This window comes from Agromyces italicus DSM 16388 (assembly GCF_000421545.1).
GTDB classification, from domain to species: Bacteria; Actinomycetota; Actinomycetes; order Actinomycetales; family Microbacteriaceae; genus Agromyces; species Agromyces italicus.
The window spans coordinates 1-230,686 of the sequence record NZ_ATXF01000006.1 but is presented as its reverse complement, the minus strand read 5'-3'; the positions used below and the strand labels follow the sequence as shown (position 1 = coordinate 230,686).

At 70.4% G+C, this 230,686-nt stretch carries 206 protein-coding genes, 4 tRNA genes and 2 pseudogenes (1 of these 212 cut by a window edge); 131 read left to right on the top strand and 81 right to left on the bottom strand.

The genetic code is table 11. The features are described from left to right. From H516_RS0109075 to H516_RS0109060, 4 genes are all read right to left on the bottom strand, one after another. Positions 1–1,221, bottom strand: the 5' portion of a protein-coding gene (locus H516_RS0109075) for an ABC transporter permease (RefSeq protein ID WP_022889405.1). 402 nt of this gene lie to the left of the window's left edge; 1,221 of the gene's 1,623 nt are visible here — the first part of the coding sequence; its start codon is at positions 1,219–1,221; its stop codon lies beyond the left edge, outside the window. Next, positions 1,218–2,174, bottom strand: coding sequence for an ABC transporter ATP-binding protein (locus H516_RS19345; RefSeq protein WP_022889404.1), 957 nt, complete (start codon positions 2,172–2,174; stop codon positions 1,218–1,220). The genes H516_RS0109075 and H516_RS19345 overlap by 4 nt, the downstream gene beginning before the upstream one ends. A gap of 240 nt (positions 2,175–2,414) precedes the next feature. Next, the gene (locus H516_RS0109065; RefSeq protein WP_026378612.1) at positions 2,415–3,083 is read right to left on the bottom strand and encodes a potassium channel family protein; all 669 of its coding nucleotides are present in this window, start codon (positions 3,081–3,083) and stop codon (positions 2,415–2,417) included. Beyond that, positions 3,076–4,521 carry a TrkH family potassium uptake protein gene (locus H516_RS0109060; protein WP_033196995.1) on the bottom strand — a complete coding sequence of 482 codons (1,446 nt, stop codon included), beginning with the start codon at positions 4,519–4,521 and terminating at the stop codon, positions 3,076–3,078. Before H516_RS0109060 ends, H516_RS0109065 begins: the two co-directional genes overlap by 8 nt. A gap of 73 nt (positions 4,522–4,594) precedes the next feature. Between H516_RS0109060 and H516_RS0109055 the strand changes: the two genes are divergently transcribed. Both H516_RS0109055 and H516_RS0109050 read left to right on the top strand, forming a co-directional pair. Continuing rightward, positions 4,595–5,023, top strand: a complete 429-nt coding sequence (locus tag H516_RS0109055; RefSeq protein ID WP_026378611.1) for an ArsR/SmtB family transcription factor — start codon at positions 4,595–4,597, stop codon at positions 5,021–5,023. 83 nt (positions 5,024–5,106) lie between these two features. Further along, positions 5,107–5,598 carry an anthrone oxygenase family protein gene (locus H516_RS0109050; protein ID WP_022889400.1) on the top strand — a complete coding sequence of 164 codons (492 nt, stop codon included), beginning with the start codon at positions 5,107–5,109 and terminating at the stop codon, positions 5,596–5,598. A gap of 131 nt (positions 5,599–5,729) precedes the next feature. On the opposite strand, the gene H516_RS0109045 is transcribed toward H516_RS0109050, so the two are convergent. Beyond that, entirely contained in the window at positions 5,730–6,239 is a 510-nt protein-coding gene (locus H516_RS0109045) for a GNAT family N-acetyltransferase (RefSeq protein WP_022889399.1), read from the bottom strand. A 140-nt stretch (positions 6,240–6,379) separates the two neighbouring features. Between H516_RS0109045 and H516_RS21730 the strand changes: the two genes are divergently transcribed. Continuing rightward, the gene (locus H516_RS21730; protein WP_003792170.1) at positions 6,380–6,478 is read left to right on the top strand and encodes a 30S ribosomal protein bS22; all 99 of its coding nucleotides are present in this window, start codon (positions 6,380–6,382) and stop codon (positions 6,476–6,478) included. A gap of 101 nt (positions 6,479–6,579) precedes the next feature. Here H516_RS21730 and H516_RS0109035 read toward each other — a convergent pair whose 3' ends face one another. Genes H516_RS0109035 through H516_RS0109025 form a run of 3 tightly spaced genes read right to left on the bottom strand, consistent with a single transcriptional unit; the run spans position 6,580 to position 8,658 of the window. Beyond that, positions 6,580–7,353, bottom strand: coding sequence for an ABC transporter permease (locus H516_RS0109035; protein WP_022889398.1), 774 nt, complete (start codon positions 7,351–7,353; stop codon positions 6,580–6,582). Next, entirely contained in the window at positions 7,350–8,063 is a 714-nt protein-coding gene (locus H516_RS0109030; protein ID WP_245561771.1) for an ABC transporter ATP-binding protein, read from the bottom strand. Before H516_RS0109030 ends, H516_RS0109035 begins: the two co-directional genes overlap by 4 nt. Before the next feature lie 19 nt (positions 8,064–8,082). Next, positions 8,083–8,658, bottom strand: coding sequence for a TetR/AcrR family transcriptional regulator (locus tag H516_RS0109025; RefSeq protein ID WP_022889396.1), 576 nt, complete (start codon positions 8,656–8,658; stop codon positions 8,083–8,085). 68 nt (positions 8,659–8,726) lie between these two features. On the opposite strand from H516_RS0109025, the gene H516_RS0109020 reads away from it, so the two are divergent. From H516_RS0109020 to H516_RS0109005, 4 genes are all read left to right on the top strand, one after another. After that, on the top strand, positions 8,727–8,996 hold the full coding sequence (locus H516_RS0109020) for a glutaredoxin family protein (RefSeq protein ID WP_022889395.1): 270 nt from the start codon (positions 8,727–8,729) through the stop codon (positions 8,994–8,996). 143 nt (positions 8,997–9,139) lie between these two features. Beyond that, positions 9,140–11,479, top strand: a complete 2,340-nt coding sequence (locus H516_RS0109015) for an arylsulfatase (protein ID WP_022889394.1) — start codon at positions 9,140–9,142, stop codon at positions 11,477–11,479. A gap of 89 nt (positions 11,480–11,568) precedes the next feature. Continuing rightward, positions 11,569–12,492, top strand: a complete 924-nt coding sequence (locus H516_RS0109010) for an HAD family hydrolase (RefSeq protein ID WP_022889393.1) — start codon at positions 11,569–11,571, stop codon at positions 12,490–12,492. A gap of 4 nt (positions 12,493–12,496) precedes the next feature. Further along, a complete protein-coding gene (locus H516_RS0109005) occupies positions 12,497–14,137 on the top strand; it encodes a SulP family inorganic anion transporter (RefSeq protein ID WP_022889392.1) in 1,641 nt (546 codons plus the stop codon). 63 nt (positions 14,138–14,200) lie between these two features. Here the strand turns inward: H516_RS0109005 and H516_RS0109000 are convergent, their stop codons facing one another. Both H516_RS0109000 and H516_RS0108995 read right to left on the bottom strand, forming a co-directional pair. Further along, positions 14,201–14,938, bottom strand: coding sequence for a GAP family protein (locus tag H516_RS0109000; RefSeq protein WP_022889391.1), 738 nt, complete (start codon positions 14,936–14,938; stop codon positions 14,201–14,203). A 37-nt stretch (positions 14,939–14,975) separates the two neighbouring features. Continuing rightward, positions 14,976–15,902, bottom strand: coding sequence for a formylglycine-generating enzyme family protein (locus H516_RS0108995; protein WP_022889390.1), 927 nt, complete (start codon positions 15,900–15,902; stop codon positions 14,976–14,978). Between the two features lie 347 nt (positions 15,903–16,249). Here H516_RS0108995 and H516_RS0108990 point away from each other — a divergent pair, with 347 nt between their 5' ends. Further along, entirely contained in the window at positions 16,250–17,176 is a 927-nt protein-coding gene (locus tag H516_RS0108990; protein WP_022889389.1) for an endonuclease domain-containing protein, read from the top strand. 99 nt (positions 17,177–17,275) lie between these two features. Here the strand turns inward: H516_RS0108990 and aspS are convergent, their stop codons facing one another. Next, positions 17,276–18,625 (bottom strand): aspartate--tRNA(Asn) ligase, encoded by a 1,350-nt coding sequence (gene aspS, locus H516_RS0108985; RefSeq protein ID WP_022889388.1) that lies wholly within the window; start codon positions 18,623–18,625, stop codon positions 17,276–17,278. Positions 18,626–19,177: 552 nt separating this feature from the next. Here aspS and H516_RS0108975 point away from each other — a divergent pair. From H516_RS0108975 to H516_RS22935, 7 genes and pseudogenes are all read left to right on the top strand, one after another. After that, positions 19,178–19,843: a histidine phosphatase family protein gene (locus H516_RS0108975; RefSeq protein ID WP_022889386.1), complete on the top strand. Its 666-nt coding sequence runs from the start codon at positions 19,178–19,180 to the stop codon at positions 19,841–19,843. Beyond that, positions 19,840–20,433, top strand: a complete 594-nt coding sequence (locus H516_RS0108970) for a TlpA family protein disulfide reductase (RefSeq protein WP_022889385.1) — start codon at positions 19,840–19,842, stop codon at positions 20,431–20,433. The genes H516_RS0108975 and H516_RS0108970 overlap by 4 nt, the downstream gene beginning before the upstream one ends. A gap of 1 nt (position 20,434) precedes the next feature. Beyond that, on the top strand, positions 20,435–21,190 hold the full coding sequence (locus tag H516_RS0108965; RefSeq protein ID WP_022889384.1) for a cytochrome c biogenesis CcdA family protein: 756 nt from the start codon (positions 20,435–20,437) through the stop codon (positions 21,188–21,190). Then, on the top strand, positions 21,174–22,850 hold the full coding sequence (gene resB, locus H516_RS0108960) for a cytochrome c biogenesis protein ResB (RefSeq protein ID WP_022889383.1): 1,677 nt from the start codon (positions 21,174–21,176) through the stop codon (positions 22,848–22,850). Before H516_RS0108965 ends, resB begins: the two co-directional genes overlap by 17 nt. An 80-nt stretch (positions 22,851–22,930) precedes the next feature. Next, on the top strand, positions 22,931–23,962 hold the full coding sequence (gene ccsB / locus H516_RS0108955; RefSeq protein ID WP_051138773.1) for a c-type cytochrome biogenesis protein CcsB: 1,032 nt from the start codon (positions 22,931–22,933) through the stop codon (positions 23,960–23,962). Between the two features lie 530 nt (positions 23,963–24,492). Continuing rightward, positions 24,493–29,876: pseudogene (locus tag H516_RS20930) on the top strand (alpha-1,6-glucosidase domain-containing protein); the annotation flags it as partial. Then, positions 29,859–30,182 carry an Ig-like domain-containing protein gene (locus H516_RS22935; protein WP_245561788.1) on the top strand — a complete coding sequence of 108 codons (324 nt, stop codon included), beginning with the start codon at positions 29,859–29,861 and terminating at the stop codon, positions 30,180–30,182. The pseudogene H516_RS20930 and the gene H516_RS22935, both read left to right, overlap by 18 nt. A gap of 129 nt (positions 30,183–30,311) precedes the next feature. On the opposite strand, the gene H516_RS0108945 is transcribed toward H516_RS22935, so the two are convergent. The 4 genes from H516_RS0108945 to H516_RS0108930 all read right to left on the bottom strand — a co-directional run bounded on the left by H516_RS0108945 (position 30,312) and on the right by H516_RS0108930 (position 33,703). Further along, positions 30,312–30,737, bottom strand: coding sequence for a hypothetical protein (locus H516_RS0108945; RefSeq protein WP_022889381.1), 426 nt, complete (start codon positions 30,735–30,737; stop codon positions 30,312–30,314). 215 nt (positions 30,738–30,952) lie between these two features. After that, positions 30,953–31,960 (bottom strand): cell wall-binding repeat-containing protein, encoded by a 1,008-nt coding sequence (locus tag H516_RS19335; RefSeq protein ID WP_169513512.1) that lies wholly within the window; start codon positions 31,958–31,960, stop codon positions 30,953–30,955. Positions 31,961–32,031: 71 nt separating this feature from the next. Beyond that, on the bottom strand, positions 32,032–33,066 hold the full coding sequence (locus H516_RS0108935; RefSeq protein WP_022889379.1) for an o-succinylbenzoate synthase: 1,035 nt from the start codon (positions 33,064–33,066) through the stop codon (positions 32,032–32,034). A gap of 46 nt (positions 33,067–33,112) precedes the next feature. Next, on the bottom strand, positions 33,113–33,703 hold the full coding sequence (locus tag H516_RS0108930) for a carboxymuconolactone decarboxylase family protein (protein ID WP_022889378.1): 591 nt from the start codon (positions 33,701–33,703) through the stop codon (positions 33,113–33,115). A 97-nt stretch (positions 33,704–33,800) separates the two neighbouring features. On the opposite strand from H516_RS0108930, the gene H516_RS0108925 reads away from it, so the two are divergent. Beyond that, complete coding sequence (locus H516_RS0108925; protein WP_022889377.1) at positions 33,801–34,781, top strand: 1,4-dihydroxy-2-naphthoyl-CoA synthase; 981 nt, start codon at positions 33,801–33,803, stop codon at positions 34,779–34,781. 43 nt (positions 34,782–34,824) lie between these two features. Continuing rightward, complete coding sequence (locus H516_RS0108920) at positions 34,825–36,024, top strand: AMP-binding protein (RefSeq protein ID WP_245561770.1); 1,200 nt, start codon at positions 34,825–34,827, stop codon at positions 36,022–36,024. On the opposite strand, the gene H516_RS0108915 is transcribed toward H516_RS0108920, so the two are convergent. Continuing rightward, positions 36,021–37,508, bottom strand: a complete 1,488-nt coding sequence (locus H516_RS0108915; protein ID WP_022889375.1) for an MFS transporter — start codon at positions 37,506–37,508, stop codon at positions 36,021–36,023. The two genes, H516_RS0108920 and H516_RS0108915, sit on opposite strands and share 4 nt — an antisense overlap. Before the next feature lie 112 nt (positions 37,509–37,620). On the opposite strand from H516_RS0108915, the gene H516_RS0108910 reads away from it, so the two are divergent. Both H516_RS0108910 and H516_RS0108905 read left to right on the top strand, forming a co-directional pair. Further along, positions 37,621–38,067 (top strand): MarR family winged helix-turn-helix transcriptional regulator, encoded by a 447-nt coding sequence (locus tag H516_RS0108910; protein ID WP_022889374.1) that lies wholly within the window; start codon positions 37,621–37,623, stop codon positions 38,065–38,067. Positions 38,068–38,183: 116 nt separating this feature from the next. Next, on the top strand, positions 38,184–39,161 hold the full coding sequence (locus H516_RS0108905) for a 1,4-dihydroxy-2-naphthoate polyprenyltransferase (RefSeq protein WP_022889373.1): 978 nt from the start codon (positions 38,184–38,186) through the stop codon (positions 39,159–39,161). 19 nt (positions 39,162–39,180) lie between these two features. Here H516_RS0108905 and H516_RS0108900 read toward each other — a convergent pair whose 3' ends face one another. Next, on the bottom strand, positions 39,181–39,480 hold the full coding sequence (locus tag H516_RS0108900) for a DUF4229 domain-containing protein (protein ID WP_022889372.1): 300 nt from the start codon (positions 39,478–39,480) through the stop codon (positions 39,181–39,183). A 72-nt stretch (positions 39,481–39,552) separates the two neighbouring features. Here H516_RS0108900 and H516_RS19330 point away from each other — a divergent pair, with 72 nt between their 5' ends. The 20 genes from H516_RS19330 to H516_RS0108800 all read left to right on the top strand — a co-directional run bounded on the left by H516_RS19330 (position 39,553) and on the right by H516_RS0108800 (position 59,785). Further along, the gene (locus H516_RS19330) at positions 39,553–39,999 is read left to right on the top strand and encodes a PLDc N-terminal domain-containing protein (RefSeq protein WP_022889371.1); all 447 of its coding nucleotides are present in this window, start codon (positions 39,553–39,555) and stop codon (positions 39,997–39,999) included. Next, entirely contained in the window at positions 39,992–41,971 is a 1,980-nt protein-coding gene (gene menD, locus H516_RS0108890; RefSeq protein ID WP_026378603.1) for a 2-succinyl-5-enolpyruvyl-6-hydroxy-3-cyclohexene-1-carboxylic-acid synthase, read from the top strand. The genes H516_RS19330 and menD overlap by 8 nt, the downstream gene beginning before the upstream one ends. Positions 41,972–42,051: 80 nt before the next feature. Continuing rightward, positions 42,052–42,909, top strand: coding sequence for a polyphosphate kinase 2 family protein (locus H516_RS0108885; protein WP_022889369.1), 858 nt, complete (start codon positions 42,052–42,054; stop codon positions 42,907–42,909). 179 nt (positions 42,910–43,088) lie between these two features. After that, positions 43,089–44,333, top strand: coding sequence for an isochorismate synthase (locus H516_RS0108880; RefSeq protein WP_022889368.1), 1,245 nt, complete (start codon positions 43,089–43,091; stop codon positions 44,331–44,333). A 229-nt stretch (positions 44,334–44,562) separates the two neighbouring features. Continuing rightward, a complete protein-coding gene (locus H516_RS0108875) occupies positions 44,563–45,267 on the top strand; it encodes a class I SAM-dependent methyltransferase (RefSeq protein WP_022889367.1) in 705 nt (234 codons plus the stop codon). Positions 45,268–45,407: 140 nt separating this feature from the next. Then, on the top strand, positions 45,408–46,535 hold the full coding sequence (locus tag H516_RS0108870; protein ID WP_026378602.1) for a polyprenyl synthetase family protein: 1,128 nt from the start codon (positions 45,408–45,410) through the stop codon (positions 46,533–46,535). A 66-nt stretch (positions 46,536–46,601) separates the two neighbouring features. After that, positions 46,602–47,984 carry an FAD-dependent oxidoreductase gene (locus tag H516_RS0108865; RefSeq protein WP_022889365.1) on the top strand — a complete coding sequence of 461 codons (1,383 nt, stop codon included), beginning with the start codon at positions 46,602–46,604 and terminating at the stop codon, positions 47,982–47,984. Between the two features lie 160 nt (positions 47,985–48,144). Continuing rightward, positions 48,145–48,633, top strand: a complete 489-nt coding sequence (locus H516_RS0108860; protein ID WP_022889364.1) for a nucleotidyltransferase domain-containing protein — start codon at positions 48,145–48,147, stop codon at positions 48,631–48,633. After that, the gene (locus H516_RS0108855) at positions 48,630–48,947 is read left to right on the top strand and encodes a HepT-like ribonuclease domain-containing protein (protein WP_022889363.1); all 318 of its coding nucleotides are present in this window, start codon (positions 48,630–48,632) and stop codon (positions 48,945–48,947) included. The genes H516_RS0108860 and H516_RS0108855 overlap by 4 nt, the downstream gene beginning before the upstream one ends. A gap of 73 nt (positions 48,948–49,020) precedes the next feature. Then, on the top strand, positions 49,021–49,671 hold the full coding sequence (locus tag H516_RS19325; protein ID WP_022889362.1) for a prepilin peptidase: 651 nt from the start codon (positions 49,021–49,023) through the stop codon (positions 49,669–49,671). A gap of 502 nt (positions 49,672–50,173) precedes the next feature. Further along, on the top strand, positions 50,174–50,359 hold the full coding sequence (locus H516_RS0108845; RefSeq protein ID WP_026378598.1) for a Flp family type IVb pilin: 186 nt from the start codon (positions 50,174–50,176) through the stop codon (positions 50,357–50,359). Positions 50,360–50,445: 86 nt separating this feature from the next. Further along, on the top strand, positions 50,446–50,859 hold the full coding sequence (locus H516_RS19320; protein ID WP_026378597.1) for a TadE/TadG family type IV pilus assembly protein: 414 nt from the start codon (positions 50,446–50,448) through the stop codon (positions 50,857–50,859). Beyond that, positions 50,859–51,878 carry a pilus assembly protein TadG-related protein gene (locus H516_RS0108835; RefSeq protein WP_022889359.1) on the top strand — a complete coding sequence of 340 codons (1,020 nt, stop codon included), beginning with the start codon at positions 50,859–50,861 and terminating at the stop codon, positions 51,876–51,878. Before H516_RS19320 ends, H516_RS0108835 begins: the two co-directional genes overlap by 1 nt. Before the next feature lie 40 nt (positions 51,879–51,918). After that, positions 51,919–52,695 carry a Flp pilus assembly protein CpaB gene (gene cpaB / locus H516_RS0108830; RefSeq protein WP_022889358.1) on the top strand — a complete coding sequence of 259 codons (777 nt, stop codon included), beginning with the start codon at positions 51,919–51,921 and terminating at the stop codon, positions 52,693–52,695. After that, complete coding sequence (locus tag H516_RS21310) at positions 52,695–54,029, top strand: CpaE/TadZ family protein (protein ID WP_022889357.1); 1,335 nt, start codon at positions 52,695–52,697, stop codon at positions 54,027–54,029. The genes cpaB and H516_RS21310 overlap by 1 nt, the downstream gene beginning before the upstream one ends. After that, positions 54,016–55,524, top strand: a complete 1,509-nt coding sequence (locus tag H516_RS19310) for a TadA family conjugal transfer-associated ATPase (protein ID WP_051138753.1) — start codon at positions 54,016–54,018, stop codon at positions 55,522–55,524. The genes H516_RS21310 and H516_RS19310 overlap by 14 nt, the downstream gene beginning before the upstream one ends. Further along, positions 55,521–56,477 (top strand): type II secretion system F family protein, encoded by a 957-nt coding sequence (locus H516_RS0108815; RefSeq protein ID WP_022889355.1) that lies wholly within the window; start codon positions 55,521–55,523, stop codon positions 56,475–56,477. Before H516_RS19310 ends, H516_RS0108815 begins: the two co-directional genes overlap by 4 nt. A gap of 1 nt (position 56,478) precedes the next feature. Beyond that, positions 56,479–57,351: a type II secretion system F family protein gene (locus tag H516_RS19305; protein ID WP_022889354.1), complete on the top strand. Its 873-nt coding sequence runs from the start codon at positions 56,479–56,481 to the stop codon at positions 57,349–57,351. Positions 57,352–57,436: 85 nt separating this feature from the next. After that, entirely contained in the window at positions 57,437–58,474 is a 1,038-nt protein-coding gene (locus tag H516_RS0108805) for an alpha/beta hydrolase (RefSeq protein ID WP_022889353.1), read from the top strand. A 333-nt stretch (positions 58,475–58,807) separates the two neighbouring features. Beyond that, on the top strand, positions 58,808–59,785 hold the full coding sequence (locus tag H516_RS0108800) for a hypothetical protein (RefSeq protein WP_022889352.1): 978 nt from the start codon (positions 58,808–58,810) through the stop codon (positions 59,783–59,785). Positions 59,786–60,152: 367 nt separating this feature from the next. Here H516_RS0108800 and H516_RS0108795 read toward each other — a convergent pair whose 3' ends face one another. Together H516_RS0108795 and H516_RS0108790 are read right to left on the bottom strand one after the other, a co-directional pair. Further along, positions 60,153–60,641 carry a YajQ family cyclic di-GMP-binding protein gene (locus H516_RS0108795; protein WP_022889351.1) on the bottom strand — a complete coding sequence of 163 codons (489 nt, stop codon included), beginning with the start codon at positions 60,639–60,641 and terminating at the stop codon, positions 60,153–60,155. A 130-nt stretch (positions 60,642–60,771) separates the two neighbouring features. Then, positions 60,772–61,791 carry a LacI family DNA-binding transcriptional regulator gene (locus H516_RS0108790; protein ID WP_022889350.1) on the bottom strand — a complete coding sequence of 340 codons (1,020 nt, stop codon included), beginning with the start codon at positions 61,789–61,791 and terminating at the stop codon, positions 60,772–60,774. A gap of 131 nt (positions 61,792–61,922) precedes the next feature. Between H516_RS0108790 and H516_RS19300 the strand changes: the two genes are divergently transcribed. The 6 genes from H516_RS19300 (at position 61,923) to H516_RS21300 (ending at position 67,574) form a co-directional block, all read left to right on the top strand. After that, entirely contained in the window at positions 61,923–62,123 is a 201-nt protein-coding gene (locus H516_RS19300; RefSeq protein WP_051138772.1) for a hypothetical protein, read from the top strand. 18 nt (positions 62,124–62,141) lie between these two features. Continuing rightward, positions 62,142–63,020, top strand: a complete 879-nt coding sequence (locus H516_RS21720) for a PH domain-containing protein (RefSeq protein ID WP_022889348.1) — start codon at positions 62,142–62,144, stop codon at positions 63,018–63,020. Positions 63,021–63,117: 97 nt separating this feature from the next. After that, positions 63,118–63,202 (top strand) — tRNA-Tyr (locus tag H516_RS0108770). Positions 63,203–63,346: 144 nt separating this feature from the next. Further along, positions 63,347–64,261, top strand: coding sequence for an inositol monophosphatase family protein (locus H516_RS0108765; RefSeq protein WP_022889347.1), 915 nt, complete (start codon positions 63,347–63,349; stop codon positions 64,259–64,261). 180 nt (positions 64,262–64,441) lie between these two features. Continuing rightward, positions 64,442–66,364, top strand: coding sequence for a peptidoglycan DD-metalloendopeptidase family protein (locus H516_RS22830; protein WP_157432206.1), 1,923 nt, complete (start codon positions 64,442–64,444; stop codon positions 66,362–66,364). A 181-nt stretch (positions 66,365–66,545) separates the two neighbouring features. After that, a complete protein-coding gene (locus H516_RS21300) occupies positions 66,546–67,574 on the top strand; it encodes an endonuclease domain-containing protein (protein ID WP_022889345.1) in 1,029 nt (342 codons plus the stop codon). Positions 67,575–67,737: 163 nt separating this feature from the next. Here H516_RS21300 and H516_RS19270 read toward each other — a convergent pair whose 3' ends face one another. Continuing rightward, a complete protein-coding gene (locus tag H516_RS19270; protein ID WP_022889344.1) occupies positions 67,738–69,432 on the bottom strand; it encodes a glycoside hydrolase family 13 protein in 1,695 nt (564 codons plus the stop codon). A gap of 242 nt (positions 69,433–69,674) precedes the next feature. Between H516_RS19270 and H516_RS0108745 the strand changes: the two genes are divergently transcribed. From H516_RS0108745 to H516_RS0108735, 3 genes are all read left to right on the top strand, one after another. Continuing rightward, positions 69,675–70,910 carry a sugar ABC transporter substrate-binding protein gene (locus H516_RS0108745; RefSeq protein WP_022889343.1) on the top strand — a complete coding sequence of 412 codons (1,236 nt, stop codon included), beginning with the start codon at positions 69,675–69,677 and terminating at the stop codon, positions 70,908–70,910. Positions 70,911–71,032: 122 nt separating this feature from the next. After that, entirely contained in the window at positions 71,033–72,655 is a 1,623-nt protein-coding gene (locus tag H516_RS0108740) for an ABC transporter permease subunit (RefSeq protein WP_022889342.1), read from the top strand. A gap of 62 nt (positions 72,656–72,717) precedes the next feature. After that, on the top strand, positions 72,718–73,641 hold the full coding sequence (locus tag H516_RS0108735; protein ID WP_026378594.1) for a sugar ABC transporter permease: 924 nt from the start codon (positions 72,718–72,720) through the stop codon (positions 73,639–73,641). A 97-nt stretch (positions 73,642–73,738) separates the two neighbouring features. Here the strand turns inward: H516_RS0108735 and H516_RS21295 are convergent, their stop codons facing one another. Beyond that, the gene (locus tag H516_RS21295) at positions 73,739–74,686 is read right to left on the bottom strand and encodes a hypothetical protein (RefSeq protein WP_022889340.1); all 948 of its coding nucleotides are present in this window, start codon (positions 74,684–74,686) and stop codon (positions 73,739–73,741) included. Between the two features lie 116 nt (positions 74,687–74,802). Here H516_RS21295 and H516_RS0108720 point away from each other — a divergent pair, with 116 nt between their 5' ends. The 3 genes from H516_RS0108720 to H516_RS0108710 all read left to right on the top strand — a co-directional run bounded on the left by H516_RS0108720 (position 74,803) and on the right by H516_RS0108710 (position 76,945). Beyond that, a complete protein-coding gene (locus H516_RS0108720; RefSeq protein ID WP_022889338.1) occupies positions 74,803–76,677 on the top strand; it encodes a glycoside hydrolase family 13 protein in 1,875 nt (624 codons plus the stop codon). Positions 76,678–76,751: 74 nt separating this feature from the next. Then, positions 76,752–76,823, top strand: a tRNA-Thr gene (locus tag H516_RS0108715). A 45-nt stretch (positions 76,824–76,868) separates the two neighbouring features. Then, positions 76,869–76,945: transfer RNA gene (locus tag H516_RS0108710), tRNA-Met, on the top strand. 98 nt (positions 76,946–77,043) lie between these two features. On the opposite strand, the gene H516_RS21290 is transcribed toward H516_RS0108710, so the two are convergent. The 6 genes from H516_RS21290 to H516_RS0108680 form a co-directional block, all read right to left on the bottom strand. Continuing rightward, positions 77,044–78,978 (bottom strand): endonuclease/exonuclease/phosphatase family protein, encoded by a 1,935-nt coding sequence (locus tag H516_RS21290; RefSeq protein ID WP_022889337.1) that lies wholly within the window; start codon positions 78,976–78,978, stop codon positions 77,044–77,046. A 299-nt stretch (positions 78,979–79,277) separates the two neighbouring features. Continuing rightward, positions 79,278–79,904, bottom strand: a complete 627-nt coding sequence (locus tag H516_RS0108700; protein ID WP_022889336.1) for a hypothetical protein — start codon at positions 79,902–79,904, stop codon at positions 79,278–79,280. Positions 79,905–79,998: 94 nt separating this feature from the next. Beyond that, a complete protein-coding gene (locus H516_RS0108695; RefSeq protein WP_022889335.1) occupies positions 79,999–81,060 on the bottom strand; it encodes a LacI family DNA-binding transcriptional regulator in 1,062 nt (353 codons plus the stop codon). Then, complete coding sequence (locus tag H516_RS0108690) at positions 81,057–82,082, bottom strand: DUF2804 domain-containing protein (RefSeq protein ID WP_022889334.1); 1,026 nt, start codon at positions 82,080–82,082, stop codon at positions 81,057–81,059. The genes H516_RS0108695 and H516_RS0108690 overlap by 4 nt, the downstream gene beginning before the upstream one ends. A gap of 85 nt (positions 82,083–82,167) precedes the next feature. After that, entirely contained in the window at positions 82,168–84,033 is a 1,866-nt protein-coding gene (locus tag H516_RS19255) for a glycoside hydrolase family 2 protein (RefSeq protein ID WP_022889333.1), read from the bottom strand. Beyond that, positions 84,030–85,406 carry an MFS transporter gene (locus H516_RS0108680; protein WP_022889332.1) on the bottom strand — a complete coding sequence of 459 codons (1,377 nt, stop codon included), beginning with the start codon at positions 85,404–85,406 and terminating at the stop codon, positions 84,030–84,032. Before H516_RS0108680 ends, H516_RS19255 begins: the two co-directional genes overlap by 4 nt. Before the next feature lie 89 nt (positions 85,407–85,495). On the opposite strand from H516_RS0108680, the gene H516_RS0108675 reads away from it, so the two are divergent. From H516_RS0108675 to H516_RS22090, 8 genes and pseudogenes are all read left to right on the top strand, one after another. Continuing rightward, positions 85,496–85,825 carry a hypothetical protein gene (locus H516_RS0108675; RefSeq protein ID WP_022889331.1) on the top strand — a complete coding sequence of 110 codons (330 nt, stop codon included), beginning with the start codon at positions 85,496–85,498 and terminating at the stop codon, positions 85,823–85,825. A gap of 120 nt (positions 85,826–85,945) precedes the next feature. Next, positions 85,946–86,506 carry a hypothetical protein gene (locus H516_RS21285; protein WP_022889330.1) on the top strand — a complete coding sequence of 187 codons (561 nt, stop codon included), beginning with the start codon at positions 85,946–85,948 and terminating at the stop codon, positions 86,504–86,506. Between the two features lie 92 nt (positions 86,507–86,598). Beyond that, positions 86,599–88,590 (top strand): DEAD/DEAH box helicase, encoded by a 1,992-nt coding sequence (locus H516_RS19245; RefSeq protein ID WP_022889329.1) that lies wholly within the window; start codon positions 86,599–86,601, stop codon positions 88,588–88,590. Beyond that, positions 88,587–89,009 carry a DUF2809 domain-containing protein gene (locus tag H516_RS21280; RefSeq protein WP_022889328.1) on the top strand — a complete coding sequence of 141 codons (423 nt, stop codon included), beginning with the start codon at positions 88,587–88,589 and terminating at the stop codon, positions 89,007–89,009. The genes H516_RS19245 and H516_RS21280 overlap by 4 nt, the downstream gene beginning before the upstream one ends. A gap of 28 nt (positions 89,010–89,037) precedes the next feature. Then, positions 89,038–89,196, top strand: coding sequence for a hypothetical protein (locus tag H516_RS22100; RefSeq protein WP_022889327.1), 159 nt, complete (start codon positions 89,038–89,040; stop codon positions 89,194–89,196). Positions 89,197–89,328: 132 nt separating this feature from the next. Continuing rightward, positions 89,329–90,381 (top strand): annotated as a pseudogene (gene istA / locus H516_RS19235) (IS21 family transposase); the annotation flags it as partial. Between the two features lie 474 nt (positions 90,382–90,855). Then, on the top strand, positions 90,856–91,347 hold the full coding sequence (locus H516_RS22095) for a DUF2599 domain-containing protein (protein WP_169513511.1): 492 nt from the start codon (positions 90,856–90,858) through the stop codon (positions 91,345–91,347). 28 nt (positions 91,348–91,375) lie between these two features. Further along, positions 91,376–91,624, top strand: a complete 249-nt coding sequence (locus tag H516_RS22090; RefSeq protein ID WP_157432204.1) for a hypothetical protein — start codon at positions 91,376–91,378, stop codon at positions 91,622–91,624. Between the two features lie 50 nt (positions 91,625–91,674). On the opposite strand, the gene H516_RS22085 is transcribed toward H516_RS22090, so the two are convergent. From H516_RS22085 to H516_RS0108635, 3 genes are all read right to left on the bottom strand, one after another. Next, the gene (locus H516_RS22085) at positions 91,675–91,998 is read right to left on the bottom strand and encodes a hypothetical protein (RefSeq protein ID WP_157432203.1); all 324 of its coding nucleotides are present in this window, start codon (positions 91,996–91,998) and stop codon (positions 91,675–91,677) included. 325 nt (positions 91,999–92,323) lie between these two features. Next, positions 92,324–92,713 (bottom strand): GntR family transcriptional regulator, encoded by a 390-nt coding sequence (locus H516_RS0108640; RefSeq protein WP_022889324.1) that lies wholly within the window; start codon positions 92,711–92,713, stop codon positions 92,324–92,326. Continuing rightward, positions 92,710–93,759, bottom strand: coding sequence for a hypothetical protein (locus H516_RS0108635; protein WP_022889323.1), 1,050 nt, complete (start codon positions 93,757–93,759; stop codon positions 92,710–92,712). Before H516_RS0108635 ends, H516_RS0108640 begins: the two co-directional genes overlap by 4 nt. Before the next feature lie 184 nt (positions 93,760–93,943). Here H516_RS0108635 and H516_RS22080 point away from each other — a divergent pair, with 184 nt between their 5' ends. The 8 genes from H516_RS22080 (at position 93,944) to H516_RS0108595 (ending at position 100,665) form a co-directional block, all read left to right on the top strand. After that, the gene (locus tag H516_RS22080) at positions 93,944–94,129 is read left to right on the top strand and encodes a hypothetical protein (protein ID WP_157432202.1); all 186 of its coding nucleotides are present in this window, start codon (positions 93,944–93,946) and stop codon (positions 94,127–94,129) included. After that, positions 94,126–94,584 carry a hypothetical protein gene (locus tag H516_RS19230; protein ID WP_022889321.1) on the top strand — a complete coding sequence of 153 codons (459 nt, stop codon included), beginning with the start codon at positions 94,126–94,128 and terminating at the stop codon, positions 94,582–94,584. The genes H516_RS22080 and H516_RS19230 overlap by 4 nt, the downstream gene beginning before the upstream one ends. Positions 94,585–94,628: 44 nt before the next feature. Further along, positions 94,629–94,811 (top strand): hypothetical protein, encoded by a 183-nt coding sequence (locus H516_RS21710; protein WP_084620551.1) that lies wholly within the window; start codon positions 94,629–94,631, stop codon positions 94,809–94,811. 114 nt (positions 94,812–94,925) lie between these two features. Further along, positions 94,926–96,332 carry an NtaA/DmoA family FMN-dependent monooxygenase gene (locus H516_RS0108615; protein ID WP_022889319.1) on the top strand — a complete coding sequence of 469 codons (1,407 nt, stop codon included), beginning with the start codon at positions 94,926–94,928 and terminating at the stop codon, positions 96,330–96,332. Further along, on the top strand, positions 96,329–97,348 hold the full coding sequence (locus tag H516_RS0108610; protein ID WP_022889318.1) for a putative FMN-dependent luciferase-like monooxygenase: 1,020 nt from the start codon (positions 96,329–96,331) through the stop codon (positions 97,346–97,348). Before H516_RS0108615 ends, H516_RS0108610 begins: the two co-directional genes overlap by 4 nt. A gap of 457 nt (positions 97,349–97,805) precedes the next feature. Beyond that, positions 97,806–99,155, top strand: a complete 1,350-nt coding sequence (locus H516_RS19225) for an aminotransferase class V-fold PLP-dependent enzyme (RefSeq protein WP_022889317.1) — start codon at positions 97,806–97,808, stop codon at positions 99,153–99,155. Positions 99,156–99,252: 97 nt separating this feature from the next. Further along, on the top strand, positions 99,253–100,116 hold the full coding sequence (locus tag H516_RS0108600; protein ID WP_022889316.1) for a hypothetical protein: 864 nt from the start codon (positions 99,253–99,255) through the stop codon (positions 100,114–100,116). Between the two features lie 54 nt (positions 100,117–100,170). Next, on the top strand, positions 100,171–100,665 hold the full coding sequence (locus tag H516_RS0108595) for an FBP domain-containing protein (protein WP_022889315.1): 495 nt from the start codon (positions 100,171–100,173) through the stop codon (positions 100,663–100,665). A gap of 15 nt (positions 100,666–100,680) precedes the next feature. Here the strand turns inward: H516_RS0108595 and H516_RS0108590 are convergent, their stop codons facing one another. After that, positions 100,681–101,451 (bottom strand): SGNH/GDSL hydrolase family protein, encoded by a 771-nt coding sequence (locus tag H516_RS0108590; protein ID WP_022889314.1) that lies wholly within the window; start codon positions 101,449–101,451, stop codon positions 100,681–100,683. 24 nt (positions 101,452–101,475) lie between these two features. Beyond that, positions 101,476–101,664: a DUF1918 domain-containing protein gene (locus H516_RS0108585; RefSeq protein ID WP_022889313.1), complete on the bottom strand. Its 189-nt coding sequence runs from the start codon at positions 101,662–101,664 to the stop codon at positions 101,476–101,478. Positions 101,665–101,823: 159 nt separating this feature from the next. Here H516_RS0108585 and H516_RS0108580 point away from each other — a divergent pair, with 159 nt between their 5' ends. Further along, positions 101,824–103,248, top strand: coding sequence for a GH1 family beta-glucosidase (locus H516_RS0108580; protein ID WP_084620613.1), 1,425 nt, complete (start codon positions 101,824–101,826; stop codon positions 103,246–103,248). Between the two features lie 181 nt (positions 103,249–103,429). Here H516_RS0108580 and H516_RS0108570 read toward each other — a convergent pair whose 3' ends face one another. From H516_RS0108570 to H516_RS0108520, 10 genes are all read right to left on the bottom strand, one after another. Next, positions 103,430–104,992, bottom strand: a complete 1,563-nt coding sequence (locus tag H516_RS0108570; RefSeq protein ID WP_022889311.1) for a PucR family transcriptional regulator — start codon at positions 104,990–104,992, stop codon at positions 103,430–103,432. Between the two features lie 161 nt (positions 104,993–105,153). Continuing rightward, positions 105,154–106,491: a kynureninase gene (gene kynU / locus H516_RS0108560; RefSeq protein WP_022889309.1), complete on the bottom strand. Its 1,338-nt coding sequence runs from the start codon at positions 106,489–106,491 to the stop codon at positions 105,154–105,156. Between the two features lie 86 nt (positions 106,492–106,577). Next, complete coding sequence (locus H516_RS0108555) at positions 106,578–107,615, bottom strand: amidohydrolase family protein (protein WP_245561768.1); 1,038 nt, start codon at positions 107,613–107,615, stop codon at positions 106,578–106,580. Continuing rightward, entirely contained in the window at positions 107,576–108,100 is a 525-nt protein-coding gene (locus H516_RS0108550; protein ID WP_022889307.1) for a 3-hydroxyanthranilate 3,4-dioxygenase, read from the bottom strand. Before H516_RS0108550 ends, H516_RS0108555 begins: the two co-directional genes overlap by 40 nt. Continuing rightward, positions 108,097–108,573 (bottom strand): RidA family protein, encoded by a 477-nt coding sequence (locus H516_RS19220; RefSeq protein WP_022889306.1) that lies wholly within the window; start codon positions 108,571–108,573, stop codon positions 108,097–108,099. Before H516_RS19220 ends, H516_RS0108550 begins: the two co-directional genes overlap by 4 nt. Continuing rightward, positions 108,573–109,433, bottom strand: a complete 861-nt coding sequence (locus tag H516_RS19215; protein ID WP_022889305.1) for a 2-keto-4-pentenoate hydratase — start codon at positions 109,431–109,433, stop codon at positions 108,573–108,575. Before H516_RS19215 ends, H516_RS19220 begins: the two co-directional genes overlap by 1 nt. Beyond that, a complete protein-coding gene (dmpG, locus tag H516_RS0108535; protein ID WP_022889304.1) occupies positions 109,430–110,479 on the bottom strand; it encodes a 4-hydroxy-2-oxovalerate aldolase in 1,050 nt (349 codons plus the stop codon). Before dmpG ends, H516_RS19215 begins: the two co-directional genes overlap by 4 nt. Beyond that, positions 110,476–111,420: an acetaldehyde dehydrogenase (acetylating) gene (locus H516_RS0108530; RefSeq protein ID WP_022889303.1), complete on the bottom strand. Its 945-nt coding sequence runs from the start codon at positions 111,418–111,420 to the stop codon at positions 110,476–110,478. Before H516_RS0108530 ends, dmpG begins: the two co-directional genes overlap by 4 nt. Beyond that, positions 111,417–112,235, bottom strand: a complete 819-nt coding sequence (locus tag H516_RS0108525; protein ID WP_022889302.1) for a 2-keto-4-pentenoate hydratase — start codon at positions 112,233–112,235, stop codon at positions 111,417–111,419. The genes H516_RS0108530 and H516_RS0108525 overlap by 4 nt, the downstream gene beginning before the upstream one ends. After that, positions 112,232–113,746 (bottom strand): 2-hydroxymuconic semialdehyde dehydrogenase, encoded by a 1,515-nt coding sequence (locus H516_RS0108520; protein ID WP_022889301.1) that lies wholly within the window; start codon positions 113,744–113,746, stop codon positions 112,232–112,234. Before H516_RS0108520 ends, H516_RS0108525 begins: the two co-directional genes overlap by 4 nt. 83 nt (positions 113,747–113,829) lie before the next feature. Here H516_RS0108520 and H516_RS19210 point away from each other — a divergent pair, with 83 nt between their 5' ends. The 17 genes from H516_RS19210 (at position 113,830) to H516_RS22065 (ending at position 135,224) form a co-directional block, all read left to right on the top strand. Next, positions 113,830–114,786 carry a LysR substrate-binding domain-containing protein gene (locus tag H516_RS19210; protein WP_022889300.1) on the top strand — a complete coding sequence of 319 codons (957 nt, stop codon included), beginning with the start codon at positions 113,830–113,832 and terminating at the stop codon, positions 114,784–114,786. 385 nt (positions 114,787–115,171) lie between these two features. Then, positions 115,172–116,800: an LVIVD repeat-containing protein gene (locus H516_RS19205; protein ID WP_022889299.1), complete on the top strand. Its 1,629-nt coding sequence runs from the start codon at positions 115,172–115,174 to the stop codon at positions 116,798–116,800. A gap of 36 nt (positions 116,801–116,836) precedes the next feature. Then, positions 116,837–118,357 (top strand): DHA2 family efflux MFS transporter permease subunit, encoded by a 1,521-nt coding sequence (locus H516_RS0108505; RefSeq protein WP_022889298.1) that lies wholly within the window; start codon positions 116,837–116,839, stop codon positions 118,355–118,357. 79 nt (positions 118,358–118,436) lie between these two features. Next, complete coding sequence (locus H516_RS0108500; protein WP_022889297.1) at positions 118,437–119,561, top strand: ABC transporter ATP-binding protein; 1,125 nt, start codon at positions 118,437–118,439, stop codon at positions 119,559–119,561. A 129-nt stretch (positions 119,562–119,690) separates the two neighbouring features. Next, positions 119,691–120,860 carry a type 2 periplasmic-binding domain-containing protein gene (locus H516_RS0108495; RefSeq protein WP_022889296.1) on the top strand — a complete coding sequence of 390 codons (1,170 nt, stop codon included), beginning with the start codon at positions 119,691–119,693 and terminating at the stop codon, positions 120,858–120,860. A 54-nt stretch (positions 120,861–120,914) separates the two neighbouring features. Further along, positions 120,915–122,753 (top strand): ABC transporter permease, encoded by a 1,839-nt coding sequence (locus H516_RS0108490; protein WP_022889295.1) that lies wholly within the window; start codon positions 120,915–120,917, stop codon positions 122,751–122,753. 223 nt (positions 122,754–122,976) lie between these two features. Then, the gene (gabT, locus tag H516_RS0108485) at positions 122,977–124,335 is read left to right on the top strand and encodes a 4-aminobutyrate--2-oxoglutarate transaminase (protein WP_022889294.1); all 1,359 of its coding nucleotides are present in this window, start codon (positions 122,977–122,979) and stop codon (positions 124,333–124,335) included. Next, positions 124,332–125,657 (top strand): Glu/Leu/Phe/Val family dehydrogenase, encoded by a 1,326-nt coding sequence (locus tag H516_RS0108480; RefSeq protein ID WP_022889293.1) that lies wholly within the window; start codon positions 124,332–124,334, stop codon positions 125,655–125,657. The genes gabT and H516_RS0108480 overlap by 4 nt, the downstream gene beginning before the upstream one ends. A gap of 47 nt (positions 125,658–125,704) precedes the next feature. Then, positions 125,705–127,174 (top strand): NAD-dependent succinate-semialdehyde dehydrogenase, encoded by a 1,470-nt coding sequence (locus H516_RS0108475; protein ID WP_022889292.1) that lies wholly within the window; start codon positions 125,705–125,707, stop codon positions 127,172–127,174. Between the two features lie 116 nt (positions 127,175–127,290). Next, positions 127,291–128,652, top strand: coding sequence for a flavin monoamine oxidase family protein (locus H516_RS0108470; RefSeq protein WP_022889291.1), 1,362 nt, complete (start codon positions 127,291–127,293; stop codon positions 128,650–128,652). Positions 128,653–128,755: 103 nt separating this feature from the next. Further along, positions 128,756–129,631 (top strand): universal stress protein, encoded by an 876-nt coding sequence (locus H516_RS0108465; protein ID WP_022889290.1) that lies wholly within the window; start codon positions 128,756–128,758, stop codon positions 129,629–129,631. Positions 129,632–129,642: 11 nt separating this feature from the next. Continuing rightward, positions 129,643–131,235: an APC family permease gene (locus H516_RS0108460; RefSeq protein ID WP_022889289.1), complete on the top strand. Its 1,593-nt coding sequence runs from the start codon at positions 129,643–129,645 to the stop codon at positions 131,233–131,235. A 370-nt stretch (positions 131,236–131,605) separates the two neighbouring features. Then, positions 131,606–131,944, top strand: coding sequence for a hypothetical protein (locus H516_RS22070; protein ID WP_157432201.1), 339 nt, complete (start codon positions 131,606–131,608; stop codon positions 131,942–131,944). Positions 131,945–131,976: 32 nt separating this feature from the next. Continuing rightward, a complete protein-coding gene (locus H516_RS0108455) occupies positions 131,977–132,510 on the top strand; it encodes a hypothetical protein (protein ID WP_022889288.1) in 534 nt (177 codons plus the stop codon). Between the two features lie 61 nt (positions 132,511–132,571). Next, positions 132,572–133,564 (top strand): biotin/lipoyl attachment domain-containing protein, encoded by a 993-nt coding sequence (locus tag H516_RS19200; RefSeq protein WP_157432200.1) that lies wholly within the window; start codon positions 132,572–132,574, stop codon positions 133,562–133,564. Further along, positions 133,555–134,151: an ABC transporter ATP-binding protein gene (locus H516_RS0108445; protein ID WP_022889286.1), complete on the top strand. Its 597-nt coding sequence runs from the start codon at positions 133,555–133,557 to the stop codon at positions 134,149–134,151. The genes H516_RS19200 and H516_RS0108445 overlap by 10 nt, the downstream gene beginning before the upstream one ends. Further along, positions 134,148–135,224, top strand: a complete 1,077-nt coding sequence (locus H516_RS22065) for a hypothetical protein (protein WP_157432199.1) — start codon at positions 134,148–134,150, stop codon at positions 135,222–135,224. The genes H516_RS0108445 and H516_RS22065 overlap by 4 nt, the downstream gene beginning before the upstream one ends. Positions 135,225–135,312: 88 nt before the next feature. Here the strand turns inward: H516_RS22065 and H516_RS22060 are convergent, their stop codons facing one another. Both H516_RS22060 and H516_RS22055 read right to left on the bottom strand, forming a co-directional pair. After that, on the bottom strand, positions 135,313–136,947 hold the full coding sequence (locus H516_RS22060) for an amidohydrolase (protein WP_022889284.1): 1,635 nt from the start codon (positions 136,945–136,947) through the stop codon (positions 135,313–135,315). Then, positions 136,944–138,242, bottom strand: a complete 1,299-nt coding sequence (locus H516_RS22055; RefSeq protein ID WP_022889283.1) for a hypothetical protein — start codon at positions 138,240–138,242, stop codon at positions 136,944–136,946. The genes H516_RS22060 and H516_RS22055 overlap by 4 nt, the downstream gene beginning before the upstream one ends. Positions 138,243–138,424: 182 nt before the next feature. On the opposite strand from H516_RS22055, the gene H516_RS0108425 reads away from it, so the two are divergent. The 5 genes from H516_RS0108425 (at position 138,425) to H516_RS0108405 (ending at position 141,815) form a co-directional block, all read left to right on the top strand. Next, entirely contained in the window at positions 138,425–139,039 is a 615-nt protein-coding gene (locus H516_RS0108425) for a TetR/AcrR family transcriptional regulator (RefSeq protein WP_022889282.1), read from the top strand. 179 nt (positions 139,040–139,218) lie between these two features. Further along, entirely contained in the window at positions 139,219–139,665 is a 447-nt protein-coding gene (locus H516_RS0108420) for an FAS1-like dehydratase domain-containing protein (RefSeq protein ID WP_084620545.1), read from the top strand. Further along, entirely contained in the window at positions 139,665–140,102 is a 438-nt protein-coding gene (locus H516_RS0108415) for a MaoC family dehydratase (RefSeq protein WP_022889280.1), read from the top strand. The genes H516_RS0108420 and H516_RS0108415 overlap by 1 nt, the downstream gene beginning before the upstream one ends. 1 nt (position 140,103) lies before the next feature. Next, positions 140,104–141,318, top strand: a complete 1,215-nt coding sequence (locus H516_RS0108410; protein WP_022889279.1) for a UDP-N-acetylmuramate dehydrogenase — start codon at positions 140,104–140,106, stop codon at positions 141,316–141,318. A gap of 128 nt (positions 141,319–141,446) precedes the next feature. After that, a complete protein-coding gene (locus H516_RS0108405) occupies positions 141,447–141,815 on the top strand; it encodes a hypothetical protein (protein ID WP_022889278.1) in 369 nt (122 codons plus the stop codon). A 31-nt stretch (positions 141,816–141,846) separates the two neighbouring features. Here the strand turns inward: H516_RS0108405 and H516_RS0108400 are convergent, their stop codons facing one another. Then, positions 141,847–142,317 (bottom strand): hypothetical protein, encoded by a 471-nt coding sequence (locus H516_RS0108400; protein WP_157432198.1) that lies wholly within the window; start codon positions 142,315–142,317, stop codon positions 141,847–141,849. 11 nt (positions 142,318–142,328) lie between these two features. Next, positions 142,329–143,954: a PspC domain-containing protein gene (locus tag H516_RS22050; protein WP_022889276.1), complete on the bottom strand. Its 1,626-nt coding sequence runs from the start codon at positions 143,952–143,954 to the stop codon at positions 142,329–142,331. 115 nt (positions 143,955–144,069) lie between these two features. Between H516_RS22050 and H516_RS19185 the strand changes: the two genes are divergently transcribed. Together H516_RS19185 and H516_RS0108385 are read left to right on the top strand one after the other, a co-directional pair. Beyond that, the gene (locus tag H516_RS19185) at positions 144,070–145,353 is read left to right on the top strand and encodes an ATP-binding protein (protein WP_022889275.1); all 1,284 of its coding nucleotides are present in this window, start codon (positions 144,070–144,072) and stop codon (positions 145,351–145,353) included. Continuing rightward, entirely contained in the window at positions 145,346–146,014 is a 669-nt protein-coding gene (locus H516_RS0108385) for a LuxR C-terminal-related transcriptional regulator (protein ID WP_022889274.1), read from the top strand. The genes H516_RS19185 and H516_RS0108385 overlap by 8 nt, the downstream gene beginning before the upstream one ends. A gap of 655 nt (positions 146,015–146,669) precedes the next feature. Here the strand turns inward: H516_RS0108385 and H516_RS19180 are convergent. From H516_RS19180 to H516_RS0108340, 8 genes are all read right to left on the bottom strand, one after another. Beyond that, on the bottom strand, positions 146,670–148,346 hold the full coding sequence (locus H516_RS19180) for an MDR family MFS transporter (RefSeq protein ID WP_022889272.1): 1,677 nt from the start codon (positions 148,344–148,346) through the stop codon (positions 146,670–146,672). Continuing rightward, positions 148,343–148,987: a TetR/AcrR family transcriptional regulator gene (locus tag H516_RS0108370; protein WP_022889271.1), complete on the bottom strand. Its 645-nt coding sequence runs from the start codon at positions 148,985–148,987 to the stop codon at positions 148,343–148,345. The genes H516_RS19180 and H516_RS0108370 overlap by 4 nt, the downstream gene beginning before the upstream one ends. 66 nt (positions 148,988–149,053) lie before the next feature. Beyond that, complete coding sequence (locus H516_RS0108365) at positions 149,054–149,695, bottom strand: response regulator (RefSeq protein WP_022889270.1); 642 nt, start codon at positions 149,693–149,695, stop codon at positions 149,054–149,056. Next, on the bottom strand, positions 149,692–150,888 hold the full coding sequence (locus H516_RS19175; RefSeq protein WP_022889269.1) for a sensor histidine kinase: 1,197 nt from the start codon (positions 150,886–150,888) through the stop codon (positions 149,692–149,694). Before H516_RS19175 ends, H516_RS0108365 begins: the two co-directional genes overlap by 4 nt. 65 nt (positions 150,889–150,953) lie before the next feature. Beyond that, positions 150,954–151,757: an ABC transporter permease gene (locus H516_RS0108355; protein ID WP_022889268.1), complete on the bottom strand. Its 804-nt coding sequence runs from the start codon at positions 151,755–151,757 to the stop codon at positions 150,954–150,956. Then, entirely contained in the window at positions 151,754–152,641 is an 888-nt protein-coding gene (locus H516_RS19170; protein WP_022889267.1) for an ABC transporter ATP-binding protein, read from the bottom strand. The genes H516_RS0108355 and H516_RS19170 overlap by 4 nt, the downstream gene beginning before the upstream one ends. 123 nt (positions 152,642–152,764) lie before the next feature. Then, positions 152,765–153,769, bottom strand: a complete 1,005-nt coding sequence (locus H516_RS0108345; RefSeq protein WP_022889266.1) for an isopenicillin N synthase family dioxygenase — start codon at positions 153,767–153,769, stop codon at positions 152,765–152,767. Positions 153,770–154,067: 298 nt separating this feature from the next. After that, a complete protein-coding gene (locus H516_RS0108340; protein WP_022889265.1) occupies positions 154,068–154,799 on the bottom strand; it encodes a LysE/ArgO family amino acid transporter in 732 nt (243 codons plus the stop codon). Positions 154,800–154,871: 72 nt separating this feature from the next. On the opposite strand from H516_RS0108340, the gene H516_RS0108335 reads away from it, so the two are divergent. Together H516_RS0108335 and H516_RS0108330 are read left to right on the top strand one after the other, a co-directional pair. Next, a complete protein-coding gene (locus tag H516_RS0108335) occupies positions 154,872–155,813 on the top strand; it encodes a LysR family transcriptional regulator ArgP (protein WP_026378585.1) in 942 nt (313 codons plus the stop codon). 107 nt (positions 155,814–155,920) lie between these two features. Then, on the top strand, positions 155,921–156,385 hold the full coding sequence (locus H516_RS0108330; RefSeq protein WP_022889263.1) for a hypothetical protein: 465 nt from the start codon (positions 155,921–155,923) through the stop codon (positions 156,383–156,385). A 56-nt stretch (positions 156,386–156,441) separates the two neighbouring features. Here the strand turns inward: H516_RS0108330 and H516_RS0108325 are convergent, their stop codons facing one another. The 3 genes from H516_RS0108325 to dgt all read right to left on the bottom strand — a co-directional run bounded on the left by H516_RS0108325 (position 156,442) and on the right by dgt (position 159,836). Beyond that, positions 156,442–157,668, bottom strand: a complete 1,227-nt coding sequence (locus H516_RS0108325) for a pyridoxal phosphate-dependent aminotransferase (protein ID WP_022889262.1) — start codon at positions 157,666–157,668, stop codon at positions 156,442–156,444. Positions 157,669–157,753: 85 nt separating this feature from the next. Beyond that, positions 157,754–158,173 (bottom strand): DUF7144 family membrane protein, encoded by a 420-nt coding sequence (locus tag H516_RS0108320; RefSeq protein ID WP_022889261.1) that lies wholly within the window; start codon positions 158,171–158,173, stop codon positions 157,754–157,756. Positions 158,174–158,318: 145 nt separating this feature from the next. Continuing rightward, positions 158,319–159,836 carry a dGTP triphosphohydrolase gene (dgt, locus tag H516_RS0108315; RefSeq protein ID WP_026378584.1) on the bottom strand — a complete coding sequence of 506 codons (1,518 nt, stop codon included), beginning with the start codon at positions 159,834–159,836 and terminating at the stop codon, positions 158,319–158,321. Between the two features lie 155 nt (positions 159,837–159,991). On the opposite strand from dgt, the gene H516_RS0108310 reads away from it, so the two are divergent. The 5 genes from H516_RS0108310 to rplA all read left to right on the top strand — a co-directional run bounded on the left by H516_RS0108310 (position 159,992) and on the right by rplA (position 162,781). Continuing rightward, positions 159,992–160,064: transfer RNA gene (locus H516_RS0108310), tRNA-Trp, on the top strand. Between the two features lie 40 nt (positions 160,065–160,104). After that, positions 160,105–160,380 carry a preprotein translocase subunit SecE gene (secE, locus tag H516_RS0108305; protein WP_026378583.1) on the top strand — a complete coding sequence of 92 codons (276 nt, stop codon included), beginning with the start codon at positions 160,105–160,107 and terminating at the stop codon, positions 160,378–160,380. A gap of 59 nt (positions 160,381–160,439) precedes the next feature. Then, a complete protein-coding gene (nusG, locus tag H516_RS0108300) occupies positions 160,440–161,366 on the top strand; it encodes a transcription termination/antitermination protein NusG (protein ID WP_022889258.1) in 927 nt (308 codons plus the stop codon). Positions 161,367–161,518: 152 nt separating this feature from the next. Further along, the gene (gene rplK / locus H516_RS0108295; protein WP_022889257.1) at positions 161,519–161,947 is read left to right on the top strand and encodes a 50S ribosomal protein L11; all 429 of its coding nucleotides are present in this window, start codon (positions 161,519–161,521) and stop codon (positions 161,945–161,947) included. Between the two features lie 144 nt (positions 161,948–162,091). After that, positions 162,092–162,781, top strand: coding sequence for a 50S ribosomal protein L1 (gene rplA / locus H516_RS0108290; RefSeq protein ID WP_022889256.1), 690 nt, complete (start codon positions 162,092–162,094; stop codon positions 162,779–162,781). A 129-nt stretch (positions 162,782–162,910) separates the two neighbouring features. Here rplA and H516_RS0108285 read toward each other — a convergent pair whose 3' ends face one another. From H516_RS0108285 to H516_RS19165, 3 genes are all read right to left on the bottom strand, one after another. Then, positions 162,911–163,270: an SPW repeat domain-containing protein gene (locus tag H516_RS0108285; protein ID WP_022889255.1), complete on the bottom strand. Its 360-nt coding sequence runs from the start codon at positions 163,268–163,270 to the stop codon at positions 162,911–162,913. 82 nt (positions 163,271–163,352) lie between these two features. Further along, positions 163,353–163,625 (bottom strand): acylphosphatase, encoded by a 273-nt coding sequence (locus tag H516_RS0108280; protein WP_022889254.1) that lies wholly within the window; start codon positions 163,623–163,625, stop codon positions 163,353–163,355. 163 nt (positions 163,626–163,788) lie between these two features. Then, complete coding sequence (locus tag H516_RS19165) at positions 163,789–165,315, bottom strand: APC family permease (protein ID WP_022889253.1); 1,527 nt, start codon at positions 165,313–165,315, stop codon at positions 163,789–163,791. Between the two features lie 150 nt (positions 165,316–165,465). On the opposite strand from H516_RS19165, the gene H516_RS0108270 reads away from it, so the two are divergent. Then, on the top strand, positions 165,466–165,837 hold the full coding sequence (locus H516_RS0108270; protein ID WP_022889252.1) for an iron chaperone: 372 nt from the start codon (positions 165,466–165,468) through the stop codon (positions 165,835–165,837). Between the two features lie 228 nt (positions 165,838–166,065). On the opposite strand, the gene H516_RS0108265 is transcribed toward H516_RS0108270, so the two are convergent. The 3 genes from H516_RS0108265 to H516_RS0108255 form a co-directional block, all read right to left on the bottom strand. Continuing rightward, the gene (locus tag H516_RS0108265) at positions 166,066–167,430 is read right to left on the bottom strand and encodes an NAD-dependent succinate-semialdehyde dehydrogenase (protein WP_022889251.1); all 1,365 of its coding nucleotides are present in this window, start codon (positions 167,428–167,430) and stop codon (positions 166,066–166,068) included. A 236-nt stretch (positions 167,431–167,666) separates the two neighbouring features. Next, positions 167,667–168,434, bottom strand: a complete 768-nt coding sequence (locus tag H516_RS0108260; protein ID WP_022889250.1) for a cache domain-containing protein — start codon at positions 168,432–168,434, stop codon at positions 167,667–167,669. Then, complete coding sequence (locus H516_RS0108255) at positions 168,424–169,185, bottom strand: FadR/GntR family transcriptional regulator (RefSeq protein WP_026378582.1); 762 nt, start codon at positions 169,183–169,185, stop codon at positions 168,424–168,426. The genes H516_RS0108260 and H516_RS0108255 overlap by 11 nt, the downstream gene beginning before the upstream one ends. 114 nt (positions 169,186–169,299) lie before the next feature. On the opposite strand from H516_RS0108255, the gene H516_RS19160 reads away from it, so the two are divergent. The 8 genes from H516_RS19160 (at position 169,300) to H516_RS22045 (ending at position 182,677) form a co-directional block, all read left to right on the top strand. Next, positions 169,300–170,511 (top strand): CaiB/BaiF CoA transferase family protein, encoded by a 1,212-nt coding sequence (locus tag H516_RS19160; RefSeq protein WP_022889248.1) that lies wholly within the window; start codon positions 169,300–169,302, stop codon positions 170,509–170,511. Next, entirely contained in the window at positions 170,508–171,704 is a 1,197-nt protein-coding gene (locus H516_RS0108245; protein ID WP_022889247.1) for an acyl-CoA dehydrogenase family protein, read from the top strand. Before H516_RS19160 ends, H516_RS0108245 begins: the two co-directional genes overlap by 4 nt. A 120-nt stretch (positions 171,705–171,824) precedes the next feature. Next, positions 171,825–173,360 carry an aldehyde dehydrogenase family protein gene (locus H516_RS0108240; protein WP_022889246.1) on the top strand — a complete coding sequence of 512 codons (1,536 nt, stop codon included), beginning with the start codon at positions 171,825–171,827 and terminating at the stop codon, positions 173,358–173,360. Between the two features lie 249 nt (positions 173,361–173,609). Further along, positions 173,610–179,273, top strand: a complete 5,664-nt coding sequence (locus tag H516_RS21275) for a LamG-like jellyroll fold domain-containing protein (protein WP_157432196.1) — start codon at positions 173,610–173,612, stop codon at positions 179,271–179,273. 200 nt (positions 179,274–179,473) lie between these two features. Continuing rightward, the gene (locus H516_RS0108225) at positions 179,474–180,289 is read left to right on the top strand and encodes an amino acid ABC transporter substrate-binding protein (RefSeq protein WP_026378580.1); all 816 of its coding nucleotides are present in this window, start codon (positions 179,474–179,476) and stop codon (positions 180,287–180,289) included. Between the two features lie 36 nt (positions 180,290–180,325). Further along, positions 180,326–180,988 carry an amino acid ABC transporter permease gene (locus H516_RS0108220; protein WP_022889245.1) on the top strand — a complete coding sequence of 221 codons (663 nt, stop codon included), beginning with the start codon at positions 180,326–180,328 and terminating at the stop codon, positions 180,986–180,988. After that, positions 180,975–181,832 carry an amino acid ABC transporter ATP-binding protein gene (locus tag H516_RS0108215; RefSeq protein WP_022889244.1) on the top strand — a complete coding sequence of 286 codons (858 nt, stop codon included), beginning with the start codon at positions 180,975–180,977 and terminating at the stop codon, positions 181,830–181,832. Before H516_RS0108220 ends, H516_RS0108215 begins: the two co-directional genes overlap by 14 nt. An 80-nt stretch (positions 181,833–181,912) precedes the next feature. Beyond that, a complete protein-coding gene (locus tag H516_RS22045) occupies positions 181,913–182,677 on the top strand; it encodes a Pr6Pr family membrane protein (RefSeq protein WP_157432195.1) in 765 nt (254 codons plus the stop codon). On the opposite strand, the gene H516_RS22530 is transcribed toward H516_RS22045, so the two are convergent. The 3 genes from H516_RS22530 to H516_RS0108190 form a co-directional block, all read right to left on the bottom strand. Beyond that, positions 182,559–184,130: a flavin monoamine oxidase family protein gene (locus H516_RS22530; protein ID WP_084620543.1), complete on the bottom strand. Its 1,572-nt coding sequence runs from the start codon at positions 184,128–184,130 to the stop codon at positions 182,559–182,561. The two genes, H516_RS22045 and H516_RS22530, sit on opposite strands and share 119 nt — an antisense overlap. 240 nt (positions 184,131–184,370) lie before the next feature. Further along, positions 184,371–185,804, bottom strand: coding sequence for an aspartate aminotransferase family protein (locus H516_RS0108195; RefSeq protein WP_022889240.1), 1,434 nt, complete (start codon positions 185,802–185,804; stop codon positions 184,371–184,373). Between the two features lie 91 nt (positions 185,805–185,895). Beyond that, on the bottom strand, positions 185,896–187,476 hold the full coding sequence (locus tag H516_RS0108190; protein WP_022889239.1) for a CoA-acylating methylmalonate-semialdehyde dehydrogenase: 1,581 nt from the start codon (positions 187,474–187,476) through the stop codon (positions 185,896–185,898). 100 nt (positions 187,477–187,576) lie between these two features. Here H516_RS0108190 and H516_RS0108185 point away from each other — a divergent pair, with 100 nt between their 5' ends. The 3 genes from H516_RS0108185 to H516_RS0108175 all read left to right on the top strand — a co-directional run bounded on the left by H516_RS0108185 (position 187,577) and on the right by H516_RS0108175 (position 190,790). After that, positions 187,577–189,241, top strand: coding sequence for a PucR family transcriptional regulator (locus H516_RS0108185; protein ID WP_022889238.1), 1,665 nt, complete (start codon positions 187,577–187,579; stop codon positions 189,239–189,241). A 360-nt stretch (positions 189,242–189,601) separates the two neighbouring features. Next, on the top strand, positions 189,602–190,063 hold the full coding sequence (locus H516_RS22525) for a VOC family protein (RefSeq protein WP_026378575.1): 462 nt from the start codon (positions 189,602–189,604) through the stop codon (positions 190,061–190,063). A gap of 4 nt (positions 190,064–190,067) precedes the next feature. Next, positions 190,068–190,790, top strand: a complete 723-nt coding sequence (locus H516_RS0108175) for a winged helix-turn-helix transcriptional regulator (RefSeq protein WP_022889236.1) — start codon at positions 190,068–190,070, stop codon at positions 190,788–190,790. 419 nt (positions 190,791–191,209) lie between these two features. Here H516_RS0108175 and H516_RS0108170 read toward each other — a convergent pair whose 3' ends face one another. The 6 genes from H516_RS0108170 to H516_RS0108145 all read right to left on the bottom strand — a co-directional run bounded on the left by H516_RS0108170 (position 191,210) and on the right by H516_RS0108145 (position 197,347). Next, positions 191,210–192,586: an NAD-dependent succinate-semialdehyde dehydrogenase gene (locus tag H516_RS0108170; RefSeq protein ID WP_022889235.1), complete on the bottom strand. Its 1,377-nt coding sequence runs from the start codon at positions 192,584–192,586 to the stop codon at positions 191,210–191,212. 33 nt (positions 192,587–192,619) lie between these two features. Next, entirely contained in the window at positions 192,620–193,018 is a 399-nt protein-coding gene (locus H516_RS0108165; RefSeq protein WP_022889234.1) for a cupin domain-containing protein, read from the bottom strand. After that, on the bottom strand, positions 193,015–194,466 hold the full coding sequence (locus H516_RS0108160) for an NAD(P)/FAD-dependent oxidoreductase (protein WP_022889233.1): 1,452 nt from the start codon (positions 194,464–194,466) through the stop codon (positions 193,015–193,017). Before H516_RS0108160 ends, H516_RS0108165 begins: the two co-directional genes overlap by 4 nt. Before the next feature lie 200 nt (positions 194,467–194,666). Beyond that, positions 194,667–196,145 carry an XRE family transcriptional regulator gene (locus H516_RS0108155; RefSeq protein ID WP_022889232.1) on the bottom strand — a complete coding sequence of 493 codons (1,479 nt, stop codon included), beginning with the start codon at positions 196,143–196,145 and terminating at the stop codon, positions 194,667–194,669. Positions 196,146–196,274: 129 nt separating this feature from the next. Continuing rightward, the gene (locus tag H516_RS0108150; RefSeq protein WP_022889231.1) at positions 196,275–196,823 is read right to left on the bottom strand and encodes a cysteine hydrolase family protein; all 549 of its coding nucleotides are present in this window, start codon (positions 196,821–196,823) and stop codon (positions 196,275–196,277) included. A 116-nt stretch (positions 196,824–196,939) separates the two neighbouring features. Continuing rightward, on the bottom strand, positions 196,940–197,347 hold the full coding sequence (locus H516_RS0108145) for a winged helix-turn-helix transcriptional regulator (RefSeq protein ID WP_022889230.1): 408 nt from the start codon (positions 197,345–197,347) through the stop codon (positions 196,940–196,942). Positions 197,348–197,428: 81 nt separating this feature from the next. Here H516_RS0108145 and H516_RS0108140 point away from each other — a divergent pair, with 81 nt between their 5' ends. The 3 genes from H516_RS0108140 (at position 197,429) to H516_RS0108125 (ending at position 199,418) form a co-directional block, all read left to right on the top strand. Further along, positions 197,429–198,301 carry an NAD-dependent epimerase/dehydratase family protein gene (locus tag H516_RS0108140; protein WP_022889229.1) on the top strand — a complete coding sequence of 291 codons (873 nt, stop codon included), beginning with the start codon at positions 197,429–197,431 and terminating at the stop codon, positions 198,299–198,301. A gap of 175 nt (positions 198,302–198,476) precedes the next feature. Next, positions 198,477–198,806 carry a WCX domain-containing protein gene (locus H516_RS0108130; protein ID WP_084620541.1) on the top strand — a complete coding sequence of 110 codons (330 nt, stop codon included), beginning with the start codon at positions 198,477–198,479 and terminating at the stop codon, positions 198,804–198,806. A 150-nt stretch (positions 198,807–198,956) separates the two neighbouring features. Continuing rightward, positions 198,957–199,418, top strand: coding sequence for a hypothetical protein (locus H516_RS0108125; protein ID WP_022889226.1), 462 nt, complete (start codon positions 198,957–198,959; stop codon positions 199,416–199,418). 69 nt (positions 199,419–199,487) lie between these two features. On the opposite strand, the gene H516_RS19130 is transcribed toward H516_RS0108125, so the two are convergent. From H516_RS19130 to H516_RS0108105, 4 genes are read right to left on the bottom strand one after another with little or no spacing between them, the layout of a single operon-like run. After that, positions 199,488–200,363, bottom strand: a complete 876-nt coding sequence (locus tag H516_RS19130) for an ABC transporter permease (protein ID WP_033196992.1) — start codon at positions 200,361–200,363, stop codon at positions 199,488–199,490. After that, positions 200,360–201,283, bottom strand: coding sequence for an ABC transporter permease (locus H516_RS0108115; RefSeq protein ID WP_033196991.1), 924 nt, complete (start codon positions 201,281–201,283; stop codon positions 200,360–200,362). Before H516_RS0108115 ends, H516_RS19130 begins: the two co-directional genes overlap by 4 nt. Beyond that, entirely contained in the window at positions 201,276–202,454 is a 1,179-nt protein-coding gene (locus tag H516_RS0108110) for a polyamine ABC transporter substrate-binding protein (protein ID WP_022889225.1), read from the bottom strand. Before H516_RS0108110 ends, H516_RS0108115 begins: the two co-directional genes overlap by 8 nt. A 17-nt stretch (positions 202,455–202,471) precedes the next feature. Then, positions 202,472–203,665 (bottom strand): polyamine ABC transporter ATP-binding protein, encoded by a 1,194-nt coding sequence (locus tag H516_RS0108105; protein WP_026378570.1) that lies wholly within the window; start codon positions 203,663–203,665, stop codon positions 202,472–202,474. Between the two features lie 165 nt (positions 203,666–203,830). Between H516_RS0108105 and H516_RS19125 the strand changes: the two genes are divergently transcribed. The 4 genes from H516_RS19125 (at position 203,831) to H516_RS0108090 (ending at position 208,320) form a co-directional block, all read left to right on the top strand. Continuing rightward, positions 203,831–204,331 carry a sensor histidine kinase gene (locus H516_RS19125; RefSeq protein ID WP_051138749.1) on the top strand — a complete coding sequence of 167 codons (501 nt, stop codon included), beginning with the start codon at positions 203,831–203,833 and terminating at the stop codon, positions 204,329–204,331. 53 nt (positions 204,332–204,384) lie between these two features. Next, complete coding sequence (gene aceA / locus H516_RS0108100; RefSeq protein WP_022889223.1) at positions 204,385–205,752, top strand: isocitrate lyase; 1,368 nt, start codon at positions 204,385–204,387, stop codon at positions 205,750–205,752. A gap of 128 nt (positions 205,753–205,880) precedes the next feature. After that, the gene (aceB, locus tag H516_RS0108095) at positions 205,881–207,548 is read left to right on the top strand and encodes a malate synthase A (protein WP_022889222.1); all 1,668 of its coding nucleotides are present in this window, start codon (positions 205,881–205,883) and stop codon (positions 207,546–207,548) included. Between the two features lie 223 nt (positions 207,549–207,771). Beyond that, positions 207,772–208,320 carry a GNAT family N-acetyltransferase gene (locus tag H516_RS0108090; RefSeq protein WP_033197007.1) on the top strand — a complete coding sequence of 183 codons (549 nt, stop codon included), beginning with the start codon at positions 207,772–207,774 and terminating at the stop codon, positions 208,318–208,320. Positions 208,321–208,511: 191 nt separating this feature from the next. Here the strand turns inward: H516_RS0108090 and H516_RS19120 are convergent, their stop codons facing one another. Next, positions 208,512–209,924 carry an MFS transporter gene (locus tag H516_RS19120; protein WP_022889220.1) on the bottom strand — a complete coding sequence of 471 codons (1,413 nt, stop codon included), beginning with the start codon at positions 209,922–209,924 and terminating at the stop codon, positions 208,512–208,514. A gap of 55 nt (positions 209,925–209,979) precedes the next feature. Between H516_RS19120 and H516_RS0108075 the strand changes: the two genes are divergently transcribed. Beyond that, positions 209,980–210,936 carry an ArsR/SmtB family transcription factor gene (locus H516_RS0108075; protein ID WP_022889219.1) on the top strand — a complete coding sequence of 319 codons (957 nt, stop codon included), beginning with the start codon at positions 209,980–209,982 and terminating at the stop codon, positions 210,934–210,936. Between the two features lie 4 nt (positions 210,937–210,940). On the opposite strand, the gene H516_RS0108070 is transcribed toward H516_RS0108075, so the two are convergent. After that, a complete protein-coding gene (locus tag H516_RS0108070; protein ID WP_022889218.1) occupies positions 210,941–211,930 on the bottom strand; it encodes an NADP-dependent oxidoreductase in 990 nt (329 codons plus the stop codon). Positions 211,931–212,024: 94 nt separating this feature from the next. Here H516_RS0108070 and H516_RS19115 point away from each other — a divergent pair, with 94 nt between their 5' ends. Continuing rightward, positions 212,025–212,717, top strand: coding sequence for a Pr6Pr family membrane protein (locus H516_RS19115; RefSeq protein ID WP_022889217.1), 693 nt, complete (start codon positions 212,025–212,027; stop codon positions 212,715–212,717). Between the two features lie 26 nt (positions 212,718–212,743). On the opposite strand, the gene H516_RS19110 is transcribed toward H516_RS19115, so the two are convergent. Beyond that, positions 212,744–213,562 (bottom strand): alpha/beta fold hydrolase, encoded by an 819-nt coding sequence (locus tag H516_RS19110; protein WP_022889216.1) that lies wholly within the window; start codon positions 213,560–213,562, stop codon positions 212,744–212,746. Then, complete coding sequence (locus tag H516_RS19105) at positions 213,559–214,164, bottom strand: YqaJ viral recombinase family protein (RefSeq protein WP_051138766.1); 606 nt, start codon at positions 214,162–214,164, stop codon at positions 213,559–213,561. The genes H516_RS19110 and H516_RS19105 overlap by 4 nt, the downstream gene beginning before the upstream one ends. A 132-nt stretch (positions 214,165–214,296) precedes the next feature. Here H516_RS19105 and H516_RS21695 point away from each other — a divergent pair, with 132 nt between their 5' ends. Then, positions 214,297–214,728, top strand: a complete 432-nt coding sequence (locus tag H516_RS21695; protein ID WP_211217083.1) for a DUF1294 domain-containing protein — start codon at positions 214,297–214,299, stop codon at positions 214,726–214,728. Positions 214,729–214,942: 214 nt separating this feature from the next. Here the strand turns inward: H516_RS21695 and H516_RS0108050 are convergent, their stop codons facing one another. After that, positions 214,943–216,130 (bottom strand): ROK family transcriptional regulator, encoded by a 1,188-nt coding sequence (locus tag H516_RS0108050; protein WP_022889213.1) that lies wholly within the window; start codon positions 216,128–216,130, stop codon positions 214,943–214,945. A gap of 116 nt (positions 216,131–216,246) precedes the next feature. Between H516_RS0108050 and H516_RS0108045 the strand changes: the two genes are divergently transcribed. The 10 genes from H516_RS0108045 (at position 216,247) to H516_RS0108000 (ending at position 230,627) form a co-directional block, all read left to right on the top strand. Further along, positions 216,247–217,353 (top strand): Gfo/Idh/MocA family protein, encoded by a 1,107-nt coding sequence (locus tag H516_RS0108045; protein WP_022889212.1) that lies wholly within the window; start codon positions 216,247–216,249, stop codon positions 217,351–217,353. Continuing rightward, positions 217,350–218,855, top strand: a complete 1,506-nt coding sequence (locus tag H516_RS0108040; RefSeq protein WP_022889211.1) for a sugar ABC transporter ATP-binding protein — start codon at positions 217,350–217,352, stop codon at positions 218,853–218,855. The genes H516_RS0108045 and H516_RS0108040 overlap by 4 nt, the downstream gene beginning before the upstream one ends. Further along, positions 218,852–219,928: an ABC transporter permease gene (locus H516_RS19095; protein WP_022889210.1), complete on the top strand. Its 1,077-nt coding sequence runs from the start codon at positions 218,852–218,854 to the stop codon at positions 219,926–219,928. Before H516_RS0108040 ends, H516_RS19095 begins: the two co-directional genes overlap by 4 nt. Beyond that, the gene (locus H516_RS19090; RefSeq protein ID WP_022889209.1) at positions 219,925–221,118 is read left to right on the top strand and encodes an ABC transporter permease; all 1,194 of its coding nucleotides are present in this window, start codon (positions 219,925–219,927) and stop codon (positions 221,116–221,118) included. Before H516_RS19095 ends, H516_RS19090 begins: the two co-directional genes overlap by 4 nt. Next, positions 221,118–222,323, top strand: a complete 1,206-nt coding sequence (locus H516_RS0108025; protein WP_026378565.1) for a substrate-binding domain-containing protein — start codon at positions 221,118–221,120, stop codon at positions 222,321–222,323. Before H516_RS19090 ends, H516_RS0108025 begins: the two co-directional genes overlap by 1 nt. A gap of 165 nt (positions 222,324–222,488) precedes the next feature. Then, positions 222,489–223,358: a sugar phosphate isomerase/epimerase family protein gene (locus H516_RS0108020; RefSeq protein ID WP_022889207.1), complete on the top strand. Its 870-nt coding sequence runs from the start codon at positions 222,489–222,491 to the stop codon at positions 223,356–223,358. After that, positions 223,355–224,365, top strand: a complete 1,011-nt coding sequence (locus H516_RS0108015; protein ID WP_022889206.1) for a sugar phosphate isomerase/epimerase family protein — start codon at positions 223,355–223,357, stop codon at positions 224,363–224,365. The genes H516_RS0108020 and H516_RS0108015 overlap by 4 nt, the downstream gene beginning before the upstream one ends. A 10-nt stretch (positions 224,366–224,375) precedes the next feature. Next, entirely contained in the window at positions 224,376–224,672 is a 297-nt protein-coding gene (locus H516_RS0108010) for a Dabb family protein (protein ID WP_022889205.1), read from the top strand. Between the two features lie 253 nt (positions 224,673–224,925). Beyond that, positions 224,926–228,066, top strand: a complete 3,141-nt coding sequence (locus H516_RS0108005) for a LamG domain-containing protein (RefSeq protein ID WP_169513509.1) — start codon at positions 224,926–224,928, stop codon at positions 228,064–228,066. Between the two features lie 128 nt (positions 228,067–228,194). Continuing rightward, entirely contained in the window at positions 228,195–230,627 is a 2,433-nt protein-coding gene (locus H516_RS0108000; RefSeq protein ID WP_157432191.1) for a hypothetical protein, read from the top strand. The last annotated feature ends 59 nt before the right edge of the window (positions 230,628–230,686 follow it).

The following is a 230,686-nucleotide window of genomic DNA, read 5'->3' as shown; positions in this document are numbered from 1 at the left end:
GATGACGATCACCCCGACGAACCAGTACTCGAGCAGCCAGCGCGTGCGCGGCACGGCAGTGGCGAGCACCTGCTCGGCGGTGCCGTGCGCCTCCTCCTGGCGCGCGCGGATTCCGACCTGCACGGCGCTGCACGCGGCGAGCACCCCGATGATGCCGAAGAAGGTGGCGATGAACGCCTGCTCGAGGGTGGCGCCGCCGCCGAGCGCCGCCTGGAGCGTGTCGGCGATCTCTGGGGCTTCGCCGCCGAGCTGCGCGACGAGTTCTGAGAGCGAGCTCGCGGTGAGGCCGGCGACGGCGCCGCCGACCGCCCACGCGATGAGCGTCGAGACGTTGAGCCGCCACGCCAAGCCGAAGGAGTTCGACAGGGCGGGGCCCGCGGCGGCCCGTCCGTTGCGGCCAGGCAAGAGGCTCGCCCCCTGGTCGCGCACCGACTGAAGCCAGAAGACGACGCCGACGAGCACGGCCGTGAACCCGAGCGCGAGCATGAGCGGCGCGACGTCGTTCTCCACGTACGCGCCGGTCGCCTGGCCCCACCCGATCGGCGAGAGCAGACTCGGCCACGCCGGAGTCACGTGCAGCAGATCCGACGAAGGCGTGCCCGAGGCATCCCCGATGCCGCGCAGCAGGTAGGCGCCGACGACCGCTGCGACACCCGCCCCGTTCGCCCCGCGCGAGGTGCGGAACAGTTGCGCCGCGAGCAACCCGATCGCGACGAACGCGATGCCGCTCGCGGCGATCGCCGCGCCGGCGACCCACGAGCCGGCGGCCTCGAGCCCGCCGACGATGAACGCGAGGGCGACGAGCGCTCCGAGCGCGAGGTTCGCGAGTACGCCGAGCACGAGCGTCGCGACCGTCGGTGCGACCCGTCCGGCCGGGGTCGCGGCGATCAGCTCGGCGCGCCCCTGCTCCTCCTCGGCGCGGGTGTGCCGTGTCACGAGGAAGGTGCTCATGAGGCCGCCCATGAGCGCGAGCCAGGCGAAGATCTGGAAGAACAGGAAGGCGCCGAGCTCGGGGCCGTTCGGCGTGCCGCGGAACACGAGGATCGTGCGGCTCGCGGTCGCGAGCTGCAGGATCTCGCTGCGCTCGGACTCGCTGCCGTACGTGTCGGCGACGGCGGCCACCGACGAGTACGCGAGCAGCGCGGTGCCGACGAGCCAGAGCGCGAGTTGCAGGCGGTCGCGGCGCAACCGCTGCCGAAGCAGCGTGCCGAAGGCGGTCATGCGCGGGCCCCCTCCACGGGTTCGGCCACGCGCTCGGTCAGTTCGTCGCCGTAGTGGCGCAGGAACAGCTCTTCGAGCGACGGCGGCGAGACGGTGAGGGCGCGCACCTCGAGCCGGGTGAGTTCGGGCAGCACGGATGCCACGCGGTCGCTGTCGACGGTGAAGCTCGCCCGGCCGTGGTCGATGACGAGGTCGTGCGCATCGGGGATGCGGTCGATCTCGGCGGCGAGTGCGGCGGGGTCGAGGCCGTCGGCGGCGAACGCGATCTCGGTGCGGGTGAGGTGGCGGAGCTCGGCGAGGGTGCCCGATTCGACGGTCTTGCCCGCTCGGATGATGCTGACCCGGTCGCACAGCTCCTCGACCTCGGAGAGGATGTGGCTCGAGAGCAGCACGGTCGCACCCTCGCCCGCCACGCGCGCGATCTCGCGGTTGAACACCTGCTCCATGAGCGGGTCGAGGCCGCTCGTCGGCTCGTCGAGGATGTAGAGCTCGGCGGGTGTCGCGAACGCGGCGATGAGGGCGACCTTCTGGCGGTTGCCCTTCGAGTAGGCGCGGCCCTTCTTGCGGGGGTCGAAGTCGAAGACCTCGAGGAGCCGCTGCTTGCGGGCGGCGTAGCCGGCCCTGTCGCCGGTGCCACCGCGCAGTCGCGCGAGCAGGTCGATCGCCTCGCCGCCGGTGAGGTTCGGCCAGAGGCTCACGTCGCCCGGCACGTAGGCGACCCGCCGGTGGAGTTCTGCGGCGTGCTTCCACGGGTTCTCGCCGAACAGCGCGGCCGTGCCGCCCGAGGTCCGGGCGAGGCCGAGGAGGATGCGGATGGTGGTGGACTTGCCTGCGCCGTTCGGGCCGAGGAACCCGTGCACCTCGCCGGACTGGACGTCGAGGTCGAGCCCGTCGAGCGCGACGGTGCGGCCGAACCGCTTCTGGAGGCCCGCGGCGCTGATCACTGTCGTCATGAGCGAGATGCTACGCCGGTTTCACAAATTTGTGAATCTTGCTAACGGGTTCCTAACGCCCGCCACGGCGCCCCACCTGCGCGACGTCGCGCAAACGGCTCATAGCGACCACTCTTCACGCCATTCGTGTGACTCCACATCGTGAAGTCGCACAAGTCGTTCCTCGAGACCGGTGGGTGCAGCCATGCGCGCGATTCCACATCGTGAAGTCGCACGAACGGTGCTGAGCGGTGTTCTCGCCTACTCGAGCGCCGCGAACTTCTCGATGTCGCCCTCGGTGCCCGACACGATGATGAGGTCGTGGTTCGACACCACCGTGTTCTCGGTCGCGTAGGTGAAGGGCTTGCCGGGGCTCTTCACGCCGACCACGGTGACCCGGTGCTTCGAGCGCACGCCCGACTCGGTGAGGTTCTTGCCGCGGATCGGCTTCGGCGGGTACATCTTCACCAGCGCGAAGTCGTCGTCGAACTCGATGAAGTCGAGCATTCGGCCCGACACGAGGTGCGCGGTTCGCTCGCCGGCCTCGCGCTCGGGATAGATGACGTGGTTCGCGCCGATGCGCTGAAGGATCTTTCCGTGCGACGCCGAGATCGCCTTCGCCCAGATCTGCGGGATCTTGAGGTCTACGAGGTTCGCGGTGATGAGCACGGATGCCTCGATCGACGACCCGACCGCGCAGACCGCGATCGAGAAGTCCTGGGCGCCGATCTGGCGCAGCGCGTCGAGGTTCTTCGCATCGGCGACCACGGCGTGCGTGACCCGCTCCGACCACTTCTGCACGAGATTCTCGTCGGTGTCGACCGCGAGCACCTCTCGGCCGAGGCGGTCGAGCTGGCCTGCGGTGGCTGCGCCGAACCGGCCGAGGCCGATCACGAGCACCGGGGCGTCGTGCCTGATCTTGTCAACCAACGATGGGCCTCTCTTCCGGTCGTTTGAACAGTTGTCGTCGCTGACTCGCGGCGAGCGCGGCGGCGAGGGTCACGGTGCCGACGCGGCCCATGAACATGGTCGCGGCCATGACGTACTTGCCCTCAGGCGGGAGGTCGAAGGTGAATCCGGTCGACAGGCCGCAGGTGGCGAAGCCCGAGATCACGTCGAACAGCACGAAGTCGAGCGGGGCCTTCGTCATCTGGGTCAGGATGATCGTGGAGACCGCCACGATCGTGGCGCCCCACAGCACGACGCTCACTGCGAGGCGCAGGATGTCGCGCGGGATGCGCCGGCCGAACGCCTCCATCGAGGGCGCGCCCCGCGCCTCGGCGAACGCGGCGAGGAACAGCACCGCGAGCGTCGTCACCTTGATGCCGCCTGCGGTCGACGCCGAGCCTCCGCCGACGAACATGAGCATGTCTGAGACCAGCAGGCTTGATGGGTAGAGATCGGCCATGTCGATGGTGGAGAAGCCGCCCGAGCGGGTCATCGTCGACATGAACAGGGCCTCGAACAGGGTCTTGCCGAACCCGAAGCTGCCATAGGTCTTCGGGTTGTCGTACTCGAGCACGAGGAACGCGAGTGCACCGAGCGCGAAGAGGATTCCGGTGGTCGCGAGGGTGAGCTTGACGTGCACGCTCCACCGGCGCGGACTCCGCCATGCCCGCGCGAGCGCGAAGATCACGGGAAACCCGAGGCTGCCGAGGAAGACCGCGATCATCATGAGCGACTGGAACCAGTAGTCGTCGAAGAACTCGACGGGTCCGGCCACGTTGGGGGCGAATCCGGTGTTCGTGAACGCGCTCACCGAGTAGTACGCCGAATACCAGACGCTGGTGCCGAGGTCGTGTCCCGCGGCGAGCACGCTCGGAATCATCCCGAGCATGATCACCGTCTCGATCATCAGCGTGCTCACTGCGACGGTGACGAGCAGGCCACCCACCTCTCCCAGGCGGATCGCCTGGCGCTCAGCCACCGGGCCGACGTGGATGCGCGACGGGTTCGTGTCGCTCGCGGCCATGAGCTTGGCACGAAGCCCCAGCCGGCGCGAGATCACGAGGCCGAGGATCGACGCGAGCGTCAGCACGCCCATGCCGCCGACGTTCATGCCGATGATGATCACCGCATTGCCGAAGGGTGACCAGTAGGTCGCCATGTCGACCGTGGTGAGTCCGGTGACGCAGATCGTCGACACCGCCGTGAAGAAGGCGTCGGCCAAGGGCGTGCTGCTGCGTTCGCCCGCCCGCGCGATCGGCAGCGACAACAGCAGCGTGGTGACGAGGATCAGCGACGCGAAGATCAGGATCGCGAAGCGCGCCGGCGAACTCCTGACGAGGGCGTCGATGGCGTCGCGCACCTTGCCGAGCCACGAGCGACGGTCCACTCGACCGAGGCGGGCCACCCCCTGTGCGCGCATCGACCCCCCTCATGTGCCGTCATCGAACGCGTGAGTCATGGTACTCCCCGCCGTGAATGACTACCCTTGGGGCATGGCTGACATCTTCGACGTGGTGGCGGACGCGACCAGGCGCGACATCCTCGCCGTGCTGCTCGAACGAGAGTCGGCGGTGCCGCAGTCGGGCGGCGAGATCAGCGTCTCCGAGATCGTCGCGGCGCTCGGCACGAGTCAGCCCACGGTCTCGAAGCACCTGAAGGTGCTCCGCGAATCGGGCCTCGTGACCGTGCGCGAAGAGGGGCAGCATCGCTACTACCGTCTCGATCGCGGGCCGCTCGAGACGCTCGAAGACTGGCTGATCCCGTTCATGTCATCGGATGCCGCGGCCGACGCCGCGACGCTCGCCGGCGCCGAGGCGCACGAGGCTTCGCTGAATGAAGACCAATGGGCCTTCGCCTCGGCGATCGGCAAGGTCTTCGCCGACACGGCCCACCAGGTCACCCAGGTCGTCAAGCGCAAGTAGCCCTCTCCGCCGTCGAGGAGCGCGCGACGGAGGAGCATCTCGAAACGCTCCCGCTCCGCGGCGATTTCCGCCAGACTGGCGCGATGATCGTCGCCTTCCACGGCCTCCTCGTTCTCGGCATCATCGGCACCGGCCTCGTTGCGGGGGTGTTCTTCGCGTTCTCGGGATTCGTCGTGCAGGGGCTCGATCGCCTGCCGCCCGCCGACGCCGCCCGAGCGATGCGGGAGATCAACGTGACGGCGCCGCGGCCACCGCTCATGCTCGCGCTGTTCGGCACTGGGGCCGTGCTCGTCCTGCTCGTCGTGTTCGTGTTCATCGTCACCGGCCGCATCGGCGGGACGGGCTGGCTGATGCTGGCCGCCGCGGCCGTCTACCTCGTCGGCGCCATCGGTGTCACTGCCGCCGCGAACGTGCCGCGCAACAACCGCCTGGCCGCAGCGCCCGCGACGGACGAGGCCGCGCTCGGCGCGGCGTGGCGCGGGTTCCGCTCGGGATGGCTCGCCTGGAACCACGTGCGAGCGCTCACCTCGACTGCCTCTTGCGCCTGCCTCGTCGTCGCTGCGCTCGCCCGCTGACCCTCGATCGCGGCGCCCGGCTGACGCGCGAGTCGCCACAAACCGCGCCTCCATGCGCGGGGATCAGCACTTTTCGGCGACTCGAGTGTCTGGAGGCCGGCGGGCACAGGCCGGGCCAGGGTGGCGGGGCGTCAGGCGAGCGGCTTGATCATCTCGAGTTCGAGGCCGCCGGGGGCGAGCTCGTACTCGCGGCTGCGGCCGGTGAGGGTGAATCCGAGCTTCTCGTAGAAGCGGATCGCCCGCGCATTCGTCTCGTGCACCTCGAGGCGCAGGGTGCTGCCGTAGCCGCGCGCCCACTCCTCCACGGCGGCGAGCAGGCGACGTGAGACGCCCGCGGCATCGCCGCGGTGGTCGGGTGCGACGTAGACGCCGACGAGCAGGGGGCCCGACGTGGCATCCGGGATGTACCCGCCCATGTGGCCGACCCAGCGCGTGCCCTCGATCGCGACGATCGAGGTCTGGCCGTCGGTGGTGCCGCGCGCGGCGCGCAGTCGCCAGCCGGCCTCGTCGACCTCGAGGGCATGCTCGAGGGTCTCGGCGTAGGCGATCGGGAAGTCGCGCAGCATCTCGATGCGCAGGGCCCGTACCGCCGGCCAGTCGTCGGCGGTCGTGGGGCGGATGACGACATCGGAGGCCTGCATCCTTCGACGTTAACGCATGGCGCGGGCGCGGATCGGGCGCGTGTAAGGGGGTGGCTCGCGAATCCGGTAGACTACCCCGAGGCATTCTGCCTTTCGGCTGCGGCACGCGCGGCCGGCACGATCTTTTCTGTGAGGTTCTGATGGGTTCCGTCATCAAGAAGCGTCGCAAGCGCATGGCGAAGAAGAAGCACCGCAAGCTTCTTCGCAAGACGCGCCACCAGCGTCGCAACAAGAAGTAGTCGCGCGAGCGACGACGGCTGAGCGTCGAACCCCACCGGGGTTCGGCGCTTTTCGCTGTCTCCGGGCATCGGGTCGGGTTGCGAGCCGCGAGCGGCATCCACTACGAGCGATCGAGCTGCAACCGTCGCCACGCGACGACGATGAGCACCGCCGACACGACCGGCAGCCAGAGCGCGACGAGGGTGGCGGTCGTGTTGGCCTGATCAGGGGCCATCGCCCACAGCGCGGGAGCGGCCGGCGGGAACCACGCGCCGACGCCCGAGAGCACGAAGACCTGCGCACTCGCGACCAGCACCACCGTCGCCGCGATCCCGCCGAGGAGCCCGCGGGCGAGCGTTGCGATCAAGGCCGCCGGCGTCGCCATGAGCGCCGTCAGCGGCATCAGCACCGCGAGACGCGCGAGCGCCGCCAGTTCCTCCGATCCAGGTGCGCCGAAGCCGGCGGCGAGTCCGGCGACGACCAGCGCCGCGGGGAGCAGCATCGCGACGACGAGCGCCCACGCGAGGTAGACGAGGAGCTTGCCCATCGCCACGTCGGCGCGGCGCACCGGCAGCGCGAAGAGCCCGGCCACCGTCCCCTCGGCGAACTCGCGACCGAACAGCCAGCCCGCGACGGTGCCGCAGGCGAGGAATCCGCCGGCGGCGGTCACCTGCATGGCCGCTGAGGTGAGGCCCGGCCATCCTCCCCGGCCGGCGAGCGGACCGAGCTTGGCGATCAGCGCCGATGGGCCGCTCGCCGCGGTCACGACCACGACGAGGCAGATCGCGACGACGCCGACGATCAGCAACGCCGCCGCCACGAGCGGCACGCGGGCGGCGAGCAGCTTTCGCCCCTCGACGCCGAGCGCCGCTCCGAGCGCCTCGCGGCGGTTCACTCCGGGCTCCCGTCGGTGGCGCGGGCCTGATCGTCCTCGAGCACCATCGCGAAGAAGGCTCCCTCGAGGTCGGCCTCATGCGGGTCGAGGCCGCCGATGAGCCTGCCGCCGTTCATGACGGTGATGCGGTCGGCGACCCTGGCGACCTCGTCGAGATGGTGGCTCGAGATCAGCACGGATGCTCCGCCTCGCGCCCGCTCGAGCACCAGGTCGCGCAGCAGCAGGGTTCCCTTCGGGTCGAGCGCGTTCGTCGGTTCGTCGAGCACCACGAAGTCGGGCCGGTGCTGCAGGGCGATCGCGAGGCCGACCCGTTGGCGGTTTCCGAGAGAGAGCGTGCGTGCGCGGGTGTCGGCGTATCGACGGAGTGCGAGCGCCTCGAGGGCGCGATCGACGACGCGTTCCCGGTCGCTGCGGGCGACGCCGTGGAGCGCTGCTGCGGCTCGCAGGTTGGCCCGCACGGACAGCTCGCCGTAGACCAGCGGTGTCTCCACGACGTGCCCGGCCCGCGACCAGGTCGCGGAATCCGTGCGCCTCGAATCCTCACCGCCGATCCGGATCACGCCCGTGTCGGGTCGGAGCATTCCGAGCAGCAGTTTCATGAGGGTCGACTTTCCTGCCCCGTTCAGGCCGATCAGCGCGTGCACCTCGCCGCGCTCGACGGTCATCGTGAGCTCGTGCACCCCCGCGCCGCCTCGGTAGCTCCGGCTCACGCGCTCCAGTGTCATCCCGTCAGGCACGCGACGCTCCGTCGATGACATCGAACGCCTGCGAGAGCATGGCGCCCAGCATGGTGGAGTCGTCGGCGGCCCACGCCGTCAGGGCGGCCGTCATTGCTGCGAGCACCGCGGCCGACGCCATCCGCGCGATCGGTTCGGGCGTCCCGTCCGAGACCAGTTGCTCCACGATCCCGTCCTCCGTGCGCGCCATGTTCGCCCACATGCCGGCCCGGAGCGACGGCGTGGTGCCGGCGATCCGCACTCGGCGGCGCACGGTCTCCACATCGGGCAGCGAGATCGCCGCCCACGCGGCCCTGAGGCCCGCCGAGACGCGGCGGATCGGCGGGAGGCCGGTCGGCTGCGCGGCGATCGCCTGCACGATGAGCGGGTCGTACGGGTCGTCGAACAGCACGCCCTCCTTGCTGCGGAAGTGCCGGAAGAAGGTCATCTCGGACACGCCGGCCGACGCGGCGATCATCGCCGTGGTGGTTCCTTCGTATCCGTGGACCTCGAACAGTTCGACGGCCGTCGCCTCGAGGCGTGCCCGGGTCGCCTCGGCCCGGGCGCTGACTGGTTTCGGGTGACTCACCCCGCTAATGTTAGTCACTAACATTGATCGCCGCCACCCCGCCCGCGGCGGCGACGTAGCATCGAGGCATGGCCCGTGACATCCAGCTCACCCTGATCGGCAAGCCCGGCTGCCACCTCTGCGACGACGCGAGAGAGGTCGTGCAGGCGGTCATGGCCGAATTCGAGCAGGATGCCGCGTGCCGCATCTCGCTCGACGAGCAGTCGATCCTCGACGACGAGGCGCTGCGCGCGCGCTACGCCGAAGAGATCCCCGTGCTGCTCATCGACGGCGAGGTGCACACGTACTGGCGTGTCGACCCCGTGCGGTTGAAGACCGCGATCTGCGCGACCGGATGATCGCCGCGTCGAGCGCGAGCGGCTGAGTCCTCCTCATCACTCCGAGTTCACCGCGATTCTGTGGTGCCCCACCACGCCCGTGGCTAGGGTGACGAGCAGGGGATGCGGGTCTGCGCCCCTTGGCTCACAGAGGAGAAGACGCCGTGGCGCGTGAATTCAACGGCAAGATCGAACTCGATGTGCGGGACTCGAAGGCCGACTGGGACGCCTTCCTGCCGTCGAAGGCGCCGGAGGGCGCGCCGAACGTGCTCGTCGTGCTGTTCGACGACACCGGTCAGGCGGCGTGGTCGCCGTACGGCGGACGCATCGAGATGCCGACGCTCGACAAGCTTGCGGCGAACGGCCTGACCTACTCGCAGTGGCACACGACCGCGCTCTGCTCGCCGACGCGGTCGACGTTCCTCACCGGGCGCAACCACCACCTCAACGGCTTCGCGTCGATCTCGGAGTCGTCGAGCGGCTTTCCCGGGTACAGCTCGCATATCCCTCCGTCGAACGCGACGATGGCGAACGTGCTGCGGGATGCCGGATGGTCGACGTTCTGGATCGGCAAGAACCACAACGTGCCGATCGACGCCTTCACCGCCGGCAGCTCGAAGAAGGACTGGCCGCTCGCCCAGGGCTACGACCGGTTCTACGGATTCATCGGCGGCGAGACGAACCAGTGGTACCCGTCGCTCGCCGAGGACAACCACTACATCGACCAGCCGTACACGCCCGAAGAGGGTTACCACCTCTCGAAGGATCTCGCCGACAAGGCGATGGCCTTCATCCGCGACTCGAAGCAGACCGAGCCCGACAAGCCGTGGTACCTGTGGTTCTGCCCCGGCGCGAACCACGCCCCGCACCACGCCCCCCAGGAGTACATCGACAGGTACAAGGGCAAGTTCGACGACGGCTACGAGGCCTACCGCGAATGGGTGCTGCCGCGCATGATCGAACGCGGCATCCTGCCGGAGGGCACCGAGCTCACGCCCATCAACCCGATGACCGAGGGCACCTTCAACGAGGGCGACCGCGTTCGCCCGTGGGACTCGCTGTCGGACAACGAGAAGCGCCTCTTCAGCCGCATGGCCGAGGTGTACGCGGGCTACTCGGAGTACACCGACGCCCAGGTCGGCCGAATCATCGACTACCTCGAGGCGTCGGGCCAACTCGAGAACACGATCGTCATCTACGCGGCCGACAACGGCGCGTCGGGCGAGGGTTCGCCCAACGGCTCGGTCAACGAGAACAAGTTCTTCAACGGCTACCCCGACACCATCGAGGAGAACCTCAAGTACCTCGACGTGCTCGGCACCCCCGACACCTACAACCACTACCCGACCGGGTGGGCGACGGCGTTCTCGACGCCGTACAAGATGTTCAAGCGCTACGTCTACCAGGGCGGCATCGCCGACCCGCTCGTCATCTCGTGGCCGAAGGGCATCGCCGCGCGCGGCGAGGTCCGCGGCCAGTACCACCACTCGACCGACATCGTGCCGACCATTCTCGAGGCGTGCGGGGTCACCTTCCCCGACACCTACAACGGGGTCGAGCAGACGCCGCTCTCGGGCGTCTCGATGGTGCCGTCGTTCGATGCCGCACCCGACGGCCCGACGAACAAGCAGACGCAGTACTACGAGATGTTCGGCAACCGCGGCATCTGGCACGAGGGCTGGAAGGCCGTGACCGAGCACGGACCGATCTCGGGACTCTCGAACTTCGAGAACGACCGGTGGCAGTTGTTCCACACCGACGTCGACCGCGCTGAGGCGCACGACCTCGCCGAGCAGTACCCCGAGAAGCTCGAAGAGCTCAAGGCGCTGTGGATGTCGGAGGCGAAGGCCAACAACGTGCTGCCGCTCAACGACCTCGTCGTCGTCGGCAAAGACCTCGGAACCTTCCTCGAGATGGAGTTCCACATCCCCGTGCCGCCGAGCGGGCAGTACACCTACTACCCGGGAACCAGCGAGATCCCCGAACGCAGCGCCGCCAACGTGCACGCCGTCTCGTTCAAGGCGCTCGGCGACGTGGTCACGACCGCCGACACCGAGGGCATCATCTTCGCGGCGGGTTCACGCTTCGGCGGGCACGCGCTCTTCGTGAAAGACGGACAGCTGGTGTACGTCAACAACTTCCTCGGCATCGGCGAGGTGCAGCGGCTGACGGCGCCGATGCCCGCGGCGGGCCACCACGTGCTCGGCATCGACTTCACGAAGGAGCGCATGAGCGAGCAGCACGAGGTGTTCGGCACGGCGACCCTGTACATCGACGACCATGCGGTCGACACGAAGGAGATCCGTACCCAGATGGGTCACTTCACCCTCTGCGGCGATGGGCTCTGCATCGGCTACGACTCTGCCGACAGCGTCTCGGCCGACGACTACACCGGCAGGTTCCCCTACCGCGGCGGTGAGGTCGAGAAGGTCGTCTTCGACGTCGCCGACGACGCCTACATCGACGTCGAACGGCATGTCGCCGCTGCGTACGCGCGAGACTGATCGCCTGCCCTGACAGAATGACGGCGGGGGTGCGGATGTCTCGTGCCCCTGCCGTCGCCAGTCGATGACACGACCGCGAGAGGAACGCGATGCCGAACGAACTGCCCTCCTGGGCCGACACCGAGACCCGTCGGGCGATCGTCGACTTCGTCGAGAAGGTGACGACCGGCCCCGACGCCGTGCCCGAGGCCGAGCGCGTCGCCGTGTTCGACAACGACGGCACGCTGTGGACCGAGAAGCCGCTCGTCACCCAGCTCGCCTACCTGGTCGAGCAGTGGAAGCGTCAGGCCGACGCCGACCCGTCACTCGCCGAGCGGCAGCCGTACAAGGCGGTCGTCAGCGGCGACCTCGGCTGGCTCGCCGGCGCCGTCGAGAAGCACTACCAGGGCGACGACGCCGACCTGAAGATCCTGATCGGCGCGGTCGTCGGCGCCACCGCCGGAACGAGCATCGACGCGTATGCGGCCTCGGTCGAGGAGTTCTTCGCCACCGCGACGCACCCGACGCTCGGCACGCCGTACTCGCACACGATCTACGCGCCGATGGTCGAGCTGATGCGCTACCTCGAGGCGCACGGCTTCACCGTGTACATCGTGTCGGGCGGCGAACGCGACTTCATGCGGCCGATGACGATGGCGAACTACGGCATTCCGCCCGAGCGGGTGGTCGGCTCGGCGTTCGGGCTGTCGTACGACCCCGCCACCCACGACGTGCACTACGCCGCCGGCCTCGACTTCTTCGATGACGGCCCCGAGAAGCCCGTTCGCATCTGGAGCCGCATCGGCCGACGGCCGCTGTTCGCCGGGGGCAACTCGAACGGCGACCAGGCGATGCTCGACTTCGCACGCAAGGGCGGCGGATTCGCCCTCGTGGTGCGGCACGACGACGACACCGATCGCGGTGATATCCCGTACGACAAGGGTGCCGAGAAGGTGCTGGCCGAGGCGTCCGCCAACGGCTATACGGTCGTGAGCGTGAAGCGCGACTGGACCCGCGTCTTCCCCGAGGCCTGACGACGTGAGCTCGACCATCGCACCGGTGCAGCGGCGGCGCCGATTCTTCCCGACGCTCGCGGGCTACCGGCGCGGATGGCTCGGGGCCGACCTCATCGCGGGGCTCTCGGCCGGGGCCGTGGTGATTCCGCAGGCCATGGCGTACGCGACGATCGCGAACCTGCCGGTGCAGCTCGGCCTCTACACCTGCATGGTGCCGATGTTCGTGTACGCGATGCTCGGCGGCTCGCGGGCGATGAGCGTGTCGACGACGTCGACGATCGCGACGCTCACCGCGACGACGCTGGTCAGCGCCGGGGTCGCCGCGGGCTCCGACGACCCGGTGCCCGACCTGATCGCGCTGACGCTCGTGGTCGGCGTGATCCTGCTGATCGCCCGGCTCGCGAAGCTCGGGTCGCTCGTCGAGAACATCTCGCAGGCGACGATCGTCGGCATCCAGGTGGGCGTCGGCGCGACCGTGGCCGTCGGGCAGCTGCCGAAGCTGCTCGGCGAGACGTCGAACGTGTCGGGCGAGGGCTTCTTCAGCTCGCTGCTCGCCGCGTTCGAGGCGCTGCCCTCGGCGCACGTGACGACGGTGCTGCTCTCGGTCGGCTCGATCACGGCCATGTTCCTGTTGAAGGCGTTCCTCCCGAAGGTGCCGGCGCCGCTGCTCGTGGTGGCGGTCGGCATCCTGCTCGTCGCGTTCGCGGGCATCGACGAGCAGGGGGTCGAACTCATCGCGCCCGTGCCGCAGGGGTTCCCGCCCCTCGAGCTTCCGACGTTCGCGAACGTCGTGCCCATGCTTCCGGGCGCGTGCGCGATCGCGATCATGGCGTTCCTCGAATCGGCGGCGGTGGCCCGGGGCATCCGCAAGCCCGGCGAGCCGCGCATCGACAGCAACCAGGAGCTCTTCGCGACCGGGGCGGCGAACACCGTCGGCTCGTTCTTCCAGGTGCTTCCGGCGGCGGGCGGATTCTCGCAGAGCGCGGTCAACCAGGGCGCGGGCGCGCGCACGCAGCTCTCGTCGATCGTCACGGTCGTGCTCGCCGTACTCGTCGCGCTGTTCCTCGGGCCGGTGCTGAGCCTGCTGCCGCAGGCGACACTCGCCTCGCTGGTATTCGTCGCCGTCGTCGGGCTCATCGACCTCGGCGCGCTCGCACGCTTCTGGCGCATCAGCCGCAACGACTTCTGGATCGCGATCGCGACCGCGATCGTGGGTCTCACCGCGGGTCTGCTGCTCGCGGTCGCCGTGGGCGTGATCGCGACGATGGTCGTGATCCTGCGCGAGCTCAACCGGTTGCGGGTCGATGTCGGCGAGTTGCGCGGCGGGGTGCTGCCCGTGCGACTGCTCGGCCCGCTGTACACCGCGAACGTGCTCGCGTACGAGAACGCCGTGCTCGACGCGGTGCATGCGCGGCGCGACGCCGGAACGGTGACCGCGGTCGCCCTCGAGCTCGGCCGCCTCGACGTCGTGTCGGTGACGGTGCTCGACGCGCTCGCCGAGCTCGACCGCGAGCTCGCGGGCGAGGGCGTCGAGCTGCGCCTCGCCGCGGTGCCCGAGTCGGGGGCCGAGACCGCGCGCAAGGGGCGATGGTTCAGGGGGCTCGAGCAGGAGGGCCGGGTCTACCCGACGCTCGACGCGGCCGTCGCGGCGAAGATCGGCTGACCGCTCGACGAAGGCGACCGGTCGACGAAGGGTCTCGACAAGTCGACGCAGATCTCGACCGGTTCACAGCAGCCCGGCGATGCCCTTCTGCAACTGGAGCACGGCGATCACGAGCAGGAACGCGGCGTTGAGGAGGCCGGTGTGCGACGCGATCCAGGTGCGCGTCGCGTCGAGGAACGGCTGCGCCTTCGCGCCGCGCACGAGCACGTAGACGACCGGTACGGCGATGGGCAGGATGCCGATGACCGCGAACCCGGTCGCGATCGCGACGGTCTCGGCGTCGGGCAGCTCGGCGATGACGAAATCGAGACCGGCGACGATCGCGCACGACGCGTCGACGGGGTTGAGCGCGAAGATCGCGACCCCGAGCGCACCCGAGCGCCCGGGCTTGAACGAATCGACGGCCTGGAGCCAGCCCGGCAGCCTCGGCGAGGCTGAGACCCGTGGTGCGGCCGCGCGGACGACCTCGCGGGGGGTGTTCGCCTCGGACATGGCGCGCAGCCGCTCGGCGCCCCTGCGGTGCACCCAGACGGCCGCACCGAGGAAGAAGAGACCGAACACGAGGTGCACGATCGAGACCCATCGCGCCGGCTCGCCAGGCGGCTGCGCGCCGAGCAGCCCGAAGATCCAGATCGAGAGGGCGAGCACACCGACGAGGCCGATCGCCCAACCGGCGAGGAAGGCGATGCCGTTCGCGCGCGGAATCCGTGACAGCAGCACCGCGACGAGTGCCATGTACGCGAGGGGGCTGAGCAGGATCCCGAGCGCGAGGGGCAGCAATGCGACGATCAGCTCACCCACGCGCCCCCCTTGCCGCCCCGGATTCTTCGGCCTGGGCTCAGCCTAGGGTTCGGGCGCACCGGAACCCGATATGGGTCGTCGCCGTGTCGTCGGCCTGCGGCGAGCGCGCCGACGGCCGGTAGCGCAGGCAGTACTCGGGCGAGCACAGGTGCGAGCCGCCCTTCAGCACCCGGCGGGGAATGCGCGAGCCGGGCTCGGCCGAGGCCGCGGCGAGCAGGTTCGGGCGGGTGCCTGCGGCGACCGCGGCGTCGGCGGTGCTCGGCGGCACATGCCGTTCGGTGTAGAAGTCGGTCGTCCACTCCCACACGTTGCCGGTGACGTCGTAGAGACCGTACCCGTTCGCAGGGAAGCTCATGACGGGAGAGGTGCCCGCGTGACCGACGCTCGTCTCGTAGGGGAAGTGCCCGAGCCACCGGTTCACCATCACCTGTCCGTCGGGCGTCTCTTCGTCGCCCCACGCGAAACGCGCACCCTCGAGCCCGCCGCGCGCGGCGAACTCGAGCTCGGGCTCGGTGGGCAGTCGGCGACCGGCCCATTCGGCGTAGGCGGAGGCATCCTCGAAGCTCACCTGCACCACCGGGTGCGTCGGGCGCTCGGTGAGTGCATCGAGGCCCTCGAGGCCGAATGGATGCCGCCAGCTCGCGCCGGCGCCCCATCGCCACCACTGCCGCCAGTCGCGCAGGTCGACCGGGCCCGGGGTGGGGGTGAACACGAGCCCGCCCGGCACGAGGTCGGCGGGGTCGACGCCTGGGAAGTCGGCCGGGTCGAGCGGCCGCTCGGCGACCGTGACATAGCCCGTCGCCTCGACGAACGCGGCGAACTGCTCGGTCGTCACCGGGTGCTGCTCGAGCTCGAACGCGCCGACCTCGCGCTCGTGCACCGGCGTCTCGTCGGCGTAGAACTCGTTCGAGCCCATGCGGAACGTGCCGCCCTCGATGCGGATGAGCGGAGTGAGATCGACCATGGCTTCGAGCCTACGGGCTGGCATGGGGCGCCGCCCCGCCCGCCCCCGCCCCCGCCCCCGCCCGCCCTCGCCCGCCCCCGCCCGCGATGTCGCGCAAACGGTCGCTGTGCTCGGCTGATGGCGACGTTTCGTGCGACATCACGGCCGGCGCGGGCCGGGGCTGGGCCGGGCGCTTCGCTCATATCGTGATGTCGCGCAGACGGTCGTCATGTGCGAAACGTGGCGACGTTTCGTGCGACATCACGGCCGGTCGACTCCTCTCCTTGGCAGGCAGCGGGACTGGGAGTTCGTCCACAGGTGAGCTGGGGCGCGCCCTGCGGGCGGACCTCGGGCGGCAGGGTGGGCGGATGCGACCGCACGCGCCCCTGCCCGACAAGCTGCAGGCGCACGCGTTCACGACGGCCGGGGCGGTCGGGCACGGGGTGACCGAGCGTCGGCTGCGCGGGCGCGATCTTGTCAGACCGTTCCACGGCGTTCGCAGCGCGACGCCCGTTGTCGACCTCGAGGCGCGCTGCCGCGCGAAACTACTCGTCATGCGGCGGGGCCAGGTGTTCAGCCATGCCACCGCATGCCGACTGTTCGGCATCGTCGTACCGCGGAGCCACGAGATCGATGAACTCGACGTCGCCGCGTTCGCGCCTGCCGCGATCCCGCGCGGGAAGGGCGTGCGCGGCCACCGGCTGGGCGCGGGCGGCACCCGAGTCGGCAGGCTGCGCGGCCTGCCCCTCGTCTCACCCGAAGACGCGTGGTGCCAGCTCGCCTCGACGTCGTCGGTGCGCGAGCTGGTCGTCGCCGGTGACTCGCTGCTCAGGCGGAAGCATCCGCTCTCGACCTTCGAGCGGATGCGGGCTGCGGTCGTGCGTCACGCCGGCCGCCGCGGCCATCGCGCACTGGCCGCCGCGTTCGAGCTCGTGCGCGCCCGCACGGACTCGCCCGAGGAGACGCGACTTCGACTCGACCTCGTCGAGGCGGGACTGCCCGAGCCCATCGTGAACCAGCCGATCTCCGATGAGCGCGGCCGGGTGTTCGCGTTCGGTGACACGGCGTATCCCGAGTACCGTGTGCTCGTCGAATACGACGGCGAGCAGCATCGCACCGAGGACAGTCAGTACTCGCGTGACGTCGATCGGCTCGACGATCTCGCGCGGCTCGGCTGGCGAGTCATCCGCTTCACGAAGCGTCACCGAGGACTCGCCCGCGAGCGCCAGCTCGATCGCGTGCGCGAGGCCCTCGTCGCCCGCGGTTGGCCAGGCCCGGCCCGCACCGCATCGTGATGTCGCGCAAACGGTCGCCACTCGCGAGCCATGACGACGATTTGCGCGACACCGCCGTGTTGCGCGCCATGAAAACGGGCGGGATGGCTCGGCCGAGACTCAGGGCAGCAGGCGCGTCGGGCCGCGGAACAGGTACGTCGTCTCGCGGATCGAGTGCTCCTCGAGCATGAGCATCAGGACGCGGGCCAGGCCCATGCCGAAGCCGCCGTGCGGCGGCACGCCGTAGCGGAAGAAGTCGAGGTAGAACTCGAGCTCCTCCGGGTCCATGCCCTTGTCGCGGGCCTGCTCGACGAGCACGTCGATGCGGTGCTCGCGCTGCGCGCCCGTCGAGATCTCGACCCCGTTGTAGATGAGGTCGTACGAGTTCGTGAGGCTCGAGTCGTCTGCGTGGCGCATGTGGTAGAACGGCCGGATGCTCGCCGCGTAGTCGGTGAGGAAGACGAAGTCGTGACCGTAGGTCTCTTTGACGTACGCCGAGATCTGGCGCTCGCCTTCGGGGTCCATGTCGGCGTCGGCGCGGGGGATGACGTAGCCGTGGTCGGCGACGATCTGCTTCGCCTCGGCCAGTGGGATGCGCGGGAACGGACGCGACGGCACCTGGATCTCGATGCCGAAGAGCTCCTGGATCTCGGCGCCGTGCTTGTCGACGACGGCCTGGAAGCCGGCGACCATGAGCTCCTCGTGGAGGGCCATGACGTCCTCGTGCGACTCGATCCAGCTGATCTCGGTGTCGATCGAGGTGAACTCGGTCGCATGGCGCGACGTGAACGAGGGGTCGGCGCGGAACGCGGGGCCGACCTCGAACACGCCGCCGAAGCCGGCGGCCTGGGCCATCTGCTTGAAGAACTGGGGGCTCTGCGCGAGGTACGCCTTGCCCTCGAAGTAGTCGACCTCGAACAGCTCGGCGCGCGACTCGGAGGCCGAGGCCATGAGCTTCGGGGTCTGGATCTCGATGAGACCCTTCTCGACCCAGACGCCGCGCAGCGCGTGCAGGAACGTCGTCTGGATGCGGAAGATGAGGTTCTGCTTCGGGTGGCGCAGGTCGAGGAAGCGCCAGTCCATGCGCTTGTCGAGGCTCGAGTCGGCCGCGATCGGCGTCTCGGGGTTCGCAGCGGCGACGACGTCGAGCGTCGCGAGCTTGACCTCGATGCCGCCGAGCTTGACGCGCTCGTCGTGCTTGAGCTCGCCGGTCACGGTGATGAACGAGCCGTGCGCGAGGGCCGAGATCACCTCGGTCGTCGCCAGGCGGGCGGATGCCTCGGCGTCGCCCTGCTGGCTCTCGTCGAGCTCGCGCGTAGCGGGGTTCACGAGCTGCACGGCGCCGGACTCATCGCGCAGGATGACGAACTGCACCTTCTTCTGATCACGAACCGTCTCGACCCATCCGGACACGGTGACGGGGCCGTCGGGGAGCGCGGCGAGGTTCTTGACGAGGGTGCGGTTGTTCACAGCGGGAAAGTCTACTTGAGCAGTTCGTTGAGCGGGCTGAGGAGCCCGACGAAGGAGGGCGTCTCGAAACCCGCGGCACTTCTCCGCCGGTCGAGTAGCGCCGACGAAGTCGACGCATGTCGAAACCAGCGCTCTCGCGCGATGGTCCGAGTGACGTCGGTCGTGCGGGCGCTGACGCCGGTCATCTGGCACGGCCCCGGCCGGGCCATGCGGGGCGACGACGCGGGCAAGCAGAGCCTCGCGGTTCTGCTCGACGAGGTTCTCCAACGGCCGGCACGTCTCTCGGGGCTATGCGAGTTGCGCCTCATCAAGTCGGCGATGAGGGGGAACTGGCATGGCTGGAACGAGAACCATTCACCCAAGAGCTGGGCCCCTCATCGCCGCTGGACGCCACGAGCTGTACTGGGTCGATGAATCGCCGATCACATTCCGACGCGTCCTCCTGCGTCGGGCGCACCGCGACCGACGGGTGTCGAGACGGTCGCTTCGCTCCGTCCTCAACCCGCGCTCACTCGGCGGATTCAAAGGATCGGGCTCTCTAGACTGGAACCCGTGCCGGCCGAGCAGATCCACCTCGTGCGCCATGGCGAGGTGTTCAACCCCCAGGGCGTGCTCTACGGTCGACTTCCCGGGTACGGGCTCAGCGATCTCGGCCGGCTGATGGCGAAGGCCGCGGCCGACGACCTCGTCGCGCGCGGGCGCCCCGTCTCCGCCCTCATCACCTCGCCGCTGCAGCGCACCCAGCAGTCGGGCGAGCCCATCGCCGCGGCGTTCGACCTCGAGCCGACGCTCGACGACCGCGTGATCGAGCCCGAGAACCGCTTCGAGGGCAAGCGCATGCGCGGCCCGGGCGGCGCGCTCCGTGACATCCGCAACTGGGGCCTGCTCGTGAACCCGTGGGAGCCGAGCTGGGGCGAGCCCTTCGGCTCGATCGCCGCCCGCATGATGGCGGCCATCGAAGACGCGTGGAACGCGGTCGACGGCGGCGACGTCGTCATCGTCAGCCACCAGCTCCCGATCTGGATGGTGCACCGCCACCTCGCCGGTGAACGGCTCTCGCACGACCCGCGGCGACGTCGCTGCGCGCTGTCGAGCATCACGACGCTCGAGATGCAGGGGGTCGCGGGCAGTGCCGCCGGGCACCGCTTCGCCGAGGTCGGCTACACGGATCCCGCGGCGGGTCTCGCCGCACAGGCGACGGACGTTGGAGCGGTGTGAAGAAGAATGCACTCGTCGCGGCGCTCGCCGTGGCATCCATGCTCACCCTCGCGGGGTGCGCGAGCGACCCGTTGGCCGACCAGTTCCGCGAGGGCAGCGGCAAGAACTACATCGCCGGCGACGGCACCATCTCGGTCTACCCCGCGGATGAGCGGGGCGAGCCGATCGAGTTCGCAGGCGAGACCGTCGAGGGTGACGAGTACGACAGCGCGGATGCCTCGGGGCAGGTGCAGGTCGTCAACTTCTGGTACGCCGGCTGCGCCCCCTGCCGCGTCGAGGCCCCGATCCTCGAGGACGTCTACTCCGAGGTCGACCCCGAGAAGGTCGGATTCGTCGGTGTCAACGTGCGCGACCAGGCCGGCACCGCGGCATCCTTCGAGGACGACTACGGTGTGACCTACCCCTCGATCCTCGACGTGAACGAGGGCGAGGTGCAGCTCGCCTTCGCCGGGCGCGTGCCGCCGGCGGCCGTGCCGACGACGATCGTGCTCGACCAGGAGGGCCGCGTCGCGGCCCGCGTGCTCGGCCAGCTCGAAGAGGCCTCGATCCTCTCGTCGATCATCGACGACCTCCTCGCCGAGCAGGCGTAGCGTGGGCGGCGTCGGCGAGGTCGTGCTCAGCGGGCAGCTGCTCGCGGCGGTGCCGATCGCACTCGCGGCGGGCCTGATCTCGTTCCTCTCGCCGTGCGTGCTGCCGCTCGTGCCCGGGTACCTCGGCTTTCTCGGCGGGTTCACGGATGCCTCGGCCGACGCCGGGGAGGAGCGCCGCAACCGCCGACGGCTGCTGCTCGGCGTGCTGCTCTTCGTCGCCGGGTTCACCGTCGTTTTCGTCGCCTTCAACCTCGTCGCCGGGGTCGCCGGGGCGTGGCTCATGCAGTACACCGACGTCATCATCCGCGTGGCGGGCGTGCTGCTCATCGCCATGGGCCTCGTCTTCGTGGGGCAGTTCAGCTTCATGCAGCGCACCTTCAAGCCGAGCTGGCGGCCGGCCACCGGGCTCGCGGGTGCGCCGCTGCTCGGCGTCGTGTTCGGCATCGGCTGGACCCCGTGCATCGGCCCGACCCTCGCGGTCGTGCTCACGCTCAGCGCCGACTCGGCCTCGGCGTGGCGGGGCGTGCTGCTCGGGCTCGTCTACTGCATCGGCCTCGGCATCCCCTTCCTCCTCGTCGCGGCCGGCTTCGGCTGGGTGACGGGGTCGCTCGCCTTCCTCCGCCGTCACATCCGCGTCGTGAACCTCGTGGGCGGCGCGCTGCTCATCCTCATCGGCGTGCTCATGGTGACGGGGATCTGGTCCATCTGGATGTACGAACTGCAGGCGGTGATCACGGGCTTTGACCTCCCGATCTGACCCCGGTGCGCCCTCGCGCCCGGCCGACCACATCGACTCGGCCGAGCCCGATCCCGGCGAGGCATCCGTCAACCAACCCAAGCTCGGTGTCGTCGGCTGGCTGCGCTTCGCGTGGCGGCAGCTGACGAGTATGCGCACCGCGCTGCTCCTGCTGCTCCTGCTCGCGATCGCCGCCGTGCCCGGCTCGCTCGTGCCGCAGCGCTCGAGCGACCCCAACGGCGTCACCCAGTACTTCGACGACAACCCGACGCTGGCGCCGATCCTCGACGGCTTCCAGATGTTCGACGTCTACACCTCGGCGTGGTTCTCGGCCGTCTACCTGCTGCTGTTCGTCTCGCTCATCGGCTGCATCATCCCGCGCACGAAGCACCACTTCGAGGCGCTGCGCGCGCGGCCGCCCCGCACCCCCGCGCGGCTCGGTCGGCTCGCGGGCTACACCGAGCGCACCGCGCCCGAGGGCATCGACGCCGAGACGGCGATCGCGACCGCCACGACGCAGCTGCGCCAGGCCGGCTATCGCGTCGAGCGCTACGAGCAGCGCGGCGTGCTCTCGGTCTCGGCCGAGCGCGGCTACCTGCGCGAGACCGGCAACCTGGTGTTCCACACGGCGCTGCTCGGCGTGCTGGTCGCGGTCGGCTTCGGCGGCGGCTTCGGGTTCTCGGGCCAGCGGGTCATCGTCGAGGGTCAGACCTTCGTCAACACGCTAGCCGCGTACGACTCGTTCAACCCCGGGCGCTTCTTCGACGACACCCGGCTGCAGCCGTACAGCCTCTCGCTCGAGGAGCTCGACGCCGTATACGAGACCGAGAACCGCAAGGCCTTCGGTCAGCCCATCGACTTCACGGCGCACGTCACCGTCGAAGGCCAGGGCGAGGAGAGCACCGACCGCACCGTCAAGGTCAACGAGCCGCTCTACACGCACGGCACCGACGTGTACCTGCTCGGCAACGGCTACGCCCCGACGATCACAGTGCGCAACGCCGACGGCGAGGTCGTGTTCACCGACTCGGTGCCGTTCCTCCCGCAGGACGCGAACCTCACCTCGATCGGCGTCGTGAAGGTGCCCGACGGCATGGACGAGCAGCTCGGCATGGTCGGCTTCTTCTACCCGACGCAGGAGACGCTCGACACCGGCGCCTACGCCTCGACCTACCCCGACCTCGTCTACCCGGTGCTGACGCTCAACGTCTACCAGGGCGACCTCGGCATCAACGAGGGCAAGCCGACCTCGGTGTACACGCTCGACCCCTCGACCATGGAGCAGCTCACGGGCGGCGACACCGGCGTCGACTCCATCGAGCTCATGCCGGGCGAGACGACCGAGCTGCCGAACGGGCTCGGCACGGTCACCTTCGAGAACGCCTCTCCGGATGCCTCGGAGGGCGACTATTCGCAGAGCGTGCCGCGCTTCGCGAGCTTCGACATCCATCACGACCCCACGCAGATCTGGGTGCTCGTGTTCGCCGTGCTGATCCTCGCGGGCCTGCTCGTGTCGCTCTTCGTGCCGCGCCGGCGCATGTGGGTGAAGGCGCTCGAGCGGCCCGACGGGCGCATCGCGCTCGAGTACGCCGCACTCGCCCGCGGCGAGGACCCGACGCTCGAGGACGCGGTGTCGGCGTTCGCCGACAAGCACGCCGGCCCGGCCGACGACGCGAAGTAACCCCCAGACCAACCCCGCATTCGACGTAAGGTAGAACGGTGCAGCTCGACGAGATCTCCATCCTCTGCGTGTACTCGGCCATGGTCGTGTACGCGATCGCGTTCATCGCGTTCTCGATCGACCTCGCCAAGCGCTCGGCGGCGGTCACGGCCGCGGCGGATGCCACGCCCGAGGTGACGGCGGGGGCGCCCGAGCACGTCGGGGTGCTCCAGGCCGCAGCGGCGGCGAAGGCGAGCGCAGCGGCAGCGGCCGCCGAGGGCGGTGCGAGCGCAGGGCCCGCGCGGCCGGCGAAGGTCAAGCTCGGCGCCGCGGGCGGCCCGGGCGCCGGGGCATCCGTCGCCTACGGACGTTCGCCTGCGCTTCGCGTGGGCGTCGCGATGACGGTGCTCGCCTGGCTGCTGCACCTCTCCGGAACCGTGCTGCGCGGCCTCGCCGCGGGCCGCGTGCCCTGGGCCAACATGTACGAGTTCGCGCTCACGGGCACGCTCATCATCACGACGGTGTTCCTTCTCGTGCTGGTCGTGGCCAAGCAGGATCTGCGCTTCCTCGGCACCTTCGTCACGGGCCTCGTGCTCGTGCTGCTCGGCGTCGCGACCATCAACTTCTACGTGAGCCCCATCCCGCTGCCGCCGGCGCTGCAGTCGATCTGGCTCGTGATCCACGTGTTCGTCGCGAGCGCCTCCGTCGGCTTCTTCGCCCTCGGGTTCGCGCTGTCGGTCGTGCAGCTCATGCAGGCCCGCCGCGAGGCCGTGATCGCCTCGGCGAAGGCCGCGAAGGCGAGCTTCCTCGCGACCCTGCCCGACGCGGTCTCGCTCGAGAACCTCGCCTACCGCGTCAACATCATCGGCTTCATCATGTGGACCTTCACCCTCATGGCCGGCGCGGTCTGGGCCGAGAAGGCCTGGGGCCGCTACTGGGGCTGGGACACCAAGGAGGTGTGGACCTTCATCATCTGGGTGGTCTACGCCGGGTACATCCATGCGCGCGCGACGCGCGGCTGGCGCGGCTCGCGCTCGGCCTGGCTCGCGATCATCGGCTTCTCGACGGTGCTGTTCAACTTCACCGTGGTGAACCTCTTCTTCAAGGGACTGCACGCCTACTCGGGACTCTGAGTCGTCGTCGCTCAGTCGCTCAGTCGCTCAGTCGCTCAGTCGCTTTCGCCTTCGCCTTCGCGTTCGCCCGCATCGGTGAGACGGCTCCCTCGACCGTCCCGCGCGACCGTCCCGCGCGACCGTCCTGCGCGACCGTCCCGTGGAACGGACTACGTCACTGATACGTGCTTGGTATCACTGAGACCGTCTGCGGATCAGCGATGTCGTCGCGCGCCGCGGGCACCGGTGCTGATACCAGACGCATATCAGTGACGTAATGATGTGAGCTCGACCCTCCTCCGCCCCGGTTCGCCGCAACTCCGGCTTCGCATTCGCTCGTGCGGCTGAGTTCCGGGAGGTTGCGGCGCCGGTTACTGACGACTGCGACCGATGGAGTGACAGCGATTGCACTCCGGCCCTGAGTCGGAACCTCACCTTCGTGTCATCATTGCCCATCCCGACTGCAAACGCTTGCATTAACCGTGGAGACGCTGCTACCTTCGCGAGCAGTGTCGGTGGCACGGAGTCGTGCCGGGAATCGGGAGTCGAAGATGACGCAACGCTCACTCGTACGCAGGTGGGTCGCCGCCGCAGTGACCGGAGGGCTCGCCGTCACGGCGTTGAGCTTCGCGCCCGGGCTCGGCCTCGCGGCCGTCGCAGCGGAGGAGCGCAGCTTCGCGCTCGTCGGCGACCTCCAGTCCGAGCTCGGATGCGCCGAGGACTGGACACCCGCCTGTGCCGAGACCGAACTGCTCGCGACGAACACCGCCGGCGTCTTCGCGGCCGAGTTCACGATCCCCGCGGGCGTCTGGAACTACAAGGTCGCCGTGAACGACTCGTGGGACGAGGCGTACGGGCTGAACGGCGGGGGAGACGACATCCCGCTGGCGGTCGCGGGCGACACGACCGTGCGGGTCGTGTTCGACGACACCCTCAAGAAGGTCGGCCTCGAGGTGGCACCGGCAAGCCTGGCCGGCGGTTACGACGAGGCATCCGACGCCGCGCTCGTCGCCGAGCCGGTGCGCCAGCCCGGCAGCGATGAGACCTTCTACTTCGTGATGACCGACCGGTTCGCGAACGGCGACCCGACGAACGACGAGGGCGGGCTCACCGGCGACCGCCTCGCGACCGGCTTCGACCCGACCGACAAGGGCTTCTACCAGGGCGGCGACCTCGCGGGGCTCCGCGAGCAGCTCGACTACATCGAGGGGCTCGGCACGACGGCGATCTGGCTGACGCCGAGCTTCAAGAACCGGCCAGTGCAGGGCGAGGGTGCGAACGCGAGCGCCGGCTACCACGGCTACTGGGTCACCGACTTCACCCAGATCGACCCGCACCTCGGCACGAACGCCGAGCTCGAGGCGCTCATCGCCGACGCGCACGAGCGCGGCATCAAGGTGTACTTCGACATCATCACGAACCACACCGCCGACGTCATCGACTACGAAGAGCAGAACTACGACTACATCGATCAGGCGACGAGCCCCTACCTCGACACCGAAGGCGCCGAGTTCGACCCGGCCGACTTCGCCGACGCCGACACCGGGGCCGATTTCCCGACGCTCGATGCGGCGACGAGCTTCCCGTACACGCCGAAGCTCACGGCCGACGACGCCGACCTCAAGGTGCCGGCGTGGCTCAATGACCCGACGCTCTACCACAACCGCGGCGATTCGACGTGGGAGGGCGAGTCGGTCACGTACGGCGACTTCTCGGGCCTCGACGACCTCATGACCGAGCACCCGACCGTCGTGAACGGCTTCGTCGACGTGTACGAGCAGTGGGTCGACCTCGGCATCGACGGCTTCCGCATCGACACCGCCAAGCACGTGAACTTCGAGTTCTGGCAGCAGTGGGCGAGCGAGGTGCTCGACTACGCGCACGCCGCCGGAAAACCCGACTTCTTCATGTTCGGCGAGGTCTACGACGCCGACCCGGTGAAACTCAGCCCCTACGTGCGCAAGACCGACATGAACTCGGTGCTCGACTTCACCTTCCAGTCGCAGGCCGTGAGCTTCGCGGCCGGCAACTCGGCGAAGAACCTGCAGTCGCTCTTCGCGGGCGACGACTACTACACGACGCCCGACTCCTCGGCGACGGCGCTGCCGACCTTCCTCGGCAACCACGACATGGGTCGTGTCGGCCATTTCCTTCAGTCGACCGGCGCCCCGCTCGAGCGCGACGAGCTCGCCCACGAGCTCCTCTTCCTGATGCGCGGCCAGCCCGTCGTCTACTACGGCGACGAGCAGGGCTTCGCCGGCACCGGCGGCGACAAGGACGCCCGCCAGTCGCTCTTCGCGAGCCAGGTGACCGAGTACCAGAACCAGCAGCTCGTCACGGGCGAGCAGGCCGGCAGCGTCGACCGCTTCGGCACGGATGCCCCGCTCTACGAGCACATCGCCGCACTCTCGGCGCTGCGCCAGGCGCACCCCGCACTCGCGACGGGCGCGCAGATCGAGCGCTACGTCGACAACGGCGCGGGCGTGTACGCCTTCAGCCGGGTCGATCGCGACGAGAAGCGCGAGGTCCTCGTCGCCGCGAACAATGCGGGCGAGGCGCGCACCGCCCTGGTGCCGACGCTCACGAAGGGCGGCTCGTTCGAGGTGCTCTACGACGGCGGCACGGGCGGCGCCGGCACGGCGGCCGTCACCGCCGACGCCGACGGCGTGGCCTCCGTCACGGTGCCGGCCCTCGGCACCGTCGTGCTGCGCGCCGACCGCGAGGTGAGCGCCCCCGACGCGGCCGAGGCGATCTCGCTCGCGGTGCCCGCGGCGGGTGCCGGCGTCTCGGGCGTGACCCCGGTCGCCGCCGACGTCGCCGACGCCACCTGGCAGGAGACGAGCTTCGCGTGGCGCGTTGCCGGCGCGACTGGCGACGACGCCTGGCACGCGCTCGGCACCGCCGAGGACACGAGCCCGCGGGTGTTCCACGACACGGCCGGCATTGCGAAGGGCACGCTCGTCGAGTACCGCGCCGTCTCGACCGACGCAGCGGGCAACCGCTCGGCGGCGAGCACGTACGCGAGCGTCGGCAACGCCGTGAACCTCGCCGACGGCGGCGAGGAGCCCGAGCAGCCGATCGACCTCGTCACGGTGCCCGGTTCGCACAACAGCGAGATGGGCTGCGCCGGCGACTGGGCGCCCGGCTGCGAGGCGGCGAAGCTCACGCTCCGCGCCGACGGCATCTACGCCGGCACGTTCGAGGTGCCGGCAGGCGACTACGAGTACAAGGTCGCCCTCAACGGCAGCTGGGACGTCAACTACGGCGCGAACGGCGAGCAGAACGGCGGCAACGTCACCTACTCGACCGACGGCACGAAGCCGGTGACGTTCTACTGGAACCCCACGACGAAGGTCGTCTCGTCGACCGCCGAAGGCCCCACGGTGACGCTGCCCGGCAGCTTCCAGCAGGAGGTCGGATGCCCCGGCGACTGGCAGCCCGACTGCCTCGCTTCGCTCATGCAGGACGGCGACAAGGACGGCGTCTACACATTCGCGACCTCGAAGATCCCCGACGGGGCCCACGAGGTGAAGGTCGCACACGGGCTCGGCTGGGACGAGAACTACGGCGTCGACGGCGCCCCCGGGGGTGCCAACTACACGTTCACCGCGACCGGCGGCAAGCTCGTCGAGTTCCGCTACACGCTCGCGACGCACGTGCTCGAGATCGTCGTCACCGACCCGCCGCTCGCGGGCAGCGGGCAGTCGCAGGCGCACTGGGTCGACGAGCAGACGATCGCCTGGCCCGCCGCCCTGCTCGGCGGTGCGAAGGCCGAGGATGCCACGTGGTCGCTCGAGCACGCACCTGACGCGGGCCTCGGGGTGACCGACGGCGAGGTCACGGGCGGCGGCGAAGCCGTCGAGCTCGAACTCGACCCGGCTGGCCTCTCCGAGGCGCAGCTCGAGAAGTTCCCGGCGCTCGAGGGATACCTAGCGGTGCGGGTCGTCGGCGCCGACCGCGCCGACGTCGCCGACCTCCTCACCGAGGAGCTCGCGGTCGCGCAGCGGACGGGCGGATCGGGCGGCGACGGCGATGCCCTCACCGCCTTCACCGGGGTGCAGCTGCCCGGCGTGCTCGACGCTCTCTACGCCGACGCCGTGGCATCCGCCCCGCTCGGCACCGACTGGAACGGCGACGAGGCGACCCTCACCCTGTGGGCGCCGACGGCGCGCGAGGTCGCGCTCGAGCGCTGGGATGCCGGAGCGATCGGCGACCCCGAGCGCGTCGCCGCGGTGCGCAACGACGCGAGCGGCACCTGGTCGGTCGACGGCGTCGCCGCGGGCGACGAGTACCGCTGGTCGGTGGAGGTGTTCGCGCCGTCGACGGGGAAGGTCGAGTCCAACTCGGTGACCGACCCGTACTCCGTGGCCCTCACGACGAATTCGGCGCGCACGGTCGTCGTCGACCTCGACGACCCGGCGCTCGCCCCCGAGCAGTGGGCGAAGACCCCGGCGCCCGTCGTCGAGCGCCCCGTCGACCGGGCGATCTACGAGAGGTGTACAACCACACCGCCGAGGCGGGTCAGGGCCAGAAGTCGGTGCTCGACCGCATCGTGCCCGGCTACTACCAGCGGCTCAATGCGGTCGGCGCCGTCGAGACCTCGACGTGCTGCCAGAACGTGGCGACCGAGCACGAGGTCGCGCAGCAGCTCATGGTCGACTCGGTCGTGCTGTGGGCGAAGGAGTACAAGGTCGACGGGTTCCGCTTCGACCTGATGGGCCACCACTCGAAGGAGAACATGCTCGCCGTGCGGGCCGCGCTCGACGAACTCACTCTCGAGGCCGACGGGGTCGATGGCAAGGCCGTTTACCTCTACGGCGAGGGCTGGAACTTCGGCGAGGTCGCGAACGACGCCCTCTTCGAACAGGCCACGCAGGGCCAGCTCGGCGGAACCGGCATCGGGACCTTCAACGACCGGCTGCGTGACGCGGTGCACGGCGGCAGCCCGGTCGACGGCACGTCGACGTTCACGCAGGGCTTCGGCACGGGGCTCGGCACCGACCCGAACGGCCGGCCCGGCACGCCGTCGCAGGCCGATCAGCTCGCCGACCTCGCGCACCAGACCGACCTCGTGAAGCTCGGCCTCGCGGGCAACCTGCGCGGCTACGAGTTGACGGATGCCACGGGCGCGACCGTGCGCGGCGACCAGCTCGACTACCGGGGTTCGCCGGCCGGCTACGCCGACCAGCCCGACGAGGTGATCAACTACGTCGACGCGCACGACAACGAGACGCTGTACGACCTCTCGGTGTTCAAGCTGCCGCAGGGCACCCCGATGGCCGACCGGGTGCGCATGAACACGCTGTCGCTCGCGACGGTCACCCTGTCGCAGTCGCCCTCGTTCTGGCACGCAGGCACCGAGCTGCTGCGCTCGAAGTCGCTCGACCGCAACAGCTACAACTCGGGCGACTGGTTCAACAGGGTCGACTGGACGGGCCAGGAGTCGACCTTCGGCTCGGGCCTGCCGGGCGAGGCCGACAACGGCGGCAAGTGGCCGGTCATGGCGCCGCTCCTCGCCGACCCCGCGCTGAAGCCGACCGCGGCCGACATGGCGGCGGCCGAGGCATCCGCCCTCGACTTGCTGCGCGTGCGCTCGTCGGTCGACCTGCTGCAGCTGGGATCCGCCGAACTCATCGAGCAGAAGGTCTCGTTCCCGAACAGCGGGCCGGGCGCGACGCCGGGCGTGATCGTCATGCAGATCGACGATCTCGTGGGCGATGACGTCGACCCGTCGCTGGATGGCGCGCTGGTGGTGTTCAACGCCTCGCCGGCGGCCGTCACCCAGACGGTCGGCGGGCTCGCCGGGCGCGACTTCGCGCTCGCCGAGGCGCAGGCATCGGGCGCCGACGAGGTCGTGAAGCAGACCGCCTGGGATGCCGCGTCGGGCACCGTCACCGTGCCGGCCCGCAGTGTCGCCGTGCTGGTCGACGAGCAGCCTCCGCCCGCGGTCGCGACGCTCGCCCTCGGCGCGCCGAACAAGCTCGTCGCGAAGTCGGGCTCGGCCGTGAAGTACGTCGCGAAGGTCGTCGCGCTCGACGGCTCGACCCCGACGGGCACCTTCGCGGTGTACGAGGGCGGCACGAAGCTCGGGACGGTCGAGCTCACCGCGGAGGACGAGGGCCGGGTGAACCTCAAGCTGCCGAAGCTCGGTCGCGGCCTGCATCTCGTGCATGCGGTCTTCACCGGTGACGAGGGCTACGCCGACACGCAGACCGTGCCGGTGCCGATCCTGCTGTGGTGACCCCTGCTGGTCGAGGAGCGCCCGACGAAGGAGGACGCGTCTCGAGACCTGGTGACCCGGTCTCGAGACGCGTCGCCGCTGCGCGTCGGCGCTCCTCGACCGGCGAGGATTCGTCGCTCCCGCAGTCGCTCAGGCCGGGAACGGCGGTTCGACCCCGCACGACATGAAACTGCCGACGATGTCGTCGCCGTGCGCGGCGAAGATCTCGTCGATGCCCTTGCCGTCTGAGGCTTTCACCTCGTTGTTCGGATTGCTGGACCCGAGCGTGCCGTCTTGGCCGTTCGCGCCCTTGATCTTGATGGTGAACGAGCTCGGCGCGCCGGTCTCGGCGTAGGCATCGAGCACGCATTCGGCATCGGCCTCGGGGAGGCCGAACGTGAGCTCCTCGACGTGCACGGTGAACCAGGACTGCGAGTTCGACGCCCCGGCGTTGCCCTGCTCGGAGCGGTTCGGGTTGAAGCACTCGTGCGCGTAGGCGCCGGCGCCGGTGACGAGCACACCGGCCGCGGCGAGCGCGACGCCCGCCGTGATGTTGGTCAAGGTCCGCTTGGACATGTGATTCCCTTCGGGTGGGTTCGAGGCGCGCGCGCCCGGGCGGCGCGCGCACGACCTCAACCGTCGTGCCGGCGTGCGGGTGCGGCATCCGTGCTCACCCTGATGCGCCGCGATCGTGTCGACATCACCGACCCCCATTGCTGGGGGTGGTGTGGGGGAACCGACATCGAAGGGCCGCGGCGAATCGCCGCGGCCCCATGATGATGCGCCCGTGATCAGGCGCAGCGCTTGAGCTTCGCCACGCCGTCGGTGAGCACGCCCTTGCCGCCGAGCAGCACGACCTTCGCGGGCTGCGCCTTGTTCAGCGAGTCGAGCACGACACTCGGGATGCAGTTGCGCTGCACGAGGAAGAGGGGGCCGTTCTGAGCTGCGAGCGAGCCGCCCGCGAGCGCGTCGGCGTAGCCGGTGCCCACGGCGAGATACGCGACGTCGTAGTCGCTGCCGAAGTGCTGATCGTTCAGCTTCACGCCCGTCTCGTAGCGGTCGCTGCCGTTGAAGCGGTACATCGTCGCGTGCAGGCCGCCGAGCTGCTTGAAGATTCCGGCGGACACGGCGCCGGTGCCGCCGATGACGGCGGCGAACTTGGGGCCGTTCGCAACGATGGCGTTCTTCGTCGCACTGTCGAGCGACGAGCGCTTGCCGTCGACGAGCAGCACCGGGGCCCCGAAATCGCCGGCGACCGGAGCGGCCGTCAGCGCATCGGGGAAGTCGCGACCGGTCGCAACGAACGTTGCGCCGTTGTACCACGGGCCGAATTGCGCGATCGCAAGGCTCGTGTCATAACGGTCGGCGCCCGAAGCACGGTTGAGTTCGCCGACGAGCTTCGAGAGCTGGTTCTCGACGTTCTTGCTGACGGCGCCGGTGCCGCCGGCGATGAGGATCTCACGGGGCTTCAGTCGCTTGATCTCATTCACCACACCCGCGGGGATGGAGTTCTTCTGCACGAGCAGCAGCGGGCTCTCATACGACGAGGCGAGCGCCGAGACGCTCAGCGCATCGGGGAACGCCTCGCCCGTCGCGATGAAGACATGGGTCGGTCCGGCCGGGAACTTCTTCGAGATCGCGACGGCGGTCTGGTAGCGGTCTGCGCCGGACAGACGCTCGATCTGGGGCGCCCAGGCTGCGGAAGCGGGCGCAGCAGGGCCGGCGATGGCGCCGGAGAGGGCGGCGACCGTCGCGGCGGCAGCCAGCATGGTCGTGAAACGTCGAGTTCTGGTGGTCATCATGGCTTTCGGGTCGAATCGGGCGGACTCGGCAAACCTAATCGATCGGTCGGGCCGTGTCGGTGCAGGGGTCACTGCGCGTCGCGGAGCCGCAGTACGTCGTGACAGCGGCCGAGCCGTTCGAGCCACCAGTCCACGCGCTCCTCGGCAGCCGCGTAACGGTCGAGCAGCTCGGGGTCGGGCGTGACGCGGCGCACCGCGATCGACCCGTCTTCGGGAACGAGCGGTGCGCGCGTGACATCCGCTGCGAGCAGTGACGCCGTGCCGAGCCCGCAATCGAATTCGAGCGTCGGCACCGCCGCCGCGAGGTGCGCGCCCATCGCGAGTCCGATGCTCGTGTCGAGCGCGCTCGACACCACGACCGGCAGGCCGGCCGCCTCGACGATCGCGAGCGCCCGGCGGATTCCGCCGAGCGGTTGCGCCTTGATGACGAGGAGGTCGGCCGCGCCCGCCTCGGCGACGGCGAGCGGGTCGTCGGCACGCCGCACGCTCTCGTCGGCCGCGATCGGGATGCCCATGTACCTCGTGCGCCGACGGATCTCGGCGAGCTCCTCGACCGTCGCGCACGGCTGCTCGACGTACTCGAGGTCGAAGGGCGCGAGCGCGTGGATGGCGTGCTCGGCCTCGTCGACGTTCCAGCCGCCGTTCGCGTCGAGACGGACGCGCCCCTCCGGGCCGAGGGCTTCGCGCACGGCGCGCACGCGCGCGACGTCCTGGGCGAGGGTCTGGTCGGCGCCGGCCACCTTCACCTTCGCGGTGCGGCAGCCCGGGAAGCGGGCGAGCACCGCCGGCACGCTGTCGGGGTCGACGGCGGGAACGGTCGCGTTCACGGGGATCCGGTCGCGGAGCGCCGCCGGCTGCGCGTTCCAGCCGAAATCGATCGCGGCGGCGAGCCAGGCGGATGCCTCGTCGTCGTCGTATTCCGCGAAGGGGGAGAACTCCGTCCAGCCCTGCGGGCCCTCGATCAGCACGGCCTCGCGAACCTCGATGCCGCGGAAGCGGGTGATGAGCGGCAGCGCGACCACTCGGGCGGTGCCGATCAGCTCGTCGAGGCGCGGCACGGGTGCGGGGTGCGGCAGTGGTGCGGCGGCGCTGGCGTCGGTCATGCACCCATCGTGGCACTGCGCGAGCCGCGACGCGCGGTCTCCAGACTCAGGTGCCGGCGACGGGGCGGCCGACGATCATCGAGGCGAGCAGTTCGGGTTCGAACTCGGCGGCGGTCTCGGGATCGAGCTGCACGCCGGTGCCGTCGAGCACGGCGGTGAAGAAGCAACGAGCGGCAACGGCGAAGACGACATCGGCGATGTCGGTGTCGGAGAGGCCGAGGGCGCGCAGCCGCTCGACGTCGGCGCGCCGGATCGCCGCGGCATCGGTGGCGACGGCCGTCGCGAACTCGTACAGCGCGCGATCGAGCTCACCGAGATTCGCGCCGTCGGGCCGTTCGGAGATCGCCCGCATCGTGGCGTCGTCGTCGCACGCGTCGCGCAGGAACTTCGAGTGCGCCGCCGTGCAGGCGGTCGAGCGTCGCGCCCGTGCCGCGGCGATCGTGACGATCTCGTACCTGCGGCGATCCATGCCGCCCCGGATCGCCAGGTTGAGGGTCTGCCAGGCGGCGGCCACCCCGGGGCGATGCGAGAAGCTCGCGGCGTAGTTCGGAAGGAACCCCCAGATGCCCCGCTGGGTCTCGTAGTACTCGGCGACCTCGCCGTCGGCCTCGGCCTCCGCCACCCCCGTGATGAACATGCTCCGAGTATCCACCTCGGAGACGGCGGCGGCTACGGGCATGCAGGGTTCGGGGCATGAGGGCAGCCCGTCGGATCACCCGCAATAGGCTTGGAGCATGAGCACCGAGGTCTCCGAACTGTTCGATCCGAGCGAGTGGGCCGCGGCTCCCGCGGGTGCATCCTTCACCGACATCACCTACCACCACTCGATCGACGGACGCATCGCCCGCGTCGCGTTCGACCGGCCCGAGGTGCGCAACGCGTTCCGGCCGCACACGGTCGACGAGCTCTTTCATGCCCTCGAAGACGCGCGCACGAACTCGCGCATCGGCGTGGTGTTGCTGACGGGCAACGGCCCGAGCGCGAAGGACGGCGGCTGGGCGTTCTGTTCGGGCGGCGATCAGCGCATCCGCGGGCGCGACGGGTACAAGTATGAACCCGACCAGCGGGCTGGGGAGACGCGAAGCGCCGTCTCGAAGCCGGGCGAGCGAGGGGGTTTCGAGTCGTCTCCTTCGTCGCCTCCTCGACCCGCGGCGGCGAGCCTCGGACGTCTCCACATCCTCGAGGTGCAGCGACTCATCCGCTTCATGCCGAAGGTCGTCATCGCCGTCGTGCCAGGCTGGGCGGCGGGCGGAGGCCACTCGCTGCACGTGGTCTGCGACCTCACGATCGCTTCGCGCGAGCACGGGCGCTTCAAGCAGACCGACGCCGATGTGGGCTCCTTCGACGCCGGCTACGGCTCGGCGTACTTCGCCCGCCAGATCGGGCAGAAGTTCGCTCGCGAGGTGTTCTTCCTCGCCGAGGAGTACTCGGCGGATCGCGCGTACGAGATGGGCGCGGTGAACCGGGTCGTGCCGCACGCCGAGCTCGAGCGCGAGGCGATCGCGATGGCGCGCACGGTCCTCACGAAGTCGCCCACTGCGATCCGCATGCTGAAGTTCGCGTTCAACGCGGTCGATGACGGCATGGTCGGCCAGCAGGTGTTCGCGGGCGAGGCGACGCGGCTCGCCTACGGCACCGACGAGGCCGTCGAGGGCCGCGACGCCTTCCTCGAGAAGCGCGACCCCGATTGGGGTCCCTACCCGTGGCACTACTGATGCCGGTTATCGCGAACCGGCCGAGCCGGTGTCGGTGGCGTCGGTGAAACCGCTCATCGGGGTTCGGGCGTCGGATGTCCCGGAGTTGACGCGTGCGCTCGCCGCCGCCCTCGACGGAGGACCGGCCGTCTGGCCCGCCCCGCAGCCCGCCGCCGACCATCTGATGTCGCACAATCGGTCGGCATTCGCGCCTGATGGCGGCAGTTCGCGCGACATCGCGGGCGAGGTCGGCGACCGGGTCGCGCTCGTCGTGGAGACGAGCGGTTCGACGGATGCCCCGAAGCGGGTGCTGCTCTCGGCCGACGCGCTCGTCGCGAGCGCCGACGCCACGCACGACGCGCTCGGCAGCACGGGGCAGTGGCTGCTCGCCCTCCCGGGTCATTACATCGCGGGCGCCCAGGTGATCGTGCGGGGGCTCGTCGCCGGCACCGAGACCGTGTCGCTGTCGCCGGGGGCATTCGATCCGACGGCGTTCGCCGAGGCATCCGCTCGCATGCACGACCACGTGCCCCACTACACCTCGCTGGTGCCGACGCAGCTCGCGCGCCTGCTCGACGCCGCCGAGCGCGACGCCTTCGTGGGGGCCGCGCTGCGCTCGTTCGACGCGGTGCTCGTCGGCGGGCAGGCGCTCGCGCCCGCGCTCGCCGAGCGGGCCGAGCACGCAGGGGTGCGCGTAGTGCGCACCTATGGATCGAGTGAGACGGCGGGCGGATGCGTCTACGACGGCACTCCCATCGGCGACACGAGGGTGCGCTTCGACGGCGGGCGCATCGAGCTCGCATCGTCGAGCCTCGCCGACGGCTACCTCGGCGACCCCGAGCGCACGGCGGCGGCGTTCCGCACCGATCGCGACGGCACGCGGTGGTACGTCACCGGCGATCTCGGCGAGTTCACCGCCGATGGGCTGCTGCGGGTACGCGGACGCGCCGACGACGTGATGATCTCGGGCGGCGTGAAGGTCGTACTCGGCGAGGTCGAGCGCGCGGTGCGCGCGGTTTCGGGCTATGCCGAGGCGGTCGTCGTCGCGGTGCCGGATACCGAATGGGGCGAGCGCGCAGCGGTCGCGGTCGCGGGCGACGTGGGCGACGAGGCATCCGCCCTGCTGACGCTGCGAACGGCGACGGATGCCGCGGGCCTCGCCCCCGCCGCCCGACCCATGCGACTCGTGGCCGTCGACCGACTGCCGCTGCTCGTCTCGGGCAAGCCCGACCGCCGCGCGATCGCGGCACTGCTGTCGGACTAGGAGCCGACCGCCGCAGGCTCCGCGGACACCGCATCCGTTTCGGCCTCGGCCAGGCGGCGCGCCTCGTCGAGGTGCGCCTGGACGGCCGCCCGCCGGGGGAGCAACAGGCTCGCGAGCGCCGCGATGCCGAAGCCGGCCACGGCGACCCACACCGACGCCTGCAGCGCGGTGAGCACGTGCTCGCGGCTCCAGTCGTCGCCGACCACCGAGAAGAAGACGGTCGTCGAGATCGCGACGCCGGCCGCGGCGCCCAGCTGTTGGAACGTGCTGTAGGCGCCCGATGCCGCGCCCGCGTCTGAGACCGGCACCGTCGCGAGCGCCACGTCGACGAGCGGGATGATGAGCAGCGCGAGCCCGAGGCCCGACAGGAGCATGGGCCAGACCGCCGCCCACCCGGTGAAGTCTGCCCCCGTGTCGGCGACGATGGCGAACACCCAGACCACGCCGGCGGCCATGATCACCGCACCGATCGTGACGAGGTACTTGCCGACCTTCGCCACCAGCGGGATCACCGCACCCGTGCCGACGAGCGCGCCCAGGCTGAAGGCGAGCAGGTTGAGCCCGGCGGTCAGCGCATCGAAGCCGAGCCCGACCTGAAGGTAGATGATGAACGGCAGCGTGAAGGCGTTGAGCGAGCCCTGGAAGGCGGCCTGGGTCACGATGCCGGCCGAGAATCCGCGATCGGCGAAGAGCGGCATGGGCAGCAGGGCCGAGGCGTCGCGGCGCATGCGGCGGCGCGAGTAGGCGACGAAGATCACGAGCAGCAGGGCGCCGGCGGCGACCGGGATCCAGAGCCAGGCGGGCCAACCGAGCGTCTGGCCTTCGACGAGCGGAACCATGAACGCGAGGATGACCGCCGTGAGCAGCACGACGCCGACGAGGTCGAGGCGCATCGGACGCGACGAGCGCGTCTCTGGCACGAATCGCGCGGCGAGCGCGAAGATCACGATGCCCACGGGAACGTTGATGAGGAACACGCTGCGCCAGCCGAGGCCCCAGAGGTCGGCGTCGACGAGCCATCCGCCGAGTACCGGCCCGGCGACCGCCGCGATGCCGGCCACGCCGCCGATCAGGCCGTACATCGGCGCGCGCTCGCGCGGCGTGAAGAGTGCCTGCACCGACGCGAGCAGCTGCGGCACCATGAGGGCTGCGAACAGTCCCTGCGCGATGCGGGTGGCCACGAGCACGTCGCCCGACCAGGCGGCCGCCGCCGCGGCCGACGCGAGGGTGAAGCCGGCGATGCCGACGAGGAACACGCGCCTGCGGCCGAACAGGTCGCCGAGCCGCCCGCCCGTGATCAGCGCGACCGCGAACGCGAGCAGGTAGCCACTGACGATCCATTCGAGCTGCGCCTCGGTCGCCTCGAGGTCGGCGCCGATCGACGGCAGGGCCACCTGCACGATCGTGACGTCGAGCAGATCCATGAACGAGGCGAACAGGAGGATGCCGATGGCGAGGCCTCGGCGCGGGGTGGTGGTGGTCATCCTCGTCGTCCTTTCGTAAGCTTGAGTTGTTCCGGGCCGGGATAGTCCCGGATCGAGATAATCCCAAACAGGGATAATCCCATATCGGAGAGAATAAGTGAGCCCAACGCGAATGTCAACCAAGGCCGAGGTGAGCGGGCGCATCGTCGAGCTCTTGCAGCTCGTGATCGCGTCGTCGGTCATGACCAACGAGCGCATCGCCCGGTCGATGGGCGTCAACGTCGTCGACCTCCAGGCACTGGGCTTCATCGCCCGCAGCGGCGAGCCCATGACCGCCGGTGAGGTGAGCCAGCTGACCGAGCTGCCGACGAGCACCACGACGCGGGTGCTCGACCGGCTCGAGAGGCAGGGCCTCATCGAGCGCTCGACCGATCCGAACGACCGGCGGCGCGTCGTCGTGCACCTGCGCCCCGGTGCGCTCGCCGGAACCGGCACGGGCGGCGAGGACGACCCGTACCGCAGCCTCCTCGAGGGCATGCGCCGCGTGCATGAGGGCTTCACCGTCGCCGAGCTCGAGGTGGTCGCCCGCTATCTCGACGCGGTGAAAGAGGTGCGCTGAGCTCTCCGGGTTGCGGAGGGAGCGCGGTTTCGAGACGGCGCTGGCGCGCCTCTTCAGCGGCTCGGGCACGCCTCGCGAATTAGCATGGTGTCGTGGCCCGCCCGAAACCCCAACGGATGAATCCCGCCGACGACCTCGCGAAGCGTTCGCGCACGCACGGCCGATCGGGCAACCCCGCGAAGGCTGCGAGCCCGCGTGCCGCCGGTGCAGCCGGCCCCGCGACCGCCGCCGACTGGATCTCGGGTGCGCGCCTGCGCACGCTTCCGCTCGCCATCGCGCCCGTCGCGCTCGGCACGGGGGCGGGGGTCATCGCGATGGCCGACGGGCCGTGGCATCCGGCGCGCGCGCTGCTCGCCCTCGTCGTCGCGCTCGCCCTGCAGATCGGCGTCAACTACTCGAACGACTACTCCGACGGGGTCCGCGGCACCGATGACCACCGGGTCGGGCCTCGGCGGCTCACCGCCTCGGGCGCCGTGAAACCGCGGCACGTGCTGGTGGTCGCACTCTCGTTCTTCGCGCTCGCCGCGCTCGCCGGGCTGGCCCTCGTCGTCATCACCCAGCAGTGGTGGCTCATCGCCGTCGGTGCGGCGGCGATCGTCGCGGCCTGGTTCTATACCGGCGGCAAGCGGCCCTACGGCTACGCGGGGCTCGGCGAGGTCTTCGTGTTCGTCTTCTTCGGGATCGTCGCGACGGCGGGCTCGGCGTTCGTGCAGGCGCTCACCGTGAACCTCGAGGCCTGGCTCGGCGGCGTCGGCGTCGGGCTGCTCGCGTGCGCCGTGCTCATGGCGAACAACCTGCGCGACGTCGAGCAAGACAGGGTGGCGGGCAAGCGCACCCTCGCGGTGCTCATCGGACCGCTCGCCGGGCGCATCCTGTTCGTGCTGTTCACGCTCGTGCCGTTCGGCATCGCCGTGTTCTTCGCGTTCTTCTACCCGACGGCGTGGCTCGTGCTCTTCGCACTGCTCGCCGCGGTGCCGGCCTGCGTCATCGTGCTCACCGCGAAGACGGCGCGCGAACTCATCCTCGCGTTGCAGCTCACCAGCATCACCGCACTGCTCTACGGGGTCGGGCTGGGGCTGGCCTTCGCGTTCTGACGCCCCGACCGCGCTGCGGTCACTCGGCGGCGCGCTGCTCGGGTGCAGCGGGCTCGTCTGCAGCGGCGATCGCCGCATCCTCGGCTTCGTCGTCTTCACGTGCGAGCGGCTTCTCACGATTGCGCGCGGCGTAGATCTCGTTCGACATCGACTCGCGCGGGCGGCGCAGGAAGAGGAGCGAGGCGCTGAATCCGAACACCGCGGCGACGAGCGCCGAGATCCACGGGGTCACCCCCGCGATCAGGAGGACGGCGAGCGGCACGGCGAAGAGGAGGACTCGAATCGTCGTGTACCAGATCCAGACGGGCACGGATTTCACCCTGACAGTGTAGGTGCGGTGTCTGAAGGCGGCTCCCAGCCAGCCGTGACCCGGCGAGCCTAGACTGGCACCATGGCCCGGCTGCTCTTCGGACTCGGCGTCGCCGCCGTGATCTTCACGGTCTACGCGGTCGTCGACTGCGCACTGCTCGACCGGCTGCGCATCCGAGGGTTGAAGCGCGGCTGGTGGATCGTCGTGATCCTCGTCGTGCCCGTCATCGGCGCTGTGCTCTGGTTCCTCGTCGGTCGCGGCGGCTCCGTGAACCGCCCCGCCGGGCGCAGCCGCACCGTCGCCCCCGACGACGACACCGACTTCCTTCGTCGCCTGGGCGACGACGCCGTGCAGGCCGATCGCATCCGCCGGCTCGAAGAAGAGCTCGCCGAGCTCGACGGCGAGACGGATGCCTCGGCCGGAGGCCCCGGCGCGGGCCGCAAGGCAGAACCCGGCAAGCGGCCCGACAACCCCGACGCCCCCGGCACGCCGGGTGAGACCGGCCCGTCGCCCCGGCCGAATGCCTGAGTCGGTGCCGACGGCACCGGCGACCGCGTTCTCGGTCGCGCTGCTCGAGGAGTTCGTGCGCGCCGGTGTGCTCGACGTCGTCGTCGCCCCCGGTTCGCGTTCGCAGGCGATCGCGCTCGCCGCGGCGGAGTTCGAGCGGCAGGGTCTCGTGCGCCTGCACGTGCGTCTCGACGAGCGGGGGGCCGGCTTCCTCGCCCTCGGGCTCGCGGTCGAGGCGGGTCGTCCGGCGCTCGTCGTGACGACCTCGGGCACCGCCGTCGCGAACCTGCACCCCGCGGTGCTCGAAGCGCATCACTCGGGCGTGCCGCTCGTGCTCCTCACAGCCGATCGCCCGGCGGAGCTCCGTGGCATCCGCTCGAACCAGACCACGATGCAGCCCGGCATCTTCGCGGGCGCTGTGCGCCTCGAGCGGGACGTCACCGCGCCCGAGGGGGCGCCGGGGGAGTCGCTGTTCGCGGCGAAGCTCGCCCGAGAGGTCGTCGCGGCGGCCCTCGGCCGCGACGCCGACGGCGGGCTCATCGCCCACCCCGGCCCCGGGCCGGTGCACCTCAACCTGCAATTGCGCGAACCGTTGTCCTCGCCGTGGAGTGGGTCGAGGAGCGACGAAGGAGCGTCTCGAAGCCCGGGCGCCGGTGGTTTCGAGACGGTCGCTTCGCTCCCTCCTCAGCCCGCTGATCGACCCGTCGGTGCCCTGATCGCCCGCGGACCGCGCACCCTGGTCGTCGCCGGGGCGGGCGCCGGCCCCGAGGCCGAGGCGTTCGCTCGCGACGGCGACTGGCCGCTCGCGGCGGAGGTCACGAGCGGTGCGCATTTCGGGCCGAACCTCGTCGTCGCGTACCGCGATCTGCTGCGAGAGCCGGGCTTCGGCGATGCGGTCGAGCGGGTGGTGGTGTTCGGGCATCCGACACTGTCGCGCGAGGTGCCGGCGCTCGTGCAGCGCGACGACGTCGAGACGATCGTCGTCGCGCCGTCGGGCATCGAATGGTTCAACCCGGGCAGGCGCGTGCGCCGGTTCGAGCGCGCCGTGCACGCCGAAACCGTGACGCCCGCCGCGCCGCAGACCGCCGAGGAGCGCAGCTGGGTGCGCCGCTGGGTGCACACGAGTCGCATCCTCGTCGAGGCCGGCCTGCCGCCGGCCGCGCCCGCCGTCGCCGAGGGAATCGACGAGACGGGGCACGTCGGCGACCTCGAACTCCACCGCGAGTTCATGCGCGCCCAGCTCGCCGCCGCCCGCGCGCCGATCACCCGCCGCATGCTCGTCGACGCCATCTGGGGCGCGACGTGGCCGCACGACCGGCTCGTGTTCGGGGCATCCCGCCTCATTCGCGACGCCGACCGGGCCGTGCCCGGCCGCCGCATCACCGTGCACGCCAATCGCGGCCTCGCGGGCATCGACGGCACGGTCGCGACCGCGCTCGGCATCGCGATCGCCAGCCAGACGGATGCCCCGACTCAAGAGCCGGTTGAGGAGCGCACGACGAAGGAGGACGCGTCTCGAAACCAGCAGGGCTTCGAGACGCTCCTTCGTCGCTCCTCAACCCACTCAGAATCGGACCTCACCGCCAAGCTCGCTGCGGCCGAGCAGGCCGAGCGGTCGATCGCGGCTTGGGCGGAGGCATCCCGTGGCGGTGCAGCCGACTCAAGCACGACCCGCGCGCTGATCGGCGACCTCACCCTGCTGCACGACGTCGGGTCGCTGCTGCTCGGCGCGGGCGAACCGCGACCCCGGCTCCTGCTGATCGTCGGCAACGACGGCGGCGGCACGATCTTCGACGCCCTGGAGGTGGCCGCGACGGCACCGGCCGACGCCTTCGACCGCGTGCAGTTCACGCCGCAGCAGGTCGACCTCGCAGCGCTCGCCACGGCCTACGGCTGGTCGTACTCGCGGGCGTCGACCCGCGCCGAACTCGACGAGGCACTCGGCACGCGCGTCGACGGCCCGACGATCCTCGAGGTTCCGCTGCCGCGCTGAGCCGCGCGGCGCGCCGCCGTGCCGCGTCGGCGGGCGGGCGAGAGTTGCCGTGGCATCCGGCCGACCGGCAGGATGGCCGCATGAGCCGCGAATCGTTCTGGACCGCCGACCCCGCCGAACTCCTCCGGGTCGCTGCCGGGTTCCGCCTGGCCGACGTCGACCCGCAGGCGCACCCCGGCTTCGACGGCGGCAAGCGCGATGCGAAGGCGGCGCTCGCCGAAGGCGCCGGCATCCTCGCCGAACTTCAGGAGCAGTTGTTCGCAGGCAGCCGCATGGGCGGCCACAAGCGGAGGGTCCTCCTCGTGCTTCAGGCGATGGACACTGCGGGCAAGGGCGGCATCGTCAAGCACGTGATGGGCGCGGTCGACCCGCAGGGCGTGCAGCTCGCGGCGTTCAAGAAGCCGACCGAGGAGGAGCTCGGCCACGACTTCCTCTGGCGCGTCAGCAAGGAGACGCCCGGCCCGGGCATGATCGGCGTCTTCGACCGCTCGCACTACGAAGACGTGCTGATCGGGCGCGTGCGCGAACTCGCCCCGCCCGCCGAGATCGAGCGCCGCTACGACGCGATCAACGAGTTCGAGCGCGGGCAGGTCGCGAACGGCACGACGATCATCAAGGTGATGCTGCACATCTCGGCCGACGAGCAGAAGCAGCGCCTCCAGGAGCGGCTCGACCGACCCGACAAGAACTGGAAGTTCAACCCCGGCGACATCGACGAGCGTCTGCTCGCGCCCGCGTACCGCGAGGCGTACCAGGTGGCATTCGATCGAACGTCGACGGCGGATGCCCCGTGGTTCGTCGTTCCCGCCGACCACAAGTGGTACGCGCGGCTCGCGGTGCAGCACCTGCTCATCGACGCGCTCGAGACGATGGGGCTCGAGTGGCCCGTGGCCGACTACGACGTCGCCGAGCAGCGGGCGCGTCTCGCGGCGAGCTGAGCGTCTGAGTGGATCGAGGAGCGAAGCGTCTCGAGATCCGGAGTGGGCGGTTCCCGGGGTTTCGAGACGGTCGCTGCGCTCCCTCCTCAACCCGCTGTGGGCCGTTCCCGGGGTTTCGAGACGGTCGCTGCGCTCCCTCCTCAACCCGCAGGTCCGCCGCACGAGCGTAGGCTTGCGAGGTGAGTCAGACGCACGCCCCGGCGCGCCTCGTCGTCAGGACGGTGGCCGTCGATGAGACCGAACCCCTGATTCCGCGCACCGACCCGCGCCACCCGCTCGTCTGGATGCGCCGCGGCGAGGGCATCGTCGGACTCGGCGAGGTGCTGCGCGTCGAATCGTCGGGCCCCTCGCGCATCGAGGACGCCGCCTCGGCGTGGACCTCGATCGCCGCCGACGCCGACATCGACGACCGGGTCGGGCTGCCGGGCACCGGCCTCGTCGCGTTCGGCGCGTTCGGGTTCGCCGACGAGTCGGAGGCGACGAGCGTGCTCATCGTGCCCGAACTCGTCATCGGCCGCCGCGACGGTCGCGCCTGGGTGACGCGAATCGGCTTCGAGACGCCCACCGAGGTGACCGTCCCCGAGCCCGCACCGAAGCGGCAGGTTCCGCGGGTCGCGTTCGAGCCGGGTTCGCTGCCGCCCGAGGCGTACGAGTCGGCCGTGGCCGAGGCGGTGCGCCGCATCGATGTCGGCGAATTCGAGAAGGCGGTGCTCGCGCGCCAGCTCGTCGGCACGTTGGGCGACGACGCCGGGCTGCGGGCGACCATCAACCGCCTCGCCGAGGATTACCCCGACACCTGGGTCTTCGCCGTCGACGGACTCATCGGCGCGAGCCCCGAGACGCTCGTGCGGGTCGACCACGGCACCGTTTCGGCGCGGGTGCTGGCCGGAACGGCGCCGCGGGGCGCCGGCGAGGCATCCGACCGCGACCATGCCGCTGCCCTCGCGGCGAGCGAGAAGAACCTCGCCGAGCATGCGCTCGCCGTCGCGAGCGCCGTGCAGCGGCTCGAACCGCACACGACCCGCCTCGACACGAGCCCCGAACCGTTCACCCTCCAGCTGCCGAACCTGTGGCACCTCGCCACCGACCTCAAGGGCACCCTTGGCGACGGTTCGAGCTCGCTCGACCTCGTGAAGGCCGTGCACCCGACGGCCGCCGTCGCGGGCACGCCGCGCAAGATCGCGCTGCACGCGATCGCCGAGCTCGAGGGCTTCGACCGCGGGCGGTATGCGGGCCCCGTGGGGTGGGTCGACGGCGACGGCGACGGCGAGTGGGCGATCGCGCTGCGCTGCGCACAGGTCGATCCCGACGGCACGGTCACGGCGTATGCCGGTTGCGGCATCGTCCACGATTCGGTGCCCGCCGACGAGCTCGCCGAGACCGACATGAAGTTCCGGCCGATCGTCGAGGCGTTCGGCGGGTAGCGGCCTTCTGCATGCGCATCGCGGGATGCTGCGCCTCACTGAGTTCCGCTGCATGCGCGGCTGGGGGAGTGGCACGTCTGGAGAGCGCGACCACACGACCATACGACCACGCCTGGTTTCGGCTGGAGGTCGACGCAGCGTCGGGGCGCCGGAGAGGGGGTGCTCGGGCCGGCGACCGGGTGGTCAGGGGATCCGCCGCTCGGCGAGAGAGCCCCGGTAGAATCGGGGGATGACCCGCGCAGACCTCGGCAAGGACCCCCGCGAGGTGTCGGCGATGTTCGATCGCGTCGCCGCCGCGTACGACCGCACCAACACCGTGCTCTCGGTCGGCAACGCCCCCCTCTGGCGGGTCGCGACGACGCGCGCGGTCGATCCGAAGCCGGGCGAGCGCATCCTCGACGTCGCCGCCGGCACCGGCACCTCGAGCGCGAGCCTCGCGAAGTCGGGCGCCTCGGTCGTCGCCGCCGACTTCTCGCCGGGCATGATCGAGGTCGGTCGTCGCCGGCAGGCGCAGGTGCCCAACCTGGTCTTCGTCGAGGCGGATGCCACGAAGCTGCCCTTCGACGACGACGCCTTCGATGCCGTCACCATCTCGTTCGGCCTGCGCAACGTCAACGAGCCGAAGCTGGCGATCGCCGAGTTCTTCCGCGTCACGAAGCCCGGCGGCCGGCTCGTGATCTGCGAGTTCTCGACGCCGCCCACGCCGTTCGTGCGGTTCGGCTACGGCGTGTACCAGCGCTACGTGATGCCGCCGCTCGTGAAGCTCTCGAGCTCGAACGACACCGCCTACGAATACCTCAACGAGTCGATCAACGCGTGGCCGGCGCAGCCCGAGCTCGCCGCCTGGATCCGCGAGGCCGGCTACACCGACGTCGCCTGGCGCAACCTCACCATGGGCGTCGTCGCCCTGCACCGCGCCCGCAAGGCTGGTTGAGGAGGCGCGCCGGCGCCGTCTCGAAACCTGGGGCGTGCGCGCGGCCGGTTTCGAGACGCTCGCTGCGCTCGCTCCTCAACCGGCTCGGGTGACGCATCGCTGATGCGAGCGCGCATGCGGGCACCGGTAGGCTGGTGAGCGTGAATCCGAGCCACCCGGTCGCCCGTCGCGGCTCCGCGCTCGCCGCCAACCTGGGTCTGAGCGAGCGGGTCTTCGCGTCCGCAGCAGACAAGGCCATGGCGCGGGCGATCGACGCCGGCATCGAACGCGTCGAATCCGGACTCGTCAGTGAGGTGCAGTTCGCCGACTCCATCGCCGACGTCTCGACGAGGTATCTCCTCGAAGCCGGCGGCAAGCGGGTGCGGCCGATGCTGACCCTGCTGACTGCCCAGCTCGGCGCGGGCGCGACCGACGACGTGATCACCGCCGCCGAGGCGATCGAGATCACGCACCTCGGTTCGCTGTACCACGACGACGTCATGGACGACTCCGACCGTCGCCGCGGCGTCCCGGCCGCGCACGCGGTGTGGGGCAACTCGGTCGCCATCCTCACCGGCGACCTGCTCTTCGCCCGGGCCAGCCAGTTGATGGCGAGCCTCGGCGAGCGGGCGATCCGCATGCAGGCCGACACCTTCGAGCGGCTCGTGCTCGGCCAGCTGCACGAGACCGTCGGCCCGACCGAGGCCGACGATCCGATCGAGCACTATATCCAGGTGCTCGCCGACAAGACCGGCTCGCTCATCGCGGCGGCCGCGCAGTCGGGCGTGGTGTTCTCGGGAGCCGACCCCGCCTACGAGGCCCCCATCGTCGAGTTCGGCGAGAAGGTCGGCGTCGCGTTCCAGCTCATCGACGACGTGATCGATCTGTCGCCGCAGCCCGAGGAGACCGGCAAGGTGCCCGGCACCGACCTGCGCGCGGGCGTGGTCACGCTGCCGCTCCTGCGGCTCGCCGAGATGGCGAAGACCGACGAGGCATCCGCCGATCTGCTCGCCCGCATCGAGCGCGACGTGGTCACCGTGACCGCGGCGACCGCCGACCTCGGCGACCCGCTCGACACGAACACGCTCGCCTCGCGCATCGTGCCGTCGCGCGCGACGGTCGACGCGATCGTCGCCGAGCTGCGCGAGCATGAGGCCACCCGGGCGACGCTCGCCGAGGCGCACCGCTGGGCCGCCGAGGCGGTCGAGGCGCTCGCCCCGCTGCCCGAAGGAAGTGTGAAGAAGGCGCTCACGCGATTCGCCGAGACGATCGTCGAGCGGCAGAGCTGACGGCGGCGCCGACGCGTACGCCGTCTCCGAGGTCCGAAGGTTCGAAGGTTCGAAGTGAGGAGAGATGTGACGAGGAACAAGCTGCGACTGGCGATCGTCGGGGCCGGCCCGGCCGGCATCTACGCCGCCGACATCCTGCTGAAGGCCGAGCGCAACTTCGACGTGTCGATCGACCTGTTCGATCACCTCCCCGCGCCATACGGGCTCGTCCGCTACGGCGTCGCCCCCGACCACCCGCGTATCAAGGGCATCATCACGGCCCTCCGCGAGGTGCTCGACCGCGGCGACATCCGCATCTTCGGCAACGTGCGCTTCGGTGAGGACATCACGCTCGACGACCTCAAGAAGCACTACAACGCCGTGATCTTCGCGACCGGCGCGGTTCGCGACGCGTCGCTCAACCTCCCCGGTATCGATCTCGAGGGCTCGTACGGGGCCGCCGAGTTCGTGAGCTGGTTCGACGGGCACCCCGACTTCCCGCGCACGTGGCCGCTCGAGGCGCGCGAAGTGGCCGTCATCGGCAACGGCAACGTCGCGCTCGATGTGTCGCGCATCCTCGCGAAGCATGTCGAAGACCTGATGCCGACCGAGATCCCCCCGAACGTCGCGGCCGGCCTCTCCGCGTCGCCCGTGACCGACGTGCACGTGTTCGGCCGTCGCGGCCCGACTTCGGTGAAGTTCACGCCGCTCGAGCTGCGCGAGCTCGGCGAGCTGCGCGACGTCGACATGATCGTCTACGACGAGGACTTCGACTACGACGACGCCGCCCGCGCAGCGGTGTCGGGCAACAAGCAGGTCTTCGTCATCGACAAGGTGCTGAACCAGTGGCGCCAGCGCGAAGTCGGTGAGGCGAGCCGTCGCCTGCACCTGCACTTCTTCGCCAAGCCGCTCGAGATCATCGACGACGGCAACGGGCGCGTGGGCGGCATCCGCTGGGAACGCACCGCCCCCGACGGCGCCGGCGGGGTCGTCGGCACCGGCGAGATCCGCGAACTGCCCATCCAGGCGGTCTACCGTGCGGTCGGCTACTTCGGGTCGCCGCTGCCCGGCATCCCGTTCGACAAGAAGTTCGGCGTCATCCCGAACCACGAGGGCCAGGTGCTCACGCGCGACAAGGAGACCGGCGAGGCGCGGCAGATGTACGGCGTGTACGCGACCGGCTGGATCAAGCGCGGCCCGGTCGGCCTCATCGGCCACACCAAGTCGGACGCGATGGAGACGATCAAGCACGTCATCAACGACCTCGGCAACTGGTGGCGGCCCGAGTCGCCGTCGGAGGAGTCGGTGATCGAGTTGCTCGAGTCGCGCGAAATCCGCTGGACCGATCTCGACGGCTGGCACCGCCTCGACGAGCACGAGCAGGAGCTGGGCGGCGCCGAAGGCCGCAAGCGGGTCAAGGTCGTGCCCCGCGATGAGATGGTCGACATCTCGCGCGGAGAGGTCGCGTAGCGGCGGGTCTCGCCGGTCGCGTAGCGGCGGGTCCCGTCGGTCGAGGAGCTCGGGTCCCGTGGGTCGAGGAGCTCGGGTCCCGCCGGTCGTGGAGCGGAGCGTCTCGAGACCCCGACCTGGCACCTCCATCACGCAGGACGCAAGTGATAGTACTTGCTATATGGATGGCTCGGCTGAGCTTGTGGCGCGACTGCGCGCTGAGGCGGCGAGCGCCGATGAGCTTCATCGTCGATCGCGAGCCCAACTCGTCGGCGCCGTGCGCACGGGCGCCGCGGCGGGGCTCTCGCAGCGTGAGATCGCTGAGGCGATCGGGCGAAGTCAGCCTGAGGTCTCACGCCTGCTCCGGTTTCACGGCCGGTCGGAACTCGGTCGCCGACTCGGCGCGAATCGGTCGTCGGTGGTGCGGATCGCGGGCGATCATGGCGCCCGCAACGTGCGGGTGTTCGGCAGCGTCGCTCGAGGTACCGATGACGACCGATCCGATGTCGACCTGCTCGTCGACCTCGACGAGGGTACGGGGTTGTTCTCGCTCGCTCGGCTCGAGGTCGAGCTCGCCGAACTGCTCGGCACACACGTCGATGTCGTGCCGGCCCGCTCGCTACGATCGAATGTCGCAGACCAGGTGCTGAGCGAAGCGGTGCCCTTGTGAGTCGCACCGACGCAGAACTGGTGGGTGACGCGCTCGACCACCTGGCCGCGCTTCAGCGACATCTGGCGCGCGGCGACCTCGATGACGAGACGATCGCCGATGCGGTGAGCCTGAGATTGGCTGCGGCGATCGAGGCCATCGCGGCCACAAGCTCTGGCTTTCGAGACCGCGTCTTCGCTGACGACTGGAAAGTCATCTGGGCGACCCAAAACCGAATCGCGCAGGGGTACGCTTCGGTCGACCTCACGATCATTCGTGAGACCGTCGTGCACGACCTGCCAGGGTTCGAGTCGAAGCTGCGTCAGGCGCTCTGAAGCCGAATCGGCTGCGTCGTGCCCTGTGCACACGCGCGCGACGGCGCGCCCGCGCGGCGCTACGCTCTCCACCATGCCCCTGATCGCGCCGCTGACCGCGCTCGCCCTCGCCGCCGCCGGGTTCGCGCTCGGGTGGTGGCCGCTGGCCGCATGGTCGGTGCATTCGATCATTGGCGAGCGGATGCCTCGGCGCACCGCCCTGCGCCTCGCCGCCGCAGTGACGACCGCGGTGACCTTCGGCCTGCTCGGACTGCGCTTCGGCCCCGACTGGATGCTGCCGGCCCTGCTCGCCTTCGCCGCGGGCGCGACCGTGCTCTCGATCGTCGACCTCGTCGAGAAGCGGCTGCCGAACGCGGTGGTGTTCCCGGCGCTCGCCGCGGTGGCGGTGCTGCTGATCCCGGCGACCTGGGTCGCCGGGGAGTGGATGCGGCTCGTCTGGGCGCTCGCCGGTGCCGCGGCGATGTTCGCCGCCTACTTCGTGCTCGCCCTCATCTCGCCGTCGTCGATGGGAATGGGCGACGTGAAACTCGCACTCGTGATCGGGTTGCTCGTCGGCTGGTTCGGGCTGTCGCCCTGGCTCGTCGCCCTGCTCGCCGCGTTCGTGATCGGGGGCGTGGCCTCGCTCGTGGCGCTCGCGCTGAAACGGGTGACGTTGCGGGGGTCGATTCCATTCGGGCCATCGATGCTCGCGGGGGCGCTCGTGGCGGTGCTGCTGGCGGGGTGAGCGCGGGCTGAGGAGGTCGTGCAGCGACTGTCTCGAAATCCGGTGGTCGAGTGGGTTGAGGAGGGAGCGTAGCGACTGTCTCGAAATCCGGTGGTCGAGTGGGTTGAGGAGGGAGCGTAGCGACTGTCTCGAAACCCGGCGGTCGAGTGGGTTGAGGAGGGAGCGTAGCGACTGTCTCGAAATCCGGCGGCGTAGCGAACTCACCAGCGTATCGAGACCCCCGCCCCGCATCGGGGTACATCTGTACCCCGATCGCAGGGTACGTGTGTACCCCAAACCTGTACCCCGTTAAACCCCCAGATTGGGGGTCACGATCACGCATGTTGCGCCGAGAACGCCCGATCTGAGCCAATCGTTGCGTATCGGCGCGGATGCCTCCCCCAAAGTGGGGCATAGGTCACCCAGAATGCGGTGGATACCTTCATGTCACCGCATGTACCTGCAGGCGGATGCACCACCCGACCGGGGAGTGCAGATGTCCCACTACCCGAAGAGGTCCATCATGCTGAAGGCATTCTCGCGTCTCCAGGCGCGTGTCAACTCGCTCCGTACCGAAGAGGAGGGCGCGACTGCGGTCGAGTACGGCCTCATCGTCGCCCTGATCGCTGCCGTCATCGTCGGCGTCGTCGCCCTTCTGGGGCAGGACATCCTTGGGGCTTTCACGACCGTCGAACAGCAGATTCCTTAAGGCGAGGTTTCGACCGGAGTGGCGGACCGCATAGAGCGGCTCGCCACTCTGTGGCACCAAAGAGTGCGTCAATGAGAGGGCATCGCATGGCGACGCATCGAGCACGTGAACGCGGAGCGGCGGCAGTCGAGTTCGCGCTGATCCTGCCCGTCCTACTCACCGTCGTGTTCGGGATCATCGAGTTCGGATGGGCGTTCGGTCAGCAAGTCTCGCTCGGCAACGCGGCGCGCGAAGCGGCGCGCACCATGGCGATTCACTGGGCTGAGCCCGGCGCCGAGGCAGAGGCGATCGCGGAGGGCCTCGCCGCAGCACCTCTCATCCCCGACGCGTCGATCACCTTCACGTCGATGGAGTGCGCACCGACGAATCCCGATGATGAACCGCTCTCGGTGACGGCCGTCGCCACCCTGGAGGCGCCTGGGCTCACCGGGTGGTTCAATTGGCTCCTCGCGCCCGAACGGGTGCTGTCAGCAGAAAGCAAGATGATATGCGGCGGTTGATGGAGCGGATGCGCCGGGAGCGCGGTGCGAGCGCGGTGCTCGTTGCGATTCTGTTGGTGCCGATCTTCGGGATGGCTGCGATCGGCGTCGACACCGGGATGCTGTACTACGAGCGTGCCCAGCTCCAGAATGCGGCGGATTCAGCGGCACTTGCCGTCGCCACGAAGTGCTCTGTGAGTCATTGCCCCACGAATGGCGATACGACGATCGCCTCGAACTTCGCGAACGGCAACTCGGAGGACGACGCCGTCGCGATCGACGACCAGGTGATCGATCGCTCCGCTCGTACCGTGCGGATTGACGTGAGCACGCTCAATGTCGACGGCACGACCTCACCGTTCCACCCGTTCGCGGCGGTGATCGGTGTCACAGACAACGGCCCAGTGACGGCCACAGCGACAGCTCGATGGGCAGCCGGTGACATCACCATCCCCCTTGCACTTTCATCGTGCGAGTTCGAGCGAGGGGTCGGGGCGGCGGGCGCGGAGGATAACGACGAGCATTGGGTGCGGTTCGACCGGAACAAGCCCTGCGATCGGGACAACGATCCGACTGAGCCCGATGTGCCCGGTGGCTTTGGATGGCTCGACCCGCTGCTCGACGATGACGGCAACCCGATCGGCTGCCTCTCGGAGGTCAACAATGACGGCACGACCGCGGGGAGCAATACCGGCAACAACGGCATCGACAACGAGTACGGCATGCTCTGCCACGCGCTGTTCACCGAATCGCTGGTCGGGCAGTCGCTCTACGTCCCGATTTTCGACACGAAGGTGAGCGGCTCGGGCCAGAATGCCGTTGTCCACCTCAAGCACTACGCGAAGGTGGAGATCATCGCGTGGATGTTCGGCGGTACCGGTACCGGGCTCCCGAACGTTTGGGACAACACGAACCAAGACGTCGACAACTTGAACTGCACAGGCAACTGCCGCGCAATACTCCTGAAGTTTCAGGAGTACGTACCGGTCGGTTCCGTGCCCGGCACAGATATCTCAACCACCGTCAGCTTGATCAGCTAGTGCCCGACCCTCACCCCGGCCCTGAAAGACCCCGAACATCATGAAGACCCGAATCATCGGCGCGATCATCGCCCTCATCCTCACAGTCGTCGGCGCGTTCCTTCTTGTCACCTACGTGAGAGGCGCCGATGCGCGCGCCCAGCAGGGCGCCGAGCTCGCTGACGTCTACGTCGTCACGGAGGAAATCCCCAGCGGCACCCCGGGCGAGTCGGTCGGTGATTTTGTCAAGCTCGACAGCGCGCCGCAGCGAAACATCCCTGAAGGTGCCGTGACGAAGCTCTCCGAGCTCAACGGCTTGGTCGCCGACGGCAAGGTGTTCGTCGGAGAGCAACTGCTCGTGGCTCAGTTCGTGTCCCCTGCCGAAAAGGCCTCACGTGGAGACGTGGACGTGCCGGCAGGGATGCAGGAGGTCAGCTTCGCCCTCCCCGTGCAGCGGATGGTCGGAGGCGCGATTCGATCCGGCAGCAAGATCGGTCTGGTCGTTACGAAATACGAAGCTGGAGTCGACATAAAGGACGGTACCCCGACCTTCGTACCCGAGTCCCAGTTCTCGTTCAACGGCGTCTTGGTTACCAACGCGCAGATCGGCGAGAACGTGAGCGACGGCGACTCCTCGGAGGGGAGTGAGACGAGCGGCGACACGATTCTACTCACGGTTGCGCTCGCGACCCACGATGCAGAGCGCCTGGTCTGGGCGATGGAAGGGAACGAGCAGGCGGGTGACTACATCCCCTACGTCGGACTTTGGGCAACCCTGCAGAACGAGGCGACCGATACCTCCGGTTCCGCTCCGGTAAATGAGAGCAACCTCAGATAGTGCTCCCGTACCTGCTCGTCAGTCGATCCGCCGAGTACGAGACCCGGTTGCGGGCTCTGCTCGGCGACCGGCTTGCCGTGGTCCCGGGTGAGTTCCTGACGTTCGGCCCTGAAGCGGTCGTCAGCCGAGTGAATGACGTGCCACGGATCGCGATGCTCGGCCCTGTGCTCAACTACGAAGAGACCCGGGGACTGGTCGACGCGTTGACCGCAAAGCATCCGAACCTCGGGCTGATCGTCGTACGAGAGCAGCGGTCTGACCTCGAAGACTGGGTGGATGAGCTCTCGCTCCACGCCGTACTGAACCCCGACGCCACTGACGAGACCACAGTGGGGTTGCTCGATCGCCTCGCCTTGTGGCTCGTCGCGCACGGGCATGCCGAGTCGCACGACTTCGACGTTCCGGCTGCGGTGGAGGTCGAAGATGCCCCGTTCATCGACGCTGCGGTCGCAGATGAAGTAGTCGTCGATTCGGATCTCGCAGCCGAACTCGCGGCGAGCGACGAGGTCGAACCCGAGGCTCCGATGTGGGAGTTCCCACCGCTCGAGGCCGGGGCCCCGACGGAGGCCATCGCGGTCGTTGCCCCGAAGGGCGGACAGGGCAAGACGACGATCGCGATCAACCTCGCGACCGGACTCGCCGAGGTCGCACCGAACTCGGTGGTACTCGTCGACGCCGATCTGCAGTTCGGCGATATCACAGCTACGCTCGCACTCCAACCGGACAAGACGATCGTCGATGCCGTCGCCGACGCGGCGATCGACGAACTCGTTCTGAAGACGACGCTCACGAGACACGAAGACGGCTTCTTCGTCGTCGCCAGCGCGCCGTCGCCCGAACTCGGAGATCAGGTGGCGCCTGCCGCACTCGCAGATCTCATCAGCAGGCTGCGATCGACCTTCCGATTCGTGGTCATTGATACGACGCCGGGGCTCGGCGAGCACACGCTGGTCACTCTCGAGCACGTCACCGATGCTGTCTTCGTGACCAACATGGGTGTGCCGAGCCTGCGTGCCACTCGCACCGAGTTCGAGTTGCTCACGAAACTCGGACTCATGCCCGGCAATCGACACATCGTGTTGAATCAAGTCGACAAGCACAGCGGGCTCACCATCAAGGACGTCGAGAACATCATCGGTGCGCCCGTCGACATCGAGGTGCCCAAGTCATCGGCGGTGCTGCTCGCCTCGAATCGGGGGGTGCCGCTCATCCACGACGACGTGCGCGACCCCGCGGCGAAGGCGATCCGATCGATCGTGCTCCGCATCGCACCCGAGGCTTTCCCGAAGCGCAGCAAGATCCAGAGAAGGCGGCGATCGAATGAACCTGAATGAGCGATTGAATGCCCTCCGCGGTGAGCGAGACACCGCCGAACCGTTCGGGCCAGCTGTGCAGGAGCCCACCGAATCGCTGGCGCACGACGATGTCGAAACTCCGCCGACACCGCCCGAGCAGCCCCCCACGGCAGCAACGGAGCCCACGTTCTTCCAGCAGACTCCGCCCCGGGTGGCGAACCCGCGCCCAGCTGGAGCGGTGGACCCCTTGTCCGCGGTGAAGGAGAAGGCGGCCCAGGAACTCTTCGGCCGTATCGGTGCACGCCTCAATGACGCCTCCCTGACCGAAGCGCAACTCCACCTCCTCGCGCGTGCCGAACTCGCCGACATCGTCGCGGGCGAACAGTTGGCGCTGTCGACCGCCGAACGAAATCGCTTGATCGAGGATATCGGCGCCGACGTGCTGGGGTACGGGCCGCTCGAGCCTCTGCTCGCAGACCCGACCGTGAGCGAGATCATGGTCAATCGATTCGACCGTCTCTATGTCGAGCGCAATGGTCGACTGCAGGAGTCGCCGCACCGATTCACCGGTGAGCCCCAGTTGCGTCGGGTGATCGAGCGGATCGTCGCGAAGGTTGGCCGCCGTATCGACGAATCATCGCCGCTTGTCGATGCCCGACTCGAAGACGGCTCGCGTGTCAACGCGATCATCCCGCCGCTCGCGGTCGATGGGGCGTCCCTGACTATTCGTAAGTTCGCCGGTACTCCCTACACTGTCCACGACCTCATCAACTTCGGCAGCATGTCGAGGGAGTCAGCGACGGTCCTGGACGCGGCTGTTCGGGCGAAGTTGAACATCTTGGTTTCGGGCGGTACAGGTACCGGTAAGACGACGCTTCTCAATGTACTGTCGGCGTTCATTCCAGGTGACGAACGCATCATCACGATCGAGGACGCGGTCGAGCTCCAGCTTCAGCAGGAGCACGTGGTGCGGCTCGAGTCACGGCCGGCGAACATCGAGGGTCGCGGCGAGATCACGATCCGCGACCTCGTTCGCAACTCACTGCGTATGCGCCCCGACCGCATCGTGGTCGGCGAGGTGCGTGGTGCCGAATCGCTCGACATGCTGCAGGCGATGAACACCGGCCACGAGGGGTCGATCTCGACGCTGCACGCGAACTCGCCCCGCGACGCGGTCTCCCGCATGGAGACGCTCGTGCTCATGGCGGGAATGGACCTCCCGCTGCGGGCGATTCGTGAGCAGATCGCCTCGGCCATCGACATCATCGTCCAGATCACCAGGCACAAGGACGGCGTACGCCGCATCACCCACATTACCGAGGTGCACGGCATGGAGGGCGACATCATCACCCTGCAGGATGCGTTCAGCTTCGACTACTCCGCGGGTTTCGATCACGAGGGCCGGCTGCTCGGGCGCCTCGGCCCGACCGGGGTCCGGCCGCGCTTCGCCGAGCGGATCGCCGACCATGGCATCGTCCTGCCGATGTCGCTCTTCCAGGTCGACCGTATCGAGATGCTCGGAGAAATCCGATGAGCCCGATCCTCATCGTCGGCGGCGTGGCAATCTGTCTGCTCGCATTGCTCGTTCTCGTCTTCTTGGTCATCGCACCGCCCGCTCCGAGGGTCGCGCGCGACCGGCGCCTTGCGCCCGGTGAAGAGCATGTCTCCGCGCTCACCAAGATCACGGATCGGGCCACCGCCGCGATCGACTCTGCGACGACGAACCGCTCCGGCGGCATGTTCAGCCCCGAGGCACTCGAACTCGCCGGGATCAAGACCGAGCGCTCGGGGTTCCTCATCCTCGTCGCATCGGCGACGAGCGTCATGGCGCTCCTCGGTGTGCTCCTCGGGCTCGCGAACGGTTTTTGGCTGATCCTCGCCGTCGTTTTCGGCGCGGCAACCCCGTTTCTCGTGAAGTTCCTGCTCTCGCTCCGCACGTCGCAACGTCAAGCGAAGTTCGCCGACCAGGTCGACGACACGGTGCAGATGCTTGCGGGTGGGTTGCGTGCGGGTCATGGGCTCAGCCGCACTCTCGGTGCGGTGGCGACCGAGGCCGAAGAACCTACGAGTGAGGAGCTCGCTCGAGTTGTCAACGAGACCCGCCTCGGTCGTAACCTCGCTGAGGCGCTCACGAACACCGCGCAACGCATGAAGAGCGCCGACTTCGAATGGGTCGCCCAAGCGATCGCGATCAACCAGGAGACCGGCGGAAACCTCGCGGAGGTGCTCGATCAGGTCGGCCGCACGATCCGCGAGCGCAATCAAATCCGCCGTCACGTCAAGGCGCTGAGCGCGGAGGGCCGTCTGTCGGCGATCGTGCTCGTCGCCCTCCCTATCGGCGTCTTCTTCTTCCTCCTCGTCGTGAACCCGGGATACGTTTCGTTCTTCTTCACCAACCCGATCGGCATCATCGCCCTGGTCGTGGCGTTCCTCCTGCTCATCATCGGTACCGTCTGGGTGAGCTTCTCGGTGAAGGTGAAGTTCTGAGATGCAAATCCTTGGAATCGTCATCGCCGTCGTCACTGCGGTGTGCTTCGGGCTCTTCGTCTTCCTGCTCTTCCCCAAGTCGGCCAAGCAGGAGCCGATGCAAGAAGGCGTGGCCGTCGGGCCTCAAGTCGGACCGGTGCAGCAGGGGTCGATCGGTTCTCGACTGGTCGCTGCCGCGCCGAAGGGGTACATCGGTTGGCTCGAGAAGCAGATCGTCTACGCCGGCCGTCCGAACGGGTGGACACCGAACGCACTGGCGGTGTGGAAGATCCTGCTGCCCATCACTGCGGTGCTGCTCAGTTTGCTCGTGATCTCGCGGTCAGGGCCGCAGCCGATCATGATCTTCCTCGCGATTCTCGTTACAGTGCTCGCGTTCTTTCTCCCCGACGTGCTCATCAATTCACGTGCGCACGACCGGCAGGAGGCCATCGCCGTCGCACTCCCGGATACCCTCGATCAGATGACGATCGCGGTTGAAGCCGGCCTCGGGTTCGATGCAGCGATGGCGAAGTCCGCTCGTGGCGGCAAAGGTCCGCTCTCCGCGGAGCTCGTGCGTGTACTGCAGGACATGTCGATCGGTCGGACACGTCGGGATTCGTTCCATGAACTCGAACAGCGGACGAGCTCGGAAGATCTTCGTCGCTTCTCGCGAGCTGTCGTACAGGCCGACGCCTACGGCATCGCCCTCGGCGATGTGCTGCGCGTCCAGGCGAGCGAGATGCGGCTCAAGCGGCGTCAGCGCGCCGAGGAGCAGGCGCAGAAGGTCACCGTGAAGATCCTCTTCCCGCTGATCTTCTGCCTCCTCCCTGTGTTGTTCATCGTGGTCATGACCCCGGCGGTCGTCGGCGTGATTGAGGCATTCAACCGCACTTGAACCAGCCAGGAGCAACCCAGTCGCGCCTTGCATCAGCGGTCCGGTCAACGCTCGATAGGCTGGCTTCGCGACGAGGGGAGGCGGCGTGGGGGAGACCGAGGCGAGCGTGCGCCCCGCTGATGCAGCCCAGCCGCCCACCTGGCGCCCCGACCTCCTCGGCGACCGCTTCGAGCAGCTCACCCTCCCGCTCGGCAGCGACGACGAGGGCGACGTTGTCGCGACCCTCGTGCGGTATCGCCCGAGGTGGCGGCCGCGGCTCGCGCGCGGCGCGGCATCCGGGGCCGACGTGCTCTACGTGCACGGCTGGAGCGACTACTTCTTCAACCGCGAAATCGCCGAGTTCTGGGCCGGTCTCGGCGCCCGCTTCTACGCGCTCGACCTGCGCAAGTACGGGCGCAGCCTACGACCCGGCCAGACCCATGGGTTCGTCGCCGACCTCGCCACCTACGATGCCGACATCGCTGCCGCGCTCGCCGCGATGGGGCAACCGGATGCCACGGGCCCGGCCTCGGGCCGCCCGCTGATCCTGCTCGGGCACTCGACCGGAGGGCTCACACTCTCGCTCTGGTCGGCGCGGCACCCGGGGCGTGCGGCGGCGCTCGTGCTGAACAGTCCGTGGCTCGAGTTCCAGCTGAGCAAGGTCGGCCGGCAGGCGCTCGCGCCGATGATGGAGCTCGGGGCGCGCGTGCACCCGCTCGCGCCGCTGCCGAACGTCGATCTCGGCTTCTACACACGCGCCGTCGCCCGCGAGCAGGGCGGTGAGTGGGAGTACGACCACGAGTGGCGGCCAGATCGGGGGTTCCCGACGTCGCCGGCCTGGCTCATGGCAATCTTGGCCGGGCACGCGACGGTCGACGCCGGCATCGACGTGGGTGCGCCGGTACTCACCCTGCTGTCGGCGCGGTCGACGATCCTCCCCCGTTGGGACGAGGCGATGCGTTCGAGCGACAGCGTGCTCGTCGTCGACGAGATCGCCCAGCGGGCGCTCAAGCTCGGCCCGTCGGTGACCGTGGCCCGCATCGACGGCGCCCTGCACGACGTCTTCCTGTCGCGCGGCCCGGCGCGTGCCGCCGCCTACGCCGACATCACCCGCTGGCTGCGCGGCTACGGCCCGCGCCGCTGAGGCCCTCCTCCTCCTTCTTCTACTCCCTCTCCTTCTCCTTCCCCTTCCCCTTCCCCTTCTCCTTCTCCTTCCCCTTCCCCTTCCCCTCCTTCTCCTTCTCGGGTTCGTCGCCACTGCGGTGTGACGGCAGACGCCCCTACTTCTGACGGCTCGAACCATTGTGTGGCGGCAAAACGTCGTAGCGGTAGCGCAACGGACCCTGGGCGCGTCGGCGGCGCCCGCAATGTCGCTCGCGGAGCGAGTGGTCCTCCACAGGGAACCGAGCCTGCGGAGTTTCCACGGGTGCGCCGTGGATCGAGGATGAGGGGCGGCATCCCACGCGAGGGTGTTCTGATGCCGAGCGAATTCCCGACGACGTCACATGGCTTCGTGCTTGCGCGCGATGCACGGGCTGCCGGACGACAGTCCGAACTCGAGACCGAAGTTCACGCGCAGCGTCTCGAACGGGTGCGCCGCGGTGTCTACCGCCGGCCGCAGCCCGACCCCGACTCATGGTCGTCAGCACAGCGTGCGGCCGAGGCGCACCGCAGGCAGGTGTACGCGGCATCCGAGACGCTGCGCAACCCGATCTTCACCTCCTACTCGGCCATCGCGCTGCACGGGCTGCCGATCATCGGCGGCTGGCCGCAGCAGGTCTTCGTCCTCGCGCCGGCGGACCACGGGTACCGTCGCTCCAGCACGGTGGGCGTGGCCCGACTCGACGACGTCGCCCTCACCCGGGTCGGCGGGCTCGTCGTGACCTCGATCGAGCATTCGCTCGTCCAGCTGTGCCGGCACGCGACGCTGGGCGCCGCACTCGTCGCGGTCGAAGCCGCGGTCGCCGCGATGCCGTGGACGAACGCGGTCCCACGCACGACGCTCGACCGCCTTCGCGCCGAACATGATCGGCTCACGCCGTATCCCGGGTGTCGCAAGGTGCTCGCGGTGCTCTCGCGAGCATCGTCGCTCTCAGGATCACCGCTCGAGACGTGCAGCAAACTCCGATTCGAGGAGTTCGGATTCCCCACGCCCGCTCAGCAACAGCGATTCTGGCTGCCCGAGGCCGGCATGTTCGCCTACGTCGACTTCCACTGGCCCGACCACGGGGCGGTCGGCGAGGCAGACGGTGACGGCAAGTATCTGTCGACCACGACGACGACCGACGGGGTGCGGGCGCTCATCGACGAGAAGGAGCGCGAGCTGGAGCTACGGCGACAGGTCGGCGCATTCGACAGGTGGCGTTGGCAGCATATGTGGGCCGGCGAACCGCTCGCGCACCGGCTGCGCGGTCTCGGCTTGCCCGCCGGCCCCCGACGCCTCGCCCTCCTCTGAGCCCCGGGCTTCGCGCGCCTGCCGCCACGACCTTTTCACGCCTCACGATCGGCATCCGCACTCGCCGAAGCAGCGTGTGCCGTCAAAAAGTCGTGGCGCCGCACCGCCCACTCCTGGCGTGGCGCCGCACCGTCCACTCCTGGCGTGGCGCCGCCGCCGCCCCACGCGGGTACCGGGCCGGCGCCATCGCCACGGCGCTTTGCCGCCTGACGCCAGATCGTTCGGCGCGCACAGGCAACGTGTGCCGTCAAAAGTTCGTGGCGGCGGGCAGGGCGGGCGGCAGAGCGGGTGGGCCGCGGGCAGGGCGGGCGGCGGGCAGGGCGGGCGGCGGGCTGGGCGCGCGGGCGCGGGCCGGGCGGCCGCGAGCTCAGCGGAAGTTCACGAACTGCAGGGCGACCTCGAGGTCTTTGCCCTTGAGCAGCGCCATCGTCGCCTGCAGGTCGTCGCGGCTCTTCGACGAGACGCGCAGCTCGTCGCCCTGGATCTGGCTCTTGACGCTCTTCGGCGCCTCGTCGCGGATGATCTTCGAGATCTTCTTCGCGTTCTCGCTGTCGATGCCGTTCTTCAGCGCGATCTCGATGCGGAACTCCTTGCCCGACGGGTACGGCTCACCCGAGTCGAGCGACCGCAGCGTGATGCCGCGCTTGATGAACTTCGACTCGACGACCTCGAGCACGGCCTTCACCCGCTCGTCGGTCTGCGCCTTCAGGAGGATCTTCTCGCCGCTCCACTCGACCGACGCGCCCACGTTCTTGAAGTCGTAGCGCTGCTCGACCTCTTTCCGCGCCTGGTTGACGGCGTTCTCAGCCTCCATGTGGTCGACCTTGCTCACGATGTCGAACGTTGAATCTGCCATGCGAGCCAGTCTACCGAGGCGCGAAATCAGACGAACGGATGCCACGGGGCGCGCGCCGTCTCGAAACCGGCAGGAATGCACTCGGGTTTCGGGACGCTCGCTGCGCTCGCTCCTCAACCCACGGACGCCGCTATTCGGGCGGGCGGGCCGTCGAGGAACGCACCCGCAGCTCGTAGGGGAGCTGGGTCGCCGCCGGCGTGGCCGCGTCGACGGTGGGGGGCTCGAGCTCGTCCATCAGGATGTCGACGGCCTGCTCGCCCTGGAGCCTGGGGAACTGGGCGACCGTCGTGAGGCCGAAGAAGTCGGCGAGGTCGTGGTCGTCGATGCCGACAATCGAGACGTCGCGCGGCACGACGAGTCCGAGGTCGCGGGCCGCGAGCGTCGCGCCGATCGCCATCTCGTCGGAGGCGGCGAAGATCGCGGTCGGCCGGTCGTGGGGGGCTCCGAGCAGCTGTTTCGTCGCGTGGTACCCGCCGCGGATCGTGAAGTCGGCCGGGGCGAACAGGCTCGGATCGGGCTCGATGCCGGCGTCGCGCAGCGCCCCCTCGTAGCCGAGCCGCCGGTTGGTCGGCAGGTGGAAGTCGACGTCGAACTCGAGGTCGCCGCCGATGTGGGCGATGCGCCGGTGCCCGAGCCCGATGAGATGCTCGGTCGCGAGCCGCGCCACGGCGACGTCGTCGATCGTGAGGGTGCGCACGCCGGGGATCGGGCCGCCGACGCCGACGAGCGGCTTGCCGAGCTCGTGCAGCCGGGCGACCTCGTGCTCGGTGAGCTCGAGCGAGACGGCGATGACCGCATCGACGCGCTGACGCAGCAGGAAGTGCTCGAACACGCTCGAGCGCTCCTGCCCGTCGCCCGACAGGTTGTAGAGGGTCAGGTCGTAGCCGCGGCGCAGCAGCGCCTGCTGGGCGCCCTCGAGCACCGAGGAGAAGAACCAGCGGTTGAGGAACGGCACGACGACGCCGATGTTGCGGGTGCGCCCGGATGCCAGGGAGGAGGCGTTCGAGGAGACGACGTAGCCGAGGCGAGCCGCGGCATCCTGCACCTTCGCCTTCGAACCCGGCGAGACGTGGCCGCGGCCGCTGAGCGCGCGCGACACCGTCGCGGTGGAGACCCCCGCGAGTTTCGCGACCTCTTCGATGCCGGCCATGGCCCTCATTCCCCGTAACCGCTTGGAATCCTACCGTTCGCACCCGCTCCTTCACGGCGCGGCGCGTTGATCAGGGCGGCCGGTTGGGGCAAGAATGCCTTGGTCAGGGTTTGCCCAAAGGGGTGGTCGGCATGCCCGCCATCCGTCACTCGAAGGGAACCACCGCCGTGAAGTGGGTCAAGCGCATCGTCCTGGGCCTCGTCGTGGTCTTCGCCGCCTTCTACCTGATCACCCGCCCCGAAGACGCCGCCAACGCCGTGCAGGGCGCCGTCGATGCGGTGTTCAACGCCGCGGCCTCGATCGGCACGTTCTTCACCTCGCTCGCGTCCTAGCCCCGAGCGGAGCATGCCGTGAGCCTGTTCGATCCGCACATCGAGCGGCACCTCATCGCCGACGACGGCGAGGTGGTGGTCGACGAGGTGCACAAGCACTGGGCGTCGAACGTGTTCGCCGCGCTCGAGATGGCGGCCGCGGTGCCCGTGCTCCTCCTGCTCGCGTGGCTGCCGTCGCAGTGGTACTGGGTGCCGCTGCTCGGTTCGATCTTCCTCGTTCTGCACGGCGGCTGGCGCATTCTTCAGCGACGCATGGACCGTTTCGTCATCACCAACATGCGGGTGTTCCGGGTTCATGGCATCCTCTCCCAGCGCATCGCGACGATGCCGATCGCCCGAATCCTCGACATCTCGGTGCACAAGCCGCTCATCGGCCGCATCTTCAACTACGGCCATTTCATCTTCGAGTCGGCCGCGCAGGATCAGGGTCTGCGTGAGATCCGCTTCGTCGCCTCGCCGAACCAGCGCGGACTCACGATCCAGCGGGTCATCCAGCGGGCGGGCCTGCGCGGGGGGCCGCGCCCCGCCGCCGAGGAACGCCGTTCGGAGCCCGCCCGAGTCTCGCGCGAGCGAGCCGCATGGACGCGTGCCGAGCAGGCGCGCGCCGAGCAGGCCGCGCTCGACGAGCGGGCCCGCGCCCGCGAGGAGTGGGACCGCGAGCAGAGCTCGCGAGGCGGGCGCGGGAGTGGGCGGGATGCGCGGGAGCCGCGCACCGAGCCGGTGCCGGTGCAGGCGCAGGCGACCGCGCCGCAGGGGCACCAGGGGTGGCTGTCGACCCACGGGCAGCGGCGGAACGCTGCGCCGACCGAGGTGTCGCCCGATGCGTCGGCCGATGCCGGCGACCCGCGCGACCAGAACGACACGGCCGAGATGCCGTGGTGGCGAGCGTCGAACTGAGCCCCGGGGCGAGTTCGCCCGTCGATTTCTTCCACGCGGCCTCGGCGGGTATCCTTGACAGGCCCCCGGTTGTGTGCAGAACGTGGTCGGGTGCGACGGCGAGTTACCCAAGCGGCCAAAGGGATCTGACTGTAAATCAGACTGCTCAGCATTCGGGGGTTCGAATCCCTCACTCGCCACCAGTGAAAGCCCCGGTTCGCCGGGGTTTTCGTGGTTTCATGAGGTGCTGGTTCGGGCGGTTCCGGTGGCGTTCCGGTGGTGGATCCGATGGCGTTCCGGTGCCGATCGCGCGGGCGTGCGCGGGCCAGCCGCGCTAGCTTGAGGGCATGACCGGGCACGTGGCATCCGTCGATCTCGTTCAACTGCTCGCGCTCGCGCGCGACATCGCCGTACAGGCCGCGGAGTTCGCGGCCGCGGCCCGGCTCGCGGGAGTCGAGGTCGCTGCGACCAAGTCGACGCCGACCGACATCGTCACCGCGACCGATCGTGACACCGAGGCGCTCATCCGCGAGCGGATCCTCGCCGCGCGGCCCGACGACGGCATCCTCGGCGAGGAGGACACCGCCCGCGTCGGGACGAGCGGGCTCACCTGGGTCGTCGACCCGATCGACGGCACCGTGAACTTCCTCTACGGGCTGCCGAGCTGGGCGGTGAGCATCGCCGTCGTCGAGGGTCCGGCCGAGCCGTCGAGCTGGCACGCCCTCGTCGGGGTCGTCGTGAACGGGTCGACGGGTGAGGTCTTCGAGGCCAGCGCAGGCGGGGGAGCACGGGTGAGCGGGGGTGTCGTGGGCGGGATGCTGCCCCGGGCGGCGTCGGCGGCGTCGGCGGGGTCGGTAGGGTCGGCAGCGTCGGCGGAGTCGGCGCCGCAGGCGCTCCAGGTCAACACGGGCGTACCGCTCGCACGCGCACTCGTCGGCACCGGCTTCGGGTACTCGGCGGAGCGCCGGCGAGAACAGGCCGAGGTGCTGCTCGCGGTGCTCCCGCAGGTGCGCGATGTGCGGCGCAACGGCTCGGCGGCCCTCGAGATGAGCGCGCTCGCCGCAGGCAGGCTCGACGCGTTCTACGAGCGCGGGCTCGCGCCGTGGGATCACGCCGCCGGGGCGCTCATCGCGCGGGAGGCGGGCGCGGTCGTCGGCGGCGCGCGCGGAGGGCGCGAGGGCGAAGAACTCGTCGTCGCCGCCGCGCCCGGACTCTACGAGGAGCTCGTCGCCGCGCTCGCCGCGGCCGGCGCGGGAACCTGACGAACGCGTCGGCGGTGACGACGCGGAATTCGGCCGTTCACCCGCCGGTCTCCGCTGATTCGCGTGGCGTTCACCGATGATTCCGGGTAGTCTTTACCAACCTGTTACCTCGGCGCGTGCCGTCGGGGTGAGCACCTCCTCCGACAGAACCCTCGCCCCCGACGCCGAAAGCCCCTACACGTGCTCGAGTCCCCCCTCGTGCCCGACGGATCAACGCCAGGCACCCGCGCTGAAGTGCGGCCCGGGCGACCCCTGACCCGTCGCGAGCTGCGCGAACTCGAGACCGAGGCGGCACGGCAGGCAGAGCTGGCGAGCGGCGCTCTTCGGGCGCCCGCGCCGGCCACCGGTGCGGATGCCTCGGCGCAGGCCCCGTGGGTGCAGCAGGCGTCGGCGCAGCAGGCCCCGGTTCACCAGGTGCCGGCACAACACGTGCCCCCGCAGCCGGCCCCGGCCCCACACGCGCCGGCCCAGCTCGCGGCAGAGCCGCGGCCGGTCCATCCCAGCTTCGACGAGTTGTTCTCGGGCTCGAAAGCCCCGACCCCGTCGCCCGTCGCCGAAACCCGGCAGACACTCCGTTCCACCCCTGCAGCGCCCTTCGAGGCCGAGCCGATCGACCACCCGGTTGCCCGCCGCTCGGCCTCCGTCATGTCCGCGGGCGCCCAGCCCGCCGAGGCGCCCGTCGCCCCCGCACGCAGGTCCCAACCGCACGCGGTCGAATCGCCCGCGGTCGCGCCGCACGCGGTCGCGCCCACGCCCGCGGCATCGGAGCACGCCGGTTTCGACGATCTCTTCGCCGGGCTCGGCGACGAGGGCGCGGCCGACCTCGCCGACACCGGCCGCCGGTCGGGTCGTGCCGACCGCGGAGCGCGCGACCGCAAAGCGGAGAAGGGCGGCCGCAAGGCTGAGAAGCCGGCCAAGGCCGCCAAGGGTCGTTTCGGTGCGAAGCCGCAGCCCGAGGTCGCTGCCGCGCCCGCGCCCGGGCCCGCTCAGATCACCGGCGGAGCCGCCACCGCGGCCGCCGCCGCATCGGCCTCGGCCGACTTCGCCTCGCTCATCACCGCCGCCGCGGCCGGGCCGCGCACCGAACCGATCGTCGTGCCGATGTCGCGGCCCGAACCGCTCGCCGGCGCGAGCGAGACCCCCGCCGCCCCGCGCGGCGGCGTCGCGGAGAGCGACGACCTCGCCGCGATGATCGCCGCCGCCGGTGCCGAGGCCGAGGCGTACGCGGCACAGCCCGCCTCCCGGCGCGCGAACATCGGCGACGGCCCCGAGTCCCACCCCGCGGCATCCGCCCGTCGCGCCGCAGGCGGCTCGTCGCGCGTCACCGGCCGCACGGCCGCGGCCGGCGCCCGCCCTGTGGCATCCGCCTCGCAGCCGGTTCGCCCGGCCCGGCGCCGCAATCGCACCCGCAGCATCGCCAGCGTCGTCGCGATGGGCTTCGCGGCGATGCTCGCCGTCGCCACCTCGGTGCCCTCGATGTCGCTGCTCACGCACGCCGAAGTGCAGGCGATGGCGCTCGAGGGCGCGACGACGACCACGATCGACGGCCAGCGCGTGCAGATCAACGACGGAGTGCTCGCTCAGGGCGTCGAGAGCGAGGGCTACAAGACGCAGACCATCGAGGAGTACGCCGAGGCCGCGGGCATCCGTGCCGAGGCGACGTTCACGAACAACCCGGCCGGCACCGTGCAGTGGCCCTTCGCCGTCGGCGTGCACATCGGCGACCGCTACGGCTACCGCGACTGCGCGGGCTGTTCGAGCGACCACCACGGGCAGGACTTCAACCCGGGCTACGGCGCCGACATCCAGGCCGTCGCCGACGGCGTCGTGGTCGAGTCGACCGACGCGGGCGGATCGCTCGGCACGGTCATCATGATCGAGCACGAGATCGACGGCCAGACCATCGCGAGCGTCTACGCGCACATGATCGAGGGATCGCGTCTCTTCGAGATCGGCGAGACCGTCGAGGTCGGCGATGTCATCGGCGAGACCGGCAACACCGGTATGTCGACGGGCCCGCACCTCCACTTCGAGATCCGCATCGGCGGCATGGACGGCGAGTGGGTCGACCCGCTCGAGTGGCTGTACGCCAACACCAACTGACGCCGGGGCGCCCTGCGGGGCAGGGGAGTCTCGCCGGCCCTGCCGATAGAACTTGCAGGACGAGCGGGGCGGCAGGGGCTGTGGGGGCAGTGCCGATCGGAGAGTCCTGCATGTCGCGCCGGTTCTCCACAGTTCCCGGCCAGCGGCCCGCCTCGCGGCGCGGAGCCGCGAGACTCGAGGGATGAGCAACGAGACTCGAGCGGTCGCCAACTGGATTCGACGGAACGGCGGCGCCGTGCCTGCGCGCGAGCTCGACGCCGTGGGAATCCGGCGCGAGCAGGTGGGCTCTGCGGTCGCCGCGGGCTCGGTGATTCGCGTTCGTCAGCGCTGGTACGCGGTGCCCGATGCACCGGCCGATATCGTGCGGGCGGTTCGCGTCGGAGGGGCTGCGACCGCGGCATCCATCGCGAAGATCCATGGGCTGTGGGAGGACGGCGACGAGCTGCTGCATGTCCGGGTGCATCGTTCGGCCGCACGCCTGAAGTCGCCGACGCCGGCGGATCCGACGCCGACCCGCCCGACGGAGGGCGCTGTCGCGAACGCCGCGATCCGGGCTCCCGCCCTCGCCCCGCTCGACGCGAAGAAGGATCGCGTCTGCGTGCACTACCGATCGGACCCGCCGATCCGGAGCGGGCGAGACCCGCTCGCGGTCGCACTCGCCGAGATGCTGCACTGCACCGACCGCGATGCCGCGATCACGACGATCGATTCGGCACTCGCCCGCGGTGAGGTCCGGCTCGACGAGATCCGCGCCTCAGCGAGCCCGGGTCGTCGGCGCATCCTCGACCGTTGTGCCGAAGGGTCGGAGTCGGGGATCGAGACGAAGGTCCGGCTGCTGCTGCGCGCGCGGAACATCCGGCATCGCACCCAGGTGTCGCTTCCGCCGGTCGGCCGGGTCGATCTGCTCGTGGGCGAACGGCTCGTGATCGAGGTCGACGGTTCGCAATTCCATTCAGGGCCGGTCGAGTTCGAGAACGACCGGCGCCGCGACTTCGAACTCGCGATGCGCGGGTACCTCGTGCTCCGACTCAGTTACACCATGGTCGTCGACGAGTGGGAGGTCACGAGCCGCGGAATCCTCGAGCTCATCGCGCGCGGAGCGCATCGATGGGGCGCGCGGAGCACGCCCTCGGACGGGCTCGGCATGTCGTTGAAGCGGCTCGGCCGGTACGACGACGCGCCGCTCGCCGCGCAGTTCGCCGCTCGCTGAGGCCCACTTGCAGGATGAGCGGGTCGGCACCTCGAAAATACGGGGGCGGTGACCCGCTCATCCTGCAAGCGCACGCGAGCGCGAGCGGCAAGCGCACGCGAGCGGCAAGCGCACGCAAGCGGCAAGCGCACGCGAGCGCACGCGAGCGGCAGACCGCGCCCGGTCAGGCGGCGCGCAGCCAGACGGTGGTGTCGCCGGGCAGCAGGGCGGATGCCTCGTCGAGCGGGCCGCTCGCGAGCAGCACCTCGCGCGCGGGCAGGGCCACGGGCGCCGAGCCGGTGTTCGCCACGACGTTGACGTCGCCGTTGCGGAACGACAGCACTTCGGCGGTCGATCCGGCCAGCCACTCGAGCGAGCCGGAGGCGAGGCCGTGCGTGCGGCGCCCGGCGAGGAGCGCCCGGTAGAGCGAGAGCGTCGATCCCGAGGCCCCGCGCTGCGCGTCGCGCGCGAACGACGCCCACGATGCGGGCTGGGGGAGCCACGCGGCATCCGTGGGGCCGAAGCCGTACGACGGCGCGGAGGCCGTCCAGGGCAGCGGCACGCGGCATCCGTCGCGACCGTACCGCTCGCCGTTCGTGCGGAACCAGGTCGGGTCCTGGCGGGCGTCGTCGGGCAGCTCGACGACCTCGGGCAGGCCGAGTTCTTCGCCCTGGTAGAGGTACGCCGAGCCGGGCAGGGCGAGCATGAGCGCGGTCGCCGCGCGGGCGCGGCGGAGTCCGGTCGCGGGGTCGCCGAGGCCGGGGGTGCGGGGGCCGACGCCGTGGCCCTGCGGGTTCGGCTCGGTGAGCGCGAGGCGGGTGGCGTGGCGCACGACGTCGTGGTTCGAGAGCACCCAGGTCGACGGGGCGCCGACGGCCGCGAAGGCGTCGATCGAGTCGTCGATCACCCGGCGCAGGGCGTCGGCCTGCCACGGGGTCTCGAGGTAGGCGAAGTTGAAGGCCTGGTGCATCTCGTCGGGGCGCACCCACTTCGCGACCTGCGACAGCGGGTCGACCCACGCCTCGGCGGCGAGGATGCGCTCGCCCGGGTAGGTGTCGAGCAGTGCCCGCCAGTCGCGGTAGATCTCGTGCACGCCCTCCTGGCCCCAGTAGGGGGCGCGGTCGCCGGGCTCGGTCGAGATGGCGGGCTCGAGGGCGACGCCGGCACCGCCGACGCCCCCCGCGCCGCCCATGCTGCCGCCCTCGGCGGGCGGGGTCCAGTCGGGCAGGCCCTCGGCCTTGACCATGCCGTGCGCGACGTCCACCCGGAATCCGTCGACGCCGCGGTCGAGCCAGAAGCGCAGGATGCGGCGGAACTCCTCGCGGACCTCCTCGTTGGTCCAGTCGAAGTCGGGCTGCGAGGAGTCGAAGAGGTGGAGGAACCACTGGCCGGGCGTGCCGTCGGGCTCGGTGATGCGGGTCCACGCGGGGCCGCCGAAGACCGACTCCCAGTTGTTCGGGGGCAGCTCGCCGCCCTCGCCGTGGCCGTCGCGGAAGAGGTAGCGGGCGCGCTCGGCACTGCCCGCGGGCGCGGCGAGGGCGGCCTCGAACCAGGCGTGCCGGTCGCTCGAATGGTTCGGAACGAGGTCGACGATGACTCGGATGCCTCGGGTGTGCGCTTCTTCGACCATGGCGTCGAAGTCGGCGAGAGTGCCGAAGAGCGGGTCGATGTCGCAGTAGTCGGCGACGTCGTAGCCGGCGTCGCGCTGGGGCGAGGTGTAGAACGGCGAGAGCCAGATCGCGTCGATGCCGAGCTCGGCCAGCTCGCCGAGGCGGGCCGTGATGCCGGCCAGGTCGCCCATGCCGTCACCGTTCGCGTCGGCGAAGGAGCGGGGGTAGATCTGGTAGATCGCGGCGGTGCGCCACCATTCGGAAGTCATGACGGAAACTGTACGACATCTCGATACCGCGTGGAAACGCTTGCAGATTTCGCATGATGCTGGATGGTCACGAACCGATATCGATCGCGCTCGGCCGGTTTGGTGTGAGACGGAAAGCAGGGTATACCTGTAATCGCTTGCAATCGCGAGTGACACAGGAAGAACGGCCTTTCGGGTACGGTGTGCGATTCGAGCCACTGGGCGAAGGCGCCGATCTCACGCACACTGAGAAGGACACACCAATGAGGGTGAACAGGAAGAGCCTCCTTGCGGCCGGTGCGGTCGCGGTCGTCGCAACGCTCGGTCTCGCCGGTTGCGCGGGTGCCGACGGCGGTTCCGACACCGAGTCGAGTGCGAGCAGCACGCTGACCGTCTGGGTCGACGCCGAGCGCGTCGACGCGCTGAAGGGCGCGGCCAAGGCCTACCAGGACGAAAGCGGCGTCGAGGTCAAGCTCGTCGGCAAGGACAACGCCGACATCAAGGACGACTTCATCCAGCAGGTGCCGACCGGCAAGGGTCCCGACATCACCATGGGCGCCCACGACTGGCTCGGCGAGCTCTCGACCAACGGCGTCGTCGCCCCGATCGAGCTCGGCGACTCCGCCGCCGACTACCTGAAGGTCGCCGTGGATGCCTCGACCTACGAGGGCACCACGTACATGCTCCCCTACGCGGTCGAGAACATCGCGGTGCTCCGCAACGCCGACCTCATCCCAGAGGCCGCGACGAGCTTCGACGACATGCTCGCCAAGGGCACCGCGGCCGGCCTCACCCAGCCGTTCGTCGTCGAGCAGGGCGCCGAGGGCAACCCGTACCACCTGTACCCCTTCCAGACCGCGTTCGGCGCCCCCGTCTTCGGCAGCGACGAGAACGGCTACAACGCCGACGACCTCCAACTCGGCAACGCCGGCGGCGAGGCCTTCGCGGCGTGGCTCGGCACGCAGGGCAAGAACGGCACCAAGGCGTTCAACACCGACATCGACGGCGACATCGCGAAGGACAGCTTCCTCACCGGCAAGTCGGCCTTCTGGCTGACCGGCCCGTGGAACGTCGGCGCTGCCGTCGACGCCGGCATCAACGTCGCGATCGACCCGGCACCGAGCCCCACCGGCGACCCCACCCAGCCGTTCGCCGGCGTCAAGGGCTTCTTCGTCTCCGCAGAATCGAAGAACAAGGTCGCCGCGAACGACTTCCTCGTGAACTACCTGGGCAGCGAAGAGACCCAGCTCGAGCTGTTCGAGGCCGGCAACATCCTCCCCGCGAACTCCGGCGCCGCCGAGACCGCGTCGAGCGACCCGATCATCGAGGGCTTCGCCGCCGTCGGTGCCGACGCCGTCCCGATGCCCGCCATCCCCGCGATGGGCAAGGTCTGGCAGTACTGGGGCATCGCCGAGGCCGACATCATCAACGGTGCCGACCCGGTCGCCACGTGGCAGAAGCTCGCCGCCGACGTGCAGGCGGCGATCGACGCCGGTTGAACCTTCCGGTGGTCGAGTAGCGCGAAGCGCGTATCGAGACCTGGTCACCAGGTCTCGATACGGCCCTGGCGGGCCTGCTCGACCACCGGCTTTCCGGCGACGAAGATGAGAAAGACAGGCACATGAGCATTGCGACCGAGGAGGACGTCCGCGAGGACGCGCCGCCGAAGCAGACGAAGCAGCAGCGTCGCGCTGCGGGCATCGCCGAACAGGCCTCCGGCGGCATCAAGGTGCTGCTCGTGAAGCTGCTGGCGCTCGGCCTGGTCGACGCGCTCGCGCTGTACGCCGTGTTCGTGCTCGCGCTGCACGAGCAGTGGGCGGTGCTCGTCATCGTCGCCGCCGTCACGGCGCTCGTGAACTGGATCTACTTCTCACGCCGCAGGCTCCCCGCGAAGTACCTCACGCCGGGGGTCATCTTCCTCGTCGTGTTCCAGGTGTTCGTGCTCCTCTACACGGGGTACATCGCCTTCACGAACTACGGCACGGGCCACAATGGCTCGAAGGAGCAGGCCGTCTCCTCGCTCATGGCTTCGTCGCTCGAGCGCGTCGAGGACTCGCCCGCCTACCCCGTCACCGTCGTCGAGCGCGGCGGCGAGCTCGGGCTGCTCGTCACCGACCCCGAGGGCGACGCCCTCGTCGGCACCAACGAAGAACCGCTCGCCGAGGCATCCGGGGCCGAGTTCGACGGCGACGTCGCCGTCTCGGCCGACGGCTGGAACACGCTCCAGTTCGCCGACGTGCTCGAGCGCACCGACGAGGTGACCGCGCTCGCGGTGCCCGCCTCCGACGACCCGAACGACGGCGCGATCCGCACGCCCGACGGGTCGAGCGGCTACCTGTACGTCTCGACGCTCGAGTACGACGAGGCCGCCGGCACCATGACCGACCTCTCGACCGGCACGGTCTACTCCGACACCGGCGTCGGCGCGTTCACCGCCGAAGGCGGCGAGCAGCTGCTGCCCGGCTGGCAGATCACGGTCGGCTTCGACAACTTCGTGCGCGCCGTCACCGACACACGCCTCGCGGGCCCCCTGCTCTACGTGACCGCGTGGACCTTCGCGTTCGCGCTCGTCTCGGTCGCATCGACCTTCTTCCTCGGCCTCTTCCTCGCGATCGTCTTCAACGACCTGCGCATGCGGGGCCGCAAGATCTACCGCGTGCTGATGATCCTGCCGTACGCGATCCCCTCGTTCCTGTCGGCGCTCGTCTGGGCGGGCATGATGAACGAGAGCTTCGGCTTCATCAACCAGGTGCTGTTCGGCGGGGCGTCCATACCGTGGCTGACCGACCCCCTGCTCGCGAAGGTCTCGATCCTCATCGTGAACCTGTGGCTCGGCTTCCCTTACATGTTCCTCGTGTGCATGGGGGCGCTCCAGTCGATCCCCGACGACATCCAGGAGGCCGCGAAGGTCGACGGCGCGAAGCCGTGGGCGATCTTCCGCCTGATCAAGCTGCCGCTCCTGCTCGTCACCGTCGCGCCGCTGCTGATCGCCTCGTTCGCCTTCAACTTCAACAACTTCAACACGATCTACATGCTCACCGACGGCGGGCCGCGCGACTCGAACGCGCCGATCCCGGTCGGGTTCACCGACATCCTGATCACGATGGTCTACAAGGTCGCGTTCACCGGTCAGACCCGTGACTACGGTCTCGCGAGCGCCTACTCGATCATCATCTTCATCGTGGTCGCGGTGATCTCGATCATCGCGTTCCGCCGAACCAAGAGCCTCGAGGAGCTGAACTGATGGCCGCTCGCAAGGTGGTGCCCGGCACGGGCGTGGGTCTCGCCGTGGGCGAGATCGAAGAGATGACGGATGCCTCGACGCGGGCGTTCTCCTCACGGGGCGACGCGCCGCTGGTGCTGCCCAAGCGCCCGTTCGACTTCGGCCGCTGGTTCGCGGCGACCGGCTGGCGACACATCGTCGGCGTCGTGATGGTGGTCTTCTCGCTGTTCCCGATCGTCTTCGTGGTCTCGTCGTCGCTGAACCCCAACGGCACCCTGACCGGCTCGAACGCGCTGTTCTCGAAGATCGGGTTCGACAGCTACGTGCGGATCCTCTCCGACCCGCAGGTGCCGTTCTCGACCTGGTTCGCGAACACGATGATCATCGCCGGGACGACCGCGGTGTGCACGGTGTTCCTCGGGGCGCTCGCCGCATATTCCTTCTCGCGTATGCGGTTCACCGGACGCCGGTTCGGGCTCATCTCGATCGTCGTCGTGCAGATGTTCCCGCAGTTGCTGGCCGTGGTCGCGATCTTCCTGCTCATGTCGACGATCGGCGACCTGTTCCCTGCGATCGGCCTGAACACGCACCTCGGGCTGATCATGGTCTACCTCGGCGGCGCGCTCGGCGTGAACACGTATCTCATGTACGGCTTCTTCAACACGGTGCCCTCGTCGATCGACGAGGCCGCCAAGATCGACGGGGCCGGGCACGCGCGCATCTTCTTCACGATCATCCTGCGGCTCGTGGCGCCGATCCTCGCGGTGGTCGCGCTGCTGTCGTTCATCGCCTCGGTGAACGAGTTCGTCGTGGCATCCGTGCTGCTTATCGACACCGAGAAGCAGACGCTCGCCGTCGGCCTCACGAAGCTCGTGTCGAACCCCCGCTACGCCGACTGGAGCGCCTTCTCGGCCGGGGCCGTGATGTCGGCGCTGCCGGTCGTCGCGCTGTTCCTCTTCCTCCAGAAGTACATCGTCGGCGGGCTGACCGCCGGCGCGGTGAAGTAGGGCGTTGCAGAAGCGCTGCCGAGACGACGCGTCTACGCGGCTGAGCCGCGCAGACGACGCGCCTGCGGGACCACCCGGCAGGCCTCGGGGCGCCGGCTCAGAACGAGACGGATTCGCCGGGTTGCATGCCCGACGCGGCGATGACGATCAGCGGCACGACGACCGCGGCGATGGCGATCACCACGCCGCCGATGCCGAACCCGAGGCCGATCGCGGTGGCGCGGTCCAGCTTGCGGCGAAGGCGGCGACCGGCGGGGGCGACCGTGTGCTGGGCGGCGGTGCCCGTCGCACTGGGAACCCCGGGTGTCGCCCGGGCGACCGCCGCGCCGCCCGCGGCGACCGCCGCCATCCGCGATGCGGGCGTCTCGGCACCCGGCACCCGCTCGTCGACGTACAGGTCGGTGCGGTCGTGGAACTTCGCGCCGACGACCGCGCGGATGCGGTCGAACCGCTGCCACGTCGCGGGGTCGGCCCAGGCGAAGCCGCCCGGCTTCATGACGATGAGCAGGTTGTCGCGCACCTCGACGTCGAGGTCGCCGGTCTCGTCGATGAGCAGCGCCATCAGGTCGGGCGTGAAGACGTAGAGCGCGTCGCGCTCGTAACCCTTCGGCACGTAGAGGCGGAAGTGCCGGTCGAAGTCTCCTTCGAGCGAGAGCCGCTGGTTCTCCTTCGGCGGGCGCGCGAGGCTCGAGCCGAGCAGTCCGTCGTTGCTGCCGGCGTCGAGGATCATGTTCGGCAGTTGCCGCGGCAGGTCGATCGCGAGGTACCCGACGTCGATGCCGCTCGCGGTCGCGCTCACGCTCGTCGTCACTCGGACGCCCGACTTCATGCGCACGGACCGGGCGGTCCGGGTGCCGCCGCGCAGATGACCGGACTGCCATCCGTCGGCGATGACCTTGTCGTACGCGGTGCCGTTCGACACCCGCTCCCAGAGACCGTCGCCGAGGGCAGGCGGGTCGCCGACGGCGCGGTACTCCCAGCCGTTGGCCTCCGCGAACGCGGCGAGTCCGCCGTCGTTCGCGATCAACTCGAACCCTGTGGTCACGGTCGCTCCCTTCGCGTCGCGGTCGCGGCCGCCGCTCCATTCTGCAACAGCGCCGCCCCGACCCTGCGCTCGCTCACGCGCGCGACGATGTCGCCGCTCCACGAGAGGATGACCCCATGCTGAGCCCCCATCACGACGGATCGCCGCTGCACGTCTCGACGCAGAGTCCCGCGCTCGGCGAGACCGTGCGCGTTCGGCTGCGGGTGCCCGAGAGCTTCGGCCCGCTCGCCTGGGTCGGCACCCGGTCGAACCCGAACCGCGAGCCGCGCTTCGACGAGGCGGCGCGCATAGCCGAGGTCGGCGACGGCTGGAGCTGGTGGGAGGCGAGCGTCGAGGTCGAGAACCCCGTGCACGGCTACCGCTGGCTGCTCGTCGGCGTCGACGGGCGCCAGCACTGGCTGAACCAGCTGGGGCTGTCGGCGATCGAGACGCGCGACGACGACGACTTCAGGATCGTCGCGCACGACCCGGCTCCCGAGTGGATCGCGGGCAGTGTGCTGTACCAGGTGTTCCCCGACCGCTTCGCGCGTTCGGCGGCGGCCGACGCGCGAGCGACGCCCGAGTGGGCGATCCCCGCGGAGTGGGGCGACGCGCTCGACCCCGAGCCGCCCGGTCGTTCGGCGCAGTTCTTCGGCGGCGATCTCGACGGGGTGCGCGAGAGGCTCGACCACCTCTCGGGCCTCGGCGTGAACCTCTTGTACCTGACCCCGGTGTTCCCGGCGCGATCGAACCACCGCTACGACGCCTCGACCTTCGATCACGTCGACGAGCTCCTCGGCGGCGACGACGCACTGGTGCGCCTCGTCGAGGCGGCGCATGCCCGTGGCATCCGTGTCATCGGCGACCTGACCTCGAACCACTCGGGCGACGCGCACGAGTGGTTCCGCACCGCGCAGGCCGAGCCGGCCTCGCCCGAGCGCGAGTTCTACTACTTCGACGACACGGCGCCGAACGGGTACGAGTCGTGGCTCGGCGTGCCGAGCCTGCCGAAGTTCGACTGGTCGTCGCACGAGCTGCGGCGCCGGTTCGTCGACGGCCCCGACTCGATCGTCGCGAAGTACCTGCGGGCGCCGTTCGGGCTCGACGGCTGGCGCATCGACGTCGCGAACATGACCGGCCGTCTCGGCGGCGTCGACCTGAACGCCGAAGTGCGCCGGGCGATCCGGCGCACGATGCTCGCGGTGAACCCCGACACGATCCTGCTCGGCGAGTCGACGAACGACGGCGCGAGCGACTTCCAGGGCGACGCGTGGCACGGAGCGATGAGCTACACCCCGTTCACCCGGCCGCTCTGGAGCTGGCTGCAGGCGCCCGGCAGCCCTGCCGGCGGCGGCATCGGCTTCGCGCTCGCGCAGGTGCCCGCGTACACCGGACGGCAATTCGTCGAGGCGCACCTGCGCTTCGCGGCGGGCTACCCGTGGCGCACCCGACTCGGCGGCATGAACGCCCTCGACACGCACGACACCCCGCGCTTCGCGACGCATGCGCGCTCCGGCACCGTTCCCGTCGGCTTCGGCCTCGCGGTCACGATGCCCGGAATCCCCGTGGTGTGGGCCGGCGACGAGTTCGGACTCACCGGCGAGGACGGCGAGGCCTCGCGCACGCCGATGCCCTGGGGCACCGAACAGGATGCCTCGGTCGCGCCCGTGCTCGACGCGTACCGCCGGCTCGTCGAGCTGCGGCGCTCGCACGAGGTGCTCGCGAGCGGCGGCATGCGCTGGCTCGCGGTCACCGACGAGCTCGTCGCGTTCGTGCGCGAGTCGGCCGAGGAGTCGGTGCTCGTCGTGGCCGCGCGCTCGGCGGCGGCGGCCCGGCTGTCCGGCCTGCCCTTCGGCACGCGCTCCGGCGGCGTCGGCGAGCGGCTCGTCGCGTTCGGAGAGGTGCGGCTCGAGGCATCCGATGCGCCATCGACCGACGTCGTGACGGCGCGCGCCGACGGGCCCGCGTTCGGTGCGTGGCGCCTGCCCGGCGTCGCCGCCCCGGGCTGGTGATCCGCCCTCGTGGCAGTGGTTCGAAGCACCCGCTGAGAGGTGATATCCTCGTACGGTTGCCGAATGCGGCACACGCCCCGATAGCTCAGTGGTAGAGCACTTCCATGGTAAGGAAGGGGTCGTCAGTTCAATCCTGACTCGGGGCTCTGGTTCTCGGTTCGTGGCGTTCACGCTTCGACTCGAAGCCTCCCGGCGGGGTAGCTCAGGTGGTTAGAGCACACGGCTCATAATCGTGGTGTCGCGGGTTCGAGTCCCGCCCTCGCTACCAGAAGCCCGGAACGAGAGTTCCGGGCTTTTCGTGTCTCTCGGGTGCAGCGCGAGACGCCGGCATGGTGTCACTCCATGCCGGCGTCTCGTCGTTGCGGTCTACCCGGCCTGATTGCGGCGGCGACGCGCGAGCATCAGCACGACGCCGAGGCCCAGCAGTACGGCGCCCCCGATTGCGAAGGGCAGCACGTTCGCCCCGGTGCTGGCGAGGCTGCTCGGCTCCGAGCCCGTGTCCGACCCGGCACCGGGGTCCGCGTCACCGGAGCCGCCCTCGCCGGGGGTGCCGCTCCAGTCGCCGGGGGTCTCGCCGCCGCCGTCGGGCGCGGCGGTCACGGTGAGCGCCGCCGAGACCTCGGTGCCGTCGGCGCCGATCACGACGAGGGAGTGCTCGCCGGGTGCGGTGTCGGCGGGGATCGTCATCGTGGACCGGAACGCACCTGCCTCGTCGGTCGTCGCCGTGCCGAGCACCACCGGCGTCGAGTGCAGTTCGACGCGCAGTTCGGCCTCGGGCCCGAAGCCGCTGCCCGACACGGCCACCGTCGCGCCCGCGACGACGGACCTGGCGCCGAGCTCGATGGCGGGCGTCGCCGGCTCGGTCGTGCCGCATCCCTCGTCGCAGACGCGGAACTCGGCGAGGACGGCCTTGTGGTCGCTCGGCCAGACGGCGTCGGGCGTGAGGATCTCGTCGGCGCTGTCGTCGTCGACGCGCTCGTCGCGCACGATGCTCGACTGCGGGCCGACGACGGCGGCATCGTCGATCGCGAGCCGCTCGTCGGGGGTCGCGAAGATGTAGTCGATGCGGTCGCGCTCGTCGGCCTCGGGCGCCCAGGTCAGCGACGAGGTCGGGAAGCGCTCGTTGTCGGACGGCCAGGTGATGCCGGGGTTCGCGACCGGGTCGGGGTGCACCTCGCGGTACGCGTCGACGAGTCCGCCGTCGAGCAGGGTCTGCGTGGTCTGCCACGGGATCACGACGCCGTTGTGGTCTTGAAGCCCGGCCGTCGCCGCAGTCCAGTCCTGCGCCGAGGGCTCGTTGAAGTCGCCGCCGACGATCGCGATCCGGCCGGCCGCGCGCTCGGCGGCGATGTCCTCGACGAGGTCGGCCGCGGTCGCCGGCCTCCCGGACTGCAGGTTCGCGGCGAGGATCTGCTCGACGTCGGTCACCGGGGCATCCAGCTTGTTCCAGGTGCCCCAACCGGCCGGCCAGTCGCCGCGGATCTCGCCGCCGTAGCCGCGCGGCAGGTAGGTGGTGTACCAGCGGTACTCGAGGTGGCCGCCGTACACGACGACCTCGGTGCCGTTGACGTCGATCACGGCCTTCGTCCACCAGCGGTCGATCGTGTCGCTCGAGATGATCGGGTAGCGCGACACCACGCCGGTGTCGGTCGCGATGAGGTGCTCGTAGCCGAGCAGCTCGGCGACCTGCGCGGGCGCCTGCCCCACCTCGGGCATGAACGTGACGTCGGCGTCGGTCTCGCGGATGATGTCGGCGATCTCCTGCGCACCGTTCGGGATCTGCGTTCCGCCGTGCCAGACGTTGAAGGCGAGCACGTCGAGCTCGCTCACCCCGTCGACCTCGGGCTTCGGATCGGCGGGCGGCGTCGTCGGCTCGGTCGGTTCGCCGGTGACGGTGAGATCGACCGGGCCGGCGAGCACACCGTAGCCGTCGTCCTCGAGCAGGTAGACGTCGTAGTCTCCGGCGCCCATGGTCGCGGTGTTCTGCGTCCAGCCGTCGCGCGCGGACGGCCCCCATGAGACCTGGCCGCTCGGCTCGGGCACGTAGCGCCAGTCGAGCGAGGAGGGACCCCCGGGTATCACCCCGTCGCGGTAGATGCCGATCCAGTTGCGCTCGTGCACCGCCTCGCCCGCGTCGAAGGTGATCTCGACCGTCTTGTCGGCGGCGATCGTCGTGGCATCTAGGCTCAGCGAGCCCCCGGCCGCGTGCGCCGGCGGCACGTACAGGAAGGCGGTGAGTGCGACACCGGCGCCGACGAGCGAGATGAGCGCTCGTCTCGCCGGCAGGGAGGCGGAAGCCATGCAGCTGGTCCTTTCAGAGGTGATCTGTCTGGACGCAACGGTAGGAGTGCGACGTGGCGCGGTCGTGGCCGGAAGGTGAACGGGGCCCGAGGTCGTCGTTCGTGTCGCGATCGCTCCTCAGCGCCGACGCGTGCGCGGTGACGGCAGCGACGACGGCATTCGCCCCGCAGAATTCAGGATGAGCGGTTCGACAGGCCTCTCACCAGCCCTGTCATCGCGCTCATCCTGCAAGATGCGGCTACTTGCCGTACCTCGAAGAGCGGCGCATCGCCTGTTGCTCGAGAAGAGTCCGCACCCGCTCAGATGATCACCGGGAACGTCGACATGATGACGATGCCGACGACGGCGACGACGAGCGCGAGGCCGAGCAGGGTGCGCGTGACCCATACCGGGTTCTCGCGCTGCGACATCGCGGTGAGGAACAGCACGAGTGCGAAGAGCACGGTGAGCAGCGAGTAGCGATCGCCGCGCGCATTGTTCTCGAGCGCCTCGTCGAACTTCGCGTCGGCCCGGGCGCTCGCCGCCGCGGCCTCGGCGGTGCCCGGGGGCACGTACTCGGGGCGGGCGAACGGGCCGTTCTCGACCTGGCCGTCGGCGACCCAGGCGTCGTACGCGGTGCGGAACTCGGGCGTGAAGCGGTCGCTGATGTAGTCGGCGAGCTCCTGGTTGCCGTCGCCCGTCGCCTCGACATAGGCCCCGTAGATGGTGAGGTCGAACGTCCGCGCGTCGCGTGCGGCACCGTCGGCCGATGCGGCTGCGATGCGGGCGCTCGACGCCTGGCTGAACGCGATCGACATCTCGCCGCCCCATTTCGACGACTCGAACCCGCACCACGCGGTCAGCACTGCCGTGATGGACAGCAGGAAGACGCCGACGATCTCGGTCGCACGCTTCCACTGATCACGTGGCGGCTTCTGTTCGTTCACGGTGCGGTCCCCTCGTCACGGCGCCGCAACGGCGCCCCCTGGGTGCAGCGTAGCCGGTGGGGGCCAGTGGTTCGCGAACGGGCGGGATGCCTCGCTACGGCGCCGATTCGCGGACGACGAGCCGGTACGGGGCCTGCTCGACGCGCGGCGGCGAGTGCGGGTCGTCGACGAGGCGCAGCACGGATGCCACGGCGAGACGCGCGAGCTCGGTGAGATCCGGGGCGACGCTCGTCAGCGACGGTGCGGCGAACGCCGATTCGGGCGAGTCGTCCCAGCCGACGACGGCGACCCGACCTGGCACCTCGATGCCGGCCTCGCGGAGGGCGCGCAGCGCGCCGATCGCGAGCAGGTCGTTCGCGCAGACGAGCCCGTCGAGCCCGTCGAGCGCGCCGTCGCCCCCGCGGCTCGCGAGCAGTGCGCGCACCCGGGCGTACCCCTCCTCGCGCGAGTAGTCGCCGACGGGCGACGCAGGGTCCCACGGCGACACCTCGAGGAGGTGCTGCGGCTTCGCCTCGAGCCCGGCCGCGCGCAGCGCAGATCGGAACCCTTCGAGGCGGAGGTCTGCGGCCGCGGCGCCCGACGAGGCATCCGGCACCACGCCCAGGAAGCCGAGGGTGCGGCGACCCGAGGCGATGAGGTGCGCTGCCGCATCACGCGAGGAGTTGACGCTGTCGACGACGACGCGGTCGACGCGCGCGGCGCGGATCCGCTCGCCGAGCACGACGAGCGGCGTGCGCCCGCGGGCGTCGGCCAGTTGTGCGTCGCCGAGCGACATGGGGCTCAGCAGGATGCCGTCGGTGAGGAGGGTCTGGAACCCCGCCGCCGCGCGGAGCTCGCGTTCGGGGTCGCCGTGGGTCTCGTCGACGACGACGTCGTAGCCGACCCGCTCGGCTGCGCCGACGACGGCGTGCGCGAGCTCGGCGAAGTACGGCAGCGAGAGGAACGGCACCGAGAGGGTGATCAGGTTGCTGCGTCCCACCCGGAGCTGGCGCGCCGCGAGCTGCGGCCGGTAGCCGAGTTCGGCGATCGCGGCCTCGACGCGCTCGCGTGTCGCCTCGCTCACGGGCACTCGCGCAGTGATGACGTTCGACACAGTGCGGTACGAGACGCCGGCGATTGCCGCGACGTCCTTGAGGGTCGGACCCCGTCCGCTCACCAGCGGTTCCTGACGTCCTCGGCCCAGCCGAGCAGGCCCGTCACCTCGATGCGTTCGCCGTCGGCGTCGACCCAGCCCGAGTAGTGGCCGAAGCACTGGTGCCCGTGCGAGCCGAACACGACGAGCTCGGTCGCGCTCACCCGATCCCAGAACGGCTCGAACCGCAGTTCGGCGTGCTCGCCGTGGATGCGCCACGGGGCGAGCCAGTCGCTCTCGTCGTACTCCCAGTCGAGCTCCTCGCTGATCTTGTGCAGGCGGCCGTCGACGACGACGGCGTTCTCGGTCGAGCCGGTGCCGTCGGTCCACCTGCCGCCGAGCTGAAGGCCGATCGTGCGGCCGTCGACGACGCCCGAGGCGGCGCCCCAGTTCCAGATCATCTTGTACGGCCAGCGCCCGCGACCGTGGTCGAGCACCGCCCAGCTCTCGCCCTCGGGCAGCTCGATGCGCTCGACGGGCCGGTCGCCGACCTCGAGCCAACCTGTCGCGGGGCGCGCGACATCCTTCACCGTGTACTGGAAGCGACGGCTCGACCAGGGCACCACGACGCCGAGGCTCTCGTGCCCGGCGGGCCGGTGCGCGATGATGTCGAAGCGCACGCCCTCGGCGCGGCCCCGCAGGCGCGTGCCCGAGCCGTCGGCGAGCTCATCGAGGTCGATCTCGATCGCCTTCGTGCGCGTTCGTGCCGGCCCGTCGCCGAGCGAGGCGGGCAGGGTCGCGCTCCCGCCGAGCGGCGCGATCGCCGAACGGTCGATCGTCGAACCGTCGCGGCGGTCGTGCACGAGGATCGCGTGCACCGCCGCGTAATCGATCGACGAGACCGTCAGCGCGACGATGTGGGTCGGCGTCGTGATCGCCCAGTACTCCCACCGCTTGTTCCTTCCCCACACGCGGCGGCCGTCGATGCCCGAGGTGTCGTGCAGCGGCGTTCGCGTCCAGCCGACGGCGTCGGGGTTCAGGCGGCCGTCGGGCCCGCAGAGGGCGACGGGGGCGGTGAGCTCGCGCTCGACGATCGTGCGGGCCATGGGGTTCCGTTCTCGGGTGGGCTCGGGTGGGCTCGGGTGGGCTCGGGTGGGCTCGGGTGGGCTCGGGTGGGCCGGGTGGGCCGGGTCAGCGGGTGGGACGGGTGGGCGCCGGCGAGGTCGGCGAGGTCGAGGCGGGGGATGCCGCGGCCGGCGCCGTGACCTGGTCGAACGCGGCGAACAGCTCGCCGATGACGCCGCGCACGCGGCCGGGGTCGACCTTGACGACGGTGCGGTCGGCGGTGAGCAGACCGTTGAGCTCGTCCTCGACGTCGGACAGCTGCGTGTACACGACGCCCGAGAGCCCGGCCGCGATCGCGGGCAGCACCTCGGCACGATGCAGCTCGACGAAACCGTCGGTGAGCGCGTCGATCGAGCGATAGCGACGGTAGCCGAACTCCTTCGGCCCGAACTCGTGCCCGGGCACGCGCAGGCTGTACCCGCCGTACTCGGAGACGACGACCGCGCGCCCGTCGCGGCCCCAGCCGCGCTTCGGCTTCAGCTTCCGGAAGTACACGTGCAGGCTCTCGAGGTCGCCGCCGCGCTGGTTGTGCCACCCGCTGGCGTGGTCGACGACCCGGTCGGGGTCGATCGCCCGGATCCGGTCGACGGCTGCGAGCGCGTCGAACTGCCCCCACCCCTCGTTGAACGGCACCCACACGACGACGCTCGGCGAGTTCTTCAGCAGCCGCACCGTCTCCTCGAGCTCGGCGGTGAACTCGGCGCGCCCCGCGGCATCCTGCCGGCCGAACAGCCGGTGCCTGCGGTCGTCGAGACGCACCGGCAGCTTCACCGGCAGCGTGATGACCGCCGGGTTGTAGCGGCGGCCGCCGTTCACCATGTCCTGCCAGACGAGGAGGCCGAGCCGGTCGCAGTGGTGATACCAGCGCAGCGGCTCGATCTTGATGTGCTTGCGCACCGCGTTGAAGCCGAGCTCCTTCATGCTGCGGAGGTCGTGCACCATCGCCTCGTCGGACGGCGGCGTGTAGAGGCCCTCGGGCCAGTAGCCCTGGTCGAGCACCGCCGCGTGGAAGACCGGCTCGCCGTTCAGCATGAGCCGCGGCCGGCCGAACGCGTCGGGGGCGACGCCGACCGAGCGCATGCCGACGTAGCTCTGCACGACGTCGTCGCCGAGGCGCACCTCGACGTCGTGGAGGAAGGGGTCGTCGGGGCTCCACCGGCGGGCTCCGGGCAGCGGGACCGTGAGCGGGCGCCCCGCCGGGCCCTCGGCCCGGGCGAGCTCGCGGCCCTCGGCGCGCACGATGACGGTCGCGAGGGGAGGGATGCCGTCGCTCGGCGGCTCGCCCGCGGCGGGGTCATCGGGCACGGATGCCTCGACGACGACCTCGATCGCCTCGGCGTCGAGTCTCGGGCGGAGATCGAGCGCCCGCACGTGCAGCGCAGGCACCGACTCCATCCAGACGGACTGCCAGATGCCCGACTGCGCGGTGTACCAGATGCCCCCGCGCTTCAGCGACTGCTTGCCGCGCGAGTGGGTCGAGGTGTCGCTCGGGTCGACGACGTCGACCGTCAGATCGTGCGGCTCGCCGTCGGCGAGGGCCTCGGTCACGTCGATCGAGAACGGCAGGTAGCCGCCCTCGTGCGCGCCGAGTTCGACCCCGTCGACGAAGACCCGGCAGCGCTGGTCGACCGCGCCGAAGTGCAGCAGCACCCGTCCCACGAGGAACCCCTCGGGCAGCCGAACGGTGCGCCGGTACCAGAGGTGCTCGCCGGGCCGGAGCTGACGCCCGACTCCCGAGAGCTCGGCCTCGGGGGAGAAGGGCACGAGGATTCGGCCGTCCCACGCGGTCGGCCGCCGGTCGTCGGCGGCGAACGCGTGCTCCCACCAGCCGTTGAGGTTCAGGTGGCTGTCGCGGGCGAGCTGCGGGCGCGGGTACTCGGGCAGCACGGCGTCGGGATCGAGGGTCTCGGCCCAGGGGGTGCGGCGGCTCATGCGCGGGGCTCCCCATGGGTGTCGGCCGCGGTGTCGGCGGCGGTGGCGCGCGCGGTCGCGCGACGCAGCACGCGTGCGCGGAGCGCGACCAGCACGGGCACGGCGATGAGCACGAGGGCCGCGACCGGGAAGATCTCGGGGCCGGGCACGGGGCGCTCCTGCCCGAGCTCGACGTAGCTGTGCGCCGCGCCCGAGATGACGGCGGCGCCGATCGCCGGGCCGATCACCATCGGCAGCATGACCGCCAAGATCATGCGGGCGCCCTGCACGCCGCCGGCCCGGTCGGCGGGGGTGGCGTCGCGCGTCATCGCCGAGACGGCGGCGATCGAGGCCATCATGCCGGCCATCATGAACGTCGCGGCGACGATCACCCAGGCGAAGTCGCGCACGAAGGCCATCGCGACCAGCCCCGCGACGAAGACGCCGACGGCCGGCAGCAGGAACCGCTCCTTGCCGATCCGATCCATCACGCGCCCGCCGACGACGCTGAGCGCCGAGGCCAGGATGAGCACGATGCCGAGCGCGATCGCGGAGGCCTCGAGTGCGAGCGAGTAGCGCAGGTAGATGAGCACGAACGGAATGAAGATCTGCGAGCTGATGCCGATCACGCACCAGATCGCGAGGGTGAGGAAGAGCACCGGCTCGCGCCGGACGGTCGAGGGGCGGAGACCGTCGACGACCGCACGCAGCACGTGCTGTTCGCGGGGTGCGACGCCGCGGTCGCGGACGAGGAACCAGGCGGCGACCCCCGTCGCGGCGGTGACGCCGCCGACCAGGGCGAAGAAGGCCGGCCACTGCCCGGCCTGCGTCATCGGGTCGAGCAGCACGAAGACGAGCAGCATCGCGACGAGCGGCATCGTCGCGAGCCATCCGTCGACCCGGCCGCGGTTCGCGGGCACGGTCGAGTCGGTGACCCAGGCGGCGAAGGCCGCGTCGTTCGCGCCCGAGCCGATGAAGCTCATGACGCAGTCGAGCGCGATGATCGCGACGACGCCCCCGATGAGCACGGGGGCGGCCTCCGCCGCGGCATCCGGTGCGCCGACGAGGCCGAAGGTCGCCGTCACCGCACCCCAGACGAGGTACCCGCCCGCGATGAGTTCGCGGCGGCGGCCGAACCGGTCGGACCAGGCGCCGACGATGAGGGTCGCGACGGTCGCTGCGATGGCGCTCGCCGCGACCATCCACGCGATCACGGCGGGGTCGGTCGAGATCGTCTCGTAGACGAACAGGTTGAGGTACATGTTCTCGATCACCCAGGCGAGCTGGCCGACGAGGCCGACGAGGATGATCGCGGCCCAGGTGCGGGGGCCGAGCGCAGGGGCGGTCGCGGTGCCGGCGGTCGGGAGGCCGCGAGGTGGGGTTCGGGTGGTCATCGTCCTCTGGGGGTTCTATTTCAACGTTGAAATCTTCGTGAATGCTAACAGATCGCTCGCGGTGTCGACGCCGCAGCTAGGGTGGCCCCATGACCGCCGCCACGCCCACCTCCAAGACCGAAGCGATCGGCGTCGTCGCGTTCGTGCTCGGCATCGTGCTCGTCCTCATCGACTTCGCGAGCATCTTCATCAACGCCGCCTTCATCCGATCCGGCGACTACACCTCGCTCTCGACGGTCTCGTTCGTCATGACCGCCATCGCGGTGGTGCTCGCCCTCACCGCCGTCGCGGTCGGCGTCGTCGCCTGCCTGCGAGGCGGAGCCACCCGGGTCTACGGCGCCATCGGCACCACGGTCGGCTCGATGGTGCTGCTCGAGCAGTTCGGCACCCTGATCTACGCGCTCATCGTCAACGCCTGACCTCGCGCCGTCGACGCCGAGCCCGCGCCACCTCCGCGGGCGGGTGCGCGCGACGGCGTCGACCTCTATCCTCGAACGTGGCCCCCGAGTGCGGGCGGCCGCTGACGAATCGAGGTCGAGGTGAGCGACGGATCGGGCGAGGGCCGCCCGCGCCCGCGAGGCCGCCGCGCTGCGCCGCGCACGACGCCCGCCTCACCGGTCGCGGCGGTCGCGGCACGCCTCTCGGCGACGGTCGATGCGTTCGCACGCCGATCGGCCCCTGCGGTCTCCGGCGTCAGGGCCTGGACGGCGGCGCACTCCGCCGTCGCCCTCACGGGGGCGGCGGCGCTCCTCTCGGTCGGGATCATCGCCGGCGGCGTCGCCGTCATCCAGGCGGGCGGTGGCGCAGCGGGCACCGAGGCCGCTTCGGAGCTCGAGACGCCCCGACCGACGCCGAGTGCCCCGGCGAGTTCGACGGCGTTCCCGCCCGTGCTGCCCACGGCGACGCCCGCACCCCCCGATCCCGCATCGGGCCCCGCCGAGCCCGTCGCCGACGAGCCCGTCGCCGACGAGCCCGCCGCCGACGAGCCCGCCGACCAACCCGACGACGATCCCGTTACCGAGCCCGAGCCCGAGCCCGAGCCCGAGTCCGACGACGACCACCCCGGCCGCGGTCAGGGGCCGAAGAAGCCCAAGGGCTGACGGAGCCGACCACGGGTCGCCCCCCTGTGCGTCTCGGCGGCGCCCCGCGGCATCCACCGGGCCTTTCACAGCACCGGGGACTACCCTGAAGCGTGACTTCTGAAGAACTTCCCGCCCCGGACGCGGCTCCCGCTGAGCCCGCCGCGACGACATTCGCAGACCTCGGTCTCGACGGGGCGGTGCTCAAGGCGCTCGACGACGTCGGCTACGAGACCCCCTCCGCGATCCAGGCCGCGACCATCCCGACCCTGCTCGAGGGGCGCGACGTCGTCGGCCTCGCCCAGACCGGCACCGGCAAGACCGCCGCGTTCGCGCTCCCCATCCTCGCCCGGCTCGACCTCTCGCAGAAGACGCCGCAGGCGCTCGTGCTCGCCCCCACCCGCGAACTCGCACTCCAGGTCTGCGAGGCGTTCGAGAAGTACGCCGCGCATCTGAAGGGCGTGCACATCCTCCCCGTCTACGGCGGGCAGGGCTACGGCGTGCAGCTCTCGGCGCTGCGCCGCGGCGTGCACATCGTCGTCGGCACGCCCGGCCGCATCATGGACCACCTCGACAAGGGCACCCTCGACCTCACGGAGCTCAAGTACCTCGTGCTCGACGAGGCCGACGAGATGCTCAAGATGGGCTTCGCCGAAGACGTCGAGACGATCCTCGCCGACACGCCCGACGACAAGCAGGTCGCCCTGTTCTCGGCGACCATGCCGGCGGCGATCCGCCGCATGTCGAAGCAGTACCTGCACGACCCCGAAGAGATCACCGTCAAGACGAAGACGCAGACCTCGGCGAACATCACGCAGCGGTCGCTGATCGTCTCGTACGCGCAGAAGGTCGACGCGCTCACCCGCATCCTCGAGGTCGAGAACTTCGAGGGCATGATCATCTTCGTCCGCACGAAGAACGTGACCGAAGAGCTCGCCGAGAAGCTGCGCGCCCGCGGGTACGCGGCCGCCGCAATCAACGGCGACGTCGCCCAGGCCCAGCGCGAGCGCACCGTCGAGCAGTTGAAGAACGGCAAGCTCGACATCCTCGTCGCCACGGATGTCGCCGCCCGCGGCCTCGACGTCGAGCGCATCTCGCACGTCGTCAACTTCGACATCCCGACCGACCCCGAGCCGTACGTGCACCGCATCGGCCGCACCGGCCGCGCCGGCCGCACGGGCGACGCGATCAGCTTCGTCACGCCCCGCGAGCGGAGCCTTCTCGCGCGCATCGAGAAGACGACGAAGCAGCCGATGACCCCGATGACGCTGCCGAGCGTCGACGACGTCAACGTGACCCGTCTCGCCCGCTTCGACGACCGCATCACCGCGGCGCTCGAGCAGAACGAGCGCATCGAGGGATTCCGCGACATCATCGCCCACTACCTGCGCCACCACGACGTGCCCGAGGTCGACGTGGCCGCCGCGCTCGCCGTGGTCGCCCAGGGCGAGTCGCCGCTGCTGCTCGAGCCCGAGCCCGAACGGCCCGCGCGCTTCGACCGCGAGCGGGGGCGTGACGACCGGGGCCGCGACGACCGGGGGCGCAGCGGCGAACGCCACGACCGGGGGCGCAGCGGCGACCGGTATGGTGACCGCTACGACCGCGACGACCGACCGGCGCGCCGCCCACGCGGCAGCGGAGTGCCCATGGCGACCTACCGCATCGCCGTCGGCCGACGCCACCGGGTCGAGCCGCGCCAGATCGTCGGCGCGCTCGCGAACGAGGGCGGCCTCAGTCGCGACGACTTCGGCGCGATTCAGATCAAGCCCGAGTTCTCACTCGTCGAACTGCCCGCCGACCTGCCCCGTGAGACCCTCGAGCGCCTCGCCGGCACCCGCATCTCGGGTCGACTCATCGAGCTGCGGCCCGATCGCGGTGCCCCGCGCCGGAGCGACCGCGACGGCCGCGGCGGAGGGTCGCGGTACCAGCGCGACGACCGCCCGCGTCGTGATGACCGGTACGCCCGAGACGACCGGCCGCCTCGTGATGGCGGGAACGCCCGAGACGACCGGCCGCCTCGTGACGAGCATGCCGACCGCGCCGAGGATTCGGGCGACGACCGCCCGGCGCGCAAGCCCCGGCACAAGGGTCCGCGCGACGAGTGACCCGCCTGGCGGGTGACCGGCGTCTGCGACTGACGTTCGCCGCGACCGCTGTGCTCGTGCTGCTCATGGGCCTCGCCCTGCAGCTGCCCGATCGCACGGTCGCGGTCGACCTCGCGGGGAGCGCGCTGTATGCGTGCCTCGCCGGACTCGCGATCGCGATCGCGTGGCCGCGGCTGCCCGGCTGGGCCGTCGCGACGGCCGGGTTCGGCGTCGCCGGCGCGGTCGAGCTGTTGCAGCTCGCCAGGCTCCCGGCCCGTCTCGTCGATGCGGTGCCGCTCCTGCGGTTCGTGTTCGGCAGCTCGTTCGATCCGCTCGACTTCGTCGGGTACATCCTCGGCGCGCTGCTGCTGATCGGGATCGTGTCGCTCGCACGGTCGCCGGTAACCCGGGGGCGGCGGCGAGGCGCGCCCGCCCCCTGAGCTCGGGGCGGCAGCCATTGCTGCGCCGGTGGCCGCCGACGGCTACCCGGGCATCACGCTGATGGCCGCCGACCGCCGGCTGCTCATCGGCAACACGAATCTGCACGCGCTCGAGGTCCCGCGAGCTACGGCGCGACGCGACCTGCGTCCCGATGTCGGCGAGCATCTCCTGACTATGACAGCTTGATTCAGGACCGGCATGACGGCTTGATTCAGGACCATCTCGCTGATTGCCGGTGTGTTGTGACGGTTTGATTCAGGACCACCCTCGACGGTTGTCGTGCTCTCATTTTCGAGGGCGCGGAGCTGAGGTGGTCAGATGGGAAGTCGCGTGGACCTGTTCGCACGCATCCGACGCGATGCGCGAGTCGAGTCGTTGAGCATCCGCGCGTTAGCGCGGAAGTACCAAGTCGGCCGGGACACGGTCCGGTTGGCGCTGGCCCAGGCCGAGCCGCCGCCGCGGAAGACACCCGTTCGGATGGCGCCGAAGCTGGACCCCTTCAAACCGGTCATCGACGCGATGCTGACGCAGGATCTGGACGCGCCACGAAAGCAACGTCACACCGCCACGCGGATCCTCGCACGTCTGGCTGACGAGCACGGGGCGAGGGATCTGTCGTACTCGACGGTCCGAGACTACGTCCGGATTCGCCGCGCCGAGATCGACGTCGATGGCGGCCGCCGGGTCGAAGTGTTCGTCCCGCAAGAGCACGCCCCCGGGCAGGAAGCCGAAGTCGACTTCGGTGAAGTGTGGGTGATCCTGGCCGGGGTGAAAACGAAGTGCCACATGTTCACGTTCCGCCTCTCACACTCGGGCAAAGCCGTGCACCGGGTCTACTCGACGCAGTCGCAGGAAGCGTTCCTCGAAGGCCACATCGACGCGTTCGAGGAGATCGGCGGCATCCCGACCAAGCACATCAAGTACGACAACCTGACCGCCGCAGTGCAGTCCGTCGTCTACGGGAAGGGACGAAGCCGGGTCGAGAACGACCGGTGGGTGCTGTTCCGCTCGCACTACGGGTTCGACGCATTCTACTGCCAACCCGGGATCGAGGGCGCACATGAGAAGGGCGGTGTCGAGGGCGAGGTCGGCCGGTTCCGCCGGACCTGGCTGTCACCGATGCCCCAAGTCGATTCGCTCGCGCAACTGAACGAACAGATCCGCGGCTGGGACGCCCGCGACAGCAGCCGCCGCATCAACACTCGTATCCGGACCGTCGGTGAGGACTTCACGGTGGAGCAACCGCTCCTGGCGGCGCTGCCGTTCGAACGGTTCGATCCCGGCCTGCAGTTGCATCCCCGGGTGGACCGTTCGAGTCTGCTCACGGTCCGGATGGCGAAGTACTCGGTCCCGGCGCGGCTGATCGGCCGGATCCCTCCCTCAGCGACCCGATCCAGGAACATCCGGACCGCACGCTTCTGGGTCTCCTCGTCGTACTTCTTCACAGCAGGCATGATTCTCCTTGGTTAGATCATGCCCTCCGAGAAACCCAGGCCGGTTCACATAGCCAATCTCCCCGATCCGCTGCGCGAGCCCGGACTCGAGCTCGTGCAGATTCGTGTTGCCGATGAGCAGGCGAGGGCGAGCATTTGGAGCCTCACCTGGGGGCGGTCTGTCAGTTCGATCGCGCCGGCGTCTTGGGGCGGTCCTCCGAACAGATGACTTGCGATAAGTCGACTGGCTATGGGAGTGTCGGGGCAGCCGAGGGCATCGAGTGGTTTCGCCATCCGGTGGCTACCCCGTGCGGGGGACCTGCAAACGTTCGGAGGAGTCATGCGACATGCAGGTGTGTTGAAGTTGGTCGGGTTCACCATTGGCTTGGCAGCCGCTCTAGGCGCACCGGCTATGGCTGCTCAGGCAGAACCAACAGCTGTACCCAAGGTCGCACCGGTCTCGGTGCGACCATTCGACCTTGGTGCTGCTGGCTCGGCTGGGATCGGTTCGTTGACGCCCCCGCCCGATGATCCTGCAGCCGTCGCGGAATACCTTGAGCTTCTCGATGAGTTCCGATCGTCGAACGCGAACGCGAACATGGTCGCTCCGGCGGCAGCTGGCCCGTGCCTGAGTAGTGCCGTGGTGAAGGGCGTCTCGCAGGGGACAACGGTGGCTGTGTACCGCAGCACTTCAGCACCGCGCACGGTTTGCGTCAACGCTGCCCAGGCGGTCTACGACAACGAGTACAAGCCTCTGGTATCAAGCACGTATGAAGGGCAGAAGTGGCGCGACCAGCTTGTCTGTCATATTGCGAATGCGTGGGACAAGCGTCCGTGGAACCTGGACTCGTGGCGACCGAACGTTGGCTACCCTGCCACCGTTGCCGCCCAGTGCAACCCCTAACTGAAGCGTCCATGGAGCGGAGTGAAAGATGACTGATGCCATGAAACTGAGCATCTGGGGTGCCACGTCCGTGGTTCTATTCGGCGGGCTTCTCCTCGTGCGTGCAGAATTCGCGAACGCCGTCGACGCGGCGGATCGATCAGCGGGTAACTCGGGGATGGGCGGGATCATGCTGAGCGCCGCGCTGCTGTTGGTTGCACTCACCATCGTTACGGCCAGCCTCTTCTTCAGGAACCTCGCCATAGTGCTGAGGAAGCGCCGCGGCGCCTCCGGCTGACCTTGCTACACCGCCCATCTCACCGACTTCAAGCTCGTCGTGGCATGCGCTCAACTCTCATCTGCCGCTTCCTTGACGGGCCCTGATGCGGCGTGCGGCACGTCCTCGGATCGCTCGCGCGACGCGGGCTCGATTTGCACGAGGAGATCAAGATCCACAGCGGACATCTTAAGATGCAGGCCAGGGCCGCGGCGTCTCAGCTCGTCGATGCTGTCGGGAAGAGGCTCGACATCGCCGCGGAGATGCTCATCACCGCCGGCGACAATAGCACGCGGATCAGCTCTGAAGCCGCGTTCCCGAAGATGTGTGGTGTTTGTCCGATTCCCGCCGGCGGTCGCCTGATCGACTTGCGAAATACAGAGCTCGCCACTCACGCCGAGGCATTGAACTCGCTGTCCAAGGCTGAGTTGATCCGCAACCGCGGCCCACGTTCCCCAGACTGTCGACAGCGTCTACCGAACGGCCGGTTTCATCCACGAAACCAGCTACGTCACCTAGACAGATACCCAGAACCCAGGTTCGAGGGCGCGGACTCACCAGAGATCTCATGAGGTCGCGCTCCGCACCCGGCGTATTCTGTATCGCTTGACTGGCACAATTTGTGCGAGTTTCACGAGCCACCGACGCGCCGGTAACCCGGGGGCGGCGGCGAGGCGCGCCCGCCCCCTGAGCTCGGGGCGGCAGCCATTGCTGCGCCGGTCAGTCGCGGGCGTCAGCCCGCGATGCCTGCCAGATCGCGCGGAACGCAGTGGCGATGTCGTCGGGCGAGGCGCCGGCGGCCTCGCTCGCGGTGACGAGTTCACGAAGGCGACGCACGATCCCGCCGGGAAGGGCGCCCGCCCCGTCGGCGACCCGGGTGCCCGCGCCGGTGCGTGCGACGACGAGGCCCTCCTGCTCGAGCAGCTTGTACGCGCGAGCCGCGGTACCCGGTGCGACGCCGAGATCGGCGGCGGTCTGCCGCACGGTCGGCAGGCGCTCGCCGGAGCCGAGTTGACCCGACGCGATCATGCCCCGGAACTGCTGCGCGATATCCGTCGCGGCCGTCGCCGTGTTCGCCGCGTTCGCTTCGTTGGGCTGCGAAGGTGTCATCGCCGTGCACCCGAGAGGAGGTCGTCGACCGACGCGTCGGTCGCGGCCGAAGACGTCGAAGCGTCGCCGTGCCGCGCGCGGCCGCGGTTCAACCGGCTCGCCACGAGCAGCAGGAGGACGAAGCCGATGATCTCGGCGACCGGCGCGAGCCATCCGGCGAGGGCCGCCAGCTCGGCATACTTCCAGATCACGTCGTACATCGTCGGGTCGTCGCCGACCCCGAGTTTCGAGGCCGTGCCCGAGCGGGCGATGAACCGCCAGGCGCCGCCGAGGGCGAGGAGCATGCCCGCCGCGGCGAGGAGTGCGGTGCCGGTCGCGATGCCACTGCGCTCGGCCGACTCGGGAGCGACCGTCTCTGCGCGCATGAACGGCCGAATGGCGCTGACGTGCAGCACAGCCCAGGTGCCGGTGATGAGCAGTGCGGTGCACACCAGCACGGGCACCCCGAAGGACCAGCCGTAGAACCACAGTTGAAGTGAGGAGATGTCGGTGTTCGGCACCGGAATCGAGAGGTAGATGAAGCGGCGACGGTCGTCTGCCGACGATGCCAGTCCTGCGCCGAAGGTCGTCGCGACGAGGAGGATCGCCACCCCGCCTGTACCGATGAGCGCTGCACGGGACCCGAAACTCGACCATGTGCGGCGAAGCGTCGAGCGGCTCGTGGTCTCGGGCGCACGCCGTCGGAGCGCGATCACGACGAGCAGGAGGAGCACGACCAGGAATACCGCGAATACGGGCGTCGCATACTGCCACCACTCGACGATGTCGACGAGGTGAAGCACGTAGCCGCGCACGATGTTCTCGACGGCGTAGATGACGATCACGGCGATCGCACCGATCGAGAGGGTGAGCACTTCGGGTCGGTATCGACCGGCGACGGTGTCGGTGAATCGATCGGATGCCACGGGCGGAGCCGACCGTGCGCGTCGGAACGCGAGCAGGAGCCAGGTGAGGAACGCCGCCACGCCGAGGTTGAAGAGCGGCAGGGAGAACAGCGCGGCGATCAGGATGCCGGGGTGCCCGAGGAGGTCGGTGAGTCGGTCCATGTTCTTCTCTCGATTGGTTGTGTCGTGAAGCTAGCACAAATTGTGCCAGCTGAGAGCTACAAACTACGTCGGCGTGGAGCGCGACCTTCTCGGGGCGCATGAACGGACGACCTCATGAGATCTCTGGTGAGTCCGCGCGCTCGAACCTGCATGAGCACACATGTTCGAGGCGTAACGTCCGATCATGAACGCTGCACGAGGAGCCACCCGCCCACCCCTGGTAGAAGACGTGCGCGTCACGGTCCAAACCGCAGAGCACCGCCGGACCGCAGCCTTCTGGGCGCACTTCGAGGCGAACCCCTCGAATCCGAACCGCTGGGTCGACAGCGCGGCGGCCTACTGGCGACCCGCCGAGGTGATGGCATCATGATCAGCGCCGACGCGGATGTCTCGACCCTCGGGCCGTTCGCGATCGACCACGTCCTGGCGAGCGAACTGCCCGCCTCGCTCGGCACGCCCGGGGCCCCCGAACGGTACGTCGTGACCGCCGTCTTCTCACGGCGTCCCGACCCGCTCGAACTCGAGATGCTCGCCGCGGCGGGCCTCACCGAACAACTGGCCGCCGACGGCTACCCGGGCATCACGCTGATGGCCGCCGACCGCCGGCTGCTCATCGGCAACACGAATCTGCTCGAGCTCGAGTCCGGGCTCGCGCAGCGGATCGGGGAGATACTCGCCGACATCGGGACGCAGGTCGCGTCGCGCCGTCGTTCGCGTGACCTCGAGCGCGTGCGGCTCGCCGAGAAGGAGTCCGATCGCGCCGCAGCGATCGTGAAGCTGGCGAACCGCATCAGCTTCGACCCCCACAGCTCGAGCTACCGATGAACTGATTCGCGCCGCCGCCGGGCGCGGGCTGGGAGCACGGCCTCATGCACGAGGCATCCGGGACCCGGCCGGCGGCGCCGCCCGTCAGGTCGAACCCCAACAGCGATTTCACCGAATTGGCGCTGTGGCGCTCGTACGCGATCGTGTTCCGGTACATCAACCGGGTGGGGCTCGGCGAACGGGATCCGTTCGAGTGCCCGCTCGTGACGCAGCGGGCGAGCATCTGACGAGCGTCATGCGACGTTCGGGATGACCCCGTATGACCTCGGATTCCCCCGTGTGACAGGCGGGCTCGCGGCATCCGACCGCCGTCTCTAGCGTCGGTTGCCGGGAGGTCGAACATGACACGACTCATCATCGGCGCGATGATCAGGGCGATCGGCGCGTACCCCTCCGGTTGGCGGTACCCGGGTGCGCACCGCGATCCGCGCGGGGATGCCGCGGTGCTCCGCCGCGCCGCCGAGGTCGCCGAACGGGCGCGGCTCGACTACCTCTTCTTCGGCGACTGGCTCTCGACCGGCCCCGACCTCGAATACCGCGACCCGTACCTCGTCGCCCGCGTCGACCCGTTGTCGGCCGTCACCTTCCTCGCGGGCGTCACCGAACGCATCGGCCTCATCGCGACGGCCGACACGAGCTACGCCGACCCGTACACGCTGGCCCGGGCAACGGCGTCGATCGACCTGTTGAGCGGCGGTCGAGCGGGGCTCAACCTCGTGACCGGCGCCGAACCGCGGGCAGCGGGCAACCACGGCCGCGACGCCCACGCCGCGAACGAGTCCCGCCACGACCGTGCGGTCGAGTTCGAGCAGGTGCTGCGACAGCTCTGGGACTCCTTCGAAGACGACGCCATCGTCGCGGATGCCGCGGCGGGCGTGTTCATCGACCCGGCGAAGCTGCACGCCACGGACTTCGCGGGCCGGCACCTGAGCGTGACGGGGCCGCTCAACGTCGCACGGCCCGTGCAGGGGCACCTGCCGATCGTGCACGCGGGCACCTCGCCGCGTTCGCGCCTGTTCGCCGCGCAGAACGCCGACCTCGCGCTCGTCGCGGTGAGCGATCTCGAGCACGCCGTGCAGGTGCGCGAGGAGCTGCGGGCGCTCGCCTTCGAGTCGGGCCGCGACGACCGCACCCTGAAGGTCATCGCGCCCGTGCTGCCGATCGTGGGGGAGACCCGCGCCCACGCCCAGTCGATCGCCGACGAGTTGAGCGAACTCGTGCAGATCGCCGAGGACTGGCCCGACGGCCCGCCCGCGGCGTTTCCCGCGAATCGTTCACTGGCCCAGCTCTCGGCCCTCCTGGGGGTGGATGTCTCGGGGCTGTCGCCCGATCGTGCGGTCACTCCCGCGATCGTCGCCGAGTTCAGCGCGCCAGGGCAGGAACTCGTGGAGATCGTCGCCGAGCGCACCGGGCGGAACCCCTCGGGCGAGCGTCCGCCGACGCTGCGCCACCTCGTCGTCGCCGCCTCCGTGAACGCCTCGATGATCGTCGGCACCGCGGAGGACATCGCGACCGAGTTCGAGGCCTGGGGCGATGCGGGCGCCGTCGACGGCTTCAATGTGCTCTCCGCTATCCAGCCCGCCCAGTTCGACGCCTTCGCCCTCGGGGTCGTCCCCGAGTTGCAGCGACGCGGGGTGTTCCCGACCGAGTACGAGGGCGAGACGCTGCGCGACCACCTCGGCCTCGCCCGCCCCGAGAACGTGCACGTGTCGTCGCTCGTCTCCTCGGGAAAGGTCGCCCTCGCGTGACCCGCATCGGGTTCTTCACTCGCCTGCTCGACGATGCCGGCGCCGCCGAGCGCTACCGCATCGCGACCGAGCAGATCGTCGCCGCCGAACGACACGGTTTCGACTCGGCCTGGGTCGCGCAGCACCACTTCCACGCTGCGGAGGGCGGGCTACCGTCGCCGTTCGTGTTCCTCGCGAACGTCGCCGCGCAGACCTCGCGCATCCGGCTCGGCACGGGGGTCGTGACGCTGCCCCTCGAGAACCCGGTGCGGGTCGCTGAGGACGCGGTCGTGCTCGACCTCGTCTCGGGCGGCCGAGCCGAGCTCGGACTCGGCTCGGGCTCGACGCCCGCCTCCTTCCTCGCTTTCGGAGAACGCTCGGAGGAGCGGGGCCGGGTCTTCGACGAGAAGATCGACGCCCTCGTCGCGGCGCTCGGGGGCGGCGCGCTCGGCGATGACGCGAACCGGCTGCAGCCGCCCGGCCGCGACCTGCTGGGCCGCGTCTGGCAGGCGACGTTCTCGCCGTTCGGCGGCACGCGCGCCGGTCGCGCCGGTCACGGCCTCATGCTCTCGCGCACCCAGCCGAGAGCGACGGATGCTCCGCACGCGAGCCTGTCGGACATTCAGCGGCCGGTCGTCGACGCCTATCTCGAGGCGTTGCCGCACGGCGTGCCGCCGCGCATCGTCGCGTCGCGCACCCTCTTCGTCGCCGACTCGCGCGAGGAGGCCAGGCGGTACGCCGAGATCGGGCTGCGTCGCGCCGCCGTCGGCTTCACCCGCATGGGGCAGCCGCCCGCCGGCGACTCCCTCGACGACCTCATCGCCGCCTACGACACGCACGTCGGCACCGCCGACGAGGTGATCGAGTCGCTCTCGCGCGACGCGGTGGCCGCGCAGGCGAGCGAGGTCGCGTTCCAGGTGCACTCGGTCGACCCGCCTCACGAGCTCGTGCTGCGCTCGATCGAACTCGTCGCCCGCGAGGTCGCGCCCGCACTCGGCTGGGGTGCGACCGCCCCGGCAGCTGCGCTCGCCCGCTGAGTCGACCGCCGAGAGCACCTCGAAGCCGACCGCCGAGCGGAAGCACCTCGAAGCCGCACGGGGAGCGGGAGATCACCCTTCGAGCGGGGCGGCCACTTGACCACATGGCCACACATTGGGCGGCCACTTGACCACATGGCCACACGTTGGGCGGCCACTTGACCACATGGCCACACGTTGGGCGGCCACTTGACCACATGACCACACCATGTGGAGAGGGGACCCCCGGGGCGGCGGCCACTCGAGCGCACGGCCGAAGCCGCCCTGACCGTACGACCACGATCTCCCGGGGTACGACGCGCAGCCCCGACCCGCACAGCAGGGCTCGCTCGGCGGCGCCCGTCTCGCCCGTCCGTGTGTCCGATTGTTGCGCGCCGTGACGGCCCGCGTCGCCGAGGGTTGAGGCGGCGAGGGGGCATCCGTAGCGTCGACGAGACCACGCACCGAGGAGAGCCCTGTGATCGCCACCGAGTCGACCGCCGCCCGCATCGCGCGCACGTCGGAGCCGGCGGCGATGGCGGAGGCCGCGGAGCAGCGCCCCCTCGGCCCGCTCGCGCGGCTCGTCGACGCCGAGCTCGAGGTGCCGGTGCTCGGCGGCGGCTTCGTGCGCCACGTGAACCTCGACATCGCCGCTTCGGCGCCCGCGCTCGCGGCCGTCGCCGCGCACGTCGCCGAGGTGCTGCCCTATTACGCGAGCGTGCACCGCGGCACCGGGTACCCCTCGCAGCAGACCACCGCCCTCGTCGAGGCCGCGCGCGCGACCGTCGCCAGGCACATCGGCGCGCGCGACGACGACCTCGTCGTCTTCACCCGCAACACGACCGACGCGCTCAACCTTCTCGCGGCCGCAGTGCCGGGCGACACCGTCGTGCTCGACCTCGAGCACCACGCGAACCTGCTGCCCTGGCGGGGCGGCGCACGCCGGGTCGTCGTCGCCCGCCCCACGGTCACCGAGACCCTCGAGGTGCTGGACGCCGAACTCGCCCGACGCCCCGTGGCCCTCCTCACCGTGACGGGCGCCTCGAACGTCACCGGCGAGGTGCTGCCGATCGACCGGCTCGCCGCGCTCGCGCATGCGCACGGCGCCCGGCTCGCCGTCGACGCCGCGCAACTGCTGCCGCACCGCAGGGTCTCGCTCGAGGCATCCGGCATCGACTACCTCGCCTTCTCGGGGCACAAGGCCTACGCGCCCTTCGGTGCGGGCGCCCTCATCGGCCGCGCCGACTGGCTCGACGCCGCTCCCGCGTATCTCGCCGGCGGCGGCGCCGTCGAGTCGGTCGCACTCGACCGCGTCGCGTGGAAGCAGGGCGTCGCCCGCCACGAGGCCGGCACTCCGAACGTCATCGGCATCGCCGCGATCGCCCGAGCACTCGGCGAATTCGAGCGGCTCGGCGACGCCGCCCGCGACCGGCACGAGCGGGCGCTCACCGAACGACTGCACGCCGGGCTCGCGGCGCAGCGCGGCGTGCGCGTCGTGCGCGGATTCGACGACGCCGACGATCGGCTCGGCATCGCAACGATCGAGCTCGAGCGCGGCTCGGTCGGGCTGCTCGCCGCGGCGCTCGGCGCCGAGCACGGCATCTCGGTGCGGGCCGGCCGGTTCTGCGCGCACCCGTTCTTCGAGCGCGTCGCGAGCCGCGCGAACGGGCTGCGGGCGAGCCTCGGCGCGGGCTCCTCGGCCGACGACGTCGACCGGTTCCTCGCGGCGCTCGGTCGGCTCATCGCCGACGGACCGGCCCACGCCTACGACCGTGGGCCCGAAGGGTGGCACCCGCTCGCCGACGATCGACCCCGACCCGCCTTCTGAGGCGCGCGCGGCACGCTGACGCGCAGCTGCCGGGATGCCGCGGACGGGGGACTGTTCGAACGGTCTTCCGCGGACTAGCGTCGGCAGCGGAGGGGCCTTGACGAGCGACGACGCGGAACTCGAGGCGCGGGCCGACGCCCTGCGCCGGATCGTCTACGGCACTCCCGACGGCTACGCCTCGGGTGCCGCCGACGAGCTCGAGTCGCTCGAGGCCGAACTCGCGCAGCGGGCCGATGAGCGCGAGCGCGCGGCGCTCCCGGCCCGCGCCGAGGAGCCGAGGCCCGACGAACGGCGGCCCGGCGAGGCGTCCGAGCGGGCGAAAACCGGGGGCGACCCGGCCGACCTCGGCGTCGACGCCGACCACCCGCTCGGTGCGGAGGCGGGTTCCCAGTCGGCCGCAGGGCACCCCGTGGCATCCGCAACCCGACCTCGATGGGGCCGACTCGGCACCCGCGTCACGAGCGGGCTCGCCATCGGGGCCGTGATCGCGGGGTTCGCGGTCGTCGGCGGGGTCGCGGTCGTCAACCTCACGGCACCCGAGCGGGGACTCGCGGTGTTCGACCGCCCGCAGCGCCCCGACGACGAGAGCCTCACGGTCGCGCTCGGGGCGCAGGCCGACACGGTTCGCCGCATCGACGAGGTGTTCGGGCGCGGCTTCTGGGCCTACCTCAACGGGGTCGACCAGGTCTGCCTCTCGGTCGTCCCCGTCGGCACGAGCCTCGTCGAGCGCGGCGAGTGCGCCTCGCGTGCGCGCTTCGAGGAGCACGGCATCGTGGTGCAGTACGCCGCCTCCGAGCTCGGCGCGCACCGGCCCGACGGCACCGGGGAGCGCGACGTGGTCGTGATCTCGTGGTCGCCCGAGAGCGACGGCGTCACCTGGGAACTCGTACTCATCGACCCGCCGGCGCCCGATCCGATGACCTTCGACGAGTGGTCGAACAGCAGGGAGGCCGCCAGCTGAACGCGCTCACCCGGCCCGCTTCGTAGACTGGGGGAGTCGTACGAGGGGAGCCGCATGCAGCCGCTGGTCGAGTCCGAGGTTCGGGCGGCACTCGGCAACGCCGAGGCATCCGAGCTCGAACATCTCTCGCTGCCGGTGAAGTTCTTCGTCACCGAATGGGCGCACCTCGACGCGTTCGCGTGGCGCGACCCGCGCATCGCCTCGCGCGGCTACCTCGTCACCGAACTCGACGGCGCGCCCGCGGGCGTCGTGCTGCGCAGCGCCGAGCGCACGGGCTCGCGCCACCGGGCCGCCGTCTGCAACCTGTGCCACACCCACCAGCCGGGCGACCAGGTCACGCTGTTCTCGGCCCGTCGCGGCGGCGCGGCGGGCGCTCGCGGCGATAGCGTCGGCACCTACATCTGCGGCGACCTCGCCTGCCAGGAGACGGTGCGGCTCGGCCGCCCCCCTGCACCGTCGGAGGTCATGCCGAGCACCCACGAGCTCGAGCGCATCGAAGGGCTCGCGCGGCGCACCCGGGCGTTCGTCGCCGACGTGCTGGGGGCGTAGGGCCGACGCCCGGCCTCAGCGCGTCGCGTGGGCGTCGAGCGCCTCGAGCGTCGCCCGCTTCGCGGCCCGTCCGTCGCCCGAGGAGCGGCCGGTGAGCCGGCGTCCGATCCACGGCAGCACGAACTCACGGTAGTACGCGGCGGTGTTGCGGCTGCGCGGCCCGGGAGGCGCGGCGGCGACCTCGGCGACGCCCCACTCGGGCGGCACCGGCACCTCGAGCGCGGTGAGCACGTTCGACGCGACGCGCGCGTGGCCGAGCGCGTTGAGGTGCAGCTTGTCGGGCGACCAGTATCGGATGTCGCGGAGCCCCCGGTCGTTGAAGTTGTCGACGAACGTGACGCCCTCGAGCGTGCCGAGGTCGACGAGCGCGGCGGTGAGGCGCGCACCGCGCGAGTCGAAGACCCTGCCCATCGGCAGGTGCTCGGTCGGGTTCGCTCCGCTCAGCATGAGCACGTGGATGCCCGCCTCGCGGATGCGGTGGATCGCGTCGCGGAAGCGGATCGCCGTCGCCTGCTCGTCCATGCGGGGGCGCAGCATGTCGTTGCCGCCGCCGTTGAAGCTCAGCAGCTCGGGCTTCAGCGCGATCGCCGCGTCGAGCTGCTCGTCGATGATCGGGCCGAGCTTGCGCCCGCGGATCGCGAGGTTCGCGTAGCCGATCGGCTCGTGCGCGTGCTGCGCGAGGCCGAGCGCCACGAAGTCGGCCCAGCCGCGCACGCTGCCGTCGGGCAGCTCGTCGCCGACGCCCTCGGTGAAGCTGTCGCCGATGGCCGCGTAGGAGTGGAACATGCCCTCAACGCTAGCGCGCCGAACTCACTGCTCGGCGTGCTCGATCTCGCAGTCGGCGCCGGGGTAGAGCAGGGTCTCGTGGCCGTCGTCGAAGCGGACGAGATAGGGCGGCCCGCCGTTCTCGCCGCGCACCTCGAGGATCTCGCCGTGCCGGCCGGACTGGCCGACCTGTTTGCCGTGGATGACGAGGCGTTCGCCGACCGTCGCATTCATCGGAGCCTCCTTCGACGGTTACAGCGTACGCGCGGGCGCGGCGTGCGGGAAGGGGCGGCGGCCTTCCCAGTCCGAGCTCGGCCCGCTAGGGTGGGTCGAACTGGGTCAAGCGTCCCAGTTCGCGACGAAGCGACGAAGCGACGAACAGTGAGGTTCACGATGCAGGATGCCCCGACCACGCGTGCGACGACGGCCGGGTCGGCCGCCGAGGCCGAGTCCGCGCTGCGGCTGCCCGCGGGCTTCCGGTGGGGAGCGGCGACGGCCGCGTTCCAGATCGAGGGCGCCACGGATGCCGCGGGGCGCGGGCCGAGCATCTGGGACACCTTCACCGCGGAACCGGGCCGGGTGATCGACGGCTCGAACGCGCTCGTCGCAGCCGACAGCTACCTGAGATTCCGCGACGACGTGGCACTGCTCGCCGAACTCGGCGCGAGCGACTACCGCTTCTCGATCGCCTGGCCGCGCGTGCAGCCGGCCGGCACGGGGCCCGCGAACGCCGCAGGCCTCGACTACTACGAGCGCCTCGTCGACGCGCTCGCAGAAGCTGGCATCGCCCCGCTGCCGACCCTGTACCACTGGGATCTGCCGCAGCCACTCGAAGACGCCGGCGGCTGGCTCGTGCGTGACACGGCGTCGCGGTTCGCAGACTACGTCGGGCTCGTGCTCGAGCGGCTGGGTGACCGCGTCGGCCGCTGGATCACCCTCAACGAACCGGCGATGACGACACTCGAGGGGTACGCGCTCGGTTCGCAGGCGCCCGGGCATCAGCTCATGCTCGGGGCGCTGCCGACCGTGCACCACCAGTTGCTCGGGCACGGGCTCGCGGTTGCCGCCATCAGGGCGGCCGCGCCCTCGGTCGAGGTCGGCATCACGAACAACCACACCCTCGTCGTGCCGGCCGGCGACTCGGCGGCCGACCTCGTGGCGGCGGGCGCCTTCGACCTCATTTACAACCGCATCTTCGCCGATCCGGTGCTCACCGGCGCCTACCCCGACTTGTCTGGGTTCGGTCTCGAGGAGTTCCCCGGGCTCGAGGTCGGCGACCTCGACCTGCTCTCGGCGCCGCTCGACTTCTACGGGGTGAACTTCTACAACCCGACGTACGTGGCGGCGCCGGGCGCCGACTCGGAGTTCGCCGCCGCCGGGCTCCCGTTCGAGCCGGTTGCGCCGCCCGACGGTACGCCGCTCACGGGCTTCGACTGGCCGATCGTGCCGGGCGCGTTCACCGAGCTACTCGTCGGCCTGCGTCGCGACTACGGCGACGCGCTGCCGCCCGTCGTCATCACCGAGAACGGGGCGTCGTTCGTCGACGAGGTGGTCGAGGCATCCGACGGCGGACTCGCCGTGCACGACGCCGAGCGCATCGCCTACCTCGACGGGCATGTTCGGGCCGTCGCCGCCGCGATCGAGCAGGGGGTCGACGTTCGGGGCTACTTCGCGTGGTCGCTCATGGACAACTTCGAGTGGGCGCAGGGTTACACCCAGCGCTTCGGCCTCGTGCACGTCGACTTCGAGACGGGCGGCCGCACCCGCAAGGACTCGTTCGTCTGGTACCGCGACCTCATCGCCGCCCAGCCCCACTGACCCCGTCTGTCGCTCGGCCGCGCTCGCGCCACGACCTCGGGGTTCGCCACAACCTCGGAGGCTGGGCCCCGAGCGGCCCGAAACCGCGGCGATCGCCGAAATTGTGGTGGGTGCGGGTGCGGGCGCGGGCGCGGGTGCGGGTGCGGGGTGCGGGGTGCGGGGTGCGTGTGGGGGTCGGGCGCTATTCGACGGCGAGGAGGGCGGCCCAGAGGTCGGCGCGGGCGTGGAACCCCGAGAGGTCGCGCCCGAGCAGCCGCTCGGCGAGGGCGATGCGGCTGCGCACGGTGTGCCGGTGCACGCCGAGCGCCTGGGCGGTCGCGTCGAACTGCCCGCCGTGCTCGAGCCAGGTGCGAGTCGTCGCGACGAGCGAGGTGCCGCTCGCCTCGTCGTGCTCGGTGAGCGGGGCGAGGGTTGCGAGGGCGACGGCGCGCGCGTCGGTGCGGGCGAGGAACGCGAGCACGCCCTGACGGCTGATCTCGTCGAAGTTCACGACGCCGGCTCCGCTCTCACGGGCCCGGTCGAGGGCGCGCAGCGCCTGCTCGTGCGCCTGCGCGACGGCGCCCCCGCCGACCGGGTCGGAGACGCCGACGGGCAGTTCGAACTCGGCCGCGAGCTCCTCGGCGAGCGGGGCGTCGGACTCCTCGACGACGAGCACGTACTGCTCGTCGTCGCGGCCGAAGAACAGTCGCCCGCCGCGCTCCTCGACGCGGAGTTCGAGGAGCTCGGTGAGGCGATCCGCCTGGGTGAGAGGGGCATCCGTCACCATGATGCGCAGCGGCGGCTCGGGCAGCGGCCCCCACATCTCCGCCGAGACGCGCTCGGCGAGCGCGGTGTCGCCGGCGAGGATGCCGCTCAGCAGCCCCGATCGCAGGTGACCGCGTGCGCGGTCGAGGTCGCGGTTCTGCTCGAGCGCGAGCCCCGCGAGCGCGATCACCGAGGTGACGACCTCACGGCCGGCCTGGTCGAGCTCGGCCGAATCGCCGATCGCGAGCACGCCGCGGAGGGCGCCGCCGCCGCCGAGGGTCTGCAGGGTCATGCGCTGGGGCGCGTCGGTCGACTCGGCGGCGAGCAGGGTGCGGCTCGCCCGCTGGCCGCGGCGCAGCATCGAGCGGGCCTCGCCGACGACCTCGCCGAGCGCGGGCTGCGTGAGCCCGCCCTCGGGGGCCTCGCGGTCGAGCGACCCGGTCGCGTCGACGAGTCCGACCCAGGCGCCGAGGCGGTGCGAGAGTTCGGCGAGGGTGGCCGAGAGCCCGTCGGGGCGGAGGGCCGCGAGCGAGATCGCCCGTTGCGCGGAGAGCGCCCAGGCCTGCCTGGCGTAGGCGTCTTCGGCGATGAGGTCGGCGACGGTGCGCGCGATCGCGATGAACGGGGTGCGGTAGGGCACTTCGAAGAGCGGCAGGCCCTGGTCGAGGCACGCCGCGACGAGCGTCTCGGGGGTGCCGGCGCGGATCACCTCGGTGCCGAAGCCGAGCGCCGCGATGCCCCGCTCGCGGAGTCGCCGGACGTAGGCCTCGGCGAACCCTGCGTCGCCGCTGTCGTCGCCCACGACGCCCTCGGCGAACTGGGTGCCGGTCGTCAGCAGCACGTGGCCGGCGTCGAGGAACGGCGTCGGGTCGGCGAGGTCGGAACTGTGGGCCCACACGACCGGGGCGTCGAGCGCACCGTCGGGCAGGGTATCGGCGGCGGTCAGCAGGCCGAGGCCGAGCTCGGGGTTGGCGAGCAGGGTCTGCACGGTGGGCTTCACGGGGCTCCTCGGTGTTCCCGGGTGGTCACGAGTCAGCCCCGACGGAGCCTACTCGACCGGCGAGGTGGTGTACACGCCGGCGAACATGATGCCCTGAGTGTACACATCGGCCCCGTGACATCCGTTGAATGTTGCGTGATGCCGCGATCGCTGGCTGGAGGTCAGGTGACCGCCCCACGTCGCGCGAAGCGGGGCTCGCGCCAGCTCCCGCTCCTGAGCAGGTCCTCGAGCGCCGCGACCGCGTCCCACACGTCGGTGTGCGTGACGTAGAGGGGGGCGAAGCCGAAGCGCATGAGGTCGGGCGCGCGGAAGTCGCCGATCACCCCGCGCTCGATGAGCGCCTGCATGAGGGCGTAGCCGTCGCCGGGGGTGAGTGCGCCGTCGCCGGGCCGGAGCGCCCCGCCCCCGACGCGTGCCCCGCCGCCCGCTCGCAGCGCGACCTGGCTGCCGCGCTGCGCCGACTGCCGCGGCGTCACGACCTCGATGCCCCACTCGGCGAGTCTCGTGTCGACGAGGCAGATGAACAGCTCGGTCAGCCGCAGGCTCTTCTCCCTGAGCTCGGCCAGATCGACCTCGGCCCAGAGGTCGAGGCTCGCCTCGAGCCCGGCGACCGCGAGCAGCTGCGGGGTGCCGACGCGGAATCGCGTGATGCCGTCGGCGGGCTCGTAGCCGACGGTGAAGTCGAAGGGGCGGGCGTGGCCGTGCCAGCCCGTGAGCGGCGGTCGGGCGACGCCATGGTGGCGGGCCGCGGCCCAGATGAACGAGGGCGAGCCGGGCCCGCCGTTCAGGTACTTGTAGGTGCAGCCGATCGCGAAGTCGGCCCCGGCGGCGTTGAGTTCGACCGGCACCGCGCCGACGCTGTGGCAGAGGTCCCACACCATGAGCGCGCCGGCCTCGTGCACTCGCCTCGTCACCTCGGCCAGGTCGAACATGCGCCCGGTGCGGTAGTTCACGTGGGTGAGCACGACGACCGCGACGTCGTCGTCGAGCACCTCGTCGAGGGTGGGGCCGTCGTCGTCGATCAGCCGGCGTTCGAGGGGTCGGCCGGGTTCGCCGAGGAGCTCCTGCACCGACTCGAGCACGTACAGGTCGGTCGGGAAGTTGGCGCGCTCCGAGACGATGGCCCGGCGCCCCGGCCGGAGCCGCGCGGCGGCTGTCACCACCTGGAAGAGACTCGCCGAGGTCGAGTCGCCGAGCACGACCTCGCCGGGGGCGGCGCCGACGAGCGGGGCGATGCGGTCGCCGAGTGCGGTGGGCTTGTCGAACCAGCCGGCGTCGTTCCAGCTGCGGATGAGTCCCGTTCCCCACTCCTCGGTGATGACCCGCTGGAGGTGCTCGGGCGTCGCGCGTGGCAGTGCCCCGAGCGAGTTGCCGTCGAGGTAGACGACACCCTCGGGCAGCGCGAAGCGCTCGCGGAAGCGGGCGAGCGGGTCGGCCGCGTCGAGCGCGGCGCAGGTCGCGCGGTCGATCGCGTCGGGGGCGGATGTCGCAAGGCTCATGTGCGGGTCTCCTGGGTCTGGGGCGGAGGAAGGGCGTGGAAGGGCGAGGAGGGCCGGGCGGGGCGCCCGCGGTGCGGACGCCCTGCTCAGATCGCGAGGAATCGGCGGGCGTTGCCGTGGCGGATCGCCGCCTGCTGCTCGTCGCTCAGGAACCCGGCGCGTTCGAGCACCGAACCCACCGGGCGTTCGCCGAGCGGGTACGGGTAGTCGCTGCCGACCATCACCCGCCCGGCGCCGAGGGTGTCGACGAGGAGGCGCAGCGGGGCTTCGTCGAAGACGACCGAGTCGACGCTGAAGCGGTCGAGGTACGCCGAGGGCGGTCGCTCGCTCGTCGCGATGAGGTCGGGCCGGCGGTGCCAGGCGTTCTCGAACCGGCCGAGCCAGAACGCGAACGAGCCGCCGCCGTGGGCGAAGGCGATCCTGAGCGACGGCGGCACCCGGTCGAAGACGCCGCCGAGGATCATCGCGATGATCGACAGGTGCGTCTCGGCGGGCATGCCGGCGAGCCAGCGGGCCATCCAGCGGTCGAGCCGGCGCGAGACGGGCATGTCCCACGGGTGCACGAGCACCGGCACGCCCTGCGCCGCGCAGTGCTGGAGGAACGTGACGACGCCCTCGTCGTCGAGGTCGCGATCGCCGACGTGATTGCCGATCTCGACCCCGCGATGCCCGGCGGCGATCGCCCGGTCGAGCTCCGTGCACGCGGCATCCGTGTCTTGCAGGGGCACCTGCGCGAAGGGCAGCAGGCGGTCCGGTGCCGGTGCGCAGATCTCGAGGGCGAGGTCGTTGAAGATGCGCGCGACCTTCGCGGCCTCGTCACCCGACTTGTCGTACGAGAAGAACACGGGCGTGGGGGAGACGACCTGGACGTCGACCCCGTCGGCGTCCATGTCGGCGAGGCGTGCCTCGGCATCCCAGCAGTCGGCCCCCACGCGACGGAACTCGGTGTCGCCGAGCATGATCATCGCCTCGCGCTCGGAGTCGACCCGCAGCGACGGCCAGACCCCCGGCCCGATCTGCGTCGACAGATCGGGCCAGGCGCTCGGCACATAGTGCGTGTGGATGTCGATCGTGCCCAACGGGTTCAGCCCTTGCCGGGGTGGACGGTGCCGCAGTTCGGGCACGTCCGACCTTCTTCGCTCTCGTAGAAGTCGCGGAAGACGGGCGGGAGGTCCTCGACGATGTCACGCACCTGGAGCTCGACCTCGTGCACCTTCTCGTTGCAGTTCGGGCAGAACCAGGCGAACTTCTCGAGCGTGCCCTCCTCCCTGATCCGCTCGATGACGATGCCGATCGAGCCGGCCTCCGGGCGCTGCGGCGAGTGGTACACGTTGCCGGGCAAGAGCCACATCTCGCCCTCCTCGATGTCGATGCGCTGCGGGCCGTCCTCCGTCTGGATGTTGACGTGCATGCTGCCGCGGTACTGGTAGAACCACTCCTCGTACGGGTCGAAGTGGAAGTCGGTGCGCTGGTTCGGTCCGCCGACGACCTGCACGATGAAGTCGTTCATCGGGATGAACGCCTGCTTGTTGTTCACCGGCGGCTTCAGGAGGTGCTCGTGCTCCTTGATCCAGGCCGGGAAATCGATCACGGGTGGGATGGTGGTCATTTCTTCTCCTCCTCGAGAGTGGTGGTGCTGATATCGGCGCCGATGGCGGATGCCTCCGACGGCTGCCGCGCGATCGCCTGGATCTCGATGCGCAGGTGCGGGTGCGGCAGCTGGTGCACGGCGACGGTCGTACGGGCCGGGCCCTGCTCGTCGAAGTACTCGGCCCAGACCGCGTTGTAGCCGGCGAAGTCGTTCATGTCGACGAGGTAGCAGCTCGCCTGCACGAGGTCGTCGAGCGTGCAGCCGGCCTCCGCGAGGATCTCGCGGAGGTTCTCGATGACGGCGCGGGTCTGCACCGCGATGTCGAGCCGGGTGGCGCCGAACTCGTCGGCGTCAGCGCCCGTGATCGTGTTGTCGGGCCGGCGGCTCGAGGTGCCCGACACGAAGACCAGGTCGCCCGAGACCCGCGCGTGCGGGAAGCGTCCGCGGGGGGTCGCCTTGCCGGCGGCGAGGATGCCACGGGTCTCGGTCATCACGCGTCCTCCTGCCGTTCGGGGTGGCGCTCGGCCGCGCCGCGCGCGGCTGGGCGGGCTCCGGCCGCGCCGCGCGCCGGGGCGCTGCGCTCGACGCGGAACGAGACCCGGCCGAGCCCGGCGATCGTCGCCTCGACGAGGCCGTGGTCGGGCAGCGGCACGGCGGCCGTCGCCGCGCCGGCCAGCAGCACGGTGCCGGCCCGCAGGGCGAAACCGTGTTCGCGGGCGAGTCGTCGGGCGGCGGCGAGCGCGCGCACGGGATCGCCGAGGATCGCGGCGGTCGAACCGGTCTGCGCGAGCCTGCCGCCGAGTTCGAGGCGAACCGCCCGGTTGTCGAGCGGGCCCGCCCCGGCGGGGCTCCGCCAGGGGCCGATCGCGTAGGCGGCCGCCGAGGCGTTGTCGGCGACGACGTCGTCGAGGCTGAAGCGGAAGTCGCGGTAGCGCGAGTCGATCACCTCGAGCGCGGGGGCGACGGCGGCGATCACGGTGGCCGGATCGAGCTCGGCGTCCGGCGAGCCGTCGAGGTCGGTGCCGAGGAGGTACGCGACCTCGGGCTCGACCCGCGGATGGATCGCGCCGCGCGGGTCGAAGTCGCCGCCGTCGGCGACGCGCATCGCGTCGGTGATGGTGCCGATGATCACGTCGTCGACGCCCATCTGCGCGGCCTTCGCCCGGCTCGTGAACCCGAGCTTCACGCCGGTGATGTGCTCGCCGCGGGCGACGCGGCGGGCGACGAGCGCGTGCTGCGCGGCGTAGGCGGTGCCGAGGCCGATCACCTCGCCCGCATCGAGCCGCGAGATCGGCGAGGCGGTGCGCTGCGCCCGGTCGAGCGCGGCGGCGAAGGCGGCCGCGGCGGTCATGCGGCATCTCCGCTCGCGCGGGCGGCGTCGCGCTCGGCGACGAGGTCGAGCGCGACGTCGACGATCATGTCCTCCTGGCCGCCCACCATGCGGCGTCGGCCGAGTTCGACGAGGATGTCGCGGGCGTCGAGCCCGTGCCGTTCGGCGGCCCGCTCGGCGTGAAGCAGGAAGCTCGAGTACACGCCGGCGTACCCGAGCGTGAGGGTCTCGCGGTCGACGCGGACGGGTCGGCGCTGGAGCGGCCGGACGAGCTCCTCCGCGGCATCCTGCAGTGCGAAGAGATCGCAGCCGTGCCGGAAGCCGAGGAGGTCGGCGACGGCGACGAACGCTTCGATCGGGCAGTTGCCGGCGCCCGCGCCCTGCCCCGCGAGCGAGGCGTCGACGCGGAGGGCGCCGTGCTCGACGGCGGTCACACTGTTGGCGACGCTCAGCGAGAGGTTCTCGTGCGCGTGGATGCCGATCTGCGTCTCGGGCGAGAGCACCTCGCGGTACGCGTCGACGCGGTCGGCGACATCGCGCATGGTGAGCCGGCCGCCCGAGTCGGTGACGTAGACGCAGTGAGCGCCGTACGACTCCATGAGCCGGGCCTGCTCGGCGAGGCCACGGGGATCGTTCAGGTGGCTCATCATGAGGAACCCCGAGACATCCATGCCGTGCTCGCGCGCCCAGCCGATGTGCTGGGCGGCGACGTCGGCCTCGGTGCAGTGCGTCGCGACCCGCACGCTCGCGACGCCGAGGTCGCGAGCCCGCGCGAGGTCGTCGATCGTGCCGATGCCGGGAAGGATGAGGGTCGTGAGCTTCGCCCGGTCGAGCACCGAGGCGGCCGCCTCGATCCACTGCCAGTCGGTGTGCGCGCCGTGGCCGTAGGCGACGCTCGAGCCGCCGAGGCCGTCGCCGTGGGCGACCTCGATCGCGTCGACGCCGGCGGCCTCGAGGGCGCGCGCGATGCCCTGCACCTGGTCGAGCGTGTAGCGGTGGCCGATCGCGTGCATGCCGTCGCGGAGCGTGACGTCCTGCACGTAGACCGAAGGGGCGGTGGCGTTCATGCTGCGGCTCCGTTGCGGGCGGCGACGAGTCGCTCGGCTGTGCGCAGCGCCGCCGAGGTCATGATGTCGAGGTTGCCCGCGTACTCGGGCAGGTAGTGGCCGGCGCCCGCGACCTCGAGGAGCACAGTGACCCGGGTGCCGCGGAACGACCGGTCGAGCGCCGGCACGTAGGGCTCGTCGACGCGGTCGAACTGCACCTCCTGCTTCAGGCGGTAGCCGCCGACGTAGCCCTGCACCTCCGCGACCATCGCGGTCACCGAGTCGCGCACGGCGACCTCGTCGAGCGCGACGCCGTCGCCCTGGTCCGCGACGAGGCAGTACACCGTGTCCCGCATGATGAGCGGCGGGTCGGCGGGGTTCAGCACGATGATCGCCTTGCCGCGCTCGGCGCCGCCGATCACCTCGAGGGCCCGGGCCGTGGTCTCGGTGAACTCGTCGATGTTCGCCCGCGTACCGGGCCCCGCCGAGCGCGACGAGATCGACGCGACGATCTCGGCGTACGCCACCTGAGCCACCCGTGAGACGGCCGCGACCATCGGCACCGTCGCCTGGCCGCCGCACGTCACCATGTTCACGTTCGTGGCGTCGAGCTCGGCGCCGAGGTTCACGACGGGCACGACGTACGGTCCGATCGCCGCCGGGGTCAGGTCGACCATCAGGCGGCCGCGATCGCGCACGATCGCGTCGTTGCGCGCGTGGGCGCCCGCCGAGGTCGCATCGAAGACGAGCTCGACGGCCTCGAACTCGGGCATCGCGACGAGCCCGTCGACGCCCTCGTGGGTCGTCGCGACGCCGAGCCGGCGCGCCCGCGCGAGGCCGTCGGAGTCGGCGTCGATGCCGGCCATGGCGGCCACGTGCAGGGTCGACGAGAGGCGCTTCACCTTGATCAGGAGGTCGGTGCCGATGTTGCCCGAACCGATGATGGCGACGGCGGTGGTCATGCTGCGGCTCCTTCGAGAGCGGTCGTCGTGAAGTCGGCACGCACCTCGCCGAGCCCGTCGAGGCGGGCGTGGAAGACCCCCGCGCTCGCCGCGACCATCGGCCCGAGCGCGCCCGAGAGCACGATCTCGCCCGCGCGGAGCGGTCGGCCGTGCCTGGCGACCTGACGGGCGAGCCAGGCGACGGCGATGACGGGGCTGCCGAGGCATGCGGCACCCGACCCGGTCGAGACGGGCTCGCCCTCGTGGTCGAGGCGCATGCCGAGCTCGGCGAGGTCGAGCCCGTCGATGCGGCGCGGGGTGGTGCCGAGCACGATCGCCCCGCTCGAGGCGTTGTCGGCGATCGTGTCGGTGATGCGGATGTCCCAGCCGGCGATGCGCGAGTCGACGACCTCGATCGCCGGGAGCACGAACTCCGTGGCGGCGAGCACCTCGGCCACGTGCGTCGTGGGAGAGTCGAGGTCGCGGCCGAGCACGAAGGCGACCTCGGCCTCGACGCGGGGCTGCAGGAAGCGCCCGAGGTCGATCGGCTCGCGGTCGGCGAACACCATGTCGTCGAGGAGCACCCCGTAGTCGGGCGTGAACACGCCGAACTGGGCCTGCACCGCCGCGGAGGTGAGCCCGATCTTGCGGCCGACGATTCGCCGTCCATCGGCGAGCCGACGGGCGAGGCCGAGCGACTGCACGGTGTAGGCCGCATCCTGGTCGGTCTCGCCGATGAGCTCGCGGACGGGCGGGCACGCGACGCCGTCGCGGGCCGCCGTGTGCAGTCGCTCCTCGGCGGCGTGCAGGGCCGCGGCCGTCGTGTCGCCCGTCACAGCTGCACGCACACGTTCGTCGGCTCGGTGTAGAACTCGAGCGAGTGGTGGCCGCCCTCGCGGCCGATTCCCGAGAGGCCGACGCCCCCGAAGGGGCTGCGGAGATCGCGCAGGTACCAGGTGTTCACCCACGACATGCCGACGCGCATGCGCTGCGCGACCCGGTGGCCGCGGGTGAGGTCGCTGGTCCACGTCACCGCGGCGAGTCCGTAGTCGGTGTCGTTCGCGAGGGCGATCGCCTCCTCCTCGGTGTCGAAGGGGATGAGGGCGGCGACCGGCCCGAAGATCTCCTCGCGCACGGTGCGGTGCGAGTTGTCGAGGCCGGTCCAGAGGGTCGGCTCGATCCACGAGCCGCCGTCGAGGCCGTCGCCGAGGGTCGGGATGCCGCCGCCGGCGAGCACCGTCGCGCCCTCGGCCACGGCGAGGTCGAGATAGGAGCGCACCTTCTCGCGGTGCGCCTGCGAGATGAGGGGGCCGGTCGTGGTGGCGGGGTTCTCGGGGCGGCCGAGGCGAAGCCGCTGCGCGTGCTCGGCGAGGCCGGCGGCGACGTCGTCGAAGACCGCGCGTTCGACGTAGATGCGCTCGGTGCAGAGGCACACCTGCCCGGTGTTGAGGTAGGTCGAGCGGGCGAGGCCGGCGACGGCGGCGTCGAGGTCGGCATCGGCGAAGACGACGGCAGCGTTCTTGCCGCCGAGTTCGAACGACACCGGGCGCACCCGCGGGGCGACGGCGCGCATGATGGTCGAGCCGGTCGCCGACTCGCCGGTGAAGGTGACGCCGTCGATACCCGGATGCTCCGTGAGGAACCCTCCCGCCGAGTCGGCGCCGAAGCCGTGCACGACGTTGACGACACCGGCCGGCAGCCCGGCCTCGGCGAGGATCTCTGCGAGCATCGTCGCCGACGACGGCGTCTCCTCGGAGGGCTTCACGACGACGGTGTTGCCGGCGGCGAGCGCCGGGGCGAGCTTCCAGGTGAGCAGCAGCAGCGGCAGGTTCCAGGGCACGATGACCGCGACGACGCCGAGCGGCTTGCGCACGGCGTAGTTCAGCGCCCTGCGTCCGTCGGGCAGTTCGGTGAGGAACGAGTCGAGGCCGGCCGCTGCGACCGTGTCGGCGAACGAGCGGAAGTTCATCGACGCCCTGGCCACATCGAGGTCGCGGGCGAGGGTCTCGGGCTTGCCCGTGTCGCCGACCTCCGCCGCGACGAGCTCTTCGGCCCGGCGGTCGATGACGTCGGCGATGCGCCGAAGCAGCCGGGTGCGCTCGATGATCGACATGCGGCCCCACGGCCCGTCGAGGGCGGCGCGGGCGGCGGCGACGGCGCGGTCGACCTCGACCCGGCCGGCCTCGTGCACCTGCCCGACGAGCGAGCCGTCGACGGGGTCGATCTTGTCGAAGCCGCGGATGCCGTCGACGAACTCGCCGTCGATGAAGTTGCGGATCTGTCGGGGCGCACGAGGCGTCGGCGTGGTCGGCAGGGTGATCGTCGCCGGTGACGTCGGGGTGGACATGGCTTCAGGCTAGGAACCCGGCGGGATGCCGACAAATGCCGAGTTGCCGCACTGCCATGCCCGTTCGGCTATGGTTCGGTGGCATGAGCTCTGACCGACTCCTCGATGGCCGACTCAAGATCCGGCACCTCGTCCTCGTCGCGACCATCGCCGACGAGGGCACCCTCGTGCGTGCCGCCGAGGCGCTCCACATCACCCAGCCCGTCGTGACCCGTGGGCTGCGCGAGGTCGAAGACCTCCTCGGCGTGCCGCTGTTCGAGCGATTGCCGCGCGGCGTCACGCCGACGGAGTACGGCCGGCCGTTCATCGAACGCGCCCGATCGGTGCTCGCCGAACTCCGCATCGCGGGCGAGGAGGTGCGGCTGCTCCAGTCGGGGCAGCTCGGCACGGTCACGGTCGGCACCCACCTGGCCGGCTCGAACCTGCTGCTGCCCCGGGCGATCGCGGGGTTGAAGGCCGAGCATCCGCGCCTCACCGTCGTCGTGCGCGAAGGCACGCCCGACACGCTCCAGCAGTTGCTGCTGGCCGGCGACCTCGACCTCACCGTCGGCCGGCTCTCGTCGAGCGTGCCGGTGCGACTCGAGCAGGAACGGCTGCACCTCGAGCCGATCCGGCTCGTGGCGCGGATGGGGCATCCCGTGCACGACGGCGAGTCGACCGCGCTCGCCGAACTCGTCCGCTACCCGTGGATCTTCCCCGTGGCGCAGACGGCGCTGCGCGCCGAGCTCGAGGCCGTCTTCTTCCACGAGGGGTTGCCGCTGCCGGCCGACCGGGTCGAGTGCACCTCGATGCTGACCCTGCGAAACCTCCTCGTGTCGACCGACGTCATCGCGGCGCTGCCGATGTTCATCGCCGTCGACGACCGCGAGCTCCGCATCCTGCCGACGCCGCTGAGCTCGATCCGGCGCGCCGTCGGGGTCACGCGGCTCGCCGACCGCGCGCCGTCGGCTGCGGCATCCGCCCTGCTGACGCACCTGCGCGAGGAGGGCGCCCGGCTCGCCGAGTTCGAGCGCGAACACGCCCGCGGCGAGGCGCCCTGAGCGGGCGCGAAGCGCACCCGTCGCCCGGAGCGCACCCGTCGCGCGAAGCGCACCCGTCGCGCGAAGCGCACCCGTCGCCGTGACGACCTCTTGCCGCCCGACGACCCCTCGCTGCCCGCGCCGAACGGGCGTGAACCGGCAAAAGGTCGTCACGGCGTCACGGCGTCACGGCGTCACGGCGTCACGGCGGTGCGGCGTCACGGCGGTGCGGCGGTGCGGCGGTGCGGCGGTGCGGCGGTGCGGCGGTGCGGCGGGAGGTGGTATGCCCGATTGGTCATGGCTGCGAGCCGAATAGATATTGGACGGCATCGCAACTTCTGGCGACGCTGAATGGAACGACGCACCGCGTCGTGACGATCTCAGTCCCAGTGCCAATGGAGGCGACATGGCCGGCTCTCCCTACGTTCCCGACGCGAAGAAGTACCGTCCCGAGGACTTCCAGCGGGTCGAGGGAGAACCCCGCGACCCCGAACCGGGCACCTGGGGCATGCAGCCCGACGGCAGCTTTCTGCCCCCCGCCTCGACCCCCTCGGTGCCGCGCGACGTGTTCGTGGACTGGCCCGGTCAGCTCGACTACCGCGACCCCGAGACGTACGCCCTCAACGCGACTGCCGAGGCGTTCTACCCGATCGTCGTGAACACGAGCCACTCGTGGCAGTGCATCTACGACTTCGACGGCACCCGCTACATGCTGCACTACGGCGGGGGCAATCACTGGAAGCTCTACGACATCACCGACCCGCGTGACCTCACGATCATCGACGAGGAGCAGTGGGGCTGGGGCGACCCCCGCCCCGAGTTCGGCGCCACCACCGTGCAGTGGAACGAGAAGCTCGGCAAGCACATCGCGATCCAGGCGAGCGAGACCCCGCGCTACTTCCTCAAGGGACGCGTCGCCAACAAATGGAACGACGACACCGTCGAGGGCCAGCTGAAGGAGTGGGAGGGCCTCCGGGGCTTCCGTACGTGGGAGATGAACGGACCGAGCCCCCGTGACTGGACCCTGCTCACCGAGGTCTCGACCGACCCGAACCACGAGCCGGGCGAGATCCAGGAGGGCAACGGTGTTCTCGACCTGCCCGTCTACTACGGCGACAAGTACCTCTTCGTCGCGACGGCGCCCGACAACACCTTCACGAACCAGCCGTACAAGACGACGCTGTGGGCCGCCGGCCACGCCGCCTACGACGTCAGCGACCCGGCGAACCCCGAGCTGCTCTCGAACTGGTGGGTGCCCGGCACCCGCGCGGGCGAGGAGGCCACCTCCGAGTACTTCGCCGGCAACGAGCGGTGGAACAACAAGACGAGCTGGTTCGGCTCACGCATGGGCGTCTTCATGCCCCGCTCGGTCGAGTCGGGCGGGAAGTACGGCTACGCCGCCCAGGGCGGCCAGGGCTTCTTCGTGCTCGACGTGTCGGACCCGGCGAACATCCGTCACGTCGGCTGGTGCCACCTGCCGGTGAGCGTTGCCGGGACCGAGGGTGACAACGTCGACACGACCCAGGTCGAGGAGACCGGGTACGTCTACGTCTCGGGCTACCCGATGAACACCGACTGCTACGAGCCGGCGAAGGAGATCTACCAGATCGACGTCAGCGACCCGACGCAGCCGAAGGTCGTGCGCACGCTTCCCCGCCCGCTTCCCCCGGCCACGGCTGCGTTCACCGACTGGGCCCAGCGCCGCGGCTCGTTCGGGCCGAAGCGCTCGGGCTACTTCACGAACACCGGCACCCCGCACGGCGGCGTCATCCCCTACGCGTTCTACGCCGCGGGCCTGCAGATCTTCGACGTCCGCGACCCCGAGAACCCGAAGGTCGGCGCCTACTTCGTGCCCCCGATGGGCCTGAAGGACGACGACGACCTCGCCGCGCCCGTGCACGGCGTCTTCGTCGAGTGGGACCGCAACCTGATCTGGCTCTTCGCGAACCACGGCATCTACGCGGTCTCGACGCCGCTGCTCGGCGACCCCGTCGTCGGGCTGCCGCCCGCCACCGCCCCGGCCCCCGCGAGCTGAGCCCGGCCCGAGACATCCCCCCTGCGAAAGCCGACCATGAACCAGACCGCAAGACCGTGGCCCGCCCTCTGGGCGCTCGTCATCGGGTTCTTCATGATCCTCGTCGACACGACGATCGTGTCGATCGCGAACCCGGCGATCCTCGCCGATCTCCACACCGACCTGACCGCGGTGATCTGGGTGACGAGTGCGTACCTGCTCGCCTACGCGGTGCCGCTGCTCATCACGGGGCGGTTGGGCGACCGCTTCGGTCCGAAGCGGGTGTACCTCGCGGGGCTCGTGGTGTTCACGCTGGCCTCGCTCTGGTGCGGGCTCTCGGGCGACATCACCACGCTCATCGCGGCCCGTGCCGTGCAGGGGCTCGGTGCGGCGCTGATGACGCCGCAGACGATGGCGGTCATCACCCGGGTCTTCCCGCCGAACCAGCGGGGTGCGGCGATGGGACTCTGGGGTTCCGTCGCGGGCGTCGCCACGCTCGTCGGCCCGATCCTCGGCGGGGTGCTCGTCGACACGCTCGGCTGGCAGTGGGTGTTCTTCGTCAACATCCCGGTCGGCGTGGTCGCGTTCATCGCGGCGTGGCGGCTCGTGCCCGACCTCGAGACGCACGCGCACCGCTTCGACTGGCTCGGCGTCGTGTTGAGCGCGATCGGCATGTTCCTCCTCGTCTTCGGAATCCAGGAGGGCGAGACGTACGACTGGGGGGTGATCGTCGGGCCGATCACGGTCTGGGGGCTCATCGTCGCGGGCCTCCTGGTGCTCGCGGGCTTCGTCGTCTCGCAGGCGTTCAACCGGGCCGAACCGCTGCTGCCGCTCAGGCTCTTCCGCGACCGCAACTTCTCGCTGTCGAACGTCGCGATCTCCCTCGTCGGCGTCGCGATGACCGCGATGCCGCTGCCGCTCGCGTTCTACTTCCAGGTGGGCCGCGGACTCACACCGACCCAGGCGGCGCTCATGTTCGTGCCGATGGCGGTCATCTCGGGGGTGCTCGCGCCGCTCATCGGCCGCTTCAGCGACCGGATCGACCCCAAGTGGGTCGCGCTCACCGGACTCTCGCTCTCGGCGCTCGCGCTCTGCTGGTACAGCCTGCTCATCGGTCCGGATGTCCCGTACTGGCAGTTGCTCCTGCCCTCGGCCCTGCTCGGCTTCGGCATCTCGGGGGTCTTCGCACCGCTCGCCTCGACCGCGACGCGCAACCTGCCGCGGGCCGAGGCCGGTGCCGGTTCGGGCGTCTACACGATGACCCGCCAGCTCGGCTCGGTGCTCGGCTCCGCGGCGATCGCCGCGCTGATGGGTCTCACCCTCACGGCGCAGCTGCCCGGCTTCGCGGCCGAGGAGCTCGCGCCGGGGGCGGGCGGGGCGGCCGGAGGGCTGCCTGCTGCGGCGGTCGGCGGGTTCTCGACGGCGATGGGGCAGTCGCTCTGGCTCGCCGCCGGCGCGTTCGCGCTCTGTGCGATCGTGGTGCTCTTCTTCGCCAGGCCGGTCGTCACCGTGGGCTGGGGTGACGCGCGCGAGACGCCCGCCCGCGGCGAGATGCCGACCCAGGCGGCGCCGAGCTGATGGTCGCCGCAGCGTCGCGGCGGGGCATCCTCATCGTCCAATTGGATCCAGAATACAGAAATCGCCAGGGAGCGGACACATGACTGCAGCACACGGAGGCGGCCGCCTCGTCGTCGACGGCCTCGAGAAGCAGTACGAGCTCGACGGCGGCGCGGTGCCCGTCGTCAAGGGCGTCAGCTTCACCATCGAGCCGGGCACGTTCACCTCGCTGCTCGGGCCCTCGGGGTGCGGCAAGACCACCACGCTCCGCTGCGTCGCCGGACTCGAGACGAGCAACGGCGGGCGCATCACGCTCGACGACCAGGTGCTCTCGACCGGCACCGAGCACCTGCCTCCCGACAAGCGCGACGTCGGCATGGTCTTCCAGAACTACGCGATCTGGCCGCACATGACCGTCTTCGCCAACGCTGTCTTCCCCCTCCAGGTCTCGGGCGGGAAGCTGCCGAAGAAGGAGGCGCGGGCCCGCGCCATGGAGGCGCTCGAGCTCGTGCAGCTCGACGCCTATGCCCACCGGCCGGCCACCGCACTCTCGGGCGGCCAGCAACAGCGCCTCGCCCTCGCCCGCGCGCTCGCGCACCGGCCCCGGCTTCTGCTCCTCGACGAGCCGCTCTCGAACCTCGACGCGAAGCTCCGCGACACCATGCGCAACGAGCTGCGGAGCCTCCAGCAGCGGCTCGGCATCACCGCGCTCTACGTCACCCACGACCAGTCCGAGGCGCTCTCGATGTCGGACCGCGTCGCCGTGATGAACCAGGGCCGCATCGTGCAGGAGGCCTCGCCGCGCGAGCTCTACTATCAGCCTGCCGATCGCTTCGTCGCCGACTTCGTGGGCCGGGTCAACATGATCCCCGCCGTCGTGCGCGAGCGCAGCGGCGCAGGCGAGGTGCTCGTCGAGGCCTTCGGCACCCGCCTCGCAACCCCGTGCCCAGACGGCGTCGCGCTCGGCGACGACGTCACCGTCACCTACCGCCCCGAGAGCGTGCGCTGGCACGAGACGGCGCCCGACCGCCCGAACGTGCTGCCCGCACGCGTCGTGCGCGTCGAGTTCCTCGGCGAGATCGTCGAGGTCGAGGTCGAGGTGCTCGCGGGCGCAACCGTCGTCGGTACCCTCGTCGCCCGCGGAGCGCCGCTGGACTCGCCCGCCTCGGGCAGCAGCATCTTCGTCGAGCTCGATCCGAACGCCTGCCGGGTGCTCGCCGGGTAGACGCGCCCGAACGAGCACGCACCGCCCAGTCCGCACCACGCCCGCACCACGCCCGCACCGACCCGAGTTCCGCCCGCATCACCGCACCACCCGCCACACCCAAGAGATCCACGTCAGAGAGGACAGATCATGAAGGTACGTACCGCACGCGGCGGAGGCATCGCCCTCGCCGCCGCAGGAATGCTGCTGCTGAGTTCGTGCAGCGCCGCCCAGGCAGAAGCCCCCGGCGCGATCGAACCGACCGGCGACAGCGCGAAGGGCGCCGAGTGCGAGGCCGTCGAGGTCGGCGCATTCACCCGATGCGAGAACTTCTACGAGGACTTCTGGCCCGAGATCGACCGCCAGATGGATGCGCTGTACGAGCAGGCCAAGGAGACCGACGACGGACGCCTCGTGATCTGGGACTGGTACGAGCTCGCCCCCGAGGTGATCGCCCAGTTCAACTCGCGCTACCCCGACCTCACGATCGAGACGCGCGGCCTCACGTACAACCTGCCCTCGGCCGTCATCTCGGCCGAGGCGACCGGTTCGCGCAACACCGACATCCTCTCGGGCTCGCTCGTCTCTGCGGCCGCGATGACCGACGAGGGCTACTGGGCCGAGGTCGACTGGACCGAGTTCGGCGTGCCCGAGGAGTTCTTGACGATCGGCGCCCCCGAGATGCTGCCCGACAGCGTCAACGGCTCGCTCATGCAGGTGAACACCGACAAGATCGAAGCGCCCGAATCGCTCGACGGGCTGCTCGCTCCCGAGTACGAGGGCAAGGTCTCGATCGCGAGCTACAACCCGATCGTGTTCTCGGGCTACGGCATGAGCGAAGGCGAGGAGGCGATGGTCGAGCTCATCGGAGAGCTGAAGTCGTCGGGCACGATGCAGATCCTCGAGGATCAGAACTCCCCGCTCTCGAGCGGCGACGTGCCGATCGCGCTCAACCAGACGCTCTTCAACCCGAACCCGAGCCTCGCGGTGCAGCCGTTCGAGCACTCGGCCGTGTTCGCCCAGTTCTCGGGGGTGAACGCCGACGCCGGCAACATGCCCGGCGCGATGCTCTGGGCGCTCTGGAACGCGTACGACCCCGACTGGATCGAGCTGCGCATGACCGACGAGCAGTTCTCGACGACGCAGGTGCCCTACCCCGGGCTGCCCTCCTCGGTCTTCGAGCAGGCGACCGGCCTCATGAAGACGAACGCCGACGCCCTGCTGCAGAGCCTCGACAACGGAGCGCAGATCGAGACGCAGGACACGCGCGACGAGTGGATCGCCCTGACCAACGCCGCCGACGCGGCGCTGAACGGGTAACCCGTGTCGACGGCAGGACGGACCACGCGGGCCGAGCGGACTCGGCCGACCACGATGACGGTCACCACGGTCATCGCCGGATCGGTGATCTTCCTCCTCCTGGCGATTCCCCTCGCCGTGCAGGTGATCACCGCGTTCCGTGGTCCGTTCCTGCCGTTCGGAGTGTCATCGGCGAAGTGGTCGGTCGACAACTTCGTCACGCTGTGGGAGTTGCGTGAGGACTTCTGGGCGGTGCTCGGCTCGACCGCCGTGTTCGTCGGCGGCTCGACGATCATCTCGCTCCTGATGGCCTTCGGGCTCGCGTGGGTGACGGTGCGCACGGATGCGCCGTTCCGGCGGGTGATCTCGGTGCTCGTGATCGTGCCGTTCATCGTGCCGCCGATCGTGAAGGCGCAGGCCTACCTCCTGATGCTCTCGCCGGAGTCGGGCGTGCTCAACCAGGTGCTGCGGCTGCTGCCGGGCGACCTCGTGGTCGACCCCTACGCCTTCTCGACGATGGTCGTCATCCAGTCGCTCACGAACGTGACGTTCCCGTACCTGATGATCGTGCCGATCCTCACGAGCATGGACGGCTCGCTCGAGGAGTCGGCCCGCGTCTCGGGGGCATCGTGGCCGCAGACGCTCCGCAGGGTGACCCTGCCCATGCTCTGGCCGGGCCTGCTCGGGGTGACCGTGCTGACCTTCATCCTCGGGCTCGGCAGCCTCGAGGTGCCGCTCCTGTTCGGACAGGAGTCGGGCAAGGACATCTTCGCCCTGAAGCTCTGGACCCTCATCAGCGCGAGCGCCGGCGAACTGCCGCAGTACGGCCTCGCGGCCGCCTGGGGCTGCGTCTTCCTCGTGATCACCACGATCGCGTTCGTGATCTACCTGCGGGCCACGCGCGACGCCGAGCGGCGGGCCTCGATCTCGGGCAAGGGCTTCCGTCCGACGGTCATGAAGCTCGGCGGCTGGAAGCCGCCGGTGCTGCTCGCGGTCTTCGTGTTCACCCTGCTCACGGCGATCCTGCCCCTCTTCGCGTTGTTCTGGTCGGCGATCACGCCCTACCCGATCGCGTTCTCGTTCGAGGCGCTCGCCACGCAGACGCATTTCACCGCCTTCGGCGAGGTGCTCGGCGACCCCGAGTTCTGGGCGTCGCTCGGGCGCACGCTCGTCATCGCCGGCGGCAGCGCCACGATCGCGTGCGTCGCGGCGACGGTGCTCGCGTACGGCATCGCACGCGGTCGGCGAACGGTCTGGACGAAGGCGGTCGACCTGTTCGCGTCGTCCTCGGTCGCGATCCCCGCGGTCATCGCCGGTTTCGCGATGTTCCTCACCTTCATGGTGATCAACCCGGTGATCCCGCTCGCCGGCACGATCGCGGCGCTCGTGATCGCCTACTCGTACCGCGTCTCGATCGCCTACCGTTCGGGGTACAGCGCGACCCTTCAGATCCGGAAGGAGCTGGAGGAGGCCGCGCTCGTGAGCGGCGCGAGCCCCCTCGAGGGATTCCGCAAGGTCGTCGTGCCGCTGCTCATGCCGACGGTGTTCGCGGTGTGGATCCAGATGTTCATCCTCGGCACGAACGAGTTCACACTGCCGGCGTTCCTCGCGACGCCCGAGTCGCGGCCGCTGTCGGTGTACATGTACGCGATGATCAACCCCCGCTCGGCGCAGCTCTACGCGCCCGACGCGGGTGCGGCGATGGCGCTCATCTTCACCCTGCTGGTCTTCCTGATCGGCTACGGACTGCAGTGGGCGGTGTCGCTCGTCGCGATCGGGCGGGCGAGGCGGCGTTCGGCGATTCCCGGCCTCGGTGCCCGCCCGGCGGCCGCACCGAACGACCCGCCTGCGCCGGCGACGCGCGCCGTCGCGGCGCAGGAGCTCGAGGAGCAGAAGGAGTTCGCCGACCGCTGACGCATCACCCCGGCCCCCCACTGCCCGGCTTCAGCAGGAGGATGTTCGCGATGGTCGCCTGACACGACGTCTCGCGTCACCTCTCCGCAGAAGCCGGGCGTTCGCGTTGTACGTCACGTCCAAGAAGTGGGTGCTATGTGTACACGCTGGCCCTGAGATATCGGTGCCGACCGACCTACCATCGACGCATCAGCCACCGCCGTCACCATGCATCGGAGCAGCCATGACCCTCGTCGACACCCCGGCCACCACGACCGGCGGCCCCGCACTCACCCAGGAGCGCCGCCTCGTCACGGCCATCCCCGGACCCCGCTCGCAGGAGCTCATGGCCCGCAAGGCGCAGGCCGTCGCGGCCGGCGTCGGCCACACCCTGCCGATCTCGGTCGTCGCCGCGGGCGGCGGCGTCGTCGTCGATGCCGACGGCAACTCGCTCATCGACCTCGGCTCGGGCATCGCCGTCACCGGTGTCGGCAACTCAGCCCCGCGCGTCGTCGACGCCGTCGCGGCGCAGTTGAACGCCTTCACCCACACCTGCTTCACCGTCTCGCCCTACGAGGGCTACGTCGCCGTCGCCGAGAAGCTCAACGAGCTCACCCCGGGCGACCACGAGAAGCGCTCAGCCCTGTTCAACTCGGGCGCCGAGGCGGTCGAGAACGCGATCAAGATCGCCCGCCACTACACGAAGAAGCAGGCCGTCGTCGCCTTCGACCACGCCTACCACGGCCGCACGAACCTCACCATGGGGCTCACCGCGAAGAACATCCCGTACAAGAGCGGCTTCGGCCCGTTCGCGCCCGAGGTGTACCGCGCCCCTCTCAGCTACCCCTTCCGCGACGGCGGCCTCGACGGCCGTGAGGCCGCGGCCCGCGCGATCCTCCAGATCGAGAAGCAGGTCGGCGTCGAGAACCTCGCCGCGATCATCATCGAGCCCATCCAGGGTGAGGGCGGCTTCATCGTCCCCGCGCAGGGCTTCCTCGCCGCGCTCGTCGAGTGGGCGAACGCGAACGGCGTCGTCTTCATCGCCGACGAGGTGCAGACCGGCTTCGCCCGCACGGGCGCCTGGTTCGCGAGCGAGCACGAGGGCATCGTGCCCGATGTGATCGTCACCGCGAAGGGCATCGCCGGCGGCCTGCCGCTGTCGGCCGTCACCGGTCGCGCCGAGATCATGGACTCCGCCATGGCCGGCGGCCTCGGCGGCACCTACGCGGGCTCCCCGCTCGCCTGCGCCGCCGCGCTCGCGACGATCGAGACCTACGAAGCCGACGGCCTCATCGAGCGCGCCAAGGAGATCGGCTCGGTGCTCATCGGCCGCCTCAACGCGCTCCGCACCGCCGACCCGCGCATCGGCGACGTCCGCGGTCGTGGCGCCATGGTCGCGATCGAGCTCGTCGACCCGGCCACCGGCGCCCCCGACGCCGCCCTCACGAACGCGGTCGCGAAGTTCGCCCACGCGCAGGGCGTCATCGTGCTCACGTGCGGCACCTACGGCAACGTGATCCGCTTCCTCCCGCCGCTGACCATCTCCGACGAGCTCCTCGTCGAGGGTCTGAACGTCGTCGCCGAGGGGCTCAAGCAGGCATGAGCACCGTGATCGACAACGCCGTCGCCCCGCACGCCGCCCACGCGGCATCCCTTCGACAGGCTCAGGACGGCGCCGCCCCCGTCTCGACCCCGCTGGCCGACGCGCGCTCGCAGCTGGCCGAGGCCATCGGCCTGCTCGGCTTCTCGGAGGGCACCCACCAGATGCTCGCGACGCCGCGTCGCGAGCTCACGGTCGCGGTGCCGCTGCGCCGCGACTCGGGTGAGACGGTGCTCTTCACCGGCTACCGCGTGCAGCACAACTTCAGCCGCGGCCCCGCCAAGGGCGGCCTGCGCTACGCACCGAACGTCGACATCGACGAGGTGCGTGCGCTCGCCATGTGGATGACGTGGAAGTGCGCCCTGCTCGACGTGCCGTACGGCGGCGCGAAGGGCGGAATCGCGATCGACCCCCGCGAGCACTCCAAGGCCGAGCTCGAGCGCGTGACCCGTCGCTACACGAGCGAGATCCTGCCGATCATCGGCCCGGAGCGCGACATCCCCGCGCCCGACATCGGCACCGACGAGCAGACGATGGCCTGGATCATGGACACCTACTCCGTGAACAGCGGCTACACGGTGCCCGGCATCGTGACCGGCAAGCCCATCGCGCTCGGCGGTTCACAGGGGCGCGCGAGCGCGACGTCGCGTGGGGTCACGCACATCGCGCTCGCCGCCCTCCGCCACGCCGGCATCACCCCGTCGCAGGCCACCGCGGCCGTGCAGGGCTTCGGCAAGGTCGGTGCGGATGCCGCCCGGTTCCTCACCGAGTCGGGCGTCACCGTGCAGGCCGTGAGCGACCAGTACGGCGCCGTCTTCAACGCCGCCGGCCTCGACATCGAGGCGCTCGCCGCCCACGTCCGCGAGACCGGTGCGGTCATCGGCTTCAGCGGCGCGGAGGCGCTCGACGGTGCGGCCCTGCTCGAACTCGAGGTCGACCTGCTCGTGCCGGCCGCCGTCGAGGGCGTGCTCCACGAGGGCAACGCCGCGCGGGTGCAGGCCAAGGTCATCGTCGAGGGCGCCAACGGCCCGACGACCCCCGCCGCCGACGGCATCATGCGCGAGCGCGGCATCCTCGTCGTCCCCGACATCCTCGCGAACGCCGGCGGCGTGATCGTCTCGTACTTCGAATGGGTGCAGGCGAACCAGGCCTACTGGTGGCGCGTCGACGAGGTCGAGGCCAGACTGGAGGAGCGGATGCTCAGCGCGTGGCAGCACGTGCTCGGCTACGCGACCTCGCGGGGGCTGTCGCTTCGCACCGCCGCCACCGCGCTCGCGGTCGAGCGCGTCGCCGAAGCGCACAAGCTGCGCGGCCTCTACCCCTGATCGATGCGTCGCCCACGCCACGCAATCATCGAACGGAAAGCACACACATGACGAACGCAACACTCGAAGCCTCGGTGCTCGACAAGGTCGAGACCGGTCTCTTCATCGCCGGCGAGTGGGTGTCGGCCGAGGGCGGCAAGACCCTCGCCGTCATCGACCCCGCCACGGGCGACACCATCAAGGAGATCGCCGACGCCTCCGTCGCCGACGGGCTCAAGGCCCTCGACGCGGCCGTCGCCGTGCAGGACGAGTGGGCGGCGACCGCCCCCCGCGTCCGCGGCGAGCTGCTGCGCCGCGCCTTCGACCTGCTGCAGGAGCGCAAGGAGGAGTTCGCGCTGCTGATGACCCTCGAGATGGGCAAGCCGCTCGCCGAGGCCCGCGGCGAGGTCGCCTACGGCGGCGAGTTCCTCCGCTGGTTCTCCGAAGAGGCCGTGCGCATCTCGGGCCGCTACGGCCTGAATCCCGAGGGCACCGGCCACATGGTCGTCTCCCAGCGCCCCGTCGGCCCCTCGTTCTTCATCACCCCGTGGAACTTCCCGCTCGCCATGGCGACCCGCAAGATCGCGCCCGCGCTCGCGGCCGGCTGCACCGTCGTCATCAAGCCCCCGGCTCTCACGCCGCTCACGACGATCGCGTTCGTGCAGCTGCTCGAAGAGGTGGGCCTCCCCAAGGGCGTCGTCAACGTCATCGCGACGTCGACCTCCTCGGCCGTCTCCGGCCCGATCATCGAGGACCCGCGCCTCCGCAAGCTCAGCTTCACCGGTTCGACCGGGGTCGGCCGCGCCCTCATGAAGCAGGCCGCGACCTGCATCCTCCGCACCTCGATGGAGCTCGGCGGCAACGCCCCGTTCGTCGTCTTCGGCGACGCCGACCTCGACAAGGCGGTCGACGGCGCGATGCTCGCGAAGTTCCGCAACATCGGCCAGGCCTGCACCGCGGCGAACCGCTTCATCGTGCACGAGTCGGTCGCCGCCGAGTTCTCGAAGCGCGTCGCCGAGCGCGTCGCCGGCTTCTCGGTCGGCCGGGGTACCGAGGACGGCGTCAACATCGGCCCGCTCATCGACGGGAAGGCGGTCGCCACGACCCACGAGCTCGTGCAGGACGCGGTCGGCAAGGGCGCGAAGATCCTCACCGGCGGCACCGTGATCGACGGCGCGGGCACGTTCTACGCGCCGACGGTGCTCGGCGACGTCACAGCCGACGCCCGCCTCCTCAAGGAGGAGATCTTCGGCCCCGTGCTCGGCATCACCACCTTCTCCTCGGAGGACGAGGCGATCCGCCTCGCCAACGACACCGAGTACGGCCTCGTCTCCTACGTCTTCACGCAGGACCTGGCGCGCGGCCAGCGCATGATCGAGAAGCTCGCCACGGGCATGATGGGCCTCAACACGGGCCTCGTCTCGAACGCGGCCGCCCCCTTCGGCGGCGTCAAGCAGTCGGGCATCGGCCGCGAGGGCGGCGCGGAGGGCATCCACGAATACCTCGACACGAAGTACACGCTCATCCCGGTGAGCTGAGCCACGCGAGCGGATGCCACGGGCTCGCCCCGCGGCATCCGCTCGCCTCTTTTCGGGCCGACCCCACCGGGGTCGCCGCCCATCCGCAAGACCAGCGAAAGCGAAACGAGAAGCACATGGAACGCATCGAGACCGACGTCGTCATCGTCGGCGCTGGGGCCGCCGGCCTCACCGCCGCCAACAAGCTGAAGGAAGCCGGCGAATCGGTCGTCGTGCTCGAGGCGCGCGACCGCGTCGGCGGCCGCCTCTGGACCGGCGACGTCGACGGCGCCATGCTCGAGATCGGCGGCCAGTGGGTCTCGCCCGACCAGGACGCCCTGATTGAGACGATCGCCGAGCTCGGCCTCGAGACCTACACCCGCTACCGCGAGGGCAAGAACGTCTACATCGCCGAAGACGGCGAGCGGCGCCTGTTCGAGGGCGAGATCTTCCCGGTCCCCGCGAAGACCGAGGGCGAGATCGTCGGTCTCATCGAGAAGCTCGACGCGCTCGTCGCCGAGATCGACCCGGATGCCCCGTGGGAGCACCCGCGCGCGAAGGAGCTCGACGAGATCTCGTTCGCCGAGTGGCTCGGCACGCAGACCGATGACGAGGAGGCGAAGCTCAACATCGGCATGTTCATCGCCGGTGCGATGCTCACGAAGCCGACGCACGCGTTCAGCGCACTCCAGGCCCTGCTCATGGCCGCGTCGGCCGGCTCGTTCTCGAACCTCGTCGACGCCGACTTCATCCTCGACGCGCGCGTCGTCGGCGGTCTCCAGCAGGTGCCGCTCGGACTCGCTGCGAAGCTCGGCGATGCGGTGCGCCTGAACCAGCCGGTGCGCACGCTCCGCTGGAACCCCGACAACCCCGCCGAGGGCGTCGTCGCGGTCACCGACTCGATCGAGGTGCACGCGAAGCGCGTCATCCTCGCCGTGCCGCCGATCCTCTACAGCCGCATCTCGTACGAGCCGCCGCTGCCCCGCCGCCAGCACCAGCTCCACCAGCACCTCTCGATGGGCTTCGTCATCAAGGTGCACGCCGTCTACGAGACGCCGTTCTGGCGCGAGCAGGGCCTGTCGGGCACCGCGTTCAGCCCCTACGAGCTCTGCCACGAGGCCTACGACAACACCAACCACGGCGACACCCGCGGCACCCTCGTCGGCTTCGTCTCCGACGAGGAGGCCGACGGCGTCTTCGCCCTTTCCGCCGAGGAGCGGAAGGCGAAGATCCTCGAGTCGCTCTCGCACTACTACGGCCCGGAGGCGCTCGACCCCGTCGTCTACTACGAGAGCGACTGGGGCAGCGAGGAGTGGACGCGCGGCGCGTACGCCGCGAGCTTCGACATGGGCGGCCTCGCCCGCTACGGCGCCGACCTCCGCAAGAACGTCGGCCCGATCCACTTCGCCTGCTCCGACATGGCCGGCAAGGGCTACCAGCACGTCGACGGCGCGATCCGCATGGGCCGCCTCGTCGCCGAGCAGATCCTCTCCAACTGATTCCGATTCGGGTTTGCAGGACAATCGCGCGTTTGCAGGACTTCCCTTTCGCAAGACGTCCTGCAAATCCCGAGATGTCCTGCAAACCCCGAAGGAGACCCGCATGACAGAATCCCTCCGCATCGTCGTCGGCTACACGGCCGACGACTCCGGGGCCGACGCGCTCGCGTTCGGCGCCCGGCTCGCCGGGGCGACCGAGGCGATCCTCGAGGTCGTGATGATCCTGCCGATCGAGGCCCGCGGCGGCGTCGTGCCTCGCGACCCCGGCTACGAACGGCTCGTCAAGGAGCGCTCGCAGCGTTGGCTCGCCGAGGCGAGCGCGAAGGTCGGCGACGACATCGACCAGTCGCTGCACATCCGGTATGCGGAGTCGTTCGCCGAAGGGCTCGTCGACGCCGCGCACGAGTTCGGCGCGTCGCTCATCGTGGTGGGCTCCGCCCGCGGCGCGATCGTCGGGCGTTCGCGCATCGGTTCGGTCGCGAGTGCCCTGCTGCACGCCTCGGATGTCCCGGTCGCGCTCGCCCCTGCGGGCTCGCGCGAGGTGCCGATCTCGCTCGGCGTCACCCGCATCACCGCGGCGATCGGCCAGCGCGCCGGGGCGAGCGCCGTGCTCGAGGCATCCGTTCGCCTGGGCCGGGCGACGCACGCACCGCTGCGCCTGCTCTCGTTGGTGCCCATCGACCTGCCCTCCGGCATGGACGAGGAGCTCGCCGACCTCACGAGCACGGCGCACGCCCGCGAGGTGCTCGTCGAGGCGCAGCGGGCACTTCCCGCCGCCGTCGAGGCGACCGTGTCGACCGCCACCGGATCGAGCATCGAGGAGTCGGTGCGCGCACTCGAGTGGCACGTCGGCGAGATCGTGCTCGTCGGCTCGAGCCGGCTCGCGACCCCGAGCCGGCTCTTCCTCGGGTCGACCGGCTCGAAGATGCTCAGAGAACTGCCGGTGCCGATGATCGTCGTGCCGCGCCCCACCGACTGAAAGACGCCGCGATGACGCACTCCCAGCACCCCGCAATCCCGCACTCCGAGGCGAACGCGCCGCTCACGACGGCGAGCGCCTCGGTCGACGGCGCCGACGAGCACGGTCTCACGAAGAAGGGCCTCTCGGCCGGATCGGTCGGCCTCATCGGCGCGATCGTCATCGGAATCTCGTGCATCGCCCCGGCGTACACGCTGACCGGCGCGCTCGGCCCGACCGTCGCCGAAGTCGGCACGCAGCTGCCGGCGATATTCCTGCTCGGGTTCATCCCGATGCTGCTCGTCGCGTTCGGCTACCGCGAGCTCAACAGCGCGATGCCCGACTCGGGCACCTCGTTCACGTGGGCGACCCGGGCCTTCGGCCCGTGGCTCGGCTGGATGGGCGGCTGGGGGCTCATCGCCGCGACGGTCGTGGTGCTCTCGAACCTCGCGGGCATCGCGGTCGAATTCTTCTACCTCGCGGTCTCGCAGGTGGTCGGGTTCTTCGGCGGGGATGCCGCGGCCGTCGCCGGCCTGGTCGCGAACCCGTTCGTCAACGTCGTCACCTGTCTCGTGTTCATCCTCGGGGCGACGCTCATCTCGTACCGCGACATGCAGACGACGCAGAAGGTGCAGTACTGGCTCGTCGGGTTCCAGCTGCTCGTCATGATCGGCTTCGGCGTCGCGGCGTTCTGGCATGTCGCGAACGGCACCGCGTTCGACGCGACGCCGGTCGAGCTCAGCTGGTTCAACCCCTTCGAGGTCGGCTCGTTCTCGGCCGTCGTCGCCGGGCTCTCGGTCTCGCTCTTCGTGTTCTGGGGCTGGGACGTGACGCTCACGATGAACGAGGAGACGAAGGGGTCGCGCACGACGCCCGGCCGGGCGGCGACCCTGACCGTGACGATCGTCGTGGCGATCTACCTCTTCGTCGCGATGGGTTCGCTCGCGTTCGCGGGCGTCGGAACGACGGGTGTGGGGCTCGGCAACGAGGCGATCCAGGAGAACGCGTTCTTCTACCTCGCCGGCCCGATCCTCGGACCGCTCGCGATCTTCATGTCGCTCGCGGTGCTGTCGAGCTCGGCGGCGTCGCTGCAGTCGACCTTCGTGTCGCCCGCGCGCACCCTGCTCGCGATGGGGCATTACGGTGCCCTGCCGCATAAGTTCGCGTCGGTGAGCCCGCGGTTCTTCACGCCGGGCTACGCGACGGTCGTCGCGGCGGTCGTCGCCGCGGTGTTCTACACGGTCATGCGCTTCGTGAGCGAAGACGTGCTGTGGGACACGATCACGACGCTCGGCATGATGATCTGCTTCTACTACGGCATCACGGCGTTCGCGTGCGTGTGGTACTTCCGCAAGACGCTCTTCGCGAGCGCCCGCAACGTGTTCTTCCGGCTGATCGCGCCGTTCGTCGGCGGCACGATCCTCGCGGTGCTCTTCTTCACGACGCTCGTCGACAGCATGGACCCCGGCTATGGCTCGGGCTCGAACATCGGCGGGCTCGGCCTCGTGTTCGTGCTCGGCATGGTCATCCTGCTGTCGGGCGTCGCCGTCATGTTCTGGCAGCGCTGGAAGCGCCCGGCCTACTTCCGCGGCGAGACGCTCTCGCGCGCGGTCGCGGAGGACTGACGAGGCTCGCCCTCGGTGCTCCGAACGCACGACGAGGGGTGCGGGCTCTATGGCAGGAGAACACGCTCAGGCGGGAGAATGGCAGCTGCAATCTTTGCGGCGATGTCCTGGATACTCCTTCAGCGCCTGGGTGCCATGCATTCTCGACGCCTGCCACGACTGGGCTCGATGGGAGCCAGACCGTCCGTCGGCTAACCGCCTAAGAGGTCTGGGGGTTCGCTGGGAGCCGGCACACCCTCGCCGCGATGCTTCCGCGATGTGCGTTCACCAGCACGGGAACGGCGAGCCCGGCACGCCCCATAAATGATATGGACGCCTGATTTTTCCTGTTAGGGTCGCCTAACCGACCAACGATGTGAGGGAGTGCGACATGAAGTTCAGCAGTCTGAAGCGGGCAGCCGTTGCAGGGGGAGCCGCCCTGTTGCTGGCTGGCGGGTTGACCATCACCGCAGCGGCGCCCGCAAACGCGATCTGTTCCTGGACCCCGTCGAAAGGCTCGACGTGGACAGGGTTGAACCCGAACGGCTGCACCAGTACTTCCCGAGGACAGGCACGTATCTACCGGTACCTCGCTTCGTTCCCGACTGCGTACGACAGTGCGATCATGGCAAACGACTACGCGTACGTCTCCAATTCGTCCGGCACCAACGCCGGCCATGCAGCCCGGGTTGGCACCAGCTCGGGCATGGATGGCTGGTACAACTTTTGATCCCAAGTTTCCTTCGGGTTGCCCCGGCTGCGATGGCGGCCGGGGCAACCCTTCTGCTGCTGGCGGCGTGCAGCGCTCCTGAGGCTGAGGCTGACGGTCCATACGCTGAGGCCGCGCGGGATGCACAGCGCCAAGCGACAACCGACTTCGAACGGGACGTGTTCGACGACCTCACCGTGTCCCGCGATGAGTACGAGGAAGCTGTGGCCCGGTATGTGAAGTGCATAAAGGATGCAGGGGCCGATGTCCTCCCAATCGATCAGGGCGGCTACTACTCGTACCAAGTGTCGGGTGACATTGCTGCCTACGATGCGGTCGCCGACCGCTGCTCAGCCGGCACGCGTGTCCTCATCGAACCTTTCTATGTGAATCTCGTCCGCAACCCAGACGCGCAGGACTTCCCAGACATCGTCGCGGAGTGCTTCGTGCGTCACGACGGTGTCGATGAGGAAGTGACGGGTTCCGATGTGACGGCGTACTTGGATGCGTCGACCAGCGGGGATCCGCTGCCCTTCGAAGTTGACGCCGAGGTGTTCGACCTCTGTATGAGCAATCCGCAGAACTGAACCCGGCGCACATAGGACGAAGGCGATGGCTTCAAGCAGCACTAGGCCAAGACTCACGAGCATGTTCCTCCTCGCCTGCGTCTGCGCGGTGGGAGTGGGGCTGATCGCAGGCATACTCCTCCGGCCACCACAACTTCCCGAATCGTTGGAAGCCTCAACAATGGCGGCGACGATACCGGTCGAAGCCACTCAATTCACGGACGAGCGGCAAGTGAACGTCACGCTCGATGTTGGGACGCCCGCCCCGATCACTAGCCCGCGCGCAGGAACGATCACCGCAACGTACTGTGCCCCCGGCGAGAAACTCGGCAGCGGGGCGGTGATCGCCGTCATCAACGACCAGCCGATCGCCCTGCTGCACACCAAGTCACCGCTGTGGCGAGACATGGAGGGAGGTGAAACAGGTGCAGACGTTGACGCCCTCATCGAAGAACTCACTCGACTTGGATACACGAGTTCCGAGACGCGCAGCTTCGACTGGGGGATAGCGGAAGCACTGCACCGGTTCTACTCCGACCGCGGCATCGAGGACGACTTCGACGGACTCAGGCTTGACCGTATCATTTGGGTTGCCGAGCCAATAGTGACCCTCGGCGACTGCCCTTCAGGCATCGGAGCATCCGTGCAGGCCGGAAGCGAGCTCGCGAAGCTTCAGCAGACAATTCAGGCGGCAGTCATTGCACCGATGCCCGGGGACCTTCGCGCAGGAGATCGGGTGCTCATTATCGGAGAGACACACGTTCCCATCGACGCTACCGGCAGGTCGACAGGTCCCGTAACCGACCTCGCCAATGAGGATGATGTGATCGCCTACATGGCGAGCAAGGATGGCAAGCTTGGCGGCAAACTTGCCTTGTCGGCCCCACTCGACGTGATCGCAGTCCCCTCGGCAAGCGTGTTCGGCACCACGGACCGCCAGTGCATCGCCGATGGCAACCGAACCTACGTGGTCCAGGTCGTCGCGTCGAGGCTCGGCAGCACTCTCGTGGAGGTCGAGGGGAAGGCGCCGAAAACCGTTCTAGTCAACCCGAAGAGAGACGAAGCGTGCGGATAGTTTTGCGCAACGTTGGGCATCGTTTCGCGAGCAACATACTGTTCTCTAACCGAACGTTGACATTCGAGCCCGGGCTGATCTACGCGCTTGTCGGCCCTTCAGGTTCCGGGAAGTCGACACTTCTAGCCATCCTTGCCGGCATGCTGGATCCAGCAGAAGGGTCAGTGGACCGAGACCAGGTCGATGACATCTACTGGGTGTTTCAAACTTCGAATGGTGTCGCAAATCGATCCGCCCTCGACCATGTAGTCCTCCCGCTCCTTGCGAAAGGCGCGTCCCGGCCCGATGCGGAGCCGAATGCTCTTGAAATATTGAGGACCTTTGGACTCGAAGAGGCCGGCGACCTGCCGTTCAAGGCGCTGTCGGGTGGGCAAGCCCAACGGCTGATGCTTGCGCGAGCGGTCGCACGTGACCCTCGCTGCCTGTTAGTCGACGAGCCGACAGCTCAACTTGATCGCCACAGCGCAGCGGCCGTCAGCGGCTCGCTTCTCAACCTCCGATCTCGCGGGCGGATCGTGATCGTCGCCACACACGATGCACAGGTGATCGAGATGTGCGACTCGCTCGTCGACCTGGGGGGACAGTGAAGCTACGGTCAGTTCTCACCGAAGCGATTCGCAACGTCAAGTCCGGAGCATCTGGCGCGGTCGTCTGGCTCGCCGTTGCTGTCGCTGTCGGAGCCGGCACATACCTGTTGGACACCCTCCAGGCGGTGCAAGTACTTCAGACTGCGTACACCTTCGACGAGCGCGGAGGATCCACCGTGCAGGTGCGATCGGACCAGGCGATCGACGCGGACCGTTGCGTCGCGCTGGACAGTGTTCCGGGTGTCCAGGGAGCGGTCGCGCTCCGGTTCACAGATTCGGTCATCAGCCCTGTGGTTCGGCCGGACAACCCGATACCGGTCGTTGAGACGGCCGGGGACGCGGCCACGTTGTTGGGCGCCAGCACCGCGCCACAGCCGGGGCTTCTCCTACCCGACGGGCTCGCGACAGTCATTGGTGCAGAGCGTGGATCGAATCTTCCACTCACATCCGGCGAACAAGTAGCTGTTCGCGGGATATACAACTTTCCAGAGGATGGGAGGGATTCCCGGCTCGCAAGTAGTGCGGTCGCTGGTACTGCTGACCATCGCCCGTTCGATGAATGCTGGATCCATGTCTGGCCGGTCAATGACAAACTCCTTGACCTTGTGTTGTACGCCGCCGACTCAGGAGCTGATGATGCCGCCATTCCGGAGGTCAATCAGCTAAACACGACGCTCGGAACCGATCCCGGCTTCGATGCTCAGTTCCGCGAGCGTGGTACCCAACTGATCGCCGCAGCAGGTGTCGGCCTGTTCGTCCTGGTTGGATTCGCTGCTGTTTGGATGCGTCGACTTGAGATCAGCACCTCACTGCAGCTGGGTGTCCGCAAGCGACATCTGATTTTGCAGCACGTCGTCGAAGGTGCCACATGGGTGTTACCTGCAAGCATCCTGCTCGGGTCGATCGGGTTCGCGATAGTCATGACGTCAGCGCGGCCACCCGATGCGTCTGCCCTGCTGGAGGAACTCACGGTACACGCGTTGGCGGCTGTGGCCGGGGTTCTGGTCGGGGGAGCCCTTGCAGTCCTCACAGTGAACCCGAACCTGCAGTACACGTACCTTAAATCTCGCTAAGTCTCCTCGCGCTGCTGCGCTCCCATGGACATCAGCTCGCAATGCCACGACACCGCTCGCGACCGCGGCCCGCCGAATCAGGGACCGCCTACGCCTCGTAGGCGGTGCGGCCGGCGACGACGGTGCGGATGACTCGGGCATCGAGCAGCGCGGGCGCGCCGGCCTCGAACGGGTCGAGGTCGAGCACGGCGAAGTCGGCGGCGAGCCCTTCGGCGAGACGCCCGCGCACGTCCTCCTCACGGATCGACGCGGCCGCGTCGCGCGTCGCGTGGCCGAGCGCCTCGGCGAGCGGCAGCGCATACTGCGGCGCGTACGCCGGCAGCGACGGGTCGAGCGCCGACTTGCGGGTCGTCGCGATGTAGAGGTTCGGCAGCGAGAGGTGCGGCGCGGTCGGCGCGTCGGTCGAGAACGCGAGCAGGGCGCCCGCGTCGCGGTACTCGGGCCACGCGAAGCCTCGGTCGACGCGGGCGTCGCCGAGCCGGGCCATCCAGTTGTCCATGATCGACGGGTCGCAGTGCACCGGCTGCATCGACGCCGTGACGCCGAGCCGCGCCATCCGCTCGGCGGTGCCGGGCGCGGCGTACTCGAGGTGCTCGACGCGGTGACGCCGGGGGCGGTCGCCGGGCCGCTCGCCGTTGACCTCGATCGCGTGCTCGATCGCGTCGAGCGCCGACGAGCTCGCCGCGTCGCCGATCGCGTGCAGCGCGACCTGGAGCCCCGCGGCATCGGCGGCGGCCACGACGGGCGCCATCTGCTCGTACGGCCAGATCGGGTCGGCGTTCGTGCCGTCGGCGTAGGGCGCGTGCATCGCGGCGGTGCACGCGTCGATGACGCCGTCGGTGATGAGCTTGATGCCGGCGATGCGCAGCCACGGCGTGCCGCCCTCGGCGAGTTCGACGGCGCGGGCGACCTGCGCGAGGTTCTCGGCCTCGTCGCCCGTGTTGCCGACGAGCCAATATGCGACGAGGTGGAACGGCAGCCCGCCGCGCCGGGCGACGACGCGCTCGAACGACTCGAGCTCGAGTTCGCCGAACGCCATGTCGGCCGCTCCGGTCACGCCCGTCGCGAGATAGGCGTCGAGCGCTCGCTCGACGGCGTCGTCGCGGTCGGCGTCGGTCGCGACCTCGGCGAGGTGCGTCCACACGTAGTGCTGCGAGGCGGTCTCGTAGAGCATGCCGTCGGGCTCGCCGTCGGCGTCGCGGCCGATGCGCCCGCCGAGCGGGTCGGGGGTGTCGCGGGTGATTCCGAGCTCGGCGAGGGCGGCGCTGTTCACCCAGGTCGAGTGCAGGTCGTTGGCGTCGAGGTACACGGGCACGTCGGCGACGACCTCGTCGATCATCTGCCGGGTCGGCGACCCGCCGGGCACCGAGTCGAACAGCCACGAGACGCCGAGGAGGTGCGGCGCCTCGGGAGCCGCGTCGCGGGCGGCCCGCAGGCGCGCCTGGATCTCGCCGAGGTCGCGCGCGTCGCGCAACTGCACGCGGCCGAGCGCGTCGCCGAGCATGTGCAGGTGGGTGTGCACATCGAGGAATCCGGGCACCACGAGCCGCCCACCGAGGTCGAGCACCTCGGCGCCCGGCCCGGCCGTCGCGGCCGCGGTCGCGGCATCCCCGACGAAGGCGAGCGTCTCGCCGTCGACGACGAGGGCGTCGGCCCACTCGGCGCCGTCGCCGGGCCGGTTCGCGGTGAAGATGCGGGCGTTGGTGACGAGGGTGCGGCTCACGCGGTGACCTCCTGGGTCTGTGTGGTGGATGCCTCGGGGCGCGCGCCGGCCGACGGGTCGGCCTCGGCGCGTTGGAGGCGGGTCGAGAGACGGGCGACGGCGATGGCCGGTACCGCGAGCACGAAGCTCGCGATGCCGAGCGCGACGGCGAAGCCCTGGTAGCCGAGCACCTCGACGAGCCCCGCCCCGATGACCGGGGTGAGGCTCGAACCGACGAGGTACACGGCGAGCAGCGGCCCCGACCAGCGGCCGTCGACGTCGAGCGCCGCCGAGGTCGAGACGAAGTACATGAAGGCGACGGCGTAGATGGAGTTCCACGCGATGAACACGACGATGAACGAGGTCTCGTCGCTCGTGAAGCCCTCCACGATCTTCAGGAGTCCGCCGAGCCCGAGCAGGATGCCGAGGGGCAGTGCGCGCCCGAAGCGGTCGCCGACGATCATGAGCAGCACCGAACCGATGAGTCCGCCCGCCGTCGCGCCGCTGAGGGCGAGGCCGAGGCCCTCGGGGGTCAGCGCCGCCTGCTCTGCGCCCATGACGCCGGCCATCGCCCAGAGCGAGTCCTCGCTCGCGGCCCAGAGTGCGAAGGTCACGAGCAGGGTGAACCCGGCGATCGTGACGAGGCGGGTGGTCGCCGCGCTGCGCACGGGCACGGCGCGAACGACGCCGGTCGGCGGGATCTCGACGGGCACCGCCTCGGCGACCGCGGCGCCGGCCTGCGGTGCGTGCACCGGCGCGGCGGGCAGCCAGCCGCTCACGGCGATGCCGATGAGGCTGAAGAGCGCGAGTGCCCCGAACACGTCGATCGGGGCGAGGCCGATGAGCGGCACGACGAAGAGCACGATGGTGATGACGCCGCGGTTCGCGAGGCCGTTGAATCCCGCGACCCGGTCGGGGTTGCGGAATGCCGCGAGGGCGGCGCCCGCGGCGGCGACCGCACCGCCGGCCCCGGCGCCGCCGACGAGCAGCCCGGCCACGACGACGCCCGGCGCGGGCACGAGTGCGGCGGCGCCGAAGCCGACGACCCCGAGCGCGAGCCCCGCCCGGGCGACGAGCAGTCTGCGGGGGCCGGCGCAGAGCGGCGCCATCGCGAGGCCGACGATCGCGGTCGCGAGGAGGGCGCCGGTCACGATCCAGCTCGCGGTGAGCACGTCGGCGCCGAGCGCGGTCTGCAGGGCGGTGATCATGTACGGCGAGAGGTTGACGCCGAGGTAACCGGCGATGGCGATCGCGAAGGTCGCGGTCGCGGTGGGCAGGCGCAGCGGGACGCGTGCGCTGAGGTCGGAGTGCGACATCGGGGGCTCCGGTTGGGGGATCGGGGCACTGCGGCGTGCCGGGTGGGATGATGCGGCGCGGTGCCGCACTAAACGAATGGTATTCGTTTATTATGCCTCGTGATGCCGGATCGCGAAACCCCGGCCCGGGGCATCCGCGTAGGCTGACCTGGTCAACCGACCGACCGACCCGAGGAGTGCGCATGGCGAGGCCGAAGGTACCGCTGCTGTCGGCCGATCGCATCGCCGATGCCGCGATCGAACTCGTGGATTCGGGCGCCGTCTTCGGGGTCAATGCGCTCGCCCGCAGCCTCGGCGTCACCCCGTCCTCGCTCTACAACCACGTCGACGGGCGCGACGGCATCATCGAGCTCATGCGCGGCAGGCTCGGCAGCAGGTACCTGCCCGAGCCGCCCTCGGGCACCTGGGATGAGGTCGTCGTCACCACGATGCAGGGGCTGCGACGGCTCTACGCCGAGCACCCGGCGATCGTACCGCTGCTCGTCGGCAAGACGATCACCGACGACAGTGTCATCGCGAGCTACGACGCTCTCGCGACGGCACTCGCCGACGGCGGGTTCCCCGACGACGAGGTGCTCTCCGTCGTCGCCGTGCTCGACGCGTTCGCCCTCGGATTCGGGCTCGACGTCGCCTCGCCCGACGACATCTGGCAGCCCGATGCGCCCACCCGGAGCCTCGACCGGCTCATCGCCTCCGCCGAGCGGGGCGACGCGCGATCCGAGCGGGTGTTCGAGCTCGGCCTCGAACTCGTGCTCGATGCGCTGCGGCTGCGGCTCGCTCGGCTGCGCGGCGGCTGAGGCGCCGAGCCCCTCGTGCGCCCCGGGTCCCCCTCGCGCGCTTCGCGTTTACAGGACATCTCGGGGTTTACAGGACACTCCGCGGGCGAGGCCGTCCTGTCAATCGTGCGATGTCCTGTAATCCCCCGGGGGTGGCGCGTGCCGCCGAGCCCGCCGATGCCGCCGAATAGACTGACGGGGTGTCTGTGAACCCCGAGCTGCAGGGGCGGGTCTACCCGCCGACCGAGCCCTACCTCGTCGGTCGTGAGAAGGTGCGCGAGTTCGCCCGCGCCGTGTTCGCGACGAACCCGATCAACCTCGACCCCACGGCCGCCGCGGCCGCCGGCTACGCCGACGTCGTCGCCCCGCCGACCTTCGCCGTCGTCGTGCAGGAGCACTCGCTCGCCCAGCTGCTCGCCGACCCCGACGCGGGCATCGACTTCTCGCGCGTGGTGCACGGCGACCAGCGCTTCACCTCGACGCGGCCGATCATCGCGGGCGACCTGCTCACGGCGACCCTCACCGTCGCGAGCGTCAAGACGCTCGGGGCCCACTCGATGGTCACCGCCGAGACGGCGATCACCGATGCCGCGGGCGAGCACGTCGTCACCGCGATCTCGACGCTCGTCATCCGAGGAGAGGACTGATGGCCGCCGAAACCGCCGCTCCCGACTTCGCCGCCCTCGCCGTGGGCGATGTGGTCGCCGAGCGCGGGTTCCCGCTCTCCCGCGACTCGCTCGTGCGTTACGCCGGCGCCTCGGGCGACTTCAACCCGATCCACTACCGCGACGACGTCGCCGCGTCGGTGGGGCTGCCGGGAGTCCTCGCCCACGGCATGCTCACGATGGGATTCGCCGTGCAGCCGGTCGTCGACTGGGCCGGTGATCCCGGCCGCGTCGTCGACTACCAGGTGCGGTTCACCCGCCCGGTCGTCGTCGACCCCGTCGACGGCGCCCTCGTCACGGTCTCCGCGAAGGTCGGCCAGCTCGACGAGGCCCAGGCCGTCGCCCGCATCGACCTCACCGTCAAGCTCGGCGACGACACCGTGCTCGGCAAGGCGCAGGTTCGCGTCGCGCTCGGCTGACATGAGCGGCGCCACTTCGTTCTCGGAGCTCACGACCCTGCGGGTCGGCGGGCCGATCAGCCGGCTCGTCACCGCGACGACCCAGCGCGACCTCGTCGACCTCGCAGCGGAGGCCTGGTCGTCGGATGATCCGTGGCTCGCGCTCGGCGGCGGCTCGAACCTGCTCGTCGCCGACGAGGGCTTCCAGGGCACCGTCATCCGCGTCGCGACGAAGGGCATCGAAGTGATGCCGGGCGACGGTGCGGGCCTCCGCGCCTCGGCCACCGGATCGGTGCGCCTCCGTGTGCAGGCCGGCGAGGTGTGGGACGACCTCGTCGCCTGGACGGTCGAGCACGGCTACTCGGGCCTCGAGGCGCTCTCGGGCATCCCGGGCTCGGTCGGTGCCGCGCCCGTGCAGAACATCGGCGCCTACGGCCAGGAGCTCGCCTCGACGCTCGTCGCGATCGAGTTCCTCGACGAGGGCGCCGAGCGCCCGCGCCGCATGACGGCCGAGGAGCTCGAGCTCGGCTACCGCACCTCGGTGCTGAAGCAGGGCCTGCCCGGAATCGTGATCTCGGTCGAGCTCGAGCTGCACGACACCGCCTCCGAGCTCGCCGTGCTCGGTGAGGCCCCTGGGCAGCCCATCGCCTACGCCCAGCTCGCCGGCGCCCTGCACGCGCAGCTCGGCGACCGGGTGCCGGTCGCGCGGGTGCGCGAGACGGTGCTCGCGCTGCGCGCCTCGAAGGGCATGGTGCTCGACCCTGCCGACCCCGATTCGGTGAGCGCGGGCTCGTTCTTCACCAACCCGATCGTGACCGAGCGCACGGCCCGCTCGATGCCCGCAGACGCTCCTCGTTGGTACCTCGAGCCCGATGAGCCCGACGAGGTGACCCCGCTGGCGACGATCGCCTCGGGCACCCCGCTCGACGCGTTCCTCGCGCTCCAGGCCGAGCCCGAGGCCGCCGGCATGGAGGCACCGACGCATGCCACGGCCCGCGGGCCGCTCGTGAAGCTCTCGGCGGCGTGGCTGATCGAGCACTCGGGCATCTCGCGCGGATTCGCCCTGCCCGGGTCGCGCGCCGCGATCTCATCGAAGCACACCCTCGCGCTCACGAACCGGGGCGGCGCGAGCGCCGACGAGCTCGCGCAGCTCGCGCGCTTCGTGCAGCAACGGGTGCAGGCCGAGTTCGGCGTGGTGCTGCGGCCCGAGCCGGTGCTCGTGGGCGTCGAACTCTAGCCCGGCGCGGCCGAGTGAGGTTCGGCGCGCCGAGGCCGGTTCGAACCGTCCTCATGGCGAAGAACCTGTCGAGGAGGACGCGAGCGGCGTGACCATACGGTGAGCCGGGGCGGGCTATCGTCGGTGGGGTGGACCGCACCGACTTCATCGAACATCGACGCCCCGACGGCGAGCTCGTCGGCTGGCTGCGCCCCGAGGGCGAGGGCTTCGTGCCCGTCGACCTGCTCGGCCGCGAGCTCGGCGGCGCCGTCGACTGGCTCGCGGGCGAGGAGTGGCTCGAGGCGCACGGCCTCGGTTACCTCGCCGACCCGTACGTGCTGCGACTCGACGACGGCTCCGAGCTGCGGGTGCGCATCACCGAGGTGAGCACCGACCGCATCGTCGTCAAGAAGGACGACTTCGGCGCGATCGACATCCCGCTCATGCGGTTCGAGCTCGCCTGGCCGATGCCGGCCGAGCTCACGCCGCTCGGCGACCGCGAGCTGCCCGTCTGGTGAGGGGCCGAGCCAGGCGGAATGCCGAGGAGTCTCAGCCGCGTGCGGCGCGGCGCTGGCGCTCGCCCCGGCGGATGAGCCCGACGATGCCGAAGAGCGCGACGACGATGCCGGCCACGGCGAGCAGGTAGAGCGGCACGAGCGGCATCGGCACCGCGGCGATCCAGAAGAGCACCTCGTCGCGGTGCTGAAGGTCGACGAGCGTCCAGAGCGTGAATCCGGCGATCGTGCCGAACAGCAGCGCCCAGACGAGCGCGCCCCAGCGGACGGTCGGCCGGGGGAGCGGAGCGGTTGCGAGCGTCGCCGTCGCCGCAGGTGCGTCGAAGGGTGCGGGCGGCACAGGCGGCACGAGTGCCGTCGGCGGCTCGTCGGCGAGCATCCGGTCGAAGGCGAGCGTCTGGGCGGTGCCGTCGATGCGGGCCGTGTCGAAGCGCTCGGTCGCGAGTTCGGCGGTCGCGTCCTGCTCGGTCGCGTCGCGGCGCTCGTCGGGCGTGGGTTCGGGCATGGTCGCTCCGTTCATTCGTACACCTCGATGAAGACCGAGCCGGAGTTCTGGCGGAGCACGAGGCGCGCATCGGCCGAGACTCCTTCCGGGTCGTTCACCGGCTCGTCGCCGAGCACCAGGACGCGCTCGTCGATGTCGCCGAACTGCGGCTGCGAGGCCTGGCCGTCGCTGCCGACGACGATGTAGCTGATGGGGCCGGCGTCGGCGGCGTCGAGCACGAGCGAAGTGCGGGGCTCGACCGTGATGTAGGTGTCGCCCGTGCCCTGGGTCAGGGTGATCACCTGCGCGTCGTTCGGGTAGCCGTCGTACGACCCGACCGAGACGTACGCGTCGCCGATGGGCTGCAGGAGCTGCTGCGGGTAGCCGAGCGAGATCGACTGGTTCGGGGCGATGAGCCTGCCGTACGGGGCGAAGGCCGACACCGCGGTGCTCACGAGCATCGCGACGAGGCTCGCGGCGGTGATCGTGGCGAGGATGCCGCTGCGGCGGCGGCGGAGGGCGGCGACGACCATGCCGAGCGAGAGCACGAGGGTCGCGGCGGCGAGGGCGATCGCGGCGCTGAACGCCGCGGTGTCGGCGTCGCCGTACGACCAGATCGCCGCGATCGTTCCGGTGACCACCGCGATGCCGAGCAGCGTGAACACGTAGGCGGCGCTCGCGCGAGGCCGGCTGGCCTTGCGAGCAGCGCGGGCGGCCTCCGCCTGCGCCTGGAACTCGAGGGCGCGCACCCGCGCCTCCTCGGCGGCCTGCGCGCGGGCGGCGCGGTCGGCTTCGGCCTGACCGGCCTTCCACTCGGCGTGAGATACCCGCCACGCCTCGTGCTGGGCCCGCCAATCGGCGATCGCGGCTGCGTCGGCGCCCTCGGCGGGCACCGGCGGCTCGGTGCTCGTGGGTGGCATGGCGGCGGATGCCCCGGCAGCGGCCGTGCCTGCGGCGAACGCGGCGGCGCCCTCGCCCGGGGAATCGACTCCGATGGGCCCCGAGTCGGCGGCGCCGGGCGCGGAAGCCATTCGCGCCGCACCGCCGACCGGGGAGCCTGCTGAGGCCCGACGGGCGAGCCAGATGATGAACCAGACGATCGCACCGATGACGAGCAGCACCCAGAAGACGCGCAACGGCCACGTCAAGTTGAACCCGAAGACCGGGTCGGACACCGGCCAGTCGGGCCACCAGCGCCAGCCGAGCCATCCGCCCTGCACCAGTGGGATGAACCCGATGACGCCCATCACCGCGATGCCGACGACCGCAGGGTCGACGATGCCGCGGGTGAGGCGCTCGAGGTGGATCTCGCCCTCGACATCGGGCAGCAGCAGCCACGCGATCGCGTAGACGAGCACGAACGGCGCCCCGAGCACGGCGAGCACGACGACGATGCCGCGTACGATGATCGGGTCGATGCCGAGTCGGGCGCCGACGCCCGCGCAGACGCCGCCGAGCCAGCCGGCCCGCCGCGGCACTCCGAGCCGGCGGAGCCAGGCGTAGAAGCCGGGGCCCGTGGCATCCGGCTCACCCGCCGTGCCGGTCGAGTTCGGAGCCGAACCGACCGCCCCGTCGGCCTGCTGGCCGGCGGACGCGGAGTCCCCCTGCACATCCTCCGGCGCTGGGCCGGCCCCTGGGGCGGTCTGGTTCGTCTCCATGCCTCGATGCTGGCAGTCCCGCCGGGGTGCTCGCCATGGGGTGGATCCCTGATTCGACCCTGAGGGTGGGGTCGGGCCCGCGGCCGTGGCCCCGCCGTCTGCTTGGATTGCAGACATGGATGAGCGGACGGCCGAGGCGGCGGAGGCGACGGCGCCGGCCGTGCCCGCAGGGCCCGCCGCGGCGTCGGCACCGCCCGAGCGAAAGCTCACCCGCCCGCGCGACTGCGTCGCGACCGGGGTCTCGGCGGGTCTCGCCGAGCATCTCGCTTGGCCGGTCTGGGTGGTGCGCGCCGGGTTCGTCGTCTCGAACATCGCCGCAGGTGCCGGGCTGATGCTCTACGTCTGGCTCTGGGCCCTGACTCCCTGGTCGCCCGGCGAAGAGCGCCCGAGTCGAAGCGCACCCGTCGCCTGGATGCTGGTCGCGGCATCGACGTTCTTCCTCGCGCCGGTCTGGCTGACGCAGGCCTCGGGCGCCGGGTACGTCGCACCGGTGGCGAGCTGGCTCGGCCCGACCCTGGCCGGCATCGGCCTCGCCGTGGCCGCGGGCGCGTGGGCGACGTTCGTCGATCGGAGCGAGACCGCCAGGGGGCCGCGCCACGAGCTCGTCATCCGCATCGCCGCGACGGTGCTGCTCGCCGTCACGACGCTCACGTTCGTGGCGGTGCTCGGGTGGTCGACGAGCACGGCGAAGACGTACGGTGCCGCGTTCATCGCCTTCGCCGCGCTCGTCGGCATCGCGCTGGTGTACCTGCCCACCCTGCTCGCGCAGTGGCGCGAGCTCAGCGACGAGCGCACGAAGCGCATCCGCGAGGAGCAGCGCAGCGAGATCGCCGCGCACCTGCACGACTCGGTGCTCCAGACGCTCGCGCTCATTCAGAACCGGGCCGGGGCGACGAGCGAGGTCGCGCGCATTGCGCGGGCGCAGGAGCGGGAGCTCCGCGACTGGCTGTTCGCGGGCGATGCTCCCGTCGACAGCGACCTCGGCACCGACCTCCGCGACTTCGGGGCGGCGCTCGAGATCGACTACGCGGTGACGGTCGACGTCGTCGTGGTCGGCGAGATCCGCGAGCGGGCGAGCGGTGAGCTCGCGGCGGCGGCGCGCGAGGCCATGTTGAACGCGGCGCGTCACGCCGGGGGAGAGGTGTCGGTGTACGTGGAGTCGAGCCGCGAGGCGGTCGAGGTGTTCGTGCGTGATCGCGGACCGGGGTTCAGCCTCGCCGAGGTGCCCGGCGACCGGCTCGGCGTGCGCGAGTCGATCATCGGGCGGATGCGCCGGGCCGGCGGCTCCGGTTCGGTCGCGCCGGGCGCGGGCGGAGTCGGTACCGAGGTGCGTCTGCGCTTTCCGGCCGAACGTGCGGGCAACGCGGGCGGCATCGGCGGGGAGGTGCCGCGTGGCTGAGCGCGTTCGGGTCGTCGTGGTCGACGACCACTCGATCTTCCGCTCGGGCCTGAAGGCCGACCTCGACGACACGATCGAGGTCGTCGGCGAGGCGCACGACGTCGAGTCGGCGGTCAGGGCGGTGACGGATGCCTCGCCCGACGTCGTCCTGCTCGACGTGCACCTGCCCGGGGCGGCGGTGCCCGCCGGCACGAGCGGCGGAGCCGAGGTGATCCGCCGCGCGGCGAACACCGTGCCGGGTACGAAGTTCCTGGCGCTCTCGGTCTCGGACAAGGCCGAGGATGTCGTCGGAGTGATCCGCGCCGGGGCGCGCGGGTACATCACGAAGGGCTCCTCGGGCGCCGACGTCAGCCGGGCCGTGCACGCCGTCGCGGGCGGCGACGCCGTGTTCTCGCCGAAGCTCGCCGGATTCGTGCTCGACGCCTTCGGCGCCGCGGTCGGTGAGACGGCGCAGGCGAGCGACGAACTCGATCGGCTCTCGGCCCGGGAGCAGGAGGTCATGCGGCTCATCGCTCGCGGCTACGCCTACAAGGAGGTCGCCTCGGAGCTCTTCATCTCCACGAAGACCGTCGAGACGCACGTCTCGGCGGTGCTGCGGAAGCTCCAGCTCTCGAGCCGCCACGAGCTGACGGCGTGGGCGAACGCGCGGCGCCTGCTCTGAGGCATCCTGCGCCGCGCGCCCGGCCGCGCGCCCGGCCGCGCCCCGTCACGTGCCCCGGCCGCGCCGTCACGTGCCCCGGCCGCGCGCCCCGGCCGCGCCCGGCCGCATGATCGGGAGGAGTTCGCACGATCCGGAGGAGAGGATCGGCCGAGGACTCCTCCCAATCCGACGAACTCCTCCCGAACGGGACCGCCGAACGGGACCGCCGAACGGCACCGCCGACGGGACCGCCGCCGAACGGGGGCGAGCCGCGGCGGGCCGACGGGACTGCCGAACGGCACCGTCGAACGGCTCAGCCGCGTGAGGAGGGCGTCGCGCACTTCGCGGCGCAGCCCCGCGGCGGCCCGGGCGATCTGCTCGCCGAGTTCGCCTAGCTCGTCTCCGCGCCGAAGAACTCGAGCGCGGTGCGGCGGCGGAACCGGGCGACCGCGTCGTCGATCATGTCGTCGAGCGTCTGGCTCGGTTCCTCGACGGTGTGCGGCACGCCCTCGGCGTCGTGCGCGAGCCGGGGCGGAGTTCATACGGGGTCATGCGAGCCTCTCGAGGCCATCGGCATGCGTCGACGGACGGGCTCGGCCCTGCCGCTCCTGCGGTGCATGCGGATGCCACGTCAAGCGTAGGTGCATCCGCACGCACCGCATCGGCCGCGAGCCGATCAGCGCTGCGACGGGGTGCTCCCCGTCGCCGAGGAGGCCGGTTCGCCGTCGTCGGCCGGCCCAGTCACCACCGTGCCGCCGTCGCGCAGGGCCCGCTCCGCGGCATCCGCCTCGTCACCGGCGATCGCTTCGCCGCGCGCGACCATGCCGGCCTGGTCGGAGAGCGGGATCTGCTTGAGGAAGAGGGCGAGCACGAACGCCGCGAGGATGAACGGGATGAGGTACCAGAACACGGGTGCGAGCGAGTCGGCGTACGCCGTCACGATGGCGTCGCGGACGGGGCCCGGCAACTCCGAGAGGGCTTGCGGATCGAGCGTCGACATGGCGTCGCCCGCCTGCGAGGCGCTCGCACCGGCATCCGTGAAGATCTTCGTGAGGTTCTCGGAGAGCCGGGTCGTGAACATCGCGCCGAAGATCGCGACGCCGAGCGAGGCGCCGACCTCGCGGAAGTAGTTGTTCGTGCTGGTCGCGGTGCCCACCTGGGTGGCCGGCACGGCGTTCTGCACCACGAGCACGACGACCTGCATGATGAGGCCGAGGCCCGCGCCGAACACGAACAGGTACACGCAGATCAGCCAGATCGGGGTGTCGGCCGAGAGCGTCGTCATGGCGAACATGGCCGCCGCGGTCACGAGCGTTCCGGCGATCGGATAGGCGCGGTAGCGGCCCGACCTCGAGATCGCGATGCCCGACCAGATCGAGGTGCCCATCATGCCGGCCATCATCGGCAGCATCAAGAGGCCCGAGGCCGTCGCCGAGGCGCCCGACGACATCTGCAGGAACGTCGGCACGAACGCGATGGCCGAGAACATGCCGATGCCGAGGGTGAAGCCGATGGCGGTCGCGTTGACGAAGACGGGGTTCTTGAAGAGCGAGAGGGGGATGATGGGGTCTTCGGCGCGTGCCTCGGCCCAGACGAACGCACACGCGGCCGCGAGGAGGCCGACGCCCCACGCCCAGGTCTCGATGGCGCCCCAGCCGTGGTCGGAGTTGCCGCCGAAGTCGGTGAAGAAGATGAGGCAGACCGTTGCGGCCGAGAGCAGCATGACGCCGAGTACGTCGACCATCTTCTCGGCCTTCTTGCTCGGCAGGGTCAGGGTGAACCAGGCGATCGCGAACGCCGCGATGCCGATCGGGATGTTGATGTAGAACGCCCACTGCCACGTCATGTGGTCGACGAAGAATCCGCCGAGCAGGGGGCCGGCGACGGCCGAGAGGCCGAAGATCGCGCCGAGCGGGCCCATGTACTTGCCGCGCTCCGAGGCGGGCACGATGTCGGCGATGATCGCCTGCGACAGGATCATGAGCCCGCCGCCGCCGAGGCCCTGCATGGCGCGGAACGCGACGAAGGCCCAGAAGGTCGGGGCGAACGCGGCACCGACGGAGGCCACCGTGAACAGCGCGATCGCGATGAGGAAGAGGTTGCGCCGCCCGAGCACATCGCCGAACTTGCCGTAGATCGGCATGACGATCGTCGTCGCGAGGAGGTAGGCCGTGGTGATCCACGCCTGGTGCTCGACGCCGCCGAGCTCGCCGACGATCGTCGGCATCGCGGTCGAGACGATCGTCTGGTCGAGGCTCGAGAGCAGCATGCCGGCGATGAGCGCCGAGAAGATGATCCAGATGCGTCGTTTCGTGAGCAGGAGGGGTGCGCCCTGGGGTGGTGCGGTCGTCATCGGGTTCCTTCGGGGGTGGGGGTGAAGAGGGCGCGCGCCGAGTCGAGTGACTCGAGGAGCAGCGTCGCGAAGTCGGGTGTGCTGGCGGGGGAGAAGTAGCGGGCGGCGGATGCGCGCACGATCGTGCCCATGAGCTGCACCGCCATGGCGGCACGCGGGTCGCCCGGCTCGAGCCCTTCGCGCGTCTCGATGAGGCCGGTGATCATGCGTTCGAGCTCGGCGCCCTCGCGCATGAACTTCGGCAGCAGCTGCGGCTCGCGCTCGACGAGCATCTCGGGGTTCGGTTCGTCGTCGGGGTGCTCGTCGTCGAACGGGATGCTCGCGATCGCGAGCGCGACGAGGTCGCGCATGAGCGTCGACGAGATGCCGGCGGCCTCGCTCGGGCGCGTGTTCACGAACTCGGTGAGGGCCTCGACGTCGAGGGTGTCGTCGCGGTGGCCGACGACCGCGTCGTCCTTCGCGTGGAAGTAGTTGAAGAAGGTGCGGCGCGAGACCCCGACGCGGTCGCAGAGCTCTTCGACCGTGAACCCGTTGAGTCCGCGTTCCATGGTGAGCAGCCGGGCCTGCCGGGTGAGCTCGCGGCGGGTGCGCTCACGACGTTGCTCGCGCACGCCGGAGGGTTTCGTTGCACTCTTGTCCATGAAGTGCAATTTTGCACTATCCACTCAAGAGTGCAAAATCGAGCTGAGTTCGGGTTTCATTCGAGGTCACAGCAGCCCGAGTTCCATCGCCCGGGTCACCGCGCGCGTGCGGTCGCTCACCTCGAGCTTCTCGAAGGCGTGCAGCAGGTGCGTCTTCACCGTCGCCTCGCCGATGAACAGCTCGCGCGCGATCTCGGGGTTCGAGCGGCCGGCCGCGACCAGGCGCAGCACCTCGAGCTCGCGCGGCGACAACGAGGGCGCGGCCTCCGCGGTCTCCACCGCACCCGCTCGCAGCCGGGCGACGAGCTTCGCCGCGATCGACGGGGCGAGCACGGTCTCGCCGCTCGCCACCGCGCGGATCCCCGCGAGGATCTCCTCCTGCGGCGCCGCCTTCAGCAGGTACCCGCCCGCACCCGCTTCGATCGCCGACAGGATGTGCTCGTCGGTCTCGTACGTCGTCAGCACGAGCACCCGCGTGCCCGGCACCGAGGCGACGATCTCGGCGGTCGCCGACGCGCCGTCGACGCCCGGCATGCGCAGGTCCATGAGCACGAGGTCGGGATGCTCCGCGCGCGCCAGCTCAACGGCCTCGGCCCCGTTCGACGCCTCCCCGACGACCTCGATGCCGGCAGCCGTGCCGAGCAGGCCCACGATGCCCGCGCGCACGATCGGATGGTCATCGGCCACGACGACGCGGATCGGAATCATCCCTGCTCCTTCCGCGGCACGGTCACCCGCAGCAGCGCACCGCCGCCCGCGGCCGCACCGAACTCGAACGCTCCGCCGACGAGTGCCGCGCGATCGCGCAGACCCGCGAGTCCGAAGCCACCCGCGACTCCGAAGCCACCGGCGTGCGTTCCGTCGACGCGGTCGCCGACGAGGTTCCCGGGCCCGACGCCGTCGTCGCGCACGGTCAGCTCGACCCGGTCGGCGGACGCCGTCACCCCGATCTCGGCCCGGTTCGCCTGCGCGTGCTTGCGCACGTTCGCGAGCCCCTCCTGGGCGCATCGGAGCAGCACCACCTCGAGCTCGCGGTCGAGGCCCGAGACATCCGCCGCGATGCCCACCCGTACCCCCGTCTCGCGCTCGAAGGCCTCACCGAGGCGGCCGAGCGCGGCGACGAGGCCGCCGTCGGCCGAGACCGGTGCGAGCGAGGCGACGAGGCCCCGCGCCTCGGTGAGCGCTTCGCGCGCCATCTGCTCGATGAGCTCGACGTCGCCGCGGGCCGCAGCGGCCGCCGGTCCCTCGACGGCCGCGAGCCGGTTCTCGGTGCGCTGGGCCACCATCACGAGGCCGGTGAGGCTCTGCGCGATCGTGTCGTGGATCTCGCGGGCGAGCCGCCCACGCTCCTCGTTGACGCCCGCGTCGCGGTGCATCGCGGCGAGCTGGCCCTGCGCCGCCTGCAGTTCGTCGAAGAGCCGGGCCCGCTCCTCCCCGACGGCCGCGATGTGCGTGATCCAGAGGCCGAGCGCGAGGCTGAAGCCGAGTGAGAGGGCGGCGACGGTGATGCCCGCGAGCCAGCCCCCTGGGCCGAAGTGCACGAGATACCCGCCGAGCAGTGCGAGCGCGATCACCACGTTCGCGATGATCGCGCGCCGGGTCGACGGGGCCGTGATCCAGATGAAGGGGTAGGCGAAGGCCTGGAGGATGGACGCGCTCGGGTCGAAGGCGACGCCCGTGCCGACCAGGACGGCGAGCACCGCCGTGATGACGACGTGGTGCGCGGCATCCTCGCCGCCGATGCGACCTCGCAGGTAGACGAAGTAGACCAGCACGAAGACGGCAGACACGGCCCATGCGCCCCCGTCATCGGGGCCGTAGGGCGGTTCGGCGAGCCCGAACAGCACGGTCACGGCGCCGACTGCGAGCGCCCCGAGATCCCACCAGCGGCGGTTCAGCATGCCGTCATGCTCTCACGGTGCGATCGCGGCGCTCGCGGGCCCCGCGTGCCCCGCGTGCCCCGGTCTCAGGCATCCCGTCGGATCCAGCGGAACGTGACCCGGCTGAGCACGAGCCCGACCACGAGCCAGATGCCGAGCGCGATCGCGACGCCGGGCAGGTTCCACGACTCGTTCTGCTCGAGCGCCTCCCAGCCCTCGGGAAGGAACACCGAACGCATGCCCTGCGCGATCCACTTCAGCGGGAACAGGCTCGCGATGTCCTGCAGCCAGCTCGGCAGCATGTTCCACTGGAGGTAGACGCCCGAGATGAATTGCAGCAGGAGCACGATCGGAATGACGACCGCGGCCGCGCTCTTGCCGCTGCGCGGCACCGCCGAGAGCGCGATGCCCACGAGTGCGCAGGTCACGAGGCCGAGTACGAACACCCACGCGAACGTGAACCACTTCTCGGGCTCGGTGGGCAGTTCGATGCCGAGCACGAGCCATCCGGCGAGAACCAGCAGAGCTGCCTGCATCGTGCCGGTCACGAACACCTGGCCGATCTTGCCGAGGAAGTAGCTCGTCGCCGACAACGGGGTGCCGCCGAGGCGCTTGAGCGTGCCGTTGCTCTTCTCCATCGCGATGTCGACGGCGAGGTTCTGCACCCCCGAGAGCAGGATGCCGGCGGCGATCATGCCGGGCAGGTAGTACGCGGCGATCGTGATTTCGCTGCCGGGAGGGCCGACCTCGCCCTGTGCGCTGAACGCGGCCGAGAAGATCGCGAGCATCACGAACGGGAAGAGGAAGGTGAAGAACAGGGTGTCGGGCGAGCGGAAGTACGTCTTCGTCTCGTAGCCGATGCGCGAGGCACCGAGGGCGATCGTGCTCATGCGAGCACCTCCTCTTCGGGCGCGGCCGTCGGATCGACGCTCCGCACGAGTTGCAGGTAGATGTCCTCGAGGCTCGGGCGGATCACCTCGAGGTCGGCGGGTTCGCCGCCGAGCGAAGCGACGACGGATGCCACGACCCGGCCCGGCTCCTGGGTGCGCTCCTCGCGGAGCCCCCCGTCGCGGTCGCGCCACCGCACGAGCGGCACGCGGGCGCCTGCTCCGCCGATCTCGTCGATGCCGCCGACGTCGACCAGCCGTCCGCCGGCGATGACGCCGGCCCGGTCGGCCAGCTGGGCCGCCTCGTCGAGGTAGTGCGTCGTGAGCAGGATCGTCGTGCCCTCGGCCTTGAGCCCGCGGATGACCTGCCAGAAGTGGCGGCGGGCCTCTGGGTCGAAGCCCGTCGTGGGCTCATCGAGGAAGAGCAGCTCGGGTCGCCCGACGATGCCGAGCGCGACGTCGACGCGGCGCTGCTGGCCGCCCGAGAGCTTCGCGATGCGCGTCTTCGCCTGCGGCTCGAGCCCGACGGCGGCGATGACCTCGTCGACGTCGCGCGGGTTCGGGTAGAAACCCGCGAAGTGTTTCAGCTGCTCGGCAACGGTGACGAGTCCCGTCTCTCCGGCGGACTGCAGCACGATGCCGAGGCGCGCCTTCCAGTCGAGGCCACCTTTCGCGGGGTCGGTGCCGAGCACGCTCACCTCGCCCCCGGTGCGGCTGCGGTACCCCTCGAGGATCTCGATGGTGGTCGACTTGCCCGCGCCGTTCGGACCGAGCAGCGCGAAGGTCTCACCGGGGCTGATGTCGAAGCTCACCCCGTCGACCGCGGTCTTCCGGCCGTACTGCTTGCGGAGTTCCCGCACCCGCACGGCCACGTCGTTCGTCGTCATTGCTCCAGCGTGGCAGCGGCGCGCCCCGGCGGCCAGCGTCCGACGGGTCGATTCCGGCATCCACCGGTCGATGGATGCCCGACGGCCCGCACCGAGTCGCAGCGAAGAGGAGAGGAACGGTGATCAGGCGCCGACGAGGAGCCTCGGGTGCTGTGCCTCGACGACGTTCGGGTGGGCGCGGAGCCGGCTCTTCAGCCAGTTCTCGCCGAACACCGCGTGCAACGGGTTCGCCGGGTCTCGGGTGACGCCGGGCGCCTCGGCGGCGAACTCGGGCGAGAGCTCGACCGCGGGGATCACGGCGTCGAGCGCGGGCCCGTGGAAGTAGGGGATCGAGATGCGCTCGGTGCCCGGCGCGGGCGAGACCACGCGGTGCTTCGTCGCCTTGAGGTAGCCGTCGGTGGCGATCTCGAGCAGCTCGCCGATGTTGACGACGAACGCGCCCGAGGGGGCGACGACGTCGATCCACTCGCCGTCCTTCTCGACCTGGAGGCCCGCCTTGCCGTCCTCGACCGAGAGCAGCGTGAGCACGCCGAGGTCCTTGTGGGCGCCGACGCCCTGCGCGGGCTGCTCGGCCGCGACACCGGGGTAGCGCACGATCTTCAGGTAGGGCGACTGGTGCTCGAAGGAGGCGTCGAAGGTGTCGGGGGCCGCACCGAGCGCCTCGGCCCAGGCGCGCAGGAGGCGCGTGCCGACCTCGTCGAGCCGGGCGATCCATTCCTCGGAGACCGTGCGCAGTTCGGGCAGCGCTTCTGGCCACAGGTTCGGTCCCTCGAGGATCCAGTAGTCGGGGGTGTCCGCGGTCATCGGAACGGCCGGGCGCTCGGCGCCGAGGTCGATCTGCTCGCGGATGTCGACACGGCCGAGCGTGCGCTCGCCGCCCATGCGCGTGTAGCCGCGGAAGTGCGGGCTCGTGACGTTCTCGATCGCGAGCTTGTGCGACTCGGGGAGCGCGAAGAACGCCCGCGCCGCCGCATAGGCGCGGTCGATGAGCTCGGTCGGCACGCCGTGGCCGATGAGCGAGAAGAAGCCGACTTCGTGCGTCGCGCGGCGGAGGTCGTCGCGGAACTTGGCCTGCTGCTCGGTCGTGCCGTTGAGCAATGAGAGGTCGAGAACGGGGATGCCGGACATGGGATGGTCCTTTCGAGTGCCGGATGGTGCGCCGACGACGCGGCGGCCCCGGCATCCGTTGACGTCGGCTGCGCGGCATCCGGGTCGAGATCGATCGAGATCGGTTCGAGGCGGATGCCGCGGAGCTGACGCGGACGCGTCGGATGCGGCGTGAGCACGGGGCTGCGGTCGGCGGCGCGGGGGATCGCGCCCTGGGATCGTCGGGGAGACGACCGCCTAGCGGCGACAGCAGCGACAGGTGTTGGTGCTCACGATGTCGGAAACGGTAGCACGGGCACCGGCGACCCGCCATCCCCGATCAGCGGGGCAGCACCAGCGAGGCCGCGATGGCGAACATGACGACCGCGATCACGCCGTCGAGGATGCGCCAGGCCCGTGGCGTGGCGAGCACCCGACCGAGGAGGCGCGCACCGTACGCCAGGGCGAAGAACCAGACGAGGCTCGCGGCCCCGGCGCCCGCGGCGAAGGCCCAGCGCCCGTCGCCGTGGCTGTTCGCCACCGAGCCGAGCAGGAACACCGTGTCGAGGTAGACGTGCGGGTTCAGCCAGGTGAGGGCGAGGCAGGTGAGCGCGGCGGCCGTGAGGGTGGATCGGGCCGGGCGCGTGCGGGCCGGCGCGAGCACCGCGGCGGGAGCCGGCCGGGCGGTGGAGGCCGTCGAGTCCGGGGACGCGTCGGGAGTCCCGGCCCGAGCGTCCGCGGGCCCGGCGACCTCCGCCGCATCCTCGGCGACGAGCGCCTCGCCTCCGGGCTTCAGCGCGCGCCGCAGGGCGAGCAGGCCGTAGCCGACGAGGAACGCGGCGCCCACCCAGCGGATCACGTCGACGAGCCAGGGCACGGCGGCGAGCACGGCGCCGATGCCCGAGACCCCGACGACGATGAGCACGAGGTCGCTCACCGCGCAGATCGCCGCGACCGCGAAGACGTGCTCGCGACGGATGCCCTGGCGCAGCACGAATACGTTCTGCGCACCGATCGCGACGATGAGCGAGAGGCCGAGGCCGAAGCCGGCGAGCACGGAGGAGAGGGGCATGCGAACGAGGCTACGAGTCGAGATCGCATGAATCCAGCTCAAGATCCTTCAGAACCATTAGCCTTGCTTCAGATGCAGATTCCGCTCGACCTCGCCCGCACGCTCGCCGCCGTCATCGACGAAGGCACCTTCGACGCGGCCGCCCGACGGCTGCGGCTCACCCCGTCGGCGGTGTCGCAACGGGTGAAGACCCTCGAGCAGCAGCTCGGCAGGGTGCTCGTCGTGCGCTCGAAGCCCGCGCGGGCGACCGAGGCGGGTGCCGCCGTCGTGCGGCTCGCCCGCCAGCTGGCGCTCCTCGAGCACGATGCGCTCGCCGAGTTCGGGCTCGACGCCGACCAGGGGCACGCCGCCGTCCCGGCGAGGCCCGTCTCCATCCCGCTCGCGGTCAACGCCGATTCGCTCGCCACGTGGTTCCTGCCCGCGCTCGCGCGCGTCGCCCTGGCGCACCCCGTCGTCTTCGACCTGCATCGTGACGACCAGGACTTCACGGCCGGCCTCCTCGAGTCGGGCACCGTCATGGGCGCGGTCACCTCGCAGGCGACCCCGGTGGCCGGATGCCTCGTGCGCCACCTCGGCGTCATGCGCTACGAGGCCGTGGCGACGCCCGCGTACGTCGCCCGGTGGTCCGCCGGGCACGGCGACGTTCGCCGCCCGGCCGACCCCGCGGCATCCGCACTGCCCGGTTGGCTGGCGCGGGCCCCGCTCGTCGACTTCGACCGGCGCGATCACCTGCAGCACGACGCGCTGCGGGCCGCCGGACTCGACCCCGAGCGTGCGCCGCGACACTACGTGCCCGCGTCGAACGACTTCGCGAGCGCGGTGAAGCTCGGGCTCGGCTGGGGCATGCTGCCCGAGTTCCAGTCGTCGGCAGAACTCGAGCGCGGCGAGCTCGTGCGTCTCGGCGGCCCGCCCGTCGGCGTGCCGCTGTACTGGCAGCAGTGGAACCTCAGCTCGCCCCTGCTCGACGCCGTCGCCGACGCGCTCGCGAGCGAGGCACGGAGCACCCTGGACTGAGTCGCGGCGGTGCGTGCCAGTGCTGGCACCCACGCGGTGGGTCGCGGCCCGCGCTAGCGTCGCCGACGACCCGGGCGTGAAGCCGCCGATCCGACGAGGAGCTGCCCATGAGGATCTGGGTCGTCGCAGCGATGGTGACCGCCGCGACGATCATCGCAGTCGCCGCCGCCTATGGCGTCGGGACCCTCGTCGGCCTGCAGATCGCCACGTCGAACGGGGCTCCGATCAGGTCGGAGACGCCGGGAACGTCGGGGCCGCGCGACGAGCACCCGCGCGACGAGCACCCGCGCGACGAGCACCCGCGCGACGACGTCGAGCTGAACTTCGCCGATGCAGTGCTCGGGCCGTACGACCCCGAGGGTTCCATCGCGGCATATTGCGAACGAGGCGAACTCGCGCTCGGCGGCGGACGCCTCGGCGCGGGCGGCGGTGTCCGGATGGTCGACGACGCACCGATCGCGGGGAGTGGCGGATTCACCCGCCCGATCGGCTGGCGGGTCGAGGTCGAGCGCACCGATCCCGACCACAGCCCCAGGTTCTTCACGGCCTACGTCGTCTGCCGGGCGGGCTGAGCCGGAGACGGGCGAGGTGCGCGGGCGGCCTCGCCCCGAGGCATCCGGCCCGTATTTCAGCCGAAGAGGCGCTGCAGCCGCTGCACGCCCTCGAGCAGCGGCTCGTCGCCGAGCGCGTAGCTGAATCGCAGGAAGCCCGAAGGCCCGAACGCCTCGCCGGGCACCGCGGCGACCTCGGCCTGCTCGAGCACGAGGTCGGCGAGCTCGAGCGAGGTCGTCGGCGTCACGCCGCCCCACTCGCGACCGAGGAGGCCGGTCACGTCGGGGTAGACGTAGAACGCGCCCTCGGGCACCGGCACGATCATGCCGTCGATCTTCGAGAGCTCGTCGACGATGAGGCGCCGTCGGCGGTCGAACGCCTGCCGCATCGCCTCGACGGGCTCCTGCGGGCCGGCGAGGGCCGCGATCGCGGCGCGCTGCGAGATGTTCGACACGTTCGACGAGAGGTGCGACTGCAGGTTGGCGGCGCCCTTGATGACGTCGGCGGGGCCGACCATCCAGCCGAGGCGCCATCCCGTCATCGCGTAGGTCTTCGCGACGCCGTTGACGAGGATCGTCTGGTCGGCGAGCCCGGGCACGGCCTCGACGATCGAGACGGCGCGCGGGGCGGCGCTGCCGACGCCGGAGTCGAGGGCGCCGTAGGTGAGGTTCTGGTAGATCTCGTCGGCGACGACCCAGATGCCGTGCTCGAGGGCCCACTCGCCGATCGCCTTGACCTGCTCGGGTGGGTAGACCGCGCCCGTCGGGTTCGACGGTGAGACGAACAGCAGCACCTTCGTGCGCTCGGTACGCGCGGCCTCGAGCTGCTCGACCGTGACGAGGTAGCCCTGGTCGCTGCCCGCGAAGACGTCGACCTGCGTGCCGCCCGCGAGCTTGATCGCCTCGGGGTACGTCGTCCAGTAGGGGGCGGGCACGAGCACCTCGTCGCCCGGGTCGAGCAGCACCTGGAACGCCTGGTAGACCGCCTGCTTGCCGCCGTTGGTCACGACCACCTGCGACGCGGATGCCTCGAGGCCGGAGTCGCGCGCGGTCTTCGCCGCGATCGCCTCCCGCAGTTCGGGCAGGCCGGCCGCGGGCGTGTACCGGTAGTTCTTCGGGTCGCGGGTCGCCGCGAGGGCGGCCTCGACGATGTGCTCGGGTGTCGCGAAGTCGGGCTCGCCCGCGGCATACGAGATGACCGGGCGCCCCTCGGCCTGGAGGGCCTTCGCCTTCGCGTCGACCTTCAGGGTCGCGGACTCGGCGATGGCGGCGATTCGGGCGGAGAGGCGGGCGCGTTCGGTCACGGGGACCAGCCTAGAGCGAGCGGGTGGCAGATGACAGGACGAGACGGATGCCTCACGCGCTGCGCCGGCCCCCGACGGGTGCCGTTCAGCGCCGAACGGCGAGCTCCTTGCCGTGCACGGTGAGCGCGTAGATCACGACGATGTCGAGGGTGAGCACGATGAGCGACCACCACGGCTGCACGGGCAGCAGCGCGAGCTGGCCGATCGCGTTGACGATCACGAGGAGCACCGCGACGACCCGTGCCCACGTCGCGCCGGTGAAGAGCACGGCGCCGATGACGATGAGCAGCGCGCCGCTGATCACATGCCACCAGCCCCACCCCTGCACATCGAAGATGAACAGCCCGCCCTCCGTCCGGACGAAGTAGGCGCTGTCGGCCATGAAGAGTGCGATGAAGCCGTAGAGCAGGTCGAAACCGCCGCTGACGACCAGCATGATCGCGGCGAACGCGCCCCAACCCACCCATCCGGTGGGCCTGGCCTGCCCGGTCTGCATCTCAGTCATGTGAACCACTCCCTCGTCGAATCGGGATGCGTCGGCCCCCGCTGGCGTCGGCGCGATGGTGCTGGCCACATGCTACCCAGCGGCGACTCCCGGAGGACGGATCGACGCGCTGATCGGGGGAGGTGCGCGCCGCAGCTCGATGGGATCAGAGGTTCTGCCCGATGTCCCACAGCCGGTCGGGGCGGCCGTCGATCGCCTCCGAGACTGCGAGCGCCTGGTCGTCGGAGAGTGAGGCGACGTAGTCGACGACGCCGCGGCCGACGCCGAGCCGGCGAACGGCGCCCGCGTCGGGCACGGGTACCCCCGCTGTCGGGGCCGCCCGCAGGAGCTCGTAGTCGGCGGTCGCGATGTCGACGAGCTCCTTGAGGCGTTGCGGCACGCGGTGACGGTCGTAGTCGTCGGTCACCCACGCGGTGAGTCCCTTGACGGCCCGGGTCAGCACCCGGCTGAGGCCGCGCTGGTACATCGCGATGTCGGCCCGGTCGAGGATGAAGTGCCGGTGCACGAACTTCAGGATCTCGACCTCGTGCCAGGCCCCGCGGTCGAGCGCCACGAGCCCGGTGCGGGCGACGCCTGCAGGGGCGGGCACGACCGAGGTCTGCAGATGCCCGATCCAGCGGTTCGTGAACGAGGAGAGCGCGCGCTCCGAGGCGATCGAGCCGTCGAACGGCGTCGCGAGCAGACCGTCGACGAGGTCGTCGGCGACGGTGTCGACCGCGGCGGCGAAGGCGTCGTCGTCGGCGATCCAGGCGTCGCTCGCCCGGAGCTTGCGGCGGAGCGTCTCGAGCGCGGCACCGGCGGGTGCGCTGCGGGCCGCGAGCTCCTCGCCGCCGAGCCCGCGCAGTTCGCTCCAGCCCTCGACCCAGCCGCGGAACTCGCGCGCGACCGCCCCATGGCTGAGCAGCCCCGCGCGGTAGAAGTCGTCGACGTCGTGGATCGAATAGGCGATGTCGTCGGCGGTGTCCATCACCGAGCACTCGAGCGACTGCACCATCGGCGGCAGGCCCGCCCGTGCCGCCGCGAGATCGGCCGCGTCGAGGCCGTAGGCCGAGAACTTCGTCGCCACGGCCTCACCGTCGACGAGGCGCAGGCCGCGGGGCAGCCCGCCGTCGGGGAACGGCACGGGGGAGGCGAAGCGGGTCCACGGGTATTTCGCGATCGCCGAGCGCACCGCTGCGGTGAGGTTCAGGCCATGGGATGCCGCGGCGCTGACGTCGAGGGTCGCGATGATTCGGTAGCTCTGCGCGTTGCCTTCGAAGCCGTCGTCGAGACCGAGCGTCTCGCGGGCGAGCCGGTCGAGCACGCGCTCGCCGAGATGCCCGAACGGCGGGTGCCCGAGGTCGTGGGCGCTCGCCGCGGCCTGCACGACGACGGCGTCGCAACCGTGTTCGGCGGCGAGGGCGTGGGCCGGCGACGCGGCATCCGCGAAACCGACCGCGATCGCGCGCGCGACCGCGGTGACCTTGATCGAGTGGGTGAGCCGGTTGTGGATGAGCGGGCCCGCACCAGGCTGCGCGATGACCTGGGTGACGGCCGAGAGTCGCGAGAAGTACGGCGAGAATCTGATGCGCTCGAGGTCGAGGCGGAACTGCGAGTGCTCGCCGACGACGTCGACGCTCGAGCTCGGCTCGGGGGTACGGCGGGCGGCGCGATCGGGGCTCATGAACCCAATGTAGGCGTCGGTTCGCGCGAGCCGCTCGCGTCGCATAGACTGTTCGATGTTGCTTTCCTCAGCAAAACTTCACTGCGCCCGAAATCTCGATTCCAGGTGAGTGGGGTCGAGGTGGTGACACCGAGGCGCCCTCGCAACAGGGCCCGAGGGCGGTGGCTCAATTGGTAGAGCAGCGGTCTCCAAAACCGCAGGTTGCAGGTTCGAGTCCTGTCCGCCCTGCGAGCCGGCAGTGATTGCCGGCCCACGAAAGGTGTACGAGGTGGCACGAAAAGTAATCGACGAACCGAGTGAGGACGTCGTCGCCAACGCGCAGCGCGACCGCGCCGCGCGTCGGAATCCCTTTTCGCGCATCGCCCTGTTCATCCGGCAGGTCATCGCGGAGCTGAAGAAGGTCGTCACCCCCACGCGGAAGGAGCTCTTCAGCTTCACGGTCGTGGTGCTGGTGTTCGTCATCATCATGATGGCGCTCGTCTGGGGCCTCGACCAGCTGTTCGGGTGGCTGGTGCTGTACGTCTTCGGAACGACCGGGGTCTGATCGGGGCCTTCGGCTCGCCAACCCGTTCGCCGCAGGCGCACGAAGAGAAGGATCGAGAATTGTCAAGGACTGAGCACGACGACGTCGATTGGGCCACCGCTGCAGAGCAGTCGGCCGAAGACGACGAGGCGCAGACGGGCAACGTCAACGAGCACGAGGAGCAGTCCTCCGAGCCGGCCGAGCATGTGGCCGTGCACGTCGTCGACGACGAGGGCAACGACGTCGACCTCGACGCCGTGCTCGACTCGCTCGCCGAGGCGAACGACCCCGAGGCTGACGCGGTCGTCGACGATGCACTCGACATCGACTCCGTCGACGAGGCCGAGGCCGCGCTCGACGCGGTCGAAGAGGAGGCCGACACCGAATTCGACCCGTATGAAGAGTTCCGCGCCGAGCTGCGGTTCCTCCCGGGCAAGTGGTACGTCATCCACTCCTACGCGGGCTTCGAGCGCCGCGTCAAGGCGAACATCGAGCAGCGACGCGAGTCGATGGCGATGGCCGACTACATCTACCAGGTCGAAGTGCCGATGGAAGACGTGGTCGAGATCAAGAACGGCCAGCGCAAGATGGTCACCCGCGTCCGCATCCCCAGCTACGTGCTCGTCCGCATGGAGCTGAACGAGGAGAGCTGGTCGGTCATCCGCCACACCCCCGGCGTCACCGGCTTCGTGGGCAACGCGCACAACCCGACCCCCCTCCGCTTCGAGGAGGCCTTCGGCATGCTGAAGAGCCTCGTCGAGATCAAGGACGTCGCTCCCGCCAAGGGTGCGAAGGCCGGCGCCGCGACCGGTGCCGCCCGCCAGATCCCCGCCGAGGTCGACTTCGAGGTCGGCGAGACGATCACCATCAAGGACGGCTCGTTCGCGGGCCTGCCCGGCACGATCAGCGAGATCAAGCCCGAGAGCGGCAAGCTCACCGTGCTCGTCTCGCTCTTCGAGCGCGAGACCCCGGTCGAGCTCAGCTTCGACCAGGTGACCAAGCTCTAAGACTCCACAAAAGCTCCACAGCCAGCCCTCCGGTATACTCGGAGGGTTGTGCTGCGTTCGGCCCGCCGAACCCACACGAACCACCGCCCTCCGGAACGGCCGGAGCGACGGGAGAGTGCCCGCCAGGGCGTTCGATCAGAAAGAGAGAAATCATGGCACCGAAGAAGAAGGTCACTGGTCTGATCAAGCTTCAGATCAACGCCGGCGCCGCCAACCCCGCACCGCCCATCGGTCCGGCCCTTGGTCAGCACGGCGTGAACATCATGGAGTTCTGCAAGGCCTACAACGCGGCGACCGAGTCGCAGCGCGGCAATGTGATCCCCGTCGAGATCACGGTCTACGAAGACCGCTCGTTCACCTTCATCCTGAAGACCCCGCCCGCCGCCGAGCTCATCAAGAAGGCCGCCGGCGTCGCCAAGGGTTCTGGCGTCCCGCACACCACCAAGGTCGGCAAGCTCTCGCAGGACCAGGTCCGCGCGATCGCCGAGCAGAAGATGGCCGACCTCAACGCGAACGACCTCGACGCCGCGTCGAAGATCATCGCAGGCACCGCTCGCTCGATGGGCATCACGGTCGAATAACCATCTGCGGGTTGAGGAGGTCGCCCAGCGACCGTCTCGAAACCCGTGGATCGACGGATGTCGCGACATCCGTTCACCAGAACTCAGCATCAGTGGCAGCGCCCGCCAGGCGCAGATGACCACACTCTCTCAAGGAGAAGCAACATGGCACAGAAGTCCAAGGCCTACCGCGCCGCGGCCGAGAAGATCGAAGACGGCAAGTTCTACACCCCGAGCGAGGCCGTGGCCCTCGCGAAGGAGACCGGCTCGGCGAAGTTCGACTCGACCGTCGAGGTCGCGCTGAAGCTCGGCGTCGACCCCCGCAAGGCCGACCAGATGGTGCGCGGCACCGTCATCCTCCCGCACGGCACCGGCAAGACCGCTCGCGTCATCGTGTTCGCGACCGGCCCCGCCGCCGAGGCGGCCATCGCCGCCGGCGCCGACGAGGTCGGCGGCGCCGAGCTCATCGAGAAGGTCGCCGCGGGCTACACCGCGTTCGACTCGGCGGTCTCGACCCCCGAGCTCATGGGCCAGGTCGGTCGTCTCGGCAAGGTGCTCGGCCCCCGCGGCCTCATGCCCAACCCGAAGACCGGCACCGTGACCCCGAACGTGGGCCAGGCCGTCTCCGACATCAAGGGCGGCAAGATCGAGTTCCGCGTCGACAAGCACGCCAACGTGCACTTCGTCGTCGGCAAGGCCTCGTTCACGACCGAGCAGCTCGAAGAGAACGCCAAGGCGGCGCTCGAAGAGGTCCTCCGTCTCAAGCCGTCGAGCTCGAAGGGTCGCTACATCCAGAAGGGCGCCGTGTCGACCACGTTCGGCCCCGGCATCCCCCTGGACGTCAACGCCATCTGATCCACGGGTGATCGAGGAGCGCGAAGCGCGTATCACCCCGGTGATCGAGTAGCGAAGCGTATCGAGATCCGAGAAGACCCCGCCGGTATGCCCGGCGGGGTCTTCGCCGTCCGCGCGCAGCGCGCCGGGTCAGTGCGGGACGGCGTCGTGATGAGCCTGCATGCTCGGCCGGATGGCGAGCAGGGCGACCACGAGGGCGACGGCGCCGCAGATCCACGACATCCAGGCAGCCCCGAAGGTCATCGCGTCGGCATAGCCGCCCATCCACGGCGAGAGGATGAGCAGGGCGCCGAGCGCGGCCTGGATGTACTCCATCGCGACCATGCCCGGCATGGCGAGATTGACCAGCCCGGAGATGATCAGCAGCGCGCCCAGCACCAGCATCAGTGCGACCGACGCGCCCATCGGGGGAAGGATCATCGCCGAGATCACCGCGGCGGCACCGGCGGCGATCGCGACCCAGTCTTCCCAGCGAGTCCACTTCTTCATAGAAACCAGCCTCCTCAAGGTCGGTGGCTCCCATTCGGGGGTCACTTCAAAGGTACGACCGCGCGATCCCGCGGTCAACAACTCATCGCACGGTGAATCCGGGCACGCCGATCGGCTCGATCTCGGTCAGGTCGACTCCGACGACGTGCGCGCCCGGCGGGCCGTCGTGCAGCCAGTCGAGCATCGCAGCGACGGATGCCTCGTGGCCCTCGATCTCGGCCTCGACGGTGCCGTCCTCGCGATTGCGGACCCAGCCGCTGACGTGCAGGCGCTTCGCCGCGGCGCGGGTCTCGAAGCGGAATCCGACGCCCTGCACTCGCCCGCGCACGACCACGTTCCGTCGAACCACCCTCATGCCGTCACCCTACGCCGACGCGCTGGCGCGAGGCATCCGCCCTGCCCGGTTGTAGGCTCCTGCGCTCGCTCGCACGTGCGAACCGGGGGTGGCGCCATCAGCCCCACGATCGGGGCCGAATGCGGCGCCGCCCCCGGAACGGAGCGTGCGGGCGAGGGCGGGGTCAGCGCGCCGTGGGCACGTCGACCGCGGCGGTCGCGCCGGTGCGCGTGCGGATCTCGTCGGCGACCGCGATCGCGTCGCCCGCGGGGGCGTCGGACTTACGGTCGGGTCGGGCGATGAAGAGGTAGAGCGCGCCCGAGATCACGACGATGCCGAGGCCGATGAGCACGACGTAGTCGGTGAAGAACTCGCCGGTGGCACCGGGCGTCGCGAGCAGCACCATGGCGAACACGCCGTAGGCGAGCGCGAGTGCGTTCACGACGAAGCCCAGCCCGCCGAGCGAGAAGGGACCGGCCGGCCTCCACCCCTTGAGGCGCTGGCGGAGCGCCGCGAGCACGACCATCTGGAAGGCCACGTAGATGCCGAGTACCGCGAACGAGGTGATCGGCACGAGCAGGCCGTCGTTCAGGAAGATGAGCACGGCGAGCAGGGCCGGCACGGTGCACGCCACGATGAGCGCGTTCGTCGGCACCTTGTTCTTCTCCGAGACTTTCGCGAGCCAGCGGTGGCCCGGGACCATGCCGTCGCGGGCGAAGGAGAAGAGCAGCCGGCTCGCGGCGGCCTGCAGGCTCAGCACGCACGAGACGAACGCGGTCACGGCGACGACGAGGAAGAGCTTCGCGCCGACCGGCCCGAGCGTCGACTCGAGAATGCTGGGAATCGGGTCGGGGTCGTCGCCCGCGACGATCGCGGCGAGGTCGGGCGCCGCGAGCACGTAGCCGCCGAAGGAGAAGAGCGCGGAGACGCCGCCGACGAGGATCGTCATCATCATCGCCTTCGGTATGCGCCGTGCGGGGTTCGAGACCTCTTCGGCGACGTCGCCGCATGCCTCGAAGCCGTAGAACAGGAAGAGCCCGGCGAGGGCGGCGCCCATGAACGCGGTGAGGTAGCTGCCGTCGCCCTGCACGCCCATCGTGTCGAAGAACACGCTGAACTCCTGCTTGCGCTGGAAGATCAGCAGGTAGAGGCCGAGGCCGATGACGCCGACGAGCTCGGCGGCGAGCCCGATCTGCGCGACGCGGGCGAGCGTCTTGGTGCCCGAGAAGTTGAAGACGAACGCGGCGAGGAGCAGCGCCAGCGTGATCACAAGGTTGATCGTCGGGGTGAGCTCGAGCTCGAACAGGCTTGCCACGAAGCCCGAGCCGAACTCGGCGACCGAGGTGATCGTGACGATCATGGCCCAGATGTACACCCAGGCGGCCATCCACGCGTAGCGGCGGCCCCAGAGGCGCCGGGCCCAGGGGTAGATGCCGCCGTGGATCGGGTACTGCGAGACGACCTCGCCGAACACCAGCGAGACGAGCAGCTGGCCGGCACCGACGATGACGATCCACCAGACCGAGGGCGGCCCGCCGGTCGCGAGCGCGGTCGCGAAGAGCGAGTAGACGCCGACGAGGGGCGAGAGGTAGGTGAAACCGAGGGCGAAGTTCGCCCAGAGGCTCATCGAACGGTTGAACGAGCCCTCGTAGCCGAGGACCTTCAGATGTTCGTCGTCGCCGAGCTGGTTCGGCGTGGGTTCTGCTGGCATGATGCCCTTTCGATCGGCGTTGATCTTGCCCCCACCCTCCCCGCGGGCGCACGGTACGGGACAGCATAACGAAACATCCGGCGCTAAAGCTATAGCACCGAATGATTAAGTCGGGATGCCGCGTGCCGAGCCGCGTGGCAGGATGCGGGCATGGGAACCGTCACCGACTACCTCGCCGAGCGCGACGGCGAGAACCGCGCGGCGCTCGAGCACGTCATCGCGGTCGCGCGCGAACTCTCGCCCGATGCCGCGGAGGGGGAGAGCTACGGCATGCCCGCGCTGCTTCACCGGGGCAAGGGGCTCGCGGCAGCACTCGAGGCGAAGCAGCACCTCGGCCTCTACCCGTTCAACGGGACGATTCTGCCGGGGCTCGCGGCCGAGCTCGACGAGGCGGGCCTGAGGTGGTCGCCCGGTGCCCTCCAGTTCACGGCGGAGCATCCGGTGCCCGACGCGCTGCTGCGCCGCATCTTCACAGAACGCATCGCGCAGATCGACGCCCAGCTCGACCGGCGCAAGCGCTGAGCCGCGCCCTGCCGCCCCGCCCACCCTCTCCGCCCTCTCCACCCTCCCCACCCCGGGTTTACAGGACATGTCGCGAATTACAGGACGACTCCGGCCTAGATCGTCCTGTCGATCCCGAGATGTCCTGTAAACCCCCGGGGGCCGGGGGGCGGGGCGCGGGGTGCGGGGGGAGAGAGAACGACGGATGCCCCGGGGCGAACCCCGGGGCATCCGGCCGTGAAGCGGCGATCAGCCGATGCGGATCATCTTCTTGTTGACGAACTCGTCGGCGCCGAAGCGACCGAGTTCGCGGCCCGAGCCCGAGCGCTTCACGCCGCCGAAGGGCAGCTCGGCGCCGTCGGCGCCGACCAGGTTCACGAAGACCATGCCGGCCTCGATGCCGTCGGCGACGCGCAGCGCCTGCTCGGCGTCGGTCGTGAAGACGTACGAGCCGAGACCGAACGGGGTGTCGTTCGCGAGCTCGATCGCTGCGGTCTCGTCGGCGACCTTGAAGACCTGCGCGACCGGGCCGAAGAACTCCTCGTGGAACGCGTCGGAGCCGGGCTGCACGTCGGTGAGGATCGTCGCCGAGTAGTAGTTGCCGTTCTTCCGGCCACCCGAGTGCAGCGTCGCACCCTGCGCGACCGCCCGCTCGACCTGCTCGGCGAGACCTTCGGCGGCCTTCGCCGACGAGAGCGGGCCGAGCGCGGTGCCGTCGGCGGCCGGGTCGCCCTCTTCGACCGCGTTCATCGCGGCGGTGAACTTCTCGAGGAAGGGCTCGTAGAGGTCTTCGACGACGATGAAGCGCTTCGCGGCGTTGCAGGCCTGGCCGTTGTTGTCGACGCGGGCGAAGGTCGCGGCCTCGACGGTGGCATCGAGGTCGTCGGTCGAGAGCAGGATGAAGGGGTCGGAGCCGCCGAGCTCGAGCACGACCTTCTTGAGGTGGCGGCCCGCGATCTCGGCGACGATCGCGCCGGCGCGCTCGGAGCCCGTCAGCGAGACGCCCTGCACGCGGCGGTCGCCGATCACGGTCTCGATCTGCTCGTGCGAGGCGTAGAGGTTGACGTAGGCGCCCTCGGGGAAGCCGGCGTCGAGGAAGATGCGCTCGATCGCCGCGGCCGACTCGGGGCACTGCTCGGCGTGCTTCAGCAGGATCGTGTTGCCGATGATGAGGTTCGGGCCGGCGAAGCGGGCGACCTGGTAGTACGGGAAGTTCCACGGCATGATGCCGAGCAGCACGCCGAGCGACGAACGGCGGATGAGCGCTGAACCCTCGCCGGCGAGGAGCTCGATCTGCTCGTCCTTCAGGAGCGCCTCGGCGTGGTCGGCGTAGTACTCGTAGATCGCGGCCGAGAACTCGACCTCGCCGACGGCCTGCTCGCGCGGTTTGCCCATCTCGCGCACGATGATGTCGGCGAGCTCGTCGACGCGTTCGTTGTGGAGCTCGGCGACGCGGCGGACGAGTGCGGCGCGCTCGGCGACGGTCGATTGCTTCGACCAGCCGCGGTGGGCCTCGTCGGCCGAGGCGATCGCGGCCTGGAGCGCCTCATCGGTGACGGTGTCGAAGCTCTTGACGACCTCGCCGGTGGCGGGATTGGTCACGGCATAGGGCATGGGGATTCTCCTTCTCGGGGCACGCACGCCAGTCGGCCGGGGCCTGTCTGAGGGGTCGTCTGCCGCGGTGCATACGCTCGTCTGTCAAAGATATAACAACGGATGATTCTTCTCGACCCGATCGCAGGGAATGCTCAGCCGCACCGACTCGCATCGGCTGCGCCTCCATGGGGCGGAGCCTGCAGCCCGAATCGACGGTGCTCGTCGCCGATCGGCGACCCGCTGCCGGCGCCCGACTACTCGTCGCCGACGAGCACGCGGAACGGCGTGCCCGGGCACTCGAGGGAGGTCGCCGCCGAGGCATCCGCCAGCTGACCGACCTGGAGCTCGGGGTCGGTCGAGAGCACGACGCGACCGTCGGCGTTGACGAGCGCGAGCGGGGCGGCGACGGCGAGGAAGCGGGGCAGCAGCTCCTGCTCGAGGCGGCGCACCGAGATGTCGGCGCCGACCACGCCGACCATGCGTTCGCCGTCGGGCGCGTGCACGGGCATCGTCAGCGTGAGGATGTAGTCGCACGTGCACAGGTGGTCGACATACGGGCCGGTGACGTGGGCATGCCGCGTCGTGGCCGGGATGCGGTACCACTCGAGGGCGCGGAAGTCGCGGAGGTACTCGGTGTACCCGCGGGTCGAGAGGTCGAGCCGGGTCGGGGTGTCGGTCGAGCCGAGCACGGGGTTGTCGTCGAGCGCGCCGAGCCACCAGGCGAAGTGCACGTCGCGGCCGCGCACGATCTCGCCGTCGGCGATGAAGCCCGCGCCCACGAGGAGCGGATCGGGCTCGGTCAACCGCGGCAGCACGAGACCGGCGACGACCTGGTCGAGGTCGGCGGGGCGCACCTCTCCGGTCACGGCGGCCGGGTCGGCGAGCGAGCGGATCGCCGGGGCGATCGCCTGCTCGATGGGTGAGCGCCACTGGGCGAGTCGGTCGAACACCCGCGCGAAGAGGTCGGCGACGGCCTCGGCGGCCGGTTGCGCCCCGATCGGAGACGTGAGGTCAGCGCTCATCGATGCCGCCCCCTCGTTCGACTCGGGCCTTCGCCTGCAGCAGGTGGGTCGCCAGCGAGGTGACGAGCGCGCCAGCGGCCTCGCGCGCCTTCGAGGGCCGGTGCGCGGCGACCGCGCGGACGATGCGGCGGTTCACCGCCGCGGCCTCCGCTCGCTCCCGATCGTCACCGAAGGCGAGCAGCAGCAGGGGGCCGAACTCGGCCTGCAGCCGGATCTGCTCGCGCACGAGCCGTGCCGACTGGCTGAGCACCGCCAGTTCGAGGAAGAAGCCGCCCTGATTCGTGCGGGCGGTCGCCGCGGTGCCGAAGTCGGCGCCGTCGAGCCAGGCCGCGAGGCGGCTCGCCTCGGCATCGCTCGCCCGCTCGGCGGCGCGCTCGGCCGCTCCTGCGAGGATCGCCCCGAAGTAGACGGCCATGTCGCTGAGCTCGACCTGGGCGAGCCCGCGAAGGCGTGCGGTGAGCAGGGTGCGGTGCTCGGCGTCGTCGTGCACGACGAAGCTCCCGCCGTCGCGGCCGCGACGGGTCTCGACGAGACCGGCCTCGCGGAGGATGCCGAGACCCTCGCGCACCGTGATGAGGGCGACGCCGAAGCGGCGGGCGAGTTCGGGCTCGCTCGGGAGTCGCTCGCCGGGGTCGAGCACGCCGAGCACGATGCCGTCGATGAGGCGCTGCGCGACCTGTTCGGCGCGGCCGGCATCGGCGAGCTGGGCGAACACGGCTTCGCGCGCGCCGGGGCCCACCCTCGATTCCATGGGTTCACGATAGCCGAGCGCGAGCGGCCCGAGTGGCGGCACGCGCAAAAAAGATTCACTATAGGATGAATGCACCGCGGCCGAACGGCCGACACATGCGAAGGCGGATGGACGATGAGCGAGCGACCCGAGGCGACGACCGGAGGTGCGCCGCGGGGTGCGCGCGACGGAGTGCTCGAAGGGCTTCGCGTCGCCGATTTCTCGCGTGTGCTCGCCGGGCCCTACGCGACGATGATGCTCGCCGACTACGGCGCCGACGTCATCAAGATCGAGCCGCCGACGGGCGACGACACCCGTCACTGGAAGCCTCCGGTCGACGCCGACGGCACCGCCACCTACTTCGGCAGCGTCAACCGCAACAAGCGCTCGGTCGCGCTCGACCTCGCGAGCGAGTCGGGCCTCGCGCAAGCCCACCGCCTGGCGGCCACGGCCGATGTCGTCATCGAGAACTTCCGCCCGGGCGTGATGGGCCGCTTCGGCCTCGACTACGACGCCGTGTGCGCGGCGAACCCCGGTGTCGTCTACTGCTCGATCACGGGCTTCGGCGCGGGAGCGGGTGCAGGCCTCGCCGGTTACGACCTCCTGGTGCAGGCCGTCGGCGGCCTCATGTCGATCACCGGTGAACCCGAGGGCGAACCCTCGAAGGCGGGTGTCGCCCTCGTCGACGTGCTGTGCGCGCAGAACGCGCTCGCCGGCATTCTGCTCGCCCTGCGCGACCGCGATCGCACGGGCGACGGCGCCCACGTCGAGATCAACCTCATGCAGAGCCTGCTCTCGGCGCTCACCAACCAGGCCGCCTCGACCCTCGTCACGGGGCGCGCACCGCGCCGGCTCGGCAACCAGCATCCGTCGATCGCGCCGTACGCCGTGTTCCCCGCCGCCGACCGCGACCTCGTCATCGCCGTCGGCAACGACAAGCAGTTCCGCGCGCTCGCCGCGATCCTCGGCGTGCCGGGGCTCGCCGACGACGAGCGGTACGCGACGAACGAGGCGCGCGTCGCCCACCGCGAGTACCTCCGGGCCGAGATCGAGGGTGCTCTCGCGGGCTCCCGCGCCGCCGTGTGGGTCGAGCGGTTCAGCGAGGCCGGGGTTCCCGCCGGACTCGTCAACGACGTCGCCGAGGCGATCGCGTTCGCCGAGTCGCTCGGCCTCGACCCCGTCGCCCGGATCGGCGGCAGCCGCACCGTGGCGAACCCGATCCGCCTCAGTTCGGTGCGCGCCGAGTACCAGACCCCGCCGCCCCGGCTCGACGAGCACTCGGGCGCCGACTGGCGCCCCGTGACATCCGACCCCGTTTCAGCCCCTTCGAAAGGACCCCGAGCATGACCACCGCCCCCAGCATCGACCAGGTCTTCGACTTCGACGCCCTCCTCAGCGAGGAGGAGCGCGGGTGGCAGCAGAAGGCGCGCACCTTCGCCCAGGAGCGCCTGCTGCCCGTCATCGAGGACGACTTCGAGCAGAAGCACTTCCGCCGTGATTTCGTGAAGGAGCTCGGCGAGCTCGGGTTCCTCGGCATGCACCTGAAGGGCTACGGATGCGCCGGGGCCGGCGCCGTCTCGTACGGCCTCGTGTGCCTCGAGCTCGAGGCCGCCGACTCGGGATGGCGCACCTTCGTCTCCGTGCAGGGCTCGCTCGCGATGAGCGCGATCCACAAGTACGGCTCCGAGGAGCAGAAGAACCGGTGGCTGCCCGGCATGGCCGCGGGCGACCTCGTGGGGTGCTTCGCGCTCACCGAGCCGCAGGGCGGCTCCGACCCCGCCGGCATGACCACGACCGCGCGCCGCGACGGCGACGGCTGGGTCATCGACGGCGCGAAGCGCTGGATCGGGCTCGCCTCGCTCGCCGACGTCGCGGTCGTCTGGGCGAAGGTCGACGACCCCTCCGGCGCCTTCGGCGAGGGCGGCAGCGCGGTGCGCGGGTTCCTGGTGCCGACGTCGACGCCCGGATTCACGGCGACACCGATCGACGGCAAGCTCTCGATGCGCGCCTCGGTGCAGTGCGACATCACCTTCGACGGCGTGCGCGTCGGCGACGAGGCGATCCTGCCCGGTGCCCGCGGACTGAGCGGCCCGTTCGGCTGCCTCAACGAGGCCCGCTACGGCATCGTCTGGGGTGCGATGGGCGCCGCGCGCTCGTGCCTCGAGGCCGCGATCTCGCGCTCGACCTCGCGCGAGGTGTTCGGCAAGCCGATCGGCGCGAACCAGCTGATCCAGGCGAAGCTCGCCGACATGTTCCTCGAGGTCGAGAAGGGCATCCTGCTGGCACTGCACCTCGGCCGCCTCAAGGAGCGGGGAGCCCTCACGCCCGCCCAGATCTCGGTCGGCAAGCTCAACAGCGTGCGCGAGGCGCTCGCGATCGCGCACGAGGCACGGGCCATCCTCGCCGGCGACGGCATCACGAACGCGTGGCCGGTCATGCGGCACGCAGCCAACCTCGAGTCGGTGCGCACCTACGAGGGCACCGACGAGATCCACCAGCTCATCCTCGGGCGCGAGCTCACGGGGCTCAACGCGTTCTAGAAACTCCTCGAGTGGGCGAAGTTGGCGGTATCGCGAAGCGGAACACCGCAAACATCGCCCACTCGAGCATGGATGACTCGGAATGACTCGGCACGAGTCCGCAGAAGGGGACGAGACGACATGAACACGGATGCCACGGGGATCGCCCCGCGCGACGAGCCGGCGATCGGCGGCGACGACCGCGTCGAGCTGCCGGCGGAGGCGAGGGTCGAGCTCGCGGTGCGAACCGCGGCGGCTTCCCGCCTGACGCGCTCGAGCCGGGCCGATCGCGGCCGCTGGCTCGTCGCGATCGCCGACGCCCTCGAGGCCCATCGCGACGAACTCGTCGCGATCGCGGGCGAGGAGACCCACCTCTCGTCGGCTCGGCTGGGCGGCGAGGTCACCCGCACCGCGAACCAGTTGCGGTTCTTCGCCGGCGTCATCGACGAGGGCTCGTACCTCGAGGCGACGATCGACTCTCCTGACGCATCGCTCGTGCCGCCGCGCCCTTCGCTCAGGAGGATGCTGCGACCGCTCGGCGTCGTCGGCGTGTTCGCGGCCTCGAACTTCCCGTTCGCGTTCTCGGTGCTCGGTGGCGACACCGCCTCCGCGCTCGCCGCGGGGTGCCCCGTCGTCGTGAAGGCCCACCCCGGTCACCCCCGGCTCTCGCGTCGCATCACCGCCATCGCGCACGAGGCGCTCGCCGCGGCGGGCGGCCCCGCGGCTGCGCTCCAGCTCGTGGAGGGCATCGAGGCGGGCCTCGCGCTCGTGCAGCACCCACAGGTCACGGCGGTCGGCTTCACCGGCTCGACCCGCGGCGGCCGCGCGCTCTTCGACCTCGCTGCCGCACGCCCCGCGCCGATCCCGTTCTACGGCGAGCTCGGCTCGCTGAACCCCGTCGTGGTCACGCGGGCGGCGGTCGCTCGTGGCGAGGGCGCCGCAGCCGTCGCTTCCGGCCTCGCCGGCTCGTTCACCCGCGACGGCGGGCAGTACTGCACGAAGCCCGGCATCGTGTTCGTGCCCGAGCGCTCGGGATTCGAGGCGGCGCTCGTCGCGGCGCTCAGCGCCGACGCCGTGCCCGCACCGCAGCGACTGCTCACCGAGGCCATCGCCGCGGCCTTCGACCGCGGCTCGGTCGAGCTCGCCGAACGCGACGACGTCGAGCCGGTCTTCGCGGGCGAACGGGCCGCCGACGTCGCCGCGCCGGTTGTCGTGGCGACGTCTGTGGGCGCGTTCGTCGCCGCGCACGAGACGTTCCTCGAGGAGCGCTTCGGGCCCGTCACGGTGCTCGTGCGGTACTCCTCCGATGAGCAGCTCACCGCTGCGCTCGGCCTGCTCGAAGGCTCGCTCACCGCGTCGATCCAGCATGCACCGGGCGAAGACGTGACGGCTCTCGCCGAGATGCTCGAACCGGTCGCCGGTCGGCTCGTCTTCAACGGCTGGCCGACCGGCGTCGCGATCGCGTGGGGCCAGCACCACGGCGGCGGCTGGCCCGCGACGACGGCGTCGGTGCACACCTCTGTCGGCGCGACGGCGATCCGGCGCTGGCTGGCCCCGGCGACCTGGCAGGATGCACCCGCCACGGTGCTGCCGCCCGAGCTCGCCGACGGCAACCCGCTCGGCGTTCCGCGGCGGGAGGACGGGGTGCTCGTCGCGCCGGTGCGGTCGGAGGCGTAGCAGCCGAGAAGGGTCGCGGAGCAGCAGCGCCCGATCCGCTGGCCTGTGCTGCAACGCCGGACGTACTCACGCACTCGAGCGGGCGACCGGAAGGACGTGCCCCCGACGCCTTCTGGCGCGCCGACTGCTCTTGGGATACGATCACCTGGCGCCAAGTGTTACCGGGAACATTCTGAGCGAAGGCAGCCGCCTCCGCTCGTGACGGCCCGATGCGCCCCCCGTAATCCCTGACATCGAGGAGGATGTCCCGTGCACGATCCCACCCGATCTACCACCAGACCCCGCAGCGCGATGCTCCGCGGTCTCAGCTCCGTCGTCGCCACATGCGCGCTCGTACTCGGCCTCGCCGCTCCCGCGGCGCATGCGGAGACGCCCACCGACGCGATCGCGAACTTCACCTTCGACGAGGCACCGACCGGCGGTGCGTTCACCTCGGGTGAGGTTCGCGCGACGGTCCAAGGCGATGCCTCGCTCGTCGCGGGCAAGGAGGGACAGGGCACGGCGGCCCGGCTCGGCTCCGGGTTCTGGCTCGACCTCGCGAAGACCGACGGCTCAGCTGTGCTGCAGGGGCTCGACGCCGTCACCTTCTCGTACGACCGCAAGCCGGAGGCGGGCAACCAGGGCTGGACGATCGCCGCCTCGCGTTCGGCCGACCCGAACGTCTTCGAGAACGAGACCTACCTCGGCGTCATCGACACCGAATCGGCCATCAGCGTCGAGCGCTACAACAATGCGGGATTCCGCAACATCGACGGCAACATCACGGCCGCCGCGAGCCGAGCCGACTGGAAGCACGTCGACCTCGTCGTCGACGGCGCCACGGCGAAGCTCTACGTCGACTACGCGCTCGTCGGCGAGAACACGACGGGGCAGAAGCTCACCGGCATCCTGGGCGAGACGGGTGGAGTGCTGCAGGTCGGCAAGGCCAACTGGGGCGCCGGCGAGTACTTCACCGGGCTCATCGACAACCTGACGATCACCCCGCGCGCGCTCAGCGCCGACGAACTGCGCCCGCCGAGCGAGGTGCTCGCGCAGCAGGATGCCGACGGCATCGTGATCGTGAACGCCGATGACATACGCGGCAACTTCTCCCTGCCGCTCACGGCAGCGCAGGGCTCCACCATCGCGTGGGAGATCACGAGCGGTGGCGAGTTCGCGACGCTCGAGGACGGCGTCAACGACTCCACGCAGCGCGCGGTCATCACCCGTCCTGCGGCCGGCGACGCTGCCGCGGCCGTCGAGCTGCACGCGACGGTCACCAACGACGGTGCGACAGCGACGAAGGACGTCACCGTGTCGATCGCGCCGAAGCCCGCAGACGTGGGCGACCCCGAGGCGTACGTCTGGGCCTTCTTCACCGGTGAGGGCATCGGCGGTGAGAAGATCAGCCTCGCCGCCTCGAAGGGCAACAACGCGCTCGACTGGTACACCCTGAACGAGGGCGAGCCGCTGTTCACCTCCACGCTCGGCGAGAAGGGTCTGCGCGACCCGTTCATCATCCGCTCCCACGACGGTGACAAGTTCTACATGCTCGCCACCGACCTCAAGATCGCCGGCCGCCCCGGCAGCGGCTTCATGACCTCGCAGGTCAACGGCTCGCTCGGCATCGAGGTCTGGGAGTCGACGAACCTGGTCGACTGGACGGCGCAGCGCCACGCGGTCGTGAACACGCCGCTCGCGGGCAACACCTGGGCCCCCGAGGCGTACTGGGACGACGAGCTGGGCACGTATGTCGTGTACTGGGCGTCGAACCTCTACGACACCGCGGACACCGCCGACCGCCCCGTCGACCCGAACTACAACCGCATGATGTACGTCACCACCGACGACTTCGTCAGCTTCTCGGAGCCGCAGGTCTGGATCGACGTCGACCGCCGTGGACAGGCCGGTGCGGGATCGATCGACGTCTCGGTGCAGAAGGTCGGCGGCGAGTACGTGCGCGTCTACAAGGACGAGAACACGATGTCGCTCCGCCAGGAGAAGTCGAGCGACCTGCTCGCGACGGTCGGCGGATCGGGTGTGAAGGACTACTCCTCGACGGCCGGCGCCACGAGCGGCTGGTCGCAGATGGGCACCGACATCGGCAACGGCAGCGACAACGGCTACGGCGGCACCTTCACCGGTGGCGAGGGCCCCTCGCTGTTCAAGGCGAACCCGGGAGACGTGAACGGCTACCAGTACTACCTGTTCGCCGATCAGCCGAGCTACCACGACGGTCCGAACCACTACGTGCCGATGGCGACCGACGACATCATGGATGCTTCCAAATGGGAGGTCGTCGGCGACGAGATGCCGAAGACCAACTTCCCCTCGAACTCCGACGGCGGCATGCCCCGTCACGGCACGATCCTGCCCGTCACGAAGGCGGAGCACGAAGCCCTGCTCGACGAGTACCTCGGTGACATCGAGGTCGAGTCGTTCGAACCGCTCGCCGTCGAGACCATGGCGGGCGTCACGCCCGACCTGCCGGCCACGGTGACCCTGCACATGAAGAGCGGTGCGACCAGAGAGGTCGGGACGATCTGGAACAGTGTGCCGGCTGCCGACTACGCCGAGGCGGGCACGACCTTCGTCGTGCAGGGCGTCGCGAAGGACGCGTCGCGCTTCCCGATCGAGGTGACGGTGACCGTCGCCGAGAAGGCGGAGGCCGTCGACGGCCTGCTCGCGAATTACGCGTTCACGCAGACGACCGGTGCCACTGTGCCCAACGACGGCGGCAACGCCGGGCCCGCGCGGGTGCAGAACCAGGACGACGCCCAGTGGACGGGCAACTCGCTGACGCTCACGGGCGGCGCCAAGGGCGGGCCGGGCAACTGGGTGCGGCTGCCCAACGATCTGCTCACCGGAGCGGACGCGGCGACCGTCACCACCGAGGTGAAGATCGACCCGTCGATGAAGCACCTGCACAACTTCCTCTGGAACATCGGTGCGGAGAACGACCAGACCCACTATTTCTTCGTCGGCCTGCGCGATGACGACGTGTTCCCGCCCCGCGCCGACATCAGGAACGGCAGCGCGGAGGCGATCGCGGCCACGAGCGGCAACATCGACTTCGGCCGGTGGACGTCGATCACGACGACCATCGACGGGGCGACCGACAAGCTGCGCCTGTACTTCGACGGCGAACTCGTGGCCGAGGCCCCGACGACGCTCGAACCGAAGGACATCGCCGACCAGACGATGAACACCATCGGAAAGTCGCCGTGGCCGGACCCGCTGTTCAAGGGCGAGATCGCGACCTTCCGGGTCTACGACCGGGCGATGGACGCCGACGAGGTGCGCCAGACCAGCGACCGGGACGCCAAGCTGCACGAGGCCGAGCTCCAGGCGGTCGCCCAGGCGAAGGTCGACGGGCTCACCGTGCCCGAGGGCGAGATCGACGGAGACTACGTCGCGCTCCCGACGGCGGGCGGCAGTGTCGACTGGGCGTCGAGCAAGCCCTCCGTCATCGACATCGACGGCACGGTCACGCAGCCTGACGCGGGCGCGGAGCCCGTCGCCGTCGAGCTGACGGCGAGCTACACCTTCCGCGGCCTCACGGCCGAGCGGACGACCACCGTCACCGTGCTGCCCACGAGCGCAACCGCCGAAGAGCAGACGGCGACGGCGGCCGAGCGCTACGTGATCCCGCCGCTCGTGCGTTCGGGCACGAAGCTGCCCGAGGCGCCGAAGGGCCTCATCGTCACCCCCGTCTCCGCATCGGGTGGTGCATCCATCGACGACGGTGCGCTCGTGCTCGACGGCCACGCAGGGGTCGATGCCCAGGTGACCGTTAAGATCGCGCGGGAATCCGCGCCGGAGACCACGGTCGACAAGACGTTCACCGTCCGGGTGCTGCCCACGACGCACGCGCGGGACATCACGGGCTACCACCGCACGCCGACGAGCGAGTTCGAGGCGAACAACGCCGACGTCGCGCTCAGCATGCACCTCGCGGTGCAGAGCGACTCGCCGTCGGCAGCGACCGGGTGGACGCCGCTCAACGAGAACTACGGGGTCTTCTTCGCGAAGACCTCCGAACCCGTTCCGATGACGGGGCCGAACCCGAACACCTACACGCGCAGCCTGATCGATCCCGCAGTGTTCCAGCTGCGCGGTGACGAGGGCTACGGCGTCGTGAGCACGCGAGTGCGTCGCGGCGGCGGTGACGACGGCACGCAGGCGAATCAGGTGCTCGTGGCGACCACGCCCGACCTGCTCGACTACACCGAGCTGGGCCTGCTCACGCTCGACGAGGCAGGCGGCGTCAACGCTCCGACCGCCGTGTACGACGCGTCGAGCGACGCCTACGTCGTGTCGTGGACGACAGACTCGGGTGCGGGTCGGCACCAGGTCTTCACCGACCTCGCGGCGGCCGTGGCCGGCACGGGCGGCGGAGCCGGCGGCGATTCCGCATCGGGCCGGGCCACGGGTTCGGATCGCACGACGGACCTCGAGATCGAGGACTTCGCCGCGGGTACGATTCTGACCGTTCGCGAGAGCGTCGCGCACCGGCTGGAGAACCGCCTCGGGCGGATCACGAACACGGGGTACCAGGAGTTCGAGGATCTGACCGTCGTGAAGAAGACGCCGGTCGATGAGCTCGGGCTGCCCGAGCAGGTGACGCTCGACTACTCGGACGGCTCGACCGCGAAGCTGCCGATCTCCGACTGGGATCTCAGCGACCTCAACTTGAAGAAGCCGGGCACCTACACGGTTACGGGCACGGTCAAGCAGACGAAGTACCCGAAGCCGTTCGCGGTGGAGCGCGCCGACCCCTCGGCGTTCAAGTACGACTGGAACGGTCAGACGAAGTACCTGATGATCGCGACGAACGACCTGAACGAGCGGCACGTCGACCAGTACGGCAACGCGTTCATGCCGGTCCGGATCGGCGACACGCTCACCGAGCTCGCCGACGCTGCGCAGCCCGACCCGAACGATCCGCAGGCGGGTGAGATCCACCTGCTGAAGAAGGGCGACGTCGACGCGCAGGGCACGGCGATGACCGGATGCTTCTGGGCACCCGAGTTCCAGGTGATCGGCGGCAAGCTGTCGATCCTGTTCATGCCCTGCTACGACCAGAACGGCGGGCCGGATTACATCACGGGTCGCGCGTCGATCATGCAGCTGCAGCAGGATGAGGCCGGCGACGCCCTCGACCCGGCCGATCCGGCGAACTGGTCGAAGCCCGAGTGGATCCTCCGCGCCGACGGGATCACCAACCTGAACACGGACGTGCCGGCGAGCAACCAGATCTCGCTCGACATGACCTACTTCCAGGACGCGGCGGGGCAGTCGTACTACGCCTGGCAGTCGAACTGCTCGACGTACATTGCGACGCTCGATCCTGCGCACCCCAACCGCGTGACGAGCGATCCCGTGCGGATCGTCTCGCCGGAGTACGCCTGGGACAACTCCTGCGCCGAAGGCCCGAACGTGCTCACGCGCGACGGGAAGCTGCTCATGACGTACGCGGGCTCGCAAGTGGGGTACACCTACGCCACGGGCCTCGCGGTCGCGCCGACCTCGGGGGCGAACCTGCTCGATCCCGCATCTTGGAAGAAACTCAACTACCCGCTGCTGAAGTCGGGCGAGTTCGAGGGCGAGTGGCAGCTCGGCACCGGGCACGGCATGTGGTCGGAGGACGAGGACGGCAACATCGTCCACGTCTTCCACGCGAAGACCGACGCGGGCATCGGCGAGTACACCGTCGGACGCGACATGTTCGTGCGCCGCGTCCACTTCGATGCCGAGGGCATGCCGGTGCTCGACATGGAGTCGTCGGAGGAGCTCGCATCGCCCACCGTCACGATGCAGGTCGTCGTGAAGGCGTCACCGAACGCGTGCTCTGCACACCACGGGAAGCCCGTGGTTCCCGACCCGTTCGACGTGCAGAACCAAAGGACCTGCACAGGTCGGAAGCATTGGTAGAGAATCCATGCCGGCGGGGCCGGGGCATCACGCCCCGGCCCCGCCGTCATGCCTGCCGCCAACCCGCTGGACGACCCGCTGAGGAGAGGGAATGCAACGCGGGGTAACGCCGTTTCACCCTGAGGCCGGGTCGTGATGGACTCGACCGCATCGACGCCGCGCACTCGCGGCCGCACCTCTCCCCACGAACGGAGCCTCCCATGTCTCGCGCCCGCACTCTGCTCGGCCTCGCCGCAGCATCCCTCGCCGTCGTCGCCCTCGCCGCGTGCAGCTCGGGCGGTTCGAACGGCGCCGGCGCCGAGGCATCCGCGAAGGGCGACGACTACGGACTCGCGAAGGCGGGCACGCTGACGGTCGCGACCGAGGGCACCTACCCGCCGTTCACGTACCACGAGGGCGGCGCGGGCGAGCTCATCGGCTACGACGTCGAGGTGGCCGAGGCCGTCGCAGACAAGCTCGGCCTCGAGATCGCCTTCGAGGAGACCCAGTGGGACGCGATCTTCGCGGGCCTCGACGCGGGCCGCTTCGACGTCATCGCGAACCAGGTCTCGATCAACCCCGACCGTGAAGAGAGCTACCTCTTCTCGACGCCGTACACGGTGTCGCCGAGCGTCGTCGTCGTGAACGAGGGCGACGACTCGATCTCGAGCTTCGACGATCTCAAGGGCAAGACGACCGCGCAGTCGCTGACGAGCAACTTCTACCAGCTCGCCGTCGACGCCGGTGCGAACGTCGAGGCCGTCGAGGGCTGGGCGCAGGCCGTCGCGCTCCTCGAGCAGGGCCGCGTCGACGCGACGGTCAACGACAAGCTCACCTACCTCGACTACATGAAGCAGACGCCCGACGCGAAGCTCGCCGTCGCGGCCGAGACCGACCCGGCGGAGAGCGCCCTCACCTTCACGAAGGACAAGACCGCCCTCGTGAAGGCCGTCGACGAGGCGCTCGCCGAACTCCGCGAGGAGGGTGTGCTCGCCGAGCTCGGCGAGAAGTACTTCGGCGAGGACGTCTCGCAGTAGTCTGACGCCGAACCCCGACCGAAGGGCGGTGAGGCGATGACCGAGTGGCAGCTCGTACTCGACTCGTTCTGGCCATTGTTCTGGGGCGGTCTGAGCGGCACCATCCCGCTCGCGGTGGCGTCGTTCGCACTGGGGCTCGTGATCGCGCTCGGCGTCGCGCTCATGCGCATCAGCCGCAATCGCGTGCTGAGCTCCATCGCGAGGTGCTACATCTCGGTGATCCGCGGCACGCCCCTGCTCGTGCAGCTGTTCGTGATCTTCTACGGCATGCCGTCGATCGGCATCACGATCGATCCGTGGCCGAGTGCGATCATCGCGTTCTCGCTCAACGTCGGCGGGTACGCCGCCGAGGTGATCAGGGCGGCCATCCTCTCGGTGCCGAAGGGCCAGTGGGAGGCGGGCTACACGATCGGCATGTCGCCGGGCACGACGCTCACCCGACTGATCCTGCCGCAGGCGGCGCGCGTCTCGGTGCCGCCGCTGTCGAACACCTTCATCTCGCTCGTGAAGGACACCTCGCTCGCCTCGCTCATCCTCGTGACCGAGATGTTCCGGGTGGCGCAGCAGATCGCGGCGTTCAGCCGGGAGTTCCTGCTCATCTACATCGAGGCGGCCCTCATCTACTGGCTCTTCTGCCTCGTGCTCTCGAGCGGGCAGAACCTGATCGAGAAGAGATTGGACCGCTATGTCGCCCACTGATCGCGACGGGTCGGCCAACGACGGTGCGGCGAACGGTTCGGATGCCTCGGGCCCCGACCCGCTCGCCCCGGACCATGCCCCAGACGACAGCGTGCTGCTCGAAGCCCGCGGCATCCGCAAGTCGTTCGGCGACAACCAGGTGCTGCGGTCGATCGACCTCGAGGTGCGCCGCGGCGAGGTGGTCGTGCTGATCGGCCCGAGCGGCTCGGGCAAGACGACCGTGCTGCGCTCGCTCAACGGTCTCGAGACGCCCGACGCCGGCACCGTCTCGATCGCTGGGGGGCCGTCGCTCGACTTCGCGACGCCCGTGTCGAAGGCCCAGCGCTACGCGCTTCGCGACCGGTCGGCGATGGTGTTCCAGCAGCACAATCTCTTCCCGCACATGACGGTGATCGAGAACGTCATCGAGGGGCCGGTGCGGGTGCAGAAGGTGCCGAAGTCACGGGCCGTGGCCGAGGCATCCGCCCTGCTCGAGCGCGTCGGCCTCGCCGAGAAGCGCGATGCCTACCCCTTCGAGCTCTCGGGCGGGCAGCAGCAGCGCGTCGGCATCGTGCGTGCGCTCTCCCTGAAGCCGCAGCTGCTGCTCTTCGACGAGCCGACGAGCGCGCTCGACCCCGAGCTCGTGGGGGAGGTGCTTCAGGTGATCAAGGAGCTCGCCGACGAGGGCTGGACGATGGTCGTCGTCACCCACGAGTTGAGTTTCGCGCGGCAGGCCGCCGACGAGGTGCTGTTCATGGACGGCGGGGTCGTCGTCGAGCGCGGCGCACCGGAGCAGATCTTCACGAAGCCGACCGAGGAGCGCACGAGGCGATTCCTCGACCGCATCCTGCGGCCGCTCGACTGAGAGCCGGCGCGCAGCGGGTTTCGAGACGCGTGCACTCCGTCGCTCGCTCCTCGGCCGGCGGGGGCGGATAGCGTGGAGTCATGCCGGGCCCGCGTTCACCGAACGACGCGGGTGTGCTGCGCGCTCGGCGGCTGCTCGGGGCCTTCCGGCTCGCGATCGCGGCGCTCGAGATCGTGGCGCTCGTCGGCAACTTCGAGTACGTGCTCGGGTTCCGGTTCTTCGCGACCGCGAACTTCTTCAGCTACTTCACGGTGCAATCGGCGTTCCTCGCGGTCATCACACTCGGCGTTGCCGCCGCGTTCGCGCTGCTCGCGCCGCACGACCCGCCGTGGCTCGGCATCGTGCGCACGATGGTCACCGTGTACGTGCTCGTCTCGGGCATCGTGTTCGCACTCATCGTGACGCAGGCGTCGACGCGCGACTACCGGGTCGACGTGCCCTGGTCGGACACGTTGCTGCACTTCGTCGTGCCCGCACTCGCGATGATCGCATGGACCGCCGACAGCATCATCGCGGTGAATCCGCCGGTGCCGTGGTCGACGGTCGGGTGGGTGCTCGTGTTCCCGTCGGTCTGGCTCGTCTACACGCTCCTGCGCGGCGCCGATGTCGGCTGGTACCCGTACTTCTTCCTCGACGAGGCGCAGGTCGGCGGGCCTGTCGGGGTGGCGTTCTACTGCCTGCTCGTCCTCGTGATCTTCGTGACGATCACGGCGGGACTCGTCGCCGTCAACCGCTCGTTGCAGCGGGCGGGGCAGGCGCGAAGGGCACGAGATCGTCGAGCACCGCAGCCTGGAACGCCTGATCGTCGAGATCATCGAGCTGGCGAGCCTGCGCCGCGGCGATGATGCCGACGAGCACGGGCGGGCCGCCGCCGAAGGGGGCGGTCGCCTCGCCGCCGTCGACTTCGGGAGGGTCGGGATTCGGGTACCCGTTCGCCGCCCCGAGGTCGATCCAGGCGGAGACCCGGGTGCCGACGCCGACGACCGCGTAGAGCTCGGGCATCGACGCGGATGCATCGCCCGTGGTTTCGCCCGACCCCGGCTGCTCGGGTCGCCAGAACGCCTCGTCGAACCGCAACCAGATGAGGTCGACGGCGCCCGTGCGCAACTCGCCGAGTGCCCGCAGATGGCGCGGGGGCAGCGGAGGCTCGAAGGCGAACGCGTCGGACTGGAGCACGCCCAGCGGCACCGCCACGACGACCCGGTCGGCCGACACCGACTCACCCGAGTCGAGGCGCAGCGCGACCCTGCGGTCGGTTGCGATGATCCGCGTGACCGCGCTGCCGACGGCGATGTCGAGACCTTCGGCGAGCAGTTCGACCGCGTCGGAGAGTCGACCCGTCACGAGTCGTCGGGGCGTCGCGGCCAGGCTCGCGAAATCGGTGTTCGCCGAGACGAGGGTCGACCCCGCCCCCGTGAACGGCTCGATGTCGGTGCGGACGGTGTGGGTCAGCCACTCGCCGGGCTCGACGCCGTCGATCTCGCCGCCCGCGGGCGGCAGGAGGCCGGCGCCCGTGAGCGCTGCCGCGAGCGAGACGTCGTCGGGCTGCCCGGCCGCCCAGGCCCGGGCCGCGTCGATCGCCTCGGGACCCGTCGTGGGCACCGCGACCGTGCGGCCGTCGAGCGTCCGGGTCTCGGCCCGAGGGGTGAACGACACGGTCGTCACGGATGCCTCGTCGAGCAGCCGATCGAGCGCCTCGTCGTCACCGACGAAGAGCGCGCCGAGTTCGATCGTGCGGCCGAACGCCTCGTCGTCGACCGTCTCGATGCGCCCGCCGATGCGCGTGCGCGCCTCGACCACGATGACTTCGAACCCGGCGCGGTCGAGCTCGCGCGCCGCAGCGAGGCCCGCGATGCCGGCGCCGATCACGGCGACGCGCTCGCCGGGCTCGGCGACCGCCCTCAGTGAAGCGGCGGCGTCGACGCCCGAGCGCAACGCCCCGTGCAGGGTTCCGGGCGCCTCGGCGGAGGACGCCTCTCCGGCGAACCAGATTCGGTCGCCGACCGGTTCGGCGAGTGCCTCTCGCAGTTCGGGCGTCGTGTCGACGGCTCGGAAGCCGAACGCCCCGCGCGCGAACGGGTCGGCCGCCCAGCGCGAGCGGTGCATCGCGGTGGGCAGCGGCACACCGCCCGGCGTCGCGGTGGGCGTGGGGGTCGGGGTGGGCACCGGTGTACCGGTAGGGCTGGGCTTCGGCTCGGGGCCGGTGCAGCTCGCGAGCACGACCGTCGCGGTGCCCGCGAGCGCCGCGGCGAGGAGCCCGCGACGGCTCACGCCGCCCCCGCCAGCCCGCTCTCGCATGCTCTCAGGCTATCCGGCCCTCGCAGGATGAGGAGCGCCCCACGAAGGAGGACTCGTGGGGAGACCTGCTCGCCGAGAGCTGCAGGATCAGGCGACGACCACCCCGCATACGGGCGGTGCCGGCCGAATGGTCCTGCAACGTGCGGCAGAGCACGACGGATCGCCCGCATCCGCCGGGACGCGGGCGATCCGGGCCGGTGGTCTCGATACGCTGCGCTACTCGACCGACGGGGTGCGGTTTTACGCGGTGACGTAACCGTCGGCCACGGTGAGCGCCTCGTCGATGATGTCGAGCCCGCGCACGAGCTCCTCCTCGGTGATGACGAGCGGCGGGGCGACGTGCATCCGGTTGAAATGGATGAAAGGCCAGAGGCCGGCCTGCTTGCAGGCCGCCGCGACCGCGCCCATGGGCGCCGCGTCGGCGCCGGCGGCGTTGAACGGAACGAGCGGCTCGCGCGTCGAGGCATCCTTCACGAGTTCGATCGCCCAGAACAGGCCGAGACCGCGCACTTCGCCCACAGAGGGGTGCTTCGCCGCGATTTCGCGGAGGCGAGGCCCGACGACGCGCTCGCCGAGGTCGCGCACGCGCTCGAGGATGCCGTCGCGCTCGAACACCTCGAAGGTCGCGACGCCCGGTGCGCACGCGAGCGGGTGGCCCGAATACGTCAGGCCGCCCATGAAGGCCACGGTGTCGAAGTGGGAGGCGATCTTCTGCGAGATCACCACGCCGCCGAGCGGGGCGTAGCCCGAGTTGACGCCCTTCGCGAAGGTGATGAGGTCGGGGGTCACGCCGAAGTGGTTCACCGCGAACCACTCGCCGACGCGGCCGAAGCCGACCATGACCTCGTCGGCGATGTAGACGATGCCGTACTCGTCGCAGAGGGCGCGCACCCCCTCGAGATAGCCGGGCGGCGGCACGAGCACGCCGTTGGTGCCGACGATCGTCTCCAGGATGATCGCGGCGATCGTCGATGCTCCCTCGAGCACGATGACCTGCTCGAGGTGGGCGAGGGCACGCTGCGCCTCCTCTTCGGGCGTGGTCGAGCCCCAGGCGGAGCGGTACTCGTACGGGCCGAAGAAGTGCGCGACCGAGCCGTCGGAGGGCTCGTTCGCCCAGCGGCGCGGGTCGCCCGTCAGCGAGATCGCGGTCGCGGTGCCGCCGTGGTAGCTGCGGTACATCGAGAGCACCTTGCGCCGGCCCGTCACGGCGCGCGCCATGCGCACCGCGTACTCGTTGGCATCGGCGCCGCCGTTCGTGAAGAACACCTTGTCGAGGTCGCCTGGCGCCACCTCGGCGATGCGGCGAGCCAGTACGCCGCGCACGTCATTCGCCATCGACGGCTGGATCGTCGCGAGGCGCCCCGCCTGCTGCTGGATGGCGGCGACGAGGTCGGGGTGCTGGTGGCCGAGGTTCAGGTTCACGAGCTGCGACGAGAAGTCGAGGTACGCGTTGCCCTGATAGTCCCAGAACGTCGATCCCTCGCCCGAGGCGATCGGCAGCGGGTCGATGAGGGCCTGCGCGCTCCAGGAGTGGAAGACGTGGGCCCGGTCGTCGGCGCGCACCTGCGCGTCGGCGTCGTCGTCGGGCAGCGCGTGCACGGCGCCGTGACGGTCGGTGCGGCGTGCCGTCGCGGCATCCGTCGTCTGCATCTCGGTGGTGAGGGTGTCGGTCATGTCTCTGCTCCTCGCAGCTGAATCCAGATGGCACTTCCTGTAGGGCTCGGCGGACCGAACCCGACAGCCGGTGTCATCTCGATCGGTCGGGTCAGTGATTCTGGGGGAAGCCCAGGTTGATGCCGGTGTGCGCTCGGTCGCCGCGGGTGGCCAGGTCGAGCCAGCGGCTCGTGATGGCCTTCTCGCGGGTGAAGAAGTCGAAGCCGTGGGTGCCGTACGCCTTCGCATCGCCGAAGAGCGACTGCTTCCAGCCACCGAAGGAGTGGTAGGCGACCGGCACGGGGATCGGCACGTTGATGCCGATCATTCCGACCTGCACCTCGTGCTGGAAGCGGCGGGCCGCGCCGCCGTCGTTCGTGAAGATCGCGGTGCCGTTGCCGAACTGACCCGAGTTGATGAGGTCGAGGCCCTCGTCGTACGACGCCACGCGCACGATCGACAGCACGGGGCCGAAGATCTCCTCGGTGTACGCCCGCGAGGTGGTCGGCACGTCGTCGATCAGGGTCGGTCCGAAGAAGAAGCCGCCGTCGTGGCCGTCGACGGTGAAGTCGCGGCCGTCGACGACGATCTTCGCGCCGTCGGCCTCGGCGATGTCGACGTACGAGGCGACCTTGTCGCGGTGCGCCCCGGTGATCAGCGGGCCCATGTCGGGCTCACTGAGCTTGCCGTCACCGACATCGACGCCCGCACCGTCGCCGATCTTCAGCGCGGCGATGCGCTCGGTGATCTTGGCGATCAGCTCGTCGGCGACGGGCTCGACGGCGAGCACGACCGAGATCGCCATGCAACGTTCGCCCGCCGCGCCGTAGCCGGCGTTCACGGCCTGGTCTGCGACGAGGTCGAGGTCGGCGTCGGGGAGCACGAGCATGTGGTTCTTCGCGCCGCCGAGCGCCTGCACGCGCTTGCCGTGCTTCGACGCGGTCTCGTAGATGTACTGGGCGATGGGCGTCGAGCCGACGAACGAGATCGACTGCACGAGGGGCGAGGCGAGCAGGCCGTCGACGGCGAGCTTGTCGCCCTGGAGCACGGTGAAGACACCGTCGGGGAGGCCGGCCTCCTTCCAGAGCTCCGCCATCCAGAGGGCCGCCGACGGGTCCTTCTCGCTCGGCTTCAGGACGACGGCGTTGCCGGCGGCGATCGCGATGGGGAAGAACCACATCGGCACCATCGCGGGGAAGTTGAACGGGCTGATGATGCCGACGACGCCGAGGGGCTGCTTCAGCGAGTAGACGTCGATGCCCGACGAGGCGTTCTCGGAGAAGGCTCCCTTGATCAGGTGCGGGAACCCGGTGGCGAGTTCGACGACCTCCTGGCCGCGGAGGATCTCGCCCATCGCGTCGGAGAGCACCTTGCCGTGCTCGGCGGTGATGATGGCGGCGAGCTCGCCCTTGCGCGAGTTCAGCAGCTCGCGGAACGCGAACATCACGGTCTGGCGCTTCGCGATCGAGTAGCCGCTCCACACCTCGAAGCCCGCCTGCGCCGACGTGATCGCCGCGTCGATCTCGGCCTGGTCGGCGAGGGCGACCTCGGCCCGCACCGCACCTGTGGCGGGGTTGAAGACCGGGGCGGTGCGGCCCGAGGCGGACGAGCGCAGCGCGCCGTCGATCCAGTGTCCGATCGCCGCCACTTCGGTGTTCGAAGTGGGCGATGTCGCGGTCTCGGTGATACTCATTGCGGTCCTTCCGGGCGGTGCGGGTGGGCGTTCAGACAGAATGCCCGACGCTCGACTAGGCTTTGATTCCCAGTGTTGCAGAGGCGAAGAGAGCGAAGCTGTGCCAGATCGTCGCGAAGATGAGTCGATCCGAACGGATCGTCCGGCCGTTCCGAACGGCGCGCAGGCGAGTGCGGGCGGGGGCGCGGCCGACGACGGTGCAGCGCTGCCGACCGTGCGCGAGATCCTGGCGCTGCCGGCCATCGCGGCCGGGGTGCCCGAGGTGCTCTCCGGCGAGGGGGCGCTCGACGCCCGGGTTCGCTGGGTGCACGTCTCCGACAGTGCAGGCGTCGCCCGACTGCTCGACGGCGGCGAATTGCTCCTGTCGACCGGCTCGGGCTGGCCGACCGATCCCGGCGAGCTCCGCGACTTCATCGCGGGCCTCGTCGACGCGGGCCTTTCGGGTCTCGTGCTCGAACTCGGCGCGCACTACCGCTACGTTCCGGCCGTCGTCGAAGGGGCGGCGCGCGAGCGCGGGCTGGCACTCATCGCGCTGCACCGCGAGGTGAAGTTCGTCGCGCTGACCGAAGCCGTGCACAGCCGGATCATCTCCGAACAGACGGCCGCCCTGCGCGCCCGCGACGAGGTGCGCGAGCGCTTCACCGCGTTGAGCCTTCGCGGCTCGCCCGTCGACTACCTCGTCGCGCAGCTCGCACAGACGCTCGGGGCGCCGGTCGTGCTCGAGAACCTCGCCTACGAAGTGGTCGCCGCCGAGGTGCCCGCCGGCATCGAGCAGGAGTTGTTCGCGAACTGGGAACAGCGCTCCCGCCACGCGCACCGCAACCGCGGGGACTGGCTGATCGTGCCGGTCGAGGCCAGGGGAATCCGGTGGGGCAACCTCATCGCACTGCCCGGGCCGGCCCACCCGGCGGGCCGTACCGGCGTCATCGAACAGGGTGCGATCGCCCTCGCGCTCGGCCGTCTCGCCGACGACGGCGACGAGTGGATGCGCGCGGGGCGGCAGCGACTCGTCGACGGACTGCTCGAAGGGCGTTTCGCCGGACTGCCCGCGGCGGCGGCGCGACTCACCGCCGCCGGTCTGCCCGTCGAGGGGGCGACGCTGCACGGGCTCGTCGTCACGGGCGTGCCGGTCACGGCATCGCGAGCGGATGCCGCGGCGCAGCAGTTCGGCGGCCGCGCTCTCGCCGCCGCGGCCCCGGGCTGGCCGCGCCAGACCCACGCGAGCATCGTGCTGCTGTCGCTGCCGATCGGCGCGCAGTTCGCCGATGCGAGGGCGCGCGAGTTCGCCCGTGCGGTGGTCGACGCCGAGGCATCCACCGATCACCTGGTGCTCTCGATCGGGCAGGCCGCCTCGGAGCTCGACGGGCTGCTCGGGTCGGTGCAGGAGGCGATCGACCTGGCACGCGTGCCCGGTGCCCGGTCGCAGCGCGGCCTTGCGATCCGTCGGGCCGAAGACCGCCCGTTGATCAGACTCGTGACCTCGCTGCGCGACGACCACCGGCTTCTGCGGCACAGCGAGCAGATGCTCGCGCCGCTCATCGAGTACGACCTCGCCCGCGGCGGCGACCTGCTCGACGTGCTCGGTGCGACGCTCGCGCATCCCGGCAACCGCACCGCCGCGGCGGGGGCCTCGCATCTGTCGAGGTCGGTGTTCTACCAGCGGCTGACGCTCATCGGGCAACTCCTCGGCGTCGACCTCGACGACGGCGAGACGCTCACGGCGCTGCACCTCGCGCTGCTCGTGCGGCGGAGCGCGGTGCGGTAGCCCGCCCGCCCCGCCCGCGCCCCGCCCGCCCTCCCCGCCCCGCGCGCCCTCCCCGCCCCGCCCGCCCGCGCCCGCCCGCCCGCCCGCGCCGCGCCCGCCCGTCCCCGCCCGCCCTTTACAGGACATCGACGCGTTTACAGGACGACCCGCCCGGCAAACGTCCTGTCCACGCGCGAATGTCCTGTAAACCCGGGGCGGAGCGAGGGCTCGGGAGAGGGCTCGGGAGAGGGCCGGGAGAGGGCCCGGGGTGCGGTGCGCTGGGACAGCAAAAACTGGTCACTTGCTATTGACAAGTGCACTTGCAAAGAGCAAGCTGGGGTGCGAAGCATCCGCTCGACCACTGACGATCCGGAGGCGATCATGACCACGACCAGCATCTTCGTGAACCTGCCCACCAGCGACCTCGACCGCGCCAAGGCGTTCTACGAGGCCCTCGGGTTCACCATCAACCCACTCTTCACCGATGAGAACGCCGCCTGCGTGGTGCTCGACGAGAACATCTATTTCATGGTGCTCACCCGCGAGTACCTCGGCACCTTCACCGACAAGCAGATCATCGACCCGAAGACGCACGCGCAGACCAGCATCTCGTTCACCCGCGACTCGCGCGACGAGGTCGACGCGGTGCTCGCCAAGGGGCTCGCCGCCGGCGGCACCGAGCCGCGCGACGCGCAGGACTACGGCTTCATGTACTCGCGCGACCTCGAAGACCCCGACGGCAACATCCTCGGGTTCCTGTACATGGAGCAGGCGGCCGTCGAGCAGGGCCCCGACGCCTACCTGGCCGACCAGGGCCAGCAGGCGCCGTCGGCGACGGTCTGACCGAGTGGCGACGCGTGGCGCGCGCGGCTTCGGCCAGTACGGCGGAGCCGCCCGCGCGCTCGAGCGGGTCGGGGATCGATGGGCGCTGCTCATCGTCCGCGACCTGCTCGTCGGCGCGCGCCGCTACGGCGATCTGAAGGCGGGGCTGCCGCGCATCCCCACGAACATCCTCAGCGACCGGCTGAAGGAGCTGCAGGAGGCGGGCGTCCTGCGGCGCGTGCCGAGCGTGCGCGGCGGCTACGAGCTCACCGAGCTCGGCCGAGGCCTCGAGCCCGTCGTCGTCGCCCTCGAGCGCTGGGGGTGGTCGCTGCTCGGCGAACCCGGCGACGGTGAGACGATGAGCGCCGACTCCATCGCCTTCGCGCTGCGGGCGGCGTTCCGGCCGGATGCCGCGGCGTCGCTGCCGCCCACCGAGTACGTGCTGCACGTGGCCGACGAGGCGGCACCCGTCTCGGTGTCGGCGATCGTCATCGGCCCGACGCTCGACGTCGCCCCGGTCGGCCCAGGCGCGCTGCCCCAGCCGCGCCGGTCGGCGCTCGAGCCCGTGCCCCAGTCGGTGCTCGAGCTCGAGCTGGCACCGGGGCGGCTGCGCGCGCTGCTCGCGGGCGAGGCATCCGTGCCATCGTCGTTCGCCGGCGACAGCGAGTTGCTGGCCCGGTTCTGCGCCACGTTCCGCATCGACGCGGGTGGCCCCGCACCGGTCATGCCTGCCACGGCGGTCGCTTGACCCGCGCCCCGTGCGCCGCAGCTTCGGAACTCTGCACCAGATCGGGGCCGATCGGGGCATTCGATCCGAAGTTGTGGCGATCTCCGAGGTCGCGGCGGGTTCCGGGGCGCCGGCGATGCCCGCCGTACTCCAAGGGATACGCGGCCCGCGCTCGTTCGCGCTGGCCCGGCGGCTACGTTGACACGACGCGGCTCCGCCGCCCGATCACTCGGTTGCGGGCGATGTCGTCATGCTCGTCGGCCGCAGTGGGTCGCGGGCGTGCCCAAGGCGTTCTGCGCCTGATCGAGCGACGCAACCGCCGCCTGAGCACCGCCAGGAGTTCGGGGATCGCCACAGCTTCGGACCGATCCGTGTGAGACATCCGAAAGCGTGGCGATCTCCGAAATCGTGGCGTGGAGGGGAGCGCCGGGCCGCGTCGGCTACTTCGCGACGAAGCGGAGGCGGCGGTTCGCGAATTCGCCGATGCCGACCGGACCCATCTCGCGCCCGAAGCCCGAGCGCTTCACGCCGCCGAACGGCAGCTCTGCGGCCTCGGCGGCGATCGTGTTGACGTGCGTCATGCCGACCTCGAGACGCGAGGCGACGCGCGCGGCGCGAGCCTCGTCGGTCGAGAACACCGAACCGCCGAGACCCAGTGCGCAGTCGTTGGCGAGCTCGAGCGCCTCCTCGTCGCTGTGCACACGGAACACGGTCGCGACCGGGCCGAACATCTCTTCGCCGTACGATTCGGAGTCTCGGGGCACCCCGGTCAGCACCGCCGGCGAATAGTACGCGCCGGGGCCGTCGGAGAGCACGCCGCCCGCTTCGAGGGTCGCGCCCTCGGCGACCGCCTTCTGCACTTGGGCGTCCACCGTCTCGGCGGCGGCGCGCGACGACATGGGTGCGTACTGGCCGTCGCCGAGGTCGAGCTGGTCGCCTGGCTCGAGGCCGGTGGCGAGCTTCGTCAGCTCGGCGACGAACTCGTCGTAGATGTCGTCCATCACGATCAGGCGCTTGTTCGAGTTGCACACTTGGCCGCCGTTGTAGACGCGGAAGTCCCACGCCGCCTTCGCGACACCCGCGACATCGTCGGAGTCGAGCACGACCATCGGGTCGATGCCGCCGAGCTCGAGCACGCACTTCTTCAGGTGCCGGCCGGCCTGCTCGCCGATGATGGCGCCCGCTCGCTCGGATCCCGTGAGGGAGACGCCCTGCACCCGGGGGTCGGCGATCATGGTCGCGATCTGCTCGTGCGAGGCGAACACGTTCTGGTAACCCCCGACGGGAACCCCGGCCTCCTCCATGATCTCCTGGATCGTGAGGGCCGAGCGGGCGCAGATGTCGGCGTGCTTCAGGATGATCGTGTTGCCGAGCACGAGGTTCGGCGCCGCGAAGCGGGCCACCTGGTAGTACGGGAAGTTCCACGGCATGACGCCGAGGAGGGCGCCCACGGGCAGTTGCTCGATGGTCGCCTTGCCCGGGATCGTCGACGGGATCTCGCGATCGGTGATCAGGCTCGGTCCGTGCACCGCGTAGTACTCGATGATCGAGCGGGCGAACTCGACCTCGTCGAGCGACTCGGCGATCGACTTGCCCATCTCGACGGCGATGAGCCGCGCGAGCTCGTCCTTGCGCTCCTCGAAGATCTCGGCCACCCGCTTGACCGCGGCGGCGCGCTCCTGAACGCCGCGCTCGCGCCACTCGCGGTACGCGCCGTCGCCGGCGGCGAGGGTCGCCTCGATGTCTGCGTCGGTCGCCGACTCGAAGGTCTCGACGATCTCGCCGGTCGCGGGGTTCTGCACCCGGTACTTCGCCATGATGTTCCTCTTCTTCGTTCTTCGCGGAGCGCCTCAGCGCTCGATGAATACCTTGCGGAGCGGTTCGCGGACCGTCCAGATCGTCTTCATGCCCGCTTCGAGCCGCACCACCGAGCCCGGCGCGAGCACGATGGGGTCGCCGGGCCGGCCGGTCGAGGGCATGTGCTCGAACTCGACCGTCGCGGCGCCCGCGAGCACGACGAAGACCTCGTCGACCTCGACGTCGCGCATCGCGCCGACCGTCATCTCCCAGACGCCGATCTCACCCGCGCCCGACTGGTCGAGCGCGAGATAGGCCGTCGTCGGGCTGCCTGCGACGACCTGATCGTCCGGCACGGGCTCGTGTTCGAGGGCCAGCGCCGTGGCATCCGTCGGTGCGCCGGCGATGAGACGCAGCGCGGCCTCGGCGCCGTGGCCCTCTTCGCCGCTCATGAGTCGAACCCGAGGCCGAGCGCGTCGAGCGTCTTCAGCAGCACGTTGCGCTTGCCCCGGTTGTGGTCGGCGCGGTCGAGCGACCAGCGGGTCGCGTTGATGCCGATCGCGGCGGCCGGCTCGGGCGGGAAGGGCAAGGGGCGCTTGCGCACCATCTCGAGGGTGGTGCGTTCGTTCTCGCGGCGTTCGAGCAGGTCGAGCATCGTCTCGGCGGCGAAGCGGGTCGACCCCACACCGAGGCCGGTGAACCCGGCGGCGTACGCGACGCGGTGGTCGCGGGCCGTGCCGAAGAACGCGGTGAACTGGGTGCTCGTGTCGATCGCGCCCGCCCACTGGTGGCTGAACCTCAACCCTTCGAGCTGCGGGAACGTCGTGAAGAAGTGGCTCCCGAGCCGCTGCCAGCTCTCGGGCCGGTTCTCGTACGATTCGCGCACCTTGCGCCCGTAGTTGTAGATGGCGTCGTAGCCGCCGAAGAGGATGCGGTTGTCCTTCGAGAGGCGGTAGTAGTGGAACTGGTTGGCCATGTCGCCGATGCCCTGGCGGTCGTTCCACCCGATCGAGGCGAGCTGCTCGGCCGACAGCGGCTCGGTCATCAGCACGTAGTCGTATACGGGCACGGTCATCAGCCGGTTGCGCTTGAGGAGCGACGGGAACACGTTCGTCGCGAGCACGGCGTGCTTCGCGTCGACGCGGCCTCCGTCGGTGACGACGCTGACGGCACCCGTCGAGCCCGGCGTCTCGAGGCGGCGCACGGGGGAGTGTTCGAAGATCTCGACGCCGCGCTCCTCGACCACGCGGGCGAGCTCGGCGGCGAGGCGAGCCGGGTGCAGCATGCCGTTGGTGCGCTTCTCCCAGACGCCGGCGAGGTAGGTCGGCGAGTTCACGGATGCCTGGACCGCGGCCTCGTCGAGGAACACGATGTCCTCGGCCTCGCCATTCGACGCCGCCTCGTCGGCCCAGTCCCTCAGCCATTCGACCTGGTGCTCCTCGACGGCGGGAGCGAGTTGCCCGGTGCGCTCGAAGTGGAAGTCCATGCCGAACTTCGCCTCGCTCGCCTCGATGGCGTCGAGGTTCTCCATGCCGAGGCGGTGGAGAACGTCCATCTCCTTCGGCCAGCGGGCCTTGCCGTTCTCGTCGCCGTGCGTGAGGCTCGCCTCGCAGAAGCCGCCGTTGCGGCCGGAGGCCGCCCAGCCGACCCGCTTCGCCTCGACCAGCACGATGTGCGCGTCGGGGTTGCGCTCCTTGGCGAGCAGCGCCGTCCAGAGGCCGGTGTAGCCGCCGCCGACGACGACGAGGTCGGCGACCACGGTGCCGCCGAGCTTCGGCCGTGAGGGCTTCAGCGCCTCGGGAAGGTCGTCGATCCAGAAGGTCGAGTGCGAGGTGCCACCGAGCGCGTGCTCGATGACGGAGGGCTGGGGGATGCGTCGTTCGAAGACGGTGGTGCCCACGGGTATCACTCCGATGCGAATTGGATGTCTCCATCCTGACGCTGCCCGGCCGTCGTGCGCCAGTCTCACGCGGCTGCGGGCTCGGCCCGTTTGTCGGACATTCGCCGCTTCGCAGGACAGTTCTGCTTCATCTCGTCCGGCGCAGCGGGGATGTCGCGCGCAACGGCGGTGGGTTGCGAGACGCTCGCGTCGCTCGCTCCTCAACCCGTGGTCGAGCGGGGCGAGTGCGCCTCGAGGAACTGGAAGACCTCGGTCTGGTCGACCCCCGGGAAGGTGCCCGTCGGCAGCGCCGCCAGCAGCGAGGTCGGCGTGCGCGCGGCGGGCCACGAGGCATCCGCCCATTTCTCGGCGAGGCCCGACGGAGCCTGGCAGCACGCCGGGTCGGGGCAGCGCGACACCGCACGGTGGGGTGTCTCGCGGCCGCGGAACCACTTGACGTGCTCGAACGGCACCCCCACCGAGACCGAGTACTCGCCCTCTTTCGCCTTCTCGATGCGCGAGGTGCACCAGAACGTACCCGACGGGGTGTCGGTGTACTGGTACCACGGGCTGTAGCGGTCCTCGACGTCGAACACGGTGCGCGCCGTCCAGTTGCGACACATCGTGGTGCCCTCGATCGCGCCGAGCGCGTCGCTCGGGAACCGCACCCGGTCGTTCTCGTACGCCTTGATGATCGTGCCCGACTCGTGCACCTTCGTGAAGTGCACGGGGATGTCGAGACGGGCGGTCGCGAGGTTCGTGAAGCGGTGGGCGGCGGTCTCGTACGAGACGGCGAAGGCGTCGCGCAGGTCCTCCATGGAGATGCGGCGCAGGTTCTTCGCCTCGGAGAGGAAGCGCACCGCCGCCTGTTCGGGCAGCAGGATGGCGGCGGTGAGGTAGTTGGTCTCGATGCGCTGGCGCAGGAAGTCGCCGTAGTTCGCCGGCTCCTCGTGGCCGAGCAGGTGGCTCGCGAGCGCTTGAAGGATGGGGGAGCGCGAGTCGCGCGAGGGCGACAGCTGCGTCGGCAGGTAGATACGGCCGTGGTGCTTGTCGGTGACCGAGCGGGTCGAGTGCGGCAGGTCGCCGACGTAGTGCAGCGAGTAGCCGAGGTGCGAGGCCATGTCGGCGACGAGCTGGTGCGAGACCGGCCCGCCGGTGTGCCCGACAGCTTCGAGGAGTTCGGCCGCCTTCTGCTCGAGCTCGGGGTAGAAGTTGTCGCGGGCGCGCATCTCGGCGCGCAGCTCGCCGTTCGCGCGGCGCGCCTCCTCGGGCGTGGCCGCGCGCTCGCGGTGGAGGCGGTCGATCTCGTTGTGCAGGGCGAGGATCGTCTGCAGGGTCTGGTCGTTCATCGTCTTCGCGACGCGGAAGGGGTCGAGCCCGAGGGCGGCGAACACGGGGCCGCGCTGTGCGCGCTCGACGGCGATCTCGAGGGCGACGCGCTCGTTCGGGGCGTCGCTGCGCAGCAGCTCGTCGACCGTGGTGCCGAGCGCGAGCGCGATCGTGCGCAGCATCGAGAGGCGCGGCTCGCGCTTGCCGTTCTCGATGGCGCTCACCTGCGAAGGCGCCCGGTCGATCGCGCGGGCGAGCTCGCCGAGGGTCAGTCCTCGGGCGGTGCGCCGGTCGCGGATGCGCCGGCCGAGCGTGAGCGCATCGAGCTGCTCGGCGGGGGAGGCCGCGGCGGTGGCATCGACGGTGATCATGCCATCGATGGTCACACGCGATGGCCATTCACGCAAACGGAAGAATCGCAGAAATTCTGCTGGCGATGCGTTGCGCATGAGGCCTGGTCGGTGAAACGGATGCCTCGCTCGCGAAGAATCGGCGAAGTGCTAGCCCAGCGCGATGATCTCCTCCGTGCTCGCCACCGTGGCGTAGCTGCCGTCGAGCGCCGCCATGAACGCCGCATGCACCTGCGCGCCGGGCACGACGACCCCGCCGAACTCGAGGTCGGGGGCGGCGCACGCATCGTGGGCGACGGTCACCGTGTAGCCGGAGTCGGCCGCCGCGCGCACGGTCGCGTCGACGCACATGCTCGACATCATGCCCGTGACGACGAGTTCGTCGGGGGCGATCGCGCGCAGACGCTCGTCGAGGTCGGTCTCGAGGAACGAGTTCGGGTTCTCCTTCGTGACGAGCGCCTCGTCGGCGAACGGCGCGACCGAGGGGTGGATCTCGACGCCCGGGGTGCCGGGCTGGAAGAAGGCGGCGTCGGGGGCGTCCCAGATGTGCTGCACGTGCACGACCGGATCACCGTGCTCGCGCCAGGCGGCGAGCAGTCGCGAGGCCTGCGCCGCCGCGGCGTCGGTGCCGACGAGCGGGTGCCGGCCGCCGGGGAAGTAGTCCTGCTGGATGTCGATGATGATGAGCGCTCGGGTCACACGCCCAATGTAACGAGCGCCGCGGGGTCGTGGCGCGTCGAATCCGCCTGCGCTCGCCGGAATGGCAGGAGCGACGCGGAGGATGGCGCGGTCTCGCGGTTCAGCCCGTCGGCGGCTCAGCCGGTCGCGCGCTCGCGGGACGCCAGCACCTCGGGCACGTGACGTTCGGCCCACTCGCGCATCGCGGCGATCGGCTCGAGGAGCGATTCGCCGAGCGGCGTGAGCGAGTACTCCACACGCGGCGGGGAGTCGGCGTACGCGCGCCGCTCGACGAGCCCGTCGGCCTCGAGGGCGCGCAGCGTCTCGGTCAGCACCTTCGGGGTGACCTCGCCGACCCGGGAGCGCAGCTCGGTGAAACGCAGCGTTCCCGCGCGCGAGAGGGCGAGGATGACGAACATCGTCCATCGCTCCCCGATGCGGCTGAGGATCACCCGGCTCGGGCAGTTCGGCGAGAGCACGTCGCGCTCCTCGTCGTCGATCGGAGTCGCGGCAGCGGGCGCGGTGGTGACGTGGTGTTGCGACATCCGACCCCCGATGACGGCTCGTGCTTCCCTCGAGGGAAGTTCCGTTGAAGTAACCGGCGTCCGCTCCGTAGCGTCGCAGGCATGAGGATTCTACTGACCGGGGGAACCGGATACATCGGATCGGCCGTGCTCGAGGAGCTCGTCGCGCACGGGCACGAGGTCGTCGCGGTCGTGCGCAGCGAGCGCGCCGCTGAAGCGGTCGAGTCGCGCGGTGCGACCGCAGCGATCGGCGAGGCGACGGATGCCGCGTGGCTCGGCCCGCTGCTCGCCGTCGCCGACGGCGCGGTGCACGCGGCCGCACCCGCGACCGACGCCGCGGCCTTCGACACCGCGATCTCCGACGCCGTCATCGAGGCCTTCGGCGGCACCGGTCGCCGCTACGTGCACACCGGCGGCATCTGGGCGTACGGCGCCGGCGTCGCGCTCGACGACGACGCCCGGCCCGATGCGCCGGCCCTCGTCGCCTGGCGGGTGCCGATCGAGGAGCGGCTGCTCGAGTCATCCGTGTCGGCGACGATCATCGCCCCCGGCGTCGTCTACGGCGACGAGCGCGGGCTCGTGCAGCTCATCACCGAGGCGTCGCGCGACGCCGACGGCCGGATCCTGCTGCTCGGCGACGGCGAGCAGCACTGGACCTGGGTGCACGTCGACGACCTCGCCCGCCTCTACCGGCTCGCACTCGAGCACGACCGCGCCCAGGGCCGCATCATCGGCAGCGACGGCGCGCCCACGACGGTGCGCGCGGTCGCCGGGGCCGTCGTCGCGCAGGGCGGCGCGAACGGTGTCGTCGCCGAGGGGGCGGATGCCTCGCGCTCGCGCCTCGGCGCGGACTTCGCCGATGCGCTGCTCCTCGACCAGCGCGCCGACGGTGCGAAGGCGCGGGCGCTCGGCTGGCTGCCCGTGCACGGGAGCGTCCTCGACGAGGTCGTCGGGCGGGAGGCCTCCGCCGCCTGACCGGCGGGCGGCGGGGCCGCTCGTCACGCCTCCTGCACGAGTTCGTCGCGCGCCGGCCGGGCGAGCATGTCGAGGTAGTGCACGTTCGTCATGACCCCGAGCACGTTGCCGAAGGGGTCGACGACCGACGCGGTCACGAAGCCGGGCCCGTGCTCGGTGATCGGCAGCAGCGGCGTTGCGCCGAGCTCGACGAGTCGCGCGACGGCGGTCTCGAGCGAGTCGAGCGCTGCGGGCGGCGGCGAACACCGCTCGGCATCGAGTCGAGGCGACGGTGCTCGTCGACGCGGCGGTCGTCGAGGAGTTCCGGGGCTGGGCCACCGGCAGCAGCGCCGACGGCGAGGCGGAGGCCGACGGCCGGGTGCGGCTGCGCGTCACCGCGCCGAGCGAGCAGGTGCTCGAACGGCGCCTCGCGGCCTGGGCGCGGGAGGCCGAGGTGATCGAACCCGCGAGCCTGCGCGATCGGCTCGCGGAGCTCGGCGCCGCCCTCGCCGCGCGCTACCGATGAGCGCGACCGCGTCGCCGTTCCGAGGCATCCGCGGCGGCCGCGACTCGAGCCGATGGGCAGCCATGCCCATTTCCGTTCGTCGGTGGCGACTGCTTGGATGTACCGGGGCCCGGGACCGACCCGGGACCGATCTTTAGGGGAATCATCACGATGACTGCTTCACGTCCGCTCGCCGCCGCCTCGTTCGCGCTGCTCGCACTCCTGCTCACCGGCTGCGCTGCGGGCGCTCCGGCGGCCGACGCCGGCTCGAAGGGCGACGCCAAGACCGACGCCGCCGCACCCGCCGCCGACCAGTCGAAAGAGGAGGCCTGCGAGCTCGTGAAGACCACGCTGACCGAGCTCGAGGGCCTCTCGTCGGTCGACACGAGCGACCCGGCCGCCGCGCTCGAGGCGTTCAAGGGCGCCGAGCAGACGGTCAGCGAGACCGCGGCCCAGATCAGCAACACCGAGGTGAAGGCCGCCGCCGGCAGCGCCGCCACCGCGATGACCGAGTACGTCACCTACGTCGACGGCATGCTCGCCGACCCGGCGAACGCCGACGTCTCGGCCATGGGCGACCACCTCACCGCGCTCACCGAGGGCATCACCGAGCTCACCACCGTCTGCGCCTGACGCACGAGGAACGAGAACGGGGGCGCACCGATCGGTGCGCCCCCGTTCCGCGTCCAGGTCGCGTGGTGCTCAGCTGCCCGCCATCGTGCGGGCGATGTCGGCGGCAGAATCGCCCGCGCGCCGCAGCACGAGCGCGACGAGACCGAGCGCGACCAGCGTGAGCACGAGCATCACCGTCGACACGGCGGCGATCTCGGGCCGGAGCCCGCTGCGCAGCGCGCTCAGCACGTACACCGGCCACGGCGTCGACCCCGAGACCGAGACGAACGCCGCGATGACGGTGTTGTCGAGGCTCAGCGTGAACGACAGCAGGAATCCGGCGAGCACCGCGGGCATCGCGAGCGGCAGCGTCACCTTGCGGAACGTGCGGGCGGGTGTGGCGTAGAGGTCGGCCGAGGCCTCCTCGAGCTTCGCCTCCTGGCCGACGAGACGAGCGCGCACGAGGTAGGAGACGACGGCCACGGAGAAGAGCGAGTGGCCGACGACGAGGCGCACGATGCCGTCGTTGAAGATCGACATGCCGAGGTCCTGGCCGAGGAACACCATCCACGGCAGCAGCGCGACCGCATCGACGATCTCGGGCGTCACCGAGACGAGCAGCAGCAGCCCGAGGAACCACCAGACCCACTTGCCCGCGTGCCGCGCCATCGCGATTCCCGCGAGCGTGCCGAGGAGCGTTGCCACGAGGGCGGCGATGAAACCCGTCTGCACCGAGATCCACACCGCGTCGCGGAGCGCGGGCTTCGCGAGCAGCGCGAGGAACGAGTCGAAGCCGAACTGGTCCCACGACACGAGCAGGCGGCCCACGTTGAACGAGGAGGCGATGATCACGAGGATCGGCGCGAACAGGAAGAGGAGCACGAGGATGCCCCAGATGTTGAACGCGACATCCGACCATGCAGGACGGGCCCGCCGGGCCGGTCGCTCCGCCTGTCGAAGACTCATGCCGCGACCTCCTCTCGAACGGGAACGGATGCCGCAGCCGGCGCTGTGCCGATGACGAGCCTGTTGCGCGCGCGGAAGGGCCAGGAGACGAGCCACACGAGGATCGCCCCGGCCGCCGCGGTGAGCAGGATGACGAAGATCAGCACGACCGCCATCGCCGAGCCGAGCGCCCAGTTCTGCGCGGTCTGGAACTGGCTGGCCACGAGCTGGCCGACCATGTTGCCCTTCGCCCCGCCGAGCACGGTCGCCGTGATGTAGTCGCCCATCAAGGGGATGAAGACGAGCAGCACGCCCGCGACGATGCCGGGCTGCGCGAGCGGGAGGGTGATGCGGAAGAACGTGGTCAGCTTGCCCGCGCCGAGGTCCTTCGAGGCTTCGCGGAGCGGCCCGTTGACCCGGTCGAACGCGACGAAGAGCGGCAGGATCATGAGCGGCAGGTAGTTGTAGACCACGCCGATCAGGACCGCGCCGCGGGTGTTCAGGATCGCGAGCGGCTCGAAGCCGACGCCCTGCAGCATCGTCGAGAGCACCCCCTCGGGCGCGAGGATGACCTGCCAGCCGATCGTGCGCACGAGGAAGTTCGTCCAGAACGGCACCATGACGAGCGCGACGAGCAGGCCCCGCTTCGACGGCGGCGCCTTGACCGCCATCCAGTACGCGACCGGCAGGCCGATGAGGAAGCACAGCACGGTGCCGACGACGCCGACCCACAGCGTGTTCTGGAAGGTCGCGAAGAAGGTCGGGGTGAGCACCTCGGCGTAGCGGTCGAACGACAGCTTGTCGGTCGCCTGCGTGGCGAAGATGCTCGGCTTGTAGCCGAAGCTGAACCACACCACCATCGCCACCGGGGCGATGAAGAAGATCGTCAGCCACGCCCACGCGGGCGCGGCGAGGAGGAAACCGGGGAGTCGTCTACGCACCAGCCGCCGCCTTCGTCTTGTTCCAGATCTGCACGATGCGCTCCTGCGCCTCGGTGAGCTCGCCCTCCTGCATGGTCGCGAGCTGCTCGGGGGAGTAGAACACGAGGTCGAGCATCGGCAGTCCGGCGTCGGCCGCGACCTGCTCGATGTCCTTCGCGCCCGTGTGGTACCCGATGTAGTCGAGTTCGGAGATGGCGTTCTCGGGCGCGAGCACGTAGTCGATGAACGCGTGCGCGGCCTCGGGGTGCGGTGCGCCGGCCGGGATCGCCCAGTTGTCCATCCACAGCTCGGTCGAGGGCGAGCCGAGCACGAACTTCCAGCGCTCGGGGTCCGGGCTCTCGAGCATGCCGAGTCGCGCGTCGCCGTTGTACGACTGCATGAGCGCCTGCGTGGCCTGCGGGATGGCGCTGCCGCCCGGGTACGAGTCGAACGCCGAGATGTGCGGGGCGAGCTCCTCGACGAGGAAGGCCTCGGCGGCGGCCAGGTCGGCTTCGTCGGTCGTGTTCCACGGGATGCCGTTCGACCAGAAGTAGAGGCCCGTCAGCTCGGCCGGGTCGTCGAGGAGCGAGGTCTTGCCGCTCGCCTCGTTCTTGGCCGCGTCGATGAAGTCGTTCCAGTCCTTCAGCTCGCGGTCGATCACCGTGGTGTCGTAGACGAAGCCCGTCGTCCCCCACGCCTTGCAGATCGAGTACTCGTTGTCGGGGTCCCACGCGCGGCCGAGGAACTCGGGGTCGACGTGCTGCAGGTTGGGGATGAGGTCGTGGTTGAGCTTGGCCAGCAGCCCGTGCTCGGCCATCTGCGCGACGAAGGTGCCGGTCGGCACGACGATGTCGTAGCCGCTCGTGCCGCGGGCGCCGACGAGCTTCGCCACCATCTCCTCGTTGGAGTTGAAGGCGCTGAGCGAGATCTTCGGCCCGAGCTCGGCGGTGAAGGCGTCGAGCACGTCGGGGGCGTCGTAGTCGCCCCAGGTGTAGATCGAGAGGCGGTCCTCGAGGGCGCCGCCCGAGGCCTGCGCGGCGTTCTGCGTGCCGGACGGCGCGCACGCGGCGAGCAGCCCGGCCGAGCCCGCCGCGGCGGCGAAGCTCAGGAATCGGCGCCGGGAGAGCTCGCGGCGGATGGTCTTGGCGGCGCCGGCGGGCGCGAGGATGCGGATCTCGGGTTCGGGTGACATCGTGGCTCCTCGGCGGATCAGGCGGTGGGCGGGGCGACGAACCCGCCGTCGCTCGCCGCATCGTCGGCCGGGAACAGGAGCACGCTCTCGGGGCGCCACGAGCACACGACCGCGTCGCCGACCGAGACCTGCGGCGCCTCGGGGGTGGGGCGCCGGACGATGAGGCTCTGGTCGTCGCCGAGTCGGACGAGGTACTGCATGGTCTCGCCGAGGTGCGAGACGCCGAGGAGGGTGCCGCGGGCGGTGTTCACGGCGTCGGATGCCGCGTCGCCGGCCGCGGCCTCGATCCGCACGAACTCGGGGCGGACGGCCGCGAGGCCGGCCTCTCCCTCGCGCAGGGCGGGGGAGGCCGGGGTGGCGCCGCGCACGAGCGCGTGCGTCGAGTCGACGGCGCCGCCGCCCTCGGCGGCCCGGCCGCGGAAGAAGTTCTGCTGGCCGACGAACGCGGCGACGTAGGCCGAGGCCGGTCGCGCGTACACGGTGTCGGCGTCGGCGAGCTGCTCGATGCCGCCGTTCCGCATGATCGCGATGCGGTCGCTCATCGACAGGGCCTCGCCCTGGTCGTGCGTGACGAAGACGAAGGTGATGCCGAGCCGCGACTGGAGGAGCTTGAGCTCGAGCTGCATCTCCTCGCGCAGCTGGCGGTCGAGCGCGCCGAGCGGCTCGTCGAGCAGCAGCACGGACGGGCGGTTGACGAGGGCGCGGGCGAGGGCGACGCGCTGCTGCTGGCCGCCGGAGAGCTGGGTGGGCTTGCGATCGGCGAACCCGCGCATCTGGGCGAGGTCGAGCGCGTCGATGACGCGCTCGCGGATCTCCGACTTGGGGGTGCGCTTCTGCTGCAGTCCGTAGGCGACGTTCTCGGCGACCGACATGTGAGGGAAGAGCGCGTAGGCCTGGAACACGGTGTTCACGTCGCGGCGGTAGGGCGGCACACCGAGCAGCGAACGACCGGAGACGCGGATGTCGCCCGCGTCGGGCTGCTCGAAGCCGGCGATCATGCGCAGCGTCGTGGTCTTGCCGCAGCCCGACGGGCCGAGCAGCGAGATGAACTCCCCGGCCTTGATGGTGAGCGAGAGGCCGTCGACGGCGGTCGCGTCGCCGTAGCGCTTCGTGACGGCGTCGATGACGACCGTTCCGGGTGCCTCGCCGCGGGAATTCCCGGGTGCGGGAGTCGTCCCCGACTCCGCCTCGATCGTGGATGCCTGAGTCACCGGCGACGCCTCCTGTTCACTCGCGCGCCATCGCGCAGTGGCCATTCTGCCCTGCGGCACGGCGGGAGCAACGCGGATCCCGGCGAATGAGACGAACCATCGGACGGGGGCGGGGTGACCTGACAGTCCGTCCGGTCGGTCGCGCCCGAGGCGGAGCCGGCGGGCGTGAGCCCGGCCGCGGCGCTCGAGACGACCGCCGTCGAGGGCGACGAGGTGCTGCTGCGCCAGCTCGTCGTCACCCTCGTGCAGAACGCGATCCGGCACAACGCGCGGGGCGGGTTCGTGACAGTGACGACGGATGCCACGGGGCCCGCCCCGCTCCTCCGCGTCGAGAACGGCGGGGCCGAGCTCGACGCGGCGACCGTCGCCACCCTCACCGCGCCGTTCGCCCGGGGCGGCGGGCGCACGCGCGACGCCGCCGACCGGGGTCGCGGATTCGGCCTCTCGATCGTCGCGGCGATCGTCGCCAGGCACGGGGCCGAGCTCGAGCTCTCACCGCGGCCCTGCGGGGGCTCCGCGCCACGGTGCGCTCCAGCCACTGACCCGCTGTCGGACGGGTGGACCGCGGTTCTTCTTCGGAGTAGAAATACCGCAGAAGTTCACCCCCGGACTCGTCGGTCCGGGTGCTCCAGGCGGGCGCAGCATGGGTGCAGGACGAACGGATGACCCGCCACGAGGCATCCGGAGAATGCACCCCGCAGCACCGAAGGAGCACGACGATGAGCACCCCCAACCGCCCCGGCGACCAGACCCAGACCGCGGCCGAGCTGCAGCTCGAGTGGGACGCCGACCCCCGCTGGGAGGGCGTGAAGCGCGACTACACCGCCGAGGACGTCATCGCCCTCCGCGGCCCGGTTCGCGAGGAGCGCACGCTCGCCAAGCGCGGCGCCGAGAAGCTCTGGCAGGACATCCAGAAGAACACGGGCAACGCCTTCGAGCGCATGGAGGACCCGGAGTGGTCGGCCGCGCTCGGCGCCCTCACCGGCAACCAGGCCGTGCAGCAGGTGCGCGCGGGCCTGAAGGCGATCTACCTGTCGGGCTGGCAGGTCGCGGCCGACGCGAACCTCAGCGGCCAGACCTACCCCGACCAGTCGCTCTACCCGGCGAACTCGGTGCCGGCGGTCGTGCGACGCATCAACAACGCGTTGCTGCGAGCCGGCCAGATCGAGCAGGATGCGGTTTCGACCCTTCGACAGGCTCAGGACGGCGCAGGCGCAACCGGCGTGAAGGACTGGATGGCCCCCATCGTCGCCGACGCCGAGGCCGGCTTCGGCGGTCCGCTGAACGCCTACGAGCTCATGCACCAGATGATCGAGGCCGGCGCGGCGGGCGTGCACTGGGAGGACCAGCTCGCGAGCGAGAAGAAGTGCGGCCACATGGGTGGCAAGGTGCTGATCCCGACGTCGCAGCACATCCGCACGATCAACGCGGCGCGATTGGCAGCGGATGTCGCCGGCGTGCCGTCGATCATCATCGCCCGCACCGACGCGCTCGCTGCGACGCTGCTGACGAGCGACCACGACGAGCGCGACAAGCCGTTCGTCACGGGGGAGCGCACCGCCGAGGGCTTCTACGAGGTGGCGAACGGCATCGAGCCGGTGATCGCCCGTGGCCTCGCGTACGCCGAGTACGCCGACCTGCTCTGGGTGGAGTCGGCCGAACCCGACCTCGACCTCGCGCGCCGCTTCGCCGAGGCCGTGCACGCGAAGTTCCCGGGCAAGCGCCTCTCGTACAACTGCTCGCCGAGCTTCAACTGGAAGCGTCACCTCGACGACGAGCAGATCGCGAAGTTCCAGCGCGAGCTCGCCTCGATGGGCTACGCGTTCCAGTTCATCACCCTCGCGGGCTTCCACTCCCTGAACCACGGCATGTTCACGCTCGCGAAGGACTACAGCGAGCGCCACATGTCGGCCTACGTCGAACTCCAGGAGGCCGAATTCGCCTCGGAGGCATCCGGGTACACCGCCACGCGCCACCAGCGCGAGGTCGGCACCGGCTACTTCGATCAGATCGCCACCGCGCTGAACCCCAACAGCGCAACCCTCGCCCTCGTCGGATCGACCGAGGAAGACCAGTTCAACCACTGACCCGTTCGCCCACCCCATGGGGTTTACAGGACATCGCGGGGTTCGCAGGACGAGTTGACGAGCAGTCGTCCTGCAAGTCGGCGGATGTCCTGTGAACCCCGGGGCGGCACGTCCAAGGAGACGAAACCATGAGCACCATCACCCTCGAACGCACAGAGACCACCCCGCGCCCCGCGAGCGGGAGCTTCCAGACCGTCGAACCTCGCATCGAGGTCACCGCGCCGCTCGGCGCGCGCTACGACGAGATCCTCACCCCCGAGGCGCTCGCGTTCCTCGCCGGGCTGCACGACCGCTTCGCCGGCACCCGGCACGAGCTGCTCGCCGAGCGCCTGCAGAGCCGCGTCGACGCCGCGAACGGCCGCGACCCGAAGTTCCTGCCCGAGACGACGTGGATCCGCGAGGACCCGTCATGGCGGGTCGCGGGCGCCGCCCCCGGTCTCGAGGACCGTCGCGTCGAGATCACGGGACCGACCGACCGCAAGATGGCGATCAACGCGCTGAACTCGGGTGCGAAGGTCTGGCTCGCCGACCAAGAGGATGCCACGAGCCCTACCTGGGCGAACGTCATCGAGGGGCAGCTCAGCCTCTTCGACGCAGTGCGCGATCGCCTCGACTACACGAACCCCGAGGGCAAGGAGTATCGGGTCGAACGCCCGTTCGCCGAGACGCCGACGATCGTGATGCGCCCGCGCGGCTGGCACCTCGTCGAGAAGCACCTCAGGTTCCACGACCGTGCGGGGCGCGCGATGCACGCCTCGGGTTCGCTCGTCGACTTCGGCCTGTACTTCTTCCACAACGCGCACGCCCTCATCGCCGCCGGCCGCGGACCGTACTTCTACCTGCCGAAGCTCGAGAGCCACCGCGAGGCGAAGCTCTGGAACGACATCTTCGTCCATGCGCAGGCCGCCCTCGGCATCCCGCAGGGCACGGTGCGCGCCACGGTGCTCATCGAGACGATCCAGGCCGCGTTCCAGATGGACGAGATCCTCTACGAGCTGCGCGAGCACTGTGCGGGCCTCAACGCCGGCCGCTGGGACTACATCTTCTCGATCGTGAAGACCTTCCGCTCGCGGGGTCGTCGCTGGGTGATGCCCGACCGCAGGTCGATCACGATGACGGTGCCGTTCATGCGGGCCTACACCGAGCTGCTGGTGCAGACCTGCCACAAGCGCGGAGCACATGCCATCGGCGGCATGAGCGCGTTCATCCCGAACCGCCGCGACCCCGAGGTGACCGAACGCGCGCTCGCCGCGGTCTCGGCCGACAAGCGCCGCGAGGCGGGCGACGGCTTCGACGGCACCTGGGTCGCCCACCCCGACCTGATCCCCACGGCTCGCGCCGAGTTCGACGCGGTGCTCGGCGAGCGGCCGAACCAGGTCGACCGCCTGCGTGACGACGTCGTGGTGACGGCGGCGCAGCTGCTCGACATCCCCTCGGGCGGCGGCGAGGTCAGCGAGGCCGGCGTGCACGACAACGTGTCGATCGCGATCCGCTACATCGAGTCGTGGCTGCGGGGCACCGGCGCCGCGGCGATCGACAACCTGATGGAGGATGCCGCGACCGCCGAGATCTCGCGTTCGCAGATCTGGCAGTGGCTCAACGAGAACACCGTCACCGCCGAGGGCACGCGCATCGATCAGACCTCGATCGTGCGTATCATGGCGGCGGCCGTCGCCGAGCTGCCCCGCTTCGAGGGCGACCGCTTCGACGACGCGATCTCTGTCTTCCGCACCGTGGCGCTCGAGCCCGAGTTCCCGACGTTCCTCACCGTGGGGGCGTACGCCAGGTACCTCTGAGCCCCGCCCGCAGCGAAGACCAGGGCCTTCCCGACCGCATCCGGCGACCCCGGAGGTGCAGCGGTCGGGGAGGCCCGCTCGGCGCGCGGGCCCGCCCAGGCCCGGGTGAGCACCGTCTCAGGAACAGGGATGCCCGTCAGGACGATACTCGGGAATGCGTCCTGACGGGCTTCCGTCTTCCTGAGACGGTATGTCACACGCCTGGCTCTGGCAGAATCGCGGGGTGACCGAGCCCGTGATCCGACCCGCGACCGCCGGCGACGTCGAGGCGCTCGCGGCCCTCGCCGCCGAGACGTTCCCGCTGGCGTGCCCCCCGCACACCACGCCCGAGGCGATGGCCGATTTCATCGAGCGGCACTTCCGGCCCGAGCACTTCGCCGCGTACCTCGACGACCCCGCGCGACGCGTCGTCGTCGCCGCACGCGGCGGCGGGGCATCCGATGCGCTCGTCGGGTACAGCATGCTCATCGGCGGCGAACCGGGTGATGCGGATGCCGCGGCCGCGGTCACGGCGCGACCGGCGATCGAGCTCAGCAAGTTCTACACGCGTGCGGGCGAGCACGGCGGCGGAATCGCGGCGCCGCTCATGGCGGCGACGCTCGACGCCGCGCGGGTGACGGGCGCCGTCGTGTGCTGGCTCGGCGTCAACGAGGAGAATGCGCGCGCGATCCGCTTCTACGAGAAGCAGGGTTTCGCGAAGGCGGGCCGCAAGCACTTCACGGTCGGCGGCCGCGTCGAGAACGACTGGGTGCTCGCGCAGCCGCTCGGCTGACGCCCTCGCTCGCCGCCGCCCCCCGCGCCCCCGCGCCCCCGCGCCCCCGCGCCCCCTTCGTTTCGGGGGTGCTTTTCCGCAACTTTGCGGCGCGACACGCCACGGGTCTGGCGGAAAAGCACCCCCGAAACGGGCGTGGCGATGCGGGCGTGGCGATACGGGCGCGGCGATGCGGGCGTGGCGATGCGGGCTCAGGCGAGCGCCGAGGATGCGGCGGCGCCCGCTGCGCGCCGGGCGATCCACCAGGTGCCGAGCCCCGAGGCGAGGAAGATCGCGGCGAGGATCGCCCAGCCGGAGAACCCGTGCGAGATCGCCGTCGCGTTGACGACGAGCGGCGCGGCGAGGGCGCCGACCGAGTACCCCATGCCGAAGACGCCCTGGTAGGTGCCGGCCCGCACCGGGTCGGCCAGCTCGAAGCTGAGGCCCCAGCCGCCGGCCTGCGAGAGCACCTCGGCGAAGGCGTGGGCGGTCGCCGCGATGACGAGCACCGCGACCGCGAATCCGGTCGGCAGGCCCGCCGCGGCAGCGTAGACGAGGCACGCACCGGCCATCAGCCAGGCGGCGATCGCCGAGACGCGCCCGGCGACGCGGAGATCGTGGGTGCCCCTCGACATCGGCACCTGGAAGATGACGACGATGGTCGTGTTGAGGATGAGCAGCGCGGCGATGAGCACCTCGGGGGCGGAGGTCTCGCGCGTGATCCAGAGCGGCACGCCGAGCTCGCCGACGCCGAACTGCATGCCGAAGATCCCGCTGAGCGCGGTGAGCCAGAGGTAGCGCGGGTCGCGCCAGGGGGAGTGCGAGCGCCAGCTGCGTCGCTCGGCGGCGATCGCCTCCGCGGTGGCCGTGGCATCCACCGAACCGGTCGCGGTGACGACCTCGGCGACCGCGGCACGCGCCGGGGCGTCGACGTACGCCGGGAGGCGGACGAGCTGGAACAGGCCGAGCAGGAAGAGCACGCCGGCGCCGATGATGAGTCCGCGATACGCCTCGGCGGTGCCGAGCGCGAGGGCGATGGCGCCGAGCCCTGAGCCGACTGCGATCGACACGTTCGTCACGGTACGGAGGACGGCCCGGGCGTGCACCCGCGACTCGCCGGTGAAGGCTCGCGCGATGATCGCCGAGCGGGTGGAGTTCGCGCCCTGCTCGAAGAGTCCGCAGATCACCGCGATCACGAGCGCCGTCACGAAGTCTGCGGCGAAGACGTACGCGATGAGTGCGACGCCCTCGATCGCGGTGAACACGATGATGAGTCGCTTCGCACTGAACCGGTCGGCGAGCCAGCCGCCGGCGAAGGAGGCGACGACCCCGGCTCCGCTCGCCGCGGCGAGCACGATCGCGACCTCGCCGGGGGTGAGCCCCACGATGAGGGTGAAGTAGAGCACCGTGACGGTGAGGAAGATGCCGCGGCCGAGGCGTGAGATGAGGGTCGCGCCCACGAGGATGCGCAGCACCGGGTCGGCGACCGAGGCGGCGAGGCGGGCGCGCAAGGTCGGGCGCGGGGGGCCGGCCTTCGTCGGCGGGGCGGATGCCTCGGGGCCGACGGCCGGCGCCGAGCCGGTGCCCGGAGCGGGGTCGGTGTCGGTGGGGGTGGTGGGGCTCACGGTTCAGTTCTGGCAGAACGCCGGAGGGCGCGAAATTGATGTAGCGTTCTGCTTCATGTTGAGGTACGTGCTGAACGAGGACGACGTCGGCGCGGTGCGCTTCGGGATCTCGCCGCTCTGCGAGCTCAGCCTGTCGCTGCGGGCGGTCCGCGAACCGTCGCGGTTCCCGTTGCAGCTGCCGTGGTTGAAGCGCACCGCCGAGGCGCGCGCCGCGCTCGACCTCGACGCGCTCACCGCGCTCATCGACGATCGCCTCTGGACCCCCGACTTCCTGAACCCGCGCCCCGAGTCGCCGCTCACCCGCCTCGAAGACGAGTTCGCGGCGCTCCTCGACACCCCCGGCGACGTGATCGAGCGCGACCTCGTCGCCGTCCACGGCGACGTCCCCGAGGTGTTCGCCGGGTCGCGACGCGCAGCGATGCGGCGCATCGTGCGGGCGCTCCGCGAGCTGTGGGACGCCTCGTTCGCCGAGTACTGGCCGCGCATGCGCGCCGTGCTCGAGGCCGACGTGGTCTACCGAGGCCGGCAGATCGCGCAGGGCGGGGTGGCATCGATGCTCAACGGGCTCTCCGCGACCGTCGACTACGAGGGCGGCGTGGTCTCGGTCCGGCTGAAGGACCCGAACGACCGGGTGCAGCCGATCGACGGACTCGGCCTCACGCTCGTGCCGACGATGTTCACCCGCCGCGGATCGGCGCCCGTCGGCGACGGCCCGCCGATGATCATGTACCCGGCCCGCGGGCAGGGCGCCCTCTGGGAGGCCGAGCACGTCGCGAACCCGGCCGCCGTGGCCGCGGTGCTCGGCGAGACCCGCGCCCGCCTGCTCTCGGCGCTCGGCGACCCGGCGTCGTCGACCGAGCTCGGTGTGCGCTTCGGCGTGACGGCCTCGGCGGTCAACCAGCACCTGCGGGTGCTGCGGGACGCGGGCCTCGTCGTCTCGACCCGATACGGGCACAGCGTGCTCTACCTGCGCAGCGAACTCGGCGCGTCATTGCTCGCGGCGGGGCGGTAGGCGCTCAGGCCGGGTCGGGCGCGACGCGCAGCACGAGCTTGCCGCGCACGTGCCCGGCCTCGATCAGCCGGTGCGCTTCGGCGCCCTCGGCGAGCGGCAGCTCGCGGTCGAGGTGCACGCGCACCGCGCCGTCATCGATGAGGCGGGTGATCACCGCGAGGGTGCGCGCATCGGGTGAGACGACGTACCCGGTCGAGCGGATGCCTCGGGCTTCGGCCTCGTCGCGCATGGTGGGCCATGAACCCGTGGGCACCGTGACGACGAGCCCGCCGGGGCGAAGCACCTCGAGCGAGCGCGTGCCCGTGGCATCCGTCACGTTGCCGATCAGATCGATGACCACGTCTTGCTCGCGTACCTCGTCTTCGAAGCGTTCGCTCGTGTAGTCGACGACCCGGTGCACGCCGAGCCCCCGCAGGAACTCGGCGTTGCGCGCCGACGCGGTCGTCGTGACGGTCGCGCCGAAATACGCCGCGAACTGTACGGCGAAATGCCCGACGCCGCCCGCACCGGCGTGGATCAGCACCCGCTGGCCGTCGTGCACCCGTGCGGTGTCGACCACGGCGCCCCACGCCGTGAGCGCCGCGAGCGGCACGGCCGCGGCGTGCGCGAAGTCGAGCGAAGCCGGCATCGGGGCGAGGCTCATCGAGCTCACCGTCGTGTACTCGGCGTGGGCGCCCGGCATGCGCGGAACCCGCACCATGCCGTACACCCGGTCGCCGGGTTGCAGGGGGTGCGCGGCGTACGGCACCTGTTCGACGACGCCGGCGAAGTCGTGCCCGAGCACCGCGGGGTAGTGGCCGATCGCCGCAGACGTGCCGCGGCCCGCCCGGGTCTTCACATCGATCGGGTTCACGCTCGCGGCGATCACGCGCACGAGCACCTCGTCGCTGATGCGCAGCGGGCGGGGCACTTCGGCGACCCGCAGTTCGTCGGCATCGCCGCTGCGGTCGATCACCAATGCCTGCATCGTCTCCCGCGCCGTCTCCGCCTGCATGCCCGTGCCTTCCGTCGTAGGTCTGGCTCCATTCTGCCCGCCGTGGCTATGCTGCGAGGAGTGTCGTCGCGGGGGCGGCCTGGAAGGGTGGATCGTGCGTCGAACCTTCGGAGTCCTACGAGTCGCGGCGGCCGCGGCGATCATCGTCGCCATCGTGGGGCAGTTCGCAAAGAGTCTGTCGATGGTTCCCGACCCCACCGTCTTCGTCGTGAACTTCTTCAGTTTCTTCACGATCCTCTCGAACGGGGTGTCCGCGGTCGTGTTGCTCGTCGGCGCCGTGTACGCCTTCCGCCGGGCGAGCGACCCGCCCCTCTTCGATCTCGTGCGGGCTTGCGTGACGACCTACATGGCGACGACGCTCGTCGTGTACAACCTGCTGCTGCGCGACATCTCGCTCGATCAGGCCACCACCCTGCCGTGGTCGAACGAGATCCTGCACGTGTGGGCGCCCCTCTACCTCGTGCTCGACTGGGTGCTGGCGCCCGGCCGAGGCCGCGTCGCGTGGAGCCGACTCTGGTGGATCGCGGCGTTCCCGATCGTCTGGGCGGTCTACACGATGATCCGCGGGGCGATCGTCGGCTGGTACCCCTACCCGTTCCTCGACCCCGCGGTGAGCCCCGGCGTCGGGTACGAGGGCGTCACCGTGTACGTCATCGCCATCGCGGCGTTCATCCTGCTGGTCGGTTCAGGGGTGGTCGGCCTCAGCCGGCTCGGCCGGGCGGATCGTGCGGGAGCGCCGGAGGTGCCCGCGGGCGGCGACCACGAGCTGACCCCGACCGTGGTCTGAGCAGGTCGGTCGCGGCCCCGGAGGCTTCAGTCCCGCTTCGCCCGTCGGGCGTCGCTCGCCTCGAGCCAGCGCGCGAGCTGCCGCCCGAGCACCTCGTTCTGCTGCGCCTGCCCGTCGTCGCGCGCGGTGAGCATGACGAGCGGCGCCTCGAGACCGATGGCCCAGCGCTCGGCGATGGGTACCGGGTGCACGGGGTCGCGGGGGGCGGCGACGACGAGCGATCGGATGCCTCGGGGTGCGAGCCGGGCGAGCTCGTCGTCGCTCGTGAAGGCCCGGTTGCGCGGGATCTCGATCAGCCGCATCGCGCGGCGCGCGGCGTCGGGCGAGGTGAACTGCGTGAGCAGCCCCTTCGCCCCCGCGGGTGACTCGGCCTCGATGCGGTGGAAGATCTCGCGCTCGCGGAACTCGGCCGCACCCGCGGCGCCGGCGTCGACGAGCAACTGCCCGATGACGGGGAAGACCCGCAGGTTGTCGGGCAGCGACCGGTCGTCGAAGGCCGGCCGGACGAACACCGCGCGGTCGATCGGCAGCAGCTCGTCGAGCGCCAGTCGCAGGGTGATCGCCGCACCCATCGAGATGCCGAGCACGGTGAGCGGTCCGCTGTCGTCGAGCGGTCGCCCCGTGGCATCCTCGACCTGTTCGCGAACCGTCGCCGCGATCTCGGCCGCGAGGCGGTCGAGCGCGAAGTCGGCGGGTTCGCCGACCGTGAGGTAGCCGCCGTGGGCCCGCACGTCGGGGGCGATGACGAGTTCGTCGTCGCCCGCGACCGACCGGACGACGGGCGCGAGGAGTTCGAGCGGCTGTCTGCGGTCGGCGCCGAGGCCGTGCAGCAGGAGCGTCGTCACGCGAGCGCCCCCGGGCGGTAGACCGCTCGCGGGTCGACGGCACCGGGGTCGGAGCGGATCGCTCGCAGCAACTCGTTCGCGAGGCCGACGAGGATCTCGATCTGGTCGTCGTCGCGGTCGACCCAGCGGGACTTCGGCTCGTCGTCGACGGGCACGAAGTCGGCGTGCTCCTCCCAGACGACGAGGGTGCGCTCGGCGCCGAGCACGTACTGCTGCCACCACACCTGCCGCAGGTAGCCGCGGGGGATGCCGCGCCAGGGCTTCGAGGTCGTCTTGATCTCGCACAGCTCGAGCGTGCCGTTCGCGGCGACGCCCAGCCCGTCGGGCGTCGCGAGGTGGCGGCGTTCGAACTCGGAGTGGAACAGCAGGGTCGACGGCGCGAGCCCGTGGGTCTGACGGACCCACTCGGCGATCACGGGTTCGCGGGCGCGACCGTGGTCGGTGTACCGGCTGCCCCCGAAGCTGCGGCGGCCGCCGTGCAGCTTCTCGTGCGCGGCGGTGCGCACCGACTCGCGGGTGGCGAGCTTGGCCGCGTCGGTCGCGGTGATGCCCTGCGCCCGCGCGCGCAGCCACGCCACGCGGTCGCCCGAGTCGGCGACGATGCGGGTCTCATGCGGATGCCTCGGACGGGGTTCGGCCGGCGGCGCCCACGTGTCGCCCTCGAGATCGAAGAGGGCGAATGGTTCTGGCACCCTCCGAGCGTACTCGCCCCCGCACGCCGTACGATCGACGGCATGCCAGGTGATCAGAGAACGGTGTCGCGCGGGGCGTCGCGCGCGGTGCAGGGCGATCGCGACCTCTCGCGTCCGCTGCCCGCGGCGCTCAGCTGGGGGGTGCTCGTCGGCTTCGCCCTGCTGCTCGCCACCGCTCTCGCGCTCGCGGCGGTGGCGTGGTGGGTCGGCGCCTGGTACGGGCTGTGCTCGCTCGTCGCCTTCGCGGCCTACGGGCTCGACAAGGCGGCGGCGAAGCGGTCGACGGGCAGGGTGCCCGAGCGAGCCCTGCACTTCGTCGACCTCGCGGGCGGCTGGCCCGGCGCGCTCGTCGCGCAGCAGCTGTTCCGGCACAAGACGCGCAAGCGCAGCTTCCGCCGGGTCTTCTGGGCGGGCGTCGTGCTGAACCTCCTCGCGCTCGCGGTGCTCGTGGTCTGGCCCCTCACCGCCCGGTAACCGTCGAGGGTCGCCGCCCGCACGGCCGCCCGCACAGCTCTCGCACGGCTGCCCGCACAGCTGCCCGCACAGCCGCCCGTGTGCAGAACTCAGGAAGGATGGGGCGTGTCGCGGCGTGTCGGGCGGCGGCACGCCGTGCGACACCGTGCTGTTCCTGAGTTCGGCACGCATGCCGCCGGGTGCGAGCAGCGGGACGCAGCGGGATGCCGCGGGGTCAGCGCGCGGCGAGCGCGTCGATGCCCTCGGGCGAGAGCGCGTGGTGGATGGCGAGCATCGCGGCGCCGAGCACGGCCGCGTTCTCGGCCGCGGCCGACTGCACGATCGCCAGATGCTCGGTCGCGAGCGGCATCGACCGCGTGTAGACGACCTCGCGGACGCCCGCGATGAGGTGCTCGCCCGCGCGGGCCATCGACCCGCCGATCGCGATGACCGAGGGATTCACGAAGCTCACGCACGCGGTCAGCACCTCGCCGATGTCGCGTCCGGCCTGGCGCACCGCCTGGATCGCGTCGATGTCGCCGCGTTTCACGAGTTCGACCACGTCGCTGCCGGATGCCGCGTCGAGGCCCTGCTCGCGCAGCGCCCGCGCGATGGCGGGGCCGGAGGCGAGGGCCTCGAGGCATCCGCGATTGCCGCAGTGGCAGGGCACCTCGCTGCCGCGGGCCACACGGATGTGCCCGATGTCGCCCGCGATGCCCTGGGCGCCGCGCTGCAGCAGCCCGCCCGAGATGATGCCCGAGCCGATGCCGGTAGCGACCTTCACGAACATCAGGTGCTCGGTCTGCGGCCAGGCGATCGCCTGCTCGCCGAGCGCCATGATGTTGACGTCGTTGTCGACCAGCACGGGCACCTCGAGGTGCTGCTGCACCCAGCCGGGCACGTCGAAGCGGTCCCATCCGGGCATGATGGGCGGGTTCACGGGGCGTCCGGTCGAGTGCTCGACGGGGCCGGGCACGCCGATGCCGATCGCGACGAGCTCGTGCCGGTCGCGGCCGAGGCCCTCGATCAGGGCGAGCCCCTGCTCGACCATCCAGCCGAGCACGGGCTCGGGGCCCTGGGCGATGTCCATGGGTTGCGAGTGCTCGGCGAGCACGGTGCCGGCGAGGTCGGTGACGGCGAGGGTCGCGTGCGAGGCGCCGAGGTCGGCGGCGAGCACGATGCGAGCCGCCGGGTTCAGCGCGAACTGCGACGGGGGCCTGCCGCCGGTCGAGGCGGCGTCGGCGACGGGGGAGACGAGGCCGAGGCGCATGAGCTCGTCGACCCGCGCGGCGATGGTCGAGCGGGCGAGGCCGGTCGACTGCGCGAGCGAGGCGCGCGTGCGCGGGGCGCCGTCGCGCAGCAGCTGGAACAGTTCGCTCGCCCCTGACGTTCCGAGCGCCGATCCGCGGCTGATGTCGACCATGCCACTGAGTAAAGCACACCGACTTCGCCACCGACACGAGCGACATGTTGATCCTGGGCGAACAACTTTTGCCGAATGCCTAGCAAAAGATGTCGGGTGTGTGTCAGCATGTCCCCATGACAACGGACGTCACCGCCCCAGCCCGCACGAAACGTGCCGGCTTCGTCGGAGGCGGCTTCATGGCCGCTGTGCACTCGCGCGCGGCCAGGGCGGCGAGGGCCGAACTCGTCGGCGCCGCCTCCTCCTCGCCCGATCGGGCGGCCACGGCCGCCGATCGACTCGGGCTCGGCACCGCATTCGACTCGCTCGAAGCCCTGCTCGCCGACCCGGCCGTCGAGATCGTGCACATCTGCACCCCGAATGCGACCCACGCGGGCTTCGCACGGGCGGCGCTCGAAGCCGGCAAGCACGTCATCTGCGAGAAGCCGCTCGCCACCACCGCGGCCGACGCCGCCGAACTCGTGGCCCTCGCCGGCGAGCGGGGCCTCGTCGCCGCGGTGCCGTTCGTCTACCGCTTCCACCCGATGGCGCGCGAGGCGCGGGCCCGCGTTGCCGCCGGTGAGACCGGCCGGCTCCTGAGCGTCAACGGCTCGTACCTGCAAGACTGGCTGGCCGCCCCGCACGACGACGACTGGCGGGTCGACCGGGCCGTCGGCGGCCCCTCGCGAGCCTTCGCCGATATCGGCTCGCACCTCGTCGACCTCGTCGAGTTCGTCGCGGGCGAGCGCATCGCGCGGCTGAACGCCGCGAGTCGCACCGTCTACGCCGACCGCGCCACCCATTCGGGCATCGAGACCGAAGACCTGGTCGCCCTCGTCGTCGAGCTCGACTCGGGCGCACTCGGCACCCTGCTCGTCTCGCAGGTCGCCCCGGGTCGCAAGAACGCCCTCACGATCGAGCTCGCCGGCACCGACGCGAGCGTGCGCTTCGAGCAGGAGCGGCCCGACACCCTCTGGCTCGGGCGCACCGAGGCATCCAGCGTCATCGAACGCGACGCGAGTCGCCTGAGCGCCGATGCCGCTCGGCTGGCCGTCGTGCCGGCCGGCCACCCGATGGGCTACCAAGACGCGTTCAACGCCTTCGTCGCCGATGCCTACGCGGCCATCGACGGCGCCTCGCCCGACGGACTGCCGCGCTTCGCCGACGGGCTGCGCGCCGTGCGCCTCACCGAGGCGGTCCTCGCCTCGGCTGAACGACGCGACTGGGTGGAGGTGCCCGTATGACCGGCGAGGTGGTCCTCGTGGCCGAGGGCCTCGAGAAGTCGTTCTTCGGGGTGACCGTACTGCGCGGGGTGGGCCTCACGCTCCACGCCGGCGAGGTGCACGGGCTCGTCGGCGAGAACGGTGCGGGCAAGTCGACCTTCATGAAGATCCTCGCGGGCGTCTACGAACGCGACGCGGGCACCGTCACGCTCGGCGGCGGCGAGGTCGAGTTCAGCCACCCGGTGCAGGCCGCGCGGCAGGGTCTCGCCACCGTCTTCCAGGAGTTCAACCTGCTGCCCGAGCGCACCGTGGCGCAGAACGTGTTCCTCGGTCGCGAGCCAAGGCGCCACGGCCTCGTCGACAAGAAGGCGATGCTCGCCGAGACCCGGGCGCTCCTCGCCGAGCTCGGCATCGATTCGATCGAGGCGGATGCCCCGGTGCGCACCCTTACGGTCGCCGAGCAGCAGATCGTCGAGATCGTGAAGGCGCTCTCGGTCGATGCCCGCGTCATCCAGATGGACGAGCCGACCGCGGCGCTCGCAGACCACGAGGTCGCGCTGCTCTACACGATCGTGCGTCGGCTCCAGGCGCGCGGGGTCGCGATCCTCTACGTCTCGCACCGGCTGAAGGAGATCTTCGACCTCTGCGACACGATCACGGTGCTGAAGGACGGCGCGCTCGTCTCGAGCGGGCCGGCCGCCGAGCTCGACACCGACGAGCTCGTGCGCCGGATGGTCGGCCGCCCGATCTCCGCGTACTTCCCCGCGGCCGAGTCGGGCACCGCGATCGGCGAGCCGCGTCTCGAGCTCCGCGGTGCAGGCAACGCGTACGTCGACGGGGTCGACCTCGAGCTGCGCGCGGGCGAGATCGTCGGGGTCGCAGGGCTCCAGGGCTCGGGGCGCACCGAGCTCGTCGAGGCGGTGTTCGGCGTGGCGCCCTTCACCCGTGGCGAGATGCGCCTCGACGGCGAGACCGTGCGGCTCGGCACGGTCCGCGAGGCGGTGAGACGGGGTCTCGCCCTCATCACCGAGGACCGCAAGGCGCAGGGCCTCGCGCTGGGCCAGTCGATCGCCGACAACGCGCTCCTCGTCATCAGATCGGTGTTCTCGCGACGCACCCGTGACACCCGGCGCGAACTGCCTGGCGTCTTCTCGTCGCTCGAACTCGCCTCCCGCGGCCTCGACCAGGAGGTGCAGTACCTCTCGGGCGGCAACCAGCAGAAGGTCGTGCTCGCGAAGTGGCTCGCCACGAAACCCCGCGTGGTGCTGCTCGACGAGCCGACCCGCGGCATCGACGTCGGCGCGAAGGTCGCCGTCTACACCCTCATGCGTCGACTCGCGAAAGAAGGGGTCGCCATCCTCATGATCTCGTCCGAGCTCCCCGAGGTGATCGGCATGTCCGACCGCATCATCGTCATGCACGACGGACGCGCCTCGGCCGAGCTGCCGGCGCGCAGCGACGAGGCCACCATCCTCGGTGCCGCCACCGGAACACTGCGCGTCGGGGGAGAGGAGTTGCGATGAGCACCACCACCCCCACCCGCGCCCCGCGCCGCACCGGCTCCCGCCGCCGGCTCGACTCGAGCCTCATCGTCGGCATCGCCCTCGTCGCCGTCATCGTCATCGGCGCCGTCCTCGTCGGAGCCGAGGGCCGCAACTTCTTCAGCGCCGGCAACATCCGCGACATCCTCACCGGCATGAGCGTGCTCGGCTTCGTCGCCATCGGGCAGACCCTCGTCATCCTCTGCGCCTCGCTCGACCTCTCGGTGCCCTACGTCGTGAGCCTCTCGAGCCTCATCGCGGCCGAGCTGATGGCGGGCGATCCGGCGAACATCCCTTTCGCGGTGCTCGTGGTGCTCGTCGTGGCGGTGCTCATCGGGCTCGCGAACGGGCTCATCGTCACGAAGCTCAAGGTGAACGGTTTCATCGCGACGCTCGGCACAGGACTCATCATCAAGGGCTACCTCGACTCGAACTACAAGGGCACGAGCGGGGAGGTGCCGTGGGAGTTCCAGCTGATCGGTGCGACAGGTGTGGGCCCGGTGCCCGTGTCGACGCTGATCATGCTCGCCGTCGCGCTCCTCGCCGCCTTCTTCCTCGCCCGCACCCGGACCGGCAACCACATGTTCGCCGTCGGTGGCAACGAGCAGGTGGCCCGCCTCTCCGGCATCCGCACGGCTCGCCCGCTCATCGTCGCGCATGTGCTGTGCTCGGTGACCGCGGCCCTCGCGGGGCTGCTCCTCGCGAGCCGGCTCGGGGTCGGCAGCCCGGTCGTCGGCACCCAGGGCGGCTACGACCTGCTCTCGATCGCCGCGGTCGTGCTCGGCGGCACCCTGCTCATGGGCGGCCGCGGCTCGATCTGGGGCACCATCGGCGGCGTCGCGATCTTCGCGGTCGTCGACAACGTGATGAGCGTCATGCAGGTGAACCCGTTCCTGAAAGACGTGGTGCGCGGCGTCGTCATCGTCGCGGCGGTCGCCGTGTACACGAGCCGTTCGGTCGACCGGCGACGACCGAGATTCAGCGCGGGCGCCGAGCCTCCCGCGCAGGCCGAACCCGTCGCCGCCGCCGATGCACCGAAGGGAGGCGCGGCATGAGCGCCGTGACCTCCGAACGCCCGAGCGCGGGAGCCCGCCTCGCCGCACTCGGCCGTACGCTCGTGAGCCCGCGCGGCGCCGTGTTCCTCCTCCTCATCGTGCTGCTCATCGCGATGGCGGTACTGAACCCGTCGTTCGCCGAACCGTCGCAGTTCATCCGCTTCGTCCAGCGCGTCGCCCCCGTCGCGATCGTCGCGATCGGCCAGTACTTCGTCATCGTCGGCGGCGAGTTCGACCTCTCGATGGGCTCGGTCGTGACCGCCCAGGTCGTGATCGCCGGCAACCTGATCGGCCAGGACGAGGCGAAGTCGCTGCCGGTGCTCGCGCTCATGCTCGCGTTCGGCGCCTTCATCGGCCTCGTCAACGGACTCATCGTCACGCTGCTCAAGGTTCCGAGCTTCATCGTCACACTCGGCATGATGCTCGCGCTGCTCGGCGGCACCCTCTACTGGACGGGCGGCGCGGCGACGGGCAACCCCGCCGACGGATTCCGCGAGATCGGCCGCGGCGGCATCCGCGGCATCCCCGTCATCGACATCCTGCCCTGGTCGGTCGTGGTGCTCGCGGTGGTGCTGGCCGCCGCGATCTGGTTCTCGAAACGGCCCTTCGGGCGCACGATCATCGCCCTCGGCGACAACCCGACGACGGCCCGCTTCTCGGGCACCCGCAACTGGTGGGTGAAGACGTCGACCTTCATGATCTCCTCGCTCTCGGCGACCGTCGCCGGCGTGCTGCTCGTCGGGTACGCGGGTGTGCACCCCTCGGTCGGGCGCGGCTACGAGTTCATCGCGATCACCGCGGTCGTGCTCGGCGGCGTCGTGCTCGGCGGCGGGCGCGGCTGGGTGGTCGCGGCGGCCGCCGGCGCCTTCGCTCTCGAAGCGCTCTTCACTGTGCTCAACTTCGCCGGTGTGCCCTCGACGTACCGCGACGCGGTGCAGGGCGCGATCATCATCCTCGCCGTCGCGTACTCGGCGACGACGTTCCGCTCGCGCCGCCGTGGCCGCGGCATCGAGGCATCGCCGGATGCCACGAGCCCGACCTCGCCCGACGCGGCGACCCCGATCTCGCCCGACGCGGCGAACAAGACTTCGCCGGCACCGGCGGAGGAGCGCGATGCCCCGGCATCCGCTCGCCCTGCACCCATTCCCTCGACGTCGAGGGCTGACAACGAAACCAAGGGAGGTTCGTGATGCGACGCAGGTATACGGTGGCATCCGCAATGGTCGGCGCCCTCGCGCTGCTGACGATGGCAGGATGCACCACCGACCCCAACGTGGCCGCGCCGACGGATGACGCGGCGTCCACGGAGGAGTCGGTCGAGTGGTTCGACCAGGAGCTCTTCGACAAGCAGGACGCCGAACGGGACGTCGTGCCCGAGGGCCCCGACGGCGAGCCGTGGTTGCAGCACATCAACGCCGAGATGGTCGACACCTCGGAGTTCGCCGCGGAGGGCGCCAAGAAGGCGTGCTTCGCCAACGCCTCGATCTCGAACCCGTGGCGCACCACCGGATGGATCACCATGAACCAGCAGCTGGAGGTGCTGCAGGAGGCCGGCGTGATCAGCGAGATGGAGACGCGCGACGCGCAGGACTCCGACGACACGCAGATCGCCGACATCGACTACTTCATCGAGGAGGGCGGCTGCGACGTCTTCATCATCTCGCCGAACTCCACGGCGGCGATGACGCCGGCCGTCGAACGCGCCTGCGAGACCGGCAAGCCGGTGATCGTGTTCGACCGCGGCGTGCAGACCGACTGCCCCGTCACGTTCATCCACCCCATCGGCGGATTCGCGTGGGGCATCGACACCGCCGAGTTCCTCATCGACGAGCTCGAGGAGGGCGACAAGGTCGTGGCGCTGCGTATCCTTCCGGGTGTCGATGTGCTCGAGCAGCGCTGGGCCGCGGCCGAGAAGCTGTTCGACGAGGCCGGCATCGAGGCCGTCGACTACTTCACCGGGGCCGACCCGGCGGAGATCAAGAAGATCATCTCCGACGAGCTCGCCAAGGGCGACGTCCAGGGCATCTGGATGGACGCCGGCGACGGCGCCGTCGCCGCCATCGAGGCGTTCGAGGACGCCGGCGTCGACTACCCCGTGATGACGGGTGAAGACGAGATGAGCTTCCTCCGCAAGTGGAAGGAGACCGGGCTCACAGGCCTCGCGCCGGTGTACTCGAACTTCCAGTGGCGCACGCCCCTCCTCGCCGTGCAGAAGATCTTCGCCGGCGAAGAGGTGCCGAGCGAGTGGGTGCTGCCCCAGTCGCCGATCACTGCGGAGGAGGTCGACCAGTACCTCGCCCTCAACGAGAACATGCCCGACGGCCACTACGCGAAGTTCGGCGGCGAAGACCTGCCGGGCTACCCGCAGGTCTGGGAGGACCGGATCGTTCCGTAACCCCCTGAGTACGGTGGTCGAGTAGCGATCCACCCGGTGGTCGAGCAGCGACGCAGGAGCGTATCGAGACCTCGCGACAGGTCTCGATACGCTTCGCTACTCGACCACCGGGTGGGGTCTCGATACGCTTCGCACCTCGACCACCAGCGTCTGCAAGGAGGCAGCATGCGCCGCACCATCGGCGTCAACACCTGGGTGTGGGCATCGCCACTCACCGACGAGAACCTGCCCGCGCTCACCGCGAAGGCGGCCGAGCTCGGGTTCGGAGCGATCGAACTCCCGGTCGAGAGCCCCGGCGACTGGTCGGCGGATGCCGCGGCCGAACTGCTGGCCGAGCACCGCCTCGCCCCGATCGTGATCGGCGCGATGGGCCCCGGCCGCAACCTCGTCGCGGCCCCCGGCTCCGAGATCGTCGCCACCCAGAACTACCTCGTGCACTGCCTCGGCGTCGCCGAGCGCCTCGGCTCCCCGGTCGTGGCCGGCCCCTTCACGGCGGCCACCGGTCGCGCGTGGCGCATGGACGCCGAGGAGCGCGAGGCCCGGTACCGCGAGCTGCGTCTCAGCCTCGCGCCGGTCGTCCGCAAGGCGGAGGACCGAGGCATCCGCCTCGCGATCGAACCGCTGAACCGGTATGAGACGAGTCTCGTGAACACCGTCGAGCAGGCCCTCGAGGCGCTCGGGCCGCTGCTCGGCCCCGGCCTCGGGCTCGCGCTCGACAGCTATCACCTCAACATCGAGGAGAAGTCGATCGGCGACGCCGTGCGCGCGGCGGGGGAGCACCTCGCCTACGTGCAGGTGTGCGGCAACGACCGCGGCGCCGTCGGCGACGACCACCTCGACTGGCCCGCGTTCCTCGACGCGCTCGACGACGTCGGGTACACGGGTGCACTCGGGCTCGAGAGCTTCACCGGCGAGAACGCGACGATCGCGGTCGCCGCTTCGGTCTGGCGCCCCCTCGCCCCCTCGCAGGACGAACTGGCGGCGCGCAGCATCCGATACCTGACCGCGCTGCAGGACGAAAGGAACCCGGCATGACCGCCACCCACCCCGTGACCCTCTTCACCGGTCAGTGGGCCGACCTGCCCTTCGCCGAGGTCGCGCGCCTCGCCGCCGAGTGGGGCTACGACGGACTCGAGATCGCCTGCTCGGGCGACCACCTCGACCTGAAGCTCGCCGAGGAGGAGCCCGGGTACCTCGCCGAACGCCAGGAGATCCTGAAGCGGCACGGGCTGTCGGTGTACGCGATCTCGAACCACCTGACCGGGCAGGCGGTGTGCGACGACCCGATCGACTTCCGCCACGAGGCGATCGTGCGCCCGTACACCTGGGGCGACGGCGATGCCGAGGGGGTCAGGCAGCGGGCGGCCGACGACATGAAGCGGGCGGCGCGGGTCGCCCGCGCGCTCGGCGTCGACACCGTCGTCGGCTTCACCGGCTCGTCGATCTGGCCGTACGTGGCGATGTTCCCGCCCGTGCCGGCCTCGGTCATCGACGCGGGCTACGAGGACTTCGCCAACCGCTGGAACCCCATCCTCGACGTGTTCGACGCCGAGGGCGTGCGCTTCGCGCACGAGGTGCACCCCTCCGAGATCGCCTACGACTACTGGAGCTCGGTGCGCACGCTCGAGGCGATCGGCCGGCGCGAGGCGTTCGGGTTCAACTGGGACCCGTCGCACATGATGTGGCAGGGCATCGACCCGGTCGGGTTCATCGTCGACTTCGCCGACCGCATCTACCACGTGGACTGCAAGGACACGCGTCTTCGCCCCTCGACCGGGCGCGCGGGCGTCCTCGGCTCGCACCTGCCCTGGGGCGACCCGCGGCGCGGATGGGACTTCGTCTCGACCGGGCACGGCGACGTGCCCTGGGAGGACGCCTTCCGTGCGCTCGACGCGATCGGCTACACCGGTCCGATCTCGGTCGAGTGGGAGGATGCCGGCATGGACCGGCTGCACGGCGCCGCCGAGGCCGTCGGATTCATCCGCTCGAAGCTGTTCCCCCGGCCGACCGTCTCCTTCGACGCCGCGTTCTCGAACCAGTAGGGGCCACCGTATGCCGATCGAGCACACTGTCGTCTTCCGGCTCGTCCACGAGCCGGGCTCCGCCGCCGAGCAGGAGTTCTTCGCGACCGCGCGCGAGACCCTCACCGGCATCCCCGGGGTCGCCGACTTCGCGATCAGCCGACAGGTCAGCCCGAAGAGCGCGTTCACGCATCGCTTCGGCATGGTGTTCGCCGACCGGGTCGCGTACGCCGCCTACGACGCGCACCCCGCGCACATCGGCTTCGTCGAGGGCCGCTGGGTGCCCGAGGTCGCCGAGTTCCAGGAGTACGACTTCGAGCGGCTCTGACATGTCCAAATGACTCCCCGGTGAGACGAACCGGGCGCACCGGACGTCGATTCTGTGGGATTGTTGTGTCCTGCACCTCGGACTGCGTGTCACATCAACTGCACGTTCGGCTCGACATCTGTGAGCCCGCGTCGATTGAGTGGCTCTTGGACCGGAGCGTTGATGCTGCGGTCGGCTTTTCTGATGCGGGCTCGATGTTCTGGCGCTCGGGTTCGGTTGCATGGCGTGTGTTTCTGTTTTCGGAGGTGCTTGGGTGAGTTCTGTCCGCCGTCTTGGTGACCGTCGGGTAAAACTGTGGGTTGCAGGCGCGGTGGCGGTGGCCGTGGTTGCGTCGTCCGCGGCTGTGGTCGGGATTCAGCTGAGCGGGCGGCCCGTCGCGTCGGGCTTTGATTGCTCGAAGCCGTTCGCGTCGGCCGAGGACGCTGCGTGGCGCGCGGCGGTTGATTGTGATGTCGAGGTTGAGATCACGTCGCAGCGGACGCCGTGGGAGTCGACCTACGCTTTGCCGAACGGGAACCTCCGGTCCGAGATCTCTGCGATGCCGTCCCGGGTGTCGGTCGATGGTGAGTGGGTTGAGCTCGATACGTCGATCGTTTCGCCAACAGGCGCGGACGAGGACAAGGCGGATGCTGCGGACGCTGCTACCGGGCTCACCCCGATGATTGCGCCGGCTTCCTTGATGGTGGACGCGCCTGGGTCGGTGTCGCCGGCACTGGACCCGTCCGATGCTCCCGCCGATCTGGGCGTGCTCGAGGTCGCGGCTCCGGTGTTTCCGATCGAGTTGAATGTGGGAGGTTCTGCTGGTGCGGGGGATCCGTTGGGATCCATTACTCGTGAGGGGGAGCGGTTCGATGTCTGGTTCCCGGCGTCCCTGCCTGCGGCGCAAGTCGACGGTTCCAAGGTTGTGTATGACCTTGCTGAGGGGGTGCGTCTGATCGTGTCGATCGCGGTGGACGGCACGGGCTTCCTCCCGGTCGTTGAGCTTGCTGATCCGGCTGCGGCGGCCCGGTTTGCTGCGCTCGTTGATGCGGGCCGACCTGGTGGGGTTGCTGCGGCGCCTGGTGACTTGGTGTTTTCCACTGCGCTGTCGGAGGGGTTGGCGTTGAAGCCGGGTCCTGATGGTGAGGTGCTCGCGGTCGATGCGGCCGGGGAGACGCAGTTCGTTTCGGCGCCGGCGGTGATGTGGGACTCCGCGGGCGGTGACATGGTGCTCGCGGACACGGTGACGGAGGTCAGCGCGGGCGACCGGGAGCTGTCGCCGCAAGCGGGCGACGCGATCGCCGCAATGCCCACCAAGGTCGATGGGGCGAATCTCGTGATCACCCCTGACGCGGGGATGCTCGCGAGTGGGGAGACGGTGTGGCCGGTGTATGTGGACCCGGCATTCAGTGGGCATGGCCCGGCCGAGTGGGTCGCCGTGCGAACGGGCGGGTACACGGGGACGCTGTACAAGTGGAAAACCGGTGGCGGTGAGGGGACCGGCTACTGCACGGATCGCGAGACATGCAATGTGGTGTTCCGGCAGCGCCTGTCGTGGGAGTTCACCGGTTGGGACACGATCCGGAACCTGGATCGGGCGAACATCGTGAAGGCAGGCTTCACCGTAGACGGCATCCATTCGGCCAGCTGTACGGCGACGACCACGGATCTCGTTTTGACGAACTCGCTGTCGACGGCGACCACATGGAGCAATATCGGCACCTGGTCGTCCACGGCATACATCTCGTCTCGGACGGAGGCGCACAACGCGACCTGTTTGAACCGTGGGGACCGCACGTGGGATGCGACCGAAGCGTTGCGCCGGTACGCGGAGAACAATTGGAGCACGGTCACGATGGGGTTGAAACCGCGAGACGAATCGACGATGACGTCGTGGAAGCGGTTCGGGTGGGACGCGACGATCTCGGTCGAGTACAACCGTCCCCCGGTGCCGCCGGGCTCTCTCCATATCGATGTCCCCGACCGTGACTGCGGGACCGGAGCGGCACGACCGTTCATCGGGAGCCGCCTGCCTACGTTGTCGGCGTACCTGGATGACGCGGATGCTGAAGACTCGTTGGAAGCGGTGTTCGCGCTGTCGAAGCTCGGCGCGGCCGAGGAGTTGTGGCGCAGCGAACGGACGGACCCGGTCTATCACGACACTCGGGTGGATGTGACGGTGGGCACCTCGCTCGCGGACGGCACGTACATGTGGCATGCGACTTCGCGTGACGCGCATGCGGCGTGGTCCGGATGGGGGCCATGGTGCGAATTCACCGTCGACACCGTCGACCCGACAACACCGATGGTCGCCCCGATGACGGACGACCCCGAGGGCGAGATCGAGGCGGTGTACGAGAGGAGCCGGGAGCGCGGCGGAGTCGGTCAGCTCGGCAAGTTCACGATCAGCCCGAACACATCAACTGATGTCGTCGCATACATGGTGTCGTTCAAGGACCAATTGACGATGACGCGGTACACCGTGAGCCTGGGCAAGTCGTTGGTGGTGCCGTATCCCGCGACCGACGGTGCCGGAGCCAAGACACTGTACGTGAAGTCGGTCGACCGGGCAGGCAACGAGTCGCCCCTGGCGACGTTCCCGTTCGAGGTTGGGTCGCCCGAAGAGGACGCGATCTGGACCCTCGACGAGGGCACCGGCACGACGCCGGCCAACTCCGGCCCGAAACCCGTGGGGCCGCTCGCAGTCACGGGTGCGACCTGGGACTTCGGGCCGCACGAACTGTTCGGCTCACGACCCGGCGACCACTCGTTGAAGTTCGATGGTGTTAACGATGCCGCGGTCACTGACGGGCCCGTGGTGGATATGAAGAAACCGTTCGTCGTGTCCACGCATGTGCAGATGAATGAGCTGATGGAAACGAACAACAAGTTCGGGACCGTTTTGGCGCAGGACGGTCTGAAGGATTCCGGTTTCCGGCTGGGGTACAACCCGAACCTCTCGGATGATCTGTGCCCCGATTCGGAGGGGCAGCAGATGGCGGGATGTTGGGAGTTCCAGATCGCCGGCGCAGGCACTGCCCGGTCGACCCTCCCGGTGAGAACGGGCGAATGGGTGCACCTCGTCGGCGAGTACGACACCGGTGGGCAAGCCAGACTCCAAGTCTGCAATGTCGGGACTCCTACAGCACCGACCCCTGGCGAGCCCAGGGAGGCCGAAACTCAGTTGACTGGGGCTCCGGCCGACGCCGGTGGTGTGTTCACCGTCGGGCGAGCGCAGCAGAACGGGATGGGTGCCGACTGGTTCCACGGGCTGATCGATAACGTCCGTGTGTTCTCCGGGGAGATCGTGGATGACGCGAAGGTTCGTCGGCTGTGCCAGGGTGCCGAGGCGAGCGACTTCGGCACCGGCGCGACGGGGTTGAACGCGCTCGACCCGACGTGGGACGACCAGTGATGCGCGGGCGTGACCGCGGCCGTTCAATCGGCGGGTGGAGTGGTGTGATGCGTGGATTCTCGGGTCGGACTCGTGCGACGATCGCGATCGCGGCAGGGTTGGCGGTACTGCTCGCGGTCGAGACCGCGGTGTTCAGCCTCACCCCGGCGATGATGGCGTCGGCTGCGACCGGGGTGAACAACGAGTCTCGTGAGATGAATCTCGCGTTGGCAGAGGGGATGGGGCAGGCGTCGGCGACGACGTCGAGCCCGATCACCCCGCCCGATGCGGAGGCTGATCTCGTGGCGGCAGCGCTGGAGTTGCCGGGTGAGCTTCCCGACCCGGCCGCCGAGAATGTCCCGGTGAGCGACGGCCAGTCCGACCCGGTGACGGTCAAGGTCGGCGGGATGGACGTGTCGGCTGCACCGTCAGGCAGCGCGGGCGCCCCAGCCGAGATCGAGGTTCGTGTCGCTGACGCGGCAGAGGCTGAGGACGCCGGTATCACGACCGGTGTGCTGCTCGAGGTATCCGACACCTCGACCGTGCCGGCGAGTACGGAGCAGGCGGTCGAGCTGACGCTCTCATTCGAGACGTTCGCGGGTCTCGGAGGTGGCGACTGGGCATCCCGTATTCAGCCGTTGTGGATTCCGGATTGTGCCGCCGATGCCAGCACGAACCCAGATTGTGCACCGGTGGAGCTCACACATGAGGTCGACTTCGCCGCGCAGACCGTGACGGTCGAGGTCCCGGTCACCGCGGCTGAAGCCGTGACCGTGCCTGAGGTGCCCCAGTCGCCTGATTCGTCGGCGGGCCCGGACGCGACGGAACCGCCGGCGCCGACAGAGACGCCCAACGCGCCGGAGCCGTCCGAGTCGCCGGCCCCGACGGAACCCGCCCCGGAGGAGACGCCTGAGGCAAGCGGGGGTGCGGCGCCGGCGATGTTCCGCGCGACGACCCTGACTTCGACCGCGTCTTCCGGGGGGCGGGTCGGCCTGTCGTCGAAGGTCGCCGGGGCCCAGGGGGACTGGTCCGCGACGGGGTTGTCGGCTTCGTCCACGTGGGGGACGTCGGGCGCGACCGGGGCGTTCACCTGGTCGTACCCGATGCGAACCCCGAACGTGCCGGCCGGCCCCGTGCCAGAAGTGGGTTTGTCGTACTCCTCCGCAGTGTCAGACGGACGGGTGCCGTCGACGAACAACCAGTCCGGCCCCGTCGGTGAAGGGTTCGATATCGGTGCGAGCTTCATCGAACGTACCTACACCCGCTGCGATCAGGACGAAACCGGTGCGGCGAACAACAGCGGTTTCTCTGCCCCGGATCTGTGCTGGGGCAAGCAGAACGCGTCCCTGTCGCTGAACGGGTCCGGCTCCGAGCTCATTCCCGATGACACGGTGGCCGGGTTGTGGCACTCACGTCGGGATGACGGCACCCGGATCCAGCACCTCGGCGAAGTCGGCACCGCGGGGGAGCACTGGAAGGTCACCACGACCGACGGCACCCAGTACTTCTTCGGAAAGAACACGAACGCAGGGTCGGCGTGGACGGTGCCCGTGTTTGGCAACCACCCTGGCGAGAAGTGCCATGCGGCGGAGTTCACGGACTCGCGCTGCTCGCAGACCTGGCGGTGGATGCTGGACCAGGTGATCGACCCGTCAGGCAACGAAGCGTCGTACACGTATGCGGTGCAGAAGAACTACTACCGCCCGTTCTACGGTGACGGAAAGAATGTGGAGTACACGGCCGGCGGCAACCTCACCCGAATCGACTACGGGAAGAACGCTGCAACCTCGACCCCGTTGGCGAGGGTCGAGTTCACGAACCTGCCGCGGTGCATCACCGATCTGGCGAAGCCGTCGTCGTGGTGCTCTGGGGCGCAGACCTCGACGCGTGCGAACCATTGGCCGGACACCCCGGTCGACCTGATCTGCACGTCAACCAGTGAGTGCACGACGTACGCGCCGACGTTCTTCAGCCGCACCCGTCTCGCGAAGGTCTCCACCTACGCGTACGAGGGATCGGCGTACCAGCCGGTCGATTCGTGGGCCCTGCAGGAGGCGTTCGTCCCCCAGGGATCGGGCATCGGGCTGGAGTACGCCAGAGGGGTCATGCTGCGCCTCGAATCCGTTAAGCACAACACCGACCGTGCCGGGGTGCCGGCCGTCGATATCCCGCCGGCGAAGTTCGAGTACCAGGAACTCCGCAACCGGGTCGGGAAGGACGAGCACGACAGCAACGCGCTGTACCGCCACCGCCTCCAGCGCATCCGCACCGAAGCAGGCGGATACGTCTCAGTGGTGTATGGGACCGGGTGCGAGGCGGTCACGTCGGAGGAGCCTGCCCTGTGCTTCCCGATGAGGTGGCGGGGCAGCGGCGACGGTTCCGACTACTTCTACAAGTACGTCGTCACCCAGGTCACCGAGGGACACACCACCCGGGACGCGTCGAGCACGGAACTGGTCACGGGATCCTCCGCGAAGATCACGCACTACACATACTCCGGGTACACGTGGGTGAAGCCCTCGAGCCCGCTCATCCCGGACGCAGAGATGAACCGTCCCAGGTTTGATGCCGCATCCTTTTGAGTTGATTGGATGTCATCATGCCGAAGAAGATCGATCCCGCGCTGCGTGAGCGGGCTGTC

Excerpts from the sequence above, each read along its gene's own strand:
- H516_RS0109060 (WP_033196995.1), bottom strand. The coding sequence starts at position 4,521 with ATGCGCGCACAGGGGGTGGCCCGCCTCGGTCGAGTGGACCGTCGCTCG.
- H516_RS0108320 (WP_022889261.1), bottom strand. The coding sequence starts at position 158,173 with ATGACTGAGATGCAGACCGGGCAGGCCAGGCCCACCGGATGGGTGGGT.
- gabT (WP_022889294.1), top strand. The coding sequence starts at position 122,977 with ATGACCCTCGTCGACACCCCGGCCACCACGACCGGCGGCCCCGCACTC.
- H516_RS21730 (WP_003792170.1), top strand. The coding sequence starts at position 6,380 with ATGGGTTCCGTCATCAAGAAGCGTCGCAAGCGCATGGCGAAGAAGAAG.
- H516_RS0108335 (WP_026378585.1), top strand. The coding sequence starts at position 154,872 with ATGCAGATTCCGCTCGACCTCGCCCGCACGCTCGCCGCCGTCATCGAC.
- H516_RS0108270 (WP_022889252.1), top strand. The coding sequence starts at position 165,466 with ATGGGAACCGTCACCGACTACCTCGCCGAGCGCGACGGCGAGAACCGC.
- H516_RS0108875 (WP_022889367.1), top strand. The coding sequence starts at position 44,563 with ATGACCCGCGCAGACCTCGGCAAGGACCCCCGCGAGGTGTCGGCGATG.
- H516_RS0108340 (WP_022889265.1), bottom strand. The coding sequence starts at position 154,799 with ATGCCCCTCTCCTCCGTGCTCGCCGGCTTCGGCCTCGGCCTCTCGCTC.
- H516_RS19330 (WP_022889371.1), top strand. The coding sequence starts at position 39,553 with ATGGCCCGGCTGCTCTTCGGACTCGGCGTCGCCGCCGTGATCTTCACG.
- H516_RS0108640 (WP_022889324.1), bottom strand. The coding sequence starts at position 92,713 with ATGACACCTTCGCAGCCCAACGAAGCGAACGCGGCGAACACGGCGACG.
- H516_RS21300 (WP_022889345.1), top strand. The coding sequence starts at position 66,546 with ATGAGCAACGAGACTCGAGCGGTCGCCAACTGGATTCGACGGAACGGC.
- H516_RS0108835 (WP_022889359.1), top strand. The coding sequence starts at position 50,859 with ATGGAGCGGATGCGCCGGGAGCGCGGTGCGAGCGCGGTGCTCGTTGCG.
- H516_RS0108075 (WP_022889219.1), top strand. The coding sequence starts at position 209,980 with ATGTTGAGGTACGTGCTGAACGAGGACGACGTCGGCGCGGTGCGCTTC.
- H516_RS19320 (WP_026378597.1), top strand. The coding sequence starts at position 50,446 with ATGGCGACGCATCGAGCACGTGAACGCGGAGCGGCGGCAGTCGAGTTC.
- H516_RS0108280 (WP_022889254.1), bottom strand. The coding sequence starts at position 163,625 with ATGAGGGTGGTTCGACGGAACGTGGTCGTGCGCGGGCGAGTGCAGGGC.
- H516_RS0108800 (WP_022889352.1), top strand. The coding sequence starts at position 58,808 with ATGCCGAGCGAATTCCCGACGACGTCACATGGCTTCGTGCTTGCGCGC.
- H516_RS0108145 (WP_022889230.1), bottom strand. The coding sequence starts at position 197,347 with ATGTCGCAACACCACGTCACCACCGCGCCCGCTGCCGCGACTCCGATC.
- H516_RS19305 (WP_022889354.1), top strand. The coding sequence starts at position 56,479 with ATGCAAATCCTTGGAATCGTCATCGCCGTCGTCACTGCGGTGTGCTTC.
- H516_RS0108195 (WP_022889240.1), bottom strand. The coding sequence starts at position 185,804 with ATGACCGACACCCTCACCACCGAGATGCAGACGACGGATGCCGCGACG.
- H516_RS0108215 (WP_022889244.1), top strand. The coding sequence starts at position 180,975 with ATGTCGCCCACTGATCGCGACGGGTCGGCCAACGACGGTGCGGCGAAC.
- H516_RS22070 (WP_157432201.1), top strand. The coding sequence starts at position 131,606 with ATGAAGTTCAGCAGTCTGAAGCGGGCAGCCGTTGCAGGGGGAGCCGCC.
- H516_RS0108010 (WP_022889205.1), top strand. The coding sequence starts at position 224,376 with ATGCCGATCGAGCACACTGTCGTCTTCCGGCTCGTCCACGAGCCGGGC.
- H516_RS0108745 (WP_022889343.1), top strand. The coding sequence starts at position 69,675 with ATGAGGGTGAACAGGAAGAGCCTCCTTGCGGCCGGTGCGGTCGCGGTC.
- H516_RS0108365 (WP_022889270.1), bottom strand. The coding sequence starts at position 149,695 with ATGATTCCGATCCGCGTCGTCGTGGCCGATGACCATCCGATCGTGCGC.
- H516_RS22090 (WP_157432204.1), top strand. The coding sequence starts at position 91,376 with ATGACTGATGCCATGAAACTGAGCATCTGGGGTGCCACGTCCGTGGTT.
- H516_RS19170 (WP_022889267.1), bottom strand. The coding sequence starts at position 152,641 with ATGACGACGAACGACGTGGCCGTGCGGGTGCGGGAACTCCGCAAGCAG.
- H516_RS0108490 (WP_022889295.1), top strand. The coding sequence starts at position 120,915 with ATGACGGTCACCACGGTCATCGCCGGATCGGTGATCTTCCTCCTCCTG.
- H516_RS0108935 (WP_022889379.1), bottom strand. The coding sequence starts at position 33,066 with ATGACCGACGCCAGCGCCGCCGCACCACTGCCGCACCCCGCACCCGTG.
- H516_RS0108190 (WP_022889239.1), bottom strand. The coding sequence starts at position 187,476 with ATGAGTATCACCGAGACCGCGACATCGCCCACTTCGAACACCGAAGTG.
- rplA (WP_022889256.1), top strand. The coding sequence starts at position 162,092 with ATGGCACAGAAGTCCAAGGCCTACCGCGCCGCGGCCGAGAAGATCGAA.
- H516_RS0109020 (WP_022889395.1), top strand. The coding sequence starts at position 8,727 with ATGGCCCGTGACATCCAGCTCACCCTGATCGGCAAGCCCGGCTGCCAC.
- H516_RS0108155 (WP_022889232.1), bottom strand. The coding sequence starts at position 196,145 with ATGATCACCGTCGATGCCACCGCCGCGGCCTCCCCCGCCGAGCAGCTC.
- H516_RS21290 (WP_022889337.1), bottom strand. The coding sequence starts at position 78,978 with ATGGCTTCCGCCTCCCTGCCGGCGAGACGAGCGCTCATCTCGCTCGTC.
- H516_RS19345 (WP_022889404.1), bottom strand. The coding sequence starts at position 2,174 with ATGACGACAGTGATCAGCGCCGCGGGCCTCCAGAAGCGGTTCGGCCGC.
- H516_RS0108070 (WP_022889218.1), bottom strand. The coding sequence starts at position 211,930 with ATGCAGGCGGAGACGGCGCGGGAGACGATGCAGGCATTGGTGATCGAC.
- H516_RS0108285 (WP_022889255.1), bottom strand. The coding sequence starts at position 163,270 with ATGAAGAAGTGGACTCGCTGGGAAGACTGGGTCGCGATCGCCGCCGGT.
- H516_RS22080 (WP_157432202.1), top strand. The coding sequence starts at position 93,944 with ATGAACGCTGCACGAGGAGCCACCCGCCCACCCCTGGTAGAAGACGTG.
- H516_RS0108045 (WP_022889212.1), top strand. The coding sequence starts at position 216,247 with ATGACAACGGACGTCACCGCCCCAGCCCGCACGAAACGTGCCGGCTTC.
- H516_RS0108740 (WP_022889342.1), top strand. The coding sequence starts at position 71,033 with ATGAGCATTGCGACCGAGGAGGACGTCCGCGAGGACGCGCCGCCGAAG.
- aceB (WP_022889222.1), top strand. The coding sequence starts at position 205,881 with ATGAGCACCATCACCCTCGAACGCACAGAGACCACCCCGCGCCCCGCG.
- H516_RS0108680 (WP_022889332.1), bottom strand. The coding sequence starts at position 85,406 with ATGACCACCCGAACCCCACCTCGCGGCCTCCCGACCGCCGGCACCGCG.
- H516_RS0108905 (WP_022889373.1), top strand. The coding sequence starts at position 38,184 with ATGAATCCCGCCGACGACCTCGCGAAGCGTTCGCGCACGCACGGCCGA.
- H516_RS0108595 (WP_022889315.1), top strand. The coding sequence starts at position 100,171 with ATGCAGCCGCTGGTCGAGTCCGAGGTTCGGGCGGCACTCGGCAACGCC.
- H516_RS0108915 (WP_022889375.1), bottom strand. The coding sequence starts at position 37,508 with ATGACCACCACCACCCCGCGCCGAGGCCTCGCCATCGGCATCCTCCTG.
- H516_RS0109045 (WP_022889399.1), bottom strand. The coding sequence starts at position 6,239 with ATGCAGGCCTCCGATGTCGTCATCCGCCCCACGACCGCCGACGACTGG.
- H516_RS19185 (WP_022889275.1), top strand. The coding sequence starts at position 144,070 with ATGGATGAGCGGACGGCCGAGGCGGCGGAGGCGACGGCGCCGGCCGTG.
- H516_RS19200 (WP_157432200.1), top strand. The coding sequence starts at position 132,572 with ATGTTCCTCCTCGCCTGCGTCTGCGCGGTGGGAGTGGGGCTGATCGCA.
- H516_RS0108225 (WP_026378580.1), top strand. The coding sequence starts at position 179,474 with ATGTCTCGCGCCCGCACTCTGCTCGGCCTCGCCGCAGCATCCCTCGCC.
- H516_RS0109010 (WP_022889393.1), top strand. The coding sequence starts at position 11,569 with ATGCCGAACGAACTGCCCTCCTGGGCCGACACCGAGACCCGTCGGGCG.
- H516_RS0108520 (WP_022889301.1), bottom strand. The coding sequence starts at position 113,746 with ATGTCCACCCCGACGTCACCGGCGACGATCACCCTGCCGACCACGCCG.
- H516_RS0108675 (WP_022889331.1), top strand. The coding sequence starts at position 85,496 with ATGACCGCCGCCACGCCCACCTCCAAGACCGAAGCGATCGGCGTCGTC.
- cpaB (WP_022889358.1), top strand. The coding sequence starts at position 51,919 with ATGAAGACCCGAATCATCGGCGCGATCATCGCCCTCATCCTCACAGTC.
- H516_RS0108925 (WP_022889377.1), top strand. The coding sequence starts at position 33,801 with ATGAGCACCGAGGTCTCCGAACTGTTCGATCCGAGCGAGTGGGCCGCG.
- H516_RS0108945 (WP_022889381.1), bottom strand. The coding sequence starts at position 30,737 with ATGTCCAAGCGGACCTTGACCAACATCACGGCGGGCGTCGCGCTCGCC.
- H516_RS0108400 (WP_157432198.1), bottom strand. The coding sequence starts at position 142,317 with ATGCCCGAACCCACGCCCGACGAGCGCCGCGACGCGACCGAGCAGGAC.
- H516_RS0108480 (WP_022889293.1), top strand. The coding sequence starts at position 124,332 with ATGAGCACCGTGATCGACAACGCCGTCGCCCCGCACGCCGCCCACGCG.
- H516_RS0108240 (WP_022889246.1), top strand. The coding sequence starts at position 171,825 with ATGAACACGGATGCCACGGGGATCGCCCCGCGCGACGAGCCGGCGATC.
- H516_RS0108260 (WP_022889250.1), bottom strand. The coding sequence starts at position 168,434 with ATGAGCGCTGACCTCACGTCTCCGATCGGGGCGCAACCGGCCGCCGAG.
- H516_RS0108585 (WP_022889313.1), bottom strand. The coding sequence starts at position 101,664 with ATGAATGCGACGGTCGGCGAACGCCTCGTCATCCACGGCAAACAGGTC.
- H516_RS0108475 (WP_022889292.1), top strand. The coding sequence starts at position 125,705 with ATGACGAACGCAACACTCGAAGCCTCGGTGCTCGACAAGGTCGAGACC.
- menD (WP_026378603.1), top strand. The coding sequence starts at position 39,992 with ATGCCTGAGTCGGTGCCGACGGCACCGGCGACCGCGTTCTCGGTCGCG.
- H516_RS0108330 (WP_022889263.1), top strand. The coding sequence starts at position 155,921 with ATGAGGATCTGGGTCGTCGCAGCGATGGTGACCGCCGCGACGATCATC.
- H516_RS0108050 (WP_022889213.1), bottom strand. The coding sequence starts at position 216,130 with ATGGTCGACATCAGCCGCGGATCGGCGCTCGGAACGTCAGGGGCGAGC.
- H516_RS19175 (WP_022889269.1), bottom strand. The coding sequence starts at position 150,888 with ATGCTGAACCGCCGCTGGTGGGATCTCGGGGCGCTCGCAGTCGGCGCC.
- H516_RS0108040 (WP_022889211.1), top strand. The coding sequence starts at position 217,350 with ATGACCGGCGAGGTGGTCCTCGTGGCCGAGGGCCTCGAGAAGTCGTTC.
- H516_RS0108860 (WP_022889364.1), top strand. The coding sequence starts at position 48,145 with ATGGATGGCTCGGCTGAGCTTGTGGCGCGACTGCGCGCTGAGGCGGCG.
- H516_RS22095 (WP_169513511.1), top strand. The coding sequence starts at position 90,856 with ATGGCTGCTCAGGCAGAACCAACAGCTGTACCCAAGGTCGCACCGGTC.
- H516_RS0108020 (WP_022889207.1), top strand. The coding sequence starts at position 222,489 with ATGCGCCGCACCATCGGCGTCAACACCTGGGTGTGGGCATCGCCACTC.
- H516_RS0108845 (WP_026378598.1), top strand. The coding sequence starts at position 50,174 with ATGCTGAAGGCATTCTCGCGTCTCCAGGCGCGTGTCAACTCGCTCCGT.
- H516_RS0108910 (WP_022889374.1), top strand. The coding sequence starts at position 37,621 with ATGTCAACCAAGGCCGAGGTGAGCGGGCGCATCGTCGAGCTCTTGCAG.
- H516_RS22055 (WP_022889283.1), bottom strand. The coding sequence starts at position 138,242 with ATGTCGCACTCCGACCTCAGCGCACGCGTCCCGCTGCGCCTGCCCACC.
- H516_RS22530 (WP_084620543.1), bottom strand. The coding sequence starts at position 184,130 with ATGCGAGAGCGGGCTGGCGGGGGCGGCGTGAGCCGTCGCGGGCTCCTC.
- H516_RS19095 (WP_022889210.1), top strand. The coding sequence starts at position 218,852 with ATGAGCACCACCACCCCCACCCGCGCCCCGCGCCGCACCGGCTCCCGC.
- H516_RS0108580 (WP_084620613.1), top strand. The coding sequence starts at position 101,824 with ATGCAGGATGCCCCGACCACGCGTGCGACGACGGCCGGGTCGGCCGCC.
- H516_RS19335 (WP_169513512.1), bottom strand. The coding sequence starts at position 31,960 with ATGACCACCAGAACTCGACGTTTCACGACCATGCTGGCTGCCGCCGCG.
- H516_RS19230 (WP_022889321.1), top strand. The coding sequence starts at position 94,126 with ATGATCAGCGCCGACGCGGATGTCTCGACCCTCGGGCCGTTCGCGATC.
- dgt (WP_026378584.1), bottom strand. The coding sequence starts at position 159,836 with ATGAGCCCCGATCGCGCCGCCCGCCGTACCCCCGAGCCGAGCTCGAGC.
- aceA (WP_022889223.1), top strand. The coding sequence starts at position 204,385 with ATGAGCACCCCCAACCGCCCCGGCGACCAGACCCAGACCGCGGCCGAG.
- H516_RS0108735 (WP_026378594.1), top strand. The coding sequence starts at position 72,718 with ATGACGGATGCCTCGACGCGGGCGTTCTCCTCACGGGGCGACGCGCCG.
- H516_RS0108370 (WP_022889271.1), bottom strand. The coding sequence starts at position 148,987 with ATGGACAAGAGTGCAACGAAACCCTCCGGCGTGCGCGAGCAACGTCGT.
- H516_RS19090 (WP_022889209.1), top strand. The coding sequence starts at position 219,925 with ATGAGCGCCGTGACCTCCGAACGCCCGAGCGCGGGAGCCCGCCTCGCC.
- H516_RS0108495 (WP_022889296.1), top strand. The coding sequence starts at position 119,691 with ATGAAGGTACGTACCGCACGCGGCGGAGGCATCGCCCTCGCCGCCGCA.
- H516_RS19210 (WP_022889300.1), top strand. The coding sequence starts at position 113,830 with ATGAGCTCTGACCGACTCCTCGATGGCCGACTCAAGATCCGGCACCTC.
- H516_RS19300 (WP_051138772.1), top strand. The coding sequence starts at position 61,923 with ATGCCCGCCATCCGTCACTCGAAGGGAACCACCGCCGTGAAGTGGGTC.
- H516_RS0108165 (WP_022889234.1), bottom strand. The coding sequence starts at position 193,018 with ATGAGCGGCGAAGAGGGCCACGGCGCCGAGGCCGCGCTGCGTCTCATC.
- H516_RS0108460 (WP_022889289.1), top strand. The coding sequence starts at position 129,643 with ATGACGCACTCCCAGCACCCCGCAATCCCGCACTCCGAGGCGAACGCG.
- H516_RS0108465 (WP_022889290.1), top strand. The coding sequence starts at position 128,756 with ATGACAGAATCCCTCCGCATCGTCGTCGGCTACACGGCCGACGACTCC.
- H516_RS0109050 (WP_022889400.1), top strand. The coding sequence starts at position 5,107 with ATGATCGTCGCCTTCCACGGCCTCCTCGTTCTCGGCATCATCGGCACC.
- H516_RS22525 (WP_026378575.1), top strand. The coding sequence starts at position 189,602 with ATGACCACGACCAGCATCTTCGTGAACCTGCCCACCAGCGACCTCGAC.
- H516_RS19180 (WP_022889272.1), bottom strand. The coding sequence starts at position 148,346 with ATGACGACCGCACCACCCCAGGGCGCACCCCTCCTGCTCACGAAACGA.
- rplK (WP_022889257.1), top strand. The coding sequence starts at position 161,519 with ATGGCACCGAAGAAGAAGGTCACTGGTCTGATCAAGCTTCAGATCAAC.
- H516_RS0108930 (WP_022889378.1), bottom strand. The coding sequence starts at position 33,703 with ATGTTCATCACGGGGGTGGCGGAGGCCGAGGCCGACGGCGAGGTCGCC.
- H516_RS0108550 (WP_022889307.1), bottom strand. The coding sequence starts at position 108,100 with ATGACCACCATCCCACCCGTGATCGATTTCCCGGCCTGGATCAAGGAG.
- H516_RS0108720 (WP_022889338.1), top strand. The coding sequence starts at position 74,803 with ATGCTGAGCCCCCATCACGACGGATCGCCGCTGCACGTCTCGACGCAG.
- H516_RS19270 (WP_022889344.1), bottom strand. The coding sequence starts at position 69,432 with ATGACTTCCGAATGGTGGCGCACCGCCGCGATCTACCAGATCTACCCC.
- dmpG (WP_022889304.1), bottom strand. The coding sequence starts at position 110,479 with ATGAACGCCACCGCCCCTTCGGTCTACGTGCAGGACGTCACGCTCCGC.
- H516_RS21695 (WP_211217083.1), top strand. The coding sequence starts at position 214,297 with ATGCCAGGTGATCAGAGAACGGTGTCGCGCGGGGCGTCGCGCGCGGTG.
- H516_RS0108690 (WP_022889334.1), bottom strand. The coding sequence starts at position 82,082 with ATGGCCCGCACGATCGTCGAGCGCGAGCTCACCGCCCCCGTCGCCCTC.
- H516_RS0108110 (WP_022889225.1), bottom strand. The coding sequence starts at position 202,454 with ATGTCACCCGAACCCGAGATCCGCATCCTCGCGCCCGCCGGCGCCGCC.
- H516_RS0108885 (WP_022889369.1), top strand. The coding sequence starts at position 42,052 with ATGAGCCGCGAATCGTTCTGGACCGCCGACCCCGCCGAACTCCTCCGG.
- H516_RS19160 (WP_022889248.1), top strand. The coding sequence starts at position 169,300 with ATGAGCGAGCGACCCGAGGCGACGACCGGAGGTGCGCCGCGGGGTGCG.
- H516_RS0108410 (WP_022889279.1), top strand. The coding sequence starts at position 140,104 with ATGAGCGGCGCCACTTCGTTCTCGGAGCTCACGACCCTGCGGGTCGGC.
- H516_RS0108505 (WP_022889298.1), top strand. The coding sequence starts at position 116,837 with ATGAACCAGACCGCAAGACCGTGGCCCGCCCTCTGGGCGCTCGTCATC.
- H516_RS0108415 (WP_022889280.1), top strand. The coding sequence starts at position 139,665 with ATGGCCGCCGAAACCGCCGCTCCCGACTTCGCCGCCCTCGCCGTGGGC.
- H516_RS0108345 (WP_022889266.1), bottom strand. The coding sequence starts at position 153,769 with ATGTCCGGCATCCCCGTTCTCGACCTCTCATTGCTCAACGGCACGACC.
- H516_RS0108815 (WP_022889355.1), top strand. The coding sequence starts at position 55,521 with ATGAGCCCGATCCTCATCGTCGGCGGCGTGGCAATCTGTCTGCTCGCA.
- H516_RS0108170 (WP_022889235.1), bottom strand. The coding sequence starts at position 192,586 with ATGGCGAAGTACCGGGTGCAGAACCCCGCGACCGGCGAGATCGTCGAG.
- ccsB (WP_051138773.1), top strand. The coding sequence starts at position 22,931 with ATGGTCGTGTACGCGATCGCGTTCATCGCGTTCTCGATCGACCTCGCC.
- H516_RS0108470 (WP_022889291.1), top strand. The coding sequence starts at position 127,291 with ATGGAACGCATCGAGACCGACGTCGTCATCGTCGGCGCTGGGGCCGCC.
- H516_RS0108530 (WP_022889303.1), bottom strand. The coding sequence starts at position 111,420 with ATGACCACCGCCGTCGCCATCATCGGTTCGGGCAACATCGGCACCGAC.
- kynU (WP_022889309.1), bottom strand. The coding sequence starts at position 106,491 with ATGAGCCTTGCGACATCCGCCCCCGACGCGATCGACCGCGCGACCTGC.
- H516_RS22045 (WP_157432195.1), top strand. The coding sequence starts at position 181,913 with ATGCCGGGCCCGCGTTCACCGAACGACGCGGGTGTGCTGCGCGCTCGG.
- H516_RS0108790 (WP_022889350.1), bottom strand. The coding sequence starts at position 61,791 with ATGGCCGGCATCGAAGAGGTCGCGAAACTCGCGGGGGTCTCCACCGCG.
- H516_RS19130 (WP_033196992.1), bottom strand. The coding sequence starts at position 200,363 with ATGAGTCTTCGACAGGCGGAGCGACCGGCCCGGCGGGCCCGTCCTGCA.
- H516_RS19255 (WP_022889333.1), bottom strand. The coding sequence starts at position 84,033 with ATGAGCCGCCGCACCCCCTGGGCCGAGACCCTCGATCCCGACGCCGTG.
- H516_RS21710 (WP_084620551.1), top strand. The coding sequence starts at position 94,629 with ATGCACGAGGCATCCGGGACCCGGCCGGCGGCGCCGCCCGTCAGGTCG.
- H516_RS0108355 (WP_022889268.1), bottom strand. The coding sequence starts at position 151,757 with ATGAGCACGATCGCCCTCGGTGCCTCGCGCATCGGCTACGAGACGAAG.
- H516_RS19310 (WP_051138753.1), top strand. The coding sequence starts at position 54,016 with ATGAACCTGAATGAGCGATTGAATGCCCTCCGCGGTGAGCGAGACACC.
- H516_RS0108255 (WP_026378582.1), bottom strand. The coding sequence starts at position 169,185 with ATGGAATCGAGGGTGGGCCCCGGCGCGCGCGAAGCCGTGTTCGCCCAG.
- H516_RS0108015 (WP_022889206.1), top strand. The coding sequence starts at position 223,355 with ATGACCGCCACCCACCCCGTGACCCTCTTCACCGGTCAGTGGGCCGAC.
- H516_RS19220 (WP_022889306.1), bottom strand. The coding sequence starts at position 108,573 with ATGACCGAGACCCGTGGCATCCTCGCCGCCGGCAAGGCGACCCCCCGC.
- H516_RS0108635 (WP_022889323.1), bottom strand. The coding sequence starts at position 93,759 with ATGGACCGACTCACCGACCTCCTCGGGCACCCCGGCATCCTGATCGCC.
- H516_RS0108615 (WP_022889319.1), top strand. The coding sequence starts at position 94,926 with ATGACACGACTCATCATCGGCGCGATGATCAGGGCGATCGGCGCGTAC.
- H516_RS0108140 (WP_022889229.1), top strand. The coding sequence starts at position 197,429 with ATGAGGATTCTACTGACCGGGGGAACCGGATACATCGGATCGGCCGTG.
- H516_RS0108245 (WP_022889247.1), top strand. The coding sequence starts at position 170,508 with ATGACCACCGCCCCCAGCATCGACCAGGTCTTCGACTTCGACGCCCTC.
- H516_RS0109055 (WP_026378611.1), top strand. The coding sequence starts at position 4,595 with ATGGCTGACATCTTCGACGTGGTGGCGGACGCGACCAGGCGCGACATC.
- H516_RS0108995 (WP_022889390.1), bottom strand. The coding sequence starts at position 15,902 with ATGGTCGATCTCACTCCGCTCATCCGCATCGAGGGCGGCACGTTCCGC.
- H516_RS0108125 (WP_022889226.1), top strand. The coding sequence starts at position 198,957 with ATGACTGCTTCACGTCCGCTCGCCGCCGCCTCGTTCGCGCTGCTCGCA.
- H516_RS0108455 (WP_022889288.1), top strand. The coding sequence starts at position 131,977 with ATGGCGGCCGGGGCAACCCTTCTGCTGCTGGCGGCGTGCAGCGCTCCT.
- H516_RS19325 (WP_022889362.1), top strand. The coding sequence starts at position 49,021 with ATGCCCCTGATCGCGCCGCTGACCGCGCTCGCCCTCGCCGCCGCCGGG.
- H516_RS0108795 (WP_022889351.1), bottom strand. The coding sequence starts at position 60,641 with ATGGCAGATTCAACGTTCGACATCGTGAGCAAGGTCGACCACATGGAG.
- H516_RS0108590 (WP_022889314.1), bottom strand. The coding sequence starts at position 101,451 with ATGTTCCACTCCTACGCGGCCATCGGCGACAGCTTCACCGAGGGCGTC.
- H516_RS19215 (WP_022889305.1), bottom strand. The coding sequence starts at position 109,433 with ATGACCGCCGCGGCCGCCTTCGCCGCCGCGCTCGACCGGGCGCAGCGC.
- H516_RS0108500 (WP_022889297.1), top strand. The coding sequence starts at position 118,437 with ATGACTGCAGCACACGGAGGCGGCCGCCTCGTCGTCGACGGCCTCGAG.
- H516_RS19165 (WP_022889253.1), bottom strand. The coding sequence starts at position 165,315 with ATGCCAGCAGAACCCACGCCGAACCAGCTCGGCGACGACGAACATCTG.
- H516_RS0108265 (WP_022889251.1), bottom strand. The coding sequence starts at position 167,430 with ATGCCCTATGCCGTGACCAATCCCGCCACCGGCGAGGTCGTCAAGAGC.
- H516_RS0108025 (WP_026378565.1), top strand. The coding sequence starts at position 221,118 with ATGCGACGCAGGTATACGGTGGCATCCGCAATGGTCGGCGCCCTCGCG.
- H516_RS0108425 (WP_022889282.1), top strand. The coding sequence starts at position 138,425 with ATGGCGAGGCCGAAGGTACCGCTGCTGTCGGCCGATCGCATCGCCGAT.
- H516_RS0108765 (WP_022889347.1), top strand. The coding sequence starts at position 63,347 with ATGACCGGGCACGTGGCATCCGTCGATCTCGTTCAACTGCTCGCGCTC.
- H516_RS22050 (WP_022889276.1), bottom strand. The coding sequence starts at position 143,954 with ATGGAGACGAACCAGACCGCCCCAGGGGCCGGCCCAGCGCCGGAGGAT.
- H516_RS0108990 (WP_022889389.1), top strand. The coding sequence starts at position 16,250 with ATGCGACCGCACGCGCCCCTGCCCGACAAGCTGCAGGCGCACGCGTTC.
- H516_RS0108220 (WP_022889245.1), top strand. The coding sequence starts at position 180,326 with ATGACCGAGTGGCAGCTCGTACTCGACTCGTTCTGGCCATTGTTCTGG.
- H516_RS19205 (WP_022889299.1), top strand. The coding sequence starts at position 115,172 with ATGGCCGGCTCTCCCTACGTTCCCGACGCGAAGAAGTACCGTCCCGAG.